Source organism: Myxococcales bacterium, assembly GCA_016712525.1.
In the GTDB taxonomy this organism is placed as follows: Bacteria; Myxococcota_A; Polyangia; order Polyangiales; family Polyangiaceae; genus JAAFHV01.
The window spans coordinates 979,544-1,201,839 of record JADJQX010000006.1; the positions used below are offsets into that span (position 1 = coordinate 979,544).

The 222,296-nt window shown below is 70.1% G+C and carries 186 protein-coding genes and 2 pseudogenes; 96 read left to right on the plus strand and 92 right to left on the minus strand.

The genetic code is table 11. The annotated features are described in order from the left end of the window. The first annotated feature begins 493 nt into the window (after positions 1-493). On the plus strand, positions 494-748 hold the full coding sequence (locus tag IPK71_16115; GenBank protein ID MBK8215265.1) for a hypothetical protein: 255 nt from the start codon (positions 494-496) through the stop codon (positions 746-748). A gap of 17 nt (positions 749-765) precedes the next feature. On the opposite strand, the gene IPK71_16120 is transcribed toward IPK71_16115, so the two are convergent. From IPK71_16120 to IPK71_16150, 7 genes are all read right to left on the minus strand, one after another. Next, positions 766-1,272 carry a hypothetical protein gene (locus IPK71_16120; GenBank protein ID MBK8215266.1) on the minus strand — a complete coding sequence of 169 codons (507 nt, stop codon included), beginning with the start codon at positions 1,270-1,272 and terminating at the stop codon, positions 766-768. Positions 1,273-1,377: 105 nt separating this feature from the next. Continuing rightward, complete coding sequence (locus tag IPK71_16125) at positions 1,378-3,087, minus strand: hypothetical protein (protein ID MBK8215267.1); 1,710 nt, start codon at positions 3,085-3,087, stop codon at positions 1,378-1,380. A gap of 61 nt (positions 3,088-3,148) precedes the next feature. Then, on the minus strand, positions 3,149-4,765 hold the full coding sequence (locus tag IPK71_16130) for a hypothetical protein (protein MBK8215268.1): 1,617 nt from the start codon (positions 4,763-4,765) through the stop codon (positions 3,149-3,151). Beyond that, the gene (locus IPK71_16135) at positions 4,762-5,988 is read right to left on the minus strand and encodes a hypothetical protein (GenBank protein MBK8215269.1); all 1,227 of its coding nucleotides are present in this window, start codon (positions 5,986-5,988) and stop codon (positions 4,762-4,764) included. Before IPK71_16135 ends, IPK71_16130 begins: the two co-directional genes overlap by 4 nt. Positions 5,989-6,324: 336 nt before the next feature. Further along, entirely contained in the window at positions 6,325-7,395 is a 1,071-nt protein-coding gene (locus IPK71_16140; protein ID MBK8215270.1) for a fatty acid desaturase, read from the minus strand. A 103-nt stretch (positions 7,396-7,498) separates the two neighbouring features. Next, entirely contained in the window at positions 7,499-8,530 is a 1,032-nt protein-coding gene (locus IPK71_16145; protein ID MBK8215271.1) for a hypothetical protein, read from the minus strand. Further along, complete coding sequence (locus IPK71_16150) at positions 8,527-9,390, minus strand: hypothetical protein (protein ID MBK8215272.1); 864 nt, start codon at positions 9,388-9,390, stop codon at positions 8,527-8,529. The genes IPK71_16145 and IPK71_16150 overlap by 4 nt, the downstream gene beginning before the upstream one ends. Positions 9,391-9,494: 104 nt before the next feature. Between IPK71_16150 and IPK71_16155 the strand changes: the two genes are divergently transcribed. Both IPK71_16155 and IPK71_16160 read left to right on the plus strand, forming a co-directional pair. Beyond that, entirely contained in the window at positions 9,495-11,045 is a 1,551-nt protein-coding gene (locus tag IPK71_16155; GenBank protein ID MBK8215273.1) for a protein kinase, read from the plus strand. A 57-nt stretch (positions 11,046-11,102) separates the two neighbouring features. After that, positions 11,103-11,972: a hypothetical protein gene (locus IPK71_16160; protein MBK8215274.1), complete on the plus strand. Its 870-nt coding sequence runs from the start codon at positions 11,103-11,105 to the stop codon at positions 11,970-11,972. Between the two features lie 6 nt (positions 11,973-11,978). Here IPK71_16160 and IPK71_16165 read toward each other — a convergent pair whose 3' ends face one another. Beyond that, positions 11,979-12,452 (minus strand): hypothetical protein, encoded by a 474-nt coding sequence (locus IPK71_16165; protein MBK8215275.1) that lies wholly within the window; start codon positions 12,450-12,452, stop codon positions 11,979-11,981. Between the two features lie 81 nt (positions 12,453-12,533). Here IPK71_16165 and IPK71_16170 point away from each other — a divergent pair, with 81 nt between their 5' ends. Then, complete coding sequence (locus tag IPK71_16170; protein ID MBK8215276.1) at positions 12,534-13,358, plus strand: hypothetical protein; 825 nt, start codon at positions 12,534-12,536, stop codon at positions 13,356-13,358. Positions 13,359-13,464: 106 nt separating this feature from the next. After that, positions 13,465-15,153 carry an IgGFc-binding protein gene (locus IPK71_16175; protein MBK8215277.1) on the plus strand — a complete coding sequence of 563 codons (1,689 nt, stop codon included), beginning with the start codon at positions 13,465-13,467 and terminating at the stop codon, positions 15,151-15,153. A gap of 7 nt (positions 15,154-15,160) precedes the next feature. Here IPK71_16175 and IPK71_16180 read toward each other — a convergent pair whose 3' ends face one another. Both IPK71_16180 and IPK71_16185 read right to left on the minus strand, forming a co-directional pair. Beyond that, positions 15,161-15,736: a hypothetical protein gene (locus tag IPK71_16180; protein ID MBK8215278.1), complete on the minus strand. Its 576-nt coding sequence runs from the start codon at positions 15,734-15,736 to the stop codon at positions 15,161-15,163. Positions 15,737-15,922: 186 nt separating this feature from the next. Beyond that, a complete protein-coding gene (locus tag IPK71_16185; protein ID MBK8215279.1) occupies positions 15,923-16,519 on the minus strand; it encodes an HAD family phosphatase in 597 nt (198 codons plus the stop codon). Between the two features lie 136 nt (positions 16,520-16,655). Between IPK71_16185 and IPK71_16190 the strand changes: the two genes are divergently transcribed. From IPK71_16190 to asd, 20 genes are all read left to right on the plus strand, one after another. Beyond that, positions 16,656-17,276, plus strand: coding sequence for a hypothetical protein (locus IPK71_16190; protein MBK8215280.1), 621 nt, complete (start codon positions 16,656-16,658; stop codon positions 17,274-17,276). 170 nt (positions 17,277-17,446) lie between these two features. Then, the gene (gene rplK / locus IPK71_16195) at positions 17,447-17,884 is read left to right on the plus strand and encodes a 50S ribosomal protein L11 (GenBank protein MBK8215281.1); all 438 of its coding nucleotides are present in this window, start codon (positions 17,447-17,449) and stop codon (positions 17,882-17,884) included. Between the two features lie 162 nt (positions 17,885-18,046). After that, a complete protein-coding gene (locus tag IPK71_16200) occupies positions 18,047-18,757 on the plus strand; it encodes a 50S ribosomal protein L1 (GenBank protein ID MBK8215282.1) in 711 nt (236 codons plus the stop codon). Between the two features lie 3 nt (positions 18,758-18,760). Next, complete coding sequence (locus IPK71_16205; protein ID MBK8215283.1) at positions 18,761-19,306, plus strand: 50S ribosomal protein L10; 546 nt, start codon at positions 18,761-18,763, stop codon at positions 19,304-19,306. 84 nt (positions 19,307-19,390) lie between these two features. Further along, complete coding sequence (gene rplL, locus IPK71_16210; protein ID MBK8215284.1) at positions 19,391-19,774, plus strand: 50S ribosomal protein L7/L12; 384 nt, start codon at positions 19,391-19,393, stop codon at positions 19,772-19,774. Positions 19,775-19,902: 128 nt separating this feature from the next. Beyond that, complete coding sequence (locus IPK71_16215; protein ID MBK8215285.1) at positions 19,903-21,099, plus strand: hypothetical protein; 1,197 nt, start codon at positions 19,903-19,905, stop codon at positions 21,097-21,099. A gap of 188 nt (positions 21,100-21,287) precedes the next feature. Beyond that, positions 21,288-23,375: a hypothetical protein gene (locus IPK71_16220; GenBank protein MBK8215286.1), complete on the plus strand. Its 2,088-nt coding sequence runs from the start codon at positions 21,288-21,290 to the stop codon at positions 23,373-23,375. A gap of 39 nt (positions 23,376-23,414) precedes the next feature. Next, positions 23,415-23,864 carry a hypothetical protein gene (locus IPK71_16225; GenBank protein MBK8215287.1) on the plus strand — a complete coding sequence of 150 codons (450 nt, stop codon included), beginning with the start codon at positions 23,415-23,417 and terminating at the stop codon, positions 23,862-23,864. Between the two features lie 112 nt (positions 23,865-23,976). After that, the gene (locus tag IPK71_16230) at positions 23,977-24,660 is read left to right on the plus strand and encodes a YdcF family protein (GenBank protein MBK8215288.1); all 684 of its coding nucleotides are present in this window, start codon (positions 23,977-23,979) and stop codon (positions 24,658-24,660) included. A 594-nt stretch (positions 24,661-25,254) separates the two neighbouring features. Further along, positions 25,255-29,391: a DNA-directed RNA polymerase subunit beta gene (rpoB, locus tag IPK71_16235; GenBank protein ID MBK8215289.1), complete on the plus strand. Its 4,137-nt coding sequence runs from the start codon at positions 25,255-25,257 to the stop codon at positions 29,389-29,391. Positions 29,392-29,542: 151 nt separating this feature from the next. Beyond that, on the plus strand, positions 29,543-33,793 hold the full coding sequence (rpoC, locus tag IPK71_16240; GenBank protein ID MBK8215290.1) for a DNA-directed RNA polymerase subunit beta': 4,251 nt from the start codon (positions 29,543-29,545) through the stop codon (positions 33,791-33,793). Between the two features lie 529 nt (positions 33,794-34,322). Then, complete coding sequence (locus IPK71_16245) at positions 34,323-35,234, plus strand: response regulator (GenBank protein MBK8215291.1); 912 nt, start codon at positions 34,323-34,325, stop codon at positions 35,232-35,234. Next, positions 35,231-35,974 carry a response regulator gene (locus IPK71_16250; GenBank protein ID MBK8215292.1) on the plus strand — a complete coding sequence of 248 codons (744 nt, stop codon included), beginning with the start codon at positions 35,231-35,233 and terminating at the stop codon, positions 35,972-35,974. Before IPK71_16245 ends, IPK71_16250 begins: the two co-directional genes overlap by 4 nt. After that, on the plus strand, positions 35,964-36,338 hold the full coding sequence (locus IPK71_16255; GenBank protein ID MBK8215293.1) for a response regulator: 375 nt from the start codon (positions 35,964-35,966) through the stop codon (positions 36,336-36,338). The genes IPK71_16250 and IPK71_16255 overlap by 11 nt, the downstream gene beginning before the upstream one ends. Then, complete coding sequence (locus tag IPK71_16260; GenBank protein ID MBK8215294.1) at positions 36,335-36,655, plus strand: Hpt domain-containing protein; 321 nt, start codon at positions 36,335-36,337, stop codon at positions 36,653-36,655. Before IPK71_16255 ends, IPK71_16260 begins: the two co-directional genes overlap by 4 nt. Before the next feature lie 143 nt (positions 36,656-36,798). Beyond that, on the plus strand, positions 36,799-38,526 hold the full coding sequence (locus tag IPK71_16265; protein MBK8215295.1) for a cytochrome C: 1,728 nt from the start codon (positions 36,799-36,801) through the stop codon (positions 38,524-38,526). 144 nt (positions 38,527-38,670) lie between these two features. Beyond that, positions 38,671-39,831, plus strand: a complete 1,161-nt coding sequence (locus IPK71_16270) for an FIST C-terminal domain-containing protein (protein ID MBK8215296.1) — start codon at positions 38,671-38,673, stop codon at positions 39,829-39,831. A 98-nt stretch (positions 39,832-39,929) separates the two neighbouring features. Then, positions 39,930-41,927 carry a response regulator gene (locus IPK71_16275; protein ID MBK8215297.1) on the plus strand — a complete coding sequence of 666 codons (1,998 nt, stop codon included), beginning with the start codon at positions 39,930-39,932 and terminating at the stop codon, positions 41,925-41,927. Further along, positions 41,924-42,298 (plus strand): response regulator transcription factor, encoded by a 375-nt coding sequence (locus tag IPK71_16280; GenBank protein ID MBK8215298.1) that lies wholly within the window; start codon positions 41,924-41,926, stop codon positions 42,296-42,298. The genes IPK71_16275 and IPK71_16280 overlap by 4 nt, the downstream gene beginning before the upstream one ends. Next, positions 42,211-43,482, plus strand: a complete 1,272-nt coding sequence (asd, locus tag IPK71_16285) for an aspartate-semialdehyde dehydrogenase (GenBank protein MBK8215299.1) — start codon at positions 42,211-42,213, stop codon at positions 43,480-43,482. The genes IPK71_16280 and asd overlap by 88 nt, the downstream gene beginning before the upstream one ends. Before the next feature lie 19 nt (positions 43,483-43,501). Here the strand turns inward: asd and IPK71_16290 are convergent, their stop codons facing one another. After that, complete coding sequence (locus tag IPK71_16290; protein ID MBK8215300.1) at positions 43,502-43,732, minus strand: hypothetical protein; 231 nt, start codon at positions 43,730-43,732, stop codon at positions 43,502-43,504. Positions 43,733-43,760: 28 nt separating this feature from the next. Between IPK71_16290 and IPK71_16295 the strand changes: the two genes are divergently transcribed. From IPK71_16295 to IPK71_16305, 3 genes are all read left to right on the plus strand, one after another. Continuing rightward, positions 43,761-44,660 (plus strand): hypothetical protein, encoded by a 900-nt coding sequence (locus IPK71_16295; protein ID MBK8215301.1) that lies wholly within the window; start codon positions 43,761-43,763, stop codon positions 44,658-44,660. 78 nt (positions 44,661-44,738) lie between these two features. After that, a complete protein-coding gene (locus IPK71_16300) occupies positions 44,739-45,560 on the plus strand; it encodes a hypothetical protein (protein MBK8215302.1) in 822 nt (273 codons plus the stop codon). Then, positions 45,557-46,141 (plus strand): glycoside hydrolase family 104 protein, encoded by a 585-nt coding sequence (locus IPK71_16305; protein ID MBK8215303.1) that lies wholly within the window; start codon positions 45,557-45,559, stop codon positions 46,139-46,141. The genes IPK71_16300 and IPK71_16305 overlap by 4 nt, the downstream gene beginning before the upstream one ends. Positions 46,142-46,333: 192 nt before the next feature. On the opposite strand, the gene IPK71_16310 is transcribed toward IPK71_16305, so the two are convergent. From IPK71_16310 to IPK71_16335, 6 genes are all read right to left on the minus strand, one after another. Next, positions 46,334-47,839 carry a CoA-acylating methylmalonate-semialdehyde dehydrogenase gene (locus tag IPK71_16310; protein MBK8215304.1) on the minus strand — a complete coding sequence of 502 codons (1,506 nt, stop codon included), beginning with the start codon at positions 47,837-47,839 and terminating at the stop codon, positions 46,334-46,336. Positions 47,840-47,985: 146 nt separating this feature from the next. Further along, on the minus strand, positions 47,986-48,366 hold the full coding sequence (locus tag IPK71_16315) for a hypothetical protein (GenBank protein ID MBK8215305.1): 381 nt from the start codon (positions 48,364-48,366) through the stop codon (positions 47,986-47,988). Between the two features lie 312 nt (positions 48,367-48,678). Then, a complete protein-coding gene (locus IPK71_16320; protein MBK8215306.1) occupies positions 48,679-49,365 on the minus strand; it encodes a hypothetical protein in 687 nt (228 codons plus the stop codon). A gap of 147 nt (positions 49,366-49,512) precedes the next feature. Continuing rightward, positions 49,513-50,505: a hypothetical protein gene (locus IPK71_16325; GenBank protein MBK8215307.1), complete on the minus strand. Its 993-nt coding sequence runs from the start codon at positions 50,503-50,505 to the stop codon at positions 49,513-49,515. Next, entirely contained in the window at positions 50,493-52,763 is a 2,271-nt protein-coding gene (locus IPK71_16330) for a PQQ-dependent sugar dehydrogenase (GenBank protein ID MBK8215308.1), read from the minus strand. The genes IPK71_16325 and IPK71_16330 overlap by 13 nt, the downstream gene beginning before the upstream one ends. A gap of 54 nt (positions 52,764-52,817) precedes the next feature. After that, positions 52,818-53,717, minus strand: coding sequence for a hypothetical protein (locus tag IPK71_16335; protein ID MBK8215309.1), 900 nt, complete (start codon positions 53,715-53,717; stop codon positions 52,818-52,820). Positions 53,718-53,835: 118 nt separating this feature from the next. Between IPK71_16335 and IPK71_16340 the strand changes: the two genes are divergently transcribed. Beyond that, the gene (locus tag IPK71_16340; GenBank protein ID MBK8215310.1) at positions 53,836-55,596 is read left to right on the plus strand and encodes a hypothetical protein; all 1,761 of its coding nucleotides are present in this window, start codon (positions 53,836-53,838) and stop codon (positions 55,594-55,596) included. 50 nt (positions 55,597-55,646) lie between these two features. After that, positions 55,647-56,282, plus strand: coding sequence for an FMN-binding negative transcriptional regulator (locus tag IPK71_16345; GenBank protein MBK8215311.1), 636 nt, complete (start codon positions 55,647-55,649; stop codon positions 56,280-56,282). Positions 56,283-56,371: 89 nt separating this feature from the next. Here the strand turns inward: IPK71_16345 and IPK71_16350 are convergent, their stop codons facing one another. Next, entirely contained in the window at positions 56,372-57,973 is a 1,602-nt protein-coding gene (locus tag IPK71_16350) for a hypothetical protein (protein MBK8215312.1), read from the minus strand. Positions 57,974-58,235: 262 nt separating this feature from the next. Continuing rightward, on the minus strand, positions 58,236-58,535 hold the full coding sequence (locus tag IPK71_16355; protein ID MBK8215313.1) for a hypothetical protein: 300 nt from the start codon (positions 58,533-58,535) through the stop codon (positions 58,236-58,238). A 152-nt stretch (positions 58,536-58,687) separates the two neighbouring features. Here IPK71_16355 and IPK71_16360 point away from each other — a divergent pair, with 152 nt between their 5' ends. From IPK71_16360 to IPK71_16395, 8 genes are all read left to right on the plus strand, one after another. Further along, positions 58,688-59,602 carry an AraC family transcriptional regulator gene (locus IPK71_16360; protein ID MBK8215314.1) on the plus strand — a complete coding sequence of 305 codons (915 nt, stop codon included), beginning with the start codon at positions 58,688-58,690 and terminating at the stop codon, positions 59,600-59,602. Between the two features lie 5 nt (positions 59,603-59,607). Then, on the plus strand, positions 59,608-60,051 hold the full coding sequence (locus IPK71_16365) for a VOC family protein (GenBank protein MBK8215315.1): 444 nt from the start codon (positions 59,608-59,610) through the stop codon (positions 60,049-60,051). A 266-nt stretch (positions 60,052-60,317) separates the two neighbouring features. Further along, positions 60,318-62,285, plus strand: a complete 1,968-nt coding sequence (locus tag IPK71_16370; protein MBK8215316.1) for a HAMP domain-containing protein — start codon at positions 60,318-60,320, stop codon at positions 62,283-62,285. Further along, entirely contained in the window at positions 62,282-62,722 is a 441-nt protein-coding gene (locus IPK71_16375) for a chemotaxis protein CheW (GenBank protein ID MBK8215317.1), read from the plus strand. Before IPK71_16370 ends, IPK71_16375 begins: the two co-directional genes overlap by 4 nt. Beyond that, positions 62,719-63,126, plus strand: a complete 408-nt coding sequence (locus IPK71_16380) for a hypothetical protein (protein ID MBK8215318.1) — start codon at positions 62,719-62,721, stop codon at positions 63,124-63,126. Before IPK71_16375 ends, IPK71_16380 begins: the two co-directional genes overlap by 4 nt. Beyond that, positions 63,123-65,180 carry a response regulator gene (locus tag IPK71_16385; GenBank protein ID MBK8215319.1) on the plus strand — a complete coding sequence of 686 codons (2,058 nt, stop codon included), beginning with the start codon at positions 63,123-63,125 and terminating at the stop codon, positions 65,178-65,180. Before IPK71_16380 ends, IPK71_16385 begins: the two co-directional genes overlap by 4 nt. Continuing rightward, positions 65,177-66,205, plus strand: coding sequence for a response regulator (locus IPK71_16390; protein MBK8215320.1), 1,029 nt, complete (start codon positions 65,177-65,179; stop codon positions 66,203-66,205). Before IPK71_16385 ends, IPK71_16390 begins: the two co-directional genes overlap by 4 nt. Continuing rightward, positions 66,202-67,500, plus strand: coding sequence for a hypothetical protein (locus IPK71_16395; GenBank protein MBK8215321.1), 1,299 nt, complete (start codon positions 66,202-66,204; stop codon positions 67,498-67,500). Before IPK71_16390 ends, IPK71_16395 begins: the two co-directional genes overlap by 4 nt. Here the strand turns inward: IPK71_16395 and IPK71_16400 are convergent. From IPK71_16400 to IPK71_16435, 8 genes are all read right to left on the minus strand, one after another. After that, positions 67,497-68,231, minus strand: coding sequence for a hypothetical protein (locus IPK71_16400; GenBank protein MBK8215322.1), 735 nt, complete (start codon positions 68,229-68,231; stop codon positions 67,497-67,499). The two genes, IPK71_16395 and IPK71_16400, sit on opposite strands and share 4 nt — an antisense overlap. Before the next feature lie 25 nt (positions 68,232-68,256). Beyond that, on the minus strand, positions 68,257-69,039 hold the full coding sequence (locus IPK71_16405) for a phytanoyl-CoA dioxygenase family protein (GenBank protein ID MBK8215323.1): 783 nt from the start codon (positions 69,037-69,039) through the stop codon (positions 68,257-68,259). A gap of 78 nt (positions 69,040-69,117) precedes the next feature. After that, a complete protein-coding gene (locus tag IPK71_16410; GenBank protein ID MBK8215324.1) occupies positions 69,118-70,650 on the minus strand; it encodes a hypothetical protein in 1,533 nt (510 codons plus the stop codon). A gap of 226 nt (positions 70,651-70,876) precedes the next feature. Then, positions 70,877-71,794, minus strand: coding sequence for a hypothetical protein (locus IPK71_16415; GenBank protein ID MBK8215325.1), 918 nt, complete (start codon positions 71,792-71,794; stop codon positions 70,877-70,879). Further along, the gene (locus IPK71_16420) at positions 71,791-72,756 is read right to left on the minus strand and encodes a TerB family tellurite resistance protein (GenBank protein ID MBK8215326.1); all 966 of its coding nucleotides are present in this window, start codon (positions 72,754-72,756) and stop codon (positions 71,791-71,793) included. Before IPK71_16420 ends, IPK71_16415 begins: the two co-directional genes overlap by 4 nt. A gap of 11 nt (positions 72,757-72,767) precedes the next feature. Further along, on the minus strand, positions 72,768-73,358 hold the full coding sequence (locus IPK71_16425) for a hypothetical protein (GenBank protein ID MBK8215327.1): 591 nt from the start codon (positions 73,356-73,358) through the stop codon (positions 72,768-72,770). Positions 73,359-73,512: 154 nt separating this feature from the next. Further along, the gene (locus IPK71_16430; protein MBK8215328.1) at positions 73,513-74,376 is read right to left on the minus strand and encodes a hypothetical protein; all 864 of its coding nucleotides are present in this window, start codon (positions 74,374-74,376) and stop codon (positions 73,513-73,515) included. Positions 74,377-74,559: 183 nt separating this feature from the next. After that, the gene (locus IPK71_16435) at positions 74,560-76,260 is read right to left on the minus strand and encodes a sigma 54-interacting transcriptional regulator (protein MBK8215329.1); all 1,701 of its coding nucleotides are present in this window, start codon (positions 76,258-76,260) and stop codon (positions 74,560-74,562) included. 127 nt (positions 76,261-76,387) lie between these two features. Between IPK71_16435 and IPK71_16440 the strand changes: the two genes are divergently transcribed. Beyond that, complete coding sequence (locus IPK71_16440) at positions 76,388-77,956, plus strand: serine/threonine protein kinase (GenBank protein MBK8215330.1); 1,569 nt, start codon at positions 76,388-76,390, stop codon at positions 77,954-77,956. A gap of 304 nt (positions 77,957-78,260) precedes the next feature. Here IPK71_16440 and IPK71_16445 read toward each other — a convergent pair whose 3' ends face one another. The 3 genes from IPK71_16445 to IPK71_16455 form a co-directional block, all read right to left on the minus strand. Beyond that, entirely contained in the window at positions 78,261-78,881 is a 621-nt protein-coding gene (locus tag IPK71_16445) for a YdeI/OmpD-associated family protein (GenBank protein ID MBK8215331.1), read from the minus strand. A 139-nt stretch (positions 78,882-79,020) separates the two neighbouring features. Further along, positions 79,021-79,638 (minus strand): hypothetical protein, encoded by a 618-nt coding sequence (locus tag IPK71_16450; GenBank protein ID MBK8215332.1) that lies wholly within the window; start codon positions 79,636-79,638, stop codon positions 79,021-79,023. 363 nt (positions 79,639-80,001) lie between these two features. Continuing rightward, positions 80,002-81,138 carry a hypothetical protein gene (locus IPK71_16455; protein ID MBK8215333.1) on the minus strand — a complete coding sequence of 379 codons (1,137 nt, stop codon included), beginning with the start codon at positions 81,136-81,138 and terminating at the stop codon, positions 80,002-80,004. Between the two features lie 123 nt (positions 81,139-81,261). On the opposite strand from IPK71_16455, the gene IPK71_16460 reads away from it, so the two are divergent. Together IPK71_16460 and IPK71_16465 are read left to right on the plus strand one after the other, a co-directional pair. Next, positions 81,262-81,768, plus strand: a complete 507-nt coding sequence (locus IPK71_16460; GenBank protein MBK8215334.1) for a hypothetical protein — start codon at positions 81,262-81,264, stop codon at positions 81,766-81,768. An 85-nt stretch (positions 81,769-81,853) separates the two neighbouring features. After that, on the plus strand, positions 81,854-82,996 hold the full coding sequence (locus IPK71_16465; GenBank protein MBK8215335.1) for a hypothetical protein: 1,143 nt from the start codon (positions 81,854-81,856) through the stop codon (positions 82,994-82,996). 92 nt (positions 82,997-83,088) lie between these two features. Here IPK71_16465 and IPK71_16470 read toward each other — a convergent pair whose 3' ends face one another. Beyond that, positions 83,089-83,688 carry a hypothetical protein gene (locus IPK71_16470; protein MBK8215336.1) on the minus strand — a complete coding sequence of 200 codons (600 nt, stop codon included), beginning with the start codon at positions 83,686-83,688 and terminating at the stop codon, positions 83,089-83,091. 423 nt (positions 83,689-84,111) lie between these two features. Here IPK71_16470 and IPK71_16475 point away from each other — a divergent pair, with 423 nt between their 5' ends. From IPK71_16475 to IPK71_16485, 3 genes are all read left to right on the plus strand, one after another. Beyond that, positions 84,112-84,759: a hypothetical protein gene (locus tag IPK71_16475; protein ID MBK8215337.1), complete on the plus strand. Its 648-nt coding sequence runs from the start codon at positions 84,112-84,114 to the stop codon at positions 84,757-84,759. Beyond that, positions 84,756-86,021: a hypothetical protein gene (locus tag IPK71_16480; protein MBK8215338.1), complete on the plus strand. Its 1,266-nt coding sequence runs from the start codon at positions 84,756-84,758 to the stop codon at positions 86,019-86,021. The genes IPK71_16475 and IPK71_16480 overlap by 4 nt, the downstream gene beginning before the upstream one ends. 176 nt (positions 86,022-86,197) lie before the next feature. Beyond that, on the plus strand, positions 86,198-86,614 hold the full coding sequence (locus tag IPK71_16485; GenBank protein MBK8215339.1) for a hypothetical protein: 417 nt from the start codon (positions 86,198-86,200) through the stop codon (positions 86,612-86,614). A gap of 88 nt (positions 86,615-86,702) precedes the next feature. Here the strand turns inward: IPK71_16485 and IPK71_16490 are convergent, their stop codons facing one another. The 6 genes from IPK71_16490 to IPK71_16515 form a co-directional block, all read right to left on the minus strand. After that, positions 86,703-87,905: a hypothetical protein gene (locus IPK71_16490; protein ID MBK8215340.1), complete on the minus strand. Its 1,203-nt coding sequence runs from the start codon at positions 87,903-87,905 to the stop codon at positions 86,703-86,705. 114 nt (positions 87,906-88,019) lie between these two features. Then, the gene (locus IPK71_16495; GenBank protein MBK8215341.1) at positions 88,020-88,844 is read right to left on the minus strand and encodes a hypothetical protein; all 825 of its coding nucleotides are present in this window, start codon (positions 88,842-88,844) and stop codon (positions 88,020-88,022) included. After that, positions 88,841-89,419, minus strand: a complete 579-nt coding sequence (locus IPK71_16500) for an RNA polymerase sigma factor (protein ID MBK8215342.1) — start codon at positions 89,417-89,419, stop codon at positions 88,841-88,843. Before IPK71_16500 ends, IPK71_16495 begins: the two co-directional genes overlap by 4 nt. Positions 89,420-89,864: 445 nt before the next feature. Then, positions 89,865-90,605 (minus strand): 1-acyl-sn-glycerol-3-phosphate acyltransferase, encoded by a 741-nt coding sequence (locus tag IPK71_16505; GenBank protein ID MBK8215343.1) that lies wholly within the window; start codon positions 90,603-90,605, stop codon positions 89,865-89,867. Positions 90,606-90,769: 164 nt separating this feature from the next. Next, a complete protein-coding gene (locus tag IPK71_16510; protein MBK8215344.1) occupies positions 90,770-91,786 on the minus strand; it encodes a hypothetical protein in 1,017 nt (338 codons plus the stop codon). Positions 91,787-91,974: 188 nt separating this feature from the next. After that, a complete protein-coding gene (locus IPK71_16515; protein ID MBK8215345.1) occupies positions 91,975-92,976 on the minus strand; it encodes a LysR family transcriptional regulator in 1,002 nt (333 codons plus the stop codon). Between the two features lie 56 nt (positions 92,977-93,032). On the opposite strand from IPK71_16515, the gene IPK71_16520 reads away from it, so the two are divergent. Both IPK71_16520 and IPK71_16525 read left to right on the plus strand, forming a co-directional pair. Next, entirely contained in the window at positions 93,033-94,019 is a 987-nt protein-coding gene (locus IPK71_16520; GenBank protein MBK8215346.1) for an aldo/keto reductase, read from the plus strand. Between the two features lie 58 nt (positions 94,020-94,077). Beyond that, on the plus strand, positions 94,078-94,977 hold the full coding sequence (locus tag IPK71_16525; protein ID MBK8215347.1) for an ATP-sensitive inward rectifier potassium channel 10: 900 nt from the start codon (positions 94,078-94,080) through the stop codon (positions 94,975-94,977). A gap of 10 nt (positions 94,978-94,987) precedes the next feature. Here the strand turns inward: IPK71_16525 and IPK71_16530 are convergent, their stop codons facing one another. The 5 genes and pseudogenes from IPK71_16530 to IPK71_16550 all read right to left on the minus strand — a co-directional run bounded on the left by IPK71_16530 (position 94,988) and on the right by IPK71_16550 (position 98,189). Then, positions 94,988-95,731 (minus strand): hypothetical protein, encoded by a 744-nt coding sequence (locus IPK71_16530; protein ID MBK8215348.1) that lies wholly within the window; start codon positions 95,729-95,731, stop codon positions 94,988-94,990. Between the two features lie 41 nt (positions 95,732-95,772). After that, complete coding sequence (locus IPK71_16535) at positions 95,773-96,207, minus strand: hypothetical protein (protein ID MBK8215349.1); 435 nt, start codon at positions 96,205-96,207, stop codon at positions 95,773-95,775. Beyond that, complete coding sequence (locus IPK71_16540; protein ID MBK8215350.1) at positions 96,204-97,040, minus strand: hypothetical protein; 837 nt, start codon at positions 97,038-97,040, stop codon at positions 96,204-96,206. Before IPK71_16540 ends, IPK71_16535 begins: the two co-directional genes overlap by 4 nt. Continuing rightward, positions 97,037-97,558, minus strand: coding sequence for a sigma-70 family RNA polymerase sigma factor (locus tag IPK71_16545; GenBank protein ID MBK8215351.1), 522 nt, complete (start codon positions 97,556-97,558; stop codon positions 97,037-97,039). Before IPK71_16545 ends, IPK71_16540 begins: the two co-directional genes overlap by 4 nt. A 481-nt stretch (positions 97,559-98,039) precedes the next feature. Then, positions 98,040-98,189: pseudogene (locus IPK71_16550) on the minus strand (TonB C-terminal domain-containing protein). A 554-nt stretch (positions 98,190-98,743) separates the two neighbouring features. On the opposite strand from IPK71_16550, the gene IPK71_16555 reads away from it, so the two are divergent. After that, positions 98,744-99,688, plus strand: coding sequence for a hypothetical protein (locus IPK71_16555; protein MBK8215352.1), 945 nt, complete (start codon positions 98,744-98,746; stop codon positions 99,686-99,688). 13 nt (positions 99,689-99,701) lie between these two features. Here IPK71_16555 and IPK71_16560 read toward each other — a convergent pair whose 3' ends face one another. From IPK71_16560 to IPK71_16575, 4 genes are read right to left on the minus strand one after another with little or no spacing between them, the layout of a single operon-like run. Then, positions 99,702-100,652 (minus strand): FAD-dependent oxidoreductase, encoded by a 951-nt coding sequence (locus IPK71_16560; GenBank protein MBK8215353.1) that lies wholly within the window; start codon positions 100,650-100,652, stop codon positions 99,702-99,704. After that, positions 100,633-101,346: a hypothetical protein gene (locus IPK71_16565; protein ID MBK8215354.1), complete on the minus strand. Its 714-nt coding sequence runs from the start codon at positions 101,344-101,346 to the stop codon at positions 100,633-100,635. Before IPK71_16565 ends, IPK71_16560 begins: the two co-directional genes overlap by 20 nt. Next, the gene (locus IPK71_16570; protein MBK8215355.1) at positions 101,343-102,089 is read right to left on the minus strand and encodes an SDR family oxidoreductase; all 747 of its coding nucleotides are present in this window, start codon (positions 102,087-102,089) and stop codon (positions 101,343-101,345) included. The genes IPK71_16565 and IPK71_16570 overlap by 4 nt, the downstream gene beginning before the upstream one ends. Continuing rightward, a complete protein-coding gene (locus IPK71_16575) occupies positions 102,082-102,474 on the minus strand; it encodes a DUF393 domain-containing protein (GenBank protein ID MBK8215356.1) in 393 nt (130 codons plus the stop codon). Before IPK71_16575 ends, IPK71_16570 begins: the two co-directional genes overlap by 8 nt. Before the next feature lie 108 nt (positions 102,475-102,582). Here IPK71_16575 and IPK71_16580 point away from each other — a divergent pair, with 108 nt between their 5' ends. The 4 genes from IPK71_16580 (at position 102,583) to IPK71_16595 (ending at position 106,546) form a co-directional block, all read left to right on the plus strand. Then, a complete protein-coding gene (locus IPK71_16580) occupies positions 102,583-103,761 on the plus strand; it encodes a hypothetical protein (GenBank protein MBK8215357.1) in 1,179 nt (392 codons plus the stop codon). 105 nt (positions 103,762-103,866) lie between these two features. Further along, a complete protein-coding gene (locus IPK71_16585) occupies positions 103,867-104,661 on the plus strand; it encodes a 1-acyl-sn-glycerol-3-phosphate acyltransferase (protein MBK8215358.1) in 795 nt (264 codons plus the stop codon). A 104-nt stretch (positions 104,662-104,765) separates the two neighbouring features. Then, on the plus strand, positions 104,766-105,905 hold the full coding sequence (locus IPK71_16590) for a hypothetical protein (GenBank protein ID MBK8215359.1): 1,140 nt from the start codon (positions 104,766-104,768) through the stop codon (positions 105,903-105,905). A 29-nt stretch (positions 105,906-105,934) separates the two neighbouring features. Continuing rightward, complete coding sequence (locus IPK71_16595; GenBank protein MBK8215360.1) at positions 105,935-106,546, plus strand: hypothetical protein; 612 nt, start codon at positions 105,935-105,937, stop codon at positions 106,544-106,546. A 13-nt stretch (positions 106,547-106,559) separates the two neighbouring features. Here the strand turns inward: IPK71_16595 and IPK71_16600 are convergent, their stop codons facing one another. Next, a complete protein-coding gene (locus IPK71_16600; protein ID MBK8215361.1) occupies positions 106,560-108,044 on the minus strand; it encodes an NAD(P)/FAD-dependent oxidoreductase in 1,485 nt (494 codons plus the stop codon). Between the two features lie 77 nt (positions 108,045-108,121). On the opposite strand from IPK71_16600, the gene IPK71_16605 reads away from it, so the two are divergent. Beyond that, complete coding sequence (locus tag IPK71_16605; GenBank protein ID MBK8215362.1) at positions 108,122-108,406, plus strand: hypothetical protein; 285 nt, start codon at positions 108,122-108,124, stop codon at positions 108,404-108,406. Positions 108,407-108,470: 64 nt separating this feature from the next. On the opposite strand, the gene IPK71_16610 is transcribed toward IPK71_16605, so the two are convergent. Then, positions 108,471-110,279, minus strand: coding sequence for a hypothetical protein (locus tag IPK71_16610; GenBank protein ID MBK8215363.1), 1,809 nt, complete (start codon positions 110,277-110,279; stop codon positions 108,471-108,473). Between IPK71_16610 and IPK71_16615 the strand changes: the two genes are divergently transcribed. Then, on the plus strand, positions 110,278-110,838 hold the full coding sequence (locus tag IPK71_16615) for a DUF697 domain-containing protein (protein ID MBK8215364.1): 561 nt from the start codon (positions 110,278-110,280) through the stop codon (positions 110,836-110,838). The genes IPK71_16610 and IPK71_16615 overlap by 2 nt on opposite strands. Before the next feature lie 6 nt (positions 110,839-110,844). On the opposite strand, the gene IPK71_16620 is transcribed toward IPK71_16615, so the two are convergent. After that, a complete protein-coding gene (locus IPK71_16620; GenBank protein MBK8215365.1) occupies positions 110,845-112,218 on the minus strand; it encodes a sulfatase-like hydrolase/transferase in 1,374 nt (457 codons plus the stop codon). A gap of 134 nt (positions 112,219-112,352) precedes the next feature. Here IPK71_16620 and IPK71_16625 point away from each other — a divergent pair, with 134 nt between their 5' ends. Continuing rightward, positions 112,353-113,873 (plus strand): mechanosensitive ion channel family protein, encoded by a 1,521-nt coding sequence (locus IPK71_16625; GenBank protein ID MBK8215366.1) that lies wholly within the window; start codon positions 112,353-112,355, stop codon positions 113,871-113,873. On the opposite strand, the gene IPK71_16630 is transcribed toward IPK71_16625, so the two are convergent. Next, positions 113,874-115,220: a carboxypeptidase regulatory-like domain-containing protein gene (locus IPK71_16630; protein ID MBK8215367.1), complete on the minus strand. Its 1,347-nt coding sequence runs from the start codon at positions 115,218-115,220 to the stop codon at positions 113,874-113,876. 121 nt (positions 115,221-115,341) lie between these two features. Next, positions 115,342-115,986, minus strand: coding sequence for a hypothetical protein (locus IPK71_16635; GenBank protein ID MBK8215368.1), 645 nt, complete (start codon positions 115,984-115,986; stop codon positions 115,342-115,344). A 128-nt stretch (positions 115,987-116,114) separates the two neighbouring features. Between IPK71_16635 and IPK71_16640 the strand changes: the two genes are divergently transcribed. Next, positions 116,115-116,807, plus strand: coding sequence for a hypothetical protein (locus IPK71_16640; GenBank protein MBK8215369.1), 693 nt, complete (start codon positions 116,115-116,117; stop codon positions 116,805-116,807). Between the two features lie 117 nt (positions 116,808-116,924). On the opposite strand, the gene IPK71_16645 is transcribed toward IPK71_16640, so the two are convergent. Continuing rightward, positions 116,925-117,509: a hypothetical protein gene (locus IPK71_16645; protein MBK8215370.1), complete on the minus strand. Its 585-nt coding sequence runs from the start codon at positions 117,507-117,509 to the stop codon at positions 116,925-116,927. 79 nt (positions 117,510-117,588) lie between these two features. Next, complete coding sequence (locus tag IPK71_16650) at positions 117,589-118,335, minus strand: carbon-nitrogen hydrolase family protein (protein ID MBK8215371.1); 747 nt, start codon at positions 118,333-118,335, stop codon at positions 117,589-117,591. 6 nt (positions 118,336-118,341) lie between these two features. On the opposite strand from IPK71_16650, the gene corA reads away from it, so the two are divergent. Further along, positions 118,342-119,433, plus strand: a complete 1,092-nt coding sequence (corA, locus tag IPK71_16655; protein ID MBK8215372.1) for a magnesium/cobalt transporter CorA — start codon at positions 118,342-118,344, stop codon at positions 119,431-119,433. Between the two features lie 18 nt (positions 119,434-119,451). Here the strand turns inward: corA and IPK71_16660 are convergent, their stop codons facing one another. The 3 genes from IPK71_16660 to IPK71_16670 form a co-directional block, all read right to left on the minus strand. Further along, on the minus strand, positions 119,452-119,982 hold the full coding sequence (locus tag IPK71_16660; protein MBK8215373.1) for a manganese efflux pump: 531 nt from the start codon (positions 119,980-119,982) through the stop codon (positions 119,452-119,454). Positions 119,983-120,070: 88 nt separating this feature from the next. Beyond that, positions 120,071-120,664: a response regulator gene (locus IPK71_16665; GenBank protein ID MBK8215374.1), complete on the minus strand. Its 594-nt coding sequence runs from the start codon at positions 120,662-120,664 to the stop codon at positions 120,071-120,073. Then, the gene (locus IPK71_16670; protein MBK8215375.1) at positions 120,661-121,638 is read right to left on the minus strand and encodes a HAMP domain-containing histidine kinase; all 978 of its coding nucleotides are present in this window, start codon (positions 121,636-121,638) and stop codon (positions 120,661-120,663) included. Before IPK71_16670 ends, IPK71_16665 begins: the two co-directional genes overlap by 4 nt. An 88-nt stretch (positions 121,639-121,726) precedes the next feature. Between IPK71_16670 and IPK71_16675 the strand changes: the two genes are divergently transcribed. From IPK71_16675 to IPK71_16685, 3 genes are read left to right on the plus strand one after another with little or no spacing between them, the layout of a single operon-like run. Further along, positions 121,727-122,977 carry a TolC family protein gene (locus tag IPK71_16675; GenBank protein MBK8215376.1) on the plus strand — a complete coding sequence of 417 codons (1,251 nt, stop codon included), beginning with the start codon at positions 121,727-121,729 and terminating at the stop codon, positions 122,975-122,977. Next, a complete protein-coding gene (locus tag IPK71_16680; GenBank protein MBK8215377.1) occupies positions 122,974-124,143 on the plus strand; it encodes an efflux RND transporter periplasmic adaptor subunit in 1,170 nt (389 codons plus the stop codon). Before IPK71_16675 ends, IPK71_16680 begins: the two co-directional genes overlap by 4 nt. Then, positions 124,140-127,220, plus strand: a complete 3,081-nt coding sequence (locus IPK71_16685) for an efflux RND transporter permease subunit (GenBank protein MBK8215378.1) — start codon at positions 124,140-124,142, stop codon at positions 127,218-127,220. Before IPK71_16680 ends, IPK71_16685 begins: the two co-directional genes overlap by 4 nt. Before the next feature lie 158 nt (positions 127,221-127,378). On the opposite strand, the gene IPK71_16690 is transcribed toward IPK71_16685, so the two are convergent. The 5 genes from IPK71_16690 to IPK71_16710 all read right to left on the minus strand — a co-directional run bounded on the left by IPK71_16690 (position 127,379) and on the right by IPK71_16710 (position 132,846). Next, positions 127,379-128,119 carry a hypothetical protein gene (locus tag IPK71_16690; GenBank protein MBK8215379.1) on the minus strand — a complete coding sequence of 247 codons (741 nt, stop codon included), beginning with the start codon at positions 128,117-128,119 and terminating at the stop codon, positions 127,379-127,381. 428 nt (positions 128,120-128,547) lie between these two features. Then, the gene (locus IPK71_16695) at positions 128,548-129,909 is read right to left on the minus strand and encodes a glutamyl-tRNA reductase (GenBank protein MBK8215380.1); all 1,362 of its coding nucleotides are present in this window, start codon (positions 129,907-129,909) and stop codon (positions 128,548-128,550) included. Beyond that, positions 129,906-130,778 carry a cytochrome c biogenesis protein CcsA gene (ccsA, locus tag IPK71_16700; protein MBK8215381.1) on the minus strand — a complete coding sequence of 291 codons (873 nt, stop codon included), beginning with the start codon at positions 130,776-130,778 and terminating at the stop codon, positions 129,906-129,908. The genes IPK71_16695 and ccsA overlap by 4 nt, the downstream gene beginning before the upstream one ends. 6 nt (positions 130,779-130,784) lie before the next feature. Further along, a complete protein-coding gene (locus IPK71_16705) occupies positions 130,785-131,162 on the minus strand; it encodes a hypothetical protein (GenBank protein ID MBK8215382.1) in 378 nt (125 codons plus the stop codon). Between the two features lie 109 nt (positions 131,163-131,271). After that, the gene (locus tag IPK71_16710) at positions 131,272-132,846 is read right to left on the minus strand and encodes a hypothetical protein (GenBank protein ID MBK8215383.1); all 1,575 of its coding nucleotides are present in this window, start codon (positions 132,844-132,846) and stop codon (positions 131,272-131,274) included. A 162-nt stretch (positions 132,847-133,008) separates the two neighbouring features. On the opposite strand from IPK71_16710, the gene IPK71_16715 reads away from it, so the two are divergent. The 3 genes from IPK71_16715 to IPK71_16725 all read left to right on the plus strand — a co-directional run bounded on the left by IPK71_16715 (position 133,009) and on the right by IPK71_16725 (position 135,313). Beyond that, positions 133,009-133,629: a hypothetical protein gene (locus IPK71_16715; protein MBK8215384.1), complete on the plus strand. Its 621-nt coding sequence runs from the start codon at positions 133,009-133,011 to the stop codon at positions 133,627-133,629. Between the two features lie 78 nt (positions 133,630-133,707). Next, positions 133,708-134,427 carry an FAD-dependent oxidoreductase gene (locus IPK71_16720; protein MBK8215385.1) on the plus strand — a complete coding sequence of 240 codons (720 nt, stop codon included), beginning with the start codon at positions 133,708-133,710 and terminating at the stop codon, positions 134,425-134,427. Between the two features lie 154 nt (positions 134,428-134,581). Continuing rightward, positions 134,582-135,313, plus strand: a complete 732-nt coding sequence (locus IPK71_16725) for a class I SAM-dependent methyltransferase (GenBank protein ID MBK8215386.1) — start codon at positions 134,582-134,584, stop codon at positions 135,311-135,313. A gap of 10 nt (positions 135,314-135,323) precedes the next feature. Here IPK71_16725 and yghU read toward each other — a convergent pair whose 3' ends face one another. The 5 genes from yghU to IPK71_16750 form a co-directional block, all read right to left on the minus strand. Next, positions 135,324-136,199, minus strand: coding sequence for a glutathione-dependent disulfide-bond oxidoreductase (yghU, locus tag IPK71_16730; GenBank protein MBK8215387.1), 876 nt, complete (start codon positions 136,197-136,199; stop codon positions 135,324-135,326). A 103-nt stretch (positions 136,200-136,302) separates the two neighbouring features. Further along, entirely contained in the window at positions 136,303-137,769 is a 1,467-nt protein-coding gene (locus IPK71_16735) for a LysM peptidoglycan-binding domain-containing protein (protein ID MBK8215388.1), read from the minus strand. Continuing rightward, on the minus strand, positions 137,766-138,593 hold the full coding sequence (locus IPK71_16740; GenBank protein ID MBK8215389.1) for a tetratricopeptide repeat protein: 828 nt from the start codon (positions 138,591-138,593) through the stop codon (positions 137,766-137,768). Before IPK71_16740 ends, IPK71_16735 begins: the two co-directional genes overlap by 4 nt. A gap of 97 nt (positions 138,594-138,690) precedes the next feature. Beyond that, the gene (locus IPK71_16745; GenBank protein MBK8215390.1) at positions 138,691-139,758 is read right to left on the minus strand and encodes a hypothetical protein; all 1,068 of its coding nucleotides are present in this window, start codon (positions 139,756-139,758) and stop codon (positions 138,691-138,693) included. Positions 139,759-139,929: 171 nt separating this feature from the next. Continuing rightward, complete coding sequence (locus tag IPK71_16750) at positions 139,930-140,811, minus strand: fatty acid desaturase (GenBank protein MBK8215391.1); 882 nt, start codon at positions 140,809-140,811, stop codon at positions 139,930-139,932. A gap of 241 nt (positions 140,812-141,052) precedes the next feature. Here IPK71_16750 and IPK71_16755 point away from each other — a divergent pair, with 241 nt between their 5' ends. From IPK71_16755 to rseP, 3 genes are read left to right on the plus strand one after another with little or no spacing between them, the layout of a single operon-like run. Then, positions 141,053-142,078 carry a fatty acid desaturase gene (locus IPK71_16755; protein MBK8215392.1) on the plus strand — a complete coding sequence of 342 codons (1,026 nt, stop codon included), beginning with the start codon at positions 141,053-141,055 and terminating at the stop codon, positions 142,076-142,078. Beyond that, positions 142,078-142,902: a hypothetical protein gene (locus tag IPK71_16760; GenBank protein ID MBK8215393.1), complete on the plus strand. Its 825-nt coding sequence runs from the start codon at positions 142,078-142,080 to the stop codon at positions 142,900-142,902. The genes IPK71_16755 and IPK71_16760 overlap by 1 nt, the downstream gene beginning before the upstream one ends. 3 nt (positions 142,903-142,905) lie before the next feature. Beyond that, positions 142,906-144,621 carry an RIP metalloprotease RseP gene (gene rseP, locus IPK71_16765; GenBank protein ID MBK8215394.1) on the plus strand — a complete coding sequence of 572 codons (1,716 nt, stop codon included), beginning with the start codon at positions 142,906-142,908 and terminating at the stop codon, positions 144,619-144,621. 22 nt (positions 144,622-144,643) lie between these two features. On the opposite strand, the gene IPK71_16770 is transcribed toward rseP, so the two are convergent. Together IPK71_16770 and IPK71_16775 are read right to left on the minus strand one after the other, a co-directional pair. Then, on the minus strand, positions 144,644-144,991 hold the full coding sequence (locus IPK71_16770; protein ID MBK8215395.1) for a hypothetical protein: 348 nt from the start codon (positions 144,989-144,991) through the stop codon (positions 144,644-144,646). Between the two features lie 68 nt (positions 144,992-145,059). After that, a complete protein-coding gene (locus IPK71_16775; protein MBK8215396.1) occupies positions 145,060-146,982 on the minus strand; it encodes a hypothetical protein in 1,923 nt (640 codons plus the stop codon). A gap of 259 nt (positions 146,983-147,241) precedes the next feature. Here IPK71_16775 and IPK71_16780 point away from each other — a divergent pair, with 259 nt between their 5' ends. The 6 genes from IPK71_16780 to IPK71_16805 all read left to right on the plus strand — a co-directional run bounded on the left by IPK71_16780 (position 147,242) and on the right by IPK71_16805 (position 156,259). Continuing rightward, positions 147,242-149,320 carry a hypothetical protein gene (locus tag IPK71_16780; protein ID MBK8215397.1) on the plus strand — a complete coding sequence of 693 codons (2,079 nt, stop codon included), beginning with the start codon at positions 147,242-147,244 and terminating at the stop codon, positions 149,318-149,320. Between the two features lies 1 nt (position 149,321). After that, positions 149,322-150,686 carry a Sun protein gene (locus IPK71_16785; protein ID MBK8215398.1) on the plus strand — a complete coding sequence of 455 codons (1,365 nt, stop codon included), beginning with the start codon at positions 149,322-149,324 and terminating at the stop codon, positions 150,684-150,686. 324 nt (positions 150,687-151,010) lie between these two features. Further along, positions 151,011-152,120, plus strand: coding sequence for a hypothetical protein (locus tag IPK71_16790; protein MBK8215399.1), 1,110 nt, complete (start codon positions 151,011-151,013; stop codon positions 152,118-152,120). Between the two features lie 497 nt (positions 152,121-152,617). After that, entirely contained in the window at positions 152,618-153,265 is a 648-nt protein-coding gene (locus tag IPK71_16795; protein MBK8215400.1) for a VTT domain-containing protein, read from the plus strand. Positions 153,266-153,321: 56 nt separating this feature from the next. Further along, positions 153,322-154,650: a hypothetical protein gene (locus IPK71_16800; protein MBK8215401.1), complete on the plus strand. Its 1,329-nt coding sequence runs from the start codon at positions 153,322-153,324 to the stop codon at positions 154,648-154,650. Positions 154,651-154,951: 301 nt separating this feature from the next. Then, positions 154,952-156,259, plus strand: a complete 1,308-nt coding sequence (locus IPK71_16805; protein ID MBK8215402.1) for an outer membrane beta-barrel protein — start codon at positions 154,952-154,954, stop codon at positions 156,257-156,259. A 28-nt stretch (positions 156,260-156,287) separates the two neighbouring features. Here IPK71_16805 and IPK71_16810 read toward each other — a convergent pair whose 3' ends face one another. Beyond that, positions 156,288-158,264 (minus strand): KUP/HAK/KT family potassium transporter, encoded by a 1,977-nt coding sequence (locus IPK71_16810; protein MBK8215403.1) that lies wholly within the window; start codon positions 158,262-158,264, stop codon positions 156,288-156,290. A 163-nt stretch (positions 158,265-158,427) separates the two neighbouring features. Here IPK71_16810 and IPK71_16815 point away from each other — a divergent pair, with 163 nt between their 5' ends. From IPK71_16815 to IPK71_16860, 10 genes are all read left to right on the plus strand, one after another. After that, a complete protein-coding gene (locus IPK71_16815; protein MBK8215404.1) occupies positions 158,428-158,796 on the plus strand; it encodes a hypothetical protein in 369 nt (122 codons plus the stop codon). Positions 158,797-158,852: 56 nt separating this feature from the next. Then, positions 158,853-160,766, plus strand: coding sequence for a sensor histidine kinase KdpD (locus IPK71_16820; protein ID MBK8215405.1), 1,914 nt, complete (start codon positions 158,853-158,855; stop codon positions 160,764-160,766). A gap of 55 nt (positions 160,767-160,821) precedes the next feature. Continuing rightward, a complete protein-coding gene (locus tag IPK71_16825; protein ID MBK8215406.1) occupies positions 160,822-161,535 on the plus strand; it encodes a response regulator in 714 nt (237 codons plus the stop codon). After that, positions 161,532-162,365, plus strand: coding sequence for a metalloregulator ArsR/SmtB family transcription factor (locus IPK71_16830; protein ID MBK8215407.1), 834 nt, complete (start codon positions 161,532-161,534; stop codon positions 162,363-162,365). The genes IPK71_16825 and IPK71_16830 overlap by 4 nt, the downstream gene beginning before the upstream one ends. Beyond that, a complete protein-coding gene (locus tag IPK71_16835) occupies positions 162,362-163,909 on the plus strand; it encodes an MFS transporter (protein MBK8215408.1) in 1,548 nt (515 codons plus the stop codon). Before IPK71_16830 ends, IPK71_16835 begins: the two co-directional genes overlap by 4 nt. Before the next feature lie 138 nt (positions 163,910-164,047). Next, positions 164,048-165,214, plus strand: coding sequence for a cysteine desulfurase (locus IPK71_16840; protein MBK8215409.1), 1,167 nt, complete (start codon positions 164,048-164,050; stop codon positions 165,212-165,214). Between the two features lie 180 nt (positions 165,215-165,394). Continuing rightward, a complete protein-coding gene (locus IPK71_16845) occupies positions 165,395-165,733 on the plus strand; it encodes a hypothetical protein (protein MBK8215410.1) in 339 nt (112 codons plus the stop codon). Positions 165,734-165,754: 21 nt separating this feature from the next. Then, positions 165,755-166,996 carry a sigma-70 family RNA polymerase sigma factor gene (locus IPK71_16850; protein MBK8215411.1) on the plus strand — a complete coding sequence of 414 codons (1,242 nt, stop codon included), beginning with the start codon at positions 165,755-165,757 and terminating at the stop codon, positions 166,994-166,996. Between the two features lie 49 nt (positions 166,997-167,045). Next, the gene (locus IPK71_16855; protein ID MBK8215412.1) at positions 167,046-167,666 is read left to right on the plus strand and encodes a glutathione S-transferase family protein; all 621 of its coding nucleotides are present in this window, start codon (positions 167,046-167,048) and stop codon (positions 167,664-167,666) included. Positions 167,667-167,725: 59 nt separating this feature from the next. Beyond that, positions 167,726-169,318, plus strand: coding sequence for a hypothetical protein (locus IPK71_16860; protein MBK8215413.1), 1,593 nt, complete (start codon positions 167,726-167,728; stop codon positions 169,316-169,318). A 21-nt stretch (positions 169,319-169,339) separates the two neighbouring features. Here the strand turns inward: IPK71_16860 and IPK71_16865 are convergent, their stop codons facing one another. The 10 genes from IPK71_16865 to IPK71_16910 form a co-directional block, all read right to left on the minus strand. After that, positions 169,340-170,233, minus strand: coding sequence for a hypothetical protein (locus IPK71_16865; GenBank protein MBK8215414.1), 894 nt, complete (start codon positions 170,231-170,233; stop codon positions 169,340-169,342). After that, the gene (locus tag IPK71_16870) at positions 170,230-172,287 is read right to left on the minus strand and encodes a TonB-dependent receptor (protein ID MBK8215415.1); all 2,058 of its coding nucleotides are present in this window, start codon (positions 172,285-172,287) and stop codon (positions 170,230-170,232) included. Before IPK71_16870 ends, IPK71_16865 begins: the two co-directional genes overlap by 4 nt. Further along, positions 172,284-173,147 carry a hypothetical protein gene (locus IPK71_16875; protein ID MBK8215416.1) on the minus strand — a complete coding sequence of 288 codons (864 nt, stop codon included), beginning with the start codon at positions 173,145-173,147 and terminating at the stop codon, positions 172,284-172,286. Before IPK71_16875 ends, IPK71_16870 begins: the two co-directional genes overlap by 4 nt. Then, positions 173,147-174,430 carry a hypothetical protein gene (locus IPK71_16880; protein MBK8215417.1) on the minus strand — a complete coding sequence of 428 codons (1,284 nt, stop codon included), beginning with the start codon at positions 174,428-174,430 and terminating at the stop codon, positions 173,147-173,149. The genes IPK71_16875 and IPK71_16880 overlap by 1 nt, the downstream gene beginning before the upstream one ends. Continuing rightward, positions 174,427-174,738 carry a hypothetical protein gene (locus tag IPK71_16885; GenBank protein MBK8215418.1) on the minus strand — a complete coding sequence of 104 codons (312 nt, stop codon included), beginning with the start codon at positions 174,736-174,738 and terminating at the stop codon, positions 174,427-174,429. Before IPK71_16885 ends, IPK71_16880 begins: the two co-directional genes overlap by 4 nt. Beyond that, a complete protein-coding gene (locus IPK71_16890; GenBank protein MBK8215419.1) occupies positions 174,735-175,982 on the minus strand; it encodes a hypothetical protein in 1,248 nt (415 codons plus the stop codon). Before IPK71_16890 ends, IPK71_16885 begins: the two co-directional genes overlap by 4 nt. A gap of 92 nt (positions 175,983-176,074) precedes the next feature. Continuing rightward, positions 176,075-176,968 carry a helix-turn-helix domain-containing protein gene (locus IPK71_16895; protein ID MBK8215420.1) on the minus strand — a complete coding sequence of 298 codons (894 nt, stop codon included), beginning with the start codon at positions 176,966-176,968 and terminating at the stop codon, positions 176,075-176,077. A gap of 38 nt (positions 176,969-177,006) precedes the next feature. Continuing rightward, positions 177,007-177,678 carry a hypothetical protein gene (locus tag IPK71_16900; GenBank protein ID MBK8215421.1) on the minus strand — a complete coding sequence of 224 codons (672 nt, stop codon included), beginning with the start codon at positions 177,676-177,678 and terminating at the stop codon, positions 177,007-177,009. Next, the gene (locus IPK71_16905) at positions 177,675-178,892 is read right to left on the minus strand and encodes an AAA family ATPase (GenBank protein MBK8215422.1); all 1,218 of its coding nucleotides are present in this window, start codon (positions 178,890-178,892) and stop codon (positions 177,675-177,677) included. The genes IPK71_16900 and IPK71_16905 overlap by 4 nt, the downstream gene beginning before the upstream one ends. A 478-nt stretch (positions 178,893-179,370) precedes the next feature. After that, positions 179,371-180,138 (minus strand): hypothetical protein, encoded by a 768-nt coding sequence (locus IPK71_16910; GenBank protein MBK8215423.1) that lies wholly within the window; start codon positions 180,136-180,138, stop codon positions 179,371-179,373. Between the two features lie 200 nt (positions 180,139-180,338). On the opposite strand from IPK71_16910, the gene IPK71_16915 reads away from it, so the two are divergent. From IPK71_16915 to IPK71_16930, 4 genes are all read left to right on the plus strand, one after another. Beyond that, positions 180,339-181,448, plus strand: a complete 1,110-nt coding sequence (locus IPK71_16915; GenBank protein ID MBK8215424.1) for an AAA family ATPase — start codon at positions 180,339-180,341, stop codon at positions 181,446-181,448. Next, entirely contained in the window at positions 181,445-182,023 is a 579-nt protein-coding gene (locus tag IPK71_16920) for a hypothetical protein (protein ID MBK8215425.1), read from the plus strand. Before IPK71_16915 ends, IPK71_16920 begins: the two co-directional genes overlap by 4 nt. A 124-nt stretch (positions 182,024-182,147) precedes the next feature. After that, positions 182,148-182,636, plus strand: a complete 489-nt coding sequence (locus IPK71_16925; GenBank protein ID MBK8215426.1) for a cytochrome c-type biogenesis protein CcmH — start codon at positions 182,148-182,150, stop codon at positions 182,634-182,636. Positions 182,637-182,764: 128 nt separating this feature from the next. After that, the gene (locus IPK71_16930; protein ID MBK8215427.1) at positions 182,765-183,436 is read left to right on the plus strand and encodes a hypothetical protein; all 672 of its coding nucleotides are present in this window, start codon (positions 182,765-182,767) and stop codon (positions 183,434-183,436) included. A gap of 23 nt (positions 183,437-183,459) precedes the next feature. On the opposite strand, the gene IPK71_16935 is transcribed toward IPK71_16930, so the two are convergent. The 5 genes from IPK71_16935 to IPK71_16955 form a co-directional block, all read right to left on the minus strand. Continuing rightward, the gene (locus IPK71_16935; protein MBK8215428.1) at positions 183,460-184,254 is read right to left on the minus strand and encodes a hypothetical protein; all 795 of its coding nucleotides are present in this window, start codon (positions 184,252-184,254) and stop codon (positions 183,460-183,462) included. Then, complete coding sequence (locus tag IPK71_16940; protein MBK8215429.1) at positions 184,251-185,096, minus strand: hypothetical protein; 846 nt, start codon at positions 185,094-185,096, stop codon at positions 184,251-184,253. Before IPK71_16940 ends, IPK71_16935 begins: the two co-directional genes overlap by 4 nt. A gap of 236 nt (positions 185,097-185,332) precedes the next feature. Next, positions 185,333-186,772: an MATE family efflux transporter gene (locus IPK71_16945; protein ID MBK8215430.1), complete on the minus strand. Its 1,440-nt coding sequence runs from the start codon at positions 186,770-186,772 to the stop codon at positions 185,333-185,335. Positions 186,773-186,874: 102 nt separating this feature from the next. Beyond that, on the minus strand, positions 186,875-187,576 hold the full coding sequence (locus IPK71_16950) for a hypothetical protein (GenBank protein ID MBK8215431.1): 702 nt from the start codon (positions 187,574-187,576) through the stop codon (positions 186,875-186,877). A 1-nt stretch (position 187,577) separates the two neighbouring features. Continuing rightward, entirely contained in the window at positions 187,578-190,424 is a 2,847-nt protein-coding gene (locus IPK71_16955; protein ID MBK8215432.1) for a protein kinase, read from the minus strand. Between the two features lie 113 nt (positions 190,425-190,537). On the opposite strand from IPK71_16955, the gene IPK71_16960 reads away from it, so the two are divergent. The 4 genes from IPK71_16960 to carB all read left to right on the plus strand — a co-directional run bounded on the left by IPK71_16960 (position 190,538) and on the right by carB (position 195,903). Further along, the gene (locus IPK71_16960; GenBank protein MBK8215433.1) at positions 190,538-191,212 is read left to right on the plus strand and encodes a hypothetical protein; all 675 of its coding nucleotides are present in this window, start codon (positions 190,538-190,540) and stop codon (positions 191,210-191,212) included. 117 nt (positions 191,213-191,329) lie between these two features. Further along, a complete protein-coding gene (locus IPK71_16965) occupies positions 191,330-192,088 on the plus strand; it encodes a hypothetical protein (protein ID MBK8215434.1) in 759 nt (252 codons plus the stop codon). Between the two features lie 64 nt (positions 192,089-192,152). Next, the gene (locus IPK71_16970) at positions 192,153-192,455 is read left to right on the plus strand and encodes a hypothetical protein (GenBank protein MBK8215435.1); all 303 of its coding nucleotides are present in this window, start codon (positions 192,153-192,155) and stop codon (positions 192,453-192,455) included. Positions 192,456-192,582: 127 nt separating this feature from the next. After that, complete coding sequence (gene carB / locus IPK71_16975; protein ID MBK8215436.1) at positions 192,583-195,903, plus strand: carbamoyl-phosphate synthase large subunit; 3,321 nt, start codon at positions 192,583-192,585, stop codon at positions 195,901-195,903. Positions 195,904-195,972: 69 nt separating this feature from the next. Here the strand turns inward: carB and IPK71_16980 are convergent, their stop codons facing one another. Then, a complete protein-coding gene (locus IPK71_16980) occupies positions 195,973-197,235 on the minus strand; it encodes a hypothetical protein (GenBank protein ID MBK8215437.1) in 1,263 nt (420 codons plus the stop codon). 190 nt (positions 197,236-197,425) lie between these two features. Between IPK71_16980 and IPK71_16985 the strand changes: the two genes are divergently transcribed. Genes IPK71_16985 through IPK71_17000 form a run of 4 tightly spaced genes read left to right on the plus strand, consistent with a single transcriptional unit; the run spans position 197,426 to position 207,061 of the window. Continuing rightward, a complete protein-coding gene (locus IPK71_16985) occupies positions 197,426-197,902 on the plus strand; it encodes a hypothetical protein (GenBank protein MBK8215438.1) in 477 nt (158 codons plus the stop codon). Next, positions 197,899-200,253, plus strand: a complete 2,355-nt coding sequence (locus IPK71_16990) for a transglycosylase SLT domain-containing protein (GenBank protein MBK8215439.1) — start codon at positions 197,899-197,901, stop codon at positions 200,251-200,253. The genes IPK71_16985 and IPK71_16990 overlap by 4 nt, the downstream gene beginning before the upstream one ends. Next, on the plus strand, positions 200,250-203,378 hold the full coding sequence (locus IPK71_16995; GenBank protein ID MBK8215440.1) for a PD-(D/E)XK nuclease family protein: 3,129 nt from the start codon (positions 200,250-200,252) through the stop codon (positions 203,376-203,378). Before IPK71_16990 ends, IPK71_16995 begins: the two co-directional genes overlap by 4 nt. Next, positions 203,375-207,061, plus strand: coding sequence for a UvrD-helicase domain-containing protein (locus IPK71_17000; protein ID MBK8215441.1), 3,687 nt, complete (start codon positions 203,375-203,377; stop codon positions 207,059-207,061). The genes IPK71_16995 and IPK71_17000 overlap by 4 nt, the downstream gene beginning before the upstream one ends. 9 nt (positions 207,062-207,070) lie before the next feature. Here the strand turns inward: IPK71_17000 and IPK71_17005 are convergent, their stop codons facing one another. The 5 genes from IPK71_17005 to IPK71_17025 form a co-directional block, all read right to left on the minus strand. Beyond that, positions 207,071-207,793, minus strand: coding sequence for a JAB domain-containing protein (locus IPK71_17005; GenBank protein ID MBK8215442.1), 723 nt, complete (start codon positions 207,791-207,793; stop codon positions 207,071-207,073). 363 nt (positions 207,794-208,156) lie between these two features. Continuing rightward, positions 208,157-209,068 carry a hypothetical protein gene (locus tag IPK71_17010; GenBank protein ID MBK8215443.1) on the minus strand — a complete coding sequence of 304 codons (912 nt, stop codon included), beginning with the start codon at positions 209,066-209,068 and terminating at the stop codon, positions 208,157-208,159. 234 nt (positions 209,069-209,302) lie between these two features. Continuing rightward, positions 209,303-211,357, minus strand: a complete 2,055-nt coding sequence (locus IPK71_17015; GenBank protein MBK8215444.1) for a hypothetical protein — start codon at positions 211,355-211,357, stop codon at positions 209,303-209,305. Between the two features lie 53 nt (positions 211,358-211,410). Next, complete coding sequence (locus IPK71_17020) at positions 211,411-212,505, minus strand: hypothetical protein (GenBank protein MBK8215445.1); 1,095 nt, start codon at positions 212,503-212,505, stop codon at positions 211,411-211,413. Further along, the gene (locus IPK71_17025; protein ID MBK8215446.1) at positions 212,457-213,152 is read right to left on the minus strand and encodes a hypothetical protein; all 696 of its coding nucleotides are present in this window, start codon (positions 213,150-213,152) and stop codon (positions 212,457-212,459) included. Before IPK71_17025 ends, IPK71_17020 begins: the two co-directional genes overlap by 49 nt. 222 nt (positions 213,153-213,374) lie before the next feature. Here IPK71_17025 and IPK71_17030 point away from each other — a divergent pair. Further along, a pseudogene (locus tag IPK71_17030) lies at positions 213,375-214,761 on the plus strand (TldD/PmbA family protein). 354 nt (positions 214,762-215,115) lie between these two features. Here IPK71_17030 and IPK71_17035 read toward each other — a convergent pair. Together IPK71_17035 and IPK71_17040 are read right to left on the minus strand one after the other, a co-directional pair. Further along, positions 215,116-215,469 carry a hypothetical protein gene (locus tag IPK71_17035; GenBank protein ID MBK8215447.1) on the minus strand — a complete coding sequence of 118 codons (354 nt, stop codon included), beginning with the start codon at positions 215,467-215,469 and terminating at the stop codon, positions 215,116-215,118. Between the two features lie 281 nt (positions 215,470-215,750). Continuing rightward, positions 215,751-216,107 carry an IPT/TIG domain-containing protein gene (locus tag IPK71_17040; GenBank protein ID MBK8215448.1) on the minus strand — a complete coding sequence of 119 codons (357 nt, stop codon included), beginning with the start codon at positions 216,105-216,107 and terminating at the stop codon, positions 215,751-215,753. A gap of 3,822 nt (positions 216,108-219,929) precedes the next feature. Between IPK71_17040 and IPK71_17045 the strand changes: the two genes are divergently transcribed. Then, positions 219,930-220,226, plus strand: a complete 297-nt coding sequence (locus IPK71_17045) for a hypothetical protein (protein ID MBK8215449.1) — start codon at positions 219,930-219,932, stop codon at positions 220,224-220,226. Positions 220,227-221,751: 1,525 nt separating this feature from the next. Then, positions 221,752-222,296: ATP-binding protein (locus tag IPK71_17050; protein ID MBK8215450.1), on the plus strand; the 545-nt coding region annotated here is incomplete at its 3' end.

A 222,296-nucleotide genomic window follows, 5' to 3' on the forward strand; every position in this document is an offset into this window, starting at 1 on the left:
ATGCCCGGCACCGCGAAGGATCTCCGCGCGGCCCTCGCCGCCGTCAAGAAGGCCTCTCCGGGCGCGGGGTGGACGCTCGCCGTCACTCCGGCGGCGCCCGCGTTCGCCGATCCGTACGTCGCCGTCGGCGAGGCGGTGCGCCTCGTGGTCAAGAAGCGCCACATCACGAAGGCCGTCCCCCTCGACATGCACCACCGCGCGAACGAGCTCGCGCAGGCCCCTTGGCGCGACGAGATGATCGACGTGCTCGAGGCCTTCCGAAAAAAAGAAGATCACGATCACCTTCGTCTCGAACTCGAAGACCACCAAGATCGGGCACCGCCTCGACGATCTCCTCACGGGGCGCCCGGCCCTGCGCTCGCAGATCCGCGTCCTCGGCGACGCTGGCAAATTCCGTATCCGCGAGCTCGAGGACGACAGCGTCTCTCCCGCGCTCCGGAAGGCCTTCACCGCGCTCCCGCCCGCCGAGCCCGCCCTCGTCGGAGGCAGGCCCGTGTACCTGCGCCGAGGGGGCTACATGGAGGCGCTCGCGAAGGTGTGGGGCGGCAAGGACCTGGCCGCGCAGACCCTCGTCTGCGGCGACATCTGGGAGCTCGATCTCGCCATGCCGGCCCTGCTCGGCGCCCACGTGCACCTCGTGAAGCGTGACGCCCCTTACGCCACCTACCCGTACGAGACACGCGCGATCGCGGCGCTCGGGGCCCGGGGCTCCTTCGGGGCCCTCCGCGACGTGCTCGCGCGCCTCTGAGCGCCTCTGGGCCCGGGTCAGCGCTTCGCCGCGGCGAGCGCCTCGCGCACGGCGCCGAAGCAGGTGTCGGCCTCGGGGCCGCCCATGCCGAAGAAATAGGTGCCGGGCCTCCCCTCGGTCCCAGGGAAGCCTCCGATGGACATGCCGTCGTCTCCCGGGGCGTCGAGCTGGCCCAAGGCCGCGGTCATCATGAGGCCGCGGGTCGCCGTCGCGCCGAGCAGCGGCACCGACATGACGGTCGCGGGGCGCGTCGGGCCGCCCGTCGCGACGATGAGGTGCGTCGCGCCGAGCACGAGCACCATGTCGTGCTCCGGGTCGGGATCGGCGGGGTTCGAGCGCCGCCCGAAGAGCTTGCCGAGGAACGAGGTCTGCGGCGGGTTCTCCCGATGCGTGATCCATACACGTAACCTCTCGAGCCCGAGGCTCGCGCGCTCGGCGTGGGCGCGGAGGGCTTCGAGGATCGCAGGTGGGAGGCCCTCGAGGGAGACCTCGCGGGTCGTGCTCACGTAGAGGGGAGGGGACATGGAACCCTTCGATTCTAAACCGATTTTTGCCCGAAAAAGCAAAACCGCCGAGCCCTCGTGTGGGGGGCTCGGCGGCCTCGGATCACTCGGGTCGCCCCGAGCGGCTCACTCTTCGCCGACGAACTTCGCCGTCGCCGGCTCGAGCACGCAGGTCGTGCCGTTGAAGCGCTGGGCGCCGGGCTTCGAGCCGAGGTTGTCGCTCGGGAGGAGCGAGTCGGACTCGACGAGGTTGTGGTAGACCTCGATGAACTCGGCGCGGCGCTGCGAGAGGATGCGCAGCGTGTCCTCGGTGAAGGCCGCGGCGCTCGCGGTCTTGCGGTCGGAGCACGCCTTGCCGTACGCCTCGAGGGTGGCCGTGTGCGCGGCGGCGTCGTCCGTCTTGGCGATGCGGGCCGCGAGGCCCTTGGCGCCGCGGGCCGTCGACTTGGCGAGGTTCGCGCCGAACTGCGCCTTGAGGTCGGCCGGGTCCTTCCAGGTCTTCGGGAGCGCTTCGGCGAGGCCGCAGCGGGCCGACGAGAACGCGGGCGTGGTGAAGTCGGTCATGAGCACGTCGGCCACGAAGTCGGCGTCGACGAGGCCCTGGCGCACGAGCTCCTGCACGGCGTCGACGTCGGCGTACGACTTCTCGGGGCCGTTCATCGGGAAGATCGAGTCGCCGGCCTGGCCGCCGATCTTGCTCGCGAACTTGGTGAGGGTGTCCGAGTAGGCCTTCGAGTCGACCGAGAGCGAGTCGACCGTGGGGAGCTTGAGGCCGACGCTCTGCTCGAGGCCGAGCTCGACGCCCGTGCCCGTACGGGGCGCGCGGAGGAGCGGGCTCACCACGAACGCGCCGGGGAGCATGCTCGAGAACGTGCTCACCGTGCCGAAGCGCTGGCTGTTCTTCGAGTGCGCGGCGATGAGCGTGCCCTCGCCGACGTCGCAGAAGAGCTGCGTGAGCACACCCTTGAGATCCCCGCCGGTCTTGGCGCGCTCGACGCGGCCCTTCGAGTGCATGTGCGTCGACGAGATGATGCGCTTCTCCATGTCGTCCGCGCGGACCACCTTGGAGAACATGCGGTTGAAGGTGGCGTCGGGCGACTTGGGGTCGACCACGGTCATCCACGTGGAGGTCCAGTTGGCCCACGAGTCGTGGAGCTCCTTCATGATCGGCGCGCCCGACGTGTGGCAGTTCATGCACTGGAACGTCGGCTGGGCGCCCTTCGCGCTCGAGGGCACCATGGTGCCGTCGCCCATGCGCTCCCACGCGCCGCCCTTCTCGCGGTAGTACACGAACGCCTGGATCTTCTCGCTCCAGGCCATGACCTCGGTGCCCGCTTGCGGGGCGCCGCTGCCCGACGCGAACGACGCGACGTAGAGCTTGTCGGTCGCCACGCCGGCGCCGCCCGCGATGACGAACCGGTACGTGTTCTCGAGCGAGGGCTTGTCGCCGTTCTCGGACACGACGAAGAACTCGGGCTTCACCGTGGTGCCCGCCGAAGGAGCCGGGGCCGGGGCCGAGCCCGAGGCCGAAGGAGCCGGGGCCGCGGGCGCGACGCCCTCGAGGCGATCGAGCAGCGCGCTCAGGGTCGTGGGGCACGCCTCGGTGCCCTTGCGGTTCGAGACGCGCTTGCCCTTCACGATGATCGTGCACTTCGCGTTGCCGAGCACGCCCGACAGGAACGTGTCGTCGGGTACGCCGGCGACCGTGATGTCCTCGATCGAGGTGTCCTCCTCCTCGGTCGTGGCGTCCGAGCCACACGCCGGAAGAGCGAAGCCCGAGACAACGGCGGTCGAGAGGGCGAAGAGGGGGAGCAGCGAGCGACGAATGGCCTTCATGGAGTGGACCTCAAGTTTGGTAAAATCAGAATATTTTCGGGCACTTGTGCGAGTGCCGCGGTTACTTTTCGGCCGGGAGGAGCGGGAGCGGGACCCGCGAGCCCGGGAACATCTTCTCGGCGAGCGCCTTGCGATCGTTCGACCGCTTCTTGAGCTCGGCGCGCCCTTCGGGGGTCTGCACTTTGCCCATCTCGGCCTTGATGCGCGCGACCGACTCGGTGAGGTAGGCCGTGCGCGCGGGGCCGATCTTGTCTTTCGCGGCGTCGTCGAGGAGCGCGTTCGCGTAGTCCCTGCGGGGGCCCGCCGGGATGAGCGCCTCGACCTGCCCGCGGACGACCGTGCGGACGTGAGCGTCGACCTTCTCGGGCGACGACGGCAGCTTCTCGAGCACCTTCGGGTAGAGGCCGCAGCGCGTCGGCGAGAAGATGTCGTTCTTCTCGTCGAAGAGCCGGATGGCCGTCACCGTCTGGAACGAGAGGACGCCCTTCTTCTGGAGGCCACGCTCGATGCGTTTGTCCATCTCGGAGCGCACCGGCATCATCGTCGGCAGGACGTCGAGCGAGTACGACGGAGGCCGCACGAGCTGGCTGCCGAAGACGAACGGGTCGACCCAGAGCTCGATGGGGGCCGTCTCGGTGCCGCTCGTGTAGCGGAGCTCGGTCTCGCAGAAGACCGACTTCAGGAGCCCCGAGATGCGCTTCGGTTGGTCGCCGTCGATGTTGGCTTGGACGAAGCCCGTGCCCGTGACCACCGTGCCGTCTTGGCGAGGGAGGCCCTCGTTCCAGGCCGTCATGCCGGCGATCATGATCTTCTCGAGGTCGTTCGCGAACGAGAGCCTCGGGTGCGATTTGTCGAGCGAGGCGGCCTCGCTGACGATGGCCTTGGTGTCCCCGCTGATGTTCGTGTCGACCGGGAGGAGCTTGTGCGTCGACACCCAGTTCGTCCACGGCTCCGACATCTCGTTCATGAGCGGACCCATGTTCACGTGACAGTCGTTGCACATGCGGTTGCCCTGCGCCGGCGCCTTGGACGTGCGCTTCGACGTGGGCTTCTTCTCGTAGACGAGCACCGAGTTGTCCGGCATGAGGCGCACGCGCTTCATGATGCCCGGGCCCTTCGGATCGGGCCCCGGGTTGAACACGTAGAAGTTGTAGAGGCCCGTCCTCCGATCGAGCGCCATCACCTCGACGTGGTCGAACACGAGCGTGTCGCCCTTCTTGCCGGCCTCGCTGTCGGGGTCGGAGAAGAGCGCCATCATGAGGCTGTAGCTGCCCCACTGCGGGTCGTAGACGCCCTCGGGCGGCACACGATCGGGCGTGTTGCACCCGGTGATGACCGCGCGCGGGAGGATGGTGCCCGTCTTCGAGGCCGTGCCCGCGGTCTGGCGGGTCTGAGCCTCTTCGACGACGAAGACCTCTTTCGAGTCCGTGCGGGCGCAGGCACGCCCGATCCCGAAGAGCTGTTCGGCCTGCTGAACGGTGCCGGGCACCTTCTTCAGGTCCTTCTTGAGCGCGTCGGCGACGCGGTCGTCTCCGAAGAGCCCGTCGGCTTCGGCGATGTCTTCCTCGGACTGCTCGACCTCACCCTCGCCCTCGCCCCCGCACGCCGGGACGAAGCCCGCGAGGAGGAGCGCCGAGGCGAGGCCGAGCGAGAGCCTAAGGCCCCCACGAAGCTTCATTTCGCGCCCTTCGTCCAGTCGGCGCAGAAGGCGCTCGCCGTCTTCAGGGTGCAGGTGCCGGGCTTCTCGACCGCGCGGGCCGGGGCCGTCATGACGATGTCCTTGCCGAAGGTGTCGTTGCAGAGCTTCGAGAGGTTCTCGCCGTAGTCGAAGTCGTTCTCGAGCTCGGCGACGCGCGTCGCTGGGATCTCGCAGATCGTGAGCTGCTGCGACTCGGTGCCGTCCTTGAGCTTGGCGCGGCGGCAGCCCGGCGGCAGCTTGTCGGCGGCCGACCACGTGCCCTGGAGGAAGCCCGGGAGCGCCGCGGGGAGGGCGTCGTACTTGCAGCCGCACTCGAGCGACGCGCGCACCACGATCTCGGTGATGTGCGGGTCGGACATGCGCCAGTCGACGCCGCCGTTCTGGAGGCGGTTCACCGACATGCACGAGTACATCGACTGCTGCTCTTCGTAGCCGGGCGTGTTCGCCGCGGCGACCTTCGCGCCGAGGCCCTCGGCGACCTTCCAGTTTTTGCTGGTGGCGAGGCCGTTGCGCTCGCAGGCGGCCTTGAGCTTCGCCTTGGTCTCGGGGTTCGCCGTCTTGCTCGCGAGGTAGCAGGCCGCCGCGCGAACGTAGGCGAGCTCCTTGCTCTTGCCCTTGTCGACGCTGAGGTTGATCGAGTCGCGGATGAGCGTGGTGGCCGCGCCGCGCGTGTTGAACTGGCCCTTCATGCGGACGAGCTTCGGGTCGACCGTGGCGTTCAGGTTCTCCTTCGAGGAGAGGGCCTGCGCGAGCTCGCCGTCGATGGCGCCCGAGTACGTGTTCTTGCCGTTCTGGTCGAAGCGCGTCTGGCCGTCGACGTCCGAGTAGACCGACGTGAAGAGGCACTGGAGGGGCTTGCCCTTCACGATTTGCCCCGCCGTGGTCACCTTCTTGCCGTCGGAGATGGCCATGTACTCGCAGTACTCCTGGCCGCGATCGAGCTCGCCGTCGACGCCCTCGCGGTCGCCGCACTGCCACCGAACCACGCCCTGCGCGGTCTCTTGGGCCTTCACGGCCGAGTGGCGGGTGATGTTGCCGTCGCAGAGCTCGGCGAGCGCCCAGACCGTCTGCGCCGACTCCGGCGTGATGTCGTCGACGCTGACCTCTTCCTCTTCCTCCGTGGTGGCCGAGCTGCAGCCCATGGCGAGGGTGGCGACGAGGGCGGAGATGGTCGAAAAGGCAAAAATTCGGCGTGCGCTCATTTGCCTACACGTAGTCCATGGCCTGAGGTGCGGCAAGGCGCCGAGGACGGATTTATTCCTCTAACGGAGTGTTCAACAATGGGTTTTTCTCGATGTTTCTTGGTGGTCGCCGGGCGGACCACCTAAAAAAATCGTTCGTAGGCTAAACAAATCGAGCCCCTCGAGGCACACGAAGGTCCTCCCCGTCGCCACGGATCGCGCAGCGCTTGCGTGCACCTCCGCGCGCCTCGTGCGCGGCGATCCAGGTGCGCACAGCGATATTTGCGCGCCAAAATGGGCCGAGGGCCGCGGCCATCGTGCGCCGTCGGCCCCCGGGTGCCTCCTCGAAGAGGTGCGTCAGGTCGGGACGCCGATCTGCTCGATCTCCCACGTGGCGACGGGCTTCACACGATCGCGGAGCATGGCCTCGACCTCGGCGTCGGTCTTGGGCTCGCCGAGGCGCACGAAGCGTCGCGAGAGCACGTCGTAGCGGCCCGCCCAGAGGAGCACCGACACCAAGAAGAAGTCGATGCCCTGGAACACGATCGCGCCCTCGGCGGCGTACTTCGCGCGGTTCTTGAGGAGCTCGGCCGGGTGATCGGCCCAGTGGCGCGCCGCCATGAGGTGATGGCTGATGTGGTAGCCGTCGTTGAAGCAGCGGCGGTTATACCCGCTGTTGATGCACGTCACCGAGTTCGCGATGCCGTTGTTCTTGCGAGCCGTGTTGATGAACGCGTGCTGGCCCCAGTTGCCCACCATCATCATGAAGCGGCACGTCACGTAGGGGACGAGGAACACCGTGACGCCGAAGCGCCAGTCGAGCGCGATCCCGCCCGCGATGACCGCCATGTGGCAGAGCTCGCTCACCACGGCCCGGCGCGCCATGTCCTTCTTCTTGTGGCGCGCGAGGTAGAGCGGCAGCTCGATGAGCGAGAAGAGGAAGAAGCGCGCGAAGTAGGCGAGGAAGTGGAGGAAGCTGTCGCGCTGGTAGCGGATCGTCGACGAGAGATCCGTCGGCATGTTGTCTTCGGCGTGGTGCATCCCGATGTGGTGCTCGCGGTAGCCCGTGGGCATGCCGAAGAAGAACGTCATGAGGTAGGGGTGCGCGCGATCGAGCACCTTGAGCCGCTTCAAGAAGGGCCGGTGCATCGTGTTGTGCAGCATCAAGATCACGGGCGACACGAAGTAGCCCCAGATCACGAGGTACACGGCGATCGGCACGAGCGGGTGGACGAGCCCGCGCTTCAAGAGGAAGAGGAGGCCCACCATGCCCGAGCCCATGAGGGCGACCATCTGGAGCGTGAGCCGAATGAAGACCTCGTCGCGTTTGTCGTGCAGGATCGACTGACAGAAGCGGGTGAACGGGCCGTCTCCGTAGGTGGGGGCGGCGGCCGGATCGGTCAGCTCGAGGGGCGCGAGATCGGACATCGTGGCGGTCTTTAGCCCGATCCCGTGGACGGTGCCAGGGCGTGACGGTGCGAACCTTCGTTCGCGGTTCGGCAGGCTCCAACCTCGCGAAACTGCGCAGGATTTAGAACGTGGAACGAACGGCGAGCCCGGCCCCGGCGGGGCTCGGAGCGACGGGGAACGACCGCGGCAAGAGGAGCGCCGTCCAGAGCGCGCCGAAGCCCACGCCGACCGCGATCGTGCTCACCCAGGCGAGGTCCCGCGCGCGCTCACCCGCCGCGAGGGCTTCGGTGTCGGTGCAGTAGGCGCGGGCGTCGATGCACGTGGAGGTGTAGGTGGAGCGCGCGGAGACGGCCATGATCCCCGTGATCCCTGCCACACCGAAGCCCGCGAGCGAGACCCCGAGGGAGGCCCACGAGGCCGCGCTGAACGAGGCCCGTGGGTGGGCCTGGGCCTCGTCGGGGGAGGCGGTCGCGGAGCCGGGCTTCGTGGTGAGCACGTACGCTTTCGGCGTGAACCCCTCGGGGGCGGGAGGCGCGGCGGTCGAAGGAGGAGCTGCGGTCGGCGGGGCGGGCGCGGGGAGCGCGGGGCTCGCCTCGTCGTCGATCGCTACCTTCTTGTGCTCACCCTCGCGGAGGTCGAAGGCCCGCGTCGAGGGGGCGGCGCCGTCGCGCTCGATGCGCGCCGTGTGAGCGCCGGGATCCAGCCGAACGGGCTCGCCGAGGTCGTCGATCTTCTGGCCATCGATGGAGACGCGCGAGGGCGCCCCCCGGCCCGGAGAGAGGACGAGCACGACGGTGGGCACCCGTGGCCCGAGCGCGGCGAGGTGAGCGTGGGCCTCGCCGAGGCGATCGGCTCGGCCGTCGGCGCGGGCGCGGGTCGCGGCGCTCAGGTAGGCGCGCTCGGCCGACGCGACTCTCCCGGCCTTCTCGAGGCACAGCCCGAGGTTCATCAGCGTGCCGCCTGCCGGGTCGAGGCGCTGGCTCTCTTCGAAGAGGGGGCAGGCGCGGGCGTAGTCGCCGGCTTCCATGGCCTTTTTTCCCTCCCGGAACATGCTGTCGGCCGTGTCCGTCGGCGCCGAGGGCTGGGCGGCCGCGACCCCCAGGAGGGAGAACGTCGCGAGACAGGCGAGCGCCCCGACGAACCGCGCCCTCACAGCACCCTCTTCAGGCTCAGATCGAGCTGGCTTCGCGCCAGGCGGAGCAGGCTCTCGAACTCGGCGCGCCCCACGTTCATGCGCTTTTCGAAGGCGATCCGCGTGCGATCGAGCACCGCCTCGCGCACCTTCGCCACCCAACGCGCCGCCGTGGCCCGGTGCACTCCGTAGAGCTCGCCGAGCGCGTCGATCCCGAGGCCGTCGACGGCGTGCTGCCGGAGGAGGAGCCGCTCCTTCGCGTCGAGGCTCGCGAGGGCGTCGTGGAAGGCCTCTTTGAAGGCGGGGCGGTACGCCTCTTTCACGAACGCGAGCTCGACGTCTCCGTCGGCCACGGCCCGCGAGATGACGCCGCTCTCCGAGACCTCGCGCTCGGTCTTTTTCCGAGCGCGGAGGGCCGCGCGCGTGGCCGACACCCCGATCCAGCCGGAGAGCTCGCCGCGCCCGGCGTACTGCGCGATCTTCGGCCTCTCACCGGGCTTCGCGACGAAGAGGTGCTCCCGGAGGTTCTGTTCGATCTCGGCGATTTCGTCGGGCGAGAAGCGTTGCCCGCGGAGCCTGCCTGCCGCCGACCCGTGGACGTGCGCGCGCTCGATGGTGCCGATGGCGGCGGCGTCCCCTTGGCCCGCTGCGTGGGCGAGCCAGAGGTCCTCGACGTGGACCTTCGCGACGGCCTCGGGGGTCGGCGTCTCGAGCACCTCCACCAACCGGCGGACGAAACCGGTCGCGTGCCGCGCGAGGGCGGGGTGGGCCTCGGTCGCGCGCGCCGTGGCGTCGACGAGAGCGCTCGCGAGGGCCTCTGCGGCGGCGGGCGGGAGCCCTGCCTCGCGTGCCGTGGCGAGGGCCGTGGCGCGAACGTCCATGGGGGCACCATAGCCCAGCGGAGGAGGCCGACAAGAGCTCGCCGCGGTGCCTCCCGTCCTCGTTCCTCCCGCATCCCGGCTCGACCTGGTAGGCTCCTTTCTCCGTGTCCGACCTGCCGTGCCCTCCCGAGGACGAGCTCCTGGCCTTCGCGAGCGGGGGCGCGTCCGAGGCGGTCCGCACGCGTATCGTCGGGCACCTCGCCGGATGCGACGAGTGCCGCGAGGTCACGAGCGAGCTCTCCAAGGCCCGCCTCGGGGTGGCCCCCACCGAGACGCCCGATCCGCGCCACTCGGCCCCCCCGCCATACGAGCGACCGCCCGTGCTGGTGTTCGATCCGGGGGAGACGATCGCAGGAAAATTTCGGGTGGTGCGGGTCCTCGGGCAGGGAGGCATGGGCGTCGTGGTGGACGCCGAGCACCTCATGCTCGGCAAACGTGTCGCGCTCAAGTTCATGAGCCCGAAGCTCGCCGAGGACTCCGAGGCGGTCGCTCGGTTCGTGCGCGAGGCGAGGGCCGCCGCGCGCCTCGTGAGCCCCCACGTCGTGTCGGTGCTCGACGTCGCGACCCTCGACGACGGCACGCCCTACATCGTGATGGAGCGCCTCGTCGGGTGCGACCTCGCGACGCTGCTCGAACGAGGCGGGGCGCTCGAGCCGTCGCTCGCCGTGGGGTACGTGCTCGAGGCCATGGAGGCGCTCGCCGAGGCGCACGCCGCGGGCATCGTCCACCGGGATCTCAAGCCCGCGAACCTCTTCCTCGCCGAGCAAAAGAGCGGTTCGTCGATCGTGAAGGTGCTCGACTTCGGGATCGCCAAGTCGGACGATGGCGCCCTCGGGGGCGGGGTCACGACCTCGCGCACGGTGCTCGGCTCGCCGCGCTACATGGCCCCCGAGCAAATGCAGAGCTCGAAGGCCGCCGACATGCGGGCCGACGTGTGGGCGCTCGGCACCATCTTGTTCGAGCTCGTCTCGGGGAAGCCGGCGTTCGGGGGCGAGACCCTCGCCGCGCTGTCCGTCGCGGTGTGCGCGGGGCCTATCCCTAGCTTGGCCGACGCCGCGCCGAACGCCCCGCGGGCCCTCGTCGAGGCCGTCGCGGGGTGCCTCGAGCGCCGAGTCGAGGCGAGGTTCTCGGACGTCGGCGTGCTCGCGCGGGCCCTCTCCTCCGTGGCGCCCGCCTCCGCTGCCGCGAGCCTCGCCACGATCGAAGCGGCGTTTCCCGGTCGCGCCGAGGCGCGCTCGATCGCCCCGACCGAGGAGGCCTCCCGCGTCTCGGCCGAACGACCTGGCGGCGCTCGTAAGTGTTGGATAGGTATGGCTTTTGTTCTCGCGGTTGGGTTCGGCGCCGCGGCGGTGTGGGGCGTCGGCCGCGCACGCTCGACGCAGGGAGAGCCTGGGCCGGGCCCGACCGCGACCGCTCCGGGCGCGGCCTCCTTGGTGCTCGTGCCCACGCCCACCCCGAGCGTCGCGCCCACGTCGGAGCCGTCCGCCGCGCAGCCCGAGGCGGCTCCTTCCGTCGCGAAGGTGCGCTCGAACGCGAGCGCCAAACCGGGCGTCGCAGGTCCCACGAGCCCGTCTCCCGTCCCTCCTGCGCCCTCACGGCCACCGTCGGCGGCGCCTCACCCCACGCCGTCTTCCCCTTACGACGAACGGAGATAGCGCTCCCTCTGCGGCTTTCGTGCCTCGGCCGGACGTGTACGCTACGCTCGGCGCCGCATGTCGACCGACGAAGCCGAGATCTGGGTGGTACGCGACGAGATCACCTCGCCGCCGAGCCGAGCCGTCAGCATTCGAAAGCTCCGGCGTGGCGTGAAGCTCGGCAAGCTCCGCCTCGAGTACGAGGTCGCGCGCGTGGGCACGGATCGCTGGATGACCCTCGCCGAGCTCTTCGACTCGCGCAAGCCGAAGCCCGTGGTGCTCACGGAGTCGTCGGTGGTCACGTCGGCGCCGAACCGGGCGACGTCGGAGGAGGAGGCCGCGCGTGTGCTCGAGCGCCCGCACAGGCCACGGCTTCGTCGCATCAGCAAGGCCTCGAACGCGCCCCCGTCGGATCCCGAGCCGCTCGAGCTCACCGCCGACGACGTGCTCTCCGACCCCGACCTCGACGTGGACGACGACGAGATCGACGTCGTCGCCACCTCGCAGCTCCCGAAGGTCATCGTGGATGGTCTCGAGGATCCGCTCCCCTTGCTTACGGCGAGCCCCGACGCGACGCCCACACCGGCCGCGCCCGAGGCCCTCGGAGACCCCACACCGTTGCTCGCCGCCGCCGCCTTCGAGCCCGAGCCCGAGACGGCTCGGCCGAAGGTGTCCGTGCCCGCGCTCGCCCCGCCCGACACACCGGCCTCCGTGTTCAGCTCGCCGCCCCCTTCGGTGCGCGCCGCCGCGCCCACGCTCTACACCCGCGAGGAGTCGGGGGGCGTCACCGTGACGGCCATCGACGTGCCGTTCTTCGCCCTCGTGCGCCTCATGATCAAGGTCGCCTTCGCGAGCCTTCCGGCGCTCGTGCTCCTCTCGGTCGTCCTCTCTCTCGTGCTCTTCGGCGCGCGCTGGGTCGCCGTGGCCGCGGGGCTCGGCGCGCGCTGACGCGTCTCAGCGGCAGCCCGTGCCCGTGCAGGGGCACGTGGTGCCCGGCGGGCACGAAGCCGAACAGTCGGCCGAGTTGCACGTCGTCGTGCAGCCGCCCCCCGTGCAAGAGACCGGGCACGTCGAGCCTTGGTCGCACACCGACGTACACGCGCCACCCGTGCAGCCGACGTCGCAGCGGGCGTTGGCGGAGCACCTCACCTTGCAGCTCCCGCCGGTGCACCCGATCTTGCAGGTGCTCTGCTCGCGGCAGGTGACGTCGCAGCTCCCGCCCGTGCAGGTCATCGCGCACGTCTCGCCCGCGGGGCACTCGCACGGGGTGCCGGCGGTGCACGAGACGTCCTTCGAGGGCTTCGTGCCGCCGTCTCCGCCCGCGCCGACCTGCCAGTCGTACGAGCAGGCCGCGAGCACGATCGCCGAAGGGGCCGCGAGGGCGGCGAGCCGGCAAACGACGGAGCGAGAGGGCGTGGGAGCGGCCATGAGGGGACGACCTCGACCATACGGCCCGGCGCGGCCGAGGTCACCTTCTTCGTGCGCCTCGGCGGGTGCTACGGTGCTCGGGTGAACCGCGTCGTGCAGGTCGCTCTCTGGGTAGGGCTCGCGGGCTCGGCCGGGAGCGTCGCGTGCTCTCGGCGCGATCCCGTGCAAGATGCAACGAAAACGGCTCCGACCGCGGCCTCTGCCGTCGCGCCGCTCGAGGCTCGTCCCTCCGCGCCCTCGAGCGGGTCCCCGTGCCCCACGTCGCGCCCGTGCCGCATCTTGCCCTTGGGGGACTCGATCACCTTCGGGCTCGGCGGCTCGCCCGGGGGCTATCGCGTCCCTCTCTTCCGGCTCGCCCGCGAAAAGAAGCACGAAATCGTGTTCGTGGGCCGGGTACGCTCGGGGCCTTCGGCGGTCGACGGGGCGCCGTTCTCGCCCGCGCACGAGGGCTACTCGGGGTACACGGTCGCGCCGTGCGGAGGGCGCGAGGGCCTAGCGCCGCTCGTCGACGGGGCCCTCTCCACGGAGCCGCCGGACGTCGTGCTCCTCATGATCGGCACGAACGACGTGGCCGTGGGATGCGATCTCGCCGCGAGCGCGAAGGCCCTCGAGGCGATCGTGGATCGTGTCGCCGAGCGTGCTCCGAGCGCGACCACGATCGTGGCGAGCCTCGTGCCCACGCAGAGCCCGGCCATGGACCTCCGGGGCGACGCGTACGTCGCGGAGGTCGCGAAGCTCGTCGAGGCGCGCGCCGCCCGCGGGGTGCGGATTCGCTACGCCGACATGCGCGCGGCCTTCGCGACCCGAGAGGGCTACCGCACGCAGCTCCTCGCCGACCTCGTGCACCCCAACGACGCCGGTTACGCGGTCATGGCAGAGGTGTGGGCGAAGGTGGTCTGGCCGTAGCGGCACGCGATGCGTCATGCCCCCGCGTCGAGGCGCGTGCAGGTTGCATGGGTGCGTGGGCCGTGGAAGGGTGCGCGTCCCGATGATCGCACGTCCCCTTTCTTTCATGCCTTTCGTCGTCGCTCTCTCGTCGCTCGGGCTCGCCGTCGCGTGTGGCAGCACCACGCGCACCGTGACCGACGATCCCGTTCCCGACTCGGGCCTCCCCAACTTCCAAGATGGCGGCGGCGACCTCTCGTGCAAGGGCGGCAAGATGTGCGTGGGCAACGCCATCCACACGTGCGACGCCTCGAACAAGCCTGGCGAGAAGATCGGCGAGTGCAACGGCAAGACCGAGGTGTGCATCGGCGGCGAGTGCCAGGGCGGGTGCGCCGCGGCCGACGTGCTCACGTCGAACGTGGGCTGCGAGTTCTGGGCCGTCGATCTCGACCAAGAGAACGACTTCTCGAACAACGCCGCGAGCGCCCCGTGGGGCCTCGTCATCTCGAACGCGGGTGACAAGGCCGCCGAGGTGTTCATCGAGTCGAACGACGGCGGCCCCGGGAAGACCCCGGACATCAAGCTCGTGAAGCGCGTGCTCGTCGAGCCGGGCACGCTGTCGACGGTGGAGATGCCCACCCGCGAGGTCGACGGCAGCACCCAGGGGAAGAACGAGGGCCCGGGGACGATGCTCTCGTCGAACGCGTTCCGCGTCACCTCGAGCCAGCCCATCATCGTCTACCAGTTCAACGCGCTCCGATCGCAGTTCTCGAACGACGCGTCGCTGCTCTTGCCGACGGGCAGCCTCGGCTCGATCTACCGCGTGCTCTCGTGGCCCTCGGGAAAGCCCATTTCCATCGGCGGGAGCCCCATCGATCGTGGCTACGTCACGATCGTGGGGACGAAGGCGGGGACGCAGGTCGAGGTCACCGTCGCGAACGCGATCGTCGGCGGAGGCGGCGTGCCCCCGACACCCAAGGGCGGCGTCGTGAAGGCCACGCTCGGCGCGTACGACGTTCTCAACCTCGAGACCGACGGCATGCCCGGGGACATGACCGGCACCATCGTGACCTCGTCGCAGCCCGTCGCCGTCTTCACCGGCACGGAGCTCTCCGGCGCTCCTGGCGCGAAGAAGCCCCCGCCGCCCGATCCCGAGGCCAAGCAGTGCTGCCTCGATCATGTCGAGGAGCAGCTCTTCCCGGTCGAGTCGTACGGCAAGGCCTTCACGATCCCGCGGAGCCCGGTGCGGTCGCGTGGAACCTACACGGATTACGACATCATCCGCTTCATGGGCGTCGCCACGTCGGCCACGGTGATTACGAACCTCCCCGCGCCCGACGACCGCTTCACGCTGAACCCCGGCGAGGTCCGCGAGACGTTCACCAACAAGGACTTCGTGGCCGAGGCCTCGGAGCCGATCGCCATCGCCCAGATCTTGGTCTCGCAGGACTACACCGAGGAGGTCATCGGCGATCCGTCGCTTACCATCTTCCCCGCGATCGATCAGTTCCGCGAAAACTACCTCTTCCTCGTGCCTGGGTCGTGGACGCGGAACTACGTGGCCATCTCGAAGCCCGAGGGCACCAACGTGACCATCGACGGCAAGGTCCCCACGGACTGCGTGACCGCGCCGCTCGGCTCGGTCGGTGGCTCGGCGTGGGTGGCCCAGCGCTGCCCGCTCGCCGAAGGCCCGCACACCATGAAGGGAGACAAGGCCTTCGGCATCGCCGCGTACGGGTACGGCCGCGCCGGCTCCTACGCCTTCGTGGGCGGCGCGAACGTGAAGAAGATCTACAACCCGCCGCCCATTCGGTGAGCCTGGCTCACGTCTTCTTCTTCGGGTACCACTCGCCGGAGCGCGCCGCCTCTTCGCCCGCGGCCTCGATGCGGGCGGCGCTCTTCGGGTCGAACATGCGCACGAGCTCGAGCTCCAAGAAGAGCGCGCGATCGTTCCTGTGCCTCGTGCCGACCTCCTTCCCGTCGCGGAGGGTGACCTCGGTCTCGTCGTAGAAGTACTTCATCCGGCACCCTCCCGGGTCGGACTGGCCGTGCACCTCGTAGAACGTCGTCGTGACGAGGACGTCGTTGCCCGCGCCCTTGCCCTTCTCGGTCCGCGGTCGCGTGCGCTTGATGGTCGGGTCGACGTCGTCCCACGTGGGGCTCGCGAAGAAGAGCTTGTTCGGGTCGTCCGCGCCTTTCACGGCCGTGACCTTGTCCCACACCATCGCGAAGGGCTGCTGGAAGACGTAGGCGTCGAGCTCTTGGGTGAGCGCGTTCGTGCGCGCGAAATTCGCCTTGAGGTACCCGCAGCCCGCCGCCCCGAGCGCGAGGCCCAGGGCGGAGGACAGGAACGCGCGGCGGTGAAGCGTGGGGGGCTGCGACGAACGGGCGTGGGGCATGCGAAGGATCCTCTCGGGAAGTGGGCGCGCAGGGGAAGGAAAAATGCGCCTTGAATCGGGAGGTTGCACGGGCCGTGCCCAGGGCGCACGTGTGCCGGAGCGCCGAGCTCGCGGCGCGTTTCGAGGCTACGTGTGAGCGCGGGTTCTCGGCCGCGGAGGAGCCCGCTCGGTACGCTCGACCGGCCGTCAGCCCGGAAGGAACCCGTCGCGCACGAGCCTCGCGCGGAGGTCCTCGGCGCTCGAGAAGACGTGGCTCGATGCGCCGTGCGCCTCGGCGCCGGTGCAGTTGTCGGCGCGGTCGTCGACGAAGAGGCACGCCGCGGGAGGGCAGGGGACGCGCGCGAAGAGGGCCTCGTAGAACGCGGCCTCGGGCTTCCGCGCGCCCACGTGGTGGCTCGCGACGACGCCGTCGAAGAGGGCGTCGAGGGCGAACGTTTCGCGCACCTCCTCGATCCACACGGGGTAGTTGCTCGCGACGTAGAGGCCCACGCCGGCCTCCCGCAGGTCGACGACGAGCTCGCGCATCCCGGGGAGGAACGCGTACCCCGCGCGCCGCTCGGCGTGGAACGCGCTCATGTCGAAGGTGTGGCCCGTGCCCTCGCGGAAATACCCGGCGGCGAAGGTCGCCTCGTCGATGTGCCCCTTCTCGAACCTCGGCCACACCTCGGGGTTCCGCGCGGCGCCGATCTCGCGCAGCTCGAGCCCCGTGGCCGCGCGCAGCGCCTCGCGGTACGGATCACGGAGAACGGTGTCCATCAGATCGAAGAGTACCGCGCGGCGCATGCGCCGAAGGTAGCGCGTGTCCTGCCTGTCGTGCGTGGCGGAGGGGCTCGCGAGCCTGAACCAGCACCACGAGGGACGATTGCGTCGTTCAAAATACTAGTTAACACATTGACGAATCTGCGCTCTCCTCGCGGCCATGGTGAACGTCACGCGACGTGCGAAGGGGGTGGCGGCGGTGGCCGTGGCGGTCGTGGCCATTGGGCTCTGTCACGCCGGGCGCGCGGGCGCGACGCCTCTCCCGCTCACCACGCCGCTCGAGCCCGAGGTGTCCTACCCGCGCCTCTCGGGGGGCTTCCGGGTGCCCATCGGGGTAGGCGTCGGGTCGCTGCGCGGAGGGGTCACGCTGGGCCTCTCCGCCCGTGCTGGCGCCGAGCTCGGGAGCCTCTTCGGGGTGTACGGTGAGCTCGGCGGGCAAGGAGCCTTCTACGGTGGGCTCTCGGCGTCCGCGGGCGGCGCCGTGGCCTCGATGCTCCCGTACGCCGCGGTCCTCGGGGCGTTCAAGATCCCGCAGCTCGAGCTCTCGTTCGGCCCCGCGGCCGGGCCCTTCTTCCCGTTCCCCCAAGGGCGTGACGGGGTCGGCGCGCGCTTCGGGGCGCTCGCGCGCCTCACGTGGATCGCGGTCCCGGCGCGAAAATCCACGGGCTTTCACTACGCACCGAGCTTCGAGATGCTCGCGCTCGGAGGCCCTCAAGGATCGAAGCGCTGGGAGGCTACGGTCGCCACGACGGTGAGCTTCATCGGGTTCGAGTGGTACTGACGCGCCGCTCGTTCGCGCGCCCCACGCACGTTATTCGTCGCGACGTGTCGAGAGTGCTTGCAATCGCCGACCCGTTTGGTAAGGGAAGCGCCCCCCGAGGTTCGCCCCGGGGTTGCGGTTTCACTACGACCCTCCCGGCCTCCGGTGAGGCTCCCTCGTAGGAGCAGGAAATGAAGAAAGTTACCGGTCAAATCAAGCTCCAGCTGCCCGCCGGCAAAGCGAACCCCGCTCCCCCGGTCGGCCCGGCCCTCGGTCAGCACGGCGTCAACATCATGGGCTTCTGCAAGGAGTTCAACGCCAAGACCGCCGGCGGCGACATGATCATCCCCGTGGTGATCACGGTCTACTCGGACCGGTCGTTCACGTTCATCCTCAAGACCCCCCCGGTCGCCGTGCTCCTGAAGAAGGAAGCCGGCCTCGCCACGGCCAAGAAGCCGGGCTCGGGCTCCAAGGAGCCCAACAAGACCAAGGTCGGCAAGGTGACCGAAGAGCAGGTCGACAAGCTCGCCAAGATGAAGATCCAGGACATGAACTGCACGGATCTCGAAGCGGCGAAGCGCACCATCCGCGGCACGGCCCGCTCGATGGGCATCGACGTGGTCGCCTGATCACGCACTAGGCTTTTTATCGCGCTCGCCTCGAAATGGTTCGGGGAGGCGCACTCGAAAACCTCGACACCACCGCCCGGAGAGCACCTCCGGGGCCGCGAGAGCGGACGGTGGGAGGCCCGAAAGGCTCCCAAAGAGCTCTAGGGACCGAAGGGAGGCACATTGGCGAAACTGTCCAAGAATCGCACGAAGGTGACGAAAGACGTCGACACCTCGCGCAAGTATACGGTCGAAGAGGCATGCGCCATCGTCAAGGCGGCGAAGTTTGCCAAGTTCGACGAGACGGTCGACATCGCGGTTCGGCTCGGAGTCAATCCGAAGCACGCCGACCAGATGGTCCGCGGAGCGATCGTCCTCCCGCACGGCACGGGTCAAACGGTGCGCGTGCTGGTTTTCGCGAAAGGCGACAAAGAGCGTGAGGCCCGCGAGGCCGGCGCCGATTTCGCCGGAAGCGACGACATGGTGGCCAAGGTCAACGAGGGTTTCCTCGACTTCGACCGCGTCATCGCCACGCCCGACATGATGGGCGCGGTCGGTAAGCTCGGTCGAGTCCTCGGTCCCCGGGGTCTCATGCCGAACCCGAAGGTCGGTACGGTCACGTTCGATATCGGCAACGCGGTCCGCGAGGCCAAGGGCGGCAAAATCGAGTATCGCGTCGAGAAGGCGGGCATCGTGCACGCGCGTATCGGCAAGAGCTCGTTCTCGGAGTCGGCGCTCGCCGACAACGCGAAGGCCCTCATTGGTGCGCTCATCCGCCAGAAGCCCTCGACGGCGAAGGGCACCTACATCCGGAGCATCACGGTCTCGTCGACCATGGGCCCCGGCCTCAAGGTGGACCCCGCGGCGTTCTTGGGCAAGACCGAGGAGGCCTAAGCCATGGCAGCCGCCACCAGCACCAAAGCAGGCAAGACCACCATCATTGGTGAGGTCAAAGGCAAGTTCGACAAAGCGACCTCGGTCGTCCTCCTCGACTACAAGGGGATGACGGTCGAAAGCGCGACGAAGCTCCGTGCGAATTTCCGCAAGGCCGGCGTCGAGTACAAGGTCGTCAAGAACACGCTCATCAAGCACGCCCTCAAGGAGAGCGCCTACAGCGACAAGCTCGGGAAGACCCTCACGGGGATGACCGGCGTCGCGTGGAGCTACGAGGACCCGTCCGCCGCGGCCAAGGTCGTCAAGGCCTTCCGCAAGGACGAGGGCGACGCCGGCCAGAAGCTCCAGATCAAAGCTGGTCTTCTCGACGGTGGCATCCTCGACGGCAAGCAGGTCGAGGACACCCTCGCGACGATGCCGGGCAAGGACGAGCTCCGCGCCCAGCTCCTCATGACCCTGCAGGCCCCCCTTACCCAGTTCGTCCAGCTCCTCCAGGCCCCCGCGCAGAACTTCGTTTATCTGCTCAAGGCCAAAGAAGACCAAGGCTGAACGAGCCGCGTGCACCTCGCCACCGGCGGAAGCTCGTCGGTATGACCCGATTCAAGACTTTTAGAACGTTTGGAGATTACGAACATGACTGACATCACCAAGGACCAGGTCGTCGACTACCTCTCGAACCTCCCCGTGATCCAGATCGCGGAGCTCATCAAGACCCTCGAGGACAAGTGGGGCGTCAAGGCGGCTCCGGCGGCGATCGCCGTCGCGGCGGGTCCGGCGGGCGCGGCTCCGGCCGCGGCCGAGGAGAAGACGGAGTTCAACGTCGAGCTCGCCGAGGCGGGTGCGAACAAGATCAACGTCATCAAGGTCGTCCGCGAGATCACGGGCCTCGGCCTCAAGGAGGCGAAGGACCTCGTCGAGGGCGCGCCCAAGGTCCTCAAGGAGGGCGTTTCCAAGGCCGACGCCGACGACATGAAGAAGAAGCTCGAAGAGGCCGGCGCCAAGGTGGCCCTCAAGTAGTCTTCGTCCGATACGTGCATCTTGCACGTGTCATCGAGAGCCGTCGTTCCCTCGAGGAGCGGCGGCTTTCGCCTTTTTGTGGCCGGCGTGGGGCGCGGGGGCCCTCCGCGGGGGTAAGCTCGGGTGCCGTGAGCCTCGACGAAGCCTCTCGTCCCACGTTCCGAGCGCGGGTCGTTCCGCTGCGGGACGAGCGTCGCCTCGCGTGGGTCGTGGGGCTCTTGGGTGGCTTCGATGCGCTCTACGTGCTCGGCACCCGGGGGGTGCACGAGCTGCCCGAGCTCTTCGGCTCCCCGTATTGGACCGTGACGCTCGTGCTCGCGGCCTGGCTCGTCGCGCCGCTGCTCTCGTTTCGTCGGGCTCCGCAGGTGCACGAGCTTCGTGTCGCGGGGGGCGAGCTCCGCGTCGGCCGCGAGGCGCTCGCCCTTCATGGGCTCGTGGCGCGCGTCGCGAAGGTGCGTAGGGGCGTGAGCGTCGCTGTCGCGAGCGGGGTCCAAGGCATGTTCCTCGAGATGGAGCGCGAGGGAGACGCCCTACGGCTCCTCCGTGAGCTCGGGATCTCGGCCGAGCACGCGCGTTCGGCGCGACCCATGATGCCTCTGCCGGTGCACGGCGTGGGGCTCGCGAGGAGGCTCTCGGCGCTCGCGGGCCTCGCCGCTGCGGCTCTCTACGGGGTGTTCGTCGGCACGCTCGACCAAGGTTCTCTCAAGCCCTATTTCGCGATCCCGGCCCTCCTGTTGGGAGGGCTCGCGTGCCTCTTCTTCTTCGTCGAGCCCCACGTGTGCGACTACAGGAGGGTAGGGGACCCGTCGAAGCACCACGCGGGGAGCGCGAGGGCCGAAGCCCACTTCCACGTGCACGCGACCGACGTGTCACGACCCGAGGCGCCCACGACCGTCGACGCCGAGGCGACACCTCCGAGGCTCGCGGCGCTCGCGCGGGGGAACGAGCCTGTGGCCGCGTGGCTACGCCGGGTCGACGCGCTCGGCGAGGGGGCCGATGTGTACCGCGGGGCGACCTACACGGCCGACGAGCTCGCCGCGGTGGCGGCCGACGAGGGGGCGGATCCGAGCGCACGGGTGGGCGCGGCCCGTCTCTTGCGAAGACGTCATGGTCGGTCCGAGACCGAGGTCGTCGCGATGACGGGCGCGGCGCTCGAGCCGCGGGTGCGAGTGGCCGTGCTCTCCCCCGAGCGCGCCGCGGGAGAGCTCGAGCAAGCCGAGCCGCTGTTTGCGTTCGACGAGGAGCCGGACGGACCCGTTTCGGCCGAGAAGCGCTGGACGACGGGCCGACGACCCTTGGAAGTCCCTGACGAGGGACGGGAGTAGATCGACGGGCTGTCGAGCTCGACGTTCGGCCCAAGCACGCCTGGCGATGCGCCCATCTCCCTACATCCCGCACGCGCCTCCGAGGCACGTGCTTTCGCTGGTGCGCGGCGCCCGAGACCCGCTACGGTAAAACCGTGAAGAGGTCCGTCGAGGCCTCCCTTTGATCCCTTCGGTGAGGAGCACGCCGCATGAAGCGTTTCGTCGGGTTGGGCCTCGTGGTGTCGGTCTCGGTTGCGTTGGCCTCCTTCGCGTGTTCGTCGGATCCCACCGTCACGGACGACGCCGGAACGTCGCCCACGGGCACGGGGACGAGCACCTCGCAGCCCCCAGGTCCGGCATGTACGACCGACTCGGAGTGCGACGGCGGCACCTGCCAGAACGGCGCGTGCTCGAACGCCTCGCGCATCGACGGCAAGAAGAACGGCGACGAGACCGACGTCGACTGCGGCGGAAAGACGGCACCCCGCTGCGGCGCCGGAAAGGCGTGCCTCCAGCAGGCCGACTGCGACAGCCTCCCGTGCACGGGCGGCGTCTGCAAGAAGTCGAGCCCTGACGACGGCGTTCAGAACAACGATGAGACCGACGTCGACTGCGGCGGCCTCGCGGCCAAAAAATGCGAGGACGGAAAGACGTGCGCGAACGGCCGCGACTGCGCGAGCGGCGTGTGCCGTGCGTTCGTGTGCCGCGCGCCCACCATCACCGACGGCGTGAAGAACGGCGACGAGACCTACATCGACTGCGGCGGCACGCTCGCGCCGGCATGCAAAGCGGGCGAGTCGTGCGCGGTCGCCCGTGACTGCGAGAGCGGCGTCTGCAACCAGACCACCAAGGCGTGCGCGCCCGCCTACACGACCGACGGCGTGAAGAACGGCACCGAGACGGACATCGACTGCGGCGGTCCCTCGGCGCCCGTGTGCGCGGCCGGGAAGACCTGCGCCGTGGGCGGAGACTGCGACAGCGGCTTCTGTTCGCTCGACGGTGGCTCGCTCAAGTGCGAGCCCCGGAAGGCTGGCCGCAAAGACGGCGACGAGACGGACGTCGACTGCGGCGGCACGGTGGCGCCGAAATGCGCCGCCGAGAAGAGCTGCGCGGCCGATCGCGACTGCGCCTCGAACGCGTGCAGCAGCGCGAAGAAGTGCCTCGAAGGCCCGAGCTGCCGCCCCGTGCTCGGCGGACAGACGTGCGGCACGGGCGACGTAGGCGGCGCCGGCGTCGCTCACGAGAGCTGCTGCAAGAGCATCCAGGTGCCCGGCTACACGGACCCGCGCCAGCCTGGCAAGACCGTGTGGCTCGACAAGTACGAGATCACCTCGGGCCGCATGCGCGCGTTCGTCGCCGCGGTGCAGGCCGCGCAGGGCAGCCCCAACATCAAGGGCTACATGGCCGCGAACCGGCCCGCGCGCTGGGTGAACGGGTGGGAGAACGCGCTGCCGGCCACGGCCGAGGGCCAGACCGAGACGTTCACGGTCCAGAACCCCACGGTGGACCTGCTCTACCCCGGGCAAGACAAGTACCTCACGAACCGAACGCAGACGACGTGGTCGGTCGCGAGCGGCACCTTCAACTTCCGCCCCGGTCTCTACTTCTCGCTCATGACGCCGGGCGCGACGTTCTTCCCCGAGTACGTGACCCAGGCCGGCGTGGGCTGGCCCACGAACGACTACGCGGTCACCCACAACCAGAACTGCTCCACCACGGCCGGCTCGTACGGGTACGGCACGTACTACTTCCCCGACGCGGTGGCCATGCAGTACACTGGCGGGCGCCGCTTCTTCACGCAGGATCAGATGGACGTCAAGTCGATCAACTGCGTGTCGTTCGCCATGCTTACGGCGTTCTGCGCCTGGGACGGCGGCCAGCTCGCGACCCAAGAGGTGTGGGACACCGTCTCCGGCAACGGGTCGCGTCTCGGCGGTGCGCCCTCGTGCGCGAACGGGATCAACGCGGGCGCCGACGGCTCGAACCGCTGCGACGGCCTCCAGGGCCGCGCGCTCGTCTACTACTACCCGCCCGACGGCGGGAACACCTACGACGGCTCGGCGCGCATCGCGCCTCCGGGGCGCGTACCGGCGGACGAGGTGATCATGCCCGGCGCGGCCGAGGGCTGGCGCGACATGAAGGGCAACGTGATGGAGGCCGTGCTCCTGCCCGACAACACGTTCACGTACAAGGGCTATGGGCACGGCTGGAGCAGCGTCACGCACCACCGGAACCAGATCTCGACGCCGCGCATGATGGCCGGCGCGTTCGGTGCACGCTGCATGCGTTTCAAGTGAGGGGTGCGATCGAGCCGACTTTCGACTAAGCTCCACGGCGTGTCGGAGGAAGGCTCGTCCAAACCGCCCATGCCCACGGAGCCGCTGGGCGAGGCCGAAGAGCCCGTGTTCCCCTCGGAGGACGAGGTCACTGCGGAGTATCCCGTGGCGCCCTTCGTCGCCGCGTCCATGAATGGGGCTGCGGCTCCTCGCTCGCCCACGCCCACGCCGACGCCCGCACCTCCGCCCTCGGTCCACGACGACGAGCCCACGATCGAGCGTGTCGTTCCCGCGGCGGTGGCGGCGGCCCGTCGCGAGGACGAGTTTCGCACGGTGAACATCTCGTTCTCGGAGATCCTCGCGCGGATCGGTCCGAGGCACCTCGGTGGACCCGTGCCGCCCATTCGCGACGATCTCTACACTACCGAAGGCGGAGCGGCCGAGGCTCCTCCGCCGTCGACCACCGAGCTCGACGGCGAGTGGAACGACGACGGCGGCACCGAAGGGTGAGCGTGCGTTGAGGCTCCGTCTTCGAGGCCGCGCCGTCGAACGGGTATGGCTCCTCGCGCGGGCGACGACCTGGGCTCGAACGTGCGGGCGAGCGCTCGTTTTGGCGTCGTGTGTGTTGAGTGCGGCCGTGGTGTCGTGTGCGGGGCCGCAGCCGCCGTCGACGCCGGTCGCCGAGGTGATCGACGTGCCCCACGGGTGGTCGTACTGCGACCCGGGCGAGCGCGTGAACCTCTCGCGCGAGAACGCCGACGTGATCGAATCGGACGCGCTCCGCATGCGCACCCGGTCGCCGTACGACGTCATCGTGGTGCCGGGGTACACGCCCGACGACGCCAAGAAGCCGATGCCCGAGGTGCACCCGGTCGCCGCGGCCCGCCTCGACGAGGCCATCGCGCTCTACAAGGAAGGCAAGGCGGGCCTCGTGCTCGTCACGGGCGGCGCCGTGCGCCCCGAGGGGACGCCGTACACCGAGGCCCTCGTGATGAAGCGCTACCTGCTCGAGCATGGCATCTCCGAGGCAGCGATCGTGGTGGAGCCGTGCGCCCGTCACTCGACCACCAACCTGCGGAACGCCGGGCGGTTCATGCTGAAGTACCACCTCCGCACGGCCCTCGTCGTGACGAGCGCGGACCAGGCGTTCTACTTCGCGAACGGGCGCGTCTCGAGCTTCGAGCTCCGCTCGCGCACCGAGCTCGGGTACATGGTCGGCAGCCTCAAGAACCGCACGTCCACCTCGATCGAGTTCGCGCCGTCCGCCGCGGTCCTGCGCCGTGGCCCCGACCCGAGAGACCCTTGACCATGGGCCCGCCCTCGAGGACCGACTTGGGCCCTAGCAGCCCGTTGATTTTCTCCGCTCCCCCGTCGGGGACTTCCAAGGGTCGTCGGCCGCTCCCCCGTCGGGGACTTCCAAGGGTCGTCGCCGCCGCATCCCGACCGCCTTCGTTGCGATCCTGCGGTGCGTCCCCCGTCGGGGACTTCCAAGGGTCGTCCTCACCTACACAAGTAGGCTCCGGGCGCTCCTCGGATCGCGCCTCGACGGGTCGGGCGCGGACATCGAACGGCCTCGGTCCCCCGTCGGGGACTTCCAAGGGTCGTCCGAAAATCAACAGGCTGCTAGCGCGCGGCGCGCTCCGTTTGGCGCGAAGAAAAAGTGACGGCCTCTGGCACGCGCACCTTCCACGCAAGACGCGGATTTTGCATGCTTTTGGGGTGCACTGAACGCCCGGATAGGTCTCCTCAGGCAAGGCGCGTGCCGTCGTGCTTGACTTTGCCCCGGATGCCTGTCAGGTAGCGCGTCCCCACCTATCCTTAGCCTTGCCCAGAGGCCCCCGGAACGCGCACCGGGTGCCCTCCTTTTCTCTTCGAGTCGTGCCGCGAGCAGGAGCATTCGATGGCGAGCGTCATCCAGTCGAACTTCAGGATCCGAAAGAACCTCGGCAGCATCAGCCGGGTGATCGAGATCCCCAACCTCATCGACATTCAGAAGTCCTCGTACGACAAGTTTCTTCAAACCAACGTGCCGTCGAACGACCGCACCGAGGTCGGCCTCCAGGCCGTTTTCCGCAGTGTGTTCCCGATCAAGGACTTCAACGGCACGAGTGAGCTCGTGTTCGTGTCGTACAACTTGGAGAAGCCCAAGTACGACGTCGACGAGTGCCGCCAGCGCGGCATGACGTTCGCTGCCCCGATCAAGGTGACGACGCAGCTCATGATCTACGACTCGCGCGAAGGCGGCGAGCGTATCGTGCGCGACATCAAGGAGCAGGAGGTCTACTTCGGCGAGATCCCGCTGATGACCGACACCGGTACGTTCATCATCAACGGCACCGAACGCGTCGTCGTCAGCCAGCTGCACCGCAGCCCGGGCGTCTTCTTCGACCACGACAAGGGCAAGACGCACTCGAGCGGCAAGCTGCTCTACAGCGCCCGCGTCATCCCGTACCGCGGCTCGTGGCTCGACTTCGAGTTCGACCCGAAGGACATCATCTACGTCCGCATCGACCGCCGCCGCAAGATGCACGCGACGGTGCTCCTCCGCGCGCTCGGCTACAGCACGCAGGACCTGCTGAACTACTTCTACAACACCGAGACGGTGTACCTGGAGAAGGGCGGCAAGTACTCGAAGTCGGTCGAGTACGAGCTCATCGCCGGTCAGCGCTCCACGCGCGACATCAAGGTCGGCACCGAAGTCATCGTCAAGAAGAACACCAAGTTCACCAAGGCCGCGATCAAGAAGCTTCGCGACGCCAAGGTGGACCGTCTTCAGGTCGACCCCGAGGAGCTCACGGGCAAGGTGGCCGCGCACGACGTGGTCGATCGCGAGACCGGCGAGGTCATCCTCGAGGTCAACGAGGAGCTCTCGCCCGAGAAGCTCGAGCGCATCCGCGAGGCCGGCGTCGACGAGATGAAGATCCTCTTCATCGACGGCCTCAACGTGGGCGCGTACCTCCGCGACACGCTCCTCGCGGAGAAGGTCAAGACGACCGAAGACGCGATCATGGAGATCTACCGCCGTCTCCGCCCGGGTGATCCGCCGACGCTCGAGACCGCGAAGAGCCTCTTCCACAACCTGTTCTTCAACCCCGAGCGCTACGACCTCTCGAAGGTCGGCCGGCTCAAGTTGAACTACAAGTTCTACCGCGACCTCCCCGAGGAGCAGCGCCCGCCGATCGACACCCAGGTGCTCACGCCCCAGGACATCCTCGAGACGGTGCGTCACCTCATCGAGCTCAAGAACGGTCGTGGCTCGGTCGACGACATCGACCACCTCGGCAACCGCCGCGTCCGCGCGGTCGGCGAGCTCATGGAGAACCAGTACCGCATCGGTCTCGTCCGCATGGAGCGCGCCATCAAAGAGCGCATGAGCATGTCGCAAGAGATCGACACGCTCATGCCGCACGACCTCATCAACGCGAAGCCCGTGTCCGCGGTGGTGAAGGAGTACTTCGGCAGCTCGCAGCTCTCGCAGTTCATGGACCAGACGAACCCGCTCTCGGAGGTCACGCACAAGCGTCGCCTCTCGGCGCTCGGGCCCGGCGGTCTCACGCGCGAGCGCGCGGGCTTCGAGGTCCGCGACGTCCACCCGACGCACTACGGCCGCATCTGCCCGATCGAGACCCCTGAAGGTCCGAACATCGGCCTCATCGCGTCGCTGTCCACGTTCGCCCGCGTGAACGAGTACGGCTTCGTGGAGACGCCCTACCGCAAGGTCGAGGACGGCCACGTCACGCAGGAGCTCGGCTGGTACTCGGCGCTCGAAGAAGAGGGCAAGTACATCGCCCAGGCCTCGGCGCCGTTCGACGCCAAGGGCAAGTTCACCGAGGGTCTCGTGTCGGTGCGCCTCAACGGCGACTTCCACATGGTCACGCCCGACATGGTCCAGCTCATGGACGTGTCGCCGAACCAGATGGTGTCCGTCGCCGCCGCGCTCGTCCCGTTCCTCGAGCACGACGACGCGAACCGCGCGCTCATGGGCGCGAACATGCAGCGTCAGGCCGTGCCGCTCATCCGCTCCCACGCCCCCTATGTGGGTACGGGTATGGAAGGCCGCTTGGCGATGGACTCGGGCGTGTGCATCGTCGCGCGCCGTGACGGCATCGTCGACAGCGTCGACGCGTCGCGCATCGTCGTGCGCGCCGAGGGCGACAAGGCCGAGATCCCGGACATTTACTCGCTCACGAAGTTCCAGCGCTCGAACCAGTCGACCTGCTTCAACCAGAAGCCGGTGGTTCGTGCGGGCGAGCGCGTGAAGAAGGGCGACGTCCTCGCGGACGGTCCGTCTTGCGACATGGGCGAGCTCGCGCTCGGTCAGAACGTGGTCGTCGCGTTCATGCCGTGGCAGGGCTACAACTTCGAGGACTCGATCCTCATCTCCGAGCGCATCGCCAAGGACGACGTCTTCACCTCGATCCACATCGAGGAGTTCGAGTGCGTCGCCCGCGACACGAAGCTCGGAAAAGAAGAGGTCACCCGCGACATCCCGAACGTCGGCGAAGAGGCCCTGAAGGACCTCGACGAGAGCGGCATCGTCCGCATCGGCGCCGAGGTGAAGCCGGGCGACATCCTCGTCGGCAAGATCACTCCGAAGGGCGAGACCCAGCTCTCCCCCGAAGAGAAGCTCCTCCGCGCCATCTTCGGCGAGAAGGCGGGCGACGTCCGTGACAGCTCGCTCCGCGTCCCCCCGGGCGTCGGCGGCATCGTCATCAACGCGCGCATCTTCTCCCGCAAGGGCACCGACAAGGACGAGCGCGCCCAGGCGATCGAGGACTCGGAGAAGCAGCGCCTAGAGCGCATGCTCCGCGAAGAGGTGAAGATCCTCCGCGACAGCTTCTTCCGCCAGATCAAGAAGAAGCTCGTGAACGAGACGACGACGGGCAAGCTCGTCGACGACAAGGGCAAGGTCCTCCTCCAGAAGGGGCAGAAGCTCGACGAGGCCGCCCTCGACGAGGTTCCGCACAAGTACTGGGGCGAGCTCCCGGTGAACGACGCCGACGAGATCGGCGGCAAGCTCTCCGAGCTCGAGGAGATCATCCGCGTCCGCGAGGAGCACTTCCGCGACAAGATCGACCGCCTCTCGAAGGGCGACGAGCTCCCGCCCGGCGTCATCAAGATGGTGAAGGTCTACATCGCCATCAAGCGCAAGCTCCAGGTCGGCGACAAGATGGCCGGCCGTCACGGAAACAAGGGTGTCGTCTCCCGCATCATGGCGGAAGAGGACATGCCGTACCTCCAAGACGGTCGCCCGGTCGACGTCGTCCTGAACCCGCTCGGCGTCCCCTCGCGTATGAACGTGGGGCAGATCCTCGAGACGCACCTCGGCTGGGGCGCTCGCGTCCTCGGCTGGCAGCTCCAGCACATGCTCGAGTCGAAGTTCTCGCCCGAGAAGATCCGCGAGCACGTGCTCAAGATCTACGAGGGCGACAAGGCACTCCACTCGTTCCTGAGCAAGCTGTCGGACGACGAGATCCGCAAGGTCGCGGCCAAGCTCCGCGGCGGCGTGCAGTTCGCGAGCCCCGTCTTCGACGGCGCCCCCGAGCGCTCGATCAAGGACACGCTCTCGATCGCGGGCCTCTCGGAGTCGGGTCAGTCGATCCTCTTCGACGGCCGCACCGGCGAGGCGTTCGATCAAGAGGTGACCGTGGGCGTCATGTACGTCCTAAAGCTCCACCACTTGGTCGACGACAAGATCCACGCGCGCAGCATCGGGCCCTACTCGCTCGTCACGCAGCAGCCCCTCGGCGGTAAAGCCCAGTTTGGCGGCCAGCGTCTCGGCGAGATGGAGGTCTGGGCCATGGAAGCGTACGGCACCGCGTACGCGCTCCAGGAGTTCCTCACCGTCAAGAGCGACGATGTCATGGGACGTACGCGTATGTACGAGGCCATCGTCAAGGGCGAGCACACGCTCGAGCCGGGGCTCCCGGAGAGCTTCAACGTGCTCATCAAGGAGCTTCAGGCGCTCTGCTTGAACGTCGAGCTCCTCGAGCCCGGGCAGGTCAAGCCCCAGACGGACCACGCCGCGGAGGAGTGAGGCCCGCGGGAGCCGAGGGTCTTCGGGCCCTCCGCTCCCCACCTCGTTTTCCGTGCATCGTGCACCCATTCGACCGAGGTGTGGCGCTCCCGCGAGCGCCCCTCGCTCCCCCAAGTTCCAAGCTTCGATTCGAAACTAGAAAGGCATCTCCATGCGCGACATCTTCTCCTTCTTCGAGAAGCCCAAGGATCCGCTCTCGTTCAGCGCGATCCGTATCTCCCTCGCGTCGCCCGAAAAGATTCGTGAGTGGTCCCACGGCGAGGTCAAGAAGCCGGAGACCATCAACTACCGTACCTTCAAGCCCGAGCGTGACGGCCTGTTCTGCGCGAAGATCTTCGGGCCGGTGAAGGACTACGAGTGCAACTGCGGCAAGTACAAGCGCATGAAGCACCGTGGCATCGTCTGCGAGAAGTGCGGCGTCGAGGTCATCCAGTCGAAGGTCCGCCGCGAGCGCCTCGGCCACATCAACCTGGCCACGCCGGTCGCGCACATCTGGTTCCTGAAGAGCCTGCCGAGCCGCATCGGCAACATGCTCGACATCACGCTGAAGGACCTCGAGAAGGTCCTCTACTGCGAGGCGTACATCGTCATCGACCCGAAGGAGACCGGCCTCCAGCGCGGTGAGCTCCTCAGCGAGGACCGCTACATGCAGCTCCTCGACGAGTACGGCGACGACAAGTTCCACGCGGGCATGGGCGGCGAGGCGATCCTCGAGATGCTCAAGCAGATGGACGTGCACACCCTGTCGGAGGAGCTCCGCCAGGACATGCGCTCGGCCACGAGCGAGGCCAAGCGCAAGAAGGTCGTCAAGCGCCTCAAGGTTACCGAGGCCTTCCGCGAGTCGGGCAACCGCCCCGAGTGGATGATGCTCACGGTCATCCCGGTGCTCCCGCCGGACCTCCGCCCCCTCGTCCCCCTCGACGGCGGCCGCTTCGCGACGAGCGATCTCAACGATCTCTACCGCCGCGTCATCAACCGCAACAACCGCCTGAAGCGCCTCCTCGAGCTCAACGCTCCGGAGATCATCATCCGCAACGAGCGCCGCATGCTCCAAGAGGCGGTCGACGCCCTCTTCGACAACGGCCGCCGCGGCAAGACCATCACCGGCCCGAACAAGCGCCCCCTCAAGTCCCTCAGCGACATGCTCAAGGGCAAGCAGGGCCGCTTCCGCCAGAACCTCCTCGGCAAGCGCGTCGACTACTCGGGCCGCTCGGTCATCGTCGTCGGCCCGACGCTCAAGCTGCACCAGTGCGGTCTCCCGACCAAGATGGCGCTCGAGCTCTTCAAGCCGTTCATCTACAACAAGCTCGAAGAGCGCGGGTACGTCAACACCATCAAGTCTGCGAAGAAGATGGTGGAGAAGGAGCGCCCCGAGGTCTTCGACATCCTCGAAGAGGTCGTCAGCGAGCACCCGGTCCTCCTGAACCGCGCGCCGACGCTCCACCGCCTCGGCATCCAGGCGTTCGAGCCGGTCCTCATCGAGGGCAAGGCCATCCAGCTCCACCCGCTCGTCTGTGCGGCGTTCAACGCCGACTTCGACGGAGACCAGATGGCCGTGCACGTGCCGCTCTCGGTCGAGGCGCAGATGGAAGCGCGCGTGCTCATGATGAGCACGAACAACATCCTCTCGCCCGCGAACGGCAAGCCGATCATCAACCCGACGCAGGACATCGTCCTCGGGCTCTACTACGCGACCCGTGAGCGGAAGTACGCGAAGGGCTGCTACCGTGAAGGTGCGCTTACGGTCGACAAGGCCGGCAAGATCGAGGGTCACCTCCGCGGCGTCTTCTCGTCGCCCGAGGAGGTCCGCATGGCCTTCGACAACCAAGAGGTCACGATCCACACGCAGATCCGCGTGCGCGTGATCGACCCGGCGACGGGCAAGCGCATCAAGGTCAACACGACCGTCGGTCGCTGCCTCATCAGCGAGGTCCTCCCCGAGGGGCTCTCGTTCAGCCTCGTGAACAAGGCCCTCGACAAGAAGGCCCTCACGGCGCTCATCGACGCGTGCTACCGCAAGCACCGCAACAAGGCCACCGTGCTCCTCGCCGACCGGCTCCGTAGCCTCGGCTACGAGTACGCGACGAAGAGCGGCTCGTCGATCTGCATGGATCACATGGTGATCCCGGACGCGAAGAAGGTCCTCCTCGGCGAGGCGCAGGACGAGGTCCAGCGCGTCATCGACCAGTACCAAGAGGGCCTCATCACCGACGGCGAGCGCTACAACAAGATCGTCGATATCTGGGCCGGCGTCGCCGACAAGGTGACCTCGGAGATGATGCAGGTCATCGGCAAAGAGAAGATCAAGGATCCGGAGACCGGGACCGAGAGCGTCGAGCCCTCGTTCAACCCGATCTACATGATGGCCGACTCGGGCGCCCGTGGCTCGACCCAGCAGATCCGCCAGCTCGCCGCCATGCGCGGCCTCATGGCCAAGCCCTCCGGCGAGATCATCGAGCAGCCCATCACGGCGAACTTCCGCGAGGGTCTCTCGGTCCTCCAGTACTTCATCTCGACGCACGGCGCTCGTAAGGGCCTCGCCGACACGGCGCTCAAGACGGCGAACTCGGGTTACCTCACCCGCCGCCTCGTGGACGTCGCGCAGGACGCGGTCATCACCGAGTTCGACTGCGGCACGCTCGACGGCATCCGCGTCACGAAGCTCGAGGACGCCGGCGAGGTCATCCAGCCCCTCGGCGATCGCATCCTCGGCCGCGTCACGCTCGAGGACGTCATCGACCCGCTCACGGGCGAGGTGCTCGTCGCGGCGAACACCGAGCTCGACGAGGCCCTCGTCACCCGCATCGAAGAGGCGGGCATCGAGGAGGTCGTCATCCGCTCCGTGCTCACCTGCGTCACGCGCCGCGGCGTGTGCGCGAAGTGCTACGGGCGCGACCTCGCCCGTGGTTACAAGGTCAACATCGGCGAGGCGATCGGCATCATCGCCAGCCAGTCGATCGGCGAGCCGGGTACCCAGCTCACGATGCGTACGTTCCACATCGGTGGCGCGGCCGCGCGTGGCAAGATCGAGCAGTCGTCGCTCGAGGCGCGCAGCGAAGGCCACGTGGTCATCCGCAACGCGAACATCGCGACCAAGAAGGACGGCACCGTGAGCGTCATGAACCGCCACGGCGAGGTCGTCATCGTCGACGACTCGGGCCGCGAGCGCGAGCACCACCGCCTGGTCTACGGCGCGGTGCTCAAGGTCAAGGAGGGCGACAAGGTGAAGCCCGGCCAGCTCCTCGCGGAGTGGGACGCCTTCGCCATGCCGATCCTCACCGAGGTCGCCGGCGTCGTGAAGTTCGGCGACGTGGTCGAGGGCGTGACGATGGTCGAGCGCCTCGACGAGGTCACCGGCCTCTCGCGCAAGGTCATCATCGAGTCGCGCGCGGCGGACCTCCGCCCCCGCATCAGCATCAAGCACAAGGAGACGGGCGAGACGCTCAAGCTCCCGAACTCGACGCTCGAGGCGCGCTACCTCCTCCCGGTCGGCGCCAACATCGTCGTCCAGGACGGCGACATCATCGAGGCCGGCGAGGTCATCTCCAAGATCCCGCGCGAGACCACGAAGACGCAGGACATCACGGGCGGTCTCCCGCGCGTGGCCGAGCTCTTCGAGGCCCGGAAGCCCAAGGATCACGCGATCATCGCCGAGATCGACGGCGAGGTCTCCTTCGGCAAGGACACGAAGGGCAAGCGCAAGGTGCTCATCACCCCGTTCGCCCACGACGGCACGCAGCTCACGGATCAGGCGCGCGAGTACCTCATCCCCAAGGGCAAGCACGTGCAGGTGCAGCCGGGTGACCGCGTCCGCGCGGGCGAGCCGCTCATGGACGGCCCCGCGAACCCGCACGACATCTTGCGCGTGAAGGGCGAGAAGGAGCTGGCCGCGTTCCTCGTGAACGAGATCCAGCAGGTCTACCGCCTGCAAGGCGTCGCCATCAACGACAAGCACATCGAGGTCATCGTTCGTCAGATGCTCCGCCGCGTCCGCCTGAAGGACGTGGGCGACACGAGCTTCCTCGTCGACGAGCAGGTCGAGAAGCACGTGTTCGAGAAGGAGAACCAGCGGGTCATCGAGCGCGGCGGCAAGCCGGGCATCGCGGAGCCGCTCCTCCTCGGCATCACGAAGGCCTCGCTCTCCACCGAGTCGTTCATCTCGGCGTCGTCCTTCCAGGAGACCACCAAGGTCCTCACGGAAGCGGCGATCAACGGCAAGACCGACACGCTCCGCGGCCTCAAAGAGAACGTCATCATGGGGCGTCTCATCCCGGCCGGTACGGGCATCCCCGCGTACAAGGCGCTCAACCTCATCGTCGAAGGCGGCGAGACGTACGAGCGCCCTGCGCCTCCGCAGGCCCCGCGCGCCCCCGAGTCTCTCTCGGCGGTGAACGAGGAGTGACGAGCCGCACGGCCCAAGGGTCGTGACGACTGGCGAAGGCTCGGGACGACCTCCCGGGCCTTCTGCTTTTCGTGGGCACGACGAGGCCGCCCGAGGGTCGTGGCGCGGCGTGAGAGGGCCTCCGTGCGTCTCGGTGAACGTCGTCGGCGCCTCGCGTGCGCGAAGGCCAAGGCGCCTCGCGTGCGCGAAGGGCGAGCCGAGGAGCCCTCCTCTTCGTCCCTTCGCGCGGGTCGGGTGCCGTGGGGCGATGTGGGACGGCGCGTCGCCCTTACGGGCGTGAAAACCGTCCAGAATCGCCGAAAATCCGCGAAAATTGGCGGGTGCGTGTCTCCCTCACGGAGGTGTCGCAGGGACGAGGTGTAAGGCGTGCTCCGCTCTTTGGCGACCAAAACGACGGTTTACCGCAACGGCATGTGGACAGCCCTAAGGCACGCACTTAACGTTAGCGCTCGTGCTCCGTTCGAATGACGAGCTCTTAACCCGATGCGTTGGGGGATGTGTGGCCGAGGAGTTTGCCAAAAGCCGAGTCGTGTTGGTCGACGACGATCCGTCGCGCTCCGAGAGGACCTCGTCGGTCCTCGCCGCGGCCGGATACGAGGTCGTGGCCGAACGATCCGTCGAGCACATCGTGCGGCTCCTCGAGGACCCGAACCCCACGGTCGTGCTGTTCGACATCTCCTCTCCCGGAGCCGCCCGTAACATGAGCGAGCGCCACTCCGAGCTCGCGGACGCCATCGCCGATCGGTGGCCCATCGTGCTCTACGGCGACCGCACGGAGACGCCGCGCACCGAGCCTCCCGCCGGGCCCTACGACAGCCCCACGAGGGACGGCCTCCTCGATCTCATCGCGGGCCTCTTGCCCACGCCCTCGTTCGACGATCCACCCGCCGAGTCCGACCGGCCGACGAACCCCATCGCGATCGGCGCGCCCGGGAGCGCCCACCACATCTCGCTCCCTCCGGACTCGCTCCCGCGTTCGGTCCCGGCGAGCGGCGCGATGCCGAAGCTCTCACCGAGCCAAGGCGACTGGGAGCGTGTGCGCCTCTTGTTGATCGACGAGAGCGAGATGACCCTCGAGCTCATGCAGGAGCGCCTCGCGCACGAAGGGGCGGACGTGCGCATCGCCGTCGCTCTCGGCGAGGTCGACTCGATCGTGGCGAACTGGTCGCCCAACCTGGTCGTGGCCAACGTGAGGCGCGGGGACCTCGCGGGAGACGCCCTCTGCATGCGGCTCCGTCACGCGGTGGGCTCGCAAGAGCTCCGCATCTTGCTCTGCTCGACGCTCCCCGACGCCGAGCTGCGTGTGCTCGCGATGGCGGCGGGAGCCGATGGATACGTGTCGAAGAGCCGTGGCCTCGATAGCTTCGTCCGTGAGGTGGTCGAGATGGCCATGCGGCTCACGCCGCCGAACATGGCCTTGGGAAGGGCGCAAAAGGCATGACGACGATACCCTCCGTGAAACCGAGCCCGCTCCTGCGCGCCGAGGCCGATCTCCCCGACCGTCGGGTGACGTCGTACGCGACCGAGCTCGGCGAGTCGTCCGTGTTCCTCGTGAGCGACGTGCTCCCGTCCGTCGGCTCCGAGGTGACCATCCGGCTCTCTCTCGCCCGGGCCGTCGCGCCGATCCGCGTGAGCGGCGTCGTGTCGGAGGTGCGCCTCTCGAGTGGCCCGGGTGTCCCCTCCGGGTTCTGCGTACGCTTCGAGGCCGACGATGCGGCGCGTGACGCGCTCCGCAAGTTCGCGCAGCGCATCGCGGAGCCGCGTTCGTTCGCGAACTGCCCCGAGCTCTCCGTGCTGCTCGTCGAGGACAACCGCCTCATTCGCGACATGTTCTCCTACGCCGTCAACAAGTACTTCCGTGAGCGAAAGGGCTCGCTCCACCTCGACCAAGCGGACGACGCCGCGACGGCCGTAGAGAAGCTCGCCGAGCGCAGGTACGATCTCGTGATCGTGGACTACTACCTCCCGGCCCAAGACGGCGCGTCGTTCATCGCGAAGCTCCGCCAAGACCCGAAGAACTCGGAGGCCTCGGTGGTGGCGATCAGCGTGGGAGGGAGCGACGTTCGAGAGGCCACGCTCTCGGCGGGTGCGGATATCTTCTTGTCGAAGCCGCTCGTGCTTCGCGACCTCTTCCAGACCCTCGAGCTCTTGATGGCGCGGGAGGACCTCGGTGTCGCGTAAAATTCTCATCATCGACGATAGCCCCCTCATCCTCGAGCTCACGAAGAACGCGCTCACGGACGAGGGCTACGACGTCTCCGTAGCGACGACCCTCGACGAGTTCGAGGCGCTCCGCCAGTCGGAGCCGCCGGATCTCATCTTGGTCGACGTTCAAATGCCCGAGGCGTTCGGCGACGATCTCACGGCGCTCCTCCGCGGGGCCTACTCGGTGAGCGTGCCCATTTTCTTGCTCTCGAGCCTGAGCGACGAGGAGCTCGCGGCGCGGGCCGCGGCAGCCGACGCGACGGGCTTCATCTCGAAGCGAGCGGGGCTCGATCGCCTTGTGGCGCGTGTGCACGAAGCCGTCGGAGGAGCGAAGACGTGATAGCCGATTTGCAGCGCAAGTTCTTCCCGAGGTTCGCCAAGTCCGCGCGCGAGCGTGTGGCCCTGGGGATGCAAACGGCCAACGCCACGGAGGGAGACGGCGCGCTCCAGCTCGCGCGCCACATGCACTCGCTCGCGGGCGAGGCGGGGCTGCTCGGCCTCGGTGACCTCGTCGTGATCGCCCGCGCGGCCGAAGAGGCGGCGACTCAGCTCCACGCCGACGCCACGCAAGGGCGCCGCGAGGGCCTCTTGGCGGCCCTCGGTGAGCTCGAGAGCGCGATCGGGCGCATCGAGTCCTCGTTCGACTCGTCCAAGTGACCTAAGCTCTGGGAAGGGGAGCCACGAAAGGAGAATTTCGCATCGCGTCTAAGCAAGATGAATGTTCCACGCGCAGTTAGGGAGGTAGTGTGATGGACGAACCCCATAGAGCGACCCGTATTTATAAGCCTTTGCTCATGGTCGTGAGCCTTTCGACCCTCGTCGCGTTCGCAGGCTGTGCGAGCGACGAGCTGACCCAAGTGCCCGAGACCGGCGAGGCGTCCCAAGCGCTCGGCTGCGACGAAGGGCCCCCTGCGGTCGGCCTCGCCCTCGAGATCGAGAACGGCGCGGGAGTGCCGCTCAAGGTCAAGAAGGGGCAGCGCTTCTACGTCAACCAGCTCGACATGCGCGCCTTCGTGAACACGACGGTCGACCAAGGGGTCGCCGCGCTCGACACGACGGGGGATTTCGCGAGCCTCGGTTGGCAGGGCAATCAGCTGGTCGATCAGGAGTTCGTCCTCCTCTCGAACCCGGACGGCACGTTCACCCGGCGCCGGTTCTACCGGGGCGCCAAGTGGATGGAGCAAGACAACACCTTCATCGTGCGCCAAGAGACCGCCACCGGCGCTCCCCTCGGCCCGCCCGTCGTGCTCAAGGCCGGCAAGGACGACAAACGTCGCGACTCGGACGACTTCTTCGCGCGCCGCTACGGCGCCATCCAGTGGACGTACGACTGCCCCACGGCGACGAACTGTTCGGGCGCGCACACCTTCCAGGAAGAGGCGCTCGTCGAGCTCCGCTACACCCGGAGCCCCGAGAAGACCTTCACGATGCACCCGGCGGCGGCCCGCCTGCGGGTCGTGTGGTCGCAAAAGCCGAACGCTCCGTACATCGTCCCGGTCACCCAAATCGAGACGCCCACGTACGCCTACGGCTTCAAGATCGACCTCGACGCGCTCACCCCTCCGCGGCCCGACGGAACGTACGCGCCGGGTACCGACATTCGCTGGCGCATCACGCTCCGCGACGGCCAGGGCAACCGCCTCCACCCCGAGGGTAGCCTGCCGACGTACAACGAGGTCGTCTTCGGTGCGAACGAGCCGGGCATCCAGTACTACCGCGCGTTCTTCGACCCCTCCACCACCTACTACCGGCGTAAGCACCGTGAGCGCATGCTCATGAGCCAGATCATCGGGCCTGCGCAAGACATCAAGCCGGTGCGCTCGATCGCCGAGCTCGCCCAGTTCGTCGGCACCGAGGACGTGCAGACCGTGGCGACCTTCGCCCGCGACGACGTCTACGCGCAGTTCCGCCTCTTCCCGACGTCGAGCGACCTCTTCGGTGGTGCGTTCGATCCGATCCACGCCGGCTGGGCGCGCACGCCGCCGGACAACTGGATCTACAACATTCCGGCCGACGCGCGGCCCGGCACCTACCTCGTGACCGTCAAGGGGCGCCGCACCTACATGGGTGAGGACGTCCCGTACTCGAAGACGGTCGAGATCCAGGTCGGGACGGCGGCGCGCACCACGGCGACGCTCTCGACCGGCCCCTGCACGAGCTGCCACTCGGCTGGCGGCGAGCTCTCCAAGGTGCTCCACGCGAACGACAACCGCGCCGCGTGCAACGCCTGCCACGTGCCGCTCGGGTTCGAGCTCGAGGGCCCCATCGCCGTACGCACGCACTTCATCCACTCGCGCTCCGGGCGCTTCGACGCGCCGCTCAACAAGTGCTCGAACTGCCACCTCAACGCGGCAGGCATCCAGCGCACCAGCAAGGCCGCCTGCCTCTCGTGCCACAAGTCGTACCCGCAGAGCCACGTGGCTCAGTTCGGTCCGATCGAGAGCATGTACGTGGGCGGTGGTCGCGAGTCGTTCGACCAATGCACGGGGGCGTGCCACACGACGCACCCGGGGAGCGGTCTGAACTGACACGAGCCCCTCGGGCGATGCCCGATTCATGATCGTGGTGAAGAAGAGCGCAGGGGGGCGCTCTTCTTCCGTTCTTTGTCCCCCTCGAACCGAACCCGGGGAGACTCGTTCGTCTCCCACCTCGTCAAGCCAGGAAAATCGCACATGCCTAGCGTCACCCTGAAATCGGCCAGGACCGAGGAGCGCGACCCGGTCGCCGCTCTCGACAAGCTCGTCGCCCAGCTCGAAGGGGCCGAGCCCAAGCTCATCACGCTCTATGCCCCGCGCTCGTTCGATCACGTGGGGCTCAACAAAGCCGCGCGCGCGAGGTTCCCGAGAGCGCGCCTCGTCGGCGCGAGCACGGCGGGCGAGATCGATCGCGAAGGCATTCACCAGAACAGCGTGCTGCTCGGCGCCGTGAGCGGCGATTTCGAGGTCGGCCTCGGGCTCGGAAAAGACCTCTCGGCCTCGGCGGTCATCGCGGGCGACACTGCCGTGACCACGGCGGCGCGCGAGCTCGGCGCACGCGACGACGCGCTCGGCACGAAGCAGTACGTGGCCCTCATCATCGACGACGGCTTCCGCTACAAGAAAGAAGAGTTTTTGATGGGCGTCATGTCGCGCAACCAGGCGCTCGTGACCGTGGGCGGAGGCGCCGCCGACTACGAGCAGGACCCGGCCAAGCAGTCGGCGCTCGTGCACATCGACGGCGAGGTCGTGACGGACGCCGTGGCGACCGTGCTCTTCAAGACCGACGCGCCGTGGGCCGCGTTCCGCGCGCACTGGTACCACCCCACGGGCCGGACGCTCCGCCTCACGAAGGTCGACGTGCTCACGAACCGGGCGATCGAGATCGACGGAAAACCCGCGGCCGAGCGCTACGCCGAGATCCTCGGGGGCACCGTCGACGATCTCGAGTTCGGTAAGCCCAAGGGGTTCGGCGTCATGCCGACGGCGCTCAAGGTCGGCCGCGAGTACTTCATCCGCGCGCCGTGGAAGCCCTTGCCCGACGGCTCGATCCTGTTCGCCAACATGCTCGAGGAGGGCGTCGAGCTCGAGCTCGTGCGCATCGGAGACCCGGCGGGAGACACCGAGCGCTTCTTCCAGACGGAGGTGCCGGCGCGCGTCCCGAACCCGTCGGCGGCGTTCCTCTTCCACTGCTCGGGTCGTATTTGGCAAGCCTCGCAGATGGGCGTCATGGAGAGCCTGTCGGCCACGTTCCATAAGGCGCCGCCGTGCGTGGGCTTCAACGTCTACTTCGAGACGTACTGCGGCTTCCACATCAACACCACCTTGACCTCCTTGGTATTCGGAGCCACCTCGTGACCGACACTGCGCTCGAAATCGAGCTGAAAGAAGCTCGAGAGACGATTGACCGGCTGAAGAGGGAGCTCGAATCGAGGGCCATCGTGGCCGCTCGTGCGATGGCCACCTTCCAGCAGCGCGCCCTCTTGATGGAGGTGACACGCCAACAGAACGAAGACCTCGACCGCCTCGCGCACGAGCTCGCCCGCTCGCGAAAGCTCGAGGAGCAACGTGCGCAGGAGATGGAGGCCGCCGCTCGGCTGAAGAGCGAGTTTCTCGCGAACTTCTCGCACGAGATCCGCACGCCCTTGAACGGAATCATGGGCTACTGCGACCTCGTCTTGCGCGAGGAGGGGCAGCGCCTCACGCCGCACGGTCGGCGTGACCTCAACGTCATCAAGGCGAACGCCAAGACGCTGCTCGCCCTCATCAACGACATCCTCGACCTCAGCAAGATCGAGGCAGGGCGCGTCGAGATCGTCCACGAGAACGTGGAGGTCGAGCCGATGCTCGCCGAGTGCACCTCGACCGTGCGCGAGTTCCTGCGAGGGAAGGACGTCGAGCTTCGGACGGTGGTCGGCCGCGGGGCCGAGGTCGCGTTCACCGACTCGCTCAAGCTGAAGCAAGTGCTCTTGAACCTGTGCTCGAACGCGGCCAAGTTCACCGACACGGGCGAGATCGTCGTGACGGCCGAGGCACGCGATCGTGCCCTCGTCATCACCGTCGAGGACACGGGCTCGGGCATCCCGAGCGACCAGCTCCCGCACATCTTCGACAAGTTTCGGCAGGTCGACGGCTCGCCGAGCCGAAAAGTAGGCGGCACGGGCCTCGGGCTCGCGATCGTCAAGGAGGTTACCCAAATCCTCGGCGGCAACGTGAAGGTCACGTCGAGCCTCGGGCGCGGCTCGACCTTCGTCATCACGCTCCCTGGTGTGCTCGGGCACGGCTCGAAGGAGAAGGAGCACGTCATCGTGCAGCGCGCCGACTCGGCGCCCCCGGAGCTCAAGGCCTCGGTGCTCGTCATCGACGACGACCCGATGATTCACCAGCTCTTGCGAGGTCACCTCGAGGAGGCGGGGCTCGAGGTGCTCTCGGCGTCGGACGGCGTCGAGGGAGTGTCCATGGCGAAGGATCAGCGTCCTTCGATCATCCTGCTCGACCTGCACCTCCCGAAGCTCGACGGCTGGGGCGTGCTCGCGCGCCTCAAGGCCGATCCGGTCACGTCGGGTATTCCGGTGGTCATCCTGTCGGTCGAGGAGCAGCGCGCGCGTGGCTTCTCGTTCGGCGCATGCGACTACCTCGTCAAGCCGGTGGAGCCCGAGGTGCTCGTGTCGGTCGTCAAGAAGTCGGTGCGTCCCGAGGCCGGCGACGTGCTCGTGGTCGACGACGACGCCTCCATGCGCGAGCTCGTGTCGCGGAGCCTTCGCCGCGTGGGCTTCACCACGGTCGAGGCCGCGAACGGCGAAGAGGCGCTCCTCCGGGCACGTGTCGTGAAACCTGCGATGGTCATCCTCGACCTGCTCATGCCGGGCATCGACGGGTTCGAGGTGCTGCGCACGCTGAGGAGCGAGGGCAGCGACGTGCCCATCCTCGTGCTCACGGGCAAGACGCTCTCGGACGGCGAGGCGCAGAGCCTGAAAGAGGGCCTCGCGCACGTGGTCGCCAAGGGAGGCGTGGCGCTCGACGAGCTCGTGCGGCAGGCGAAGGACCTCGTGGCGGCGCGGCGCTCGATCGAGAAGATTCTGCCTCGGATCCTCTACGTAGAGGACAACCCGCAGAACCGCGACATCATGCGCCGCTACCTCTCGAAGGACTTCGAGCTGCTCGAGGCCGAGGACGGTGAAGCGGGGGTGGAGCGCGCGGTGCGGGACATCCCGGACCTCGTGCTCATGGACCTGTCGCTGCCGCGGATCGACGGGTGGGAGGCCACTCGGCGCATCAAGGCCACCCCAGCCGTGGCTCACGTGCCGGTCGTTGCGGTGACGGCGCACTCGGGCCCCGAGGAGCGCGCGCGTGCCAAAGAGGCAGGGTGCATCGAGTACGTGACGAAGCCCGTCGATCGTGATTCGCTGGTCTCGTTGATTCGGCGTCTTCTTCCCCAAGGGCGTACGCGGTGAATCCTCTCTCGGTCCTCTTCGTCGACGACGATCCCATGCAAGTCGAGCTCCTCGGCCGCGCTCTCGCCTACGAAGAGGTCGAGGTTCGAGGAGTTCCTTCGCTGTCGGAGGTGGGCATCGCGCTCGCCCAAGGCCGGGTCGACTTCGTGCTCCTCGACGCGAGCGTGCTCGGCGCCGATCCCCGATCTTCGGTGATGGTCGTCCGAGCGCTCTCCGGAGGGCCGACGAAGATCCTCCTCTTGTCTGCGGCGGACGAGGGCAAGCTGCGTCGTATGGCGATCGAATGCGGAGTCGACGGGTGGCTTTCGAAGAGCCTGCCCGTGCCCGACATGGCCAAGCAGCTGCGCGCGATCGCCGAAAAGGCCACCTAAGGGAGGCGGAGCCGGCGAGGTCGAGGCCCGCCGGCTCCGGAGCCCCGCGGCGCGCCCGAGGCTTTCGGCAGGCCGCGGGGTGCGCTAGAGGTCGCCTCGTGAAGACGAAGCTCAAGGTCGGCGTGTTGGGTGCGACGGGCATGGTCGGTCAGCGCTTCGTGGCGCTGCTCGCCGAGCATCCGTGGTTCGAGGTGACGGTCGTGGCGGCCAGCCCGAAGTCGGCCGGGCGCGCGTACGAAGAGGCCGTCGCGGGGAGGTGGGCCCTCGGCTCTCCCACGCCCGAGGCGACGAAGAAGCTCGTCGTGAAGGACGCGGGTGACGTGTCGGGCATCGCGGGCGAGGTCGATCTCGTCTTCTCTGCCACCGACATGACGAAAGAGGAGACCTTGGCCCTCGAGGACGCCTACGCGGCCGCCGAGACCCCGGTCGTCTCGAACAACTCGGCGCACAGGGCGACGCCCGACGTGCCCATGATGATCCCCGAGGTGAACGGGGCGCACGCGGCGGTCATCGAAGCTCAGCGAAAGCGTCGCGGGACGACGCGTGGCTTCGTGGCGGTGAAGCCGAACTGCTCGCTCCAGAGCTACGTGCCCGCGCTCGCGCCGCTCATGGGCTACCGCCCGAGCCGCATCGCCGTCGCCACCTACCAAGCGATCTCGGGCGCCGGGAAGACCTTCGAGACGTGGCCCGAGATGGTCGACAACCTCATCCCGTACATCAAAGGCGAAGAAGAGAAGAGCGAGCGCGAGCCCCTCAAGATCTTCGGCTCGCTCGAGGGAGGTCGCATCGTCGACGCGTCGCGCCCGGTGATCTCCGCCCAGTGCATCCGCGTGCCCGCGTCGGACGGGCACATGGCCGCCGTGTTCGCTTCGTTCGACGAAAAACCGAGTGAAAACGACATTTTGGCGGCCTGGAAGGGGTTCGTCGGGCGCCCCGTCGAGCTCGGTCTGCCGAGCGCGCCGAGCCCGTTCCTCACCTACTTTGAGGATCCCTCGCGGCCGCAGACGAAGCTCGATCGTGACATCGGGAACGGGATGGGCGTCGCCATCGGGCGTCTGCGCCCGGACTCGCTCTTCGACTATCGCTTCGTCTGCCTCTCGCACAACACCGTGCGTGGCGCGGCGGGCGGCGCGGTGCTCACCGCAGAGCTGCTCGTGGCCGAGGGGTACATCGCCGCGCGCTGAGCAACGCTCCGCCAGAGCATCAGGCCCGACGTGCGCCGAGCCGGGCGACGATCGCGACGAGCTCGGCCTGGCTCATGTCGACGTGCTCGAGCACACGCCCGTAGAGCATGGGGAGCGGCAGCGACGCGCCCGCACGTTCGCCTTCGAGGCGCGAGAGCACCGTGAGCACGACACGCTCCTTGCGGGTGAGGCCGTCGCGCACGTCGGGGAGATCGCTCACACGACGAGCGTACACGCGCCAGGTGTGCATCGGACCGCCGTTCTGCTTCGATGGAGGCATGAGAGGCACGATGCTCACGCTCGCGCTCGCGGCCGCCGCCTGTACGCCCAAGACGCACGCGGGCACGGAGGACGTGACGCTGCCTATGTCGACCTCCACGCTGCCCGCGCCGAAGGTCGGTGATCCCAACGTGCGCATCGTCTCGTACGGCCCGCGTCGTGGCCTGCTCGTCGACGGGGCCGTCGTGGTCGGCCCAGCGTCGCCCCTCGGCGGGGCACCTCCGGGGGGGCTCCTCGTCCCGGAGCTCGTGTCGGCGATGGGCACCGGGACCCCGAGCTCGCGGCGCGTCGTGCTCGCGGTGGACGCGAACATGCCGTACGAGGTGGTCGCGCGGCTCGTCTACACGGTGGGGCAAATCGGTGTAGATTCCATGGAATTCTTGGTGCGCGGCGCGGACGGCGCGCGGGTGCTCGCCCTGTCGATGCCGCGGTCGGGGGAGCGTGTATGTGTCGCGCAGATGGTGGACGACGCGGCTCCCGCGCTTCGTGCGGCGCTCGGGGTGGATGCGGACGGTGGCTCTCGGCGTGACGCGTCTCGTGGCGATGCGGGGGCCGCGCTCGGCGAGCCTGCTCTTCGTGTCGGTGCGCTCGATCCGTCGAGCGAGGCGCTCTGCCTCACCGTGCACGTCTCGTCGCGTGGGGTGCGGGTCGCCTCGGCCGGGCGAGCGCTCACGGCGACGTGTGACGGTGCGAGCAGCTCCGAGGCCCCTCCGTTCTCGACCGCACGCGATCCGAGGCTGCGTGCGTGCATGGCTCGCCTGGCGTCTCACCCTGCCGCCTCCGAGGGGAGGGTGACGGTGGCCGCGGACCGCGACGTGCCCCTCAAGGATCTCGTGGCCGCGCTGGACGCCGTTCGGGTCGACGGAATGGCCGAGCCGGCGCTGGGGATGGCTCGATGATCCACCCGGCCCGCGTTAGAAAGTTTCGTTCGGAACGGTACTTCTGCGCGGGAAAAACCGGCATGCTAGCCCTTCGTCGTGATGGCTCGTCCGACGTCGTCCGTGCCGCGCATCGTCGTCTTCGCCCTCGGGGCCGTGGGCCTCGTGACGGTCTCCGTGGTCGCGTACGCCGTGCGCGGGGGAGAGCGCGACGCGAGCGCCACGACGCCGTCCGGCTCGGGTGAGCCCGCGCACCTCGTGGCGTCGATCTCCGAGGGCCCGAGGGTCGCGCCGCAGGGGGTCGCCACGTCGACGGTCTCGCCTCCGGTGGTCGCCGCAGCGCCCGCCCTCCAGGGCGACCCTGCGACCGCGGTGACGGCGGCGCTCCGCGGAGAGGACGACGTCGCGAAGATCGCCGCGGTCCAGGCGGCCGTGGATCGAGGCGCCGTGAAGGCGCTCCCCGCGCTCCTCGCGACCGACCTCGCGCGCGAGCCCGAGGCAGCTCCCACCATCATTCATGGTGTCGCCAAGCTCGCGAAGGAGGCCGCGCCGAACGAACGCGCCGAGGCCACCAAGACGCTGGCCAAGTGGCTCTCCGAGGAGACGAAGCGCCACGAGCCCGACGCCGAGGGCAACGTCCCGAACCTCGTCGAGGCGCTCTCTTCCGTCGGGGGGCCCGAGGCCCGCGCCGCGCTCGCCGAGACGCTCCGCGACGGCAAGGTCGATCTCTCGGTGCAGACGCTCATCGCGCAGGAGCTCGGAAAGAGCGCCGATCCGGCCCAAATCGCAGCGGCCCGCGCGTTCCTCGCCCGCGTCGCCGCGATGCCGCAAGCCGATGGCATCGACGAAGAGCTCCGAAAAGAGGCCATCGAGGCCGCGAACCAAGCCATCCGATCCATGGACCCCGGAGGAACGAAATGAAAGCCGTCGTCGTCGCTCTGACCGTTTGCGCGTTGGCCGTGGTGGGCTGCTCCGCCGAGATCGAAGACCCCGAGGAGACGGCGGACGAGTCCGGTGAGGCCCTCTCGGCACCTACGTGCGCGCCCTCGATCGCGTCCGGCGCCGTCCCCTCGAAGCACCGCGCCATGCTCGACACGATCGCCTTCACCGAGGGCACCGCCGGCTCGTGTGGTCAAGACGGCTACAACACCGGATTTGCGTTCAACTGCTTCGCGAGCTGCAACCGCCACCCGTCGAAGGTGTGGCGGGCGAGCGGATACTCGTCGAGCGCGGCGGGGCGTTACCAGTTTTTGACGTCGACCTGGAACGGGCTCGGGTATTCGTCGTTCAGCCCGAAGAACCAAGATCTCGGCGCGATGAAGCTCGTCGCGCGCCGCGGCGTCACGCTCCCTACGAGCCGCGCGCTCACGGCGACCGAGTTCACGAACGCCATGAAGAAGCTCTCGTACGAGTGGGCGAGCCTCCCGTACTCGCCTTACGGTCAGCCGCGAAAGAGCCTGTCGGCGACTCGCGCGAAGTACTGCTCCAAGGCGGGCTGCTAAATCAGCTGTCATGATCTTCGATCGAGACCGTTGAGTTCGCCTGACCTGCCATAGGAGGACGCTGTCCTCCGCCCCACTGGAGCTCCCCGACGGGGGACGGGAGTAGATCAACGGGCTGCTATGGGGCGAAAACGAAGAGGCCGGCCTCCACGAGGGAGCCGGCCTCTTTTCATGGGGCTTTTGGGTCTCGGTCTACTTGGTCGACGGGAACGAGAAGATCGCGCCTTCGCGGACCCCGGCCGAGGGCCAGCGCTGCGTGATGGTCTTGCGCTTCGTGTAGAAGCGCACCGCGTCGGGGCCGTAGCCGTGGAGATCGCCGAAGAGCGAGCGCTTCCATCCGCCGAACGAGTGGTACGCGACCGGGACGGGTAGGGGCACGTTCACGCCGACCATGCCCACGAGGATGTGGTCGGTGAAGTGCCGGGCGGCCTCGCCGTCGCGGGTGAAGATGCACGTGCCGTTGCCGTACTCGTGGGCGTTGATGAGGTCCATGGCCTCCTTCAGCGTCTTCACGCGGACGACCCCGAGCACGGGCCCGAAGATCTCTTCTTGGTAGGTGACCATGCCGGGCTTCACGTGGTCGAAGAGGCACGCGCCGAGGAAATAGCCGTTCTCGTGGCCGGGAACCTTCACGCCGCGGCCGTCCACGACGAGCTTCGCCCCCTCCTTCACGCCCTGGTCGACATATCCCTTCACCTTCTCGAAGTGGGCCTTCGTGACGAGCGGGCCCATGTCGTTCGAGCCGTCGGTGCCGGGGCCGACCTTCATCTTGGCGATCTCGGCCTTGAGGCCCGCGACGATGGCGTCGGCCGTCTCGTCGCCGACCGCCACCACGATCGGGATCGCCATGCAGCGCTCGCCGCAAGACCCGTACGCCGCGCCCATGAGCGCGCTGACCGCGTTCGGGATGTCGGCGTCGGGCATGACCACGGCGTGGTTCTTGGCGCCGCCGAGGGCTTGGACACGCTTGCCGTTCGCGCAGCCGCGTGAGTAGATGTATTCTGCAATCGGTGTCGAGCCGACGAACGACAGCGCCTGCACCCTCGGGTCGTCGAGCAGGGCGTCGACGGCCTCCTTGTCGCCGTTGACCACGTTGAGCACGCCCGGCGGCAGACCCGCCTCGAGGGCGAGCTCCGAGACCATCATGGCGCTCGAGGGATCACGCTCGGAGGGCTTGAGCACGAAGGTGTTTCCGCAGGCGACGGCCATGGGCCACATCCACAGGGGCACCATGACGGGGAAGTTGAACGGCGTGATGCCGGCCGTGACGCCGAGGGCCTGGAACTCGCTCCACGAGTCGATGCCGGGGCCGACGTTTCGGCTGTGCTCGCCCTTCAAGAGCTCGGTGACGTACGAGGCGTACTCGACGTTCTCGATGCCGCGCTGGAGCTCTCCCATCGCGTCGGGCGCGACCTTTCCGTGCTCGGCGGTGAGGGCCGCGCAGATCTTCTCGGCGTTGGCCTCGAGCAGGACCTTGAGCTTGCTCATGACCCGCGCGCGCTTGAGGGGCGGGGTGTTGCGCCACTCGGGGTAGGCCTTTTCGGCGGACGCGATGGCCGACTTCACGGTCTCGGTGTCGGCCAAGAGGACCTTGGCCTCGGCCGTGCCTTTGGCAGGGTTGAAGACCTCCTGAGAGCGCCCTTCGCGCGTGACTTTCTTGCCGTCGATGAGGTGACCAATGGTGGGGAGGTTCGACATGGTGGGGGCTCTCTCGGTGAGGGAAAGAGCGCCAGTTTTCCACATGTTGCGGGCGGTGTCGAAGCGGACGATGCCCGCGCGAACGACGCACCACGTCGAGACCCCCTCGGCGCCCGCGGGGCTCGTGTCGCCGCGGTGAAGGCCGCTCATTCGGCCATGGCGAGGTCGTCGGTCGGCTCCGATGCCGCGGGTCGTACGGCGGTCAGGACGAGCCGCCTGCTCGAAACGGTCGCGACGTGTGTCCACGGGAGCACCTCGGCGCCCCCGAGCGCCGCAGTCGGTGGCCCGACCGGCGCGAGGCGAACGCGCCCGCCGCACGCGCGGACCGGGACGAGCTGCACCTGCTTTTCGAGCTGCGTGACCCGGAGCGGACCGCCCTGCTCGCCCGAGAGGAGCACGAGCCCCGCGAGCCAGCCCCCTTCGTCGGAGCTGCACGAGAGCGCCGCCACGACGTCGTCGAGGCCCGCACCGGTGCGCGAGACGAGCGCGGCGCGGTCGACGCCACAGTACGCTTGGGACCCGAACACCGCGGCGTAGGAGCGCCGAACGGCCTCGGTGGCGCGGCGGAAGACCTCCTCCTCGTTTTCGTTCGCGGCGACGTCGCACGGCTCGTGCGCGCCGCGAGGACCGACGCCCCGTACGCCGTGCTACGCACCGCGCTCCGCGGGACGTGATGGAGGTGCGGGACATCGGCCGTGAGCATGACCGCCCCGAGCATGGCCCCGACGAGGCCTGCCCCTGCGGCGAAGGGCGCTGCGCCATGGGCGCGCTCGAGCCACGCACGGCGCTTCGTCATCCGCCCTTCGACCCCGCGGAAACGCGGAGCTTGGGTCTCGCGCTCAGCCCGGCGGGACGGGGGGAGGTGTGCCAGGACCTCCGGGGCTCCCTCCGCCCGAGCCTCCGTCGGGGCCAGGGGGCGCTCCGGCGTCGCGGGGAGGTGTGGTCGGGGTGGGCGGAGTGGTTGGGGTGGGCGGAGTGGTCGGGGTGGGCGGAGTGGTCGGGGTGGGCGTGGTCCCGGAGGGCGTCGGCCCCGGAGGATCCCCGGGCGCGCCTCCGGACGGGGTCGGCGCGGGGGAGCCCGGTGCGCCTCCGGAAGACGAGGCGGCCGGGGTCGCGGCGCCCGTGCACGGGTCGTCCTCGTTCGCGCTCGACGCCGAGCTCGACGCGCTCGCGCCCGATCCGGAGGTCGAGTCCTTGACCTTCCACGTGCAGCCCTTTACGCGCTGGCAGGCGAGCTTCGACGAGCGCGACGTGCACGACGGCGGATACCCGCGGCACCGATCGTCGGAGGGATCGTCGTACTTGCCGATGTCGACCGAGCAACCCTCTTGGGAGCAGCCGAGCCCGCTGAACGAGCCGCACGATTGCGGAGAGCCGAGGCAGGTGCCGTCATCCAAGGCCTGCTGGGTCTTCCCGACGAGCGACGTCGAGGCTCCTGCCGTGGTGGGATCGCTGCACTCCTTGGTTTCGCAGGCGACGAGGGCGATGGCGAGCGAGGCGGCGAAGGCGACGGTGGCGCGGATCATGAGGACCTCCCGCCACGCGTTGTAGGCCGGAGGTGGACACGAGGCATGTCACCCCCACGGATGACGGCTGCCCGGGAGCCCGCTCGGCAAAATCTGCGGTCTGCTGCGGGCGCCGACGCACCCCTCGCCGCCGAGGTCGTCGGCCCCTCACGTCCACACGATACGCTCGACCCCGGTGTGGAACGCGAGCCTTATGGCGAGTCGCGCGCCCGAGCTCGACACGGGGTTCGCGGCGAGGTCCGTCACGCGCTCGCCGAAGATCGTGTCACCGAGCCCCACGAGGCGAGCACCCCCGACGTACACCCCGAGCGTCTCGTCGGCCCGCGCGCCGAGCACGACGTACCCCGAGGGGCCGCCATGAAGGATCCCTCGGACAGAAGTGAAGAGACGTGCCTCGAAGACCCTGGACGGCGCCATGCCAGCGCCGAGGTGCAGCGCCGATGTTGCCCCGTCGTCGAACGTGGCCGCCACGAGCACGTCGCCCTCCCCGCGCGCGCTCGGGAAATTCCCGAGCGAACGCACGCCGCCCTCTCCTTCACGCACGAGCGTCGTGGTCGGGTGGCCCTCGCGGCACACGAGGACGATCCCTCTCCCCGCGCCGTCGTCCGCGCGAACCACGACGGCGCCGTCGTCGGTCACGACCGGGAGCCCACGAAACGCCGAGAGGTGCTCGCCGGTTCGAGCGAGACAAGCGACATGACCGCCCCTCGCGACGAGGACCGCGTCGTCTCCGGAGGCGAGCCTCGCGCGGAAGGCTACGTCGCCGAGTGCGTTTACGGTGGGACCGAGGGGGCCTACGGCGAAGAGCGCGTCGTCGGGCCACGAGAGCCGTGTCAACGAGCCACCGCGAGTGAGCACGTAGGCACCCACGCCGCCGTCCGCCGTCGCGGCGTAAAACGCGAGAGTCTCGCCGTCGTCCGAGAGGTCCGGGTGGCTCACGATCGTGGCCAAGCCGAGGTCACTTGCGCGCACGCGCTCTCGGAGCTCGCCGCCTCGCGCCTCGACGACGAGGCTCGCGCCGCACGACGCGGTCGCCTGAAACACCACGTCTCCGCGCGCCGTCGCTGCGGGAACGTAGGGGCCGAACGTCGCCAACCGCGAGCCCGTGCGCGCGCCCTCGGCGAGGTTCACTGTGGGCACGCCGACAGTCCGCGGACGAAGCCTTCGAGGACTCTCGCGCCGGCCTCGTCGACCTTCCGTGAGCCGAGCGGTGGCATGCGGCTCGACGTCGTGGAGCGCATGCGTCGTACGAGGAGAGAGCTCGGTGGATCTCCGGGCGCGACGAGCTTCGCGCCCGCGATCCCGAGATCGCTCCCTGTCGGTGTGATCCCGCAGGTCTTCGTGGCCGCCAGAGAGGTCGTGTAGCGAAGGTCCATGGCGACTGGGGAGCCGCCGCCTGGCCTGTGGCAGTGCGAGCAGTTGGCGTGCAGGTAGGCGCGCGCTCGCGCCTCGATCGGGGCCGTGCCGTCGGGCGAGGGGAGGCTCGGCCATGTCGCCGCGGGCCCGACCGGGGTCGTGAAGAGCCCGAGGTGGCTCATCGTGGCGATCGGGTTCGCGATGCGGTTCGTGCGTGTGTAGAGCGCGTCGACGTTGAGCTGCGCGAGCTCGAGGCCGAGGCTGCGACCGGCGGCGGCGGTGTGGCACCGGAAGCAGTCGCCTCGCGAGGGGAACGTCCACGGGACCCCGCGAAACGTCGAGGTGCGGCCGTTCGCGCCGACGAGGGTCGCGTCGCGCTCGTCCTCGTCCCAGGCGTACGAGTAGCCACCCCACTCGCCGTCGTCGTGGCGGACGAAGAGGCGCGTCTCGACGAGGCGACCGCCGATCCGGAAATGCTTCGCCAAGACCGAGCGGGGCGGAAAGTCGAGATCGCCGTCGGGCTTCACGTCGATGGTCGTCCCGTCGGGGATCGCGAAGAACCGCTCCTTCGTCGCGTCGTCGGACCAGAACGGCGCGGCGACGTCGTACGGGATCATCGCCTCGACGGGCGTTCGGGGGCTCGTCGCCGAGAAGCACCCCGTCTTCGAGAGCTTGTCGGGGAAGAGGCTCGGCGCGACGGGATCCTCGGACGCGTCCTCGATGCGGTACACTCCCCCGAGCAGCGAGACGGCGTAGAGCTCGTGGTCGTCACCCTCGGCGATGTCGTCGATCAGGTAGGTCGTGCCGAGCTCGGCCTGCAGCGTGGACACCGGGGCCCCCGTGCGCGGATCGGCGCCGAGCGTGAAGAGCTTGGTCGTCGAGAAATCCCAGTAGACGAGCTCTCCCTTGTGGCTCGGCATGGCGTCGCCGCGGTAGACGGGGCCGGCCATGATGGCAAACACCTTGTCGTTCGTGTGGTCGTGCTCGATGACCGGGTCGATGAGGCCGGCCGTCTTGCACCCTTGGACCTCGGGCGGGTAGCAGTTTGCGCCCTCACGCTCCGCGAACCCGTAGTTTCCGCCGGCCACGGCGAGGTCGAGCTCCTCGATGGCGCCTTCGCCCACGTCGGCGACCCACACGTTGCCGTTCGCCGGATCGATCGAGAAGCGGAACGGGTTCCTGAAACCGTACGCGAACGTCGAGGGCTCCCCTCCGCCGGACTTGAACGGGTTGGTATCGGGGATGGCGTAGGGAGAGGCGCTGTCCACGTCGATGCGGACGAGCTTCGACTGGACGCGGGTCGTCTTCTGGCCGTTCGTCGGATCGCTGTCGTCCCCGAAGGAGGCGTAGAGGTAGCCATCGGTGCCGAAATGCAGGTCGCCGGCGACGTGGTGATCCGTGGAGAAGCCGAACGGTCCGTAGATCGTCGTGGCCTCGCCGAAGCTCGAGCCCCCGTCGGTGCTGCGCATGCGGACGATGACGGCCTCGGCGACGAGCGGCGCGGGCGCCGGGCGAAAATAGAGAAAGTACACGTACCCGTTCTGCGCGAAGCGCGGATGAAACGCGAAGCCGAACATCCCGAGCTCACCGACCGTGGTGACCGGGTCGGGCATGGTCGCGACCACGCGCTTCGTGGGCGCGCCGCTCGTGGGGATCGAGACGAGCTTCCCGGCGCGCTCGATGAAGAACATGCGTCCGCGATCACCCGGGAGCTGCGCCATTCCGGTGGGCTCGTCGAGGCCCGCGCCGACGAAGACCTCGGTCAGCTTGAAGCCGCGGCGCGGGGGAGGCGGCCTCGGTGGCGCGAGGCACGTCGGGTTCGCGGGGCGGGTGTCGATCCCGGTCTTCGCGCGCACGGGGGCGCCGTCGTCGCGAGGGGTGGCGTCCGTCACGGGAGGAGGCGGTGGGGCGGCGGCCTCGGGAGCTCGTGCGTCCGCGAGCGGCGGGCCTTCGGGGAGAGTGTCCTCGCCGCACGCGGCGAAGGCCGCGACGGCCGTGAGGACGACCCCGACCGCCATGGGACGCTTCGCGGCGCTCTTCATCCCTCGAGGATCCCACTCCTCGGGCCGTCGGGGAAGGGGCGCGTCCGGCCGAGCTCAGATGCCCTTCGCGGCCGCGAACACGATCCAACCGAACACGAGCAGGAAGAAGTAGCCGAGGCCCACGAGCACGACGTTCCTCGAGCGACGGTACGGCGCATCGATCCGCAGGAGCAGGAGGGTGAGGCCTATCACGCCGACCGGCGGAGCCCCGCGTTGCCGCCCGAGGAGCCGCACGAGGTGCTCTAGGACCACGAAGAACGGGAGAAAGAGGACGACCTCGATCGCCGAGACGACGAGCGTCGGTGCGAGGCCGAGCCACGTGCCCCCGAGCGCCTTCGTGTGTACGGCCTGCACCGCTGGGTCGAGGTTCACGCCGAGCACGACGGCGAGCAGCACCGACGCGACGACGCGGCCGAGCGTACGTGGGCTCGGCGGGACGCGGGGTGGGGTGTCGCGCTCGATGCGACGCACGTCACGATGGGCGAGCGCGGCGAAGAGCGCGAAGAACACGAAGAAGCCCCCAAGGAAGAGCGGAGCACGACGACGGTTGCTCGCGGCCTCGGCAGCGGCGACCTCACCGTCCTTTCCGGGGCGCGAGAACGAGGGATCCTCCGGGAGCACACGCACGGGGAACGTCGCGCCGGGAGGAAAAGGCGCCTTGGCGTACAGGGTACTCGAGGTGTGGACGCCGCCGAGGTAGGTGTAGGCGTAGGTGGTGGCGTTGTCCGGTTGGACGCGGGTGGCGGTCGCCTCGGCGCGCACGCCGTGGTCGACGAGGGCGTCGAGCCGGTGGATTTGCCGCACGAAGAGCGCTCCGAGCATCGCGGGGAGCACGACGGCGAGTGTGGCCATGATCGCGCGCACCCTCGCAGCGGACGTGCGCTTCCTCTGCCGCTCGAGCGCGGCGGCTGGATCCGGGGCCCGCTCGCCGGGAGAGCGGTACGGGGTGGTCATGTCGGGGGGAGACACGGCGAGGCTCGATGTCGCACACATTCGTGCGGGTGTCTCCGCGACTCGACCCGTTTCGCCGCCGGCCTTGCCGAGGAAGGCCGTTGCGCTAGCGTCCACGGCCATGGGCTACGTCGATCGCGCCACCTTGATTGTCCTCGCCGAGACGGCCGAGATCGGCCTGCCCGAAGCGACGAACGTGCCCGCGCAGGCGTTCGATCCGCTCCTTCGTGGGAGGATCCGCGCGCGCGCCGCGGAGGCCGTGGCGAAGGCCGAGGCCCGAACGCGTGTGCGGGAAGGGGAGCACGTCCTCAGGGTCGCGTTCTTGCTCACGCACCCCTCCGGGCTCGAGGGGATCGACGCGGACGACGTCGGCGCCGTGACCGCGTCGTTCGACGCGCGGGTCGTCGCGATCGCGCCCTACCTCGAAAAAAGCCGGGCTCGCCGCGTGACGGCGTACCGTGAAGCGGCACACGATCGCACCCCCGAAGCGCCCCTTGCCGCGCCTCCGCCGCGCCCGCGAAGAGGGTGGCCCGTCACCACGGCGCTCGGCGTCGGACTCACGACCTTCGCGCTCGGCGCCGCGGCCGTGCTCGTCGGTCCGTCGCTCTTCCCGGGAAAGGTCGAGCGGTTTCGTCGCACCGCGTTCGGCGCGGCCCTGCGCGATCCGCTCACCGAGGTGGTCGCGGCCAACGGCGCGAAGAGCCCGTCTCGCGAGAAGCTCACCGCACCCAAGGTCGAACGCCAGATCGGTCCTGCTGCGCACGCTCGGCTCGACGATCTCCTCTCGAGCCTCGGGCCAGCGTCGCGGTCGACCGAGCCCGTCGACGTGGCCATGGCGGCCGTGTTCGCGAACGTGAACGCCGTGGACGCGGCCCTCGTGACGGCCAAGGTCCCCGCGCATCTTCACGCCTACGCGCGTGGGCCCGTGGGGGAGCGCTCGGTGTGGCTCACGGCGTACTACGTCGAGCGCCGGAGCACGGTCACGATCGACGGCGACGCTTCGCCCACGGTGTGGGGGCGCAGGCTCGACACGTTGAACCTCGCCGACGTCGGCGTCACCAAGGCGAACGCCGAAGACACGACGCTCGTCAGCTTGGACGTGCTCGAGGCGACGTTCGTCGACGCGTGGCTCCCGTCGCTCATGCAGGAATTCTCCGAGCCGGAGGCCGATCCGTCCCCTCGGATGCACCTCCGCGCGCACGCGGAGCGGCAGGCCGCTCGTGAGCTCCGCGACACGACCCACGTCACGATCGCCGACGCCCGCGCGCTCTCGGAGGCCATCGCGCGTCGCAACGCCGCGCTCGAGCGAGCCGGGCGAAAACCCGAGGGACGCATCCACCTCGGGCCCGATCAACGCGCCGCGCTCGAGGCCCTCGGAGGCTCACGCGCCTCGGAGGCGCTCTCGCAAGACGCGCACATCGACGGGGTGCGCGAGAAGGTGGACCCGGCGATCGCCGAGCTCGTCACGCTCGTCGAAGAGGGTTTCCTCGTCCGTGTGCGCGACGAGAAGCGCCTCGCCACGAGCTCGTTCCCCAAGCTCGGCGTGGCCGATGGAACGCCGTGGACCCGCGCCCGCGCCGCCGCGGATCTCGGCCTCGTGGCCCGGGCGCGTTGCCCGCACGTGGCGCTCTACCTGCTCGCCGACAAGGTGCTCTCGCCCACCTCGGGCGCCGACCGGATCGCGGCCGAGGTCGCTCTCGGGCTCATCGTGCGGGCGCTCGGAGGCGCGCTCCCCGAGGGGACCTTCACCGAGAACCAGCTCTTCTCGGCGCTCGACGGCGTGCTCGCGCAGAGCGGCGACCGGGTGCGTTCCGCCGCGCGGCAGGTCTACGAGACCGTGCTCGTCGACAAGGTGCCGAGCGTCGTGCGCACGCCGCGGTGACGTAGCGCCGAAGGGCCTTTGTTTCCCTGCGCCGAGGTAGACTGCGCGGCATGCACCTGCCTCCCGCATTTCGGCTGGACGATCCCGAGGCCATCGACGCGCTCGTCCGCGAGGTGGGCCTCGCGACGCTCGTGGGCGCGCGTGACGACGGAGCCCTCGAGGTGACCCACGTCCCGCTCGTGCTGCGTCGGGGACCGGGCGACGGGGCGACGCTCGTCGGGCACGTGGCGCGCGCGTCGGACACGTGGCGTGTGCTCGACGGTCGGCCCGTGACGGCCATTTTTCAGGGGCCGCACGCGTACGTCTCGGCCGCGACGTACACGAGCCCCGCCGACCAGGTGCCCACCTGGAACTACGTGGTCGTCCACGTCGAGGGCACGCTCCGAACGACGACGGGCCCCGAGCTCCGCGCCGACCTCGAGGCGCTCGCGTGTACGTTCGAAGGGCCAGAGCCGCGCTGGTCGCTCGGCACGCTCTCTCTCGAGCTGCTCACCGCGCTCGAAGCGGCCATCGTGGGCGTGCGCGTGGAGGTCACACGAATCACCGCGAAGGCTAAGGTGAGCCAGAACCGCAGCCCTGAAGATCGCGCCCGCGTCCGCGCCATGCTCGCCGCCCGGGGCGACACGGCGAGCCTCGCGCTCGTGGCTCACATGGACGCCGCCGAGGCCCGGAGAGCGTCTCGGTAGCGTGTCGGCTCGAGCCCGAGGACAACGAAGGCCCGGGTGCTTCCCCAAGGGAAAAACCCGGGCCCCGCGAGCGCGATGCGCCTTCTGGCTCAGTACTTGAAGGTGTCTTGGGCGATTGCCGGGGTGGCCGCCGGGATGGTGCGAGCGGGCTGGCCGGGGAACGTGCCCGGCTGCGTCTGCTCGCCGGGGCTCACACCCGCCGCACCGTGCGCAAGCTGGCACTGGACCTGAGTCGGAACGGTGGTGTCGTGGACGATGGCGATCGAAGGACCTCCGGCGCCGTGACCCGACGCCCCCGCTTGGACCCCCGGAGCCCCAGCGGCACCAGCGCCCGCACCGGCCTGACCGAGCGTTGGAGCCGACCCAAAGCTCCCCCGGCCGCCGTTGCCGCCGTTGCCCGCGCGCAATACCGTCTTTTCGAGGCGGAGCGGGCTGCGCGTGGTGAGCACGGCGATGCTGGCCCCTCCACCCCTTCCCGGCGTGCCGGCGCGGCCCGGGCACCCTCCAGCGCCTCCACCTCCTCCAGACGAAGCGAACGTCATGAAGGGCTCGGTTGGCACCGGTACGAGCGCGGCCGAACCGAATCCTCCCGCCCCTCCGGCGCTTGCCGTCGCCGCCTGCCCCCCTTGGGTCCCGTCGCCGACACGATATTCACCCTCGCCAAAGGTCCCGCCGAAGGAGGACGCCCCTCCCGCAGGCTGCGCCGGCGTGACATCCGGAACTCCAGGCTTGCCGGGGGTTGGAGCCGCATACGGGACGGCGCTACCTTGGCTGGCTCTGTAGAGCCGGCCCACGCCTCCTTCCCCTCCGGCTGCGGTGAGTGACGCTCCGGCTGCTTGGCACGTGACCTGGCCGCCTTGTGAGAGCCCAATCTCGGGCCGAGCGTTGACGAGCGCGCCCCCCTCGGAATACCGGCATGGACTACCCGCGCCGAGGCCAGCAATGCACGCTGAGTTGGCGCGCGGCGGTTCGGCTGTGCGCACGACATTGGCCAGGAAGCCTTCGGGGGCCTCTCCGTTCTTCCCATTCGCGCCGCTTTGGGCCTCGATCTTTCCCCCGACGAACGTGAGGCCCGTGGAGTTGACCGCGAGCAGCCCGATGCTCGACGGCTCGGTGTCGTTCCCGGCGGGGGCGATCACGTCGAGCCCGTCGATGCGCGTGGGCACGTTGATCTCACGGGCCGTGATCGCCGGAGACGTGGGCGAGGCCACGATCGTGTTGGCCTGGCTGATCGTCCACTTCGTCGGGTCGGTCGCGCAGTCCATGTTGCCGACGATCGAGACGCCCGGCAGAAGCTCGAGGGCCTCGGCGTACGTGCTCGCGCAGACGTAGACGCGCTTCTTCGCGGCCTTGGCGAGCGTGATGCCCTCGCTGATGGTCGAGACGGGCGCGGCGCGTGTGCCCGCAGCACCCGGCGCGCCGTTCGCCGACACGAAGATGCCGAACTGCTCGGTCACCTCGTCTTGCTTGGGAGGTGGTGGCGGAGGGAGCGGGGGAATCGCCGCGTCGGCCGCGTCGGCCGCTGCGTCGAGCTCGGGCAACGGCGGCGGCGGAGTGGTGGGCGTGGGCGTCGACCCGTCGGGGATCGGCGGCATCTCGGCGGTGTCCGAGACGCAAGCGCCGAGGCCGATGGCCCCGATGACAGTAAAGAGAAGACCCGAAGCGATGGCGGTGCGGTGGTGTGTCCCCATATGCGGGGGTTCTTTTGCGCCACTCCGTATCGAGCGCAAGCCAAAAGGGACGAGGCTGTCCAGAAAGGCGTGCAATTGTGCCACAGGACAGGACCTGACGGCCCTAAGCGGGCCTCGCGGGCGAGAGGACCTCGCGGGGCCTCACGAGGAGGCCCCATCGAGGCGTGTGGTGAGGTGGCGCCGTCACGTGGTCGCGCGGCGCCGCGGTTCGCTCCGTCGTCCTCTTTGCGGCTAGGGGTGGTCGCGCGGGAGCCGCTCGCGCTCAGCCCGCGCGTTGCACGCGGATGGGCACCTTGCCGCGCTCGAGCTCCTTGGCCTCGGCTTCGGTCAGGAAGATGTCTTGGCCGAGGCGGACCGAGCCGTCGGCGACCAGCTCGGCGAGGTCATCGACGGGGGCGCCGTCGCTTTGGCCAGACCTTGCGCCTTGCCCCGGGCGAAAGCACGCGGGGGGCCTCTTCGGCGTGGCGCTCTCCCGGAAGGAAGAGACGCGTGACGGTGGTGACGAAGGAGAGATCGAGGCCTTCGCCTTCGATCGCGGTGGTGAGGTGGTATCGCATGCCATCCCCTATTGCGATCTTCGGGCCAGCCGTATTCTCGGGGTTTTCTCGAGGTTTTCGCGTCGGCCAGGTGGCCTGGGCCACATTTCGGGTGGCCTGGGCCAGGCCGCGCGCCTCCCTCTTGCCGCGGTCGCTCGGGCGGGGCACGGTCGTCGGAATGGACCGAGGCCATGTCACGCGCGTCCCGACGTCTCCTGCGCTCGCGAGGGTCGTCGAGCTCGGGTGGGCCCAGGCGGCCTCGCCGTCGAGCGGTGCGCGGTGGGAGCGGGTGGTCCCCACGGGCAAGCTTCATCTCGTCGTGCGGGACGGCGCGCCCTTGCGGCTCGCGACGGGAGGTGCGTCGCTCGGGGCGGCGATCGTGGGAGGCCCTCGCCAGACCTCGTACGACAAAGACGTGAGCGCGCCGTCGTCGTCGGTCGGCGTGGTGCTGGGGCTCGGGGTGACAGGCGCGCTCTTCGGGGTGCCGGCGAGCGCCCTGGCCGAGCAGCACGTCTCGCTCGAGGATCTCGTTGGCGCCGCGGAGGTGTCGCGCCTTCGGGATCGTGTCCTCTCTCGGCACGAGCCCGCTGCGCGCCTCGCCGCGCTCGAGGCGTGGCTCGAAGCGCGTGTCGCGGCGTCCCGGGAGGCGCTCGTCGACGTGCGTGTCGCGCGTGGCCTCGCGAGGCTCGCGCTGTCCCCCACGGCCACGGTGTCCACCATGGCCGCCGCGAGCGGGCTCGGTGTGCGCGCGTTCGGGCGTCGTTTCATGGCGTCGGTCGGCCTGTCTCCTCGCGCGTTCGGTCGGGTCGTGCGACTTGGGCGGACCGTCGCGAGGCTCGCCGAGACGAGCTCGGGGAGCGACGCGGCCCTCGCGCTCGAAGCCGGATACGCCGACCAAGCGCACCTCTGCCGCGACCTCCGCGTGTTCCTCGGCATGACCCCCTCGGAGTACCGCGCGAGCCGCGCCCGACACCCGAACCACGTGCCCCTCCGCGACGTGCGACCGATTCGTTCAAGCCACGCGTCCACGCACGAGGCATGCTCGGCTTCCGCAGGGGCGGTCCGCGCCCACCCACGAGAACGAGAGAGGTGAGCCCGATGATCCACGAGGTGTTCGCGTACCTTCGCGTCGAGAGCTGCGCCGCGGCCATTCGTTTCTACGAAGAGGCGTTCGGCGCGAGAGAAAAGTTCAGGCTCGTCGAGCCGGGCGGGCGCATCGGTCACGCCGAGCTCCTCTTCGGAGACGCGACCGTCATGCTGTCCGAGGCGTTCCCGGAGCACGGCATCTTCGCTCCCGAGGGCGGGAAGACGTCGGTCGGCGTTCACCTCCACGTCGACGACGCGGACGCCGTGGTCGCGCGCGCGGTCGCGGCGGGGGCCGTGATCGTGCGCCCCATCGCCGACCACTTCTACGGAGAGCGCTCGGGCGCGGTGCGCGATCCGTTCGGCCACGAGTGGCTCATCGGGCACTCCATCGAGGACGTGTCGCCCGAGGAGATGCAGCGCCGCTACGACGCCCTCTTCGTGCCGAACGCTCCCTGAAGCGCACGCGTCGCGGGCATCGTCGGTCCATGCGCGCCCTCCGACGCCCGGCTCGAGAGGGGGTCACCCACGTGACCATGAGCGAACCCTTCGTAACTCCACATGTTCGTGCGGGCTCTGTTTTTTGCGATTTTCTTCGACAAAAACCCGTGGAAGGCGCTCAACGCGACATGGTACCGTAGGTCGTTGTTCGAGAGCTCGGCGGGCGGGGGCCGTGTCGTGACTCTCACGCGCTACGAGCGAGCCCCGGGCTCGAGGAGAACGTCGTGAGCCACAAAGGTGTCGTCGGGCGGGTGCTCGCCTCGATTCTGGGAGTCGACGTGTTTTTCGGCCTCCTCATTCCGATCGCCTTCGTCGGCAGCTTGGGGGGCCCCCTCGGGAAGGTGTTCGCCATCCACTTCGCCGTGCTGGTGGTGCACGTCGCGGTCAGCGTGCTCCACGTGTCGAGCCAACTCGCCCCGGTCGATCTGTGGCTGCGCACCGAGCCGGCCGATCGGACGGACGTGATGGTGCGGCGGGCCGCTGTCGCGCTCCAGGTCCTCCCGAAGCGTCAGACCCTCGTCGACACGAGCCTCTTCGCGCTGGCGGCGGTCGGGACCCCGGTCGTCCTCGTGACGATCCTTCACGACGAGGCGGTGAGCGCGCGCTACTACCTGCCATCCCTCGGGGCCGCGGCGTCGATCGTTTGTGGTGGCAGCGCGCTCCTGTTGCCGCTCGTCGAGGCGCTCACGTCCGACCTGCACGCGGAGATCATGGCGGAGTCCGCGGCGCGCAAGCTCGACGTGACCCCGGCGCCCGCGTCCATCCCGGGGCGCATCGCCGCGCTCGCGCTCGGCTTGGCGCTCGCCCCGCTACCGTGGATGGTGGGGATCGGGTACCGCACCGCCAACGACGACGCACGCGACGTCGCGCTCGAGGAGGCCCGCATGGCCGCCGCCGTGAGCGCGCTCGGCGGCGCCGTGGGGACCGTGGCGACCGAGTCGGCCGTGCGCGTGGTCGACGCGGCGGACACGAGCCGCTGTGTCTCCGCGGCGCGCGAGAGCTCGGGGGTCAGGCTCGCGGGGTACGTCGACGTGCCGAACGAGGCGGCGACGGCGTGCATCGAGCGTCGCGACGGCCGCTACGCGATCGCGGTCGTGCCCGTGTCGGGGAGCCGTACGACGGGCTTTTTGGTCTCGTCGTCGGCGTTCCTCGTCGTGGTCGGGTTCTGGGCGCCGCTCGTGGCGTTCTTCTTCGGGCGTTGGATCGGGCGGCCCGTCGGGCGCCTCGCCGAGGCCACGCGGCGGCTCTCGGAGGTCGGCGATATCGGCGCCATGGGTGCGTTGCCCATCCCGTACGACGACGAGCTCGGCGCGCTCACACGATCGTTCAACGCGTTCCTTGGGGACCTCAGGAACCTCAGCTGGGGGGCGACGTCGGTGGCTCAGGGCAACCTCAAGGTGACCATCTCCGGGCGCGGCGATCTGCCCGACGCGTTCCGCGGAATGCTCGAGCGCCTCCGGGACCTCGTGCGCCCGCTCCGCGAGACGTCCGTCCAGATCGCGAGCGCCGCGGCCGAGATCTACTCGGCCTCCCAGGAACAAGAGGCCGCCGCGACCCAGCAGTCGGCCGGGATGACCGAGGTGTCGCGCACCATGGAGTCGCTCTCCGGCTCGGCGGCGCACATCGCCGAATCGGTCCGCGGGGTCTTGGCGGACGCGGAGCGCACGCGCGAGAACACCGACCAGATGGCGAGCCGGATCGCCGAGCTGAACGCCCACGCCACGCGCATCGGCGAGCTGCTCGAGGTCATCCGCGACGTGGCCGACCGGAGCGATCTCCTCGCGCTGAACGGGTCGCTCGAGGCTACCCACGCGGGCGAGGCAGGCAAGGGTTTCTCCCTCATCGCGGGCGAGATGCGGCGGCTCGCCGAGCGCGTGACCGCCACGGTCGATGGCGTCCGCACGCTGCTCGCCGACATCCGCGCGTCGGGCTCCTCGGCGGTCATGGCGACCGAGCAGAGCCGCAAGGTGGCCGAGAGCACCACGGAGGCCGCGCGGCGCATCACGCTGGTCGTGCAGCAGCAGCGCTCCGCGACCGACGCCGTGAGCGCGAGCGTGCGCGACGTCACCACCGTGGTGGCGCAGGCCGCGGTCGCGACCACGCAGACGCGCGTCTCCGCGGAGGACTTGAAGACCCAGGCCGACAGGCTCGAGACGCTCCTTCGCCGCTTCGTGATCGAGGCGTCGGCGTGAGCGCGAGCTTCCTGCCCGTCCGCCTCGGCGGATCGTGGCTCGTCCTCGAGGCGCGGTACGTCCGCGAGGTGTCGAAGGCCATTCCGTGGCTCGCGATCGGCGGCGCCCCCCGCGGGTTTCCTGGCGTGCTCGCGTGGAACGGCCGCGCGGTCGCCGTGTGCGATCTCGCGAGCGTGCTCGAGGTGGACGCGCCCCCGCTCTCGCCGAGTGAGCTCCGCGCGCGCACCGTGCTCCTCGCGCTCGAGGACGACGTCGTGGCCCTCCCGGTCGACGGGGCCCGCGAGGCGTTCTCCGCGACCGACGAAGGGGGGCGCCGCACGCCGGTCGAGGGGCGCCCTCACGTGACCGAGCTCGTCGAGCACGAGGGGGTGCTGATGGGCAAGGTCGACGTCGAAGCCATCGTCCTCGATGCCCACAGAAGGGCGCGCGGCACGTGAGCGAGGCCTTCGCCCCCTCCGAGGTGGTGGTCCTTGCGCTCGCCGACGGGCTCGTCGCCGTCGACGCGCGGATCGTCTTGGCGGTCGTACGCGCCGAGGTCGACGAGGGCGCGGTGGTGGTCCCCCTGGCGGAGTCCCTCGGGCGCAGCGAGGCTCCCGGGCCGCCGTATGGCGTTCGTGTGCGGACGCCTCTCGGGCCGCGCACGCTCAAGCTCACCGGACGCGCCGAGATCGTCCCGGTGGCGGCGAAGGGGTACATGCCACTGCCGGACCGCTTCTCCGGCGTCTCGGGCGGCGTGTACACGGCCCTCGTTCGGCTCGATCGCCAGGACGACGCGCTCGCGCTCGCGCTCGACGCGTCTCGGCTCGGTGTCGGCCGTGAAGGCCCCGGAGCGCTGGTATGAACGAGCGCCGCGCCGCCCTCGTCGCGCGCTTCCGCGTCGGCTCGATCGAGCGTGCGCGCTCTGCGATCTCGGTGCTCTCGGCGAGCGAAGCGCCGGGGGCAGCGGCGATGCGCGTCTTGCTCGGAGATCTCCACACGCTCAAAGGCGAGGCCGGCATGCTCGGGTTCGCCTCGCTGAGCGAGCTCACCCACGTGATCGAGGGGCGCCTCTCGGTCGTGCGCAGCGCGTGGCCGCCTCCGGGGCACGAGGCCGTGCTCGCGGCGCTCGACGCCATCGTCCTCCACGTGCCGGGGGAGCTCGGCCCGGGCACCATCGCGGACGCCGCCTTCGTCGCCGCCCTCGCGGATCTCTCGAGCGCCCCGGAGCCAGAGCCCGCGCCGGAGCCGCAGGGCCCGTCGAGCGACGCGGCGCCCAGCGCTCGAGGGGGCCCCCCGTCCTCGGAGGAGCCGAGGTCGCGTCCCGAGGTCGCCCCGGCGTCGGGGGCTGCGGGCGTGCCGGCGCCGTCCGCTGTCGATCCTGGGTACGCGATCGTGCGCGCCGCGCCCATCGAGGCGTTGTGCGAGCGGATCGACATGCTGCGCGCGAGCTTCGGCCTGCTCGGCGCGGCGCTCGGCGCGGACGCCTCGGGGGCCGTGGTGGATGCGCTGGCGCGCGTGCGGCTCGACCTGGACGACGTGACCATGCGGGCGTGGAGCTTCCGCCTCGCGCCCGTCGAGCCGTTCCTGTCGCCGCTCGCAGATCACGCCCGCCGCCTCGCGCGGGGCATGGGCAAGCCGCTCCGCGTGGTCGTCGAGGCGGCGAGGACCGAGCTCGAGCGATCGGTGCTCGCGGCGCTCGAGGAGCCGCTGCTGCACATCGTCCAGAACGCGGTCGACCACGGCATCGAGCCGCCCGGCGAGCGCGGCGACAAGCCGAGAGAAGCCCAGGTGACCATTCGCGCCGCGGCCCTCCCCGGGTCGGTCGCGATCACGATCCAGGACGACGGCCGCGGCATCGACACGGAGGCCGTCGTGCGCGCCGCGGTGCGCTCGGGGCGCATCACGCCGGCCGCGGCCGCCGAGCTCGGGGAGCACGAGGCCCTGGACCTCGTGTTCGATCATGGGCTCTCGACGCGGGAGGCCGTGAGCGAGGTGTCGGGGCGAGGCGTAGGGCTCGACGTGGTCCGCGCGCGCGTCGAGGCGCTCGGGGGCACGGTCGAGCTCGCGTCGTCGCGCGGAAAGGGCTCGACGTTCACCGTGCGGCTCCCGACCAAGGTCTGGCGAGAGCGCGTGCTCGTGATCGAGTCCGGCGGGGTGCTGTTCGGCTTCCCGGCGCGCCTCGTGTTGCGCGTAGTCGACGCCGGCGACGTCGTCGACACGGCGGTCGGGCCGCGCCTCGTGTTCGAAGGCTCGCCGCTCCCCGTCGTGTCGTTCTCGACGCTCGTCGGCGCGCAGGTCGACGTGGAGCCCAAGGCGCTCGTGCTCGACGTCGGGGGGCGCCTCCAGGCGATCCGTGTCGAGCGTCATCACGGCGAGGTCGACCTCGTGCGCCGCCCGGCCGATCGCCTGCTCGGGCTCTTCCGGGTGCTCCAAGGCAGCGCCACCCTCGACGACGGTCGCCTCGTGCTCCTCGTCCAGGCGGCAGAGCTCGCCCGCGAGTCGGCCCGCGTCTCGGGCGCGCGCCCCGTGAGGCGAAAGGTCGAGGCCGCCCGGAAGCTCGCCCTCGTCGTCGACGACTCACTCGTGGTGCGGACGCTCGTGGCCGAGCTGCTCACGGGGCTCGGGCTCGAGGTCGAGACGGCCTCGAGCGGCGTCGAGGCCCTATCGCGCGTCGGGCGTCGTGTCCCCGACATCGTCCTCTCGGACGTCGAGATGCCCGAGATGGACGGCTTCGAGCTCCTCGGCAAGCTGAGGGAGACCCACGCGCACCTCCCCGTGATCATGGTGACGACGCGCGGGTCGCTCGCCGATCGGCAAAAAGCGGCTATGCTCGGGGCGGACGCGTATCTCGTGAAGACAGACTTCCACTCGCGCGAGCTCGCCGAGACCGTGCGCCGATTCGTAGGGCCCCCATGAAAGTTCGTGTGTACGTCGTGGACGACTCGGCCATCAGCCGAGAGTGCCTGCGCGACGTGCTCGAGGCCGGGGGAAACATCGAGGTGGTGGGCGAGGCGGGCGACGCGAACGTCGCCCTTCGGGAGATCCCCACCCTCGCGCCCGACGTGGTCACGATGGACCTCCACATGCCCGCGATGGGGGGGCTCGAGGCCATCGAGCGCATCATGGCGACTCGTCCCGTGCCCATCCTCGTCGTGACCGAGCGCCCCACGAGCGCGGGGACCGACGTCGTGTTCGAGGCCACGAGGCGCGGCGCGCTCGATCTCGCCGCGAAGACGGGAGATCCGCGGTCCGCCGCGGGCGAGCACCTGCGGACGCTCGTCGCGCGGCTCGCCAAGGTCCCGGTCGTGCACCATGTGGCGGCGCCGAAGCTGCGTGGGATCGACGGCGGCGTGCGGCGTGGCGCGCCGGGCGGGCGCCCGGAGGTCGTGGGTGTCGGGGCGTCGGCGGGCGGGCCGAGCGCGCTCGTCGAGCTCCTCGCGCCGCTCGCGGGCGTCGGGGCGTGCTTCGCCGTCGTGCAGCATTTGCCCGAGGGGTTCACCGAGGGGTTCGCGCGCTACCTCGGCCAGGCCACGGGGCTCCGCGTGGTCGTGGCCAACGTGCCAGTGCAGCTCGCGCCCGACGTGGTGGTGGTCGCCCCGGACGGCGCGCATCTCGTCGCGTCGGGGAGCAGGCTCGCGCCCGAGGTCGGTCCTCCCGTCGCCGGGCACCGCGCCTCGGTCGACGTGCTCTTCCACTCCCTGTCTCGGGTCTTCGCCGCGCGCGCCGCGGGTGTGCTCCTCAGCGGGATCGGCCGGGACGGCGCCCAGGGGCTCTTGGCGATGCGGCGCGCCGGCGCTCGCACGTTCGCGCAGGACGAGGCCTCGTCGGCCGTGTACGGGATGCCGCTCGCGGCGTTCGAGGCCGGGGCTGCCGAGGAGGTCCTCGCCCCGCGCGCGATCGCCGCCCGCCTCGCCTCGTTCATGGGCAAGGCCATCGCGTGACCGGCATCGCGGGGGTGCTCGCCTGGATCGAGGAGCACCTCGGCATCGACGCCGCAAAAGGGGGCCTCGCCGACGCGGTGCTTCGCCACGTCAAGGAGCGCTGCGCCGAGCTCCGTGTGTCGCCCCAGTCCTTCCTCGCCCTCGTCGAGCGCGACACGACCGAGCAGGAGGGGCTCGTCCGCGTCGTGAGCGTCGGGCACACCTGGTTCATGCGGGACCGCGAGCAGCTCGAGCTCGTCGTGGGGCGCTTCGCGGGCCGCGGCCCGGGGGCACCCGTGCGGATCTGGGTGGCGGGCTGCGCGACGGGGGAAGAGGCGTACTCGATCGTCTTGCTCGCGGACGCGCGCGGGATCCCCGTGCGGGTGCTCGCGACCGACCTCAACGAACGCTCGCTCTCCTTCGGGGCGCGTGCGCGCTACGGCGCGTGGACCGTGCGTGGTCTCACCGCGCCCGAGCGCGAGAAGCTCGCGACGCCCTCGGGCCTCTTCGAGATCCCCGAACGCCTCAAGTCCCTCGTGACCTTCCAGCGCCACAACCTCGTCGACCCGCCACCGAGAGGGGCCACGGGGTTCGACGCGATCGTGTGCAGGAACGTGCTCCTCTACTTCACGAAGCCTCGCGCGCTCGATGCCCTCCGGCGCATGCGTTCGGTGCTCGCGCCCGGGGGGGCGATCGTGACGGCCGCGAGCGACGTGCTCGCCGACGGGACCCCGTCCTCCGACTCGGAGCTGCCGAGAGCCCTGGCGAAGTCGCCCACGGCGCCGCCGACGCCGGTGGTCGCCGACCTCACCCCGCCGGCACCATGGGGCGCCGAGCCCGCGCCGCCGACGAAGGCCGCGGACGCCGCGCCCGTCTCGGACGCCGCGCCCCGCGAAGCGCCCGCAGAAGATGGGCACGGGGCCGTCGAACGCGCGCGTTCCGCGCTCGACCGAGGGGACGTCGACGAAGCGCGAGACCTCCTGAAGGCAGCGCTCGAGCGAGACCCCCTGTCGATCGAGGGCTACGTGCTCCACGGGATCGCGTGCGACGCGTCAGGGAACACGTACGCCGCGATGGCCTCTTTCCGGAGCGCGCTCGTGCTCGATCCGAGCCTCTGGATCGCGGAGCTCTATCTCGGCCTCGGCCACGACCGCCTGGGCGCGAAGGGCGATGCTCGTCGATGCCTCGCGCGAGGGCTCGAGCTCCACGCGAAGGCCCCTGGCCTCGCGTCCCTATCCTCTGCGACGCAGGCGATGCTCGCCGAGGGACGCGCGCACCTCGTCGAGGCCGCCGCGGCGAAGCTCGCCTCCCTCTAGACTTCGACCCCGTAGGCGCTCATCGAGGTCTCGACCTCGTCCCAGCCGCGCTCGCTGGCGATCTCGAACGATGCCATGGCGCGCGCGATCCGCTCCTCCTTGTCGGAGAAGTCGCGAAAAAAGAAGGTGTCGGTGAGCCCGAAGTACGCAAATCGCACGACGGGCCGCATGCATAGGCCGCGGAGGATCGGGCAGTCGAACCTGGCGAGCTCTCGCGCCACACCGGGGGCCACCGTGACCTCTTGCTCGCAGAGCAGCGAGGTCTCGAAGACGTGGCGTTTGCGCTCGAGGGAGAGCTCGGTCCCGCGTGTGCTCGCGTGGTGCACCTCGGCCAAGGCCTCGAGGAGCCGAGGTGAGAGAATGGCGTCGGCGCCCGGGGTCTCGCCGTGGCGCGCCGTGAAGTGGAAGCTCGTGAAGGTGTCGACGAAGACCTCGCGGTTCACCGCCCGAAAGCCCTCGGCGAACGAAGCGACCATCGCGAGCCTGCGCGCGCGTTCGTCGTCGTCGAACGCGTACCGGTACGAGACGATCTCTCCGAGCGTGCCCGTGACCTCGAAGAAGCGGTAGGCCCACAAAGCGCCGTGGAGCGCGAGCAGGGGAAAGACGTGGTTTCGGGCAGAGGCCACGTAGACCCCGTGGTGTGCACGTACGCGGGCGAGGATGTCGGCTGGAGAGCCCGCGAGGGCACGCGCCCGTGCGCGGATCGTCTCGTACTCCGCGCGGAGGTCCATGGTGCGATCGTACGTCGAAAGCGCGTCAGCCCGCGCGCCGGATCGCCTCGGCGCTCCGCGGCACGACCCGGCACGCCCCGCGGCCGGGGTAAAACCGCTTGTTCGCGCCGGGCGCGGCGTACCCGTTGATGAGCACACGCCGGGGCTTGGTCGACACGTTCGGCAGGCTCCCGTGGATGGCGTACGGCCCGAAGACGAGCACGTCGCCCGCGCGCCCCGTGACGGGCACGGCCTTGGAGGCGTCGACGCGGAGGCCGCTCCCGTCGTGCACGATGCGGCCGCGCGCATCGAGCACCGCCGCGCTCTTCGGCACGAACTCGAGCGGCCCGTTCTCCTCGGTCATGTCGTCGACGAGCAGGATCGTCTGCACGTACGATCCGCGGCCGGTCACGTCGCGCCAGGTGTCTCCGCCCTTGTCGCGGTGTTGGATGTCTTGGTGCCAGTCGAACGCGACGCCGTCGTTCGGCATCTTGAAATGGGCCTGGCAGATGAGCTGCTCGGAGCTCTCGGTGCCGAGGAGCTCGAGCGCGGGCTCGACGAGCCGCGGGCTCTCTCCGATGTCGAGGAGGTCGGGCTCGGCGCCGCCGGCCCACACGACCCGCTGTACGACCACGTCGCCCGCTTCGGGGGCCGAGAGCACGAAGAACGCGCCGTCGTGGTCGCCCGTCGCGCGGAGGGTCTGCGCCTTCGCGTAGAGGCGCTCGAACGCGAGCCGCGCCCGCGTGATCTCGTCGTCGCGGAAGAGCCCGCGGAAGACGAGGTATCCGCCCTCGTCGAAGGTGCGCTTCTGGTCGTCTGTGAGGGGCATCGTGGACCTCGCGATCGAACGATACCGAGCCGCCTCGGAGGACGGAAACTTTCGGCGGTCGCCGCTGCCCCTCGGGTGTCAGTTGTTCGGAGCTCCGTTGCAGATCCAGGTCGAGATCGTGGCGATGTCGGCCGCCGGGAGCAACCCTCCGGCCTTCGGCATCGGCGTTCCCGAGCAGAGCCGCTGGTTCTCGATTTTGTTCATCAGGTAGCTCCCCGCCGGGTTCGACGGCGCGACCCGGAGGCGCCCGTCCGCGCATTGGCTCGCGGGCACGCCGACGAGGCCGCCGTAGGCGTTGCCTGGGGTGAGGCGGAGGCCCTCCTTCGGCGCGGTGTTCCCGTGGCAGCCCGCCGACGTGCACTCGCGCGTGAGGATCGGCTGCACGGCTGCCGCGAACGACACGCTCGCGCCGCACGAGCACACGCCGCCGCTGCAGGTCTGTCCAGCCTGGCACGGGCGGTCGCAGTCGCCGCAGTGCTGGGCGCTCGTCTTCGTGTCGACGCAGCTCCCTCCGCACACCTTGCCTCCCCCGGGGCAGGAGCACGTGCCGCCCGCGCAGACCGAGCCGCCCTCGCACTTCTTCCCGCACGCGCCGCAGTTGTTCGGATCCGTGTCGGTGGGGAGGCACGCGGTCGGCGCCCCGTCCGGGCATGCGCGCGTCCCCGAGGGGCAGGTGCAGGTCCCGCCTTGGCAGGTGGCGCCGGCCGGGCACTCCTTCCCGCAAGCCCCGCAGTGAGCGAACGACGTCTGCGTGTCGACGCACGACGACCCGCACTGGGTGAGCGCCCCGCAGCTCGCGGCGCATCCTTTTCCGATGCAGACGGGCGTCGCTCCCGTGCACGTGGTGCCGCAGGTGCCGCAGTTCGCGCCGTCACTCGTGAGATCCGAGCATTTCCCGGGAGGCGCCCCGCACGCGGCCATCGGCGCGCCGTCGGAGCCATCGGGGCAGACGCACGCCCCCGCGACGCAGCGCGCGCCCTTCGCGCAGGCCTTGCCGCACGCGCCGCAGCTCTCCGCGTTGCTGGTCGTGTCGACGCAGAGCGCGCCGCACGCGGTGAGCCCATCGGGGCACGCGCACTTCCCGCTCGAGCAGGTCGCTCCGGGCGGGCACACGTTCCCGCAGGTCCCGCAGTTCGCCGTGCTCGACGTGGTGTCGCCGCAGTCGACGTCCGCGGCGGCGTCTTTCCCCGCGTCGGGGGCGGGCGGGAGCGCGCGGATCCACTCGGTGATGCACGCCTTCTCGGCAGGCGAGAGCTCCGCGAGGCCGAGGGGCATGCGCGCTCCGCACGCGCCGTCCGAGAGCTTGCGTACGAGCACGGAGGTGTCCGGGCTCCCGGGGCTCACGCGGACGCCGTCGCAGGTCCCCGCGGCGCGCCCGACGAGCTCCGCCTCCGAGCGCCCTTCGGTGAGCACCAGGGTCGCCGCGCGGGCCGACTCGTCGTGGCACCCGCCGGTCGCGCACTTCGGTCCGAGGATTCGGGCCTGGATCGACGGGAGATCGTTCGTGCATGGCGCGGGCGCGGCCTCGTCTTTCGTCGAGGCGCAGGCGGCGGCGAGGGCGATGATCACAGCGAAGGTCGACCACGAGGCGGCGCGGGAGATCGAGCTCATCCTACCGATCGTCCCACCGACGGATCCCGCGCGCAATGAACCGCCGACTGACCGCCGGGCCGTCCTCGGTGGTCGCGGTCTCACGCGGGCGAGGTCGACGTGGTCACCCGAGCGGCCACGTCGACTGGCCCCCCGCGTTGCCGGCTCGCGAGCCCCCGAACATGTCGCGCGCGGTCGGAGCGCGTGCGCACCGGGATCGAACCGACGGACGCGGACCCCCGCGCCGTCACGGGCCGTCTTGCTCCACGATCGAGAAGAACCGGAGGGCGCGGTAGCGGTCGCGCACGAGGTTCGCGTAGGCCTCGGAGTAGTAGCGCCCGGCGAGGGCCGCGACGCCGCCGCGGAAGGGCGTGAGGGGGACGTCGGGCAGGAGCGAGCGGATCGCGATCGTCTGCGGCTCGCCCTGGGGGACGACGTGGACGCGAAACGTGGGGGATGCGCCGCTCTCGTCGAGGAACGCGTCGAGCGTGGCCGTGACCTCGCGGATGGCGAGCCCCTCGCGCGTCGAGACCGTCCGATCGGCCTCGGCGAGGCGGGCCACGATCTCGCGGAGGCGCGCGACCTGATCCCGCGGCGGGCGCAGGCCCACGTAGCGCAGCGTCGCTCTCTGGAGCTTCACGGGGTCGGGTCTTCGCCCCGCCGCGGGCTCGACGAAGGGCACGCCCCACGCGGCGGCGAAGGTCGACACGAAGGCCCGTTCGCGCTCGTCGAAGGCGCCGTCGACGAGGGCGATCTCTTGCAGGATGTCGACGAGCAGCGCGCGCCCCTTGGGGCGAAACAGCGAGGCGACGAGCTCGCCGGCCTCGGCCCCCTCGGAGCGGAGGGCGCGCGCGATCCTCGTCCGGAGGGGCTCGCGGCGCGAGGACGGCACCCACACGCCGAGCGCGATCATCGTGAAGAACACCGTGAGCGCGAGCCATACGAGGCCCACGGCGGCGTTCTTCGGCTCGCCGTCCCTCACGTACTTCACGATCCACGGGACACTCGTCGCGAGGCCGAGCGCGTTCGAGGCGAGCGACTGCGCCTCGCACACGGCCACCTCGTGCTTCCTGCGCCACACCTTGTTGACCACGAGGTACGCCTGCACGATGGCGAGCCCGAGGGACGCGGAGGTCAGGAGCTCGAGGGCGCGCGCGAAGCTCATGGATTCGCCTCGTCGCCCTCGTCCGCGGGCGGAGGGGCGACGGTCGCTGCCTCCTCCTCGGAGACCACCACCGTGAGGAGGCCGCTCGTGCGGTAGGCCTCGGAGATCTTCTCGGCGTATGCGCGGGAGCAGAACGTGCCGAGGGCGTACGCGACGCCGCCGGCGCGGTGCCCACGCTTGGCCTCGGGGACGAGCGCGACGATCGCGTCCTCTTGCTCGTCGCTCTGGGGCACCACGAGCACCCGGAAGGAGGGGGAGGGGCTCCCCGTGAGGTAGCGGTCGAGCAGCCCGAAGATCTCCCCGAGCACGACGCGCTCTTCGCCGTGCTCGACGCCGTCGATCCGCACGAGGTGATCGAGCACCCGGCGGAGCGCACGCGCCTCGTCGGCGGGCGGCGCGAGCGAGACGTACCGCTCGACGTCCCGGCGGAGCGCAACGGGGTCGGCCGTCGCCTCGCGGCCTCGGCCGGGCTCGTAGGGGACGCCCCACGCGCGCGCGAACCGCGAGATCTCCTCGCGCTCCCTCGGGTCGAGGACGTGGTCGGAGGCCGCCACCCCGTGCATGATCGCCACGAGCAGGTCCTTGCCTCGCGGGAGGGCGAGGCTCTTCAGGAGGTCCGTGACCTCGACCCTCTCGAGCTTCAGGGCGTTCACGAGCCTCGCGAGCATCGTGGGCCGAAGCGGGTCGGGCACGAAGAGCCCGATGCCGACGACGAGCATGGCGACGTTCGACAGGAGGAACACGAGCTCGTTCAACGAGCCCTTCATGTCGTGACGGAGAACGTTCTTCGCGAGGAACGGGAGGCTCGTGGCGAGCGAGAGGAGGAGCGCCACGACGGAGATGCTCTCGGCCACGCTCCGCTCGTGCTTGCGCAGCCAGAGCCGGTTCAGCATGAGGTAGCGCCGCACGACGCCCGTCCCGAGGGACGCGAACACGAGGAGTGAGAGGACCCGATCGAGCATCGCCTAGCCGCTCAGGGGAAGGCTTGCCCCTCGGTGCAGCCCTCGATCGACGATGCAGGATCGGGGACGAACATCTGCACCGTCGCCGCGGCGGGGTACACCGTCCCGTCGGCGCATTTCGCGCTCTGACCCGTGCCGAGCACGACCTCGGCGCCGGCCTTGACCTTGCATGTGACGCTGCGGTTGGCGGCGCTCCACTCGGGGCAGATCGCGTACGCCTTCCGGTAGTCGGAGGTGGTGCCCTTCGGGGCCTCGAGGGCCCACCAGCGCCCGACGCGAGACTCGGGCTTCGCGCCGTCCCACACGCGGTGGACGGTCAGCGCCGTCCTCACGCGGAACGCCTTGGCCTCGCAGAGGCGCCCGTCGCCCGCCTTGCCGATGGCCTTCTCGGGGATCGTGGCCTTCGGGGAGGACTCGAGCTCGGCGATCGTGGGCACACCGCCGACACACGCGGTCGGTGCGTCGGGCGAGGGCATAGCTCCCGAGGACGAAGGGAGCGCGGCTCTTGGCGCCGTGGGGGGCGCGACCGTCGTGGGGGGCGCGGCGCACGCGATGACCGTGGCGCCGACGAACAGAGCCGAGGCAAAAAAGGAGGATCGCATGATCCCTTCAGCGTCGCATGCCGCGGCCTTCGGGTGCCGGAAAAGGTTCGGGAGGTGGGCGTGCGTGCGTCTCCCACCTGGGCGGTACGTCGATGCGGGGCGCGGGCGCGGAGGCTCGTCGAGTGGTGGGCCCCCGCGCGCGCTCCGACGTCCGTCAGGGGAAGTGGACCTCGAATGGCATGAACGAATACCCCTTCAGGTACCGGAAGCCTCCGGCGCGGAAGTGGTGGAGCTTCTCTCCGTCGTTCTTGAAGACGTGGCACTCCCGCCAACGCCGGAACCACTGGTAGTAGGAGTCGTACTCGACGACGTCCCCCGCGTTGCCGATCACCGAGTAGGGCGTGTACCAGCCCTTCTTCGTCTTGTATTTGTAGTGAAACGAGAGCGGGCCCTCGACGGGATCGACCCGGCACGCCATCGCGTCGACCTTCATCTTGAGCTCGGTCGTGCCGTGCTGGTTCGGCCAGCACCGGATGAACGGCTCTTTGCCGTAGATCGACTCGGGCACGATATCGCAGAAGTTCGAGGGGACCGGCACGTCCGCGGCGGCGGCCGTGACGTTCGGGGCCGCGATCTCCTCCTCGCCCTCGTCCGACGCGTCCGCCTCTCCTGGCGCGGGTGCGCTCGCGAGCTTCACGGCCTCGAGCAGCGCGGGCGGGGCGGGCTGCCCGGTCAACGCTTCGTAGAAGGCGAGGGGGCCCCCCGTGGCGCGCGCGCGCTTCGCCGCGTCGAGCACCGTGTCGACCACGCCGCTCGGGCGCAGAATGGCCATGCCGAGCTCGTGGCTCTCCCCCGCGACGAACCGTACGACGCTGCCCGCGCGGGTCGTGACGCTCGCGACGATCCGGCCATCGCCCCCTTCGACCCACCTCGACCCGGTCGCCGTCGCGTGAGACGTCTCGCCGACGGCGGGGCTCGCGCCCTCCTCCCCCGCGCAGCCGAGCGCGCCGAGCGCTACGACCCCCACCATTCCCACGACGGACGGCACGAACGACACGTTGCCAAGCTTCTTCATCATCGAGGCTCCTTCTGCGGCGCGCTCGGCGCCGCGCGAGACCTCGTTTGCAAGGGGGTGGCCAACGCCCTCCCGGCGAGAAATCCCCTGAAAATCCAGGTGCCGGCGCGCTCCTCGGGCCGTCCCTAGGCAACGCCTTGCTCGAAGGAGCAAAGCGCCGTCAGGGACACCCTTCTGCCCCTGGGCTCAGCCGAAGGTCTTCTTGATCCCGAGCTCGCGGATCTTGTGCGTGAGCGTCCTCAGCGGGAGGTTCAGGGCCCGCGCGGCGACGGTCTGGTTGCCTTGGGCCCTCGCGAGCGCGTCCGTGATCATCTTCGTCTCGATGCGCTGGAGCTCGGCGCGCACCCGATCGCGGTAGTCGCCCGGAGCGCCGTCCGGCACGTCCGATTCGGCGGCCGAGGGGCGGGCCGCGGTCGACGACCTCCGCATCTTCTCGGGGAGATCGCGCGGTTCGATGGTCGGCCCCTCGGCGACGACGGCGGCGCGCATCATGGCGTTCTTGAGCTCCCGCACGTTCCCGGGGAACGGGTAGGCGAGCAGCACCCCGATCGTGTCGAGCGCGAGCGCCTTCTCGGGGAGGCCGTCCGAGACGCACGCCTCGGCGACGAACCGTGTCGCGAGGGCCTCGACGTCCTCGGGTCGCTCGCGGAGCGGAGGGACGGCGAGGGTCGCGCCGTCGAGCCGGTACAGGAGGTCCTCGCGGAAGGTCCCGTCCCGGGCCATGAGCTCGAGGTCTCTGTGGGTCGCCGTGACCACGCGCACGTCGACAGCGATCTCTTCGTCGCCGCCGACGCGGACGAGCCGCTTCGTCTCGAGCACGCGAAGGAGCGCGGCCTGGGCCTCGGGCGAGAGCTCCCCGACCTCGTCCAGGAACAGCGTGCCACCGTCCGCGAGCTCGAACGCTCCCTTGGCGGTCTTGTTCGCGCCCGTGAACGCGCCGCGCTCGTGGCCGAAGAGCTGCGCCTCGAGCAGGGACTTCGTGAACGCGCCGCAGTTGAGCGCCAAGAAGCGCGCTTCGCGACGGGGGCTCGCGTCGTGGATGGCCCTCGCCACCACCTCCTTCCCGGCCCCGGTCTCGCCGCGCACGAGCACCGGGAGTCGGGACGCGGCGACGCGGCGCGCCTCGGACATGAGGGCGAGCATCGCCGGGGAGCGCGACGCGGTGAGTGGCGCCCCGGCGCTCTCCTCACCGAGCGCCTTCGCCACGAGCGCGTCGGCCGTCGTCACGTCCCCAGGGAACGTGGCGGAGCCGGCGAGGCCGTCGCGCCCGAGCTTCGTGACGAGACGCGCGGTGTCTCTCTCGGAGGCCTGGGCGAGGCCGAGGAGCACGAGCCCCTTGTGGTGCTCGGCCGCGCGGACGAGGGGCCCGAGGACGGTCCGCGCTGCACGTGCCACGTCGTTCTCTCGGCCCTTCTCGGCTCGCCACGCCATGAGGCTGACGCGTCCCCCTCCTGCGCGGGCTCGGGCGATCTCCGCCTCGAGCCATCGAACGAGGTCGTCGTAGCTCGCGAGCAGAGGTGAACGCGACGCCCGCTGGACGAGGACGGACGTCCCGTGGCCGAGCCGGGCGGCCGCTCCGAGAGGGAGCTCGGCGCGTACGACCTTCTTGCCATCGACGAACGTCCCGTTCTTCGAGCCGAGATCCTCGAGGGTCAGGGTCCCGTCCTCGGAGACGACGAGAGATACGTGGCGCCGTGAGAGGCTCGTGTCGCTCGGGACCACCACGTCCGCCGGGTGCGAGCGCCCGACGACGACGCGCGCTCCTTTTGCGATCGGCATGGTCTTCGTCGTCTCTCCGTGAACGAGGACGAGGCGTAGGGCCGCGGCCTCGAACGGATCCTCTGGGGTCACGGTGGTGGTGTCGCCGTCCCTCCGGGGCTCGTTCATCGCGCCGATATTCCGATCGTCGGCGTCCGGCGGCAAGGCTTCGCCTTGACAGGCTACGCCGCCGTCCCGAAAGTGCCGGAATGCCGGGCCTCGTCCGCCGTGGAACCGTACGCGCCGGAGAGCCGAGGTGACCTCGGTCGAGGCTCCGCCGAAGCTCGAGCGCTACGAGCTCTTCGAGCCGCTCTCACGGGGAGGCTTCGGCGCCGTCTACCGCGGGTGCCATCGTGTGACGAAGCGCCCGGTCGCCATCAAGGTGCTTCGCGAGCACGCGCTCGCGCTCGGGCAAGGCGAGGACGATCTCGTGCGCGAGGCCCGCGCGCTGGCGGCCGTGGATCATCCGAACGTGGTCGGTGTGCTCGACTGCGGTGTCGAAGATGGCCGCGCCTTCGTCGTGATGGAGCTCCTGACGGGGGAGACGCTCGCCGCGCGCATCGAAGAGCGAGGGACGCTCCGCTTGGGCGAGGTGCTGCCCACGGTCCTCCAAGTCCTCGAGGGGCTGCGGGCGGTCCACGAGGTGGGCATCGTGCACCGCGACGTGAAGCCGAGCAACGTCATGATCGACCGGCGCGGTGTCGCGAAGCTCGTCGATTTCGGCCTCTCGTCGTCCACCTCGGGGATCGCCTCGTGGGAGGCCGGGCGACCGAGCGCTCCGGGCGCAGGCACTCCGGGGTACATGGCGCCCGAGCAGTACGACGCGGACGTGGTGCTCGACGCTCGTGCCGATCTCTACGCTGTCGGAGCCACGCTCTTCCGCGCCCTCACGGGGCGGGCGCCGTTCGTCGGGACGATGGACGAGGTTCGGGCCCGGGTGACGACCGTCGCGGCGCCCCCGGTCGCGACACTCTCGCCGGGGCTCCCGCCGCACGTGGCATCGGCGATCGATCGTGCGCTCGCGCGAGACCGAGACGCTCGCCCCACGACGGCGACCGAGCTCGCCGCGGAGCTTCGCGGGGCGGGCGCCAAAGAAGAGGGCTCCACGCTGCCGGCCCTCAGTGCTCCCACGGGGGAGGCCCCGCCGGAGCCCGGGGGCCGGCGCACCCCGGAGACTTCGAGAGGGCCGTCTCGGGCGCTCGTCGGGATCTTGGTGCTGTTCGCTGCGGGAGGGCTCGCGGCGCTCGTGGCGAGCTCTGCGGCTCGCACGCCAGCGCCCGGGCAGGCCGATTCCAGCGCCCCATCGGCGGCCGCGGTCTCCGCGTCGGGCCCTCTCGACGCCGCCGCTCGAAGCGCGGTCTCCGACGAGGCCGACGCGGAGCCACGCGTCGAGGCCGCGCTCGAGGGAGGCGCGAAGACCGCGCCGAAGTCGTCGCCTCCTGCGCCGTCGAGCTCCGCAGCCTCTCCGTCGCGCGTGCTCACGCTCACCGGGCAAACCCTCGAGCCGTTCGGCCTCGCTCACGCCCCCGCGAGGGCCGCATTCGTCGCGGCGATGCCCAAGCTCCGAGGGTGCGCGAGGCTCGCGTGCCTCGCGGTCGACAAGGTCGTGCGCCCGGATCCCTTCGCGAGCCTCGAGGTGGCGTACACGGCCGACGCCGAGGGGCACGTCACGTTCGCGGGCGTGCGCGGAGCCCTCCCGCGAGGAAATCCTTGCCCCGCGTTCGAGGCATGCGTCTCCGCGGCCGCGCGTGACGTCGCCCTGCCCAAGGCGGAGCGGCAGGGCACGTGCGCGTTCCACCTCCGGGTCACCGAGGCCCACCCTTAGCAGCCCGTTGATTTTCTCCCATCAGCCGCTCGCCGCCGCATCCCGACCGCCTTCGTTGCGATCCTGCGGTGCGTCCTCACCTACAATAGTAGGCTCCGGGCGCTCCTCGGATCGCGCCTCGGCGGGTCGGGCGCGGACGTCGAACGGCCTCGGTCCGAAAATCAACAGGCTGCTAGCAGCCCGTCGGTTCTCTCCCGTCCCCTCGGGGACTTCCAAAGGTCGTCGGCTGCTTCCCCGTCGGGGACTTCCAAGGGTCGTCGCCGCTGCGTCCTTCACCTTCGGACGGACGGCGCCCGCCGCACGATCATCTCTCGTGGAAGCCCCTCCCCGCGAGGATCTCGGGGACACAAGCTTCGGCGCGTCGAGCGCGGGTCGCGGTCTGTTTCGCACCGCCGACGTGGATGGCGTGGCTCCGTCGTCGGCCCGGCGTGAGCGCCTCGAACGCCGCGGCGAGCTTCGGGTCTTTCGCGAGGAGCGCTGCGAGCTCTTCGGGGAGCTCCTTCGTAGGGGTAGGGGTGGTCTTCCCTCCGGCGCGGGAGAACACGATCGCCTCCGTGAGGAGCGAGCGCAGCGCTGCGGAGTGGCGCGTGACGTCGGCGGCCTTCGTGACACGGAAGAGCCGCGCGTGCTGCGAGTGGGGGCCGGCGCTCTCGAGGATTCCGTCGGGATCCGGGAGCGCGGCCCCTTGCAGGAACGAGAGCGCGCAGCTCTCGCGAAACGACTGGATCATCACGACGTTCTTGCCGGCGAGCGTGTACGTCGGTGAGCCCCACTTCAGGGTCTCGACGAGCTCGGTCTCGCGCACGAGGGCACGCAGCAGCGCGAGCGGCTTCGTCCAGAGGTGCACCTTGCACTCCGGTGTTCGATAGTGCGCGCAGCGCCCGCAGCCGTCACGAAGGTAGCTGTCCACCGAGTCGCGGTTCATGCGAGGGAGGGTACGACAGCGAATCTCCCGGGCCCAAAGGTTCTCTTCCCCACGGTCTCCCGTGGAGACAGGACTCTCGCGGCGGACGCCGAACGCAACGGCCTTTCGCCGCCACGAGGGGGCCGGGGCGCGCCGCGCGTCAGGGCAGGCCGTACACGGCGCGCACGAGGTCGGTCACTCGGCCCGCGCCGGTCGTGGTCTGCCGTTGCACGCGGAGGGCTTCGGTGGGCGGGCTCCCGCACTCGACGTAGAGCTGGCACGCTTCGGTGTCCATCTTCGCGGGCTCGTTCGCGGACCGCACGTCGGCGGGAGTCACCGACGTCACGAGCGCCTTGAGGCGCGCGCAGTCCGTGGGAGGCACGGGCATCGGCGGTGGCTCGGGCACCTTGGGGGGCTTCGCGCTGCTGGGCGGAGCCATGGCCAAGGGTGTCGTGTCGTCGGGCCCGTTCTTCCACGGCCCGCTCGAGGCCCACGAGGTGCGCGTGCACGCCCCGAGATCGACGCGCGTCCCCCGCGCGCTCGAGCCGAGGCCCGGGTGGCTGAGCGAGCAGGAGTGGCTCACCGAACAGGTCGCGACCTGCGAGGCGTCGACGAGCGGCGCGTTCGGGCGTTCGGGAGGAGCCCCGTTCGTCGCCGCGGCGCCCGTCTCGTTCGCCGTCGTGCCGGTGCCCGCCTCTCCCGCCGTGGCCCCGTCGCGGCGTGAGCACCCGAGCGTCGTGACGAGAAGGAGAGCCCATGCCCAGCGTAGGACCATCATCGATCGTCACCGTACCCGACGGCCCGTGATCCGGCTTAGCAGCCCGTTGATTTTCTCCCGTCGGCCGTTCGCCGCCGCATCCCGACCGCCTTCGTTGCGATCCTGCGGTGCGTCCCCCGTCGGGGACTTCCAAGGGTCGTTCTCACCTACAAAACGACCCTTGGGAGTCCCTGACGAGGGAGTAGGCTCCGAGCGCTCCTCGGATCGCGCCTCGGCGGGTCGGGCGCGGACGTCGAACGGCCTCGGTCCGAAAATCAACAGGCTGCTAGCGAGTGGGCTAGCGTCCCGGAGCCGACCTCGGGTTCGGGGGCCGGCCCGGAGCGGGCGCAGCTCGTGCGCCAGAGTCGTGACCGCCGATGCCGTTCACGGCCCGAGCCCGCCCGTGCGCGCGAAGCCGGCGACGAGGACGGGCTTCTTCACGCGGTCGTTCGTCGCGCGGACCGCGACGAAGGAGGCGTCGTCGAACCGTACCGAGAGGGTCTCCTTGCCGTCCTCCGAGATCGTGCGCTCGGCGTCGTCGACGTAGTCGACCTCGCGCCCGGGCCCTCGCTCGAGGATGGCGTACCGCAGCTCCAAGGCCTTCGCGGGCGTGAGCGCGGCGGCGCCCTGCGCGCGCAGCGTGTCGAGCGGGATACCCTCGAGCGACACGCCGAGCGAGCGGACCGTTCCCATGGCGACGCCGAGGGGCGACCAGAGCAGCCAGCACGCTTCCTCGACCGCGCTCTTGGCGGTGGGCCACGGCGTCGGGACGCAGGCGCCTACGAAGGTCTCGGGCTTCGTCCCCGGGCCGCGGTTCCCGTGAGCCTTGTCGTAGAGCGCGAGATCCGCGCAGGCGCGCGCCGTCGCCGGGAGCCCCTCGCCGCACCCGAAGTCGTAGTCGCGCGCCTGTCGAACCGCCGTGAACGCGCCCGGCTTGGAGACGAACGGCAGGGCGCTGCCCGAGCCGCCGCGGCCTCCGCGAGGGTAGCCGGGGACGCCGTCTCCGAAGCCTCGTCGCTCGTGGAGGGCGAGGGGGATGGCGTTCCCTTCTCCGACGACGATCGCCACGACCGAGCCTCGGCGCAGGATGTGGCCGACCGGCAGCGCGTTCGCCGCGCTCGGATCCGCCGGCAGGACGAAGTGGTGGGCGTAGTGGAGGAGCGCGCGCTTCGCGAGGGGCTCGTCGCCGTAGTCGACCGCCAAGAGCACCACGGGCTTCTTCCAACACTCGAAGCCGAAGCGCTTCCGTGCCCGCTCCGGTATCGGCGTCGGCAAGGCCACGAGGATCGCCTCGAGGGCAGGGCTCGCCTTCGCGGAGTCGTCGACCGAGCAGCTCCGATCCGTCACGGCGGAGGGCAAATCCTCGAGCGCGACCGCGGGGAGTGTGCTGGCCAGGGGCGCCGCCCCCGAGGGGACCGCGCTCGGGGACGGGGAGGGCCCCTCGCCCATCGAGCGGCACGCGACGAGCGCGACGAACGCCGCCAAAAGACCGAGCGTCGTTGCTCCCCCAGGTGTCCGCATGGGCCTAGCGTATGCCGACGTCGGCGGTTCGGAAACCGACAACGCTCCCGTTTTCCGGGGGGAGAGGTCCGCCATGACCTCGAAGATGATCCCGGGGCGCGAGCCCGTGCTAACGAACATGGCATGCAGGCTCGAGAGGGCGTCGCCCGTTCCCAGCGCGTGTCGTGGAGCACGGCGCGAGGCGTCCGCCACGTGGCGGGGCTCATGGTCCTCCTCGGGCTCACCGGGCTCGCGTGTGGAGGCCGGTTGGCCGCGGGCGACCCCATGGACGGCGGCCCCGACACACGCGCGGCGACGGCGCCCTCGAGCGAGCCTCGCGACGGCGACGTGCGCCCCTCGGCCTCGGCCGACGCGAGCGACGGGGCCGTGGACGCGAGCCCGAACGATCCTTGCGTGTGCACGGACGACCTCGTGCAGGTCGAGGGCACCTGCGACTTCGAGGTCGCGGGTCGGCCGATCCTCTGCGTGAAAGACGTGACCGACCCCGCGGCCCCCGTGACGCTCGACCTCTTTCGGAGCTGCATCGTCGACGCGCCCCCCTCGTGGACACCCGGGCTCTCTTCGACGCGCATCGAGCAGTGCGATTGTGCGCCCGGCGACGTGCGCCGGCTCTGCGTCGCCTACCGGTGACGGCCCGTATCTCGACGCTCGCCCGCGCGGTGCCAGGGTGCTACTTCTACCTACGCTCCGCGCTCCGGGGCGAAGGGGGCCGACCATGATTCCTGCCGTGTTCGCCGATCTCTCGTTCGACGCCGCGCGGAAGCGGGCGAACGACGAAGGGCGCGTCTTTCTCGTGAGCGTCGGCGCGAAAGGCGATGCCGCGTGCGACGAGATGGATCGCGCGACGTGGACCCATCCTTCCGTCGTCGCTCGCATCGAGCAGGGCGCCGTCGCGATCCGCATCGACATCGAGGCCGACGCGCCGATCGCGCGGATGCTGGTCGTGGACGCGGCGCCCGCGATCGTGGCCCATGACCGCGGCGGCTACGTCGGCCACGTCGACGGTCCGCTCACGGCCGAGGGGCTCCTCGCCTGGTTCGACGAGATCGGGCTCGGAAAGAGCTTCAAGGAGCGCCGTGAGAACGAGGTCGCGAAGAACCCGCAGGACACGTTCCGGCGGCTCCAGCTCGCGTCCACGCTCCATCGCGAGGGCTCGCTCGACGCGGCCACGGCCGAGTACGTCTGGCTGTGGGAGCACATGCTCGAGCACGACCCGAAGATGGCGCCGATCCGCCACTCCACGTTCGTCGACTCGCTTTCGCGGCTCGTCCGCGCGCACCCCCCGGCGCGTGAGGCGTTCGTCGCGCTCCGCCCCGCCTCTCCGCCGAGCCTCGACGCCGAGGACACGATCGCCTTCGCCGACTGGTTCTCGCTGAACAAGGCGCTCGGCGACGACGCACGCTCGCTCGCCTGGTTCGACGGCCACGGCGCTCGCGCGCTCGCCGCAGAGTGGCTCGTGCCCGCGCTCGAGGCGCACGTCGAGCCGCTCCTCGTCGCGGCCGAGCGCTGGTCGGACGTCGCGCGTTTTCACAAAAAGGGAGACGTCGTCCGGAGGTTCCTCGAGCAGGTCGGCGAACGCGCGAAGGTCCACGCCGAGATCGCGATGGTGTCGTCCATGGCGCCCCCTGGCATCGCGGCCTCCACCTTCGCGTTCACCCGGATGGGCGCGGACGAGAAGCTCCGCGCGACGGCCCATAAGCTCTGTCGCGCGCTCCGCGCCGCCGGTCGCGACGAGGAGGCGGGCCACATCGCCGCCGCCGCGAAATCCGCGGACGACTCGCCCGAGATGGCCGCCGCGCTCGAGGGCCGCTACGTCGCTCCGTCCCCCGAGGAGCTCTTGGCCCGCGCCGGCGGGTAGGCCCTCACCGAAGCGTGCCGTCGAAGATCCCGAGTCGACCGGGATCGCCGGTCGCGATGACGTGGCCGATGGCTCGGGCGCGCTCGGGCGCGTCAGTCGCGTCGGGTGAGCTTTCCCGTGTAGAACAAGGCGCCACCGGTGCAGCTGTCGGTCAGGATCCGTGGGAGCGTCAGCGTGCGGCAGTCGTCGGAGAACTCCGCGGTGAACGTCGAGCCGCCAGAGAAGCCGCAGCTCGGGGCGTCCTTCCCGCGGAGGTCCTTCGTGGCGAACCCCTTTTCGCCGAGCGAGTAGCTTCCGTACCACTGGAACGCCGTGCACACGTCGGTCCCCGGCGGGCCGCCGACTGCGCGGCCTTGGTCGTCGAAGGACCACACCGTCTTGGGGAACCTCGGCTGCGGGTGCGAGCCGACCTCGAAGTCCCACGTGCCGACGAGCGAGCACGAGCCGATGCGGCCGCTCGGGCCGGTGGAGGCCGGGACGTTCGGTGCCTCCTGCCAGCACGCCGGTGCTCCGCCGTTGCCGCTCGCGCCGGGGGTGCCCGTGGGCGCGGGCGGCAAGAGGGAGATCGGCGGGGGCTCGGTCGGGTCGGGGTCGGTGCCCGGGCCGCCCCCCGCGGGGTCGATCCGGCCGAAGCACCCGGTGGAGGTGGCCGCGACGAGCACGAAGGTGGCGAGGCAGGTCGTACGCTTCATTCGAGTCACCTCTGTCCGTGGGGTGATGGGCGTAGAGCAAGCGTCGTACCGCGAGCGGCGCGCGCCCGGCCGCGCGAATGCGTGGGAACGTAGTGTGCGCCGGTGGCACAGCGCGACACGGGTGCCGCGGCCGACGCGTCTGCCTCGCGCCTTCGCCGAGGTGCGCGCGCGGATCGCCTCGCTCGCGAGCCCCGTCGATGGTCGGGATACCTACGCAGGTCGGGGGGCCAAGCCGAGCCCGAGGCCCCTCATGGTGGGCCCCGAAATTGACGCAAATGACGCAAAAGTCCGAGCGCCCGGACTTTTGCGTCAATCGAATGAAATCATGGGGATGGAAGGGGGTCGGCGAGAGAAAGTCGTCACGGGCCGGATCCGTTCGCGAGGCCCATTTCGGGGGCGCATCGCGTGTAGGATTCCGGGCTCATGACGACCCTCTCCACGCCGCTCACGAAAGACCAGAAGCTCCTCTTGGCGGAGGCGCTGCGCCGGTGCGAGCTCTCGCGGGACGCGATCGAGGACGCGGTGGTGGAGCTCGGGCGGTGGCTGCTCGTGCACGTGTTCGAGGACGACTCGACGGCGGCGCTCGAGGGGCGACGCGACAACGCGGTGTGGCGCGAGCTCTTGGAGCGCGCCGGTGGGCCGAGCTTGAAGTTGCCCAAACAGGCGCTGCACACGTCGGTGCGGATCGCGGCGTACGACAAGCGCATCCAAGACGAGGCGTGGCGAAACCTCGAGGCGGGGCGGAAGGAGCTGCTCTTGCCGCTCGGCACCGAAGATGCGCTCCGCGAGGGGGCGCAGCACGTGACGGCGATGAAGCTCTCGCACCGGGACACGAAGGCGTACGTGAAGGCGCACCTCGCGCCGAAGGAGCGCCCGCGGGAGAAGAAGACCTCGCGGTTCGTGACGAGGCGTGTCTCGTCGATGACGAAGCGGCTCGACGCGCCGTTCCGGAAGGCGGCGGTGCAGGCGTTCGCGAAGGGGTCGCCCGAGGATCGCGCGGCCATCAAAGAGGAGCTCACGGCGCTGCGGGATCTCGCGGCGCAGCTCCTCGCGGATCTCAAGGGCAAATGACCGAGCGAGCCACCCTCGGGGGCAAAACGAAGGCGTGGGCGCTCGTCGCCCTGCTCACCCTCGCGCCTCGGGCGGCGCTCGCCGAAGAAGAGGGCGCCCGCCCCGAGCCTCGCCCCAAGACCGAGACGACGACCCGCGGGGGCGTGCGCATCGACGCGGCCTACGGCAAGGGCATCACCGTGGGCTCGAGCAACGGCGACACCGAGCTCAACATCCGCGCGCGTGTGCAGGTGCAGGGCGCCGTCGAGGAGAACGTGCCCGACGCGAAGGGCGAGCGCGCGCCGGTGGACACCTCGTTCCTCGTGCGGCGCATGCGCCTCCTCTTTCAGGGGTACGTGCTGAAGCGGTCCGTGCGCTACTACTTCCAGCTCGGCTTCTCCACGCGCGACATGGAGCCGGACCTGCTCGTGCCGGTGCGCGACGCCTTCGTGGAGTGGCTCGACGTGCGCGACGCGAGCGTACGCGCGGGGCAGATGAAGGTGCCCTTCAGCCGCGAGCGCATGATCTCGTCGTCGGCCCTGGAGCTCGTGGATCGCTCGAACGTGAACGCCGAGATGAACCTCGATCGTGACGTGGGCGTCCAGCTCTTCAGCCGAGATCTGCTCGGGGCCGGCGGGCGCCTCCGGTACAACGCCGGGGTCTTCGGGGGCGACGGGCGTAACCGCATCGCGGACCGCGCGGGGCTCCTTTGGGCGGCGCGCGTGGAGATGCTCCCCTTCGGAGACTTCGACGACTACGTCGAGGCGGATCTCGAGCACTCGCACAAGCCGGCGCTCTCGGTCGGCTTCGCGACGGCGTACAACCAGAGCACGAACCGCGTGCGGAGCACGGTGACCGAGTCGTATACGACGGGCACCGTGGACTACCGTCACGCGGTCGCCGACATGCACTTCAAGTGGAGGGGCTTCTCGGTGCTCGGCGAGCTCCACTACCGCAAGGCCGACCGGCCGATCGTCGGCGAGAAGGTGGACGCGAGCGGCAAGACCGTGGTGGAGCGCGGACGCTCCGCGGTGGGCTACCTCGTGCAGGTCGGGGCGCCCCTCGCCAAACACTGGGACCTCGCGCTCCGTTACGGCGAAGTTCGCCCGCTCGACGGCGACGTGGTGCACCGCGATCGGGAGATCGGCGGCGGCATCGGCTTCTTCCCGAAGGGGCACAACCTGAAGATCCAGCTCGACTACTTTCACCTGATCCGAGACACCCCGACGGTCGACGACGTGGAGACGAACCGCGTGCGCGTCCAGACGCAGCTCTTCTTCTGAGGGGAGGCGCGCGCGACCGAGCGGAGCGCGGGCTTGGCGCGACGGCGGCGACGCAGGGCGCACGGCGTTCGCGAGCGGGGTGCGTCGTTCGTGACGCGGGCGGAGAGGCTGGCCTCGGCGTTTCCTAGGAGAACGTGAGGTGACGTCGTGGCACGTCGTGTGCTCCCCTACTCGGCATGAACATGCCTTTCTCCTCGTCTCGTCTCGCTCGTCCCGTCCTCGTCCTCGTGCTCTCCCTCGGCGCGCTCGCGACCTCCGCGTGCGACAAGAAGACCGAGAGCGCCGCGCCCGAGGGGCCCGCGAGCGCCGCGCCCGCGAAGGCCGGCGGTGAGAAGGCCGCGGCACCGACCGAAGGTGCCGCAGTGAACGTGGGCGCGCAGGGCGTCAACGTGGCGGCGCCCGGCGCTCAGGTCGCGGTCACGCCGAGCGGCGTCGCGGTCGGCGCGGCGAGCGCTCCGGGCAAGGGCGTCACGGTGCAGACGGGCCCGAACGGCGCGGCCTCGGTCAACGCCGGGGGCGTGAAGGTCCAGACGGGCCCGGGCGGCGGCACGAAGGTCGTGGTGCCCGGGATGGGCACGGTCACGACGCCGTGATCGTACGCGGCGCGGGGCTCGCGGGGCGCACGTGTTGCGGTCCCCATGAAAACCCCGCGCCCCCTCGCACACCGCAGCGGGGACGAGGTCAGCGCTTCACCATGCGCACCACGGTCGTCTCGGCGCCCGGCGCGGGGTCCGACGCGTCGGTCTCGATCCAGTAGACGCACGAGAGATCGGCCAGGTCCTTGACGACGTTGGAGGCGGTGATCGCGGCGACGGGGCGTCCGGTGTCGGCGAGAACCGTCGCGAACGTGCCGCCCGGGCCTCCGTGCGTGACGATCGCCTCGCGCGCGCGGAGCTCTTCGCCGCTCGCGACGGCCGCGTGGAACACGGCGCCCTTGTCGTCGGCGAAGAAGGCCTGGATCGTCGTGAACGCCGCCTCGGTGTACGGCACGGCGTTCGGCGGTGCGGGCGTCGGCGTGGTGGAGAGCGGGTAGTAGGTGACACGCGCTTGGTTGCACGTCGCCTCGGCGCACGTGAGGCGCTCGTCGACCACGAAGCCCGCGCTCGTGACGTGGCCCGGCCCACGCGCGCCGCGCGGCATGGAGATCACGGGATCTCCCGAGCCCGCGCCCTGGGCGACGCGGCCGTCGGTGAGCACGGCGCCCCACTCGTTGCCTCGGGCGGAGAGGCTCGCGGCCTCGCCGACGTACTTCGCGATCGTGCGGGGTGCGATGGTGATGGGGCCGAGCGGGTAGGCCGTGATCGTCGACTGCGGCGGGAGCGAGCGTGTGTCGGCCGTGGCGACGAGGATGTCGGAGCCGGTCACGGCGAACGGGCCGGCCGCGGCGGTGACCTGGCGGGTCTTGCCGGTCGTGAGATCGTGCTCGACGATCCCCGTGCCCTGCGCGAAGTAGACGAGCTTGTCCCGCGCCTCGACGGTGTTCGTGAGGGGCGACGCGGAGCCTAGGTTCTTCGGGGCCTCGCGCGTCCCGATGGGGACCATGTGCACGTCGCGCAGGGCCACGGGGGGGACGCTGGGGCCCGTGATCTCGGCGAGCACGGCGACGTACCCCGAGCCGAGCGCGAGGCCGATGGCGCGGCGCGAGGGGAGGGTCGCCAGCGTCACGGGCGTGGTCGTGCACGCGCCCGGCGTGGGAGGAACCGTCGGGGTGCTCCCGGAGGGCGAAGGCGTGGGGACGGTGCCCGAAGGCGTGGGAGCCGGGCCGCCGTCGGGCGATGGGGTGGGCTCGCCGTCGAGGAGGACGGTGCCGCCGCAGGCCGTGGCCAAGGCCGCGAGCGCGAGGGGGAGGGTGACGCGAGAGAGAGGACGAAGGAAGATTTTCATGGGGTGACCTCGGGATTCTCCGCGCCTATGTCGGGCTCTCGCCGAGACCTTCTATCGCCGCGAAAGAAAATTCGAGGACGCGCCGGCACGAGGCCGTGGGCCCGGATGCGAAGCTCACCGCGGCGAGAGCGCGCTCTCGGCCAACCGCGCGAACCGCCCTTCGGGGTAGCGCTCGAGATACGCCTTGGCGTGCCGGGGCGCGGAGCCGTCGCCGAGGCGAAGGCCCGCTTCGATGGCGAGGGCCGAGGCTTCTTCGTCGAGCGGCCCGCGGGCGTGTGTGGCGCGGTACTCGGCGAGCAGGCGGGAGGCCTTCGCTGCATCGTTCTCTTTGCGGAGCGCGCGCATGGCCGAGACCACGAGATCTCCGCCGTACGACGGGGGAGCTGCCGCGGGGCCCGCGGGAGCCTCGGGCGAGGGGGCCGGGGATGCTTTTGGAGAAGGCGCGCGTGGCGTCTCCGGTGCGCGAACGACGGGCGGAGGTGCTGGGACACTCGCTGCTTCGACGCTCACGAGCGGGCTCGGGGCGATGGCGGGCTCGGGGGCCTCGGGCTCCGAAGGCCGCGTGGGCACACCGGGCGCTCCTTGCACCGCCGTCGCCGTGGGGGTGGCCGCAGCAGGGATTTTCTCGGGGTGCGAGGGGCCGTCGTGCGCGCCCGACTCGAGGAAGGGCAAGCGCCGACCGATGGCGCCCGAGGCCCCGGCGACGGCCGTCGCGAGCAGCATCGCGGCCGCGAGCGCAGGGACGAGCCACCCGGTCGTCGTCTTGCGAGGGCTCCGCTCGGCGTCGAGCGCCTGGCGCACCCGGGCCTTCGCCGAGGGAGAGACGCGCGTCGCTCCGAGGGCGCCCAGCAGCGCGCGCGTGCGGGCCTCGTTCGGCGCGTCGCCGTCGAGGATGCGCGTCGGCTCGGCGTCGTCCACGGGATCCGTGTGTGCCGTCATCGTGGGCCCTCCTCGGCGACGAACGCCGCAAAATCACGCCGAGCGTGGTGGAGCCGTGTCCACACCGTGGCCACCGGGATCTCGAGCAACGTCGCGATCTCTTCGCCGGAGTACCCCTCGAGCTCGAAGAGCACGAACGGCACGCGGCGCTTCTCGGTCAAACGCTCGAGGGCGCGCTCGGCGAGGCGCATGTCCTCGGCGCGGGCGAGGCGCGCCTCGGGATCGGCGTCGCGGCTCACGAGGTCGTCGAGCGGCGCGGTCTTCTGCGGGGAGAAGAAGCTCAAGAGCCACCGCTTTCGGCGCTCGCTGCGCACCACGTGGCGGGCGATCGCGAAGAGCCAGCCTGCCTCGTTCTTGCCGTCGAAGCCCGAGAGCTTGCGCCGCGCGACGAGGAACGTCTCCTGGGCGAGGTCCTCGACGTCGGCCGCGCGCCCGCCGAGAGCCCTCACGAACCGGCAGGTGTCCGCGAAGCGCCGCTCGTAGAGGGCGTCGAACGTGGCCTCGGCCGAGCGCGAGCCCTGGCGCGACGAGGTCGCGTCGGAGTCGCTGTCGAGGACGTTCGAAAGGATGGCCACGGGGGTGGATGGCACCTTGGCCCCAAAACCTTCGAGCGGCCCGAAAAAAAAACGAAGAGGGCTAGCAGCCCGTTGATTTTCTCCCATCCCCCGTCGGGGACTTCCAAGGGTCGTCGGCCGCTCTCCGCCGCATCCCGACCGCCTTCGTTGCGATCCTGCGGTGCGTCCCCCGTCGGGGACTTCCAAGGGTCGTCCTCACCTAAAAAGTAGGCTCCGGGCGCTCCTCGGATCGCGCCTCGGCGAGTCGGGCGCGGACGTCGAACGGCCTCGGTCCGAAAATCAACAGGCTGCTAGAAAGCTAGGAATTTCGGGGGCTGAGCGCGAAGCGCGGCTCGCGTAGCGGGCCCCGTGGCCGGAGAGCGACGCCCGAGGGAGTCTCCTGGACCGACGGTAGGGGTGGTGCCGACGTCGCCGGCCTGGGCGCGAGCCGGTCGGGCGTGGCCGGCTACGCTGGCAGGTCCCGGTACGCCGCGACCATCGCGTCGCGGACCTCACGCGCGAGCCGCGGCGCGTCGTCGATCGTGAGGTCGTCCGTGCGGAACGGGTCGAGCACCCTAACGTGGATGTCGGCCTCGCGCTTGAACACGAGCGAGCCCTTGGGGAGCAGCTCCCGCGCTCCGGCGAGGACGATCGGCACGATCGGCCGCCGGTGGGCGATCGCGAGCTTGAACGCCCCGAGCTTGAACTCCCCGATCTCGCCGCTCTCGCTGCGCGTGCCCTCCGGGAAGAGCGCGACCGACACGCCTCGCTCGAGCCAGCGCCCGAGCGACTCGAGGGCGCCCCGACCGCTGTCCCGGTCGCCCCGCACGACGGGGACCTCACCGGCGATGCGCAGCGCCCACCCGAACACCGGGACCTCGAACACGCTCGCCTTACCGAGGTACTTCGTCGGGTGGTCGAGGAAGCACATCGCGATGAGGTCGGCGAAGCTCTGATGGTTGACCACCAGCACGAACGGCGCGCCGTGCGCGAGCTTCTCCTTGCCCTCCACGTGGAGCCTCCAGCGCGGGTTCACGCGCGCGAGCGCCTTTCCGAGGGTCCGGAAGTACCAGTCGCTGATCGCCCGGTTCGGATCGACGAGCACGAGGGGGTAGCCGATCACCATCGGAGGTACCGCCACCGCGACGACCCCGGCGATCCCCGCCCAGATCCCCGCGGAGCGAACGACATCGCGCGCCCGACCCATGGGATCTCGTATATCGCGAACCGCGAGGGCGCAGGAAGGCCTACCCACAGCGCATCGCTCGCTCCCGTCGTCTCCGTCGACTCCGAGGGCCAGGTCGCCGTCGCCCGTATCGAAGCCGCGAATCGTGCGAACGGCGCGTCGAGAGCCCGAAACGTCCGCGAGGCTCAGGGCCCCGTGGCCCGAAACCTCAGGCCGAGGGTGACCGCGAGACCGACGGCCGGGGTGGCGCCCACGTCGCCCGCCTTTCGGAGGGCGAGCCGGTCGGGCGAGGGGGTCAGGGTGGCCTCGAGACCACCCACGAGAGAGAGACGAGGGGTGAGGCCGAGGCCTGCCGTTCCTCCGAGCACGATCGCGATTTGAGCCCGCGAGGTCTCGGGCTCGGCGTTCGCGAGGCCCTCGGCCACGATGGTGACCCGGGAGAGCGCGAGGGCCGCGTCCGCAGAGAAGGCGAGGCTCCGTCGCGTCGCGAGGCCGCGGAGCCCGAGGGACACCGACTGGCGCGTGAGCGTGACGTCGGGCCCGCGTGTGCCGACCGTGTACGGGAGCACGACGCCGAGGCCGAACGTGCCGAAGAGCCGCCCGTTTCCGACGGCCGCGCCGAGGCCGAACGTCGGGGCGAGCGCGCCCCCGTGGGCCGAGCCTCCCGGAACCCCGAGGGCGCCGCCGCGGGCCTCGAGATCGAGCGCCAACGTGGAGCGCGCGGGGGGCGGGGGAGGAGGTGGTCTCGGGCTCGGGGCAGGAGGCGCCGGAGGTGGGACGGGCGGCGGTCTCGGCGGCGTAGGCTCGAGAGGCGCAGGCTTCGGCTCCACGCTCTCGGGGGGCTCGAGGCCGAGCGCGACGTACGCCGACACGAGGCGCGTGCGCTCCTCGCAGGAGCCGGAGAAGACCCGGGAGGAGCCGAACGCCGTGACGGTCACGTCGTCTCGGGTCGCCTCGAGCGTGACGTCGGCGTCGCCCGAGGTGGCGCGAAGCTCGGTCCGCACGAGGATGGAGCCCAGGGCGGCGAGCACGGCGTCGGCCGAGGGGCACGGCTCGCCACGGACCGCGATGGTGACGGGCGCGGTCGGGCCCGCGTGCGCCTCTCGGCTCCCACACGCGGCGGCGAGGGCGACCGAGAAGGCCACGGAGACACGGCGCGCGAGGCGGTGTTGTCGCAGCGTTTCGGAGCGGGCGAACGGCATCGTGGACCTTGCCAGGGGCGAGGAGGAGAGCACGCGACGTCCCCCCGTGCAAACGTGCTCCCGCGCCGGGGGGCCCGACGACCGTGGGGCGCCCGAGGACCTCGCGGAGAGGCCGACGACGGATCGTCGCCAGCCCGTTTCCTATCCAAGGCGCTTGCGGCAGCCTCTCGTGCTCGGCTTCGTGCGGGTCAACTCGCGTGGCGTCGGGCCCTCGGCGTCGGGCTTCGGGGTGGGAGCTTCGCCTTCGTGCCGGGGCGAACGGGGGCGCCGGGCGTGGCCTCCTTCACGACCCTCTCGGCGAGGTCGCGCACGAAGCGCGCGGCCGGCTCGTCGTCGAGCGCGCTCGGCCAGAGGAGATCGATCGTGCCTGTGACCGGCGAGAAGGGGAGGTCTACCGCGCGGAGCTTCGGCCGCTCGAGGAGGATCCTCGCGGCGACGACGGCGGGCACGGTCGCGAGGAGGGCCGAGCCCTCGACGATGGGGCCGATCGACGCGAAGCTCGCGACCGAGCAGCGAACGGTTCGAGTCTTGCCGAGGGCGTCCTCGACCACGCCCCGGAGATCCGCGTTGTACGACACGATCACGTGCTCGTGCGCGAGGTAGGTGCGCTCGTCGACGGCTCGGGCCCGCGGCGCGATGCGCGCGTGGCGAGGGTCGAAGAGGCAGAGGAACTTGCCTTGCGCGAGCGGCCGGCGTCGGACGCTCTTCGGGAGCTCGTCGGCGACCGTGATCGCGGCGTCGATCCGGCGAGACGCGATCGCCTCGGCGACGGTCCGGAACTGCACCTCGGTGACCACGAGCTGCATCTGGGGGGCCTCGAGCCGGAGGGCGTGGAGGAGCTTCGGCACGACCCAAGCCTCTAGTGCGTCGGACATCCCGAGCCGCGCGGTGGCGCGGCTCGAGCGTGGGTCGAAGGAGGGCGGGCTGAGCGCGGCCTCGACGAGCGCAGTCAGGTGAGGGGTGGCGGCCTCGGCGAGCTTCCTTCCCCGTGGGGAGAGCTCGAGCCCGCGCCCTTTTCGAACGAAGAGGCGAGCCCCGACGGCGCGCGTGAGGCGGGCGAGCGCGGCGCTCACGGCCGGCTGCGTGAGGTAGAGCCGAGCTGCCGCCGCGGTCACGCTCCCCTCGCTCGCGACGACGGCGAACACCCGGAGCAAGTTGAGGTCGAGGTCCCTCCCATAGACGCCGTTCATGTCACTCATCTATCCTATCGACTGGTCGTATGGCGCGCGCGCGTTAGCTTCTTCGCATGACGACGACCAAGAGAAGGCTCGGGGCCGAGGGCCCCTCGGTGTTTCCTATCGCGCTCGGCTGCATGAGCATGTCGGGCATGTACGGGCCGGCCGACGACACGACGAGCGTCGCGGCGATCCACGAGGCGATCGAGCGGGGCGTCGACCTGCTCGATACGGGTGATTTCTACGGGATGGGCGCGAACGAGCAGCTCGTCCGGCGCGCCATCGAAGGGCGCCGCGACAAGGTGAAGATCTCCGTGAAGTTCGGCGCGCTGCGCGGCCCCGACGGGGCATGGCTCGGCGTCGACGGGCGGCCGGCAGCCGTGAAGAGCTTCGCGGCCTACAGCTTGAATCGGCTCGGCGTCGAGGTGATCGACGTGTACAGGCCCGCCCGGCTCGACCCCTCCGTGCCCATCGAAGAGACCATCGGCGCCATCGCGGATCTCGTGAAGCAGGGCTACGTGCGGCATATCGGGCTCTCCGAGGTCGGCGCGGAGACCGTGCGCCGCGCGGCCGCCGTGCACCCGATCGCCGACCTCCAGATCGAGTACTCGCTCCTGAGCCGGGCCCCCGAGGCCAAGATCTTCCCGGTGCTGCGGGAGCTCGGCGTCGGAGCGACGCTCTACGGCGCCCTCTCGCGCGGGCTCCTCGGCGGCCGAACGCCGACCGGCGCGTCCGACTTCCGCGCCTACCTGCCGCGCTTCTCGGGCGAGAACCGCGCGAGGAACGACGCCCTCGTGGCGAAGCTCGCGGCCTTCGCCGAGGCTCGCGGCCAGACACCCGCCGAGACGGCGATCGCCTGGGTGCTCGCGAAGCAGCCCGACTTCGTGCCGCTCGTCGGGGCTCGCACGCCCGCTCAGGTCGCCTCGATGGTGAAGGCGCTCGAGAGGCCCCTCTCCTCCGCCGAGGTCGCCGAGCTCGAGGGCCTCGTCCCCGTGGGCGCCGCCGCAGGCACACGCTACGCTGAGGCCCAGATGGCCCACCTCGACAGCGAAGGCTGAGCCCCGCGCCCGGCGGATTTCGGGTGAGCGTCGCGCGCCGCCGAGCGAGGATTCGGCCATGCGACGGAGCCCCCGCACCGAGGTCACGAAGCTCGACGACTACCGCATCGAGATCGTCGGCGCCGACCCCACCTCCCTCGACGACCTCGTGCACGTGTTGCTCACGGTCTCGTGGTCTGCGTTCCTCGGCGTGATCGCGGTGGTCTACGTGGCGCTCAACGCGCTCTTCGGCCTCGCGTACTTGGCCGTGGGGGGCGTCGAGGGGGTGCGAGGGTTCGCGGACGCGTTCTACTTCAGCGTGCAGACCATGGGCACGGTGGGGTACGGCGCCATGTTCCCGAAGACTCACCCCGCGAACCTGCTCGTGGTGCTCGAGTCGCTGACCGGGCTCGTCGTCACCGCCGTCGCCACGGGGCTCGTCTTCATGAGGTTCTCGCGCACCCGCCCGAAGGTGCGGTTTTCCACGAAGGTGACGCTCGGGGAGCTCGAGGGCACACCTACGCTCATGATCCGCGTGGGGAATCGGCGGCGCTCCGGGATCCTCGACGCCTCGGCGCGCCTCACGATCGTGCGGACCTCGCGGGGGAAAGACGGGGTGGCTCACTACTTCTCGGAGCATGTGCCGCTCGTCCACGAGCGCACGGGTGTGCTCGGCCGCGCGCTCACGCTCCGGCACGTGATCGACGAGCGCAGCCCGATCTTCCGGGACACCCCGGAGTCCTTCGAGGCGGGGGACATCGAGCTTTCGCTCGCGGTCTCGGGCACCGACGAGACCACCCTGCAGCCCGTGCACGCCCGCGCGACGTGGTCGGCGAAGAACGTCGTGTGGGGGGCGCGCCCGGCCGACATGCTCTCGGAGCCCGAGAGCGACGTCGTCCGGATGGACCTCCGCAAGTTCGACGACGTCATCGCGACCGAGGCCCTGCCCGGGTTCCCCTACGGAGAGGCGCCTCGTTGAGCGCCGGGCGTCAGTTCACCCCGAAGCATATGAGCGAGTACTTCTGGAGCTCGGAGGTCACACACGAGTAAGCCGAGTCTTCGGTCCACTCTTTTCCGGGGCGCCCGGTGGCTTGGGTCCGGTGCCCCGTCATCCCACCCTCGAATTGCCCGTTCGTCGCCCAGCTCTGGCACGTCTTCGGATGTTTGATCCCGTTCGACGAGGTCCCGGTCCACCATCGCTCGGGCGCGACGTCCCCGTATTCGTCCCGGAGGAGCGGGGCCTCGGGGAACCCCTCGAACGACGCGCGCGTGGCGAAGAGCACCTTGTTCGTGCCGACCTCGAGCCACGGGCCCCCGTCCGGGACGCGATCTTTGGCGTCGGTCGTGGCGTCCGACAGCCACGCGCGGTAGGTGCCGGGGAGCCTTGCGGCCGTGGCCGAGGAGCGGCACCGCTGATCGGCCCCCGCGAGCCCCCCCATGTTCGCGTCGTACACCGAGCGGGTGACGAAGACGAAGGTGGACGACGCGGCGTCGACCTCGGGGCTCGCGTCGCCGCCCGGGCCCGCGTCGCCGCCCGGGCCCGCGTCGGGCGCCGGCCCGGTGTCGCCCGACGTTTCGCCATCGATCGTGGGTCCAGCGTCCCCCGCGAGGGCCGGGCCCGTGTCGGCGCCGTCGAGGCTGCCGCCGAGATCGATCGTACGAGTGCACGCCAGGGCGACGGTGGGCAGCACGACGAGGGCGGCGAGCGAGAGGCACGAGCGACGGGGCGGCACGCCCGAAGGTGTAGCCGGCCCACGTCGACGCGCCAAACAAATCAGAGCCCGTCGAGGCACGGCGTCGCGCGTTTGCAGTCGGGGCCCGCCGTGCGAACGCAGGCGACGAAGGTGTCCCTCGACGCCTTGGCCGTCGTGCATTTGGTGCGGCACGAGGCGAGCGCGGCCGCGTCGATGCACTCGAAGAAATGGAGGTTATCGCACGAGGACTGGCACTGCATGAGGCCGAGGTCCGGAGCCGAGGCGTCGCCTGTGCCGATCCCGCCGCCTCCGCCGCCCCCACCACCTTCGCCGCCCGACTCGAGGCTCCCGCACGACTTCGGGATGTCGCCGCAGGTGTTGCCGTTCACGCAGTCGATCTGGAACTGGTACGCGCTCTTCTGGCACTCGGCCTCGCACGCGGCGCGGTCGCCCACCTTGATGAAGCTGCACGAGACGAGCTTCGCGCAGGCGGTCTGGCACGTGGCGGAGGTCACGCCCGCAGGTCAGAAGCCCGAGGGCGCGAGCGGTCCACGGCGGGCACGAACACGCTCTTCGGGTGCGCCTTTCGGAAGCGGTCGGCTCGGGCTTTTGCCGCGCCGCCCTCTCCGCGCCGCACGAGCGCCTGGATGGCGACGAGCTCGCGTTCTTCGGTGAGGCGTCCGCGTGGGAACCTCGCCTCGTGGGCGGCGACGGCCTCGAGGCTCGCGCCGGTGTCCCCTCGGGCGAGCGCGCTTCGGGCACGGTCCACGAGGGCTCGCTCGGCGGCGAGGTCGGCGTCCCTCGCGTCTTGCGTGGCGGCCGGAGCCTCCGTGGCGACGGGTGGAGCCACCGACGTCGTGCCCCGCGCGGTCGCGACGAGCGGGAGCGAAGGGGCCGTGGTCGCGGACGGGAGCGGCTCGGGCGCGGACGGGGCCAACGTGAGGGCGGGCGGAGCGCTCGGGCTCGGGCTCGCGCTCGCGCTCACGGTAGGCTGCGGCGCGATGGGCTCGGGGCGGCGGGACCGCTCGACGGCGGCTCCCGTGCCTGCGCCCACGACGAACGCGAGCGCCGCGAGGCCGGCCGCCGTCTTGGCGGTCACTACGCCGAGGGGGAGCTTCGTCGCCGCGCCCGCCCCGGCTGCCAGGGGCGCCCCTCCCGCGGCCCCTCCCGCCGCGGCGTTAGCCGTACCTGCCGCGGCCACGCCGACCGCGCCCGCACCGACCGACAGCAACACACGCGAGAAGAGCTTGTCGGCCCGAGCCGCGTCGTGGGGCAGGTGCTCCCGTTCGGCCGCGAGCGCGCGGGCCGCGAGGCCTCCCAGGGGTTCGAGCGGTTCGTTCGCGCTCACGGCATCTCTCCGAGCTTTCGAATGTGCCTCTCGAACTCGCCGCGCGCCAGGCGGATCCGCGAGTAGGCCGTGTTGAGCGGGATCCCGAGGTGGTCGGCGATCTCTTGAGCCGTGAGGCCGTCGATGTCGAACATCACCAAGACGGCACGTTTCTCGAAGTCCATCGCGTCGAGGGCCTTGTGGCAGAGCGCGCGCGCCCGGGCGCCTTCGAGGTGCTCGTCGGGGAGGGGCGCGTCGTCGCGTGGGTCGATCTCGGGGGGGCTCGCGACCTCGTTTTTGTGGCGTGCGAGGCGGCGATGGTCTCGGGCCATGCGGTAGGCGAAACCGAACAGCCACGGGCGCATGGGGCGGGTCGGGTCGTACTCGTGGAGGTGGCGATGGACGGCGACGAACACGTCGTGGGCGACGTCCTCGACCTCGGCCGAGGAGACCCCGAGCCGTCGCAACGTCGCGTGCACGTAGTCCACGTTCGCGTCGTAGATGGCTCGAAATGCCGTGAGCGCGAGGTCGTGGCCCATGTCAGAAGCGCACCCCGACGGTGGCGCCGAGCCTGCCGACGACCGGAGAGGTCTCCCAGAGCGAGCGCCCGTCGATCCGAAGGTCGGAGCGCAAGACCGTGACGATGCCGTCGAGCGCGAGCCGCACGAAGAGCCGCTCCGTCACGTCGTGCGTGAGTGCCATACGCGCGCCGAGCCCGGCGTACGCCGAGAGGGCCGACCGTGGTGCGTCGACGTCGAGCGAGCGTGCGTAGAGAAACCCGAGCTGCCCCGTTCCGCACACCGCGACGAACGAAAAGCGCGCGCACGCCGCGACGAGGCCCGACGTCACGGCGCCCTCGGCCGTGCCCCTGCCGCCGCTCCCGATGCTCACGCCCGAAGGCAACGTGCTCGCGACCTCGAGCTCGAGCGCCGCGCGGCGGTAGGCGATGCGCGCCCCGAGGGCGAGCCCCAGGGTCGCCGAGGGCGTGTCGCCGAGAGAGCCCACAGGACCGAGAAAAACGCGGGCCTCCGGTTTCGGAGGAGGGGCGACGGGCTCGGATTTGGTCGGCTCGGATTTGGTCGGCTCGATCTTCTCCGGCTCGGGCTTCTGGTCCGGTTTTGGCTCGGGCTTTGGCTCGGGCTTTGGTTCGTGCTTGGGAGGCTCCGGGCGGAAGGCGGCGTCCGGATCGAGCCCAAGGGCGGCCGCCATGGCGAGCGCGTCGACGAGCTCGGCGCAGCTCTTGGAGTCGATCTCTTTCGTGCCCCCCATGCCGAGGCGGCCGACGAAGGCGCTCCCTCGACGGGCGAGGCTCACGGAGACGGACCTGTCGCCCTTCGTGACGAACGGGTCGTAGCCCAGCCGCGCCGCTACGGCGTCGACGAAGGTGCCGCGGTCGGGGCAGCTCGCCGCCTCCGTGGAGACGGTGTAGGTGAGCGTCGCGCGGACGTGCGGTGCGGGGTCCGCCGCGGCGGCGCTCGAGAGCGTGAGCGCGGTCCCGAGGCTCAGGGCGCCGCACGCTCGACGTGCCGTTGAGCTCGTGCGGGACGCTGCCATCGGACGCGCCAGAGATAGGCGTAGCCGCGACCCCACGCAAGCACGACGCGTCCCCGCGCGGCACCTCGAGGACGATCCACGTGCCGTTCCGGCCTGGAAAAACGGACGTCGATGCGGCAGTACTATCGACGAAGGTGGTCGCGGCGCGAAGGCCCGAGAAGGACGTGTGCATGCCCTCATTCGCTCGAAATCCTCGGGATCCGAAGCGCCTCCTCACGGTGAGCCTGGGGTCGCTCGCGCTCGTGTCGTGCGGCCTCTCGTTCGACGTGCAGGAGGTCTTTGGGCCCGACGACGGGGGGCCCTTCGTAGGGCAGGGTGGCGGTGCGGACGCCGCCGCGATCGACGCGCAGGTCGCGCCCGATGCGCCTGGCACGGACGCGCCGGTGGAGACCGATGCTGGCAGGGCGGACGCCACGGTCGACGCGAGCGACGCCGGCGGCTGCACGACGATCCTCAAGGAGGACTTCACCGTCGGGGCGGGGGCGTTCACGCTCGTCGGCTCTCGGACGGCCGTCGAGAACGGCAAGCTTCGCCTCCTGCCCGACGACGTGCTGGCGCTCTCGACCTTCGGGGTCGCCGTCTGGAACCCTCCGGCCGACGTCCTCGATTTCGACGCGACCTTCACCGTGACCACGGGCCGCCTCGAGGCGATCTACGTCACCGCGGACGGGTTCGCGTTTTCGTGGCTCGAGCGGCCGGTGCCCGGGAACGCCACGTTCGGCTCGGGCAACGACCTCGGCATGACGAGCTCCCCGGGTGGACAGCGGGGCTTCGCCACTGTGCTCGACATCTATCCGCAGGCCCTCGAAGATCGCTACTTCGCGCTGAACGAGATCGCCCCGAACGGCGTCCGGTTCGCGGCGGGTGGCGGCATCTTCGGCACGCTCGAGGCCACAGGTCCGGTGAAGCTCGGCTACCGCGTGTCTCGCCGAGGTAGCCAAGTCACGACCGTGATCGACCGGTCGGGGGCCGCGGTGAACGGTCCTGTCATGCGGACCACGACCCTCGGCGCGGCGACCACGCCGTACCGCTCGTTCGTCTTCTCGACGGCCGCCGGAGGTGCGCACTCGCCCGGGTTTTTCCTGGACGACGTCGAAATTCGCTCGTGTCCATGAGAGGAGCGTCGAGCTACGACGATCGCAAGAGCTCGAGCACGTGGTCGGCCGCCAGGAGCCCGCTCTCGTACGCGCTCTCGATGCGACCGTCGCCGAGGTAGTCGCCCGCGACCACCAGGCGCGCGTCGGGATCGACGAGAGCTTCCGTCTCCTCTTTCCGGTGCGTGCGGGCGTAGCGCCACCTGTGGACGAGCGCGAACGACGGGATCTCGTCGGCGCCGAGGGCCGCGGCGGCGAGGGGAACGAGCTCTTTCTCGACCTCGCTCGGGGATCGCTCGAGGTGCGCGCGTGCGAACTCTCGCGTCGTATGGAAGACCCACGTCTCGCGGTCGGACCCGAGCTCGCGCTCGGCCCGCTCGAACGGGCTCGGTAGGGTCGTGGGCGCTCGCCGCACCCGCGAAAACGTGACGACCAGAGCGAAACACGGCTCGGACCCGATCGAGGCGAGCCGAGGCTCGTCGGCGAGCGCGAAGCCTCGGAGGAGAGCGCGTGTTTGCTCGGGAGGCGCCGTCACGACGAGCACGCGCCCCGCATGGGTCTCGCGCCCGTCGCCGTCGCGGGTGACGTCGAGGCGAAATCCATGCTCGTCGCGGCGCACGCGGGTGACCTCGGCGCGCGATCGCACGTCGAGCTCGCGCGCCATGTGCCGGGCCAGGGCGCCCATGGTAGGCGCCGCGCGGTAGGTGGGGGCGCCGTTCGTGCTCTCGATCGGCACGACGATCCCTTCGGACTCGAGCGCGTGCACGTAGGCGCCGAACGTGGCGCGCCGGACGTCGAAGCGCCGTGCCCCGTGGTCGAACGTGCCATGCTCGAAGGTGCGCGTCGAAGCGCGCCCGCCCGGGGTTTTTCCCTTGTCGAGCACCGTCGCACGCACACCACCACGCGCGAGGGCCCGAGCGCATGCGAGGCCCGCGATGCCCGCGCCGACGATGACGACGGGGTGCTCAGAAGAAGCGCGAGACACTCGAGAACCCGAGCGCGCCGATCGGGAGGTCGACCTCGACCTCGTCCGTCGGGATGAAGGCAGGCCGGTCGATGCACAAGAAGCTCTGCTCCACGGGCGTCGTGTTCTCCCACCTGTGAGGGAACGTGCGTGGCCACTCGAACGCGGCGCCGGGCAATACCCGTTGGCCCTGCACGAGGAAACCCGAGCCGAGCACGAGCTCGGCCTCGTCGAGGTGGTGGTGCACGTGCGTGGGCAAGACGGTGTGCGGACGGATGCGCTCCCGGTAAACGCCGGAGTGCGCGTTTTCGTACACGACGTCGACGAACCCGAAGCCCTTCTCCTCGACGACGTAGGACTTCTCCCCGAAGAGGCGCTCGGTCTGCGACGTCTCGTGGGTGCTCGCCTCGGAAGCGCGTGCCACGGCGCGAGACACAAGCGGGCGCACCGAGTCTTCGGCGTTCGGGAGGAGCACGAGGTCGGCGAGCGCGTCGGCGATCTCGCCGAGAGACGTGAACCGGGCGTGGGCGAGCACGAACCTGGCTTCGCCTTCGAGACGCGCCGATTGGATGCGGCCTGGGCCTCCGAGCACACCCTCGATCTCGAACGTCACGAGGCGGAGGCGCCCACCCACGTGGCACGACGTCGTGGCCCGCGCGAGGCGCTCCACGTCCGGTCGCGGACGCGGGGGGGAGAAGCTATGAGCGAGTGTCATGACGCCCCCAGACCGCCGTCGACGGCGAGCACGTGACCCGTGACGTACGGGGCGCGCGCGAGGTAGAGCACCGCCTCGGCGACGTCCTCGGCGGAGCCTTCGCGGCCTAGCGGCGTACGGGTGAAGAGCTCGGTGCGCTCGGCGCTGGACGTCTCGCCGGCGATGGCGACCGGGCCCGGAGCGACCGCGTTCACGCGCACGTGCGGGCCGAGCTCGCGGGCCCACGCGAGCGTGAGCTGCTCGAGCGCCGCCTTGCTCGCGAGATAGTGGGCGAAGGTGTGCCCGCTCGAGTACGCGTGGCGGAGGCATGCGTCGGTCACGTTCACGATCGACGGCCGCTCCGACCGCCGAAGCGCCGGCAGGAGGCCTTGCACGAGGAAGAACGGCGCTCGGACGTTCACCGCCATCATGCGCTCGAAGGCCTCGGGGCCGATCTCGGAGAAGGGCACGTGCTCGTAGGCGGCGGCGTTGTTCACGACGAGGTCGACGGCGCCGTGGGCCTCGCGAATGCGGCCCGCGAGGTCCGTGACGGCGCGCACGTCGGCGAGATCGCAGGCCTCGACGCTCACGCGGCTCCCGAGCACCTCGAGCTCTCGGGCCACCTCGTCCACGGCCTCCCGGGACCTGTTCGCGTGCACGACGAGGTCGTACCCTGCTCGCGCGAGGGTCGTCGCGATCGCGCGCCCCACGCGGACGCCTGCCCCCGTGACGATCGCCTTCGGGCGGCGCTCGACCTCACGCACGGCCCACCTCGCACGTCTCGCCCTTCACGCAGCGGCCCGTGAGGCGCAGACGGTTCTTCGCGAAGAGCCGGTAGCCGAGCTCGAGCGCGTGCGACACCAGAGGGAGGCGGGTGAGCGCGACGACCGGGCCGAAGCCCACGGCCGCGTAGAGCCGGCGAAAGACCTCGACCCCTTCGATGGGGGTGCCGTCGGCGAGGCGGCCGTGGATGCGATCCATGAGCTCGGCGAACGTGAGCCCCGTCGACGCGGGGTCGAACGAGGGAGACGCGATGTCGGTGAAGCGAATCCTCTCGCGGCGCCGGTCGAGCCACTGGAGCATGCGGATCTCGCGCACGCAGAGGGGGCAGTCCCCGTCGTAGAACACCTCGACGTCCCAGGTTTTCATGGCCTAAACACTGATGCTCGCCGCGCACGGTGGGTTTCTCCCAAGGGAGCTTCGCCCGGAGGAGCCGGCCGCGTTTTCAATCGGGGGCCCGTGCGATAGGGTGGCTTCATGCGGAAATGGGCGTTTTTGCTCGTCTTGGTGTCGTGTACGAGCTTTGGGGCCGACCCTGGTGACGGGCCTTCGGTCGACGCGGGCGCTGCCGCGGACGCCCCGAGCGACGGCGCGGTCGTGGACGGCGCGGTCCTCCCGGATGGTGCGGTCCTCCCGGTCGACGCGGGTACGCCACCCCCGGCGTGCGCCGCGTGGGTCACGGTTCAGGGGGCCGCCGTCACGTGCCCCGGGGATGGCTCCGCGCGGGACCTCACGACCGATGCGCAAAACTGCGGCCGTTGCGGCTTCTCGTGTGGTTCGGGGGGCGCTTGCGAGGCGGGGCACTGCAAGGACGGCGACGCGGTCTCCGGCGTGCGCCTCCTCGGCGCCGGGCCGGGCGGCGCGATCGTCTACCGCCAGGGGGATCGGGTGCTCGGGACGTTCCTCCCGGGGGGTGCGGGGGAGGTGTTCTCCCCGCCGATCGCCAGTGGCGCCTCCGAACCCGTCTCGGCGATCGTACGGCGCGGTCGAACCTACGTGCGCACGGGCGACAGCGTGGTGCCGTACCCGGCCGTGGGGTCAGCGGTTCCCTATCAGGTCGGGCCACCCACGATCGCGGCGACCGACGCGGGCCTCTTCGTCCCGGGGGCCAATACCCTGAGGCGGTTCGCGATCGACACGCTCGTGTCATCCGCCGACATTTCGGTCCCGGGGATCACCGAGGTCGCCGCCGACGAAACCGAGCCGGTAGTGATCCAAGCTCAAGGGAGCTCCGCCTCGTTGGCCCGGGTAGATGGGAACGGGGCACTCCGTGGGCTCGTCGCCGATGCGGGGAAGGCGCGCTCGCTCGTGGCCCACGGCCGTGACGCGTTCTACGCCGACGGCTCGGCCCTCATGCGCGTCTCGATCGACGGGGGATCTCCCGAGCTGCTCACGCGCGCCCAAAGCGACATCGTGGCGTACGACGGTCGCCCGGCCGTGGCCGTGAGCCCCACCACGGTCTTCTTCGTCCGAAGCCTTGGCGTGAACGACGAGTATGAGGTCATGGCCGTCGAGCGCGGCTGCGCGAGCCCCACCCCGCGGCGCGTGGCCTTCGCGCAGAACCTCGCGGGCATCGCCGCCAACGAGGGCTATCTCTTCTACGTGGCGAACACGAACACCGTCCGGTCGCAGCGCATCGCGTCGAAGACCCAGTAGTCGCCCTGGCACGCCGCGGCGCCGTCTCGGCCCTCTGTCATGGTTCGGTCATGAACCGGCCAAGGGCGCGGCGAGCCCTTTTTTCATCGAGTAAGGATCGTCTCGATGACCCAGGTGCTCATGCCCTCGGCGCTGCCCGAGATCCCCACCCGCCGCCTCAAGTCTTCCGTCCCGCGCTACGCCGCCGGGTTCGGTCTCATCGCCGCCGTGTCGACGGTGGGCATGCCGCTCGCGCTGACGCTGCTCCCCTCGCGGGTCGCGCGCATCAAGCTCACGAATTTCTTGGGGCACGTCACGGGCCGAGCCATCACCTACCTTGCGGGCGCGAAGCCCGAGATCAAGAACCGCGAGCGCATCTCCGACGCGTTCCCGGCGATCTACGTGATGAACCACACCTCGACGCTGGACCTCTTCTTGTCGATCTGGCTCTGCCCGAGCGGCGGCTGCGGCGTCACCAAGAAAGAGGTCGAGCGCATCCCGTTCTTGGGGCAGCTCTACAAGCTCTCGGGGCACCTCATGCTCGATCGCGGCGACCGCGCGCAGTCCGTCGGGGCGCTCACCGAGGTGGCCGAGCTCATGAAGAAGCACCGCCTCGGCTGCTGGATTTTGCCGGAGGGCACGCGCAGCCACGAGGGCACGCTGAAGCCGTTCAAGAGCGGCTTCGTGCACCTCGCGATCGCCACGAAGCTGCCCGTCGTGCCGGTGGTCGTCCACGGCGCGAACCGCATCTGGCCGAAGAAGGGCGGGCTCCACGCGGGCGCGCTGCCGATCGAGGTCCTCGAGCCGATCGACACCACGGCGTGGCGCGCCGAGACGTCGCGCGAGCACGCCCACCACGTGCACACGCTCATGGCGAACGCCCTCGGGCAGCCCGCCGCCGAGATGCCCCGCCCGTCCTGACCGCCGCGCCCATGCAGTCGCCGAGCCGCGTCGCCCTCCGGGGCCGCGCGGCTTCGTCGTTCGAAAAGCGCGGCGCACCGGCGTGAGTCTGGCATCATGGCCGTATGGCGACGGTGGTGTCCGAGGCCCTCCGCCGAGGCGACACCCCGAGGGCGCCCGGGATGCGCTCGGCCCTCGTCGAGTTTCTCCTCGTGGGAGGGCTCACCCCGTTCCTCTACCCGCTCTCGTGGCTCGCGCGGCGCACCTTCGGGCTCGACGCGTCGGAGTACGCGATCGGGTTCTTGATGTTCCACGCCGCCCACGTCATCAACGACCCGCATTTTTCGGTCACCTACCTCCTCTTCTACGAAGACTTTCGCGCGCGCGCGTTCGGCGCGGCGTTCCCTCCTTCGCTGCGGGCGCGGTACCTCTTGGTCGGGGTGCTCGCGCCGGTCGTGCTGCTCGTGTGGGCAGGGTATGGCGCCGTCACACGCTCGGCGCCCGCGCTCGGTGCGCTCGTGCAGACGATGTTTTTGCTCGTCGGCTGGCACTACGTCAAACAAGGCTTCGGTGTGCTCGCGGTGCTCTCGGCGCGCCGCGGGGTCACCTACACGGGAGACGAGCGGCTCCTCTTGCTCCTCCACGGGTACGCGGGCTGGGCGTATGCGTGGGCGAGCCCCGCCGATCCGGGCACGCTGCTCGAGGAGAAGGGCGTCGTGTTCACGTCGTGGGCCCGCTCCGTCACGCTGGAGCGGGTGACCTTCGCCCTCTTCGTCGCGTCGTTCGCGGCGGTCGTCGTGATGCTCGCGCGGAGGGCGCGGCGCGAGCGCAGGTTGCCCCACCCGGCTCCGCTCCTCGCGTACCTGTCGAGCATCTGGGCCTGGTCGGTCTACTCGGGCATCGATCCGCTCGTGCGCTACGTCGTCCCGGCCTTGCACTCGATCCAGTACCTCGTGATGGTGCGGCTCCTCCGCGAGAACGAGGCGCGCGAGCGGGAGGGCCCACCTCGCTTCGAGCGCTCGGCCCGCGTGCGTGTCGGTCTCCTCGCGCTCTCGGCGCTCTTCCTCGGTCTCCTCCTCTTTCACGGCGTGGGGCAGGCGCTCGACGCCGTGCTCGTCACGAAGCGCGAGGCGTTCCTCGACAGCGGCCCGACGCCGTACTTCGCCGCGATCTACGTGGTGGTGAACCTTCACCACTACCTCATGGATACGGTGCTCTGGCGGCGCGAAAACCCGAAGACACGCTACCTGCGCGGACCGATTTGAGCTGGGTCGCCACCTGCTACGCTCGAGGGATGGCGCTCGTCGATCTTCGTAGGTTGCGCGTGGTCTCACCGTGCGACGCAGGGGAAGGGGACCTCGTGCGCGGCCCTCGCTCCGCCCAGTGCCGCCTTTGCGAGCGCGCTGTGGTCGACGTGGCGGCCCACACCCAGGAAGAGATGCGGCGCCTCGCCGACGAGGCTCGATCGCGCGGTGAGCGGCTCTGCGGCGAGCTCGTCGTGCGGTCGCGCGATGGCGCCGTGCTCTTCGCCGACGGCTACGTCGTCCCCGGGCCGACGGCGAGTGGCTCACGCGCCGTCGCGTTCGTGGCTGCTGCGTCGGTGGCGGTGCTCGCGTGCACGCCCGCTGCCGAGCCCGTGCCCGTGTTGGTCGCCCCGCCGCCGGTCCCTCCGAGCTTGCCGCGTGCCCCGCTCCCGGTGGCGCCCCCTCCGCGGGCCGAGGTCCCTCGCGAGGCCGTGCCTGCCGAGCCCGAGAGCGCCGAGGAGCCGTTGGCCGAGGACGTGCCGATCGTGGTGACGCCCGTCACGCGCGCCCACTCGTCGGCGAACGCGCCCGCCCCACCCAAGCCCGCCCCGCCCCGGAAAAAGCCGGGGCACGAGGTCTTCAAGGGCGACATGGCCTACTGAATCGTGGCGGGCCTCAGCCCTCTCCGCAGCGGAGCAGCTCGCCCCCGAAGACGTCGATCTTGTGCACCGAGCGGCCGAGCAGCACGCGCGCGCACTCTTGCACGCCCTCGGTGATCGCGGGGTGGGGGTGCACGCAGTGGTCGATGTCCTCGAGCGTGCCGCCCTTGTCGATGAGGAACGCGATGCCCTGGATGGTGCTCGACGCGTGCGGGCCCACCATGCGGAGGCCGAGCACGCGCTCCGGCTCGTCACGCGAGGAGAGCAGCTTGATGAAGCCCTCGGTCGCGCGCATGGCCACGTTCCTCGCGACCAAGCGGTTGTGGACGACGCCGACTCGGTACGGAATGCCCCGCTGCTTGGCCTGCGTCTCGTTGAGGCCGACCGCGGCGACCTCGGGCTTCAGGAAGTAGATGGCCGAGAGCGCCTCGTAGCGAATGGGCTTCGGATGGAGCCCGAACATGCGCTCGGCCGCGTGGCGACCCTCGAGCTCGGCCACGTTCACGAGGGCGACGTCCATCGTGGTGTCTCCGGCCGCGTACACGTGCGGGACCGTCGTCGAGCGGGTGCCCTCGACGTCGACGCCGCCGGAGGGGGTGAGCTTGACCCCGATCTCCTCGAGCCCGAGGCCGGCCGTAGCGGGGGCGCGCCCGATCGACACGAGCGCCCGCTCGACCGAGTACGTCTCTTCTCGGCCGTCCGCCCCCGCGACCACGTACTCCACGTGATCGCCCGTGCGCCGGAGCGACACGAGCCTCGCTTCTTTGTGGATGTGGATGCCCGCGCCCGCGAACGACCGCGCGACCACGTCGGCGACGTCGGCGTCCTCGAAGGGGAGGATGCGCGGCTGGCGGTCGATGATGTGGATCTTCGTGCGGCCGAAGTTCCCGAAGATGGCGGCGTACTCGCAGCCGACCACGCCCGCGCCGACGATCACCATGCTCTTCGGGAAGTCGCCGAAGGCCTCGACGTGATCGCTCGTGATGACGCGCTCGCCGTCGATCTCGATGCCCGGGGGCACGCGCGGCGTCGAGCCCGTCGCAATGACGAAGTTGTCGGCCTCGTAGAGCTCCTTCGCGCCGGAGGCGTCCGTGACCTCGATCGCGTGGGGCGAGACGAAGCGCGCCGCGCCTCGCCGGAGATCGACCTCGCCGCCCGTCTCGTCGGGCTCGGCCAACGTCTCGAGCTGGCGGGCGAGCACGGTCGTCCGCTCCTCGAGCGCCGTGCGCACCTGCCTCATGACGTCGGTGTAAGATACACGCAGCCCCTCGGCGACGAACCCTCGGTCGGTGCGGGCCGCGAGCGCGAAGTCGTTCGAGAGGTGCCACATGGTCTTCGACGAGAGCGCCCCGGCGTGGAGCCCCGCGCCGCCGAGCCGGCCCTTCTCGACGAGGAGCACCTTCTTGCCGAGGTCGTGGGCGCGCATGGCGGCGGCGAAGCCTGCGGGGCCGGCGCCGAGGATGGCGACGTCGTAGCGAGGTGGAGTGGGGGCCTTCGGCATGGCCGCAGCATACCGAATCGGACGCGCAGGTTCGCGGTGGCTTTGCGCGCCGGGGGGACGTTTGGCATGCTCGCGCGATGGAAATGTGCGCGCGCTGCGGCCAAGCCCCCGGGGACATGTTCGCGAACGACGGCGCCCCCGTGTGTAAGGGTTGCTACTACACGGCCGACGCGAACGCGCGCACGTCGGCGGGCGCGCAGCAGCTCGTCTTCGGGGGCATCGCCGGCATCGTGCTCGGCGTGCTCGTGATCCCGGTCGCGTTCGTGTCGACGCGCCTCGGTGGCGTGCTCATCGCCACGCTGCTCGGCGGCGGCATCGTGGCGCTCAAGCAGGGGCTCGCCCTGAAACGCAAAGGGTACTGACCGAAGGACGACCGGGGCGCGAGCGCTCGGCGCGCTGCACCCCGGCTCGTCGCCGACGCTCGGCTCAGTTGTCGTCGTTCTCGTCGACCTCGACGTCGATCGTCCCGTCGTTGCCGGTGTCGGTGCCGAACTTCATGGGCGTGCCTTGGCCCGTCCACGCGGCGTACTTCAGCACGACGGCGTCATTTTTCCCGAGCTGCTCGCCTGCGTGCGTGAAGACGGCCTCACCCGTGGAAGAGCGGCGGATGACCTCCACGTCGTACGATGCCATCGCGTCGGCCCCGCGCACGATGACGCGCAGCTCGCCGGTGACACGATCGAGCTTCAGGCGGATCTCCTGGCCCGCGGCCTCGCCGAACGCCTTGACGTGGAAGATGTAGTCGGCGGCGTCGGTGGCGAGCCCGATCTCGATCGTCGGGGTCTCGCTCCCGTTCGTCGTGTAGACGATCTCGTCGCCCGTGGCCGAGACCTGGATGGTGTCTTTCTGGTTCGGGTCGAGCTCGACGCCCAGCACGGCGAGCTCGTAGCCCGGGGCGACGAACGAGAGGTCGCTCGGCTCTTTTCCGGCGAGGGCGGTGCCGTCCAACGTGACCGAGTACGCCTGGCCCGTGGGCACGCGGTACACGGGCTCGTGGTCGTCTTGCCAGAGGTCGCGCGAGCGAGGAACGTAGGTGCTGCCCCCGGCGATTTCGCTCACGAACGCCCCGCCCACGTGGCCGAAGCGCTTGCCTCCCGCGTCGGTCACGAGGAGGTTCGCCTTGCCGTCGAGCCACACCTCCATGCGCCCGATCGTGTTGCCCTTGATGGCACCGTTCGGCTCCACCGTCCCGCAGAAGGGGCACTGCTGGGTGGCGACGCGCTTCGTGGTCGGCGTGAGCGTGAGCGTCTTCGTGGTCGCGTCGCCGAGGTACTCGCTCTGCGGCACGGAGGGGTTCGTCGACGCCACGTACTTCCACGTGTTCGCCTTGCGATCGACCTCCACGATGCGCTCGGTCTTCGGGTAGTTGTTGTCGTAGACGACGATGCCGACCTTGTCGCCGCCGAGGTCGCGGAGCTCGATCGGCGTCATGGCGTGGCCTTCTTTGTAGCCGGGCTTGTAGATGCCGATCGTGTAGGACTCGGTTGCGCCCGAGCGCAGGCTCGCGGCGAACGCGTCGACGATCTCGTTCGGCGAGGGCCCCTTGAGCTCGCCGCTCGCCGTCGGATCGAGGGCCTGCGTAACGAACCAATAGGCGATCTCGCGCTGGAGCTTGGTGTTCCCCTCGAGGGCGAGGGCGCCGGTCGTGGCCGCGCCGAAGTCTTGCACCGGGAGAGTCTTCTTGAAGAAGAGGAGCGCGAGCGCCGCCATGCCCTCGCAGTGGCCGCCGTCCATGCCCTTGTTCTGCTCGAGCAACCACCGCTGGGCCGAGGGCGTGAGCCCGCACGCGTCGCCGCCGGGCGTGGCGCAGACCGTGTCGCCGAAGAAGCGCCGGAGCTCGGCGCCCGTGAGGTTCGTGAACTGCGCGCCCTCGCCGTAGTTCTCGAAGGCGAAGCCGTCGTCGGCCACCTTGAAACCAAGGCTGCCGAAGCCCGAGCCCGGAGGTGCGTCGGGCGTGGAGCCGTCCGGGGGATCCGGGGTCCCGACGTCGGCCGTGCTCGCGTCCTGCGTGTCGGCCGGGCCCCCTCCGGTGGTCTCGGAGCACGCGACCGCCGACAACGCTCCCAACCCCAACGTCACGAAAACGGTAGAAAATCGCATGGTCTCACGGTACGCGAGCGACCGCTTAAAATGCAAGGAGGCCTTCGCGGGGCCGGCGCGCGCTTGCGGCGTGGGCGCGAGCATGTACGCTCGGGCCTCGTCGAAGAACGCCGTCTTGCCACCGAGGGGCCCCATGACCGACGCCGCGCGCGCGCAAACCATCGTGAACGAGCACGTCCTCTGGGCCGTGGGGGCGGGGCTCCTGCCCATCCCGCTGGTCGACATCGCCGCCGTGACGGCCATTCAGCTCGACATGCTGAAGCAGCTCTCGACCCACTACGGGATGCCGTACTCCGAGTCCGAGGGGAAGGCGTGGGTGTCCGCGCTCGCGGGGGGCCTCGCCGCGCGCCTCGGCGCGAACGCGATCAAGCTCATCCCGGGCATCGGGTCGATCCTCGGTGGGGCCGCGATGTCGGTCATGTCGGGCGCGTCGACCTACTCGATCGGCCAGGTGGCCGTTTCTCAGTTTTCGGCCGGGCGCTCGTTCTCGTCGATGGACGTCGAGGCCGCCAAGCGCGCCTACGAGGCCCACCTCGAGCGAGGCAAAGAGGTCGCGACGCGTATGTCGAAGGACAAGGCCGACGCCGGGGACGCGTTCGAGAAGCTCGAGAAGCTGAAGAAGCTCCGCGACCAAGGCGTGATCACGGAGGCCGACTTCGAGGCCCAGAAGAGCCGCTTGCTCTCCTCGATCTGAGCCGCGTCAGTGCTTCGGGATCCCGCCGCGCGGCGCGACCTCGACGAGCGCCTTCGAGGCGGCCTTGTAGCGCTCGAGCATGCCGTCGAGCAGATCCTTGCGGGTCTTGGCGAGGTCTTGGTTTTCGCCCGGATCGGCCGCAAGATCGTAGAGCTGGAAGCGCGCGTCGCGGCCGAAGGCGACGAGCTTCAGGTTCTCGTGCACGAGGGCGCGCCGCCGCTCGTTGTACTCGTCCTCGGGGAGGTCGACGATCACGTCGCGGGGCTCGGCTTTTGCGCCGCGGAGCTCGGCGACGAGGCTCGTGCAGGGCAGGGTCGTGTCGGCCTTGGCGCCCATGAGCTCGAGGAACGTGGGCACGAGGTCGGCGTGACCGCGCGGTGTGTCGATCGTGCGCGGCGTTCCCCCGGGCAGCAGCACGAACATGGGGACGTGGACGAGCGGCTCCCACACCTCGTGCGCGTGGCGGAAAAAACCATGCTCGCCGAAGCCCTCGCCGTGGTCGGCCGTGACGACGATGGCCGTCCTGTCGGCCCACGGCTGCGCCTTCACCCAGTCGAGCAACTTGCCGACGTACATGTCCGTGTAGAAGACCTCTTCGTCGTAGAGGTCGCGGGCGCGCTTGCCGAACTTGGGCGACTCGGCGTGGGGTTTGTACTCGTCGTGCGGGTCCATGTAGTGAAACCACGCGAAGAAGGGTTTGTCGCTCGTGGCCACCCCGGACAGCATCGAGATGGCGAGCGGCGTCAGCGCGTGGCTCGTGACGTACGGGTCCTTGTTGTAGTCGAACGGGATATTCGGCACGAGCCGCCAATCGCGGAAGCCTTGTTCGAATCCGGAGAGCCCCTTCTCCATGTACGCGTGCGCGTGGCCCCCGACGCAGGGCATGCCTTGCTCGGCGAGGCGCTCGCACATGAACACGTTCTCGTCGAGGTACTTCGTGAAGAACTTTCCTGTGCGCTCGAGGGTCGACGGGTACCTGCCCGACACGAACCCGACCACGCTCTTCGACGTGAACGACGACGTCGAATAGGCGCGGGCGTAGGTGACGCTCTTCGCCTGGAGCGCGGTGAGGTTCGGGGCGATCGGGCGGTCGTAGCCGGCCCAGGGCATGTCGGCGCGGAGGCTGTCGATCGTGACGAGCAGCACGTTGAGCGGGCCGACTTTGGCCTTCGAGGGCGCGGGCTCGGCCTTGGGCTCGGCCGAGGCGAGGGCGGACGGCGACGCGGGCACCGGGGCAGACGACCCCGCGGCGACGGCGTGAGGGGGCTCGGCGCTGGCCCGCGAGGCGTTCGGGGGCTCTCCTCCTTCGCGCGGGGGCTTCGCGCAGGCCGCAGCGGAGAGGGCGAGGGTGGTAAGCGCGGCCAGGGTCGAGGCTCTCATCGGCGCGGAACCTAGCCGCACGCGCGCCTCGCGCAAAGCCCTCGCGCGGGCGTTTTTTCGGGGTAGCCGAGCCGCCCGGTCGCGCGCGCCGATCCGGATCGCCGCGCTCGTGTCGACTCTGGTATTCGTGAGGCGTGGACGGCATCGAGCGGTTCTTCGGTCTCACGTCGTTCTTCGGCCTCGGGCTGCTCGTCGGCCTCGGGCTGCTCGTCGCCCTCGCCGTGCTGCTCCACCCGGGGGAGCGCAAGAAGCTCGTCGCGCCCGCGGTGCTCCTCGTCGTCCACGTGGTCTTCGAGGCCATCGTCGCGCTCATCCCGCCGTCGGCCGTGGTGATGAAGCCGCTGCAGGTGATCGAGGTCCTCCTCCTGCTCGTCGCGCTCGCCCGGGGCACGTTCGTGCTCGTGGCCGACGCCCTCCTGGCGGGGCGCCTCAAGCGGCCGCTCCCGCGCATTTTTCGGGACCTCCTCCAGACCGGGATGTACTTCGCCGCCGGCATCGCCACCCTGCGGGTGGCCGGGGTAGAGCTCTCGAGCTTGCTCACGACGTCGGCGCTCCTCACGGCCGTGGTCGGTCTCTCGCTCCAAGACACGCTCGGCAACCTCTTCGCGGGCATCTCGATCCAGATGCAGCGGCCGTTCGAGGTGGGCGATTTCATCCAGTTCGATCCCGATCCGCGCCTCATCGGGAGGGTCATCGAGATCAACTGGCGCGCCACCACCGTGCTCACCAACGACGAGATGGAGGTCATCGTGCCGAACGGCACGCTCGCGAAGGCCCCCATCCGCAACTACACGAAGCCGAGCCCGATCGCGCGCCGCTCGGTCGAGGTGTCGTGCGCGTACGCCGTCGCCCCCGAGACCGTGCGCGCGACCATCCTCTCGGCCCTCCACGGGATCCCCGACGTGCTCGAGTCGCCCGAGCCCTCGGTCCTCACGTGGCGCTTCGCCGACAGCGGCATCGACTACGTCGTGCGCTACTTCACGAGCGCCTTCGACTTGCGTGACACCACCGACTCGGCCGTGCGCGAGCGCATTTGGTACGCCCTTCGACGCGCCGGCATCGAGATCCCGTTCCCGAAGCGCGACGTGTTCGTCCACCAACCGAGCGCCGAGCGCGAGACACAACAGCGCGACGAGCGGGTGAGCGACATCGCCAGGCGCCTCCGCGACGTCGACTTCCTGGCCGTGCTCCCCGAGGGGACCTTGCGAACCCTCGCCGAGCGCTCGCCCGTGAAGGTCTACGCGCCGCGTGAGGTGGTCTTGCGGCAGGGCGAGCCGGGGGAGGCGATGTTCCTCATCGCGCGCGGCGAGGTGAGCGTGCTCGTCGGCCGCGACGGCGCGAGCACGGCCGAGGTGGCGCGTCTCAAGAAGGGGAGCCTCTTCGGCGAGATGTCCCTCATGACGGGCGAGCCCCGCGCGGCCTCGGTGCAGACGCTCACCGAGACCGAGCTCGTGGTGGTCGACAAGGCCGCCTTCGCCGCCGTGCTGGCCGACGCGCCCGAGGTGCTCACCGAGATGACGCGGGTCCTCGTGGCGCGCCAAGCCGAGCTCGAGAGCCACCTCGCCGCGCGCGCCGAGCGAGCACGCGAGGTGGAGCTCGACGAACGCACGAGCGCGCTCTTGGGCCGCGTCCGTGCGTTCTTCAAGATGACGTAACTACTTGGGAATCGCCGGCGGTTCTTTGTCGCTCTGCACGCACGAGGCGAGGTCGAAGAGCATGAACTCGAGCACGCGCTCTTGCGCCGTGAGCGGCTTGGCCTGGCACGCGCCGGGGAACGTGCCGGTGAGGCTCCGACCCGTGCCGATGTGGAAGCTCGAGTAGTACACGCGGCCGCACTGGTCCTTCTCGGCGGCGGTTGTGGGCGTGTTGAACGTGTACGCCTGGGTGTTGGTGGAGCCCGAGTAGAGCCAGCGCTGCGCGGGTGGGTTGATGATGCCCACGCGGCTGTACGTGTCCGTGAGCGAGAGCTGCGGACCGGTGGTGGCGCCGAGGCCCTGGAGCCAGTCGGCGAGGGCCTTGCCCTTCGGGAACGACGTGTCGATCTGGGCCGGGTTCGAGAACGAGCCCGGGTTCGTGTAGTTCCCGGTCTGCGGCCAATCTCCGCGCCCGGACGCGATCACGGGGTAGGAGAGGTCGGTCGCGAAGATGCGCCCACCCACGTTCGCGTAGTCGAAGAGGTTCTGCACCGAGGTCGCGTCGGACGGGTACGAGCTGCAGGGCAGCGCCACGAGCTGGTATTTCTTGAGCGTGGCCGCGTTCGACCAGAGCTCGGCGCCGGTCGTCGCGCCCGAGACCGTGTTGCCGTTGCCGCGGAAGACGTGGATTCGCCCGGGGCCCGAGGGCGCCGTGAACTCGGCCGCGTCGATGCCGATCTCGTTCAGGATGCACTCGGTCGGGTCGTAGGTAGACGTGACGATCGCGATGCGCGGGATGTCGCCCTCGGACGCGTTCTTCGGGAGGCGCAGGTCGCCGTCCTTGGCTTTGTTCTCGACGCACTCGTCGACCGCCGGGAGAGTCACCTTGCGGCGGAAGCGCCCGATCTGGACCACGATCGGGATGTCTTTCCCGGCGGGCATGTCCTTCAGCTCGAAGCGCCCTTGGGTGTCGGTGAGAGCGGTGGCGATGGGGTTGCCCGAGACCGACTTCTCGCACGTCTCGCAGGTGACCCCGTCGTCGAACGCCTTGAGGTCGCCGTTGGGGACGTAGACGAGCACGTTGTAGAGCGGGTCGCGCCCGTTCGGGGCGAAGACCTTGCCGGTGAGCGTCGTCGTGTTCTGGCCGCTGCACGCGGGCTTCGAGCACTCGAGGCCCACGCACCCGGCGGGCCCTCCGCCCCCGGCGTCGCCGAAGAGCGAGCCGTCGTTTCCGGTGGAGGTGGAGCCGTCGCTCCCGTTCGGGTCGCCACCGTCGTCGAACACGGCGGGGCGGTCGGTCGTTCCGCACGCGACGAAGAGCGCGGACGCGGAGGCGAAGGCGAGGCTCGGGAAGAGGAAGCGTTTCATAGGCAAGGACCTTTCGTACGGGCGACCTCATCCATTGTGAGGCGTGAGCGACCGTAAGGCCACCTTTCCGAGCTACGGCAGGCGCCGCGACGACCTTCCTCGCGGCCCTCCGACGAGGGCGTCAGGGCAGCATGTAACCCACGACGAGCGCGCAGCCCTCGCCGGTCATCTTCACTTGGATGGGTTGGCCCTTCTCGAGCTCCACTTGACGGCTGTCGGTCTGGAGCTCGACGGTGCCCGCCTTGGGGAGCTCGATCGACGCGGGCTTCGCGAGCGCGGTGCGCTGGAACGGAGACCGCATGGTGCTCGCCGCGGCCTTGCCGACGAGCACGTCGATGGAGATGTCTTTCGCCGAGAAGGCGAGAAATTGGGCCTGCGCGAGGCTCCCCTGGAGCGTGACCTCGACCGACTTGCCCGATGGCCCGAGCGCGACGATGCGGTTGAAGATGGGCTTCAGCGCGAGCACCTTGCCGTCGTCACCGGCCTTCTTGGGCATGGCCGCGTCGAGCTCCCCGCGGAGCTTCTCGAGCGCGGCTTGGTGCTCGGGCGTGCACGTGCCCGACTTGGCCTCTCCCGCCGTGATGGCGTCGAGCGCCGCGGCCTTCTCGGCCTTGCCGTCGTCGGCGGCTGCGGGGCCTTTGGGCGCCTGGGCCGACGGAGCCGAAGCGGCGCCCGGGGTGGGGGCTTCGGCCGGTTTCGTCTCGCCGCAGCCGACGAGGCACGAGAGGACGACGAGAGAGACGAAAGGAGCAGTCGCGAGGCGCATGTGCCGGGTTTCTCAGAGCTTTCGCCGAGGCGCAAGCGGAACTGTCTCCGACCGGGCGAAGCGACACGGTCGGCGTTCGTGCGCCCGATGGGTCGACGCCGCAGAAAAACGCGCTACGGTCGTGCCCCATGCGCAAGATCGGCGTCCTCCTCGCAGTCACCCTCGGCCTCACCCCGGTGCTCCTCCCTCGCTCGGGCTCGGCCGACGAGCACAAGGCCGCGCCCACGTGGGAGCGCATGACGGAAGACTCGGGCATCGTCGTCTTTCGCCAAGAGGTCCCGGGCAGCTCCGTCATCGCGTTCAAAGGCGTCGGCACGGTCGACGCTCCGCTCTCGCAGGTGATCGCGGCGGTGACCGACACCCCTCGCGCCACCGAGTGGATGGACGCCACGGTCGAGTCGCGTGTGCTCCGCAAGGTGTCTCCGCTCGAGCAAATCGTCTACACGCACATCAAGACGCCGCCAGGCCTCACCGATCGAGATTTCGTGACCGACGCGCGCGGCGAGCTCGACCCGACGGTGAAGCGGTTCACCGTTCACATCCGCTCCGTCACGGATCCGGCCGCGCCACAGACCTCGTTCGTGCGCGGCGAGATCTACAAGAGCTCGTTCGTGCTCACCGGCATCGAGGGCGGCAAGCGCACCCTGGTGACGACCGAGATCCACGCCGACCCGAAGGGCTCGATCCCCACGTTCATCGCCAACGCCTTCCAGAAGGATTGGCCCATCCACACGATCAAGAATCTCCGCAAACAGGCGCAGAAGCCCGACGTACACCCGTCGCCCGAGCTCGCCGCCGCGCTCGCGAAGGCCGGCTTCTGAGACGAGCACCACCGGCTGTGCTTCGGAGCACCACCGGCTGTGCTTCGGCGGACCGCTGACGCCGGGCACGGGCACGGGGTGCGCACGGGCACGGGGTGCGCACGGGCGAGAGCAGCGTCAGAGGCCCTTCGCCACCTTGTCGTCGAGGCGGCCGTCGAGCATGTCGATGCGGTTCTTCGCCTCGGCGAACTGTTCGGTGGTCAGCACGTTTCGCTCGACCATGACCGTGAGGAGCGTGCGGGCGAAGAGCGCGAGGGACTCGACGTCGTGGGAGAGCTCGGCGACACGTGCTTCGAGTGCGGCGCGGTCGGGGCCAAGGGCCTCCGCGCCTGGCATGCCTGCGTACGGAGACGGCGGAGACGGCGGCGCGTAGCCCTGAGGTCCCGACATTCCCTGGGCGAACGCGTCCCCGGGGAGGGGATAGCCTGCCGCGCCGCCCGCTCCGCCGATGGGAGCACCCGCGAACGGCGCCGCGCCGAACGGGCTGCCGATGGGGCCTTGACCGAATGGGGCCTGCCCGCCCGTAGGAGGTCCCATACCCGGGCTCTGTCCCGCCCCTCCCATCGCTCCGAACGCGGCGGCCGCGAGCGGTGCAGCCATTGGGCCGAGCCCGGGCCCGAGCCCACCCGCTCCCGGCATGCCGGGGGCTCCTCCTTGCGGTCCGAACGCCGACGGACCCATCACGCCCCGAAGCCAATCCATGGCACCCATTGTCGCGTACCTCCTCGAGAGAAGGATACACGGCCACGTCGACGTGGGGGATGCCGGCGCTCCTTGGCGCTCAACGTGTCTCGGTTCGCGCCTCGAGGCTCGCGCTCGCGACGCCGCCACGCTCGTTCACCCGCGCCAGGACGCGGCCCGAGGCGTCGAGGATCACCGAGTCTCCCTGGCCCGGGAGCCGAGGCTCGCCGGGGCCCCAGTTGGCGTTCACCACACCCACACGGAACGTGCGCGCGATCCCCTGGAGCAGCGGGATGCGGGTGCCTTCGTCGTCGACCCACGCGCTCGGGAAGACGAGCACGTCCGCGCGTTCGAGCGCCTCTTTGCCCTCCTCGGCGACGAAGTGGACGTCGTAGCAGGTCGCGAAGGTGAGGCGCACGCCGGCGAGCTCGACGACCGGGTGAGGCTCCCTCCCGGGCGTGGCCCAGCGCTCGGGGAACCACGGGTGCCGCTTTCGGTAGACGGCGCGCACCTCGCCCTCCGCCCCGACGAGCACCGTGGCGTTGAAGAGCGCGTGACCCTCGTCGAGCACGAGCGGCACGGCGAGGGCCGCCCCGGTCTCGCGCGCGATCCGACGTGCGGCCACGATCGTGGGGCCACTCAAGGGCTCGGCGAAGCGCGAGAGATCGGCGTCTCCGCGTGGAGAGACGTAGCCCGTGAGCGAGAGCTCGGGCAGCACCACCAGATCCGGTCCAAGGGCGCGCGCGAGCCGACCCACGTGCTCGAGCGTGGCTTCGACGTCCCCGAACCTCGCGGGGAGCTCGACGGCGTGGACGCGCAGGTGTGGGGGCGTGGGGGGCGGTGTCACGAGGGGATGGGCGACGCCAGGCTCGGGGCCGACGCCGCGACGCGCACCACGAGGGTACCCTCGATCACGTCGGGAGACAGCCCGGCCTCGCTCCGGGTATCTTACCCGGCCATGTTCCGTGTCATCGAGTGTGGGGCCGACGGCAAGGTGACGTTCCGTGAGGGCGAGGACGCGATGGCGCTCGCCTCTCCCCCGCCGGAGGGCACGGTCCGTTGGATCGACCTCGAAGGCCAGACGGCCGACTCACTCGAGCTCCTCCGATCCCGCTTCGACTTCCACCCGCTCGCGATCGAGGACTGCCTTCATCTCGACCAGCGCCCGAAGCTCGAGGAGTTCGGTCACGTCCTCTTCGTGGTGACCCATGGCTTCGTCTGCAAGAGCGAGAAGATCGAGACCCTCGAGCCGCTCGAGCTCCACGCGTTCCTCGGCCCGCGCTACCTGGTGACGGTGCATCAGGAGCCGCTCCCGGCCATCGAGGCCGCCCAACGGCGGCTCCAGAGCAAGCCCCAGCTCTTCTCCCGCGGTCCCGAGTTTCTCCACTACATCGTCGTCGACAAGATGGTCGACGACACGTTCCCCATCCTCGACAAGGTGGCCGAGGAGCTCGAGCACCTCGAAGAGGCCGTGCTCTGGACACCTGCCCGTGAGCACCTCGCCCGCATCTTTCACCTGAAGCACGAGCTGTCGATCATGCGCCGGGTGCTCTCGCCGCAGCGCGACGTCATGCTCGCCATGGCGAAGCTCGACGAGGAGCACGTGGCCCCGAGCAACGTCGCCTACTTCCGAGACGTGTACGACCACCTCGTGCGCATCTCCGAGTCGATCGACGCGAACCGCGATCTGCTCGGGAGCGCCATGGACGCGTACCTCTCGTCGGTCTCGAACCGCACGAACGAGATCATGAAATACCTCACCATCATGAGCGCCTTGTTCCTGCCGCTCTCGTTCGTGGTGGGCTTCTTCGGGCAGAATTTCGAGGATATGCCAGGTGTCCCGGGCTGGCAGCACTCGCACTCGCTCATGTTCACGATGCTCGGCTCGTGCCTGCTCGTCCCCATCTCGATGTTGGGATGGTTCCGCTACAAACGCTGGATTTGAGGGCCGAATGGCTCTCGTTCAGCCGAGGTAGTGCTCGGCGACCACCTTGACGCCGAGGAGCACGAGCACGAGCCCGCCCACGACCTCGAGGCGCTTGCCGAAGAGCACCCCGAGCCGCCTCCCGGCGAACAGTCCGACGGTGCTCATCGTGGCGGCCATCAGGCCGATCGACGCGAGGGACACGCCGAGCGGAGCCTTCCACATGGGGAGCGTGATGCCCGCCGCGAAGGTGTCGATGCTGGTGGCCACGGCGAGGGTCGCCATGACCGTCGCGTCGAAAGGGTCTTTTCCACGGGAGCGGGGGTCGTCGTCGTCGCCCTCGGAGCGGGCCTCGTGGACCATCTTCGCGCCGATGCCGGCGAGGAGGACCCCTGAGATCCAGTGCGTCCAGGCCTCGACGTGGGGGCCGATGCGCGCGCCGACGAGGTACCCGAGCAGAGGGACGAGGGTGTGGGAGCCCCCGAACCAGAGGGCCACCTTGGCGACGTGAGAGGGCAGCACCTTCGGCACGGCGACCCCCTTGGCTGCCGAGACCGCCGTCGCGTCCATGGCCAAGCCGAACGCGAGCGCCACGACCGTGGTGACGTCGAGGGCGGTCACCCGAGCCCCACGGCTGCGCTTCGACGAGGCGGGAAGATCATGAGGGGAACACGTGGTGGAAGAGCTCTGCGCGGCTCGACACTCCGCACTTCGTGTACACCGACGAGAGGTGCTGGCGCACGGTTTTGTCCGAGATCCCTAGCACCTCACCGACCTCGGAGCTCGGCAGGCCCTTCAAGACGAGCCTCGCGACCTCGGCCTCTTTCTCGGTGAGCTCGGCGCGGCGGAGCACCTTGTCGACGAGGTGCCCCGTGTCCTCGGCGTCGTGGAGGGCTCTCTCGAGGGCGAGGGTGAGGTCCTTCGCGCCGAAGGGCTTCTCGAGCAGGTACGCGGCGCCGTCGTTGAGGGCCTTCTTGACGAGCGCGAGGTCCGCGAAGGCCGTGATCACCACGACGACGAGGCCCCGGAACCGCGCGCGGAGAGGCGCGACGAGCTCGATCCCCGGCGGGCCCTTGGGGCCGAGGCGCACGTCGACCACGGCGGCGTCGAGCACGGCCTCGTCGTGCACCGCCGCGAGCGCTTCGTCGACCGAGGCCGCCTCGAGGCACGTGTACCCCGAGCGGCGCAAGGACCGCGCGAGCGCCTCGCGTGCGTCCAGCTCGTCCTCCACGAGCAGCACGACCCGCTTCATCGAGGGAGCCTCAGCTCGACGCACGTGGTGAACCCCTCGGCTTCGGTGAGGACCACGTCGCCTTGCATGGCCCGCGCGAGCGCACGCGACACCGAGAGCCCGAGGCCCATCCCGCCCGTTTTTCGGGTCGACAGAGGCTCGAAGAGCGCCGCTCGGTCGTGGGCGTCGAAGCCTTTGCCGTTGTCGAGCACACGCACCACCGCACGATCGCCCTGCCGCTCGGCCGTGACGCGCACGCGCGGGGAGACACTCTCGAGGGCGGCCTCGAGGCCGTTCTGCACGAGGTTCTCCACGATGATGCGCACCCACGCGTGGTCGCCCTTTGCGCGCACGTCGCTCGGCACCTCGAGCTCGATGCGCCCGCCGCGCGCCACGACCTCGGCGTCCCGCGCCACGTCGTCGACGATCCGGTAGAGGTCGACGTCTTGGAGCTTGGGGGTGAGGTGACCTGCGACGTCGCGGAGGGAGCCTATCGACGTGTCGATACGCTTCATGTGGGCGCGGGCCTTCTCGAGCAGCTCGGGACGCGAGGGGGAGCCCTCCGGGGCCTCGCCGCCTTCTTCCAGCAGGGTCACCTCGTCGAGCAAGAGGCCCAAGGCGTGGAGCGGGTTCTTCACCTCGTGCAACGTGGCCGTGGCGACGAGCCACACGGCCTGGTCGCGCTCGGTGTGCTCGAGCCTGCGGCCCAGCGCTTCGGCGCGGACCTCGGCCTCGCGCGCGAGCTCGGTACGTAGGCGAAAGTAGTGAAGAGTCACACCGAGCAGGGCGCCGGCGAGGAGCGGCACCCCGCGGTCGACGAAGGCGTGCACGGCCGCGAGCGTGGCCACGAGCGGGGTCTTGCGATCGAGGATGTCGAAGGCCGTGTTGGCGGCCGCGTAGGCGAGCCCGAGGCCGAGCCCCATCGCGACGTACACGCCGAGCGGGAAGGGGCGGCGGGCTCCTCCTTTCGCGCGCGGGACCAAGGCGTTCGACATCGTGGCGAGACTACACCACGGGCGAGACAGGCCGATGATCCGGCATTTGTCGGATGCTGCGGATCCGCGCCTCGCGTAACGGTTGGGCGTGGCCCGAACGCTCCCCTTCGTTGCCGTAGCCCTCGTGGGCGCGCTCGTCCCGCGTCTCGCCTCCGGGGAGGGTCTCCGCATGTCGCTCCACGACGCGCTCGTGGCCGGCGCCGCGAAGGGCCCGGGGGTCGCCGTGGCCCTCGCGCCGCGCGCCGCGAACGAGCGTGCCCGCGACGCCTCGCGTGCGCTCTTGGTGTCCCCTCCCACGCTCACGGTCTCGGCGGGGCCTCGCTTCGGCGCGGGCACCACGCTCGACCTCCAGGTGGGCGCCTACGTGCCCATCATGCTCCGCGACGTGTCGGGCTCGAGGCGCGGGGTGGCCGAGGCCTCGGCCCGTGTGACCGCCGAGGACGTCGAGCGAGCGCGCGGGGACGCCGCCCTGCGCGCCGGGCTCGCGTGGTCGCGCGCGATGGAGGCCACGCGCATCCTCGAAATCCGAAAGGCCACGCTCGGGCGCGCCGAGGAGCTCGTCACCCTCGCGCGGAGGAGGGTCGGCGCAGGAGTCGGGCGCCCGTCCGAGATCGCGCTCGCGGAGGGGGAGCGCGCCTATGCGGCGACGTCCGTCCTCGACGGGGAGGGGCTCCTGGTCGACGCGCTCGTCGAGCTGCGTGTGGCGTCGTCGCTCGCGCCCGGCGAGGACGTGTCCCCGGCGGGAGAGCTCGCGCGGGAGCTCCCCGCCGTCTACGCGAAGGCCCACGCGCCGAGCGGCGCCACCGTGAGCGACAGCCCGGGGGTCCGGCTCGCGGCGGCGAGCGAGGCCCGCGCCCGGGCTCAGGTGGCGCTCACCCACGCGACGGAGGGCCCGCAGCTCTCGGTCGGTGGCATGTTCGCCCGCGAGGGAGACGGCTCCACCATCGCGCTCGGGTCGGTCATGGTGCCGCTCCCGTTCGTCGATCCCGCGGCGTTCGACAGGTCGCGGGCCGAGGCCGACGCGCTGGCCGCGAACGCCGAGAAGGGGCGCGTGAGAGCCGAGCTCGATGCCCGCCTCTCCCTCGTGCTCCACGAGATGGACCACACGCGCGAGGTGCGGGACAAATTCGAGCGCGAGGTCCTCCCACCGCTCCGTGAGGCCTTGCGGCAGTCGCTCGTCGAGGTCTCGGCCGGCACGACGGACATCGGTCCCTCCGTCGTCGCGCGGCAGCGTCTACTCACGGCCGAGGAGGCCGCGGTCCGCGCGAGCGCCGAGGTCGTGCGCGCCGATCTCCGCTACCTCCACGTCACGGGCAAGCTCGCCTCGGAGGCCCGATGAGCTCCGGCACGAATCGCCTCGTCGCGTCGCTCTTGGTCTTCGCCCTCGGCTGCACGCGCGACACGCCCAAGGACGCCGCACCGCCGGCCCCGGCCCAGCCCGCGCCCTCGAAGGGTGGCGCGCTTGAGGTGAGCCTCGCCCAGGTCCTCTTCGACGAGGGGCGCGTGGTCGTCGCCGCGGCCACGAAGGGCAAGGTGCTCGGCGCCCGGCAGGTGCCCGGAGAGGCAGTTGCCGACCCGGCCGGGAGGGCCGAGGCCGGGGTGCTCGTGCAGGGACGAATCGTGAGTCTTTCCGTGGACATAGGTGCTCAGGTGAAGGCCGGGGACGTGCTCGCCTGGGTCGACTCTCCGGAGGCCGCGCGGGTTTCGGCCGAGGTCGTGCGCGCCGACGCGAAGCTCGCCCTCGCCGAGCGCAAAGAGGCGCGCCAGAAGGCGTTGATGCTCGAGGGCGCCACGAGCCAGAACGCGCTCGACGAAGCCGTGGCCGAGGCGACCCTTGCCCGCGCGGAGAAACAAGCCGCGTCCGGGCTCTTGCGCTCGCTCGGCGGAGTCGGGGGCTCCGGGCGGGTGGCGGTGCGGAGCCCCATCGACGGCGTCGTTTCGAAACGTCAGGGCATCGTCGGCGCGTCGACGAGCCCCGAGTCCGCGCTCTTCGAGATCGTGCGGCGTGCGCCTCGGCTCGTCGTCGCGCGGGTGCCCGAGGGGAGCACCGTGAGGCTCCTGAACGGCGCGCGCGCTCGTGTGCGCCCGCGAGCGGCGCTCGCCGAGGTAGGGGAAGGGTGCTTCGGCACCGTGCGTGCCGACGTGGGCGAGGTCGATAGGGAGACCCGCACCCGGGCGACGCGCGTCGAGGTCGACGAGGGCTGTACGTGGCTCGTCGTCGGCGCCTTCGTCCGGGTCGAGCCCGCGGACGGCTCGGCCTCGGCCGGGCCGGGGCTCGACGCGGTGCTCGTGCCCCGGGACGCGCTCGTCGACGTGAAGGGCATGTCGGGGGTCTTCGTCCAAACGGCCCCGAAGGGCCCTGTCGTGTTTCGGCCCGTCCGCGCGAAGGCCGGGGCCGACGAGCGCGCGGAGGTCGAGGAGGGGCTCGCGGAGGGGGAGCGTGTGGTCGTCGTCGGGGCGAGCCTCGTCAAGAGCGAGATGCTCCGCGCGGAGCTCCACGAATGATCGAGAGAGTCGTCGCGTTCTCGCTCGCGCACAGGCTCCTCGTCGCGTTCGCGGTGGCCGTGCTGGTGGTGCTCGGGATCCGCGCCTACGTGGACCTCCCGGTCGACGCCGTTCCGGACATCACCAACGTGCAGGTGCAGGTCCTCACGAACGCGCCCGGGCTCGCGCCGCTCGAGGTGGAGCAGCTCGTCACGCGGCCCGTCGAGCTCGCCATGGCGGGGCTCCCGGGGGTCACCCAGGTGCGGTCCACGTCGCGCACGAGCGTGTCGGCCGTGACCATCGTCTTCACCGACGACACGGACCTCGCGTACGCACGCTCCCTCGTGTCGCAGCGCCTCCCTGCGGCCCGCGAGGCCATCCCACCCTCGGCGAATCGCCCCGATCTCGGCCCGCTCACGACGGGGCTCGGCGAGGTCGTCCATTTCACGATCGAGTGGCCCGGGCACGAGCCTCGCGAGCTCCGCACCGTGTTCGACTGGGAGATCGCGCGCGCGCTCCGTCAGGTGCCCGGCGTGGTCGAGGTGAACGCGTGGGGCGCCGGCGCACGTCAGATCGAGGTGCGCCTCCGCCCGGCCGACATGCAGGCTCACGGGGTCACTCAGCACGACGTCGAAGAGGCGCTCTTGTCGGCGGGGCAGAGCGGCGGAGGTGGCGCCCTCGATCGCGGCCAAGATCAAGTGCTCGTCCGCTTCGATGGCCAGTTCCGCTCGGTCGACGAGGTGGGGCGTCAGGTCGTCGCGGCGCGCGGCTCGGGCACCTCGGTGCTCGTGCGCGACGTGGCCACCGTGCGCGACGGGGAGGGTTTTCGCGCGTCTGCCGCCACGAGTGATGGCCGCGGCGAGACACTCAACGCCATGGCGCAGATGGTGGCGGGGGGAAACGCACACACTATCGTACCTTTGGTCGAGGCGCGGCTCCGCGAGCTCGGCGAGCGCCTCCCGAAGGGCGTCGTGATCCGCCCCTTCTACGTGCGCACGCACCTCGTCGACCGTGTGCTCGCGACCGTGGGGCGCTCGCTCGTCGAAGGCGGGCTCGTCGTCGTCGTCGTGCTCTTCGCCTTCTTCGGGGACGTCCGCTCCGCGCTCGTGGTCGCGACGACCATCCCGCTCGCCATGCTGGGGGCGTTCTTCGGGATGCGCGCCATCGGGGCTACCGGGAACCTCATGAGCCTCGGGGCGGTCGATTTCGGGCTCGTGGTCGACGGCGCGGTCGTCGTGGTCGAGGGCATGCTCGCGGCCATGGCGCTCCGCTCGATCTCCGCCAAAGACGCGCTCGTCCGCGAGGGGCGCGAGGTCGGGGGCTCGCTCGCGTTCGGCGTGGTCATCATCGGGATCGTGTACGTGCCCGTGCTCCTCCTCGAGGGCGTGGAGGGCAAGATGTTCCGGCCCATGGCGCTCACTGTGCTCTTCGCCCTCGCCACGGCGTTCGTGCTCACGTTCACCTGGGTCCCGGTGCTCGCCTCGGTGCTCGTCACGAAGGCCCACACCGAGGACGGCGTCGTCGTGCGGCTCGCCAAGCGCGCGCTCCTCCCGGTGTCGTCGTGGCTGCTCGCGAGGCCCTGGGCCGCGGCGGGCGTCTTCGTAGCGATGCTCGCCCTCGGGCTCACCGCGTCGGTCGGGCGCGGCGCCGAGTTCGTACCGCGCCTCGAGGAGGGCGATCTCGTCGTGCAGCTCACGCGGCCCGCGAGCATCTCGCTGCGTGAGTCGATCGCGGGCACGTCGGCCGTCGAGAAGGCCCTCGTGAAATTCCCCGAGGTCGTCCGCGTCGTGTCCCGGAGCGGCAGCCCCGACGTCGCGACCGACATCATGGGCATCGAGCAGAGCGACGTGTTCGTCATCTTGAAGCCGCCGGCCGAGTGGAAGACGGCGCGCACGCGCGAGGGCCTCGTCACCGCCATGGAAGACGCGCTCCGCGAGGCTCAGCCCGGCACGCTCTTCAACTTCACCCAGCCCATCGAGATGCGCTCCCAGGAGCTCTTGGGGGGAATCAAGGCCGACGTCGGCGTCAAGGTGTTCGGCGAGGACATCGGGGAGCTCACGCGCCTCGCGAACGCCATCGCCTCGGCGATCGAGTCCGTACCGGGCGCCGCGGACGTGCGGGTCGAGGCCACGACCGGGCTCGAGATGATCTCGGCCCGCCCCGACAGCGAAGGCCTCTCCCGGCACGGCGCCAAGGCCGACGACGTCCGCGTCATGCTCGAGGCCATGCGCGCGGGGCGGCAGGCCGGTGTGCTCGTCGAGGGAGAGAAGCGGTTCGACGTCGTGGTCCGCCTCGATGGTCCCCCGCCGCCGAACGTCGCGGCGTTCCTCGACGTCCCCGTCCCGGTCTCCGGCAAGCGTGTGGTGCCCCTCGGCGAGCTCGCCCACGTGCGCACCGAGGAGGGCCCCGCGCAGCTTAGCCGCGAGGGTGCGCGTCGTCGTGTGCTCGTCGAGGCCAACGTGCGCGGGAGAGACCTCGCGTCGTTCGTGGGAGACATCCAGAAGAAGCTCTCGGCCATCGAGCGCCCGCCGGGGTACTACGTGGAGCTCGCAGGGCAGTACGAGAACCTCGTCCGCGCCGAGAAGCGCTTGGCCGTCGTCGTGCCCCTCACCCTCGTCGCCATCTTCGCCCTGTTGTGGCTCGCGTTCCGCGAGGCGCTCCCGTCGGTGCTCGTGTTCGCGAACGTGCCCGCGGCCGCGAGCGGAGGCATCGTCGGGCTCGCGTTGCGGGGAATGCCGTTCTCCATCTCGGCGGCCGTGGGCTTCATCGCGCTCTTCGGCGTCGCCACCATGAACGGGGTCGTCTTGCTCGGTGCGGTGCGTCGCCTCGAGAGGGAAGGGCACTCGGCACGCGAGGCGGCGCGGCTCGGCGTCGAGGAGCGCCTCCGCCCCGTGCTCACGACGGCGGTCGTCGCGTCGCTCGGGTTCTTGCCGATGGCGCTGGCCACGGGGACCGGGGCCGAGGTGCAGAGGCCGCTCGCCACGGTCGTCACGTTCGGGCTCGTGACGGCCACGTGTGTCACGCTAGGCGTGCTCCCGGCGGCCTACGCCGCCCTCGCGCGCAGGCGGACATCGGATGGCGCCATCGCTGACGCATAGGCGCCCGATTGGCCGGCACAAGAGCCGACCGACGTTGGCGCTCTAGACCACGACCACGTCCAGTGGACTATTCGGACTAGACAAGATGGTGGGCCAGTGCGCCTGAGGGCGCGGATTCCGCCGCGTCTTGGGAAAGAAGCGGCGCAGAGCCGCGTTAGCTAGGGCGTCCCCGCCGTCATGCACAGGTTCTCGGGCTCCTTTCGGTACTCGTCTACCAGCGCCATCGCGCCGTTCGCCTGAACGTGAACACGCAGCTCCGTCGCGCCGTCGTTGCACGCGCGTCGAGCCGAGAGGAGCACGTCGTAGCCGCCATCGATGGCGACCGCGTGGTTCTCGGAACAAGAGGCGCTCGCCTCTCGGTAGGCGAGGGAAGCCAGGAGCACGGCTTCGGCGGGGGTGTCTATCGGGCCAAGCGCGGCTGCCACTTCGGCAACCGTCCCCAAGGTAGAAACCACACCCGCACGCTCGATCACGAAGTAGCCGCGGCTCGGTGTGGAGCTCGCGCCGCCCGATACGGTCGTGTCCCATGAGTTGGAAGGCGTGGCGCTGGCCACGTTGGCTTCGCACGCTGCGAGGTCGGGTGCGGACGCACACTTCTCACCAAACACTCCGTAGGCCTTCGAGAAGCCAACGGCCACAATGTAGGTGCCGGCTTGCGCTGGACGAACGCCCGAGAGGATCGTGCCGCCCTGGCAGGTGTTGGTCGTGAAGTCATCTCGATCGATCGGGCCCGAACATGCAACGAGCGCGAGGAGAAGGGCGAAGCGGGGGCTGAGGCGAAAAAGATCGGTCATGCCGACTCGCGAAGCAGATTTTGTGCCTCGTAGATGGCGCGGACGCGTACGACTTTCGCCGATCTCCAGCGCACAGATAACCGCAACCTTGGCCCAACATGGCACGCGCCTCGCCGGTGTGGCTGGAGTCGGCGCCGAGCAGATGCTTGCAGAGTGCAGCCTCCCAGAACTTGCGACGCGCGTGCGAGAGGGGATCATCACCGGCCTCCCTGCAAGGCTCGAAACGACCTCCAGGACCACCGCTCGGCACGCGAACCCGTGTCTCCGCCAATTCGACTACGACCTCCGCCGCCCGCGAGGCCGTCGTGCGTACCCGAACGGGCACCATTTCGCGGCACGGGTCCGTCGTCGGCCTTCACGCCTGCGCGCCTCTTGGCGACCCGAGGCTCCGTCCCTTCAGCCGCTCCCGCGAATCCTACTTTTGTGGGTGAGCACGACCCTTGGAAGTCCCCGACGAGGGACGCACCGCGGGACCGCAACGAACGCGGTCGGGATGCGCCGGCGAGCGGCCGACGGGAGAAAATCCACGGCTGTTAGTGCTCGACGCGGGGCTCGCCGCCCTCGGGGCGGGGCTCGTCAGCTTCGTTCTCCGCGGGGCCCGGCAGGTCGAAGAGCGCCCGCGCTGCGCGCACGAGATCCCCACCGCCGTCTCCCTTGAGGCGCGTCGTGGGCCCGTGGAGGAGCTTGTTGAGCGCCGCGTCCATCATCTGCGCGAGGGCCTTCTGGTCGTCTTGGCCGAGGTGCCGGAGCTTCCCCGCGAGGCTCCGCTCGAGCTCGCCGTGCAGCACCGCGCGTGTCTTGGCGCGGAGCCCGACGATGGTCGGCTGGACGTCGAGGCCTCGCACCCAGGTCTTCCAGTCCTCGAGCTCGCTCGCCACGATCGCCTCGGCGGCCGCGGCCTCGCTCTTGCGGGCGCGGAGCCCCTCCGCCACCGTCTGCTCGAGGTCGTCGACGTTGTAGACGAAGCAGTTGTCGACGTCCTCGTGAGCTGCCGGGTCGACGTTGCGCGGCACCGAGATGTCGACGATGAAGAGCGTGCGCCCGCGCCGCCGCTTCATGACGCGCTTCACGAGGTCTTTCGTGATGACGTAGGTGCGGCTCGCCGTGCTCACGACCACGATGTCCGAGAGCACCATCTCTTCTTCGAGCTGATCGAGGGGCGCCGCCGTGCCGCCGAAGGTCTGCGCGAGGGCCGCGGCGCGCTCGAAGCTCCGGTTGCACACGCGGATCGAGCGCGCGCCCTTCCCGAGGCTCTTCGCGGCGGCCTCGGCCATCTCGCCCGCGCCCACGAGCAGCACGGTGTGGCCCGAGAGATCCCCGAAGATGGATTTGGCGAGGTCGACGGCGACGCTCGAGATGCTGACCGTGCCGGCGCCGAGGGCCGTCTCGGTGCGAACGCGCTTCGCCACGGAGAAGGCGCGCGTGACACAGCGGCCGAGCAGGTTCCCGAGCGCCCCCGACGAGGTGGCCACGTCGTACGCCTCTTTCACTTGGCCGAGGATCTGCGGCTCGCCGAGGACCATGCTGTCGAGGCTCGCCGTGACGCGGAAGATGTGGCGGACGGCGTCCTCTCCCTCGCGCTCGTAGAGGTAGGGCACGATCTCGTCGCTCGAGCTGACGTGGGCGTGCTCGCGGAGGACGTCCCGCACGGCGCGCAGCGCGTCCTCGTGGCGGCCCCCCTCGGCCCTCGCGAAGATCTCGACGCGGTTGCACGTGGACAAGAAGAGCGCCTCGGAGATCTCGGGTTTTCCCGAGAGGCGAGCGAGCAGGGCCGGCATGGCGCCATCGGCCACGGCGAACTTCTCGCGCACGTCGACCGGGGCCGTCTTGTGCGAGAGCCCCACGACCACGATGCCGTCGCTCGGGGGCGGCTTCTGCGGCTTGTCGGCGCTCACGCGGGGGCCCTCTCGGCGCTCGTCGTCACCGCGCGCAGCACCTCGGGCTTGGGGGGGCTCGCGCGAAACGTGTAAAGTGCAAGAACCAGCAGCGCGAAGCCGAACCCCGCGATCGTGCCGTAGGCGGCCCGCCTGCCGCGCCACCCGGCCGAGGCGCGGAGGAAGAGCACGCCCGCTGCCAAGAGCCACGTGGCGTACCCGAAGCCGGTGCGCGCGACGTCGGCGAGGGTCACCCCGTCGACGTGGCGCACGAACACGGTCCCCGTGACGATGCCCAAGGTGAGCAGCGGGAAGCCCGCGAGCAGGAACCTGTGCTCGGCGCGGTCGAGCGCATCGAGCGGGGGGAGCCTCCGAAAGAGGCCCGTCGTCTTCTTTTGTTTGAGCAAGCGCTCTTGCACCAAGAAGAGCGCGGCCGCCGCGAACGCCAGGCTGAAGAGCGCGATCCCGAGCACGTTCATGGTGACGTGGAGGGGCAGCATCGCCGATCGGAAGCGGGGCGTCGGGTCGAGGGGGCCGGTGCCCGAGAAGCGCAGCGTAAGGTGCGCCGTGAGCGCGAGCGGCGCCACGAATGCGCCCAGCACCTCGAGCTTCCAACGCTTACGAAACGCCGCGTACCCCACGGCCATGAGCATCGTGGCCACGCTGATCGGGAAGTGCACCCCGGCGACCGGGCACACCCTCCACACGAGGGACGCCGCGACGATGTGCGACGCGTGGAAGAACGCCCCGAGCGCGACGAGGCGCGCGGCGAAGAGCTCCTCTTTTTCGTTCGGCTCCTTCGCGAGCAGATAACGAACGAAGAGGACCGTGGCGACGAGGTAGTCGAGCGCGGCTGCCGCGAAGAGCACGTCGGCCAGGTGCGGGCTCATGGCGCCTCAGCCCCCCGCGAGCGCGCGGAGCAGCTCGAGATCGCTGCCCGCGGCCTGCCCCGCGCTCCGTGCGTGGTCCTCGTACGGGACGGCGGGGATGGCCGTGAACCCGGGTACCACGTCGTAGGCGTTGTCGCCGATGAGCATCGAGCTCTCGAGGATCTCGGCCCCGAGCTCTTGCAGATAGGCAAGGCTCTTTACCTTTCCCACGAGCTCGTTCGCGTCCTCGGAGCCCGTCACCTCGGCGACCACGCGCACCGCCTCGGCCACGCGGTAGACGCGCTTCTCCGACATGACGGTGAGCTCACCCGAGGCGAGCTCGATGCGGCCGTCGACGATCCATTCGTCGAGCGCTTGCTGCGGAAAGAAGATGCGGTTGTGCATGGATGCCGATCCGGGAGACGTACGCGCGAGGGCGCCCTCTGGATGAGCGCGCTGCTCCGCGTAGCCTACCAAGATCCGCCCCCGCCCGCGAGGACGCGGTTTCCCCGGCCTATTTGCCCTTGCAGTCCTCGATGAGAGTCTCGAAGCCCTTCCGGGTCTCCTCTTCGGTGTAGTACTTGAAGCCGTCAGGGCTGGGCCCGTGGGTCACCCGGTCGGGGTTGCCTCGTCGGCCCGGCGTTCGGCGCTCCTCACCCGGAGCTTTGGCGTCGTTGAGGGCCTTGAAGGCTTTGTAGGCCGCGCCGCAGTCGCCCGCTTTTGCGAAGCACGCCGGGCCGAGCATGCCAAACGCGACGAGGGGCTTGTCCGGAACGCTGGCGTCGTCCGCTTTGGTGATCTTCGTGCGGAGCGCCATCATCGTGTCGAACGCGCCCTGGCACTCGGCCACGGTGTGGCGCTTCACCCCGTTGCCGCCCATCGTCAACACCCCTCGCGCCGCGGCATACTTGGTTTTGTCGTCTCCGCCGCCGCGGCAGTACTTCGTGAGCTCGGCCGTCACGATGCCGTCTGTGTGCTCCGCCGTGCTCGAAGGATCACGCGCTTCCCACGCCTTTCGGATGAGGTCGCGCCCGGGGCCGCACTGCCCGGTGAGCATGAGGCATTTCGCGCGGGTCATGGCGGGCACGATGCTCGAGCCGAGCGTCGACAGCCCGCCGGGCCGCGGATCGAGCTGGTCGTGGAGGTCGAGGTCCTGGAGGCACCCCTTGCCGTCTCCGCTCTCCATCTTCTGCTGCGCGCTCTCGTAGAGGGCGAGGCCCTTCTTCTGCGCGTCGGTCTCGGCCTTCAAGAGGCCCGTCGCGTTGAGCGACTTGTCGCTCTGCTCGCCCTTGAGCCCGGCGCTCGCAGGGTCGCTGCCCGCCGTGATCTCGCGCAGCGTGAGGCGCACCGGAACCTTGCACGACTCGACCTCCTTGGCCGACTCGCCTTTGCACGCCCCGAGCTCGCCGCCCTTCTTCTCGGTCTTCGTCTCGTTCGCCTTGCTGCCCCCCGCGCCGAAGCCGAGGTACGAGCCGTGGACCTCGCCCTTCAGGTTCGACTGCGCCGCGATCGCGAACGCCCCGAGGTTGTACGCGTAGACGAAGTGCGTGGCGCCGGCGCACTTGGGGTTCTTGTCGAGGTCCGCGCGGTAGAGGGCGTCGCGCGTGGCGGTGCGTGTACCACTCACGTAATATTCCATGTGCAGCTTCTCGCCGCTCTGCACCTTGCCGTTCAAGGTCGCCGCGCCGAGCGGGAGCTTCGCGTAGAGCTCGCCCTCGTCGTGGATGTCGATCGTCTCGACGCCGCCGCTCGTCCACTGCACGGGGTTGTAGGTCCCGTTCTTCCCCTTGGCGTTGTCCTCGCGGCAGCCGTCGAGGACCTTCATCTCGCAGCCCTCGTACTTCACGACGACCACGTCGCTCGCCGCGTAGCTCTGGAAGCTCGACTGATCGGTCGCGTCCCACTCGATGATGAACGGGCGGTCGTGGCTCTTCGGGTTGCAGCGGTTCTGCCCGGCGAACGTCTTGTCGGCGAGCTTTCCGGCGCCGCCGGGCATCGCCGGGGTGCCTCCGCACGCGGACACGGCGACCGCGGAGGTGAGCGAGAGAGCGAAGGCGAGGGAGAGGCGGGGAGACGAGGCGAGCTTCATAGGGGGCGCAATCTTCGGGTGGATTCTTCGAGGTGTCGAGCCCCGGAAGGTGCGTCCCCCCGGGAGGGGAGCCATGCCTTCGGGGCAGAGGAGGGGGGGCCGTTCGTCGAGATACGCGGAAACGCTCCCGATCTTCCTCGACCTCTGAGAGACTCGCGACGCGTGACCGTCTCCCCCTTCGTCGTCTACGAGAGCTTGCTCGCCCTCGCGGGAGAGCCCCAGCACGACGTGCGCGTCGGAGAGCTGCGCGCCGAGTTCTTCCGGCGGACCGGCGCCTTCTCGTCGACCGATTCGTTCTACGAGCGCCGCACCCGTGCCTTCTGGGATTTCGCCCTCACGACGGGGGGCCTCGCCCGGGAGCTCTCGGCGCGGCTGCCCGAGGCCGAGCGGCGCGTCGCCCTCACGTTCTCTCGCGCGCACCGCGGCCTCTTCGAGGTGACGCCCGAGCGTGGCACACGCGTCCACTTCGAGGACCTCTGGTCGGGCGCGGCGTTCTTCGTCGACGCGTTCGACGTGGCCACGAACGCCGGCATCTTCCACCACGAGGGAGGCCTCGCCGACGCGCGCCTCGTCGCGAGCCCCGAGGGCGTGGTCGCGCTCTTGTCGGGCGTGTTCTTCCACCCGCACGACGCCACCCCCCACATCGTGAAGGTGCTCGACGAGGCCCGCGCGCGCGGCATGACCCGAGACGCGACGCTCGACGCCCTGCTCGGGATGGAGCTCCGGCTCGCGACGCTCTCTCGGGTCAAAGCGGGCTACGCCTACACCTTGCCCAAGCGCTGATTCATTCGTGGTTACGGCACGTTGCGAGGGAGACTCGGTCCCCCTGGAAGACGCTCTCGTCCGTGGTATGAGGGGCCCATGCAGCCCATCGAAACGTTCACGGCCAAGCTCGTCTCGCACCGCGAGCTCGGCCCCGGCGTGCGCGAGCTCACCTTCGCGCGGACCGACGAGAAACCGCTCACGTTCGCCGCGGGGCAGTGGCTGAACTTGGATCTCACGCCCACCCCGGGCGAGCTCCGCCGCGCGTACAGCATCGCGTCGGCGCCGAACGGCACGGGCACCTTCGAGCTCGCCGTCACGAGGGTCGAGGGTGGCCCCGGCTCCACGAAGCTCCACGCGCTCGCCCCGGGCGACACCGTGACGTGCACGGGGCCGCAGGGCATTTTCTACCGCAAGGAGCTCGGGCCCTCGCTCTTCGTGGCCACGGGCACCGGGTTCACCCCGCTCCGCAGCATGATCCACGACGCGCTGGCGAAGGGCGACACGTCTCCCATGCGGCTCGTGTTCGGCGTGCGCCGCCCCGAGGATCGCATCTACATGGACGAGCTCGCCGAGCTCTCGCGGCGGCACCCGAACTTTACTGCAGAGTACACGTTGTCGCGCGCGCCCGAGGGCTACGTGGGCCGCACCGGGTACGTCCAGACCCACGTGCGCGAGCTCTACGAGGCCCTCGCCGCGCACGGCAAACCGAACGTGTACATCTGCGGCCTCCAGAAGATGGTGAGCGCCGTCCGCGACCTCCTCCGGAAGGACATGGGCCTCGACCGCAAGCAGGTGCACTCCGAGCGCTACGACTGAGCCGTGGGGGCGAGCTCTTCCTCGCGCAAGCTATCGATTCTTTTGCAGAAGTTGCCTTGGTGAAGCCCGCTCGCGGGCGGGCTCGAAAAAAGGGGCTCGGGCGCGCCGAGGACGCCGGTTACCCTTCGAGTTTCGGGGGTGGAAGGACCGACACGTGAGCACGACGAACAGCACCATCTCGAGCTGGCGCGACTTCTGGAGCGCCCCTTTGGCCCACGACTTCCAGACCGAAGCGAGCTGGAACAAAAACGCGAAGCTCTTCGCCGAGCGCTCGCACACGATCCTCGGCTACCGCGACGACGACGTGGTGCTCGACGTGGGCAGCGGGCCTGGGGCGACGGCCGAGGCCCTGCGAACGCGCGTCGCCGAGGTGCACTGCGCCGAGGTGTCGGAGGCGTACATCACGGCGGCGCGTAAGCGCTTCCAGGACAGCCCGAACGTGACCTACCACGAGCTCGGCGCCGACTACACGAGCCTCGAGTTTCTCGCGCCGCGGAAGTTCTCGCTCATCCTCTGCAACAACGTCGTGCAGTACTACCGGAGCGTCGCCGAGGTCGAGAACCTCATCTTGAGCGCCAAGAAGGTCGCCGCGCCCGGTGCCCGGATGCTCATCGGCGAGATCCTGACCGACTCGGGCGTGGCCCTCCGGTACTTCCGCGACAGCCTCCGCGAGGCGCGGCGCGAGAAGTACCTGGGCCTCCTCGTGGGCGGGTTCATGCAGCTCGCGAAGATCCGCTACATGAAATACAGGAACACGTTCCGCACCCTCGAGCTCCCCGAGCGCGAGCTCCGCGGCATCATCGACCGCCTAGGCCTCGACGCCGAGATCCTCGACACGCAGCTCTCGTTCTTCCCGCACCGCGTCCACTTGCTGATTCGGTTCTGAGCGTCGCGCGTCAGCCCGGCGGGGCGACCTTGTCGGCCGTCTTCGTGTCGAAGTCGGAGGCGTCGTGGCGCTCGCGGAGCTGCGTCTCCGGTGCGCCGAACGTGCGGTTCACCATGGAGCCACGCTTCACCGCGGGGCGCGCGGCGAGGCCGTCGGCCCAGCGCACGACGTTCGTGTACGAGGCGACGTCGAGGAACTCGCCTGCATTGTACAACTTTCCCTGGGCGAGCCACCCGTACCAGGGGAACACCGCGACGTCGGCGATCGTGTACGCGTCGCCGCCGAGGTAGGCGCTCTCGGCGAGCCGGCGGTCGAGCACGTCGAGCTGGCGCTTCGTCTCCATGGCGAAGCGATCGATCGCGTACTCGATCTTGGTCGGGGCGTAGGCGTAGAAATGGCCGAACCCGCCGCCGAGGTAGGGAGCGCTGCCCATCTGCCAGAAGAGCCACGAGAGCACCTCGGCGCGGGCGGGGCCAGAGCTCGGGAGGAGCGCCCCGAACTTCTCGGCAAGGTAGAACAAGATCGCGCCCGACTCGAACACGCGCACGGGCGGCTCGGTCGTGCGATCCACGAGCGCCGGGATCTTGGAGTTCGGGTTCACCGCGACGAAGCCGCTGCCGAACTGATCGCCCTTGCCGATGTCGACGAGCCACGCGTCGTACTCGGCGCCCTCGTGCCCGAGCGCGAGCAGCTCTTCGAGCAGGATGGTCACCTTCACGCCGTTCGGCGTGCCGAGCGAATAGAGCTGGAGCGGGTGCGCTCCCACGGGCAGCTCACGCTCGTGGGTCGGCCCGGCGACGGGGCGGTTGATGCTGGCGAAGGTGCCGCCGTTCTTGTCCTTGTTCCAGGTCCACACACGTGGGGGAGTGTAGGTCGAGTCGCTCACGTCCGGCCTCCGAGGTTCGTGCGCTCGCGCGCGGGAGGCCGAACGGTACCGCGGGTCCCGAGCTCGGTCACGAGGTCACCGAGCACGTGGCGGCAGAGCTCGCTCAGTACCCCTTGCGCATGAAGACCTTGTCGCCGATCTCGATCTCTTTGCGCGAGCTCGTGAAGATGCACATCGCCGTGTTCTTCCCCACCGTGACGACGCGGAGCTCGCCCACGACCTCTTCGGGCAGCTTGCTCTCGTCGCGCGGCTTGGGCACGGGCTCGATCGCCGCGGGCGACTCGTTCTCGAGCGCGATGCGCGGGACGGCCTTGCGGTTCGTGAAGCTGTCGTGCCAGGCGTCGCCCTTGCGGAGCACGAAGAGCCGGTTTCCGGGCTTGATCTTCGCGTCCTCGCCCTTGTCGATGAAGATGACCTGCTCTTGGCCGTAGAAGCTGTGCGATCGCACGCTCGCCACGACCTGCGCGGCCACCTCTTCTTCGTTGCGCTGCGGCGGCACCACCTCGAACCTGCGCTGGATGGGCCCGATGCGCGCCCCGCGCTCGATGACGTCGGTCGCCTCGACGATGCGCGCGCGCGCCGTGTGATCCTTCGGGCGCCAGTTGTCGATGCGCACGGTGCCCTGGATGCCGATCACCTCGCCGCCGCGGACCGACTTTTGCGGGCGGTACACGGTGAGGAGCTGGCCCTCCTTCACCTCGCGGTTGTCGGCGAAGCGGATGTAGACCTCGTCGCCCTCGGAGAGCAGCATCTTGTCCTCGGGCGAGCCGTTGATCTCGCCCCAGTTCGTCGACTTGTCCTCGACGTAGCCCTCGTTCCGGAGGAACACGGTGCCGTTCGGCACGGTGCGGCTCCGATCGATCATGCTCGGGCGCGCGCCACCGCCGCGCGGCTCTTCGGCGCCGAGGCGCAGGCGCACCTGGTCGCCGGGGTAGATCCAGTGAGGGTTCTGGATCTCGGGGTTATAGGACCAGATGCGAGGCCACTGGTACGGGTTCTGAAAGTACTCGTCGCAGATGCGCCAGAGCGTGTCTCCGCGCCGCACCGTGTGAATTTGCGCGTTCGAGCTCCGGCTCATGCGCGTCCCACCGAACACGAACGGGGCGTCCTCGCGGCCGCGCACGGTGCCACCCGCGCCGCCCTTCGGACCGAGATCGAACCCGTCACGATCGTTGGGGCCCGTGAGCGGCTTCGACGACGAGCCGGTCACGTTGCCTCCGCCGAGCACGCCGCCTTCGGGGACCGGGGCCACGCTGCCAGGGTACTGCGGGAGGACGAAACCGCCGCCCGCGCTACCGCCGGAGCCACCGCCGGAGCCACCGGGAGACGTGCCGCCGCCGGAGCCGCCGGGGGACGTGCCACCGCCGGAGCCACCCGGGGCCGCACCACCGCCCGCGCCGGAGCCACCGCCCGCGCCGCCGGGAGCGACGCCGCCACCCGCGCCGCCGGGGGACGCTCCGCCCGACTGCGCGAGCGCGCCGCTCGAGACCGTGACGAGGCCGAGCCCCACGAGGAGCGCGAAGAGCCTGGATTTTGCCGAGAAACCGGTGATGCGGAGGGAGCGGGTCATGGGACGTCCTTGGGCCTCTCGTGCCCACGATCGGAGGATTTGCGTGCGCGGCGCTTGGCCGCGTCGCTCTTCGGGAAATCACGCTCGAGGCGATCCGATGCGGCCTTTGCCTTGGCCGCGTCGCCCTGTCGTTCGTAGAGGAGGGAGAGCTTCGACAGCGCGTCGGGGACCTTGTTGCCGAGCGGGAAACGCGACACGAGGCCCTCGAGCTCGGCGATCGCCTTCTGAGGCTCACCGAGCGCGGCGAGGCACTCGGCACGCCAGTACATCGCGTTGTCGGCGTAGGGGTGATCGGGCCACTTCACGAGGAAGGCCGACATCTTCTCGAGCCCCTCGCGATGCCGCCCCGAGCGAGCCTTCTCGAGGGCCTCGTCGTAGGCTTTTCGTGCGGCAGGATCGAGCGCGCTCGGGCGGGAGCCCGACGGATCCGCGGCCGCGGCGAGGTCGGGTTGAGGGTCGTCGCGGCGCGAGCGAGCTTTGCCGAAGCCTGGCTGCCCCTGGACCTTGATCGACGGGCGCGGGGAGCCGTCCTCGGGGTCGTCGGACGTGGGGGGCGCCGACGGATCGACCCGCGCGCCCGGCGAGTCCTGGGCGTCGTCTCCCTTCGGACGTGGGGCGTCGGTGCGCGCGCCTTCGAGCGCGGTGAGACGCTTCTCGAAGCCATCGCGTTCGCTGGTGAGGCGCCCCATGTCTTCTTGGAGGCGCGCGAGCTGCCGATCCGCGGCCGACTCGTGTGCGCATCCGGCGACGGAGACGAGCACGAGCGCGAGCGCGGCGCGGAGCGCGGGAGCAAACGGGGAGCCGACTCGGCGAAGGCGGGCCATCGCCTGAAAGGGTACGGCGCACGACGCCCGGGGGCCAAATTCCGGGAGACCGGACCCGACGTGCCGCGGTCTACTCGCTTAAGTGCCCGAAACCAGACTACTTTTTCTGCGGGTTCAGGTCGTCGACGAGGTAGCTCAGGATCACCTCGTCGAGCGATTTGTCGCCGACGAGGTCGTCGCCGAAGATGGAGGTGCTGGGCGCCTGCGACTGCCCGAAGATGGCGGCCGGGCGCGCCGGCGCGTACCTGCGGCTCTGAGCGGGGTCGTCTTTTTGGGTGGGGGGAGGCAGCGAGACGGCCGGCTGAGGTGGCGGTTTGAGGCTTGGCGCAGGCGGACGAGCTGCGGCGGGCGCAGGGGCGGGTGAGGCCGGAGGCGCCGCGGCCGGGACACGCGACGGAGGGCTCGGCGCGACGGAGGGCTGGGTCCGCGCGAGCGGGTTTCGTTTGTCGGGTGCGGGCTGCGAGCCGTGCCGCTCGGGAGGGGGCCGAGAGCCGGGGCGCTTCTGTTGGGCCGGCGTGGGCCTCCCGGCCTCTTCTTCGTCGACGCGGGTGGAACGGTACCCGATGTTGCCCGTGAGCTCCTTCTGGAAGAGGTTCTTCGGGGGCGGTGGGAGGTCGTTCGGCATCACGAGGGCAGCGTGCTCGCCCGTCGTGAGCGACGCAGCCTCGAGCGCCTGCATGTCGATGGGGCTCTCCGTCCGTGAGGCCGCCGCGGGCTTGGGCGGAGGTGCCGCGGCCTGTGGGGGCGCGGCCGGCGCTGCGGGAGCGGGCGCTGCGGCCTGCGCGGCCTGAGCGGCCTGAGCGGGGGGCGCCGCCGAAGCCTGCGCCGGGGCAGGGGGCTTCGCGGCTTGAGCCGGGATTCCGGCCGTAGAAGCGCGCACGGCGCCTTCGAGCAGATCGTCGTAGGCGCCATCGCGCAGCGCGATGAACATCTGCTTGTGCTGCTCCTTCATCATCTGGCGAACGGTCTCGCTCAGGTTGTCGGAGCCGAGATGCTCGGCGTAGCTGCGCTTCACGCTCTTCAGGATGCGGCCGCCGTCCATGAAGAGGTGCGTGATGATGTGCGGGTGCTTCACGCCCGAGTCTTCCGTTTGGATATGGAAGACCCGGTTCTTGTGCCGGACGTTGTTGTTGTAGCCGAGGAGCGGCGATTGAGTTTTTGCCATCGTCCCGGTACCCGAGCCCCGAGGTCAGGCTATCGGGGCTCGTAGGCCGAGCGCAAGCCTGCTCCGAGCCCTCGGGTGGCCTTTTCGGTGGCCTCGCCCGGCTTCGAAAGCGAAACACCCGCGGCAAGCCCTGCCGCGGGTGCTCGTGTAGGCATGCGCCCTACGCCGAACCTACTCGGCGTTCGACGTGGTCTCTCGAGGGACCGGGTACGGCTTCACGATCGGGCACGCGGGGCCGAACTTGGCCTCGTCCCAGAAGAGCGGGTTGAACACGTTGGCCCGCTTGTGGTGGTTCCCGTGCATGTAGATGCCGAAGAAGATGCGGTTCCCGAGCCAGTAGTACCCGCTGTCGAGGTTCACCGGGTAGTAGTTGCCGTCCTTCGCGAGGGCGTTGTGCGTCACCCAGTTGAAGTGCATGACGAACATCCAGCCGAGCACCTGGGCCGGCAAGAACCACGTCACGAAGCCGGCCGGGCCGAGGAGCTTGTAGAAGAACGCGATGAGCACGAAGTTCGTGCTGAAGCTGATCATGGCGCGCGTCCGCTCGCGGGCGCGGTTCTCCTCGGTGTCCCCGTAGACCTCGAGGTACGCCGTCTGGAGCTGCTTCTCGACGTTCGTGATGCCGCGCCACGTGAACTCGAAGTAGCCGGGGAGGAGGGGGTGCGGATCTTTCTCCTGGTCGTCCGAGTACTTGTGGTGACGCTCGTGCACGATCTGCCACGACGCGAACCGCGAGAGCACGATGAAGCCGCAGATCTCGCCGACGATGCGGTTGATCGAGCGCGGGAAGCTTCCGTGGCACGCGTTGTGGACGAAGAGGTTGCAGACGATGTGCACGTAGAGCACGAGCGGGAACGCCGCGAGGTGCCACCACTGGAACGTCGGCATGAGGGGCGCGACGCCGCCGAAGTGGAGCGCCGCGATGAGCGCGAGGCCGAAGACGAGCCACTTCGCGTCGTACCGACGGTAGAAGTTCTTGTCCCGGCGGAAGTGCAAGTGAGGCAAGCTCCCGAACGAGGCAAACCACGAGGGGCGTGCGGCGGCACCGGACATCGGACCCATTCCTCCTAGACGGGTGGCCATGACGCGACCTCCCGAACCGGGCGTGTTCTAGACCTCAAGTTTCCGATCGGCAACGTCCTTGTGAACGTTGCCCGAAGGCCGCAAAACCCGCGAATCCGCCTTCGCGGTGATGCACCCCGTGCACCTCGACCTCGGGGCCCGCGTAGCGGATTTCGCAGATGAACGCGCGGGTTGACGCGCGGCCAACTCCGGCTCAAGAAAGGTCGCCCGCATGTCCGCGCAGACCCTCCCCACGAGCCCCAAGAGCACGGCCGAAGAGCTACCCAAGGCCCGCCGCGAGCGCCCGGCGCCGCAGGTCGTCCGCGATCTCGGTCCGCTGAAGAACGCCCACGACCTCCGCCAGGTCGGCCTCATCACGGCCTACATGGGCCTGCTCTTCACCATGTATTTCGTGCCCGCGGCGCGGAACGTGCCGTGCCTCGTGCTCGCCTGTTACCTCGCGTTCCTGAACTCGGTGGTCATCCACAACTCGCTCCACGCCGGGCCCTTCAAGGCCACCTGGATGAACGACGTGTGGCGCATGATCCTCTCGTTCGGCGTGCTCTACCCGGCCTCGGCCAACATCCCCTCGCACAACCTCGTCCACCACCACTTCGACGACGACGGCCAAGAGGATTGGGCGGCCCCCGAGCACGTCAGGTTCAAGTGGAACCTCTTGAATTTGCTCCACTTTCCTAACGTCGCTGGGCCCCGCACCTTCGCCGGCGTCACGCGCTGGTCGAAGCTCCTCGGGCGCGGCGATTTCCGCGCGCAGTACGTCCGCGAGCAGGTGTTCGCGTTCGGGCTCACGGGTCTCTTGCTCGCGCTCGACTTCTGGACGGCGCTCTTCTTCGTGGTCGTCCCGCAGCTCTGGGGCGCGCGCGGCATCCTCCGCATCAACCTCATCCAGCACGACGGCTGCGACATCACGTCCGAGTGGAACCACTCGCGGAACTTCGTCGGCAAGGCCTTCAACTGGATCATGTGCAACAACGGCCTGCACACGATCCACCACAACCGCGCGGGCCTCCACTGGTCGGCGCTCTTCGAGTGGCACGACAAAGAGGCCGCCCCGCGCATCGACCCGTCGCTGAACGAGCCGTCGATGGTGCTCTACCTGCTCCGCACCTACCTCTTCCGCTTCTCGCGCCCCGAGCCGAAGGCCGTCGCGCTCGCCGAGGCGAACCTCGAGAAGGCCGACATCGCCTCGCGCGAAGACCGCAAAATCGAGGTCGAGACCAAAGGGAACGCCGTCTGATGCTCGGCCCCATCCCGTACCCGTTCCTGGGCATCGCCCTCCTCGCCGTGGTGTGGACGGCGGCGCTCCTCTGCGCGCTCGCGTCGGTCGACTACGCACGGAAGCTCATGGCGCGCGCGCGGGAGCTCCGCGGCGTCCGTGAGGGGACCGTGGCCTCGGGGGAGGGCCCCGGCGGCGCGCTCGCCGTGCACGAGGTCGAGCAGATCGGCCGCGCCATGGACGGCGAGCCCCCGGCCATCGTGTTCTCGGACAAGGCCTACCGTGGCGAGGTGTACGGGGGCACGCTGACCGCGTCGGGGGAGACCGTCGAGGTCACGCACCCGGGCGAGCTCGAGGTGTGGCCCGACATGGAGGCGCAGGTTGCGCGCGCCGCCGTCCCGAACGACGCCGAGCTCGATGCACTCTACAAAGATGCTCGCAGCGCCAAGGGAGCCCCACGCGTGGTCCGGGTGCCGTTCGCCGTGGGCAAAAAGGTCTACTTCGCGAGCGGCCCGGACGGTCGCCTCACGTTCCTCTCCGCCGAGGACCCGGCCGCGTTCCTGTCGGGGCGCGTTCGCGCGCACATCGCCTTCGCGTTCGTCGAGCTCGCCATCTGTGGGGCGCTCACGGCGCTCGCGCTCCACGCGCCCGTTTTCGGCAAGGTGAGCACCCTCGGCGGTGCGGGGCTCCTCGCGTTCTTCCTCATCGTGCAGCCGGTGGGCGTGTCGGTCGAAGAGGCCTCGCGTGAGCCGTTCCGTCGCTTCTTGCGCGGGGTCCACAAGAGGTCGGCCCCGTTCCCGGGAGGGGTCGTCCCCGGGCGCACGACGACGCGCGTCGAAGGGTGACGGTTGGATCTTCTCTACTTCGTCCTCTTCGTGAGCGTGCTCATCTTCATCCACGAAGCGGGGCACTTCGCGTTCGCGAAGATCTTCGGGGTGAAGGTGCTCACCTTCTCGGTCGGCTTCGGGCCGAAGCTCGTGAAGATCCGCGGCCGCGAGACCGAGTACTGCATCGGCATCCTCCCGTTCGGCGGGTTCGTGAAGATGCTCGAAGAAGGCAAGAGCCGCGAGGCCATCTTGCCCGAGGACAGGCACCGCACGTTCGAGTCCCAGAAGCTCTGGAAGCGCATCGTCATCGTCATGGCCGGGCCGGGCATGAACGTGCTCTTCCCCATTTTGCTCTACACGTCGGTCTTCTACGAAGATCGTGAGTTTCTCTCGCCGGTCGTGGGCTCGGTGCTCCCGGGCAAGCCCGCCGACGGGAAGCTCATGCCCGAGGATCGCATCGTGTCGATCGACGGGCACCCCGTCGCGTCGTTCCCGGAGGTCCAGGACCTCGTCGCGAAGCGCGCGGGCAAGGTCGTGCGGGTCGTCGTCTCCCGCGACGGCGCCGAGAAGGACGTCGATCTCCAGCCCGTCGAGGAGATCGAGGAGCTCGAGCCGCTCGAGCTCGAGATGGTGCAGAAGGTCGCGCGCATCGGCATCAGCCCCACGTTCGCGGCCCCGGTCATCGGCGTCCCACGGATGGACTCTCCGGCCTACCGCGCGGGCCTCCGCACCTTCGATCGCATCACGAGCGTCAACGGTCGTCGCATCGACAGGTTCGTCGATCTCGTGCGCATCTTGACGAAGAGCCGCGGCGACACGCTCACCATCACCTACATGCGCCCCACGCGCGCCGAGCCCGAGCTCTTCGAGCTTGCGGTCATGGACATGGGCGTCGCCACGCTGACGCCGGCCGCGCGCGAGGACACGGGCTCCCAGGTCGACGACTGGGCCGGCCGAGAGCGCGACGTGCTCACGCGCACGGGCATCGAGGCGAGCGACATGTACGTGGCGTTCGTTCCCGAGGGGTCGAGCGAGTGGCGGGCGGGCCTCCGCGCGGGCGACAGGATCGTGGCGCTCGACGGCGTACCCCAGCGGCTCTTCGCGGGCATGAAAGCCGAGCTTTTGCACGACGCATCACGCGTGCACGAGCTCGTGTGGACGCGCGACGGCGAACGGAAGAGCGGCACCTTCCAGCTCCGCAAAGAGGTCTGGCAAGACGAGGTCGGTCAGTCGTACGCGCGCTACGTCTTCCGCACGACGCACTGGGTCCCCAAGGCCAAAGACGAGACCGTGCCGAACGAAAATCGCCTCTTTTATGCGCTCCGAAAGGGCGTCGAAGAGACCGTGTCGGTCATTCGATTCATCGGTGTCGGGTTCCTGCGCGTGACCCAGGGGCGGGTGAGCCTCGCCACCGTGAGCGGCCCGATCACGTTGTACGACGTGGCCGGTCAGGCCGGCGCCAAGGGCACGCGCTACTTCGTGTGGGCGATGGCCATCACCTCCGTGAACCTCGGTCTCATCAACCTCTTGCCCATCCCCGTGCTCGACGGCGGGCACCTCGTGTTCTTTTTGTTCGAGGGCATCCGCCGCAAGCCGCTCTCGCTACGCACGCGCGAGGTCGCGAGCCTCGTCGGAATGAGCGTGCTCATGTTGCTCATGCTGCTCGCCTTCAAGAACGACGTCGCGCGGAAGTGGGACACCATCAAGGCGCACGCCCACGAGCTCGTGAAGACCTAGGGAGCTCGTGCCAAGGGCCGCGTCAGAGCCCGGTGCCCTTCATCCCGATCGCCGCGGAGAGGACCATCCCGGCGCCCGCTCCGCACACGAGGCCGAAGAAGAGCCCACGAGCCTCTCCCACGAGCCCGGCGTTGCCTCGCGCGAGCGCGCGTTGACCGACGAAGAACACGGGCACCGAGATCACGACGAAGGCCTTGGCCTTCCCGACCGTGCCGGCCGACATCTCGAGCAGCCCTCCGAGGAAATGCATCGCGGCGAAGGTGCCGAGGGCCATCGCGACGAAGCCCACCACGAAGCCCCCGATGAGGCTGCCCTCGTCCTTCTTGGGGGGCCTCGGGGGCGTGAGCGGAGAGAGGTTCGGTTTCATCATGGCGAGAACGACCGCGCCCCGCCCGGCCGAGCCGAACGAGGCGCCGTTCTTCGAGAGGTTACCGTAGGTTACGCGCTCTTGCGACGGCGTCGTGCGGCGCCGAGGACCGTGAGCCCGAAGGCCGCGGCGAGCACCGTGCCTGCCCCTCGCGCGGGGGCATCCGGGCCGATCGTGCAGCCGCCACCTTCGAGCGAGCCGTTGTCGTTCCGGAGGTCCGCGCCGCCTCCGTCGCCCTTGCCGCTCCCCCCGTTCGGGGACGAGGCGTCGAGGAAGTCCGGCTTGCCGTTCGCGTTGCGATCGCTCGCGCCGTCCTCGCCGTCGAGCACACCGTCGCCGTCGGCGTCCGAGTCGAGCCAGTTCTTCTTGCCGTCGCCGTCGACGTCGTCGGTGAGGTTCGCGCCGCGCGTGAGCGAGACCTCGTCCTTCGTGAGGATGCCGTCGCCGTCGTCGTCGGTGTCGTTCGCGTCGATCTTGCCGTCGCCGTCGGTGTCGAGGGGCTTCTGCGGGTCGGGGCCGAGCTCGGTCCCGTCGAAGATGCCGTCGCCGTCCGTGTCGGCCGAGTCGGGGTTCAGGCCGAGCTTCGCCTCGACGTCGTCGGGGACGCCGTCCGCGTCGCGGTCGTTCGCCGCCGCGTCGACACAAGCGCCGACCGTGCCGTCGGTCGACGTGCACCGTTTGCCCGAGGGGCAGCCGTTGCCGAGCGTGGTGTCTCCGCGGCAGCCGTCGGCGCACTTGCTCGCCGTGCACACCTTGCCCGACGTTTTGTCGCCGCACTCGGCGTCGATCGCGCAGGTGTCGGTGCACGCGCCCGTGCCGACGTCGCAGCGCGGCTTCGCGGAGCCGCAGTCGGCGTTGGTCGTGCACTTGCCGCAGGCCCCGGTCTTCGCGCCCTTGGTGAAGCACGTCGGCGCCGCCGCGCCGCAGGCCTCGGTCGCGCCCGAGCCGGAGTCGCCGTTGCACGCCTTGCACGTGGCCTTCGGGTCGCCGGCGGGGCGGCAGAAGGGCTGGGTCTCGGTGCACGCCGCCGCGCCCGCGGTGCCGAAGTCACCGTCGCACGGTGGGCGGCACGCGCCTTTGTCCGCGCCGGTGGTGATGCAGAGGGGCGCCGCCGCCGTGGGGCACGCGCGGGTCGCCCCGGCCGTACCGAAGTCGGCGTTGCAATCCATGCACTTTGCATTCGTCGCCGCCGAGCCCTCGACGCACACGGGCGTGGTGCCCGCGCAGGGCGTGTGGGGGGCCATGTCGGCGGGAGGCGCGGCGGGGCAGGTGCCCTCGACGAGGCGAATGTCGTCGAAGTCGGGGCCGTCGGTGATGCCCGTCTGTTGGGCGCCTCCGCACGACGCGGACCCGCAGAAATGCTCGTACTTCACGTACGCGTACATGCCGGGCATGGCCGCGAACGCGGGCGTGCGGAACCCACGACGTACCCACGTCCACGCGGCCGGTGTGGCGGTCGGCACCGCGCCCGTGTCGGGCGTGCCGCCGATCGTGTTGACACCCGGTGGGCAATAGAAGCCCGCCGTGGCCGCGTTGCTGAAGGCCGCTTGGCCGATGAGCCAGCACTCGTTCGTGGTGGAGCTGCCGACGCCGGGGGTCTGCGCGTCGGGCTCGAAGTTGATCCCGAGGTAGGGCTGCCCGGCCGCGTTCCTTCGGATGAACGCCATGAGGCAGTAGTCGGTGTTCTCCTTCAGCAAGATGCCGGGCTTGGTGAACACACGCCCACCCGAGGTCGCCACGGTCTCCCGCGCGTATTTCCCCGCGCAAGCGGCCGTGGGGCCGTCGGTCACGGAGCTTCGCAAGACGGGGGCCGAGCCGGTCTCGTTGTACGTGTTGACCGTGCTCGAGGCGACCCACTTGGTGGTGGTGCCTTGCTCCCACGTCTCCGAGAGGAGCTGCGCGCGGGCGCGCCCGGGGACGGCCAGCGTGGCGGTGGCGAGCAGCGCGGCGACGAGGGGGCGGGTGGGGATTCTGTGGAGGAGGAGGGCTCTCATGGCGGTCTTCTTCGGGTTCGGGGGCAGCCATGCGGGCGTCGCACGCACGGAGTCTCCAATTTAACGCAAAAGACGGGCCACGAGCACGTGCGGCACGTTCGGCGGCGATGGGCTCTCCCGGGATGCCGCCCTGGCGTCTCGGGCGAGGTCGTGAGGCCGCGACTGTCGCACCGACCCCGCGAACTTCTTGCGTAGCGGCGCCGGGGGCGGCCGTGGCAACGGGGAGGAGAATGTGGCATAGACCGCGCTGGAGCTTTCGATGAACGCTTTTTCGGGCGCGCGGCGCCGAGGTCTCGCCCTCTTCTTCGGTTCGGTGCTGGCGCTCGGCGGCGCTTTCTCGGGCGCGTGCTCGAGCGAGCCCCCCGTCGTCGAAGGGCCCGACGCGGCCCCCACCGGCACGGCGACCGGCACGGCGACGACCACCGCCCCTCCCAAGCCCACCGGCACCACCCCGCCCGACCCGGACACGGCCAAGGCCCCCGTGGTCACGTCGGTCACGCCGGACAAGGCCCTCGTCGGGGACGTGGGCCCGGCCATCGTGATCACCGGCAACAACTTCGTCGCGCGTTCGGTCATCCAGCTCGACGGCGCGCCGCTCGCCACCACGTTCGTGTCGGCGACCGAGCTCCGCGGGGCCATCCCGTCGAACAAGCTCGCGGCCGTGGGCACGCTCCGCATCTCGGTCGGCACGGCTCCGCCCGGCGGCGGCGCGAGCAAAGAGCTCACGTTCGAGGTGCAGAACCCTGCGCCCATCCTCACGCAAATTTCCCCGCTCTCCGTCGTCGCGGGCTCGGCCGCCCAAACGCTCACCCTCACCGGCACGAGCTTCGTCCCGGGCGCCAAAGTGGCGTTCGGCACCACCGACCTCACCACCACGTTCACGAGCGCGACCGAGCTCAAGGCCACCGTGCCGGCGAACCTCCTCGCCACGTCGGGCAGCTTCCCCGTCAAGGTCACGAACCCGGCGCCCGGTGGTGGTGTGTCGAGCCCCATCGCGTTCACGGTCACGAACCCGAACGTCGTGCTCACGCAGGTGACACCCTCGATGGCGACCGTGGGGAGCTCTGCGGTCGACGTGGTGCTGCGCGGAAGCGGGTTCCTCTCTACGACCCAGGTGCTGTTCAACGGCGCGCCGGTCACGAAGACGTTCGTGAGCGCCACGGAGCTCTCGGCCACGATCCCCGCGGCGTCCCTCCTCGCGGCCGGAGAGTTCCCCATCACCGTGCAGAATCCGCCCCCGGGCGGAGGTTTGTCGAGCCCGCTCGTGTTCCGTGTGCAATACGCGGCGCCCGTGCTCTCGTCGGTCTCGCCGACGCAGATCGGGGTGGGCTCGGCCGCCACGCAGGTGACCGTGACCGGGACGAGCTTCTACGCGGCCTCGCAGGTCACGTTCGACGGCGTCGCCGCGACGACCACCTTCGTCAACGCCACCACCCTCCGCGCGACCTTGTCCGCCGCCGCGCTCGCAAGTGCGGGCGCCGTGTCGGTGCGTGTGGTGAACCCTACTCCCGGTGGCGGCACGTCCACGGCCCAGAGCATCTCGATCCAGAACCCCGCCCCCGTCATCACGAGCCTCTCTCCCGCCTCGGGCACGGTCGGCTCGGCCGATCGCCCGCTCAGCGTGATCGGCACGGGCTTTCAGCCCACGAGCGTCGTGCGCATCAACGGCGTCGCCGCGGCGACTACGTTCGTCAACACGACGCAGCTCACGACGACCGTGCAGTCCGCGTACATGACGAACCCCGGACAGCTGGCCATCACGGTGCTCACTCCGGCGCCCGGCGGCGGGACCTCGGCCGCGTCGACGTTCACCGTCGGTTGCGACACGACCGGCGTCGACCTTCAGCTCGGTGCCGTGGGGAACACCACCACCTACTCGACGCTCTTCACCGCCGCCCCCACCGAGACGGGCTTCCAGAGCGCCGGCGCCTGCCCGGGGTTCTTGTCGGCGACCTCGATCCTCCCGGCACGCTACTGGGTCGTGCAGAACACCGCGAACGCTCCGGTGACGCTCTCGGCGTGGGCCGTGTGCACGGGCGACATGAGCCGCTCGGACGACGCGTTCATCTCGCTCTACAAGCGCCCCACGAAGCCCGTCACCACGTCGGAGCGCGAGGGGTGCATCGGCGCCATCGCCGAGGGCAGCGACGGCCCGGGGGCCTACAGCGCGCCCGAGCCCGATCGGGGCGGCGCCATCTACTGCCCCGGCCTCACCAAAGCGAACGGCGGCGGGATGCTGCTCGCCGTGTGCGAGAAGGCCGTCGTGCGCATCCAGCCCTACAGCATGACGAACCCCACGTTCACGCCGCCGCCGCAGATCCGTATCCGCCCCGAGTGACGTGAAGCCCCCGACAGCAAAAGGCGGCCCTCGCGCCGATCTGCGCCCCACCGCGAGGCTCTCTGCGGGAAGGGTCGTCGCGCGGACGCTCCGTGACGGGGCCTTCGCGTCGGCGGCGCTCTCGTCCGAGCTCGATCGCGCCGTGCAGCTCGAGCCACGGGACAAGGCCCTCGCGACCGAGCTCGTCTACGGGGCGCTGCGCTACCGATCGTTCCTCGAAGGGGAGCTCGCGCGTGCGTCCTCTCGGGGCGAGGTCGATCTCGATCCGGACACGCTCGCGCACCTGCTCGTCGCCGGCTACCAGCTCTTCGGGCTCGATCGGGTTCCGCCCTTCGCGGCCGTGAACGAGGCCGTGGCGCTCGTCTCGGCGACACGAGGGGACCGGGTCGCGGGCTTCTGCAACGCGCTCCTTCGCCGCCTCGCCGAGCGGGCCCTCGTGCTCGACGAGCCAGGTCGTGTCGAGGCGCTCTTCGCGTCCACACCCGCGTGGCTCGCCGAGGCGCTCACACGATCGCTCGGAGCCGAGGGCGCGCGCGCCTTCTTGGTCGCCTCGCGCGAGGCCCCGCCGCCGTGTTTCGGTGTCCCCCGGCCCGAGCTCCGCGACGCCGTGATGGCGCGCGCCGCCGAGCTCGCGAAGGGCGCCACGGTCACGCCCGGGCGTGTCTCTCCGCTCGCGTTCACGGTGAAGGGAGGGGCGAAACCCGCCGCGCTCGCCGCCTCACTCGGAGAAGGCACGTTCGTCCAAGAAGAGGGCTCGCAGCTCGTGGCGCTCTCCCTCGGCGCGACCCCGGGCGAGCGTGTGCTCGACGCGTGCGCAGGCCGCGGGAACAAGACCGCGCTCCTCGCCCTCGCCGCCGGCTCGTGCGACGCGGCCGACGTGCACCCGAAGAAGCTCGATCGCCTCCGTGAAGAGCTCGCGGAGCGTGGGGCGCACGTCGGCGAGACGTACGCCGTCGACTGGTCGCTCGGCAAAGGAGACGCCGAAGGGGCCGAGCCGTACGACGCCGTGCTCGTGGACGCGCCGTGCTCGGGCACGGGCACCTTGCGACGCCGCCCCGACATGTGGCTCCGACGGAGCCCCGAGGGCCTCGCCGAGCTCGCCGCGCTGCAGCTCCGGATCGTGTCGGAGGTGGCCTCGCTCGTGCGGCCAGGGGGCAGGCTCGTCTACGCGACGTGCAGCGTTCTGACCGAAGAATGCGAGGCGGTGGTTGAGCAGTTTCTCGAGCAAAATCGAGAATTTGCGCTCGCGCCTTTTGCGTCCGAGGTGGCTCGTGAGGTCTTCGGGGGCGCGACGTCCGGGCGGCTCCTCCCTCACGTGCACGGCGCCGACGGGTACTTCGTGGCGAGCCTCGTGCGAACGGCGTAGCGCCTCGAAGTCCGCGCGTGGCGACTGAGGTATCGGTCGGCGTCCGGGGACGTAGCGTCCGCGCCAGTCCTCGGCGGCGGAAGGTGGAACGAAAAAAAGCGGATCGCCACGCAACGTTTCGCACGGTCGCGCCGACCCCCCACCATGAACGTTCGCGGAACATGGGAACGGGGGCTCGCAGAGGCCGGGGCGACGACCGGAGTCCACGTCCGATGGACGAGCGCCCCATGGACGCACCTGCGTCGCGAGCTAACCTTGGAGTCGGCTGAACTGGAGCCCACTTCGCCGGTCGCTCTCTCCCCCATCGAGTGACGGAAATACCCCATGAGCCATCGCCCCCACCTCCCCGTGCTCGTGCCCTTTGCCCTCGCCGCGGGCCTCGTTCTATCTGCGTCTCCGGCCATGGCCACCGGCTGGCCGGAGGAGGTCATGACGCCGTGCCGTTCGATCGACTTCCACGCGGGTTGTGTTCTGCAACCGATTCCCGTTCCGTTCGGCAACCTGACCGATGCCGAGCAGGACGCGATCGCGAGCCAGCTCATCGGAAACGAGATGCGCGCCATTCCAGAGCGTGAAGAGTACGGCCGACGAGTCGAGGCCTTCGAGAAGGCCGAAAAAGCGGCCGAGAGAGCGGCCCAGACACCGGCGCAGGAAGAGGCGCGAGAAGTCGAAGCCCGCAAGGTGTTCCCTTCCACCTCGTACCCGAGAATCCAGGTCGAATCGGCTCGGCCGCTGCGGGTCACGTGGTTATCCTTCAGCGAAGAAGCCGTTCCTCGCGTGCAGCGCGGCACTCCGCACGAGGTCGCCGTGGTCCAAGAGCTCGCGAAGAAGATGGGGTATGCAGTCACGGTCGACGCCAAGCTGCGTCAGAAGCCGTTCTCGAACGGCGCCCTCTGCCTCGGTTGCAGCGCGGGCCCCTGGTACCGCGGCCGCTACGGGGAGATGCGCACGTTCGGCCACTCCTTCATCTTGAGTACACCTTGGCTATCACGGCGCCCCCGAACGACGGCGGCGGACGCGGAACGAGCCCTCGCCACCCTTCGCGCCGTTCGCCCGCGCGATCCCTCGAGCCGCCCGGATCCCCCGAGGCTCGTGGTGTTCAGGTCGTACGACGGGAGCGCCCGGCTCGCGTGGGCGGTCCCGTACGTGGCGGGCCTCGTGTGCCTCGATACCCGCACCCCTCGCGGGTACACCGAGCACGAGAGCACCATCGTTTACGCCCTCGACGTGGAAAATCTCTCGATCCTCACCACGCTCTCTGCGTCCGCGTATTACGCCGCGTTCGAAGAGGCGGAGGCCAACCCCCAAGGCCAGCAGACCGCTGATTTTTCGGACCGAGGCCCTTCGACGTCCGCGCCCGACCCGCCGAGGCGCGATCCGAGGAGCGCGCGGAGCCTACTCCCTCGTCAGGGACTCCCAAGGGTCGTTTTGTAGGTGAGCACGACCCTGGGAAGTCCCCGACGGGGGACGCACCGCAGGATCGCAACGAAGGCGGTCGGGATGCGGCGGCGACGACCCTTGGAAGTCCCCGACGGGGGAGCGGCCGACGACCCTTGGAAGTCCCCGACGGGGGACGGGAGAAAATCAACGGGCTGCTGGGTCGTCGCCAGCGCCGCCCCATGATCCCTCGCGTCGCGCCTTTCGCCTCGTCCGCACCTTGGCGCGTCCGTGTGACGCCCACGAGCCGTGGCCGAGCGTCTCCGAGGTGCTTCGTGGCGCTCCGTCGGACTGCGAGGCCTGGCTGCGATCGCCGCACACGTGGCGAGCTCGCGGTAGCGTTTTGTATAGTGAAATCGGTGGTTTAGTGCCACGCTTCGTCGTGGCGCGAGGTGCGGTGGTGGCCTTCGGGGCGCCTCCGTGGAGTCTCCTTCTTCGTCGTCGACGCGGCGACGGTACCTTCGTGACGAGCGACGTGCGAACGTCCGAGGGCCGTGCCCTCCCTCGAACCCGCCGAGCCTCCGACCTCGATGACCGAGCCCGTGCCCCGTGCCGAGGCCGAGCCCCCCGCGCCCTCGCCGAAGAAGAAGAAGCCGTGGGTCCGCCTCGTCGTGCTCGCGCTCGTGCTCGTCGCCCTCTTCGGCGTAGGGCGTGCGACGGGCCTCACCGACCACCTCTCGCGGGCCGAGATCCGAGGGCTCATGGAGCGCCTCGGGGTGGCGGGCTTCTTCGTCTTTCTCGCGCTCTTCGCCCTGGGCGAGCTCGTGCACGTGCCGGGTATCGTGTTCGTGCTCGCGGCGCTCCTCGCGTACGGGAGGCTCTTGGGAGGCGTAGCGGCGTACGTGGGTGCGCTCGTGTCGGTGTCGATCGCGTTCGTCTTCGTGCGGCGTGTCGGAGGGCAGTCGCTCGCGACGGTCGAGCACCCTCGGATCCGCAAGGTCCTCGCGCGGCTCGACGCGCACCCCGTCGCTACCGTCGCCGTCCTCCGGTTGTTCCTCTTCCTCACCCCGGCGCTCAACTACGTGCTCGCCATGACGAACGTGAAATATCGGCACTACCTCGCGGGCTCGGCCCTCGGGCTCGCCGTCCCGATCGGCGTGGTCGCCGTCGCGTTCGAGTGGGTGCTCGCGCACGTCGGGTGACGCGCGCCCCGACCCGCCCACGGCGCAGCGAAGCGTGCTACGGAGGCGCCGTGCGCGTGAAGCTCCCGAGGATGGCCCTCGCCTTCGGTCTCGTCGCCCTCGGGGCGGTCGTGGCGCGGCCGGCCCATGCGCAAAATGCCGATTCGTTCCACTACTCGAACGAGGCGGCGCTCACCGCCGGCGCCATGGTCGCCGTCCCCGGGGACGACGGCGCGACCTTCTACAACCCGGCGGGCCTCGGGAGCTTGCATCGAACGCGCCTCAACGCGAACGGATCGGTCTTCGGCGTCCGCGTGCGTCCGGTTCGTGGCGGCCTCGTCTCGTCCTTCGCCGGCCAGAGGAGCGCCATCGATTTCGGTGGAGCCGACTTCGTCACGACGCCGACCACGGCCTCGGCGAGCTTCTCCCTCTTGCCCCACGTGACCGTCAGCGGCGGCGCGTACCACACCGCGAACGACGTGCGCGCGGCCTCCGGCATCGAGCGCGTCGAAGGGCCCGATGGGCGCTCCCTCGCGCACCGCCTCGACACGCTCGACGCGCTCCGCAAGATGCACGTGGGCGGCGCGTACGGCATCGATCTCGGCCGCGGGCTCCGTATCGGCAGCGCGATGTTTCTCGTGTACTCTGCACGCAATGCGGCGGTCGACTACGCGGTCGGGGTCGACGAGGGGGGCGCCGGGCGTCGCGAGGTGGCGGCGCTGGGCGTCACCCAGGGCGGCGCCGCGTGGGGTCTCCAGCCGACCTATGGCTTTCAGTGGGACGTCACGCGGAGGCTCCACGTGGGCGTCGTCTTCCGCTTCCCCGAGCTCCAGCTCACGAGCTCCGTGCGGACGGCGCTCCGCGAGATCGGGTCAGGCTCGGGGGAGCCCACGTTGGTGCTCGAGGAGGTCCGCACGCGGGCCTCGCGCATCCGCTACGCCGACCCGGCGAGGCTCTTCTGGGGGGTCGCCTACGACGTGTCCGAGAAGGCGCGCGTGGCCTTCGACGCGGACGTGGCGTTCCCGCTCGAGGCCGACACGTGGGGCGTCGCGCACCGGGCGATGGTGCGGGCGCGCGCGGGCGTGCTCTTGAAACCCCTCGACGCGCTCCACGTCGGCTTCGGAGCGTTCGTCGACCCTTCGTCGGCGCGGACCCTTCCCGAGACGCTCGGGGCGATTCGCGTGGACTACGTGGGAGGCACTTTCGGCGTCGTGCTCCGCACGCGAATAGGCGAGGGGACCTCCCCCGATGCTCCGGTGGTCACGCTCGCCACGGCCGTTCGTTACGCGGTCGGCTTCGGTGAGGCGCGCACCGTCACGCTCTCGGACGCGGGGGAGACCCCGGGCACGACCGACGTACGCGTGCACGACGTGATGCCCTACGTGGGCTCGTCGATCGCCTTCTGAGCCCGCGACGCGGCGCGTCCTCACACGTTCTTGATGCCGATGCTCCCCGCCTTGACGTCGGCCGTACGCCGCGCGGCGGAGAGTCCGAGGTATGCGCATTTCCGGTGGCCATGCTGGCCGTGCTCCTCTCCTCGCCTTGCTCGTGTGTCTCGCCGCTCTCACCCCGCGCCTCGCGCGCGCGGACGACCCGCCGCCCCCGACCGCGCCCGACGATTCGGGGGACGGCGGCACACGAGCTGCGGAGCCACCGAACGTCGCCCCTCGGGCCCCGGAGGACCCGCCGCAGCCCAAAGGCGCGCCTGTGGCATGGCCGACGCCGCCAGCGGCCCGTACGCCCGCGCTCGTGGAGGAGAGCCCGTACGCGCCGAGAGGTCCGCAGCCCTTCGCGTTCGCGGACTTCTCGTGGGCGCCCGCGAGCTACGGGTCGAACGAGCGGCCCCTCGCGTGGGGCCCTTTCACCGGCGAGCTCCGCGTCGACACCGCTTACCACTTCAGCTTCAACCGGCCCAAGGACAACACCCTCTCGGGCTCGAGTGAGGTCTTCCGCCACAACGAGCTTCAGCTCACGCAGCTCGGCGTTGGCGGGGACTTCTACTACAAAGGCGTACACGCGCGCCTCATGACCCAGTTCGGCATGTACGCCGTGACGACGCCGCGGAACGACGCGAGCCCAGGGCGAGGCCAATGGCGGCTCGACGACGCCTACCGGTACATCTCCGAGGCCTACGGGGGATACCACATCGACGCCCTAGGGGGCATCAACGTCCAAGCCGGTATCTTTATGTCGTACATCGGACTATGGAGCTACTACAACTTCGACAATTGGACGTACCAGCCCTCGTACGTGTCGTCGAACACCCCTTGGTTCTTCAACGGCGCGCGCGTCCAGATCTTCCCGAGCGAGAAGCTGAAGCTCGAGCTGTGGCTCGTCAACGGGTGGCAGTCGTACGGCAAATTCAACGACGCTCCCGGCGTCGGCCTCCAAACGCGCTGGGCGCCGAACGGCGACGTCGTCTTCATTGGCAATCAGTACGTCGGCACGGACACGCTCGGTATCGCCGACCGCAAACGCATCCACACGGACGACAGCGTGGCGGTGAAGTACTACCAGCGCAAGGGTGGGGCCTTCAGCAAGGCCGCGGCGTCGCTCACGCTCGACGCCGGGTGCGAATTCGGCGGCGACGTGAGCTGCGGGGATCAGTACTTCCTCGGGCTCATGGCCTATCACCGCGCGTGGTTCGCGGGGGACCACCTCGGCCTCACCGTGGGTGGGGGCGTCATGACGAACCCTGGGCGGTATCTCGTCCTCTTGCCCCCGGTGAACGGCGCGACGGCCACCTCGGGGACTCCCTACTTTACGGCGGCTCCCGGCGATCGATACGCCGCGTGGGACGTGCAGGTCGCCGCCGACGTGATGCCGCGCGACTGGATCACCTTTCGCCTCGAGCTGAACCACCGCGCAGCCAACGTGCCGTATTTCTCGGGGCGAGAGGGCCTCACCCCGCCGGGCGGCAACCAAGGGGCGCCCGGCTCGGCCGTGCCCGGGTGGGCGCCCGACCTCGTGAAGTCCGAAGATAGAATCACGGCCGCCGTCATGGTCAAGCTCTGACCCGACGGCGACCGCGGCCCTGGGCGCGTCAGATCTCGACCTGCATGCCGAGCTCGACGACGCGCCCGGGGGGGAGCTTGAAGAACGTCGAGGCCGTCGCGGCGTTCTGGCTCAGGAATTTGAAGAAGACCTTCCTCGGGAGGCTCAACGTCGAGGCTCCCTTCGTGAAGACGAGCGACTCCCGTCCAAGGAAATAGGACACTTCGTCGGGCGCCATGGTGATGCCCCGCGAGGCGAGGAGCTCGAGCGCCTTCGGGATGTCGGGGGTCTCTCCGAAGCCGAACGCGAGCGTGCAGAAGACGATGCCGTCGCCCAGGTCGTCGAAGGCGGCGATGCGCTCCGCGGCGGGGACCTCGGGCACGGGCGCCGTTTGGATGGTGAGGAGCACGACCTTCTCGTGGAGCGTCCGCGCGTGCTTCAAGAAGTGCATGAGGCAGGGGGGGGCGCCGGGGTTCGAGGTCATGAACACGGCCGTCCCTCTGACCCGCGTGGGCGGCTCGAGCGCGAGGCTCGGGAGGAAGACGTCGAGCGGCATCGCGGCCTTCTGGAGCGCGAGCGAGAGGAAGTGCCGGCCCTTCCGCCACGTGAACATGACGAAGGCGACCGCGATGGCGAGGGCGATGGTCACGTAGCCACCCTCGAAGAACTGCGTCGCGTTGCTCGCGAAGAAGGCCAAATCGACCAGGATGAGAAGCGCGCAGACGGGCCCGATAGCGTACGTCTTCCAGCCCCAGACCCGCGTCGCGACGAAGAAAAAGAGGATCGTCGTGAAGGCCATCGTGCCGGTGACGGCGAGCCCGTACGCGGGCGCGAGCGCGTGCGAGCTACGGAAGCCGAGCACGAGGGCGATGCAGAGCGCGAGGTAGGCCCAGTTGACCTCGGGGACGTAGATCTGGCCCTCGACCTCGTGGCTCGTGTGCACGACGCTGGTCCGCGGGAAGAGGCCGAGCTGCACGGCTTGCTTGATGAGCGAGAACGCACCGGAGATGAGCGCTTGGCTCGCGATGACCGTGGCGAGCCAGCTCACGATGACGAGGGAGTAGACGAAGCCGGGCGTCGAGGGGACGAGCGCGTAGAACACGTTGCCCTCGGCGATCGGGGTGGGGTCGAGGAGCCGCGCCCCCTGGCCGAGGTAGTTCAAGACGAGGGCGGGCCACACGACGAAGAACCAGGCGCGGCGTACGGCCCTGCGGCTGAAGTGGCCCATGTCGGCGTAGAGGGCCTCGCACCCGGTGATGCAGAGATCGACCGAGCCCACGACGAAGAGCGTCGCTTTCGGGAAGCGGAGCATGTACGAGGCGGCGTACACCGGGTTGATGGCAGCCAAAATCTCGGGGTGTTTCGCGAGGTTGCAGCCGCCCATCGCGGCGAGGCAGGTGAACCACACCGCCATCGCGGGGGCGAAGATGGCGCCGACCTTGGCCGTGCCGAAGCGCTGGATCCCGAAGAGCGCGACGAGGGTCACGACGGAGAGCACGGGGATGTAGGGCGTCCACCTGTGGGTGACGACCTCGAGCCCCTCCCACGCGCTCATGATCGAGAGGGAAGGGGTGATGACGCCGTCGCCCAGGATGAGCCCGGAGCCGATGACGGCGAGCCCGACGACGACGGCCATCCCCTTCTTCGTGAAGCTCCCTTTCGCGCGGTCCTGCAGAAGAGCGAGGATCGAGAAGAGGCCGCCCTCGCCCTTATTGTCGGCCCGCATGATGAGCACGACGTACTTGAGCGTGACGACGATGGCGATCGCCCAGAAGAAGAGCGACGTCCAGCCGAGGACCTCGTCTTTGCCGTAGTGCTCGCCGATCCGGAGGGCGACCTTGTCCTTGATGCCGTGCACCGCGGAGAGGTGCGACGAGACGGTCTCGCTCATCGCGTAGAGGGGAGAGGTGCCGACGTCGCCGAAGACGACGCCGAGGGCGGCCCAGACGAGCGTGCGGAGGGCGGCCGTGGGGTGATGTCCAGTCGGGGCTTCCTCCGTGGGGGAAGCGGATGCGGAGACGGTCATCCGGGGATATCTAGACCCGAAAGCCCACGATCTCGCGAGCGCGCCCCCAATCTATATGCCTTCTTGATGCTCGCGTACGGGCGGGCGGGGCCTTGATGGTTTCTTGATGCCCGCGAGAGCGGCCTTGACGGTCGACGGAGGCGCGAAGGCGTAGACACGGGGCATGGAACATCCGGTGATGGCGCTCCTGCGCGGTGGACGCGGCGAAGACGTGGCGCGTGGTCCCGAGGGCGTGACGCCAAAGGCCTCGGTGGTCGGCGTCGTGGTCGTCGTGCTCGTGTTCGCTGCGCTGCTCTTCGTCCAAGCCGCGTCGCGCCAGCTCCGAGGGGAAGACGCGTTAGGCCAGCTCTCGGCCGAGGAGCGCCGTGAGCTCGTGACCACGACCCAGCGCGCGCTCGTGCTCGGCTGCCCCCGCGACGGGATCGTGTCCGTCCGCTGCGTCGAGCAAGCGGAGCTCCTCCTGTCCCTCGAGGAGTGCGACTCGGTCTGCCGCGATATTGCGCGCGCGTTCGTCGCCCGCCCGACCCGGTGACTCGAGCGATGGTGCGCGCTCGACCCGAGCTGGGCCTGATAGACTCCCCGCGCTGGATGGCCTCGCTCGACACCCAGAGCCCCTCGGCGGACGCGGTCGTGAAGGAGCACGTCCTCGTGTGCGTCGGACCGGCCGAGACGTCGCGCCGGCTCATTCGTGCGGCCGCGCGCATGGCGGCGGGGCTCGGGTGCGCGTGGACGGCCGTGTACGTCGAGCGCCCTGACGGGCCGGCCTTGGCCGACGTGGACGCCGAGCGCCTCGACGAGCATCTCCGTGTCGTCGAGGCGCTGGGGGGGCGCGTGAGCCGAGTCGCCGGGGACGACATCGCGGAGACGGTGCTCGACTACGCGCGGCGCATCGGCGTGACCCGAATCGTGCTCGGGAAGCCGACCCACCCGAGGATCCGCGATCTCGTACGAGGCTCGCTCCTCGACGCCGTCGTGCGCGGGAGTGGCGACATCGACGTCCACGTCATTCGCGGTGAGCCAGAGGCGCCGGCGCGCCCTACGCGCGTCCCGCCGAGCGCTCACGAGCCGCCGCGCAAGTACGTCGCCGCTTCTGCCCTCGTCGCGCTTACGCTTGCGATTTCCGAGGTCCTCCGGAGGATCCTCCACCTGCCGGACCTCGAGATGCTCTTCCTCTTGGCGGTCATGGTCGCGGCGTTTCGCTACGGGCGCGGGCCTTCGCTGCTCGCCGCCGCGCTCGGCGTCGCGTGTTACGACTTTTTCTTCGTGCCGCCGCTCTACACGTTCTCGGTCGCGGATCGAAAGTACGTGCTGACGTTCGGGATGATGTTCGGCGTCGGGTGGGTCGCGAGCGCGCTCGCGAGCCGTCTCCGCGTCCAAGAGCATCGCGCGATCGCCCGCGAGCAGCGGACCCTCGCGCTCTACGGCCTCGCCAAGGCGCTCGCGTCGACGGAGGGCACGGCGCCGCTCGCCGAGACGGCCGTGGCCCAGGTCGCGGAGGTGCTGGGGGCGCCCGTGGAGGTCTGGCTCTCCGAGGGCGGAGGTCGGGCGTCCTTGGTCGCGGCGAGCGCCGTGCCCGCGACGCGTCTGGCAGCCGCGCGCGACGCGATCGAGGGCGTGGTGCTCTCCAAGGCTCCCGTCCCGACCCGTGCGCTCGCGGCGTCGCCCGGGACCGTCGTCGCGCAGCTCTCCGTCGCGGGGAGCCCCTTCGGCGCGCTCGTCGTGGACGTCCCTTCGACGCTCCCGCACGAGCAGGTGGCGTTCTTGGACGTCCTCGCGCGGCAGATCGCGGTCGCGCTCGGTCGCGCGCGGCTCTCGGAGGAAGCGCGGGCCCTCGAGCTCCGCGCGCGCACCGAGGAGATGCGCGCGTCGCTCCTCTCGGCCGTCTCCCACGATCTCCGCACCCCGCTCGCGTCGATCACGGGCGCCGCGACGACCCTTCGGGACGAGCCCAAGCTCTCCGAGGCGACCCGTGCGGACCTCGTCGACGCCATCGTCGATCAGGCGGAGCGCCTCGAGCGGCTCGTCGCGAACTTGCTCGACATGACGCGGCTCGAGGCCGGCATCGTGTCCCCGAAGAAGGACTGGGTCCCGGCCGAGGAGGTCGTGGGCGCCGTGCTCACGCGGCTCGAGGGCAGGCTCGCCCGGAGGACAGTGGACGTGCGCATCGACGCGGCCGTGCCGCTGCTCTACGTCGACCCGGTGCTCTTCGAGCAGGTGCTCGTGAACCTCCTCGAGAACGCCGAGAAGCACACGCCGCCTTCGGCCTCCGTCGTCGTCGGGGTCGAGCGCCGCGGGGAGACGATCGTCGTCGAGGTGCGCGACGACGGCCCGGGCATCCCCGAGGGCGCCGAGGAGCGCATCTTCGAGAAGTTCGAGCGCGGTGCCTCCGCGGCATCGGTGGGCGCGGGGCTGGGCCTCGCGATCTGCCGCGGGATCGTGCACGCTCACGGAGGGACGATCGTGGCGAAGAATCGGAGAGAGGGGGCTTGTCCGTGGAGGTGACGTTGCCCGTCGTCGCCGGTCCCCCGTCGCTCGAGCCAGCCGAGGAGAGCGCGCCGTGACCCAAGCAGCCCTCGTGCTCGTCGTCGAGGACGAACCGCCCATGCGGAGGTTCATTCGGGCGTCGCTCGAGTCTCACGGCTACCGCGTGCTCGAGTGCGATCGTGTCGCCGAGGCGACGAAGCTCCTCACGAGCCACAACCCGGAGGTCGTGCTCCTCGACCTCGGCCTCCCGGACGGCGACGGCATCGCGCTCACCCGACGTGTGCGCGAGTGGAGCCGCGTGCCCATCATCGTGATCTCGGCGCGTGGCCGGGAGGAGGACAAGGTGCTCGCGCTCGACGCCGGCGCCGACGACTACCTGACGAAGCCCTTCGGCGTGAACGAGCTCCTGGCGCGCATGCGGGTCGCCCTTCGGCACGCGAGCCTCGCCGCCGCGCCCGAGGCGCCCCCCGTCGTCGAGCTCGGTGACGTGAAGCTCGACCTCGTTCGCCGCGAGGTCACTCGGGGAGGCGAGCCGCTCCACCTCACGCCCATCGAGTACAAGCTCCTCGTGCTCCTCGCGCAGCACGCGGGCAAGGTCCTCACGCATCGGCAAATTCTGAAGGAGGTCTGGGGGCCTACCTACGTCGCGCACACCCACTACGTGCGCGTGCACATGGCGGAGCTCCGGAAGAAGATCGAGGCCGAGCCCTCTCGCCCGAAGCTCATCGTGACCGAGGCCGGCGTGGGGTACCGGTTGAGGGACAAGACGTTCGATTCCGGAACATGAGCGCGCGGGGGCGTCGGCATGGCGGCAGGGGCCATCTTGACTATTCAAGGAATGGGTTGAATAGTCCTCGGGTGACACCCCATCGCCGCTTCAAAGATCGTGTCTACGGGGAGATCGCGCGTGTCGGAAAGGCGCTCGCGGCTCCCGCGCGGCTCGAGCTCGTCGACCTCCTCTGCCAGGGGCCGCGCACGGTCGAGGCGCTCGCGGCCGAGGCCTCGCTCTCGGTGGCGAACGCGTCCCAGCACCTCCAAGTGCTACGCGCCGCTCGCCTCGTGGATGCCGAAAAACAAGGCCTCTACGTCGAGTACCGGTTGGCCGACGTCGAGGTGTGCCGTGTCTTCCTCGCGCTCCGGGGCCTCGCCGAATCGCGCCTCGGCGAGATCGAGGACGTGGCCCGTGCCTACTTCGAGCGGCGCACGGCCCTCGAGGGCGTCGGCGACGAGGAGCTCCTGCGGCGGATCCGCGCGGGCGAGGTCACCGTGATCGACGTGCGCCCGGCCGAAGAGTACCGCGCGGGCCATATCCCCGGAGCCCTCTCGATCCCCGTGCCGGAGCTCGACGCACGTCTCGACGAACTGCCCGAGGGCCGCGAGATCGTCGCATACTGCCGCGGTCCGTACTGCGTCATGGCCGTCGACGCCGTGGCCCTCCTCCGCAAACGAGGGCTCGTGGCTCACAGGCTCGAGCTCGGCGTGCCGGAGCTCCGCGCACGTGGGCTCCGTGTCACGACGGGCGTGGGCAAGGTGTCGAGCGCGCCTCCCGGGCGATCTCGAGGGTCCGGGCCGAGGCCCACGAAGCCCCGAACGGCCTCGAATAGGACATCCTCATGAACGACCTTCGGCTCGGGATCCGAGAGAACCTCGGGCAGTTCTCGCTGCTCGTCGTGGTGAACGCGTTCGTCGGCGCCGTGGTCGGCATGGAGCGCACGCTCCTCTCCCCGATCGCCGAGCAAGAGTTTCATCTCGAGGCCAAGGCGGCCGTGCTCTCGTTCATCGTGGTCTTCGGCGTTACGAAGGCCCTCACGAACTACCTCGCGGGGCGGCTCTCGGATCGCTTCGGGCGGAAGCACGTGCTCGTCGCGGGTTGGCTCGTGGCCGTGCCCGTACCGTTTTTGCTCATGTGGGCGCCGAGCTGGGCGCTCGTGCTCTTCGCGAACGCGCTGCTCGGTGTGAGCCAAGGCCTCACGTGGTCGACGACCGTGATCATGAAGATCGACCTCGCCGGCCCCACGAAGCGCGGGCTCGCGATGGGCCTGAACGAGTTCGCCGGGTACTTCGCCGTCGCCGGGAGCGCGCTCGCCACGGGATTCGTCGCGACGCACTACGGCCTCCGGCCCCAGCCGTTCTACCTCGGGGTCGTGTTCGTGATCGCGGGTCTCGGCCTCTCCGTGCTCGCCGTGCGCGAGACGAAGCACCACGTCGCCGCCGAGGGCAAGCTCGCGGGGACGGCAGAGGCCGCGCGCATCCCGAGCCCGCGCGAGGTGTTCTTGCGCACTTCGCTCCTCGACCGGAACCTCTCGAGCGTGAGCCAGGCCGGCCTCGTCAACAACCTCAACGACGGCATGGCGTGGGGCCTCTTCCCGCTCTTCTTCGCGGCGGCCAAGATGTCCCTCTCGCAGATCGGGACGCTCGCGGCCATCTACCCGGCGACGTGGGGGCTCTCGCAGCTCGTGACTGGCGCGCTCTCGGATCGCGTCGGGAGGAAATGGCTCATCGCCGCGGGCATGTGGGTGCAGGCGGTGGGCATCGGCGTCGTGGTGGTCTCACGCGGGTACGGCGGCTTCGCGGCGGGCGCGGCGCTCCTCGGGGTGGGCACGGCGATGGTCTATCCGACGCTGCTCGCCGCCATCGGCGACGTGGCGCACCCGTCGTGGCGCGCGTCGTCCGTGGGCGTGTACCGCTTGTGGCGCGATCTCGGGTACGCCGTGGGCGCGCTCCTCGCCGGTCTCACGGCCGACGCGCTCGGGCTCGCCGAGGCCATGTGGCTCGTGGCAGGGCTCACGTTCGCCTCGGGCCTCGTCGTGGCCGTCCGCATGCGCGAGACGCGCGTTCTGGAGTCGGTCGCGATTGCGCCCACGGGCTGCGTCGAACCTAGCGAGCTCGTTCGCATGCCGGGCGTCGTGGTCATCGACGTTCGCAGCGCCGAGGAGTACGCCGAGGGTCACGTCGAGGGTGCGATCCACGTCCCGGTCGACGAGCTCGCGTCGCGCGTCTCCGAGATCCCCAAGGGCGTGCCCGTCGTGACCGCCTGCGGGAAGGGCGGGGGACGGTCGGACCGCGCGGCGGAGACGCTCCGTGGGCTCGGATTCCCGGACGCGCGCGCCTTGTGCGGGGGGACGCGCGCCTGGCAAGAGCTCACCGCGCGCGGCATATGAGGGGCGGAGGCGACCGTGGCCCGTAGGCCCGAGCGGGCACGGCGTCTGCACGCTGGAACAGAGCGCCGTCCGAGGTACGACCGCAGGCTCGTGACGCCCGAGCCACCGAAAGCGCAGCCCTGCCCTTGGAGCCCTCCCATGCCCAACGCCACCCCCATCTACCTCGATCACAACGCCACGACGCCGATCCTGCCGGAGGTCGTCGATGCCATGCTCCCGTACCTGCGTGAGCACTTCGGAAACCCCTCGAGCTCCCACCCGTACGGCGCCGCGGCCCGTCGCGCCGTCGCCCTCGCGCGGGAAGATGTGGCCCGCCTCCTCGCCGCGGAGCCCGACGAGATCGTGTTCACGTCGGGCGGCACCGAGGCGAACAACCTCGCCATCTTCGGGGCGATGGAGGGGGCTTCGCGCCGAGGGCTCGTCACGTCCGTCGTCGAGCACCCCGCGACCTCTCGCCCCGCGGCGCGGCTCGAAGCGTACGGGGCGAAGGTGACGCGGCTCGGCGTCGACGACGCGGGGCGAGTGCACATGGGCGAAGCGCGGGGCGCGATCGACGTGGCGACGCGGCTCGTCTCGATCATGCACGCGAACAACGAGACGGGCATGCTCCAGCCCATCGCGGAGCTTTCGACCCACGCGCGAGCTCACGGGGCGCTCGTGCACACGGACGCCGCCCAGTCGGTCGGCAAGGTCGTGGTCGACGTCGGCGAGCTCGGGGTCGACATGCTCACCGTCGCCGGGCACAAGCTCTATGCTCCGAAGGGGGTAGGAGCTCTCTATGTGCGCAGGGGTGTCGCGCTTGCGCCGTTCGCGCTCGGCGCCGGGCACGAGCGGGGGCTGCGCCCAGGCACGGAGAACGTGGCGTCGATCGTCGGTCTAGGGACCGCATGTGCCATCGCGCGGAGGGAGCTCGCGAGCGAGGCGGCCCGAGTGCGCGCGCTCCGCGACAGGCTCCACCAGCGCCTCGCCGCGCGCGTCTTCGGGCTCGCGCTCAACGGAGGCGTCGAGGGGCGCTTGCCGAACACTCTGAGCGTCAGGTTCCCCGGGGTGCGCGGGAGCGTCGTGCTCGCGGGTGCGCCGGAGATCGCGGCGTCGACGGGCTCGGCATGCCACGAAGGTGGCGAGGAGGCCTCCGCGGTCGTCCTCGCCATGGGCATTGCCCCCGAGGATGCCCTTGGAACCGTTCGGCTCTCGCTCGGCCGAGGTACCACCGAGGACGACGTGGACCGAGCTGCGCACGCCCTCGCCTCGGCCTGGGAGCGGGCAGGGGGTGCGACGACGGTCACCGGCCCCACGGGCCTTTGACCCAGCCCGTGGAGGTCCCCGCCGCCCGCGTACCGAGCCTCGAGACCAGTGGGTAAGAAGATGTAGGTGCCCTCGAGGCCGAGCCGACGAAAAAAATGTTTCGTAGGGTGTCGGAAAGGGACGGGGCCCTTCGCTCTCCCCCTGAAGGCGCGACGAAGCGCCCCGAAAGGACCTGACATCATGAGCAAGAAGTTCCTCCTCCTCTATCGCAACCCCCTCGCCGCCGAGTCCGCGCCCCCGTCGCCGTCCGAGATGCAGGCGGCCCTCGCGCAGTGGCACGACTGGAAGTCTCGGTTCCCCGCGATCGTCGACATGGGCGACGGGCTCCTCCCCACGGGGCGCGCGCTGAAGGGCGGAGTCGTGACCGACGGGCCGGTGGTCGAGGCGAAGGAGCTCGTCTCGGGCTACTCGATCGTCGAGGCGGCCGACTACGACGCCGCGCTGGTCGTCGCCAAGGCTTGCCCGATCACGTTCATGCCGGGCGCGACGATCGAGGTCCGCGAGCTCGCGGGGTACTGAGGAAATCCGCGGGGAGCGACCATGACGTCCGCCGAGACATCGGTCGGCCTCGTGCTCCGGCACGAGTACGGGCGCATCGTGGCTTCGCTCCTCCGTGAGCTCGGCGCGCACAGGCTCGCGCAAATCGAGGACGGCCTCGCACAGGCGATGCTCGAGGCGACCGTGGGGTGGCGCGCTCGCGGGGTGCCTCCGAACGCCGCCGCCTACCTCCACAGAGCGGCGCGGAACCGCGTCATCGACGAGCTACGCAGAGAACGCAAGACCGAGGGGCTCGAGGCCGCCCCCGAGCCGAGCCTCGAGCCCACGGAGGTCTTCCTCGCCGACGAGCTCCACGACGACGAGCTGCGAGCGCTCTTCGCGTGCGCCGATCCCTCCATCCCGTTGCCTTCGCAGATCGTGTTCGCCTTGCGGGCCCTCTCGGGGTTTTCGACCCGCGAGATCGCGCGGCGGCTCGTGACCTCGGAGGAAAACGTCCAAAAACGCTGGGAGCGCGCGCGTGACGCCCTCGCCCAGGTCGACCTCTCGGCCGAACAGGCCGCCGACGACCGGGCCGCGCGGGTCGAGTCCGTGCTGCGCATGATCTACGTCGTCTTCACGGAGGGCTATTTCGCGTCGTCGGGCGAGCGTGTGCTGCGCCTCGAGCTGTGCCAAGAGGCCATTCGCCTCGCGGGCCTCGTCGCTCGGAACCCTCGCACCACGTGCGGCGCGGCGTGGGCGCTCGTGGCGCTTCAGCACCTTCACCACGCCCGCCGCGACGCCCGCGTGGGCGCCGACGGGATCCCCGTGTCGATCGAGGACCAAGATCGCGCGCTCTACCGCCGCGACGAGCTCGCCGTGGCCCTCGACGCGCTCACGCTCGCGGGGCCCGAAGGGCGCGCGTCGAAGTACGGCCTCGAGGCCGCGATCGCCGGGGAGCACGCGTTCGCGCCGACGTTCACCGACACACGGTGGGGAGAGATCGTCGCGCTCTACGAGGCACTCGCCCGCATCGACCCGTCCCCTCTGCACGAGCTCCACGCCTCGATCGCGCTCTCGTACGCCGAGGGGCCCGAGGCCGCCCTCGCGAGGCTCGCGACCCTCAGGCCGCCGACGTGGCTCGCCGCCTCGCACATGTGGCTCGCCACCTACGCCGATCTCCATAGACGCCTCGGTCACGAGCGTGAGGCCGAGGCGTACTACGCGAAGGCCATGGCCCTCGCGCCCCCCATCGAGCGCGAGATGCTCGCGCGCCGCATGCGCCGCGAAGGCCCGCGCGGGGGCTGACGACAACCCTGACAGGAGGCTGTCACTCGAGGGCGGTACGTAGGGAGACATGAACCTCTACCGCCATCCGCTCTCCTCGTGTTCCCGCAGGGCCGTCCAGACCGTCCTCGAGCTCGGCCTCGAAGACCGGGTCGAGCTCGTCACCGTCGATCTCGCGAAGGGCGCCCAGCGCGCCCCCGAGTTTCTCGCCAAGAACCCGAACGGCCGCGTCCCCGTCCTCGTCGACGGCGACTTCGTGCTGTGGGAGTCGAACGCCATCATGCAGTACCTCGCCGACGGCGTGCCCGGGCAGCGGCTCTTCCCCGAGGAGCGGCGTGCCCGCGCGGACGTCGTGCGCTGGATGTTCTGGAACGCGCACCACTTCTCGCAGGGCGTCTCCACGTTGAACCGCGAGCGCATGGTGAAAAAGATCCTCGGCCAGGGTGAGCCCGACCCGGCGGAGGTCGCGCGCGGCGAGGCGATGGTGCGCACGTTCGGCGCGGTGCTCGACGCGAGGCTCGAGGGGCGTGCGTACCTCGTGGGAGACGGGCTCACGCTCGCGGACATCGCCGTCGCCTCGGAGCTCTCGTCGTGGGAGCGCGCCGCGTTGCCGCTCGAGGGCTTCGGCAACGTGAGGCGCTGGTTCGACGCGGTCCGCTCACGTCCCTCGTGGGCCCGCTCGGGCGGGTGAGGGGCGCGGGGCACGAAAGCTGCTGCTCGCGCGGCGCGTTCTGCGCCATCCTGTGGCATATGAGGGTGCGTTCTCTCGGCGTAGGGCTCGTCGTGCTCAGTCTCATCGTGGGGTGCCGGAGACGAGAGCCGGGGGGCGGCGTCGACGGGGCTCCACCGCTCCCCGGACCGTCGAAGCCCGCGATGTCGGAACCGTCGCCGAGCGTCCCGGTCGCGGCAGGCCTGCCGGCATTCCCGGGCGCCGAGGGGTTCGGCGCGGCGGCCAGCGGCGGTCGTGGGGGGCGCGTCCTCTACGTGACGACGCTCGCCCCGCGTGGGCCGGGCTCGCTTCAGGAGGCGCTCGACGCCGAAGGGCCTCGCACGATCCTGTTTCGTGTGAGCGGCCGCATCGAAGCCGTGCCCATCCTGTCCCGTGGCGACGTGACGATCGCCGGCCAGTCGTCGCCCGGAGGGATCACGCTTCGTGGCCTGCTCGTTCAGGGGGATGTCGTGTGCGAAGGGCCTTCTGCGCCCGAGTGCCCGACGCCGAAGCTCGCCCCGAAGAACTTCGTCGTTCGCCACCTCCGGATTCGTCCTGGCAAATTCGACGACCCGAACGGCGCCGGGGACGGGCTCCGGCTCCACCACGCGAAGCTCGGCGTCGTCGATCACGTGTCGATCGGGAACGCCGCGGACGAGGCCGTGCAGATCTCGTTCTCGAGCGACGTCACGATCCAGCGCTCCATCTTCGCCGAGACCTTGGGTGAGCACGCGGAGTTTGGCGGCATGCTCGTGAACTACTCGGACCCGGCGCGCGGCGCGCCGCTCACGCGCCTCACCCTTCACCACAACGTGTGGAACCGCATTTTCGGCAGGCTCCCCGAGGTGAGCCGCGAGAACGTGCCCGATGCGACCACGATGGACCTCGAGGTGTCCGCGAACCTCTACTGGGACGCGCGTCGGCCGGCGTACGTCGCCGCGTCGAACCCGCAGGATGGCAAGAAGCTCCACTACCGCTTGAACTGGATATCCAACTACAGCGCCCAAGATCCTGACCAGTCGCGGAGCTTCGGCGTGCTCGGGATCGAAGGCGGCCCTACCCCCGCGCGGCCAGCGTTCTTCGAGGGGACGACGGCCTTCGTCTCCGGAAATCGGATGTCTCGCACGACGCGGACGGACCTCGAGCTCGTCTTCAACAATGACGACTACGTCCCCGAGGAGAAGGCAGGCTCCCTCCCCTGGGGCAACTCCGGGGCCGCCCGGCCCGCGTGGGCACGAGCTGCGCGGCACGACTTCCCGCCCGTGAGCTACCCTAAAGACGCCCGCGGGCTCGCCCCCGAGCTCTACGCCACGGCGGGCGCGTTCCCTCGCGATCCGCTCGATCGACGTGTCATGCGCTTCGTCAAAGAAGGCACCTTCGACCGCGCGCCGCTCGATCGAAACCCCGCCGGCGACACGGATGGTCTACCCTTCGACGTGGCCCCTCGAGCGCCCGCCGACACGGACGGCGACGGCATGCCCGACGAATGGGAGATCGGGAACGGGCTCGACCCGAAGAGCCCCGCCGACGGAGCGCTCACGACGCTCTCCACGAGGCGCCTCGGGATCGCGGGGTACACGAACCTCGAGGTGTACCTGGAGGAGCGCTCGCGCGAGGTCATGCGGGGGATGTGAGGCGCCGTGCGCGGTCGCTCCTCATTCGACGCCAAGCGACAACGTGGTCACGGCGACGCCTCCACGGTCGTCACGCAAGACCGCTACGAGGTGCACCACGCCGGGGGCTTCCGGGGCGAGCAGGTCGTTGTCCGACGTGCTCGCGGTGTCGTTCGAAGCGCGCCCCGTGCGCTCGTGGGACAGCGTTCCAGCCGAGGCGTACCACGTGACCCGGAGCGCTTCACGCCGCGTCACGAGGTCGTCTCCGCTGGGGGGCACGGCGACGTAGGCCTCGGCGCTCGTCGGTTCCCACGAGGCCCTCAGGGGGACGCGCGCTCCGCGCCGAAGGGTGCGGCGGGCCAGCGTGTCGCCGAGCGGCTCGAGGCGAAGGCCCGTGGGGTTCTCGTTCGGACGTGCCAAGCGCCCGAGACGCGCCGCGACCTCGGCGGGGACACGTGCGGGCGCACACGTGAGCCGGAGCGACGCGAAGGTCGTCGTGTCAGCCCCTCTCACGCGGAGCGGCTGATAGTGGCCGCCGGTGACGTCGGCGTCCCGAGGACGAAGATCGGCCGAGGTGACCTCGGGGCCGAACGTGAGGCACGCTTCGCGGGGCACGACGAGGGTCGCCTCCCCCGACGAAGTCGATCCGGCGAGCACGCCGTCGTCCCGCAAGCAGCTCGCGGGGGCAGCTCCGTTCTCGCCGAGCGCACGGGGGAGCGCGCAGAAGGCCAGCTCGACGGCGGTTCCCTCGACGATCCCGTCCCTGCTCGCGATGACGGGCGACACGCGCACCGTCGCGCCGGGAGGGGCCTCGGGAGGATCGAGCACGACGGCGACGACACGGGGCGAATCGAGGCGCGAGAGGCCCTCGTCGAGATCCGGACGGCACCCGAAGGCGAGCGTCGCGAGGAGGAGCGGAGCACGGAGCGCTCTCATCGCTCGATCCTCGCGCCCACGATAGCGAGCGTGGGGAGCCCCGTGATGGGCGCCTCGCGATCGAACCCCGCCGAGTACGCCATCTCTTCGACGTTCCTTGCCGCCGTCACGTTCATGACGTCTAGGTAAGCGGTCACGGTGGCCCCTCGGCCGAACGAGAACGTGCGGTCGAGGCGCGCGTCGAGCTGGAAGAAAGCCGGGAGACGCGCTGTGCCGGTGCCGCCAAGCACCGGATCGTACCTGTCGGCGAGCGCGTCGTAGGTGCGGCCCACCACCGGCGTGAACGGGTAGCCGGACGACGCGCGTCCACGAACCCCGAAGGTGAACCCCGCGAAGGTCTGCGACACGACGACGGAGAGGGTGTGCGGCTGGTCGAAGTCGAACCTACGGAAGGTCGCGTCCTCGAGGTTGCGCCGCTCGCTTCGGCTCACCGTGTACGCGACGAGCGCCGTGAGGCCGAACGACGTCCGTGCCCGCACGAGCCACTGCGCGCCGAGCACGCGGCCCTCGCCGTTCTGGGTGAGGGCGCGCGCGAGCTTGGGGCTCGGCAGGCGCGTCCGCACGGCGAGGTCGCGGAGCTCCTTGGCGAACACGACCATCTCGAGGGACACCCCTTCCGCGAGGCGGAGCGACTCCCCGAAGGTGAGGTGCGTCGCCTTCGCGAGCCCGAGCTCGGGTGTGCCGAAGACGGCGGACAGATCCTCGGGCCGCGGAGCCTCGTGGTACAGCCCGTACGAAGCGGAGAGCGCGAGCGCCTCGGTCACCGCGACGCGCGCCGACACGCGGGGCGCGAGCGCGGGCTCGAGCCGCGACAAGCCCGTGGGCGGTGTCTGCCCGATGGGGGGGACCGACCTCGAGCCATCGAGGAGGTACGTGTCGACGCGCAGCCCCGGGCTCAGCGTGGCCGGCCCGAGGCGAACGTCGGCGTGGGCGAAGGGCGCGACGTCGACTCCGTGCACGGTGAACGAGTCCTCCGCGAGGTCCCCCCCGGGCGGTCGCCCGAACACGTTCGGATCGCCCTCGCGCGCCGGGATGGTGAGCGAGCCCCGCCGCGTGACGTCCGTCGCGGTGCCGAGCACGTCGACGCCGGTCGTGAACGCGACCCACGACGCGGGGCGGGTGCGCGTCGATGCGCGGACGCCGTACACCGTGGCGCTCCGCGAGAGCTCGGCGGGCGCAACACCGAAGGACCGCTCGTCGCTCGCCGCGTCGCGCCCGACGAACGGCACGACGATGCTCGTCGTCTCCGCGGTCACCTTCGTGTACCGCGCATAGACGCGGCCGAACGAGGCGTGCGTCGAGGCCGTGCGGGTCACGGCGGGATCCGTGGCCGTCACGCTTCGCGCCGTCGCGCCGCTCGCCCCGAGCGCGACGACGTCGAGGGTCTCTCCGTCGGAGACGTCGATCGCCACCTTCGCCTGTGCGTCGCCGTAGCGTGGCACGGGGAAGACTTCGCCCACGTCGTCGGCCGAGACGAGCCTCACGAACGCGTCGAGCCAGCTCTTGCGAACGCCGAGCGAGACGCGGACGCGCGGCCCCAGACCGAAGCCGACCCGGGCCGAACCGTCGAGCGTGTCGAAGGCGACGCGCCCGCTCTCTCCCTTCGCGAGCGCGTGGGTCTCGAGACGGTAGAGGCCCCCGAGCCCGCGGCCGTACTCCGGGCCGTACCCGCCGGGGACGAGCTCGACGGCTCCGAGGAGATCACTCGGCACGACGCCCCGAACGCCGCTCGGGTGGAACACGAACGGCACCTCGACGCCGTCGATGGAGAATCGGGTCTCGGACGGCGCGGATCCCCAGACGATCACGTCGCTCGAGCCGAGCGCCGGGCGCGACACACCGGGCAGCACATGGACGACACGCACGGCGTCGTCCTGGGTCCCCGCCACGGTGCGCGCCTCGTCGGCCGCGAGCCTCACCTGCGTGGGCTCGTGACGCTCGCGCGGTCGACCTCGCACGGCGACGCTCGTGTCGGCGCGGGGGGGCTCGGCTCGCGCCGTCGCTGGGACCGTCGCCGCCGTGAGCTCGAGCGCGAGAGCGAGCGTGCGCCTCATGGGACATCGAGCTCGAGCGCGAGGGCACCCGCTCCGCGCCCGTGGTCTCCTCGGGTGTCGTAGGGCGTCGAGAGCCCACGTGCGGCCCCGACGAGGGCGCCGTCGAGCCACGCCTCGACCTCGTAGTGCGCGACGGCGGCCGAGCAGAGCGAGAAGGTGTCGACGCGCGCCGTGTAGCGCCCGGACGCCGGCCTGGACCGGTAGACGACGTGCTCGGTGCGGACGCCGTCCGGCGCGCACGACGCGAACGCGTCGACGTCGAGCACACCGGCGCTCGCGCCTCCGTCGGGCGCGGGTGGTGAGTCCTTTGCGACCTCGACGCCGGTCGGCCCGGTGACGCGGAGATCGAGATCGGCGGGCTCGTCCCACGTGAGCCGTACGACGAGGGCGCCTTCGGGCAAGCGGGTCGGCGCGATGACGATCGGGCGCGTGAGGCGCGCTCCGGGCCTACCCTCGCGGTCGACGCCCATCACCACGAGGGTTCGTGTCCCGAGCTTCGCGCGCGCCGAGATCCCGATCGACGCGGCGAACGTCGGCGCCTCGGGCGCCGTCACGTCCGGCGGTGAAGCGGTGAGCGTCCAGTACCCGACGTCTCCCTCGAGCGCGACGAGCACCCCCGTCGCCGCGCGCCCGAGCGAGCCCGACGCGGCGCCGACCGTACCCCGCGCCACGCGTGGCGCCGCCGACAACGTGAGCACGGGGGGCCCGTCGCCGTCCGTGGGGAGCGCCCCGCGCGTGAGCCGCGCGCCGGTCACGCGGAGCTCGGCGTCCGCGCCCACGTCGATCGTCGTGGCCGAGCAGGCCGCGGCGACGAGGCTCGCGAGGGCGAACGGGAGGGCGCGGCGGAGGGCTTCGCGCATCAGAACCCCACCACCGCGCGGAAGGTGAGCGAGTCGTCCGGCAGGGTGGTCGACGTCCCCGTGGGGCTCCTGCCGAAGGGGTTCTTTCGGTGATCGTACTCGACGACGAGGCGAGCTTTTTTCCAGCGGATCATCGCGAGGAGGGCCCACGTCGAGAGGCTCGTGTCACGCGGCACGCGCACGAACGGGAGGGCCTCGTCGGCGTCGGTGTCCGGATCGTAGGTGTCGAAGCGGACACCCACGAGGCCGAGCGGGGTGAGCTCTTGGGTGAGGCTGACGGTGGCGCCGAGCTCGCGGAGATCCCGGCCGGCGGCGACAGGATCCGCCACGAGCGTCCCACGTCCGAGGTTCTTCGCGCGTACGAGCTCGCCGCGCGCGGTGAGGTCGCCGAGGCCTGGGAGGGTCAGCGTCGCGTTCACGTCGGCGCCGAGCGCGAACCTCCGAAACCCTTCGGACGGCGTGCCGGGCGCCCCCGGGAGCACGCGGAGCTCGGGCACGTCCACGATTCCATCGCCGTTCTCGTCCCGCCATTGGACGGCGTCCTTCGTGGGCGGCGAGCCCGCGTGGAACCCTCGCCCGGTGAGCCCCGAGACGCCGGCGGAGAGCCGCAGCGCGCCGAAGATCGAGCCCGTCCCGCCGACCCGGAAGACGAGGTCTTTGCTCGTGTCGGGATCTTGCCCGGGGAACGTGCGGTTGCCGATCGGGGAGCCGTTCACGACGGCGAACGCGTAGCTTACGTGGCCGAAGCCACCCATGATCCGCACGCCGAGGTCGTACGACTGTGGCACGAGCTCGTTGGCGAAGGTGCTGCGCTCGAGGAAAGGCCGGACGTTCTCGCGCTCGGGCACCTCGTAGCCGAAGGGGGTCATGAGGAGCCCCGCCGACACGGCGAAGGTCGGGCGAGCGAAGGTGGCGCGCGCGAGCTCCGCCGGGCCGCGGTAGGGCTCGGACGCGGGCCACTTGAAGGTCGCCTCGGCGGCGAACGGGCGCACCTGGGGCCCCGCGATCGTGTTCGCGTCGAGCTCGAGGGCGCCGTGGAGGTACCCCTGATCGGACTCCGCCCGGAGGCGCGCGCGACGAAGCAAGAAGCGGCTCTCGTTGAGCGGCGCCCCCGTCGATGGGTCGAGCTGGCTCTCGGACGATTGCCGGAACGCGACGGCGTCGACGTGCACGTACCCCGAGAGCGCGAGCGGTCTCCCCTCGTCCGCCGCGCGCGCTCGCGCGGGTGGGAGAGCGAGCCCCGCCGCGACGACGACCCCGAGAAAGACCCGCCTTCGCGTCACGGGACCGGAGGGAGGCCCCCGTCGGGCAGGAGCTTCGGGAGCACGGGGTTCTTGGCGATACGGACCGCGGTCGTGCACGCGTTGATGATCTCGGCGTGGGTCTTCGGGTCGTCGAAGCAGTCTTTGGGTCCTCCGTCGGAGAGGCCGGAGTCCGAGGGCTCGGTGGTGGGTGACGTCCTCGGCGCCGGCGCGCGCGCGTCCACGGTCGACTCTTTGATGCTCGTGTCGTCGCACGCCGCGAGCGCGAGGCCCGTGAGCACGACGGGCACGACGAACATGAGAGGGGAGAGGCGCGTGTCGCGGTTCATCGGGCCTCGCAGTAGCCGTGTCGGCAGACGCCGGCGGCGCACGGGGTGGTGGCGGAGCACGCGGCGCACGTGGTGCTGCCGCCCGGGACCTTCGCCTCGAAGGCGCACGTGCAGGGCTCGGGTGGCGCGAAGAGCGACAGATCGCCCCCGTCGGCGGTGCGGGTGACGCGCATCGCGCACTCGGGCACGAGGCCGCTCGCGGTGACGGAGTCGAGGCCGTCGAGCCCCGGCTCCACGCGCTTCCCGAGGACGAGCTCGAGCACCCTGCGCGCGTTCGCGTCGATGGGGATGCCCGCGCCGTCCACGCGGACGATGTAGGGCGTGGGTGACCAGGGGAGGTAGTGACCGTCCCGCACGTTGCGTTTGTCGAACGCGGTGGCGCTCGTGTCGGGGAAGTAGGCGTACCGCTGGCCGAACGCGCGGAAGGCGAGGAGCTTCACGCGCTCCCGCACGGTGTCGTAGACCTCGGTCCCCATGAGGCCGATCGTCGCGCTCGGGTTCGGCGATGCGGCGACGAGCGCGAGCACCTCGGTCGAGGTGTTGTTCGGTGGGACCGTGCCGCGGAGCGCGCTCGCGCGGAGCCCCATCGCCGCGGCCAAGGTGAGCGCGGTGCTCGCCGTCGGGCCGCGCGAGAACCGGAGCGCCTGATCGAGCCACGGGTTGGCTGCCCCGTCTCCCGCGGGGAACCCGTACGCGAAGTACCCCTCCTCGGCCGTGATCGCGACCTCGGGGCTCGCGAGCGGCACGATGAGCCCGTAGGCCTGGACGGGGCCGTTCGTCACCGCGACATCGGCCGGCTTCGTCGGGAGGGTGGGGCAGCTCGAGAGGTACGTCGCGCCGATGCCGAGCCCAATGGGATGGCCCCCGGGATCGTCGGCCTCGCAGGTGGGCGAGGGCATCTTCGGGTCCCACGTCGGGTCCTCGCCGGGCATGGGCACGTAGCGGATCGGTCGCGCGCCCGTCGCGTCGTTCACGAGGGCCTTGCCGCCGTACATGTCCGCCGCGAGCGTGCACGTCGGCAGGTTCTTGTAGACGATGCGCAGGGGCGACCCCGACCGCGCGAGCGCATACCCGAGGCGCTTCAGGAGCGGCTCTTGGGTGTCTCCGTTCTCGACGTACACGACGGGCTGGGGTCCGAGCGTGCTGCACGGGGCGGCGAGCCCTTCGCGCGCGGCAGCCGTGAGCGCCAGGCCCACGAGCAGGCCCGCGAGAGGCCCAGGGCACCGGACGGGCGTTGGCTTCATCCCGTTGGCGTACAACGAGGAACAAGAAGGATCAATAAGGACAATTTGGGGAACGACGTTCCCCTTCGGTGCCCGGGGGGCTCCGCGGGCGGTTACGTCCCGTTCTCGTACCGGATCGCGCCGGCGTGCGAGGCGTCGTACCCGGCGAGACGGGCCAGGGCGCGCCGGAAGGTGGCGGTCTGGGCGACCTCGCACGTCGCGATGGCGGCCTTGGTGCCGAGATCTTCGGCGAAGAGGAGCAGCTCGTAGGGCTCGCGGGCGATCGTGAGGAACCGGAGCCCCGCGCGCTCCGCCCACGCGGCGGTCGTGAGGGCGAGGTCGGCCTCGCCGCGGTGGACGGCGAGCACGGCGTCCCGGTGCGAAGGGTAGGCGGTCTCGGCGAAGGCGAGGCGCTCGCGTGTGAGCGTTGCGTCGGCGAGGGCTCGATCGAGGTGCCCGCGGATGCCCGCGCTCGGAGGCCTTCCCGCGAGGTGCTTTCGTTCGAGGGCGCGGAGCGACGACGGCGCCTTCTTCGCCGCGAGCCCGACCTCGCGCGTGACCAGGTGGATGCGCGCGAGGCGCACGTCGGCGAGGGCGCGTGGCGGTGGGCCCCCGTGGTACGCCGCGAAGAGCACCTCGCGGCGTTCGAGGGCGGAGCGCGCCGAGGTCGCGTCGGCCTGGACGAAGCCGAGGTATGTCCCGCGCGCGCGGAGCGCTTCGAGGAGAACGTCCACCACGACGTCGCCGTTCGCGGCGAGGAGCGGCGGTGGCCCTGCGCGGAGAGCCATGGTCTCGGGCCGCTCGGGCGCCGGCTCGGTCCGCGGGGCAGGCGCGTCCTTCGCGACGGGCTCGCCGGCCCACGCGCGCACCTCGGCCTCGACGAAGCGCCACTCAGAGCCCACCCGATGCGCTGGCAGCCCACGCGCGAGCAGCCGATACACCTGCTTCGGGTGCACCCGGAGGAGCTTCGCGACGTCACGCGTGAGGAGCAGAGGGCGAGAGGTCACCGAGACAGGGTAGACGAGGTGCGAGCTCTCGCGAACGGTCAACGGCTCATCGCCTCGAGGAACCCGAGGTGCGGGAGGTGCTTCGAAGACGACTGCGCGGCGAGGTACTTCCGAAGGGCCGGCTTCCCGTGCCCGTAGCCCTGTCGGTGGGCGTTCTCTTTCGCCGTCTCGAGGGCAACCTTTCGCATCCGCGGAAGCTCCGCGCCGTTCAGGCCAAGGGTCTCCTCGACGTCCCTGCGAACCGCGGCGTCGTCGGACGTGATGTAGATCTCGGAGACACCCGGAGCTGTGTCCCGGCGCTCGTAGCGCACACGGTTCACACTCACTCTGCTCGTGGGGTCGACCGTGATCACCGTCTGGTGTTGCGCGGAGTCGCACGTGCGTGAATCGTTGCAGGACCCGAGCAGGTTCTCCCACGTGAGAGCCGAGCCCGGCGCTTCGTCCAGCGGCGTTCGATGCGCGATCCGCATGTTGTGGGTCGTGGTCTGGGTAGCACCTTCACCGAACGTTCGGCCGGGCTTGCCCGTTTGGATGCGTCGCTCGCAGAACGCGCAGAGGTAGCCCTGCTCCTTCGCGAGCGACAGACGCACTTCGTCCTTGTCTAGGCTGTTGAAGGCCGCGCGCGCCTTCTCGGTCGTGTCGAGCTCGGGCTTGTCGCGACAGGCCTGCGTGATGGTTTCGGGGGCGGGCCCCTTCTGCACGTACCTCACGACGCCGTCTCTTCCCCGGTTGGCTCCTCTTCGGGCGGAATGAACCCGGCCTGGAGCTCGACCTCGGGATCGAAGCCCTCGACCTCGTCCCGAAGCTCCGCAACGAGTGTGCGCGCCTTGGCGAAGTCGTCGGCGTCGACGGCTCGTTGGAGCGCGATGATCTTCGTCGCTACCTCGCTTGGGCGACCGCTGTCTCCGAAGGCGCTCTCGAGGATGCTGTTCGTGTCTCGCTTCCAGGTCCCCGCGTCGAGCGGCTTCTGCGCGAACCCCTCGAGGAGCCGCACGCTGCGTCGATGGACGCTCGAGAGCACCTGCGGCGAGTGAGTGGAGACGACGAGCTGCGCGTTGGGGAAGGCCGCGCGCAGGCGGCCGAGGATCTGGCGCTGGAGGCCCGGGTGGAGGTGCAGCTCGAGCTCGTCGACGAGCACGATCACCTCGCGCTCGAGCGGCGCCGGATCGTCCGGGGCGATTTGCACCATGCGCCGCGCCAAGTCGCCGGCCATCGCCACGAGGCACTTCTCGCCGTCGGAGAGCTGTGAGACGTCGAGGGTCTCTCCGCCTCGCTCGATCACCATGCGCTGCGGGCGCCGCTCGATCCGAAGGCTCTTGCCGCCCGGAAAGAGCCTCTCGATCGCCTCACGGACGAACGAGAGGCGCGCGTGGAGGACGCCGTCCGCAGGTGGGCGAAGTCGCTCCTCGTTCTCGAGATCCTCTTCACGGCGGTACCACTCGAAGAACCCGCGGAAGTTGCTCGCGCCGTCCTCGAGCGCGCCGTCGTACGCGGCGAACGCGTCGAAGGCTGTCTCGTCCTCACTCGCGTGGATGCGCGACGGGATGTCGAGGGCGCTGCGGTTGGTCGGGAAGTAGAGGGCGAGCGGAGGAGATCCCGACTTTGCTGGGATCGCCCCTTGGATGCTGGCGCTCGGGTCGGAGGTCGCCGTCCACGATCCAGTCTCGTTCCCTTGTGAGACTCCGACCGTCACCCTAGCGACGGTCGCGCCGAGGCGCACGTCGCGACGCCTGGGGTGAGCGTCGGTCCACGCTCCCTCGCGGTGCAGGGCGTGCACCTGCGAGAGCATCATGGCGATCGCGTCGAGGATGCTGGTCTTGCCGGCGCCGTTGACGCCTACGAGCACCGTCACGTCCGGCTCGAAGGTGAGGTCGAGCGAGGCGAAACCGCGGAAGTCCGTCAGCGACAGGGACGTGAGGCGCATGGCCTCGACACGCTACCAGAGGCCGCGCACGCACTCCGCGGCCCTCGCGAGAGGAGCGATCTGGCGACCGGAGGCGAGCCAGAGAGGGGCGGTCCAGCCATCTCTCGCTCCACCCAACCCCGACCGCGTCCCTCCCCAAAAATCTCCCCACCCACCCGGTCGCGACCGGCCCTCGACCCAAAAATCTGCCCCTTCACCCGGTCGCGACCGCCTCTGTGCGCAAAAATCTCGCCTCCAACCCGGTCGCGACCGGCCTCTGACGCAGATTTTTCGCCTCCAACCCGGTCGCGACCGCCTCGACGGCCAAAAATCTGGGCTCGGACCCGGTCGCGACCGGCTTTTTCTGCGGAAATCTGCGTGTTGGCCCGGTTCGTGGCGGGCTGCTGAGCACCTGCCGGCGTCTCCGTCCCCATGTGCGCGAAACGAAACGAGGCGGAGCCCTCGCGAGCCCCGCCCCGTCGTTGCCGTCGGCAGTCGGTCAGTCGGTGGGGCCGGGCTCGCCTTCGGGGGCCTTCTCGGGGGCGGCGGCCTTGGGGCGGCGGGCCTTGGCGGTCTCGGCCTCGAGCGGGCCGAGCACGTCGGCGCGCGTCTCCGCGGAGGGGGCCGAGAGCTCGAAGACGGTCGTCAGCGCGGACACGGCGGCGATCCACGCGTTGCGCGCGGCGACGGCGTCGGTGCCCTTCGACTCGGCGGGCGTGGCGGCGAGGCGCGTGCGTTCGGTCTCGGTGCGACCGAGCTCCTTCGCGATCTTCTTCCAGCGCGCGACGTCGTCGGCGAGGGTGCCGTCGGGCGTGGAGATCGAGGCGAGCGTGGCGAGGTGCACGTCGGTGAGGCGCTGGTCGACGAGCGTGGCCTGGCCGGCCTCTTCTTTGTAGCTGGCTTGCGCGGCGGCGAAGCCTGCAGGGAACACGGCGCGGCCGGCCTCGAGGTACGCCTCGGCCTGCTCGGGGGACTGGGACGCATCGGAGAGCGCGGTGCACACACCGAAGATGCGGCGCACGTACGCGTCGTGATCGCGATCGAGCTCGACGCACCGATCGCTCAGCGCCTTGAGCTGGGCTTCACGGGCGCCGTTGCCCGTGCGGCCCTCGATGGCCTCGAGCGCCTCGTGGGCCGTGGCGACGAGAGGCACGAGGCCGGCCGTCGAGGGCAGGGCCATGAGCGCGGTGTGCGCCTTTCGCCGCGGCGTGACCATCTCGGCCGAGATGTGGATCATCTCGGCGCTGCTGAGCGACTTGAAGTTCATCGAGCACCGTCCTCCCGTGGAAAAAAGAAGGGGCGATGTCCCTCACCACCCCCCTTGGGCTCGAACATTAAGCGTGGTGAATAGGCGTGTCGAGGGGGAAAAGGGCTCGGGTGGCCCGGGAGGCAAGCCGGTCGCGCCAGTGTCGCCCGTGACTGAACCCTGGCCCTCCAAGAGGGCCGAGCACGCGATAAGGTGGCGCCATGGTCCTCACGCGGCTTACGGTCGAGAACTTCACGGTCTTCGGGCCCGGGCGGACGACGTTTGACCTCTCGAGCGGGGTGAACGTGCTGGTCGGCGAGAACGGCACGGGCAAGACACACCTGCTCAAGCTCGTGTACGTCCTGTCGCGTGTGAGCGAGGAGCACGGGCGTCGGCAGGTAGCGGCCGCACCGCGACCGCATACGAACCTCGCCCGACCCGAGTCGAGCGACCCCGATCAAGGAGCCACGCAGAACGAGGGAATCGACCGGTGGATCGCGACTGATTTGAACGAGGTCTTCTTGCCCGATTCGCTAGGAAGCTTCGCACACCGGAGCGGCGAACCTTGCGTGATCTCGGCGGAGTGGGGGCGCGACGTGGCCGTCTGGATCAACATCGGCAAAGACGGCCGGATCGGGGCGACGCTCCGAGGCCAGCACCGTGGTGCGCAGCCCTCCCTGTTCTTGCCCTCGCGCGAGCTGCTCACGATTTACCCGGGTTTCGCGGCGGCTTGGCTCCGTCGTGAGTCGTCCTTCGATCGGACGTACCTCGATCTGTGTTTGGCGCTCGGCCTGCGCCCCCTGCGGCCCGAAGCTCGCGCGGGGGCCATCGAGGACCTCGCGACCGTGCTCGAAGGTACGTTGAAGGGCCCCGTGACCATGGAGGGGGACCGCTTCTACCAGCAGCAGCCCAGAGGCCCCATGGAGGTGACCATGGTGGGCGAGGGCGACCGGAAGATCGCGATGCTCGCGTACCTCTTGCGGAACGGGTCCCTCGCTCCGGGAGGGCTCCTCGCGTGGGACGAGCCGGAGGCGAGCCTTAACCCGAAGCGGGCGAACCTGATGAGCAAGGTCGCGTTCGACCTCGCACGGGCAGGGATTCAAGTCGTCCTCTCGACGCACGACTACGCGCTCTGCTCCGAGCTCGACCTCGCGGCGAAGAGAGGCTCCGAAGAGAAGCTCGCGTTCTTCGGTTTGAAAGAGGGCGACCGTCACGTCGAGGTGGAGCGCTCCCCGAGCTTCCTCGGCCTCAAGGGGAATCCCATCCTCGAAGCCTTCGCGGACATCTATGACCGCGAAGAGGCATGGCACCGAGGCGAGGGCGCGCCGTGAAGCGACCGTTCGAGGGGGATGGGATACGCTTCGAGGTCGACGACGCAGAGTGGCAGGCCTTCGAGAAGTGGGACGCTACCTCGGCCTACCGCGCGGGGCTCGCGAAGCTCGACGGGTCGGCCGCCGTGGACTTTGTGGGGGTCAAGGCGGGCTCGATCCACTTCATCGAGGCCAAGGTGTACACGGGCACACCGAGCGAGCCCTACGCGCACGCCATCGAGAACAAGAAGGCTCAAGTCGAGTCGCTCCCGCACAAGGTCGCGTGCAAGGTGCGCGACACCATCGCAGGGCTCGTGGCCGCACATCGCTCAGCCGAGCCTCCCGAGAGGTGGCTCATGGCCTGCGTCGAAGCCATGAGGAACCCTGCGCGCGCCATGCGCGTCGTCGTGTGGATCGTGGAGCCGGACCGTCGGCCCGGCGAGCCCGAGACCAAGCGAAAGGCGAACCGCAAGAACCGAGACGACCGGATCCGAGCGGCGCTGAGCTGGCTCAAGGCGAAGGTGACCGTGCTCGACCCCTCGCGCGAGACCTGCGTTACGGAGCTCGACGTGCGTCGGTTGCCGATGTCGCCGTAAGTCCGCGCCCCGCGCTTCTCACGCACGCGTGACGCGAAGACATGGCCGCTAGCGCATACGTTGCGCGCGGGAGTCTCGCCGTCTCCCCGTGGCGCATTTCACTTGCGACCTTACATTCCACTTCATGAAGGTCCGAATCCTCCTTGCGGTGCTCGTGGGCCTCGCGCTCGTCGCCGTAGTGGGGTCCGCGTCGGCCGAGCCCACGTCGGCGAAATACGTCGAGGGGAGGCTCCTCGCGCCGTGCTGCTACCAGCAGACGCTCGACATCCACGAGTCCGAGCTCGCCACCGCGCTGCGCGTCGAGATCGACGGCCGCGTCGCGCGGGGGGAGAGCGCCGCGGCCATCGAAGAGGACATGGTCGCCCGCTACGGCGAGCGCGTGCGCGCCGTGCCCAAGGGCGCCGAGCCGCGCGGGGCCATCACGATCGTGGGAGGCCTCGCCGTGCTCGCGTCGTTCCTTGGTATGCTCGGCCTCGTGCGCCGATGGTCGCGACGTGCGTCGAAAGAGAGCCCCGAGCCTGCGCGCTCGCGAGCATCGAGCCGCACGACGGATGTCGCGCTCGACCAACGCATCGACGCCGATCTGCGCGCCCTCGACGACGCCAGCGCGTGACAGGCACGCGAGGGAGAACCGACGGCCCGCCGTTCGCCGCCCTTTGGGCTGGCACCCCCCACCTCCCTCGACCAACTCTCAGCGCTTTCTCAGGGGAGCGGCCCCTCGGGGCGGCCGTACCTCGCGTCATGCGCCACGCACGGAACGACGTCCCGAACCGAACCGCCCTCGCTCTCGCCTCCACCCTGATCGTCGTGTGTGCCCTCTCAGGCTGCGGGACCGCCGGTGACCCCGTAGGCCCGCAGACCCCGTGCGTGGGAGACGCCACCCCGTCGCCGACGGGGCCGACCTCGGAAGCGCCCGCGCCTCACCCCGGCGCGAGCACGACGGATGGCGGTGACGCTGGGGCGGCCGAACCGGAGGCTGCCGATGGCTCCGAACCGGGCGTCGGCGCGTTCAAGCCGTGGGCGATGGCCGCGGGGGATGCGCGGCTCGAACCTAGCCTCACCCACGATGCCGTCGTCGTCGTGCGTCCGGGGGCCTCGATCACGCTCGAGCTTCTGGCATCTTTCCAGGCAGCGTCGAGCTCCTACCGCGTCGTCACGGCCCTCCGCCCGGTCACCAATCCGGGCTCCGGCGCCCCGTGGGAGACGTCGCGCTGGGCGGTCGGGGTCAACCCGACCACGCCGAATCCGCTGTCGATCGTGAGCGGTGGGGCGGTCTCGATCTACGTCGACGTGGGGTGCCCCTCCGGCGCCGAGTCCGAGGAGGTCGACCTCGTCGTCTCGCTGGTTCGGGAGGGCGCGTCGACCGGCACGCCGCGGAGCGTCGTCCTTCGCTTCGCGAAGAAGGCGATGTAGCCGCGACCCCCGCGACGATCGTGTCACCCGCTCGCGAACACGAACCTGTACCTGTCGGCACCCTTCACGCTGCGCGTGAGCTCCGCCAGGGGCACGCCAGTGAGTTCGACGGGTGTCGGGCTTTGCGGAAGCGCCTCGAGCCCGATCGCTCCGAGCCACGCCTGCACGGCGACCGTGAGCGTCACCGTGCCGTTTCCTTGCACGTCGGCCGTCGTGAAGGGGCAGCCTTCGATGGCCGCGACGCCGTTCGTGACGAGCTCCGCGGCCGGCACACGCGCGCGGAGCTTGCGCACCTCGGCGCCCTTTTTTGCCTCTCCTTCGAGCAGCACCGCGGACCCCACAAGCTCGGGCGACGGGCCTCCGGCGGGGGCATCGACGAAGGCGACCCGCGCGCTCCTGTACATGCCGGAGACGCCGCTGCCCTCGCCGAGGGTCGCCCCCGCGAGCAGATCGACGACCGTGGGCACGAGGTACTCGCCGCGCGCCTCTCCGGCGACGTAGTGACCGGGGTGCGCGTGCGCCACCGGCACGAGCCGCGCGAAGGGCGATGGTCTCCGCCTCGGGGCGTGCGCGGCGAAGAGGGTCTCTCCCTCGAAGAAGGTGAGCGACGCGAGCGACACGAGCGCCCGCGAGAGGGAAACTTGCCAACCCTCCTTCGTGACGAACGTCGGCTCGACGCGGGCGACGCGCACCGCGAGCACGACGCGGCGCCCCGTGGTGCTGTCGGCCTCGGCCTCGCACGCGGCGAAGAGCGGGGCCGTGAGCGCCGCCGCGAGGAGCGATCGACGGGAGAGGGCGACCTTGGGCGGAGCGCTCATCGGGCCCGCGCGATGCACTCGCCCTCGCCTCGAAAGTGGCCGACCGTGCGCGTGAGGCCCGTCACGAAGGCGCCGAGGTCGGTCACGTCGGCCGCGCTCCCGGTGCCGTAGGGGCCGTTCTCTTTCGGGAGGCGCGCGAGCTTCACCGCCGCGAGCTCCGCGAGCGTCACCTCGCCGTCCTTGTTGGCGTCGGCGTCGGCGAGGTTTTGGAAACGGAGCTTCGCGTCGGGCGATTGGAGATCGTCGTAGAAGAAGTGGTCGCCGTGGATCGTGAGCTCGGCGTCGAGGCTGCCTCCGCTCGTCACCACCACGCCGAGGACCTCTTGTCCCGACTCTTCGACCTTGCAGTCGTCGAAGAGCGTCTTCGTCGAGAAGCCCCACGAGAAGCGCTTCTGCTCGGCGCCCTTCTGCGCCTTGCCCTCCACGTAGATCGAGTAGCCGCCCTTCGTCATGAGGGCCTTGTCGGCATCGGTCGCGCCCTGCCCGAGCTCCGTCTCGGCCGTGACGGGTGTGATCATGAAGCTCACCTTCGTGTAGGCCTGCGCGGGAAGCGTGCCGGCTGCGAAGACGGGCTTGGGCGCGGGCACCACGTGGTTGAAGAGCCTCGGCTTTGGCATCCTGGCCTTCGAGGTCGTGCCATCCGAGACCTCGACCCCGTCGAGCACGACGAGGAACTTGTCGAAGGTGACACCCCAGCCATCCTCGAGCTCGGTCGAGGGGATGCCCTTCTCGATGTACTCCTCACCCCACGTCGAGAACGTGAGCTCCCCCTCCGCGGTGGAGCAGGCGAGGGCGGGGAGAAGGAGCGCGACCGAGGTCGCGGCGTGTCGGAGGAAGCGCATGGGTCTTCGGTAGCACGAAGTTTTGAGTTCGTGTCACGATCTCGGATGCGCCTGCCCAAAAGGGAAGCGAGCTCGGCCATGAGGCGTGGCGCGACCCGACCGCGACGGGGCACGGGAGAACAACGCGCCACCCGGCCGGGCGGTTGCACACCGTGCGTCTCTGGCGTCGCCCCACTACGCTCGTCCGCGCGCTCTGCGCCTTCCGGCCGCGGGGCACCGGGGGCGCGGGCTCCCTGTCAGAGCAGGATCTTCTTCCAGGTGCCGCCGCGGAACTTCAGCGTCATCACCGTACACGCGCCGATGGCGTAGAGCACCGCGGCCGACCACATGCCCACGAGGCCCACGCCCGCGTAGATGCCGAGCACGAAGGCGAGCGGCACGAGCACGAGGAAGATGAGGCAGAGCTGCGCGATGGCGACGAACACGGTGTTGCCCGCGCCGAAGAGCGCCTCGCTCAAGATGAGCGCCACGGCGATGAGCGGCGTCACGAGCGCCATCATGCGCATGGGCATCATGGCGGCGGCGCGCACGGGCTCCGAGTGGGTGATGAACCCGACGATCTGCGGGGTGAACAGCACCCCCTCGCAAAGCGCGATCACGCCGAAGATGGCGAGCCCGAGGCGCACACTGCCCCACCCGAAGCGCTCGGCGTCCTCGGGCCTTCGCGCGCCGAGCGACTGGCTCACGAGGGTGGCCGTGGCCGTGCCGAAGGCGATGCACGCCGTGAACGTGAGCTTCAAGATGGCGACGATGTTCGTCGTGGCGGCGCCGTTGATGGCCTCGGCCTTGCCACACGCGGCCATGGCCGCGCTCTCGACGGCCACGCTCGACGTGGCCGCGATCTCGTCGAGCCGGCCCGCGACGCGCGAGAACGCGCCGAACCCGACCATCATCACCACGGTGGCCGCGGCCGCCGGCAACGACAGCTTCAGGAGATCGAGGGTGAGCCTGCCCGAGAGGTTCGAGAGGCGCAGGGGGACGTAGGTCTTGCGCTCGGGCAGGGTGAACGCGAGCACGATGAGGAGCCCGATCCACGTCGACACGAAGGCCGAGAAACCCGCGCCCGGCGCGCCCATCTTGGGGGCGCCGAGGTTCCCGAAGATGAACATCCAGCAGAAAAGAACGTTGAACACGTTCATCACGAGCGCCGCCACGAGGTGCACGTGGGTCTTGCCGATGCCGTCGAAGAAGGCCTTCACCCCGACGGTCATCGCCATGCTGATGATGCCGAGCAGGCGCCAGCGCGAGTAGGCGAGGGCCACCGAGTGCACCTCGGGCCCGAGCTTCATGAGCGAGAGCAGCGGACCTATCGTGAAGGCCCCGAGCACCGACATGACGAGCCCGCCGACGAGGCAGAAGAACGCCGCGTTCGCGAGCACCGCGCCCGCCTCGTGGGGCTTCTTCTCGGCGTACCTGCGCGCCGTGAGGGCCTGCGTTCCTACGCTGATCGCCGAGAGCGAGCCGCCGAAGAGCCACACCAGGATGAGCGAGGGCAAGAGCGCCGCCTGCGCCGTGGAGGCATCGCACCCAGGGAGGCGCGCGAAGAACACGACGTCGATCTCGTTGACCGCGCTCTGCGAGAGCATCGCGATCACGGTGGGCATCGCGAGCTTCAGGATGGTCCGGTACGTCGGGCCTTCGATCAGACGCAAATCGACGGGTTTTTGCTCATCCATGGGGACCGGCCGCTCGCCGGAGGTGCGGACCCAATACCGCCCGCGAACGCTCGTGACAAGAAATCCGGCGTAACGGCCGGGGGATCGGGCTCGCGAGGTGCCTCAGAGGGGGACCTCGCTCGGGGGCGCGTTCGGCTTCGGGGGCTCTTTGGTCCGGGGCCTCGTCGAGGGTGGGGGCGGGGGAGGCGTCGGCTCGACGTGGGTCGCCTCCTCGGCGGAGATGTGGCCGTTCCACCACATGAGACCGATCTGGACACCGAAGAACGGCGCGACGCTCGGCCGCGTCAACCGGGCGTCGAGCTCGGCGAAGGGGCCGAAGGTGAGGATCACGCGCTCGCGGCGGTGCTCGTCGAAGAAGCGCCCGGGCTCGAAGCGGTCGTGACGCTCGAGGTCGACCCCGTAGAATGCCGATGCGTACGGTCCGAGCCCCACGAGCATCCGTTCGTCGTACCGTTCGAGCGCGAAGTGAAGGCCCCCGTCCACGAAGAGCATCCCCGAACGTCCCACGTCGTGGGCGAGGAAGAAGCCCTCCCCGAGCGCCAACGCCTGCGAGCGCCCGGTGAAGTTCCCGCGGAGGCCGCCCGAGACCCCGACCGCGCCGCGACCGTCGTCGGTGGGCGCGCCGAACCCGCGCTGCGCCATCACGCCTACCCCCGCCGACACGGGCTCCGTTGACGTGGCAGGCATCAAGGTCGGCCCCGCCGAGACCCTCCCGAACGACGTGCAGCCCGAGGCGAAGGTCGCCCCGAGGCTCGCGAGGAGCAGCGCGAAGACCTTCGTGCTCGGGCGCGCCGACAGGGGCATTTCAGCGTCGCGTGGGCTTACGCTCGCCACCGAGGCGGGCGCGCATGCGCTTCACCTCGGCCGAGTCGGGGTGTTTGGCGAGGTACTCGTCGAGCACGTTCTTCGCTTCGGTGCGCCGCCCCGAGGACTCGAGCACGGTCGCGAGGAAGATGCGGGGCTCGGGCGAACCGTCGTGTGCGGCCCAGGCGCGGCCAGCGCGGCGAGCCTCTTTCGAGTCACGCGCTTGGTACGCGGCCTTGGCCCAAGCCTTGAGCGCCTGGGGATCCTGGGGGCTCGCGTCGGCCTCGCGGCGCTTCTGCTCGAGCTCGGCGAGCGCGTCGGAGCGCGACTCGCGGGCCGTGGCGCGTCGGAGGAGCGAGCCACCTTCGTGCTTCGGGGCGGGCTCGGCCTTCGTGGGCGTGCCTTGCTCCTCGCGCTCCTTCGCCGCGAGCTTCTCGTCCTCGCCGGCACCCTTCGGCGCCTCTTCGGCGGGGACGCCGGTCGCGGGGGCCCTCGGCGTGAGCTCGGCGCTCGTCGTCTCGGTGGTCGAGACAGGCTTTCCTCGCTCGCCCTCGGCCTTCTCACCCTCGGCCCCTGCGCTCGCGGTCGGCTCGCCCTTCTCGGGCACCTTCGCGGGCGAAGGCGTCGCGGGGGCCACGGCGACCTTCGGGAGGTCGTCCACGGAGACCGGCGTCGGCGGAGGCGCGGGGGGCTCGCCACCGGAGACGAGCGGGAGCGAATCGACGCTGATCGTGGGGATGACCGCGGCGTACGAGCCCTTCTTCTGCTTCGTGTCTTTCACGTAGGCCACGCCGCCCGCGAGGAGCACGGCGAGCGACGCGAGCCCCGCGAGGCCGAAGATGACCTTGCCCACGCCGCGTCGGCGATCGGTCCGCGCGATGGCCTGGGTCATGGCCTCACGGAACGCCTTCGCGTCCTCGAACCTGTCCTCGCGTGCCTTCGACAGGGCGCGCATGACGACGGCCTCGAGCGCCGCGGGGATCACGCGGTCCTTCGCGATCTGCGACGGCAGCTCGGGAGTATCACGAAGCTGCCGCCCCATGATGGCCACTGCAGAAGGGCCCTCGAACGGCGCCGAGCCCGTGAGGAGCTGGTAGAGCACGCACCCGAGGGCGTAGATGTCGCAGCGGCCGTCCACCGGCTCGCCTGCGACCTGTTCCGGAGCCATGTACTCGGGCGTGCCGAAGATGGCGAACCCACGGGCGCGGATGGTGTCGTCGCCGGCCACGTCGCTCACGCACATGGCCACGCCGAAATCGAGGAGCTTTACCGCACCGTCTTTGGTGACGAAGAGGTTCTGCGGCTTGATGTCGCGGTGCACGAGCCCGGCGTCGTGGGCGACCTCGAGCGCGTGGGTCACCTGCGAGACGAGCGACACGGCCTCGCGGTACCCGAGGCCGCGCTTTTCGCCGTCGCCCGAGTCGTCCCCGAGGTTCGCGTACGCGTCGAGGGTCTGGCCGTCGAGCAGCTCCATCGCGAGGAACACGCGGCCGTCGAGGGACTTTCCGAAGTCGTGCAGGTGGACGAGGTTCGGGTGGGTGAGGTTCGCGACGACGCGCGCCTCCTTGCGGAAACGGTCGACGGAGCTGGCTGCCGACGAGTGGGTGGGCGCGAGCACCTTGACGGCGAGCCTGCGACCGAGCTCCACGTGCTCGGCCTCGAACACTTGACCGCTCGCGCCCTCGCCGATCTTCTTCCCGAGGCGGTACGGCGTGCCCGAGAGCACCGCGGGATCGTCGGAGACCTCGCGTTGAGCGAGCTCGGCGACCTTGCTCGACGACGGGGTCACGGCCTCGGCGCGGAGGTGGCGTGCCTCCTTCAAAAGCTTCGCGAACTCGGCGCGCGAGCGCGCGGGCTCACTCGGCCAGAGGGTCTTCATGAGCGAGGCGATGCGGCTCCGGAGGCCGCGCTCTCCGCCCTCTTTCGACGGGGCGAGCTGGAGCACCTTGATGAGGTCCTTCGCGGCGGCGCCCGCGCCCGAGTAGCGCGCCTCGGGGTCGTTCGCCATGAGCTTCTGGAGCACCACGTCGAGCTCCTTCGGGATGCCGCGCGACTTGGCGAGCTCGGGCACGGTGAAGCGGCCCTGGGCCACGTCCTCGAGGTGCTTTTGCGGGTCGCCGGTGAGCAGGCGCTTGCCCGCGCAGAGCTCCCAGAGCATGACGCCCATGGCGTACACGTCGATGCGTCCGTCGCCGACCTCTTGCCGCGCCACTTCGGGGGCCACGTAGCCGGGCTTCGCGAACACGACGCCCGCCACCGTATGGCAGCGGCGGTTTTGCCCGCGCGCCGTGCCGAAGTCGATCAGCTTGAGCTCACCCGAGAAGCCGACCATCACGTTCTGCGGGGAGAGATCGCGGTGAACGATACCGAGGGGCGTGCCGTCGGCGCCGGAGCGCTCGTGCACGTGGGCGAGGGCCTGTCCGAGCTCGATGGCCATCGCGACGGCCTCGGGCCACTCGACGCGCGCGCCGAGCTGGATCGCGCGCTGCCGCACGTCGGCGAGCGAGCGCCCCTCGACGTACTCGACGACGGTGTAGGGCTCGCCGTGCTCGTCGCTCGCGGCCTCGAGCACCTGGGCCACGCCCGGGTGATTGAGCTGCGCCTGCACGCGGGCCTCGTCGAGGAAGCGCGCGAGGAAAGAGCCGTCGTGGATGTGGTCACGGCGCACCGTTTTCACCACACACGGGCGCTCGGCGCCTTCGATCCCCGTCGTGGCGGCGAGGTAGACGTCGCCCATGCCGCCCCGGGCCAGGAGGCGCAGGAGCAGGAGACGCCCGAACACCCGCGGAAGCGGGATCGCGATGTTGCCCGAGGAAAACCCCGCCTTCGTCTCTTCTGCCGCGCTCATGGCCAGGATGCATATGGAACCGCGAGGAGAGGGGCCAAGTTTCCGGCGCGCGCCGCGCGATTCGGCAACGAAGACGCCGTGACCGGCCCGCGTCGAGCGGGTACTTTGGGGAGATGACCTTCTCCCAAGCTTCTCTCCGCCGCTCGGCCGTCGTCGTGTCCTTCGTGTCGCTCGCGCTCGTCGTGGGCGCCTCCGCGTCGGCATGCAGCTCCTCGGCGACCCCGGGGGACGGCGACGCGTCGACCCCGACGGACGCCTCGACCCAGACCGACACGTCGACCCCGACCGACAAGGACGCGAGCGCGACGCCGGACTCGTCCACTCCCGATGCTGCGACGCCGGGCAACTGCACGAACAACGGCTTCGTCTCGGTCGCGACCGACGGCATCGCCAAATCGGACGGCTCGGTGCTCATCGCCGGCCAGACGACGCTCGCGACGCCGGTCGACACGCTCGAGGTGGTGCTGCTCCCGCCGAAGGGTGGGCAGGTCGCGGTCGGAAAGCGGACCCTCACGGCCGCGGACGCGAGCTACGCCGATTGCGAGACGTGCATCGTCATCCGCACGAAGTGCGACGAGAACCTGTCGAACTGCGCCAAGGCCTTCATGCCGACCTCGGGCACCGTCGACATCACCGCGTTCTCGGGCAAAACGAAGCCGTTCGAGGCCACCGTGAACGCGAACCTCGTCGAGGTCACCATCGACGACAAGAACGTGACGAAGCCCGTCGCGGGCGGCCAGACCTGGTGCCTCTCGGGGCTGAAGGTCTCGGTCGCGAGCATGCAATAGACGCGAGCGGGGCGGTGCGAGCGGCTCTGCGCGACACGCAGGGCCGCTCATGGAACTACGCCGGCCACGGAGCTCGAAGAGTTTGCCTCGCCGCGGTCGGCCCGGTAAGCGAGTTTCATGAGCCCCGTGCGCGTCGCTCTCGTCGTGTCTCTCGCGGTCCTGTGCGCCTTGTCCGGCTCGGTCGACGCTGCTCCTCGCCGCCCGAAGGTGCGGCTCGTGGGGAAAGTCGCGCGCGGCCAGAAGGTCGTCGTCGAGCGCGGCGGTCGCTCGAAGGCGATGTTCGAGCTGCCCCCTTGGGTCGCTCCGGACGAGATGTCGGTCTCTCCGTCCGGCAGGCACGCCCTCGTGTTCGCGAAGCTCCGGCGCGGCGAGCCTCGTACCGCCATCGTGTTCGACGTGTCGGAGGTGGACACGGCGTCGGAGACGGGGCGCTTCCGACCCGGTGTGGGGGGCACGTTCACCTGGACCCCGAACGACGGGCTCTCGCTCGTCGCCGGCTGCGGCACGGGCTGCGCGACGGTGCAGGCGTTCGACGTTCACGGGCGCAAGCTCGCCAGCCTGCTCTGCGACGGCTTCGACGACGCGAGCGAGAGGTCGCGCGATCGCAGGTACGTCGCCTGCTTCTCGACCTCTTCGAGCGGCAACGCGGGGGAGCTCGAGATCGTCGACACGACCGACGGGCACGTCGCCGCGAAGACGCACCTGCCCTGCACGAGCACCGCGGGCGTGAACCGCGCCGACGTGCGCTTCGACGAGACGCGCAAGGCGCTCCGCTTCTCGTGCGACGATCTCGTGCACCGCAAGGAGCTCGCGGTCGTCGTCTCGTGGGAGCCTGGCGAGCCCACCCTCGTCAAGAAGGCCACGAAGTCGCTCTGATTCTCTCCCGCTCCGTCCCAAGTTCGGTACGCTCGACGTCGCACCCAGGGGAGAACGAACGACGATGAACCGAACGACCACGAGGACGAAGGCCGGGATTGTGCTTCTTTTCTGCGCGATGGCGCTCGTCGCCTGCAAGAAGAAGCGCCCGCCGCCCAACACCGGCGTGCCCGAGTGCGACGAGTACATCGTCGCCTACGAGGCCTGCATCGACAAAATGGGCGCCATGGCCCGCTCGGCGGCCGAGTCGGCCCTGAAGGCCCAGCGCGACGGCTTCGAGAAGGCTGCCGCCACCCCCGAGGCCAAAAAGGCCCTCGGCCCGCAGTGCAAGCAGCTGAAGGAGAGCATCAAAGCCTCCTGTCCGTGACACGGCCGTCTCCGATTCGTCACACGCGGGCAGCTCGGGCTGCCCGCTGCCGTTTGGGCCTCCCGGGTTTCGGTCGCTGACGCATCCTCACTGGTTTGGCGCGCCCCACCCTGCTACACGCGCCCCGATGCCGCGCCGCGACGACCTCAAGAAGATCCTCCTCATCGGTGCTGGGCCCATCGTCATCGGGCAGGCCTGCGAGTTCGACTATTCGGGCACCCAGGGGGCCAAAGCCCTGGCTCGCGAGGGGTACGAGGTCGTCCTCGTCAACTCGAACCCGGCCACCATCATGACCGACCCGGAGATGGCCGTGCGCACCTACGTCGAGCCGCTCGACGTGACGACGCTCACGGCCATCCTCGAGCGCGAGCGGCCCCAGGCCATCTTGCCCACGCTCGGCGGCCAGACCGCGCTGAACCTCGCCCTCGCCCTCGCCGCGAACGGCACGCTCGACCGCCTCGGCGTGGAGCTTCTCGGGGCGAAGCCCGAGGTCATCGAGAAGGCCGAGGACCGCAAGCTCTTCAAAGACGCGATGACCAAGATCGGTCTCACGTGCCCCGAGGCGGCCGTCGCGCACTCGGTCGAAGAGGCGCGGGCCATCGTCGAGCGCGTCGGATACCCCGTGATTCTGCGGCCGTCGTTCACGATGGGCGGCACGGGAGGAGGTATCGCCTTCACGCCCGACGAGCTCGACGACAAGGTCGCGTGGGCTATTTCGCAGTCGCCCACGCGCGAGGTGCTCGTCGAAGAGAGCGTGCTCGGTTGGAAAGAGTACGAGCTCGAGGTCATGCGCGACTCGGCCGACAACTTCATCGTCGTGTGCTCGATCGAGAACCTCGACCCGATGGGCGTGCACACGGGCGACTCGATCACGTGCGCCCCGGCCATGACGTTGACCGATCGCGAGTACCAGCGCCTCCGCGACGCGGCGAAGGCCATCATGACCGAGATCGGCGTCGAGACGGGCGGCGCGAACGTACAGTTCTCGGTCGATCCGAGGTCCGACAAGTTCCACGTCATCGAGATGAACCCGCGCGTCTCGCGCTCCTCGGCGCTCGCCTCCAAGGCCACGGGCTACCCGATCGCGAAGATCGCCGCGAAGCTCGCGGTCGGGTACACGCTGCCCGAGCTCGTGAACGAGATCACCGGGACGAGCGCCGCCTTCGAGCCCGTCATCGACTACGTGGTCGTCAAGTGGCCGCGCTTCGCGTTCGAGAAATTCCCGGGTGCCGACGACACCCTCGGCACGCAGATGAAGAGCGTCGGTGAGGCCATGAGCATCGGCCGCACCTTCGCCGAGGCCCTCCAGAAGGCCGCACGTTCGCTCGAGACCGGCCGCGAGGGCATCGACACGCTCGTCGGCAAGGTGGACCACGCCGCGATCGTCGCGCCGAAGAAGCCTCGGGATCTCGTGATGGAAGCAGCGCTCCCCGAGGGGCCTCACAAGATCCCCGAGCGCTCGACGGACGAGCTCCTCGCGGCTCTACGCGACATCGTTCGAGTGCCGCGAGCCGACCGCTTCTTCCACGTCGCCGACGCCATGCGCCTCGGCATGAGCGAAGAGGAGGTCTACGCGCGGACGGGCATCGATCCGTGGTTTTTGGCTCAGCTCCGAATGATCCTCGACGAAGAGAAGAGCCTCACCGCCGGAGACGTCTCCCCCGAGGCCATTCGCCGGGCGAAGCGCATGGGCTTCTCGGACAAGAAGATCGCCGAGCTTACGTCCGGCTGCGAGGACGACGTCCGCGCCTTCCGTGAGAAGCACGGCATCTTGCCCACGTTCTTGCGCGTCGATACGTGCGCCGCCGAGCTCGAGGCGGACACGCCGTACCTCTACTCGACGTACGAGTCTCGGAGCGACACGGCGAAGTCGACCGGCAAGCCCAAGGTCATGGTGCTCGGTGGAGGCCCGAACCGCATCGGGCAGGGCATCGAGTTCGACTACTGCTGCGTGCACGCGACGATGGCCCTCCGCGAGGCGGGGTTCGAGACCATCATGGTGAACTGCAACCCCGAGACGGTCTCGACCGACTGGGACTCGTCTGACAGGCTCTACTTCGAGCCGCTCACCCTCGAGCACGTGCTCGCCATCTGGAACGAAGAGAAGCCCATCGGCGCGATCGTCCAGTTCGGCGGCCAGACGCCCCTCAAGCTCGCGAAGGCCCTCGAGGCCCGTGGCGTCACGATCCTCGGCACCTCGGCCGACGCCATCGATCGCGCCGAGGAGCGCGGCCGGTTCGACGCCCTGCTCGAGAAGCTCGCTTTGAAGCGGCCGCGGAGCGCCATCGCCCGCGGCGCCGAAGACGCGCTCGCGAAGGCCGAGGAGCTCGGCTACCCCGTGCTCGTCCGCCCGAGCTACGTGCTCGGAGGACGCGCGATGGCCATGGCCCACTCGAGGGAGGACCTCGAGCGCTTCGTCCACCTCGCCCTCGAGGCCGCGAGCGAGACCGACGCGAAGACCATCTTGGTCGACGAGCTCCTGGAGAACGCGATCGAGGTCGACGTCGACTGCGTGTCCGACGGCAAGCGGGCGGTCATCGGTGGGGTGATGCAGCACATCGAAGAGGCCGGCGTGCACTCGGGCGACTCGGCCAGCGTGCTGCCGCCGCACTCGCTCGGGCCGGAGATCGAGCTCTCCATCGAGGAGCAGACCCGCATGCTCGCGCTCGAGCTCGGCGTCGTCGGGCTCATGAACGTGCAGTTCGCGGTGAAGGGCAGCGACATCTACGTGCTCGAGGTGAACCCTCGCGCGAGCCGCACCGTCCCGTTCGTGTCGAAGGCCACGGGCCGGCCGCTCGCCAAGGTCGCCGCGAAGGTCATGGCCGGGAAATCCCTCGATGATCTGGGTATTTACGACCTCCCCACGCCCCGCCACGTCGCCGTCAAAGAGAGCGTCTTCCCGTTCGCCAAGTTCCCGGGCGTCGACACGATCCTCGGACCGGAGATGCGCTCGACGGGCGAGGTCATGGGCATCTCGGCCACGTTCGCGCGGGCGTTCGGCAAGAGCATGCTCGCGTGCGGAGTCGCGCTGCCCAAGGCTTCGGCACAGACCCGCGTGTTCGTGAGCGTGAAAGACGCCGACAAGCCGCTCGCGTGCGTCCTCGCCCGCAGGCTCCGCGCCCTCGGCTACGAGATCGTGGCGACCCGCGGGACGGCCGCAGCCCTCGAACGCGCGCGTGTGCCCGTCGAGCACGTGCGGAAGGTCCAAGAGGGCTCTCCGCACGTCGTCGATGCCATCCGCGAGGGCCGAGTCTCGATGGTGGTCAACACCACGGTCGGGGCCGATGCCGTCCGCGACAGCTACTCGCTCCGCAGGCAAGCCCTCCTCACGAACGTGCCCTACTTCACCACGATGGCCGCGGCGATCGCCGTGTGCGACGCGATGGAGGCCTCGCGCGTGGGCGCGTCGACCGAGGTGCGTTCGCTGCAGGAGTGGGCCGCCGACTGACCCTGCGGACGTCATCTTCGCGAGTCGGCCGACTCGGCCTGACGTGTCCTCGGAGGACGTCGCTCGTGATCAGGTCGTAGGCGGTAGCTTTCGCCGTCGCGCGACCTCTTCGAGCTCCTCGAGCTCCTCGCCTGTCGGATCGAGCTCGGGGAAGATGGCGACGCGGAGGCGTTTCTGCGTTTCGGTCTCTCGCACGGCCGACACGATGTCGCCCACGCGAACGCGCACTTCGGGTGCGGTCTCGGCCTTCACGAGCATGCGCCCGGCAGCAGCGCGTAGGTCCTCGGGGGCGTCGGGGTCGCGGAGCAAGAGCCAGAGGTCGTCCCTCTCGATCGTGCTCCCCCGGTAGCCCGAGGCTCCGAGCGCGCTCGCGGCGACGTCGATCCGCGCGAGCCAGTCGCGCGCACGCTCGTGCCCGCGGCGGAGGGTGTCGACCCGGGTCCTCGCCTCTTTCTTCTCGGGCCCGAGCCCCTTCGCACGTCCGACGCATGCCGCCAGCTGCGCGCCGAGGATCCGCAGCGACTCGTCGTCGACCGAGGCGCCGGCGAGGCCGCCGACGCGATGGGACGCGCGAATGGCGTGTCGACCGACGCCGAGCTCGAAGAGCCCGTTTTTCGAGGCGATCCCCGAAATCGCCTCGAAGGGCACGCGGCTCGGGGCAAACCCACGGAGTGCAACACCGTCGGGCTCGAGGGTCAGGGCGTGATTCGTGTGCCGCGCGAGCGCGCCCAAAATCCCGAACGACGCAGGCATCCACGCGAAGACGAGCATCATCCACCCGAGCACGACGTAGGCCGTGCCCTCGGCCGCGAAGAGCGAGCCCACGCCGAACGCGAAGGCCGCCATCGTCATGAGCGCTGCCACGGCCCGAGCCGTCGGCGCCCACGTCTCGGCGGCGCCCGGCCAAAGCGGCCAGGTGATCGTCCCGAAGCCGCCGTGCCCAACGCCGAGGGCCTCGCGCGCGCGCTCGAGCTCCTCCTCGGACGCGAACACGAGCGTCGTCGGGCTCTTGCGGCTCTTTCGGGCGAGGGTGAGCGCGATGCCCTCGGCGACCCTCGCGGTCGACGCCCCGGTGAGATCGGCCGCGGAGATGGTCTGATTGCGGACGCCCGCCCCTCGGAGGTGGAGCGAGCCGCCGGACGGGACGACCTCGACCTCGCGCGCCGGAAATCGAAAGAGGACTCCCGGGAGGCAGAGCCCGAGCGTCAGGATCGCGCCCGTGAGGAGCGCCGGTGCGCCGAGCACCGCCATGAGGATGCCGACCGGGAGCAACACGAGCGGCACGAGGCGGTTTCGCGCCGGGCCTTCGGAGTCGTGGAGCACCGCCCGCATCCCCCTCAGGATACCGAGAACTCTCTTGGTGGGAACGTGCCCGCCTCGTGTTCGTGCCCGAAACGGCGTTTTTTCACCGAGGCCCTTTTTGCCAGCCCATGCTTCGTGCGATTCGGCCCGCGCGGACGCAGGTCTGCGGCCCGAGCGTTCCGGGGTTTCCATGAGGGGCCAATTGGCTATGCTGCGTCGGGTGAATCGGAACGAAGACAGCTCGCTCTCGGCGCTGCTCGAGGTGCGCAAACACGACGTGGAGCGCGCTACCCTCGGGCTCCGCGACGCCGAGCGTGCGGCCGAGGTCGAGCGCGCGCAGGTCGCGGCGGCCGCGAGCGATCTTCGGACGGCGACGGAACAGCGAGACTCTGCCCGCGTCGCGCCCCTCCCCGGGACGTTTCGCTCCTCGGACCTCGTACAGCGTGAAGCTCACCTCGCCGCGCTCGCGGCCGTCGTCGCTGGGCACGAGTCGCGAGTCGCGTCCCACGAAGCGCGTCTCGCCGCTGCCGAAGCGGTGTGCACGGAGCGTCGTACGGCCCTCGCCCGAGCGCTCGCCGAAGAACGGGCCGTCGCCGTCGCGCTCGAAGGTCGCGCTCGCGTCCGAGCCGTCGCCGCCGAACGTCGAGCCGACGACGACGCCCTCGAGGTGCACGCTCACGAGACGAGGCGCTCGTGAGGCTCCGTCGGGTCGCGCGAGGCATGGGGATGCTCGTCGCAGGAGCGCTCCTCCTCGGGGCTTGCGGGCGCTCAGGCTCCGAGCCTCCGCGCCCTCCGCCTCCCGCGACCGACGCCGACGCCGACGCCCGCCTCCCGGACGCCTCGTCGCCGCGGGCATCCGGCCCGGCCCTTCGGCCATGGATCGACGACCCGCGGCTCGTCGAGGCCAAGGCCGCGCTCCGTGCCCGCGACGTACGGAGGGCCGCGCTCCTCGTCGACGAGCTCGCGGCCAAGGCGGGGCTGCCACAGCCGGAAATGTGTCTCTTTTCGTATGTTTCCGGTCGCCTCTTCGCTCAGTCCGGGGAGCCCTCGCGAGCCCTCGTGGCGTTCACCCGTGCGTCGGTCGATGGGTGTGTCGTCAGCGCGTACGCGCGCCTCGGTGCTGCTCGCGCCGCGCTCCTCACGCAATCCCCGGGCGAGGCCGAGAAGCTCCTCGCGTCCGTCACGGGGACCGCCGCCGACGACGAGGCTCGCGTCCTCCGCGCCGACGCGCTCGCGCTCCTCGGGCGCCGCGCCGAGGCCGTGCCCCTCTGGAGAGCCGTCCTCGAAGGCGCGCCCCGTGGACCCCATTGGGTCGAGTGCGCCGGCAGGCTCGCGTCCGCGCTGGCTGATGGAGAGGCGGGCGCGCCGCCCACGGAGGCTTCGGCCAAAGAAGCCTACCGGCTCGCCACCCGTGTGCTGCTCGAGGTTCCGTCGCGCGCCGACACCTACGGCGCCAAAGCGTCGCGGGCGCGCGCCGCGCAGGTCGCGAAGCTCCCGTCCGAGCTCACCCGTGAGGAGCGTCTCGTGGAGGCCAAGGCGCTCGTCGACGCGGGAGATCCGTCGCGCGCGCTCGCTCGTGCCCAGGCGCTCGCGGCCGAGCCCGGGCTCGACCCGAAGCTTGGGTGCGGCGCTTCTCTCGTCCGCGCGCAAGCCATCGCGAAGACCTCCAAGAGCGCGCCCTCGGCCGACGCGTGGGGCGACGCGATCGGCAAATGCGACGCCGATCCGGAGCTCGTCACGGCGCTCTACTCCGGGGCGAAATCGAGCGCGTCGGCCAAGCGCCCCCAAGAGGCCCTCTTCCGTTTCGCCGAGGTCGAGCGACGCTTCCCCGCCCATCGCCTCGCCGACGACGCCGCGCTTCGAGCGGCGGCCGTGCTCGAAGATCAGGGCGACCGTGCGCAAGCCATCGACAAGCTCGCGCAGGTGGCCGATCTCTATCCCGAGGGGGACATGCGCGGCGAGGCGCTCTTTCGCGCCGCGCTGCTCGCGCAGAAGAACGGAGACACGGCCCGCGCCAGCACGCTGCTCACGCGCATCGACGCGCTCTTTCCCGACGATCGCCACTGGGCCTCGGCGGGGCGCGCCACCTTCTTTCGGGCGCGGCTCGCCGAGCGCGCAGGCGACACGAAGGGCGCGCACACGCTCGACGGGGACGTCATCGCTCGAGCGCCGCTGTCGTTCTACATGGCCCGCTCCTACGCGCGTTTGGCCGAGGCCGACCCGGCGGCCGCCAAGGCCTCCCTCGATGCGCTCGTCGCGCGTGACGCGAGGTCCGAGGTCCCGGCTCCGTCCCCCGAGGTGCTCGGCTCGGCGCCGTGGAAGCGCGCGCAAGCGCTGCTCGAGGCGCAAGACGTGGACGGCGCCAAGCGCGAGCTCGTGCTGGCGGGTGCGCTGGCCGAAGGGGCCTCCTCGGAGCTCGTGTGGGCGTCCGGGGCGCTCTTCGTCGGCGCGCGTGCTTGGGACGTCGGTCATTCGTTCTCGCGCGGCCGCGTCAAAGACCACCTCGCCCGTCTCCCCGAAGGAGGTTTTCGCACCCTGTGGGAGACCGCCTACCCTCGCGCCTTCGACGACGAAGTGGCTCGCGCCACGGCCGCGCACGGGGTCATGCCCGCGCTCGTGTTCGGGATCATGCGCGAAGAGTCGAGCTTCATGCCCGAGGTCCGTAGCCCGGCGAACGCGTACGGCCTCATGCAGCTCATCCCTCCGACGGCGAAGTGGGTCTCCGACGGTGTGGCCGTCTCCGAGGCCGATCTGAAGAAGCCCGAGGTCTCGGTCGACCTCGGGACGAAGCTCCTCGGAAAGCTCTTGGGGACCCACAAACACCCTGCGCTGGCCATCGCCGCCTACAACGCGGGCTCGGGTGCCGTGCATCGTTGGGTCGCGGCCAACGGCGCCGACGAGCTCGAGCCGTTCGTCGAAGGCATTCCGTACGAAGAGACACGAAACTACGTGAAGCGGGTGCTCGCGAGCACGGTGACGTACGCGTACCTCTACGATCGCGCCCACCTCGACGAGCTGCTCCGGCTCCCGTCGAAGGTCACCCGGTGAAGAAGCGCGCGACCCCTCAGCTCGCGTTCGACTTCGTCGCCACGCCCCCCGCGGAACGCGAGGCTCCGCCCACGTCGCCCCCCTCGGCAAAGGCCACGTCGGCGCCAGCCGCGGCGAGCGCGCGCGAGCACCCCCTCGAGCGCTTCCCTGCGTCGGCGTCTCCGGAGCCCTCCGCCGCCATCGTGTTCGTGGTGCCCACGGCGAGGCACGTCGAGCGCTTTCTCGTCGCGGGGTACTCGGCGCTCACGTTCGGCTCTCTCGAGGAACGTCTGCTCGCGTCTCTCTCCGGGCTCTCCGTCGCCACCCGAGCGCACGAGCGTCTCGCGCTCGCCGAGGCCCTCGAGGAGGGGCGTTTCGCCATCCCCGGCGGGACGACGCGGCTCTCCCGCTACGTGACCGCCGTGCTCGGCGCGCTCGACGACCTCGCGCGCGACGTGGGGCCTCTCGAGGCGGCCCGAGGCAGCGCGCCTCCCGTGTTCGCCGGTCGCATCGCCGAGCTCGCCCGGCTCTCGTCACGCTTCGACGCGCGCCTCGAAGCGCTCGGCCTCGTCGCCGAGAGGAACGTCGCCCGTTCGCTCGCTCGTTCGGTCGCGCGTGCGTCGTACGGCGAGGTCGTCGCGGCCCTCGGCGCCCGCGCCGTCGAGTCACGGCTCGTCCTCGAGCTGTCCCCCGGGCGCCTCACGCTCTTGGCCGAGCTCGAGAAGAAGCTCGCCCCCGAGGGAGGGCGCGCCACGGTGTGTTTGCCGATGTTCGATCGACCGTTCGATCCCGAGAGGGTCCCGGACCCGCTCGAGACGGTCGCGACGTGGGTCTTGCCGCGGCTCTCCGACGCCCCGAGGACCGTGCCCCTCGAGCCACGGCTCGGCGTGCTCGACGGTGTGACGTCGCCGTCTCGTGAGCTCGCGGCCGACGTCGACGTCGTTCTCGCGGCGTCGCTCGAGTCCGAGGCGCACGCCGTGGCCGCCGAGGTGCGCGCCGCGCTCGCGTCCGGGGCGCGCGTCGAGGCCGTGGCGGTCGGGTACGGGGCGCGAAACGAGGCGTTCCTCGCCGAGCTGGGGCGCGCCTTCGAGGCCGCCGAGGTCGTCGCTCATGGGGTCCCCGAGACCCGCTCGCTGCTCCCGGCCATGGTCGAGGATCTGCGGCGCGCCCTCGAGGAGCCGTCGTCACGCGCGCGCGCGAAGGTCCTCGCGTCGCCCTTCGTCGATCTTGGCCTCCCGAAAGGGGAGGGCGGGCGTCGCCTCGCCAGCGTCGCCAAGGTCGTCTCCGCCGCTCCCGACGTCCGAGAGGAGCATGGCCTCGCGGCGAAACGCACGATCGAACGCGCTCGACGACCGGGCGCCGCCGGAGACTCGGCGCGTGCACGCGACCTTCGCATCTGGCAGCGCCTCGCCGACGTCCTCGACGCCTTCCCGGCGGAGGGGTCGATGGCGGAATTCGTCACGGCGTTTGCCCGTGTGCTCGGCGAGCTCGGGGTGGGGCGTCGCGCCGTACGCGCGCGTCGCGACCTCTTCGAACGCGACGACCTCTCGCCCCACGACAGGCTCGAGGCACGCGCGCTCGCCGCCGATGCTCGGGCCTACGCGGCGCTCGAGGCCGCGCTCACCGAGCTCGAACGCGCCTGGCAACGAAATGTGCAAGTGTTCGATAGTACGAGGTTTTTCGACGAGCTTTTTGCGGTCTACGACCCCGCGCCGAGCCTCCCCGGGGCCTCGCGGACCTTGGCAGTGCGCGTCGCGAAGCTCGCCGATCTCGCCGACGAGGACCTCGATCTCTTGGTTGTGCCCCTCGCGACCTCGAGGGGGCTCGGTGGCGGCGGGCCTCGCTCTCCCTTGCTCTCCGTCGAGCTGCTCGGCGCGCTCGGTCACGACGCGAACGCCGCTTCGGCGCGGTCGCTCGGCGCGCTCGCGCTCGCGGCATCACGGGCCTCCAAGGTCGTGCTCACGGCGACGGCCACGACGGACGACGAAGGCGACGACGAGGTGCACCCGGCCGTGACCGCGCTCGTCGACGCCGGCGCACGGAGGCGCTCTTTCGGGCACACCTCGCGCCTCTCGTCGCCGCTCTCGCCCCTCGATGCGCGTGTCCTCGCGCTCCTCGAAGGCGGAGAGCCGAACGATCCGGCGCTCCGTGCCCGGGTGGACACCGAGCGCACGCGGGAGGCGTTTTTCCTCGACGAGAAGCGGCCCGTCTCTCCCCCGATCGGCCTCGTGGAGGGCGCGCCGCTCACCGCCCTCGAGGCCGACACCGGGGCGCACAAGCCGCTTCCGCTCACGGGGCTCGAGCGTCTCGCCGAGTGTGCGTTCCGCGGCTTTTCGCACGTCGTCCTCGGAGCGCGCGAGCCCGTCGAAGGCGAGGATCTGCCGACCGCGCGCGAGGAAGGCACACGGCTCCACGGTGCGCTCGCCGAGGCACTCACCGCGGCGAGGCCCCTGCTCGAGGCACGCCCCCCGGTCCCGTCCGAGGTCGTGCGCACCGGGCTCGCGCGCGCCGAGGCCTACCTCGCGGAGGTGCGCACCGCGGCGCCGCTCGAGGCTATCCTCGACGCGCGTGTGCTCGACGTGGCACGCCGAGTCCTGGAGGACGCCGCCGCCGATCCGGACTGGGTGTTCGCCTTCGCGGAGAAGGCCTTCGGCGAGAACGAGCCGCTCGCATGGCCGGCGCTCTCTCTCGGCGAGGGGGAGCTCCTCTTGCGTGGGCGGATCGATCGCGTCGACGTCGGCCGCGTGACGGCGTCTGCGCGCGTGGTCGACTACAAACGAGGCTCGCTCGAGGGCATGCGCGCCAAGGTCGGCTCGACGGCCCTCCAAGTTCCGCTCTACGCGCTCGCGGCGCGCGAGGCGCTCGGGCGCGCCGACGTGACCGGCATCTATTTCTCCCTGCGCGACGAGATGCTCGCGCGGCCGAACGAGAAGGACCGCTGCGCCGACGAGGTGGCCCAGCAGATCGAAGGGGCGATCGAGGTCCGCGCCCTCGACGTCGTCCGCCGGGTGCGCCGAGGTGACGTCACCCCTCGCCCCGAAGACGAGCTCTCGTGCCGCACGTGCCCGTTCTCCGGCGGGTGCCGGAGGCCGCGCTTCGCGATGCCTGCCGAAGAAGACGATGGGCGTCCTGGAGGCGAGGCGTGACCGCGTTCGCCTTCGAGAGGAACACCGTGCTCGTCGCGAGCGCGGGCACCGGCAAGACTCACACCCTCGTCGGGGTGCTCGTGCACGTGCTCCTCGGCGAGCACGCCGACGGCGAGCCCGTGAGCCCCGCGCGTGTGGTCGCGACCACATTCTCCCGAAAAGCCGCACACGAGATTCGGGAGCGTCTTCGAAGCGAGCTCACGCGGCTCGTGGGCGAGCCCGAGTCGTCGCTCTACTTCTCCGCGATCGCCGACACGCGCCGCGCGCTCGGGCGCCCTCCGCCGAGCCCGAGCGAGATCTCCAAGAAGGCGCGTCGTGCGTCGGCGCGGGTCTCCGACGTCACCATCGGGACGTTGCACGGCTTCTGCCTCGGCCTCCTCCGAAGCTTCGGCGTGGAGGCCGGGCTCCCCTACGGCGTCGAGGTCGCCGACGAGGCCGAGGTCCGAGCCCGCGATGCCTCGGCCATCGTGCGCGCCGTCGAGCGGTTCGCGGCTGACGGTCACGCCGACTTCGTCCGAGAGCTCGTGGGGCGGTCCTCGGGGCTCGACGGCCTCGTCACGCGTCTCCGGCAACACTTCGAGGCGACGAGCGAGCTCGGCATCCGCGCCGGCTCCCTCGTCACGTCCGACGACGATCGGAGGCTCGTCGAGAGGCGCTTCGACGACCTCCACCGCCGCGTGCACGCCGTCGCGTCGCTCCCCCGCTACGAGCAAGCGGCGGGGGCCTTCCTCTCGGCGATCAACGCCAAGAACGACGTCCCGTTCGAGGTCGTCGAGGCGGCGCTCGTCGCGCTCGCCAAGGTGAAGCGCGCGTCGAACGGCCCGCCCGCCGACGTCGCCCTCCAGGAGCTCATCGAGACTCTCCCCAAGGTGTCCGACTCCAAGGCGACCCGCCTCCTCCGCCTCTTCGCCACGTACGAGCTCCGCGAGACGTTCGGCCCGCGCCAAGACGCCCTCCGCGGTCTGCTCGTCGCGTGCGAGGAAGAGCTCTCGGCCGAGCGCGAGCGCGCGCCGGGGCTCGGCTTCGGGGAGGTCTTGGGTCGCGTCGCGCGGCTCCTCGCCTCGAGGGACGACGTGGCCCGCGAGGTCGGGAAGCGCTTCGACGTGCTCCTCGTGGACGAGTTTCAGGACACGTCGGCCATCCAGAAGCGCATCGTCGAGCTCGTGTGGGCGGAGCCGTCGGCGCATGGTCTCGTGCCAGCCGTGGGCCTGCGCGACGTTCGTCCGAAAGGGCTCTTCGTCGTCGGGGATCGCAAACAGTCGATCTACGGGTTCCGCGGGGCCGACGTGTCGGTCTTCGCGGAGCTCTGCATCGGCCTCGCGGGAGAGCGCGCCCGCGAGAAGCTGCGTGTGCCCGGGGGCCTCGTGTACGCGCCCGAGCCCCCTCGCGCGAGCTTCTTCCCCCTCCGAACGAACCGGCGGAGCCGCCCCGAGATCCTCGCGTTCGTGAACGCCTTCTCGGCACGCGCGTTCGTTCCCCAAGAGGCGACCCCCGAGCTCTTCGACATCGAGTACTCGGCCGAGGTGGAGGACCTCGAGGCCCCCGAGGGTGCCGCGACCGAGCCCGCGCGGGAGCGAGTCGTCTGGGTGAAGCCCCCGTTCCGACAGCGCACCGGGAAGAAGCCCACCGTGACCACGCGTCGCGACGAGGCCCGCGCCATCACCCGCATCGTCATGGAGCTCGTCTCGGGCGCCCGCGCGGCGAACCTCGGCGCGGGCCGGGCGGCCACCTACAAAGACTGCGCGGTGCTCGCGCTCACGAACGAGATGCTCGACGAGATGGCCTACGCGCTCGCCGAGGCGGACGTGCCCTACGTGCTCGCCGGGAAGAGCTTCTACAAGGCTCGCGAAGTGCTCGATACTGCTGCGCTTTTGTCGCTCTTGGTCGACCCGTCCGACAGGCTCGCCGCGCTCACCGTGCTTCGCGGTCCGTTCGCTGCCGTGAGCGACGCGACCTTGCTCGCGCTCTCGGAGGAGGGGCGAGGGCTCCTCCCGATCTCTCCTTCCATGTTCGAGGGGCCCCGCGCCCACCTCGCCGTCGACGAGGCCGAGCTCGCTCGTGTCCGGGAGGTCGTCGAGGTCGTCGAGCGGCTCTCTCCCCTCTTGTCGCGGGTGGGGCCGGGGCCCGCGCTCCGTGCCGCGTGCGAGGCGCTCCGTCTCGAGGAGGTGCTGGCGGCGCTGCCACGTGGACGTGCCCGTGTCGCGAACGTACGGAAGACGCTCGCGCTCGCGGACGCCGAGACGCGCGCCGAGGATTTCGTCCGGCGCATCGTGTCGCGGGGGCAAGGCACGGACGACGAAGGCGAGGCCTCCACGTTCTCGGACGAGGACGACGCCGTGCGTCTGCTCACGGTGCACGCCAGCAAGGGGCTCGACTTTCCGATCGTGTTCTTCCCGCAGTGCGGCGCCATCGTGAACGACGCGTCTCGAACCGGGCCCTTCGCGGTCGACCTCTCGGGCGGCGGCGAGCCGAGGCTCGGCATGCGCATCGCGCACCCCTCGGGCATCGTGATCGAGAGCCCCACCATGGAGCGGGCTCGCCTCGTGGCCGTTCGGCGCGAGCGGGCCGAGCGCCGTCGCCTGCTCTACGTCGCCCTCACGCGCGCGTCGCACATGATGTTCCTCGTCGGGCAGCGGAGGGCGAAGGAGTCGGGTGAGGTCTCCAAGTCGGCCGAGACGGCCCTGGCCACGGTGCTCGCGGCCATGGAGAGCTCCGAGGCCACCCGCGCGCTCTTCGGGGTCGTCGAGCTCTCCGAGGTCGTGCCTCCCGAGCCCCGTGAGAAGACGGCCTCGGGCCCTGCGGCGGCCCACGAGCCGAGCGCGCTCGAACGCCGAATCGTTCCATCGTTCCGGGTACTTCCGATCGCCCCCACGTCCCTCCAAGACTTCCACGTGTGCCCCCGTCGCTTCGAGCTCGTCCACCTTTTGGGCCTGCCGGAGCACGTGACGGCGCGCCCCGGAGCGCACGCCGCCTCGGGCCCCCTCGAGGAGGCGACCGGAGCGGAGAAGACGACGGTCTCGGCGGCAGCCGACGAGGGCACACGAATGCACAAGGTCCTCGAGCGCCTCTCCGCCGACGCGCTCGGGCGCCTCTCCCCCGAAGCGACGTCGGAGGCGGTGGCCGAGGGGCTCACGCGCGAAGGGTACCCGGAGGACCACCCTCGCCACGAGGTCCTCCGAAAGCGCATCACTCGGTTCGCGACGGGCCCGTGGCTTCGTGAGGTCATGTCCCGCGGGGCGGAGGCGCGTCGCGAGCTCTCGTTCGCGGTCGAGGTGCCCATCGGCGAAGATCGTCGTGTCCTCCTTCGCGGGGCCATGGACCTCGTCGTCGTCGCGGGCGACGAGGTGCACGTCGTCGACTACAAACGCGCCCGCGGGCCGGGCCTCGAGCCTTACGCCTTTCAGCTCGAGCTCTACGTGCTCGCGGCCCGCACGCTCTTCCCGAGCGCGAGGCGCGTCCGTGCGGGGGTCGCGTTCCTGGGTGGAGATCCCGAGACTCCGCTGTGGCTGCCCGACGTGGACCACGAGGTGTCGGAGCGTCGCGTCCGAGACGCCGCGACGGGGCTCTCGGAGGCGCGGGCGACGGGGCGCTTCCCGCGGGCCTCGCGCGCCGTATGCGACGCCATCCACTGCGGCTTCGTGGGTCGCTGTTATCCGAAGGCGCGCGAGCACGCCGACGAGTGAGCTTGCTCCTCACGCGCGGGGGCGTCTCCTTCGAGGCGAGGTCTCGCGTGGACGCGCGGCCACGAGGGTTGCCACGCGGGTCTCCCCATCGGCGGGGAAGGGCACCGAGGCGTACCGAGGGCCCGCGACGACCACGTGGTCGAGCAGGGGGACCCCCACGATGGCCGCGGCCTCCGCCACGGCGCGTGTGAAGGTCGCGTCGGCGTCGCTCGGCGACGGATCTCCGCTCGGGTGGTTGTGTACCAGCAAGAAGCCGCGCGCGTTCTCACGAAGGGCGCACGCGAGCACGTCCCCCGCGCGGATCGAGAGCGCATGGCCCCCTCCTCGTGCGACGCACCGCGCGGCCCGGAGCCGATTGCGCCCATCGAGCGCGAGCATCCATAGCTCCTCGTGCTCGAGGTGCGCGAGGCGGCTCATCGCCCACGCGTGCACCCGTGACGCGTCTTCGATCGTGACCGGCGGGGGCGGGGAGAGCGCCCTCCTCCCGAGCACGAGCGCGTTCGCGACCCGGTGCGCGCCCTCGGCCCCGAGGAGGCTCGAGAGCTCGCCGAAGCCGAGCCTCGCCAAACCGAGCACTCCCCCGGCACGCTCGAGGGCCTTCGCCGCAGCCTCCATGGCCGCCCCCTCGGAGCCTCCGAGCACGCTCGCCAGGACGTGCGTGTCGGGGAGCACGTCGAGCGAGCCGGGGTCGACTACCGTTTTTGGGATGGCCTCGTTCGAGATCGTTCGCATGCCCGCCAAGAGCAGGCCGCGTGCCTAAGCTTCGAACGCGAAACTCTTGGGTTTTTCGACCAAGACGGGTGGCCCGGCCGATTTTCCTGGTGGCCCCGGCCATCTCGATCGGAGAGCGTTCATGGGCTCGGACGTCGATGCCGACTACGCGTCTGGGCTGACGTTCTGAGCGGCCGAGCCGTACCTCACGGCTGCGTTGCGGCTGCCGGTGGTTCTGAATCATTTCCGTAGGTTGGCGCCAACGTCGGTGGGATCTCCGGACGGATCACGGACGGCGACAGGGCCGGCGCGCGGGCCGGATCACGTCTCACGTCGCACGGCCGGCTCGCCCGTGCGCCCCGATCTCGTCGCCGGCTCTCGTGCTCAGCGGCCCTGGCAGAGACCGATGGCCGTATCGCGGATGAGCGAGCTCGGCTTGCAGACGAAGTCGCCCGTGCACGACGGCGCGCTCACGCGACACAACTGGAAACACTTCCTTGCGCCCGGCTTGCCCACGCACGTGAGGCCCGCCCCGCAGTGGGTATCGTCGCACGCTTCGCCGGCCTTGGCCTGCCCCACGCGGACGCAGCTCGTGGTCCCGTCGTCGGCGGCGATGGCGCACGTCTCGCCCTGCTCGCACTGCCCGCTCGTGAGGAGCTTGCAGGCCTTCACGGGCATGCACACCGGAACGATGACGCTCGCCTCTTCGTTCAGCTGCACCACGTCGCAGAAGGTCGCGCCTCCGCTCGGCGAGCCCACGTTGGAGCACGTCCCCCCGCAGCAGTACTTTCGGCACTGGCCCATGCCGTCGGCGCGCAAGATGCAGTCGGACCCCGCGGCGCAGTCGGACGAGCTCGAGCACATGTCGCCCGGGGCGCCCTTGCCCGAGGGGGTGCACGACGGACCCCCCAACGTGACGCGGCAGGAGTCGACCTCGAGGTTCCCCCCGTCGATGGCCCCGGCGTCGGCGGCAGGCGCTCCCCCGCAGGAGACGGCGCCCTCGTCGGGCCAGCAGGTGGTCTTGGTGGCTTGGCAGAGCGGGCTGCCGCGGAGAGGCTCTTTGGCGTCGACGTCTCCCGCGCCTCCGTCGCTCGTGAGAGACGCGGAGCCCGTCGGGATAATCTCGGGGGGGGCGCTCCCGTCGGCCGACAGCGCGTCGTTCGACGCCGAAATCGAGCAACCACCGACCGCCGACAGGGGCAGCCCGAGCATGGCGAGGACCGCGAGCGCTCCCCCGAGGGCCGGCGAGCGGGGCCTTCGAGGCAGGGAGCGTGGAGCGGCGGGAGTGTCGGCCATGGCTTCGGCGATTCTCTTATTCACGCCCCATGCCGCGCCTAAGGGCGCCTGGTCGGGCATTCAACTGCCCGAATTTATTAGCTATTGCGGGGCGGTGCGGGCACGCCTCGGGCGTGGCCCATGACTTCGGTGTCGCGATACGACGGGCGAAGGCTGCTACCCGAGCTGCCTCCGGGGCGCAAGAAAGGAGCGCGAAGGCCCCTCGAACCGGCCCGAGGAGCCCTGCTCGCACCTCTACTTGGCGTCGACCTCGCGGCTCGTGGCGTTTCCGGCGGCGTCGTAGACCCGCACCGTCACGACGTGGGCGCCGGGCGGCACGAGGGAACCGATGTCCTCGTCGATGGCCTCGTCGGACGAGTCGAAGATGCCGTCTTGGGGGCTCACGGGGCGGAACTCGGTGCGCCCGTCGTACGCGACCTCGACCCGGACGACGTTCGACACCGTGTCGCGAGCGCGCAGGCGGAGCCGACGACCCGCGAGCTGGAGATCGGCGATCTGCGGAGGGGTGTTGTCGATGGTGAAGGCGTCGCTCTCTTTGGCGTGCTTCTGCGCGTCGCGAGGGCCGTTCGAGATCTCGTCGCTCGCCTCGACGCGCACCCGGTACTTGCCCTCGGGGATCGCCTGCGTGTCCCACTCGAGCTCGGTCTTGGTGAAGGTCTCGTCGGGCTTGGTCACGTCGTAGAGCGTGCTCGCGCCTTCCTTGCGGAACGAGACGCGGTAGCGGAGCGCGTCGGAGTCGGGGTTGTCGACCTTCCACGAGATCTTCACGGTCGCGTCGCGCTTCGGGATCTCGCCGCCCGAGGCCACGATGCCGTCGCGAGGCTCTTTGGCGGGCGCGTTCTTGGGGCCCGCGCTCACGTCGAGCACCACGGGGCGCACGTTCTCGGTCACGAAGGGCAGGGTGACGTCGGTGAGGGTGGCGCGTGGGTCGACGAAGCGCGCGCGCACTTGCACGTAGCGCCCCATCGGGCTCGAGACGCCGAAGGTCTGGGTCTGGCCTGCGCTCCACGCGCTCCACGTGCCATCCGGGGTCTGCGTGTTGCCCGTGCGCGTCGACACCTCGAGGCGGCCCGTGCCGCGCCACGAGAGCTTCCCGAAGCGTGCCCGCAGGGTCGTGTCGAGGACCTTGCTCGTCCACACCGCCTCGCCGCCGCCCTGGCCGAGCACGCGGTGGAGCACGGGCGGATCGCTCGTCGCCACGAAGCCCTTGCCGTTCGCGATCATGACCGCCCCCACCGAGCGCTCGTCGGTGTCGACCTCGAGCGTCACGGCGTGCGTGTCGTCGACCGTGTACACGCGCCCCTCGGCGCCCGTGCCCACGTGCGGGAGCCCTCGCTCGTCCACCCAGAGCGCCGTGTAGTGGTGCTCCTTGTGGTCCATGAGCTTCTCGGGGCGGCCCTGCGGATCGAACTTGTAGAGTACACCCTTGCCGGCCTTGGGCCTCGCGCTCGTCGTGGGCCCTTGCGGCGACCGACCGACGGCGACGGGGCTCCGCTTGGGCGGCTCGGGTGGCTCGCCGTACTCGTTCGCGCAGGCGAAGACGGTCCCGTCCTTCGCCACGGCCACGGCCTTCACCTCTTCGCCGGGGAAGTCGTAGAGGACCTCGGCGCGCCCGGGCCCCTTGATTTTGTAGAGGATGCCCTTGCCGCTCGAGCCCGCGTACACGTCTCCGTTCGGGGCGAGCGCGACCGACACGAGGTGCGGCTCGTCGCTCTTGTAGACCACCTCGGACGACCCGGCCCGTACGTGCAGCACCTTGCCCTCTTTGCCGCCCGTCGCCGCGTAGACGCCCGTGCCTTGCGCGTCCACCGCGAGGGACCACACGTAGGCGACGTCGTCCAAGGTGGCGAACGGCGTGACCTTGCCCTGCGTGACCTTGAAGAGCTTGCCGTCGGGGATGGTGGCCGCGATCACCGTGCCGTCTTTGAGCTCGGCGAGGGCCGTCACCGCGAGGCCACCCGTGTCGGCGTAGGGCTGCGCGGCGTCCCCCACGACGCGCACGATCTTGCCCTGGGGGCTCGTGCCGACGAGCACGCTCCCGTCCTTCAGCGCGAGGGCCGCGAAGCTGGCCTGCACGTCGCTCCCGAGGGGCGCGTTGCCGAGCGTCAGCCCCGCGCGGACCACGCCGTCCGAGCCGACGGCGACACCCTTGAGATCCCCGCCCGAGAGGCGCTCGATCGAGTCGAGCACGAAGGTGCGGGTGCCGACGGCGTGCGCGGGGAGCGCGACGAGACCGGCGGTAGAGGCCGCGAGGGAGGCGAGCACGAACGAGCGAAAGCGAGGCATCATGGGGGAGGGCACCAGGGAGAGAGAAGAGGGGAGGGCGGCGCGCCCGGCGAAGCTCAACGGAGGACGGACCGCACACGCACACGCACACGCTCGCTGCCGTCGACGTACTTCTCGATGGGGACGATGGTGCGCGCGTAGGACGCGACGGCCTCGGGGCCGACGTCGCTCGTCTGCGGGCGGAGGAGATCGAACGCGAACGACGGAAGCTCCGGGGCGACCTTGCCCGCGAACGCGACGCCGTTCTGGCGCACGCGGTACTGCACGACGAGCGCCTTGGGCGTCACGTACTGCTTCTGCGAATTCGCCAACAGATCCGAGAGGTTCTGAGGTGCGGCCACCTCGGGGGAGACGGCGTACCCCGGCAGGATCTCGAGGTCTACCTCTTTGCCCTCGAGCCCCTCGCGCAGCGGCACCTCGACGACACGCGACACCTCGGCGCCGTACTGCGGCTGGAGCTTCAGGCGGATGCGCGCCTTGCCCCCCGCGTCGACCTGCGGGTCGAGCAGCTCGGCGCCCTTCAGGCGGTAGAGATCGCGCGAGTAGTCGAGGGTGAGCACGCTCTCGATTTTGTCGATGTGGGCGATCTCCCACGGGTTATTGAGCACGTCGCCGACGAAGCGAATCACGCGGGTAAAGTCGCCTCCTTCGGGCATGCCGCCGGTCGCGACGCCGAAGTCCTCGAGGTCGAAGGTGCCGCGCCCGCGCACCGTCACCTTGGACGTGAGCTTCCAGGTGACGTCACGACGCTCGTTCGCGGTGGCCTCGATGACCGCCCCGAACACGGCGGCCGTGAGCTGCGGGCTCATGAATTTGTCGGCAGAGACCTCGGTCTTCCAGGACGTCTTCGGCGCGCCCACCGCGCCCTTCACCTCGACCGAGAGCGGGAACACCGGGGCCACGATCTTCTCGTCGAGCACGACCGAGCTCATACGATCCTGCACGAGCGTGCCGAGCGGCTTCACGAGCTCGCCGATCTTGGACGAGTGCTGATCGCTCGCGAAGATCCAGAGCACCTTCGCCAGCGCCGTGGGCAGCGCGCACGTGCCGGCCTCCATCATCGGGTGCCCGAAGCCCGTGGCCTTCGAGCCCTCGACGTGCGTCACCGTGCCGAGCCCCATGAACGACACGTCGCCGCGCACGAGCGCCACGCCGAGCGAGCCTCCGTCGACGAAGTGCTCCCTGCGTCGGCCGAGGGCTGCGCTTGCCCGCCGCCCGCCTGCATCGGCTCGAGCCCGAGCGGGGCGAACACCTTGCGGAGGTAGGCCGCCGTGCGATCGCCCACGCCGCCCATCATGAGGGGCGTGGCCGCGGGCACGAGGGGCCGCGCGGGATCGGGGGCGAAGCGCGCGTGCATCTGCTTCGTGTGCGCGGCGAGGTCGTACTCTCCGGGGGTGCCCTCGTACGAGGTCTGTGTGCGCTCGGGCCGCGTGACCTCGGCGTGGGCCTCGCGCTTCTGGCCGAGCGCCAGAGGAGCGCGCCCGTCGAGCGGCGAGAACCCTGGCGGGATGGGCCTCCGGAGCTCGGCGAGCATGGGCGCGATCGGCGTGACCCCGGCGACCGGCTCGGTCTGGAACATCGCCCACGAGTACGCGTACGCGCCGGCGAGCCTGCCGTCGAAGTAGATCGGGCTCCCGCTCATGCCGCGCACGTTCTTCGTGACGTTGAGCCGCGGGTGCGGCGTCTTCACCAAGATGAGCTCCTGCGACGGGCGGAAGTTGTGGAGCACCCCCACGACCTCGACGTCGAACCGCTCGGGCGTCATGCCCTTGAACACGGTGAGCCCGTAGCCCTTCATGCCCTCTTTGATCTCGCTCGGGGCGATGGTGCGTGGGCGGTCGTCGCCGTTCGCGAGGGCACCGTGAGGGCGAGCGACAGCGCGAGGCCGGCTCCGAGCGCGCAGGTGGGCGCATGAACGTGTCGCATCGCACGATGCTCTCAAGGCTTCCGGCTTTCGTCAAAGCCCCTCGCGCGTGGATGAGGCCTTTCTTCCGGCCAAAGTTTGGTAGGCTCCCGCCTCATGCCGAACGACCGTGAGCTCGACCACCTGCTCGCCTTGGGAGACCGAATCGTCGCCGACGCCAAGAAGGGCGGGGCCGACGTGGCCGAGTGCATCGTGCGCAGCGGGGCCGAGCTCTCGGTCCGTGTGCGCCTCGGCAAGCCCGAGCTCGTCGAAGAGGCCGGCACGAGCTCGGCCGGGCTCCGGGTCATCAAGGGCGGCCGCGTTGCCAGCACCTCCACGAGCGATCTCTCCGACGCGGGTCTCCGCCGCTTCGTGGCCGACGCGCTTCGAGCTCGCCGACCTCTGCCAGCGCGACGAGTTCGCCGGCCCCGCCGATCCGAGCGAGCTCTGCGATCCCAAGGCCGCCCCCGACCTCGACCTCTACGATCCCGCGGGTGGCTCGATCGACGCGAAGACCGCCCTCGACTTCGCCACGCGCGGCGAGAAGGCCGCGCTCGAGGTCGACCCCCGCCTCACGAACAGCGAAGGTGGCAGCTTCAGCCGCGTCGCCGGCGGGTCCGCCATCGTGCTCTCGAGCGGGTTCCGTGCAGCCTACAAGGGCTCGTACCAGAGCCTCAGCGTCGTGCCTCTCGCCGAGGACGAGGGCGGCAAGAAGCGCCGCGGCTACCACTGGACCGCGAAGCGCCACCTCGCCGAGCTCGACACCCCCGAGTCCGTCGGCAAAGAGGCCGCGCGCCGCACCCTCCGCAAGCTCGGCGCCAAGACCGTGAAGACGTGCGAGGTCCCCGTCGTCTTCGACCCGGACGCCGCGCGCTCCATCCTCGGCCTCCTCGCCGGCTGCGTCATGGGCAGCTCGATCTGGCGTAAATCGAGCTACCTCGTCGGCCGCGAAGGCTCGCGCGTGGCGAGCGATCTGATCACCATCGTCGACGATCCGCTCATCGTGCGCGGCCCCGGCTCCCGCCCGTTCGACGGCGAAGGCCTCGCGAGCCGCAAGAACCTCGTCGTCGAGGCCGGCATCCTCCGCACGTACCTGTGCGACAGCTACTCGGCGCGCAAGCTCGGTCGCAAGAGCACGGGCTCGGCGTCGCGCGGCGGCTCGGCGGGCGTCTCGGCGACCACCTCGAACTTCGTGCTCTCCCCCGGCAAAGACTCGGCCGAGTCCATCGTCAAGGGCACGAAGCGCGGCCTCTACGTGACCGACATGATGGGCTTCGGCTTCAACGCCGTCACGGGCGACTTCTCCCGCGGCGCCTCCGGCTTCTGGATCGAGGACGGCGAGATCACGTACCCGGTCTCCGAGGTCACCATCTCGCTCAACGTCGACGAGCTCTGGAAGACGATCGACGCCGTCGGCTCCGACCTCGACCTCCGCACGTCCACCGCGTCGCCCACGTTCCGCGTCGCCAAGATGACCGTCGCGGGCGGCGCCGAGGAAGAGTAAGCGCGCGAGCGCAGGAGAGAGAGCACGAGAGAGCGAGCCAGGGTGCCCCCCACCCGCGGGTGCTCGGCCTAACGGCCTGCGCGCCCGCGGCCTCCCCAAAGGCCGTTCTCGGCTTCGCGCCCCCGCGACGCCCGAGTCACCCCTCGCGCGAAGCCTCCGAGCGGCCAGGGGAGGCCCCCGTTGCCCTGGCCTCAGTCCCGAGCCGCGTCGCGTGCGCCCAACGGCACCTCGGGGTCGTCATGCGAACCCGCGCCCTGGGCTGCAGGTCATCGTGTAAATCGCGTTCGGACGCCGTTCGCTGCGGAGGGCGAAAGGTGCCGGCGTCGAGGTCGAGCGTGACACGCGTGTACGTGCTCATGTCGAAGTCGCCGCCTGGCACGTCGGCGGCCCGATAGACGCGGAAGAAGCGTTCGTACGCCGCGAGCGAAGCCCGCCACGAGCGAGGACGGAGGCCGCGGCGTCGTACGTCTCTTCGGTGTTCGTGGGAGGAAAGACCTTGTACTCAGGACCGGGCATGGCCGCGAAGACCCGCCCGTTCCATACTAGCACCCCGCTGTCCACGTCGAACGTCACGGGCACCGGCACGTCCGCGACCGATGCGTCGGCGCCCGTGATGCAACAGTCGACGCCGTTCTCCTGAAAGGGGGTCGTGCCAGGCGCGCACGCCCCACCCTCCCTCGGCTCCGCGAGCGTGGTCGAGAAGCTCACGGAGGTGGGAACGCAGCCGAACACCACGCTGCCGTCTTGCATGAGCGGCCCGGGCGCGCACGCGAGGGAGACGTCGGGGCGGCGTCGCGCGGCTCTCCGTCCGTGCCTCCATCGGCGGGGATGGGGCCGTCAGCGTCGGGAGGTGGCGAGACCACGTCCGGCCCGCTCGCGTCGCGGCTTCCAGCGTCGTTCTCGTCGAGCAGAGGGAGTGTCGCGGAGCACGCGACGAAGAGGATGGCCGGCGCCGCCCACGTGAGGCAGAGTGAGGATGGGACGAGAGATCATGGTGCCTCAAATGTAGGTGAACGAAAAGAGTTATCGTATCCTTGACCGCCCGGGCCAAAAACCATGAAGTAGACGACCGCACCAGGAAAGGTGGGCATCTCGACTTCCAGCGCGGTGTCACTCACCACGGCAAAGTTCGCGGCTTCCACTGGCCCACCACCGTTAAACACGTAGACCCCGAGGACTCCTTGAGCGAAGCCTGTCCCCGTGATCGTTGTGACCGTCGAGGTCGGCCCTGTCGACGGAGCGCACGATACGATAGTTGGACTTGGTGGAATTGCCTCTCGATTTATAGTAAGTGTGGCGCGATCGAATGCATTTCCACTCGCACGGACTATTCTGTTCTCGAACACCGCTAGTGCGTCGGCGTGGGTCCCTAGCCCCGCTCCCCATGCGATATCATTGAAATGGAACCATGTTTCGCAGTTGTCATCTGACGCCGCGATTCCCCAAACACTTCCGAGCCCGATGTTGTTCGCGGGGTCCAGTGCAAACCCCCTACAATCCAGACTCGTCCGTCGGGAGTCCGCAGTACAGAGTGGTAGTAGCGGCCTGCGGTTTGCCCCGCACCGCTTCCGAATGGAATCGGCGACGTGCCATCGGCATTTATCGTGTACCATGCCGCGCCGTCAAACGCGAAAACGCCGTCGAAGCATTCGTCCGCGTAGACTCCCCCAGACACCAAAAAGATTCGGTCTCCGATGAGCGGCATTCCGTACACCCCTGCCCTCGGAGACCACGGAACCGCGATGTTCATTTTGTCCAGGTGGCACCGCCGTCTGCTGACTCGTAGACGTCGTTCTGGGCCGAAGACGGCGTCTCGACGTCGAGCATTCCGCCCATGGCGTACAGAACTCCGTCCAGCGATCCGGCTATGCCAAGTGCCTGTCGTCCCAGTCAGCGTGGAGCGTCGCAGTGCGCCGCTCCCAAACCTCGCCCGTGCCCGCTAGGGACGTGCGCCATACCTCAGAATGAGGAGTTTGGGCATCGCTTCCAATTAGGTAGAAGTATCCGTCGCAGGCCACAGCCGCTGGAGTGTGAACTGGACGAAATCGAGCGCCCGCTCCGGACGTTGGCGGGGTTTGGTTGTGGCTTAGTAGTAGTTCCCATGTCTTCCCGCCGTTGTCGCTCTTCCATATCTCGTTGGTGCTTTCCGTGGCCCACTGGCCTGGATTCCAGCCCCCTATGAGAAGAATGCGCTTTGAGTCGAGCACGCACATGGTCGCGCCGTCGCGGTGCGACCAGTCGGCCTCCCCGTTGATTACGCGCTGTACCCATGGCCCCCGCCGTTGCCAGCCTGAAGGAAGGGGAAACTCACGGTACACCAAAGTTGCTCTGCGCGTGTGCGTAGGTGCCGTCAAGGGTAGCGTCGCTGAGGCGGTGTTTGTGCAGAAGATGCGCGCTACGCGCCCGTCAAAGAACTTGGTGGAGTCGTAGTTTACTCCGGTGCGCATCTGGCGATAGCCTGGGATGTCGCAGCTATCGGCCGTTGGGTTCTCTGCCCATGGGCCTCCGTTTACGCGAATGCCGATAGTGCCGCCGCCCGAACCGTACCTGAATGCTGGTTTTGGTTCCAAGGGCAGGTAGCGCCACTCTCGGAGTTGCCAGGTCCCGCTCACAGAGTTGAAGTGCCCCGCTTGGACGCCGGATGTTGAGACGGATATGTATATTTGCGAGGTTCCGCCGAAGATTAGCGCCTCGTCGTGGATCGCGCCAGAGCCGAGCAGTCCCCCCGATGTCGCACACGACCTCCATGGTGTAGGCCGTCGCCGAGAGAAAGTCGTCGGCGTCGAGGGCACTGTCTAGGTATTGGGTGGTCCCGTTGAAGGCCGCGGACGGATGAGTGCCGAAGTTTGGCCCGACAGAGGGAACCGTGCCAGCGACCAAGGTCCGCCCTCCGCTCGCGCCGGCGCTTGCAGTCCCCGTCCAGGTGCCTCCGGAGTAGTTGAGCCAGTAGCCCGTTAGGCTCAGCGTTGCCGGGTCGATTCCAATATTGGAATTGAGCGGAGTGTTTGACAAGATGTGCACGTTGACGCTTGCCGACCAGTCGACGTCAACGCCGTCTTCACCCGTGACCTTAAGGAGTACCGCGGACCCGACTCGGTCGAACCGCGCCGCAACGGTTTGCGGGAAGACGCTTCGAAACTCATTCCAGGCCCACGGTGCCTCTATTGTCGTCAAGTGCCTGACACTTGATTGTATGGCCCGGAGATCTGCTGTGTACGTTCGCGTTCCGTAACGCCCGAGTACGGTAGCGCGAAACGAGTAAGTGCGTTGTTTGGCGGCGTGACGCTCAGTAGCGTGGTTTCGGTGTCGTCCGCGGTCGCGACGTGCACCAGGCTTGATTCGGTCCGGGTCTTGGTTGCTCCTGCTGGGCTCCAAGACACAGAGTCATCGGTCCTGGGTTGATGAATGCCATGGTCGACGTGCCTTTCGAGTACGAGACGACTGTAGTTGCGACATGTCAGCGTAGGGAGTGCCTAATGGCCTGGGACGGTTCGGTGCTGCCGACCCGCCAACACTCTGCGGTCGTTCGATCTGGATGCGCCCCTTCGACCGCCCCTAGCGACGTCGAACCCTCCCCCTTATGCGAGACCTATCCATACCCTGCGTTGCCGTCGGGTCAAGGCATGCCGGGGCGATTTCTTCGAGGAGGCAGCATCATCAGCGTCGCGCTCAGAACTGGTGCTTGACGGTTCACGACGGTGCCCGGTACCATCCGAAAGGTGGGAGGTTTAATCATGGCGAGGACGAAGAAGACCACGGAGCGGGGTGGGGTCGAGGAAGCGGTTTCCGAGGCGCGTCGGGCGCTGGGGCTCGTGAAAAGCGCGCTCGCGGTGGTAGGCCTGGCCAGGTTGACGGCGGAGGAACGTCGGTGTCGCCGGGCCGCCTTCGCGAGGACGAAACCAGTGCGCTTGCGACCATTCTGGACACGGTGGACGCACACCCGGAGCTGTTCGTCTCGCTCGCGGACCGCGACGGCGGCCAGGATCCGCACACGCTCGAGACCGCGCCTGCGAGGCTGCGCTCGCGCGCCTCGCGTCATTCGAGCCGCTCGCCGCCGATCTTGAGGCGCTCCTCACCTCCGTGTCGGACGACCGCCTCGCGTCAGCGGCATTCGTGAAGAGCGTCACGGTGCCGGCCTATGGCATCGCCAAGGCGAACGCCCCGTGAACCCGAAGCTCGAAAGTCGATCGCGGGGCTCTTGACTTCTATGGGAAGGGCGCGCGCACCCGCGCCGCGAAGAAGACGAAGTAACGGCGAAGGTATCTGGTCCGCTGAGCACCGGAAGCGGCGGGCGGGCCCGCTCGAAGGCTCGAACGACCCTTGTGGGAGCGCGCAGCGATGCGCGCGAAGGGTCGAACGACCCTTGGGGGTGCCCTCAGGGTCATCCCGAAGGGTCGAACGACCCTAGGGACTGCGGTTCCGGGCGCTCCGGAAGCGTCGAACGACGCTTGGATCTTTGCGACGGTGGTCTCGAAGGTGCGCGAGGCTTGGTGCTGCGGCGATGGTGGTCTCTAAGGGTCGAACGAGGCCTTGAAGGTGACCGGAGCCTGGCGCGCGCGGTTGAGTAAAGGGATGCGCCTCTTGACCGCGACCCGGTCGGGTACGACGGGGTGCGCGATGCAACTACACGAGCTGCTGCACATCAACCGGCGAGTTGGCCGGGAACGACTTCAAGTCGCAACGTAGTGCAGGGGCGTGGGGTCGGGCACTAACTAGCCGGGTTTGGGGGCGGAATTGGTAGGGTCAAGAGGAAAATGCATCAAATCGACCTCGTCCGGGACGTGAACGCCACATCGATGAAGGCTCTGGGGACCGACCACGTATGCCGGTGCGTCGAAACGAGCTAAAGAGCGCTGGCGGGGCGCAAGTGCGGACGAGCCCCAGGTCGGCGAAGGCGTTGCACGTGCAGGTCGAGCCATGGCGGGAACGTCGGTGGCGCTTGGGCTCATGAGCGCTCTCCGCCGCGCGACAGACGGGCACGCCATGACGAACCGCCGCCGGAATGGGAGCGCGACTCTCGCAGAAGCTGCGAGGAGTCGGCACTTGTTTGCCGTTGGACGCCAAACGAAACCCATCGCAGATCGCGGAATCAGAGCTGGTATCCGTACTCGCGGGGTACACCGAGGAGTTCACGCGAGGCGTCTCCGCAAACTCGGGAGGGTGCGTCGTTGACCGTATTGGACCCGTGGAACGGCAGTGGGACGACGACCCGCATCCTCGAGATCGGGCACCAGGCCGTCGCGGTTCGACCTCAACCCGTTGCAAACCTCGTCGCGTCGGCGACGATTGTGCACCCGGATGACGCCGCGCACGTCACCGGGCTGCAGCGGCTTGCAGAGGCGAAGCTTCGGATCGCGGACGAGGATCTCGTAGACGTGCCATCGATGGCCCGCTCGGCCGTCGTGCATGCGTCCTGGGCCCGACTGCGCGGCGTTGCACGTCGAGCGCTGCGGCGACCGGGGTGACGCTCGCGCTCCTGCACGCGCCGTTACCTGGCGGCCCAGCCGGACGCGGGCTACAGTACACGCGCGTTCTGCGGTCGCTACCGAGGCGTGGCAAACGGCGCTCCACACCGTGATGCAGCAGGTGCACGCACGTCGCCGGGCGACAGTCGTTGAGTCGACTACGCCGGGATGCGTCCGCGATTCGTGGACCGAGACGGAGAGGTCGTCGAGGTCGAGCTGTTCGTCTCCGTTCTCGGGGCGAAACCTTCACGTACGCCGGGCGACGCGGACTCAACAGGTGCCCGGCTTCGTCGCAGGCGTTGCGCGGGCGCTCACGTTCTTCAGCGGTGTGCCGCGCGCGATAACGTGCCCGATCAACTCAAAGCGCCGTGGTGAAGGCGTGCCGCTACGACCTGGGGTGCGACGCCGCCGAGACCGCGCCGCACAGCACCACGGTTTTGCCGGCGCGGCCGAAGTCGCGCAACCAAGGACGAAGATCGGAGGTCAGCGTCCGGTTTGCCGAGCGGTGGTTGCTCGCGCGCATCCAGGACGAGAGGTTTGCTCGAGCCTTGGCGAGCTCAACGCGCCGCCTGCGTGAGCTCGTTTCGGAACTCAACACGCGGACGATGAAGACGCCACAAGGCGAGCCGCCACCAAAGCTCGAAGCGCCTCAGCAAGCCTGCCCCTCGGGCCGCTCCCCAGCAGGGTTCGAGACGCAGACGTGGAAGGAAGGTTGGCCTCAACGTCGACTACCACGTCGCGTTCGACGGCTTACTTTCACTCGGTCCCGCACGGCCTGCGTCATGGCGACGTCGAACCCACAGCTGAGGCGACGCCAAGCGCGATCGGGGAGTCTTCCACGGGCGCGAGCGCGTTGCCGCGCACTTGCGAACTACAACACCGGAAGCTTCACGACCACGACCGAGCACATGCCGAGCAACCACCGTGCTGCAAGGCCAGGTGGACCCCCTCGCGCATCCTCGACTGGGCCGATGGGATCGGCCCTCACACCACCCTCGCGGAAGCCATCCTCGGAGGGCGTCATCACCCGGGCTGGGCTACCGGCTCGTTCCTCCGGACTGTTTCGGCTCGCGAAAAAGTGCGGGAACGAGCGACTCGCCTACGCCGTGAGGCGCTCTACGTGGGGGCGAAGCGCCGCTCCGTGCTGACGGTCAAACACAACCTCGACGCAGCCCTTACCAGCGCCCCCGCCGCGACCGGTCCAGTCCACGAAAACTCCGCGGCGCCGACTACCACTGAGAGAAACAGGGAAGACATGCTGAGAGAACAAACTCTAGAAACTTCACCCGCATGGTTGGGCGTGCTCGCCTCCGCCCGGCTCGACCGAACAAGTCTCCGGCACCCTCGCGATGGCCTTCGACAATGTCCTTCGCCTCCTCGTCAAGCCGAGATGCTCGCTCATAGCTGCTCACGGCCGCGAAAAAATCTCCGCGACGCCGGCTCCGGATCACCGACGCGTGCATCAGGGGAATCTCCGCCTGTGAGCGTCAGCTCGACAAGCGTACCAGGTGCGCCGGCTCGCGACATGTCGTTGAGTGCCAAGCAGACGGCGATCGTCACGGGAACCACCGGGACGGGCAAGGCGACTACCTCGCATGCGCCCTCGCCCGTGAAGGCGTGCCGCAAAGGCTTCCGCGGTCTGTATCGACGCGTGGCGCGGCTCTTCGACGAGCTCCGCATCGCGCGGACTGGCACTACCACCGCGTCCTGTCTCTCGGATCGCAAGGCGGACGTCCTCGTGCTCGACGACTGCGCGCTCAGGCACCCCTTACCGAGGAGGCGCGCAGGGATCTACTCACGATCCTCCCGAAGACCGCTACGGCCTTCGCGCGACCGTCTTCACGGGACCAGATCGGACCCGACCGATGGCACGCGTACCTGGCCGACCCCACCGTCGACGGACGCCATCTTACGATCGTGTGCTCCCGGCGCTCACGAGATCGCGCTCACCGGGCCCTCGCGCCGCAAGACGCAGGAAAGAATCGAAGTCAAACTGGAGCTCCAGCAAGTGGCGGGCCGCTTACCCTGCTCGCGAGCCTGGAACCGTCATCGAGGCCTCAGGAGACGTCG

Coding starts and splice junctions, on each gene's coding strand:
- IPK71_16120 (MBK8215266.1), bottom strand. CDS start 1,272: ATGTCCCCTCCCCTCTACGTGAGCACGACCCGCGAGGTCTCCCTCGAG.
- IPK71_16125 (MBK8215267.1), bottom strand. CDS start 3,087: ATGAAGGCCATTCGTCGCTCGCTGCTCCCCCTCTTCGCCCTCTCGACC.
- IPK71_16130 (MBK8215268.1), bottom strand. CDS start 4,765: ATGAAGCTTCGTGGGGGCCTTAGGCTCTCGCTCGGCCTCGCCTCGGCG.
- IPK71_16135 (MBK8215269.1), bottom strand. CDS start 5,988: ATGAGCGCACGCCGAATTTTTGCCTTTTCGACCATCTCCGCCCTCGTC.
- IPK71_16140 (MBK8215270.1), bottom strand. CDS start 7,395: ATGTCCGATCTCGCGCCCCTCGAGCTGACCGATCCGGCCGCCGCCCCC.
- IPK71_16150 (MBK8215272.1), bottom strand. CDS start 9,390: ATGGACGTTCGCGCCACGGCCCTCGCCACGGCACGCGAGGCAGGGCTC.
- IPK71_16160 (MBK8215274.1), top strand. CDS start 11,103: ATGTCGACCGACGAAGCCGAGATCTGGGTGGTACGCGACGAGATCACC.
- IPK71_16165 (MBK8215275.1), bottom strand. CDS start 12,452: ATGGCCGCTCCCACGCCCTCTCGCTCCGTCGTTTGCCGGCTCGCCGCC.
- IPK71_16175 (MBK8215277.1), top strand. CDS start 13,465: ATGCCTTTCGTCGTCGCTCTCTCGTCGCTCGGGCTCGCCGTCGCGTGT.
- IPK71_16180 (MBK8215278.1), bottom strand. CDS start 15,736: ATGCCCCACGCCCGTTCGTCGCAGCCCCCCACGCTTCACCGCCGCGCG.
- IPK71_16185 (MBK8215279.1), bottom strand. CDS start 16,519: ATGCGCCGCGCGGTACTCTTCGATCTGATGGACACCGTTCTCCGTGAT.
- IPK71_16190 (MBK8215280.1), top strand. CDS start 16,656: ATGGTGAACGTCACGCGACGTGCGAAGGGGGTGGCGGCGGTGGCCGTG.
- rplK (MBK8215281.1), top strand. CDS start 17,447: ATGAAGAAAGTTACCGGTCAAATCAAGCTCCAGCTGCCCGCCGGCAAA.
- IPK71_16205 (MBK8215283.1), top strand. CDS start 18,761: ATGGCAGCCGCCACCAGCACCAAAGCAGGCAAGACCACCATCATTGGT.
- rplL (MBK8215284.1), top strand. CDS start 19,391: ATGACTGACATCACCAAGGACCAGGTCGTCGACTACCTCTCGAACCTC.
- IPK71_16220 (MBK8215286.1), top strand. CDS start 21,288: ATGAAGCGTTTCGTCGGGTTGGGCCTCGTGGTGTCGGTCTCGGTTGCG.
- rpoB (MBK8215289.1), top strand. CDS start 25,255: ATGGCGAGCGTCATCCAGTCGAACTTCAGGATCCGAAAGAACCTCGGC.
- rpoC (MBK8215290.1), top strand. CDS start 29,543: ATGCGCGACATCTTCTCCTTCTTCGAGAAGCCCAAGGATCCGCTCTCG.
- IPK71_16250 (MBK8215292.1), top strand. CDS start 35,231: ATGACGACGATACCCTCCGTGAAACCGAGCCCGCTCCTGCGCGCCGAG.
- IPK71_16270 (MBK8215296.1), top strand. CDS start 38,671: ATGCCTAGCGTCACCCTGAAATCGGCCAGGACCGAGGAGCGCGACCCG.
- IPK71_16275 (MBK8215297.1), top strand. CDS start 39,930: ATGGCCACCTTCCAGCAGCGCGCCCTCTTGATGGAGGTGACACGCCAA.
- asd (MBK8215299.1), top strand. CDS start 42,211: ATGCGGAGTCGACGGGTGGCTTTCGAAGAGCCTGCCCGTGCCCGACAT.
- IPK71_16290 (MBK8215300.1), bottom strand. CDS start 43,732: ATGCACACCTGGCGCGTGTACGCTCGTCGTGTGAGCGATCTCCCCGAC.
- IPK71_16295 (MBK8215301.1), top strand. CDS start 43,761: ATGAGAGGCACGATGCTCACGCTCGCGCTCGCGGCCGCCGCCTGTACG.
- IPK71_16305 (MBK8215303.1), top strand. CDS start 45,557: ATGAAAGCCGTCGTCGTCGCTCTGACCGTTTGCGCGTTGGCCGTGGTG.
- IPK71_16310 (MBK8215304.1), bottom strand. CDS start 47,839: ATGTCGAACCTCCCCACCATTGGTCACCTCATCGACGGCAAGAAAGTC.
- IPK71_16320 (MBK8215306.1), bottom strand. CDS start 49,365: ATGATCCGCGCCACCGTCGCCTTCGCCGCCTCGCTCGCCATCGCCCTC.
- IPK71_16330 (MBK8215308.1), bottom strand. CDS start 52,763: ATGAAGAGCGCCGCGAAGCGTCCCATGGCGGTCGGGGTCGTCCTCACG.
- IPK71_16335 (MBK8215309.1), bottom strand. CDS start 53,717: ATGACCACCCCGTACCGCTCTCCCGGCGAGCGGGCCCCGGATCCAGCC.
- IPK71_16340 (MBK8215310.1), top strand. CDS start 53,836: ATGGGCTACGTCGATCGCGCCACCTTGATTGTCCTCGCCGAGACGGCC.
- IPK71_16345 (MBK8215311.1), top strand. CDS start 55,647: ATGCACCTGCCTCCCGCATTTCGGCTGGACGATCCCGAGGCCATCGAC.
- IPK71_16350 (MBK8215312.1), bottom strand. CDS start 57,973: ATGGGGACACACCACCGCACCGCCATCGCTTCGGGTCTTCTCTTTACT.
- IPK71_16355 (MBK8215313.1), bottom strand. CDS start 58,535: ATGGCATGCGATACCACCTCACCACCGCGATCGAAGGCGAAGGCCTCG.
- IPK71_16360 (MBK8215314.1), top strand. CDS start 58,688: ATGGACCGAGGCCATGTCACGCGCGTCCCGACGTCTCCTGCGCTCGCG.
- IPK71_16365 (MBK8215315.1), top strand. CDS start 59,608: ATGATCCACGAGGTGTTCGCGTACCTTCGCGTCGAGAGCTGCGCCGCG.
- IPK71_16385 (MBK8215319.1), top strand. CDS start 63,123: ATGAACGAGCGCCGCGCCGCCCTCGTCGCGCGCTTCCGCGTCGGCTCG.
- IPK71_16390 (MBK8215320.1), top strand. CDS start 65,177: ATGAAAGTTCGTGTGTACGTCGTGGACGACTCGGCCATCAGCCGAGAG.
- IPK71_16400 (MBK8215322.1), bottom strand. CDS start 68,231: ATGGACCTCCGCGCGGAGTACGAGACGATCCGCGCACGGGCGCGTGCC.
- IPK71_16405 (MBK8215323.1), bottom strand. CDS start 69,039: ATGCCCCTCACAGACGACCAGAAGCGCACCTTCGACGAGGGCGGATAC.
- IPK71_16410 (MBK8215324.1), bottom strand. CDS start 70,650: ATGAGCTCGATCTCCCGCGCCGCCTCGTGGTCGACCTTCGCTGTGATC.
- IPK71_16415 (MBK8215325.1), bottom strand. CDS start 71,794: ATGAGCTTCGCGCGCGCCCTCGAGCTCCTGACCTCCGCGTCCCTCGGG.
- IPK71_16420 (MBK8215326.1), bottom strand. CDS start 72,756: ATGCTCGATCGGGTCCTCTCACTCCTCGTGTTCGCGTCCCTCGGGACG.
- IPK71_16425 (MBK8215327.1), bottom strand. CDS start 73,358: ATGCGATCCTCCTTTTTTGCCTCGGCTCTGTTCGTCGGCGCCACGGTC.
- IPK71_16430 (MBK8215328.1), bottom strand. CDS start 74,376: ATGATGAAGAAGCTTGGCAACGTGTCGTTCGTGCCGTCCGTCGTGGGA.
- IPK71_16435 (MBK8215329.1), bottom strand. CDS start 76,260: ATGAACGAGCCCCGGAGGGACGGCGACACCACCACCGTGACCCCAGAG.
- IPK71_16445 (MBK8215331.1), bottom strand. CDS start 78,881: ATGAACCGCGACTCGGTGGACAGCTACCTTCGTGACGGCTGCGGGCGC.
- IPK71_16450 (MBK8215332.1), bottom strand. CDS start 79,638: ATGATGGTCCTACGCTGGGCATGGGCTCTCCTTCTCGTCACGACGCTC.
- IPK71_16455 (MBK8215333.1), bottom strand. CDS start 81,138: ATGCGGACACCTGGGGGAGCAACGACGCTCGGTCTTTTGGCGGCGTTC.
- IPK71_16460 (MBK8215334.1), top strand. CDS start 81,262: ATGCAGGCTCGAGAGGGCGTCGCCCGTTCCCAGCGCGTGTCGTGGAGC.
- IPK71_16465 (MBK8215335.1), top strand. CDS start 81,854: ATGATTCCTGCCGTGTTCGCCGATCTCTCGTTCGACGCCGCGCGGAAG.
- IPK71_16470 (MBK8215336.1), bottom strand. CDS start 83,688: ATGAAGCGTACGACCTGCCTCGCCACCTTCGTGCTCGTCGCGGCCACC.
- IPK71_16475 (MBK8215337.1), top strand. CDS start 84,112: ATGACGACCCTCTCCACGCCGCTCACGAAAGACCAGAAGCTCCTCTTG.
- IPK71_16480 (MBK8215338.1), top strand. CDS start 84,756: ATGACCGAGCGAGCCACCCTCGGGGGCAAAACGAAGGCGTGGGCGCTC.
- IPK71_16485 (MBK8215339.1), top strand. CDS start 86,198: ATGAACATGCCTTTCTCCTCGTCTCGTCTCGCTCGTCCCGTCCTCGTC.
- IPK71_16490 (MBK8215340.1), bottom strand. CDS start 87,905: ATGAAAATCTTCCTTCGTCCTCTCTCTCGCGTCACCCTCCCCCTCGCG.
- IPK71_16495 (MBK8215341.1), bottom strand. CDS start 88,844: ATGACGGCACACACGGATCCCGTGGACGACGCCGAGCCGACGCGCATC.
- IPK71_16505 (MBK8215343.1), bottom strand. CDS start 90,605: ATGGGTCGGGCGCGCGATGTCGTTCGCTCCGCGGGGATCTGGGCGGGG.
- IPK71_16510 (MBK8215344.1), bottom strand. CDS start 91,786: ATGCCGTTCGCCCGCTCCGAAACGCTGCGACAACACCGCCTCGCGCGC.
- IPK71_16515 (MBK8215345.1), bottom strand. CDS start 92,976: ATGAACGGCGTCTATGGGAGGGACCTCGACCTCAACTTGCTCCGGGTG.
- IPK71_16520 (MBK8215346.1), top strand. CDS start 93,033: ATGACGACGACCAAGAGAAGGCTCGGGGCCGAGGGCCCCTCGGTGTTT.
- IPK71_16525 (MBK8215347.1), top strand. CDS start 94,078: ATGCGACGGAGCCCCCGCACCGAGGTCACGAAGCTCGACGACTACCGC.
- IPK71_16545 (MBK8215351.1), bottom strand. CDS start 97,558: ATGGGCCACGACCTCGCGCTCACGGCATTTCGAGCCATCTACGACGCG.
- IPK71_16555 (MBK8215352.1), top strand. CDS start 98,744: ATGCCCTCATTCGCTCGAAATCCTCGGGATCCGAAGCGCCTCCTCACG.
- IPK71_16565 (MBK8215354.1), bottom strand. CDS start 101,346: ATGACACTCGCTCATAGCTTCTCCCCCCCGCGTCCGCGACCGGACGTG.
- IPK71_16575 (MBK8215356.1), bottom strand. CDS start 102,474: ATGAAAACCTGGGACGTCGAGGTGTTCTACGACGGGGACTGCCCCCTC.
- IPK71_16580 (MBK8215357.1), top strand. CDS start 102,583: ATGCGGAAATGGGCGTTTTTGCTCGTCTTGGTGTCGTGTACGAGCTTT.
- IPK71_16585 (MBK8215358.1), top strand. CDS start 103,867: ATGACCCAGGTGCTCATGCCCTCGGCGCTGCCCGAGATCCCCACCCGC.
- IPK71_16590 (MBK8215359.1), top strand. CDS start 104,766: ATGGCGACGGTGGTGTCCGAGGCCCTCCGCCGAGGCGACACCCCGAGG.
- IPK71_16595 (MBK8215360.1), top strand. CDS start 105,935: ATGGCGCTCGTCGATCTTCGTAGGTTGCGCGTGGTCTCACCGTGCGAC.
- IPK71_16600 (MBK8215361.1), bottom strand. CDS start 108,044: ATGCCGAAGGCCCCCACTCCACCTCGCTACGACGTCGCCATCCTCGGC.
- IPK71_16605 (MBK8215362.1), top strand. CDS start 108,122: ATGGAAATGTGCGCGCGCTGCGGCCAAGCCCCCGGGGACATGTTCGCG.
- IPK71_16615 (MBK8215364.1), top strand. CDS start 110,278: ATGACCGACGCCGCGCGCGCGCAAACCATCGTGAACGAGCACGTCCTC.
- IPK71_16610 (MBK8215363.1), bottom strand. CDS start 110,279: ATGGGGCCCCTCGGTGGCAAGACGGCGTTCTTCGACGAGGCCCGAGCG.
- IPK71_16620 (MBK8215365.1), bottom strand. CDS start 112,218: ATGAGAGCCTCGACCCTGGCCGCGCTTACCACCCTCGCCCTCTCCGCT.
- IPK71_16630 (MBK8215367.1), bottom strand. CDS start 115,220: ATGAAACGCTTCCTCTTCCCGAGCCTCGCCTTCGCCTCCGCGTCCGCG.
- IPK71_16635 (MBK8215368.1), bottom strand. CDS start 115,986: ATGCGCCTCGCGACTGCTCCTTTCGTCTCTCTCGTCGTCCTCTCGTGC.
- IPK71_16640 (MBK8215369.1), top strand. CDS start 116,115: ATGCGCAAGATCGGCGTCCTCCTCGCAGTCACCCTCGGCCTCACCCCG.
- IPK71_16645 (MBK8215370.1), bottom strand. CDS start 117,509: ATGGATTGGCTTCGGGGCGTGATGGGTCCGTCGGCGTTCGGACCGCAA.
- corA (MBK8215372.1), top strand. CDS start 118,342: ATGGGCGACGCCAGGCTCGGGGCCGACGCCGCGACGCGCACCACGAGG.
- IPK71_16660 (MBK8215373.1), bottom strand. CDS start 119,982: ATGGACGCGACGGCGGTCTCGGCAGCCAAGGGGGTCGCCGTGCCGAAG.
- IPK71_16665 (MBK8215374.1), bottom strand. CDS start 120,664: ATGAAGCGGGTCGTGCTGCTCGTGGAGGACGAGCTGGACGCACGCGAG.
- IPK71_16670 (MBK8215375.1), bottom strand. CDS start 121,638: ATGTCGAACGCCTTGGTCCCGCGCGCGAAAGGAGGAGCCCGCCGCCCC.
- IPK71_16680 (MBK8215377.1), top strand. CDS start 122,974: ATGAGCTCCGGCACGAATCGCCTCGTCGCGTCGCTCTTGGTCTTCGCC.
- IPK71_16685 (MBK8215378.1), top strand. CDS start 124,140: ATGATCGAGAGAGTCGTCGCGTTCTCGCTCGCGCACAGGCTCCTCGTC.
- ccsA (MBK8215381.1), bottom strand. CDS start 130,778: ATGAGCCCGCACCTGGCCGACGTGCTCTTCGCGGCAGCCGCGCTCGAC.
- IPK71_16705 (MBK8215382.1), bottom strand. CDS start 131,162: ATGCACAACCGCATCTTCTTTCCGCAGCAAGCGCTCGACGAATGGATC.
- IPK71_16710 (MBK8215383.1), bottom strand. CDS start 132,846: ATGAAGCTCGCCTCGTCTCCCCGCCTCTCCCTCGCCTTCGCTCTCTCG.
- IPK71_16720 (MBK8215385.1), top strand. CDS start 133,708: ATGCAGCCCATCGAAACGTTCACGGCCAAGCTCGTCTCGCACCGCGAG.
- IPK71_16735 (MBK8215388.1), bottom strand. CDS start 137,769: ATGACCCGCTCCCTCCGCATCACCGGTTTCTCGGCAAAATCCAGGCTC.
- IPK71_16740 (MBK8215389.1), bottom strand. CDS start 138,593: ATGGCCCGCCTTCGCCGAGTCGGCTCCCCGTTTGCTCCCGCGCTCCGC.
- IPK71_16745 (MBK8215390.1), bottom strand. CDS start 139,758: ATGGCAAAAACTCAATCGCCGCTCCTCGGCTACAACAACAACGTCCGG.
- IPK71_16750 (MBK8215391.1), bottom strand. CDS start 140,811: ATGTCCGGTGCCGCCGCACGCCCCTCGTGGTTTGCCTCGTTCGGGAGC.
- IPK71_16755 (MBK8215392.1), top strand. CDS start 141,053: ATGTCCGCGCAGACCCTCCCCACGAGCCCCAAGAGCACGGCCGAAGAG.
- IPK71_16760 (MBK8215393.1), top strand. CDS start 142,078: ATGCTCGGCCCCATCCCGTACCCGTTCCTGGGCATCGCCCTCCTCGCC.
- IPK71_16770 (MBK8215395.1), bottom strand. CDS start 144,991: ATGATGAAACCGAACCTCTCTCCGCTCACGCCCCCGAGGCCCCCCAAG.
- IPK71_16775 (MBK8215396.1), bottom strand. CDS start 146,982: ATGAGAGCCCTCCTCCTCCACAGAATCCCCACCCGCCCCCTCGTCGCC.
- IPK71_16780 (MBK8215397.1), top strand. CDS start 147,242: ATGAACGCTTTTTCGGGCGCGCGGCGCCGAGGTCTCGCCCTCTTCTTC.
- IPK71_16790 (MBK8215399.1), top strand. CDS start 151,011: ATGAGCCATCGCCCCCACCTCCCCGTGCTCGTGCCCTTTGCCCTCGCC.
- IPK71_16810 (MBK8215403.1), bottom strand. CDS start 158,264: ATGACCGTCTCCGCATCCGCTTCCCCCACGGAGGAAGCCCCGACTGGA.
- IPK71_16815 (MBK8215404.1), top strand. CDS start 158,428: ATGGAACATCCGGTGATGGCGCTCCTGCGCGGTGGACGCGGCGAAGAC.
- IPK71_16820 (MBK8215405.1), top strand. CDS start 158,853: ATGGCCTCGCTCGACACCCAGAGCCCCTCGGCGGACGCGGTCGTGAAG.
- IPK71_16830 (MBK8215407.1), top strand. CDS start 161,532: ATGAGCGCGCGGGGGCGTCGGCATGGCGGCAGGGGCCATCTTGACTAT.
- IPK71_16835 (MBK8215408.1), top strand. CDS start 162,362: ATGAACGACCTTCGGCTCGGGATCCGAGAGAACCTCGGGCAGTTCTCG.
- IPK71_16840 (MBK8215409.1), top strand. CDS start 164,048: ATGCCCAACGCCACCCCCATCTACCTCGATCACAACGCCACGACGCCG.
- IPK71_16845 (MBK8215410.1), top strand. CDS start 165,395: ATGAGCAAGAAGTTCCTCCTCCTCTATCGCAACCCCCTCGCCGCCGAG.
- IPK71_16850 (MBK8215411.1), top strand. CDS start 165,755: ATGACGTCCGCCGAGACATCGGTCGGCCTCGTGCTCCGGCACGAGTAC.
- IPK71_16855 (MBK8215412.1), top strand. CDS start 167,046: ATGAACCTCTACCGCCATCCGCTCTCCTCGTGTTCCCGCAGGGCCGTC.
- IPK71_16860 (MBK8215413.1), top strand. CDS start 167,726: ATGAGGGTGCGTTCTCTCGGCGTAGGGCTCGTCGTGCTCAGTCTCATC.
- IPK71_16865 (MBK8215414.1), bottom strand. CDS start 170,233: ATGAGAGCGCTCCGTGCTCCGCTCCTCCTCGCGACGCTCGCCTTCGGG.
- IPK71_16870 (MBK8215415.1), bottom strand. CDS start 172,287: ATGAGGCGCACGCTCGCTCTCGCGCTCGAGCTCACGGCGGCGACGGTC.
- IPK71_16875 (MBK8215416.1), bottom strand. CDS start 173,147: ATGCGCGAAGCCCTCCGCCGCGCCCTCCCGTTCGCCCTCGCGAGCCTC.
- IPK71_16885 (MBK8215418.1), bottom strand. CDS start 174,738: ATGAACCGCGACACGCGCCTCTCCCCTCTCATGTTCGTCGTGCCCGTC.
- IPK71_16890 (MBK8215419.1), bottom strand. CDS start 175,982: ATGAAGCCAACGCCCGTCCGGTGCCCTGGGCCTCTCGCGGGCCTGCTC.
- IPK71_16905 (MBK8215422.1), bottom strand. CDS start 178,892: ATGCGCCTCACGTCCCTGTCGCTGACGGACTTCCGCGGTTTCGCCTCG.
- IPK71_16910 (MBK8215423.1), bottom strand. CDS start 180,138: ATGAACTTCAAGTCGCTCAGCAGCGCCGAGATGATCCACATCTCGGCC.
- IPK71_16915 (MBK8215424.1), top strand. CDS start 180,339: ATGGTCCTCACGCGGCTTACGGTCGAGAACTTCACGGTCTTCGGGCCC.
- IPK71_16925 (MBK8215426.1), top strand. CDS start 182,148: ATGAAGGTCCGAATCCTCCTTGCGGTGCTCGTGGGCCTCGCGCTCGTC.
- IPK71_16930 (MBK8215427.1), top strand. CDS start 182,765: ATGCGCCACGCACGGAACGACGTCCCGAACCGAACCGCCCTCGCTCTC.
- IPK71_16935 (MBK8215428.1), bottom strand. CDS start 184,254: ATGAGCGCTCCGCCCAAGGTCGCCCTCTCCCGTCGATCGCTCCTCGCG.
- IPK71_16940 (MBK8215429.1), bottom strand. CDS start 185,096: ATGCGCTTCCTCCGACACGCCGCGACCTCGGTCGCGCTCCTTCTCCCC.
- IPK71_16945 (MBK8215430.1), bottom strand. CDS start 186,772: ATGGATGAGCAAAAACCCGTCGATTTGCGTCTGATCGAAGGCCCGACG.
- IPK71_16950 (MBK8215431.1), bottom strand. CDS start 187,576: ATGCCCCTGTCGGCGCGCCCGAGCACGAAGGTCTTCGCGCTGCTCCTC.
- IPK71_16955 (MBK8215432.1), bottom strand. CDS start 190,424: ATGAGCGCGGCAGAAGAGACGAAGGCGGGGTTTTCCTCGGGCAACATC.
- IPK71_16960 (MBK8215433.1), top strand. CDS start 190,538: ATGACCTTCTCCCAAGCTTCTCTCCGCCGCTCGGCCGTCGTCGTGTCC.
- IPK71_16965 (MBK8215434.1), top strand. CDS start 191,330: ATGAGCCCCGTGCGCGTCGCTCTCGTCGTGTCTCTCGCGGTCCTGTGC.
- IPK71_16970 (MBK8215435.1), top strand. CDS start 192,153: ATGAACCGAACGACCACGAGGACGAAGGCCGGGATTGTGCTTCTTTTC.
- carB (MBK8215436.1), top strand. CDS start 192,583: ATGCCGCGCCGCGACGACCTCAAGAAGATCCTCCTCATCGGTGCTGGG.
- IPK71_16980 (MBK8215437.1), bottom strand. CDS start 197,235: ATGCGGGCGGTGCTCCACGACTCCGAAGGCCCGGCGCGAAACCGCCTC.
- IPK71_17005 (MBK8215442.1), bottom strand. CDS start 207,793: ATGCGAACGATCTCGAACGAGGCCATCCCAAAAACGGTAGTCGACCCC.
- IPK71_17010 (MBK8215443.1), bottom strand. CDS start 209,068: ATGGCCGACACTCCCGCCGCTCCACGCTCCCTGCCTCGAAGGCCCCGC.
- IPK71_17015 (MBK8215444.1), bottom strand. CDS start 211,357: ATGATGCCTCGCTTTCGCTCGTTCGTGCTCGCCTCCCTCGCGGCCTCT.
- IPK71_17025 (MBK8215446.1), bottom strand. CDS start 213,152: ATGAAGGGCTACGGGCTCACCGTGTTCAAGGGCATGACGCCCGAGCGG.